The 230,686-nt window shown below is 51.2% G+C and carries 172 protein-coding genes, 1 tRNA gene and 1 riboswitch (1 of these 174 cut by a window edge); of the genes, 111 read left to right on the top strand and 62 right to left on the bottom strand.

The window, feature by feature from the left end; all coding sequences use genetic code 11:
* On the bottom strand, positions 1-482 hold the 5' portion of the coding sequence (locus IE117_RS22160) for a hypothetical protein (RefSeq protein WP_189567380.1). 100 nt of this gene lie to the left of the window's left edge; only the first 482 of its 582 coding nucleotides appear in the window; the start codon lies at positions 480-482; the stop codon falls past the left edge of the window.
* A 375-nt stretch (positions 483-857) separates the two neighbouring features.
* Between IE117_RS22160 and IE117_RS26600 the strand changes: the two genes are divergently transcribed.
* From IE117_RS26600 to IE117_RS22145, 3 genes are read left to right on the top strand one after another with little or no spacing between them, the layout of a single operon-like run.
* Positions 858-1,286: a HEPN domain-containing protein gene (locus IE117_RS26600; RefSeq protein ID WP_189567378.1), complete on the top strand. Its 429-nt coding sequence runs from the start codon at positions 858-860 to the stop codon at positions 1,284-1,286.
* Complete coding sequence (locus IE117_RS22150; RefSeq protein ID WP_189567377.1) at positions 1,283-1,720, top strand: hypothetical protein; 438 nt, start codon at positions 1,283-1,285, stop codon at positions 1,718-1,720. The genes IE117_RS26600 and IE117_RS22150 overlap by 4 nt, the downstream gene beginning before the upstream one ends.
* Positions 1,721-1,744: 24 nt before the next feature.
* Positions 1,745-2,179 carry a protein-export chaperone SecB gene (locus IE117_RS22145; protein ID WP_189567375.1) on the top strand — a complete coding sequence of 145 codons (435 nt, stop codon included), beginning with the start codon at positions 1,745-1,747 and terminating at the stop codon, positions 2,177-2,179.
* A 162-nt stretch (positions 2,180-2,341) separates the two neighbouring features.
* Here the strand turns inward: IE117_RS22145 and IE117_RS22140 are convergent, their stop codons facing one another.
* The 4 genes from IE117_RS22140 to IE117_RS22125 form a co-directional block, all read right to left on the bottom strand.
* Positions 2,342-3,538, bottom strand: coding sequence for a restriction endonuclease subunit S (locus IE117_RS22140; protein ID WP_189567373.1), 1,197 nt, complete (start codon positions 3,536-3,538; stop codon positions 2,342-2,344).
* Positions 3,535-4,998 carry a type I restriction-modification system subunit M gene (locus tag IE117_RS22135; protein WP_189567371.1) on the bottom strand — a complete coding sequence of 488 codons (1,464 nt, stop codon included), beginning with the start codon at positions 4,996-4,998 and terminating at the stop codon, positions 3,535-3,537. The genes IE117_RS22140 and IE117_RS22135 overlap by 4 nt, the downstream gene beginning before the upstream one ends.
* The gene (locus tag IE117_RS22130) at positions 4,995-6,686 is read right to left on the bottom strand and encodes an AlbA family DNA-binding domain-containing protein (protein WP_189567369.1); all 1,692 of its coding nucleotides are present in this window, start codon (positions 6,684-6,686) and stop codon (positions 4,995-4,997) included. The genes IE117_RS22135 and IE117_RS22130 overlap by 4 nt, the downstream gene beginning before the upstream one ends.
* A 75-nt stretch (positions 6,687-6,761) precedes the next feature.
* The gene (locus IE117_RS22125; RefSeq protein WP_189567367.1) at positions 6,762-8,273 is read right to left on the bottom strand and encodes a type I restriction-modification system subunit M; all 1,512 of its coding nucleotides are present in this window, start codon (positions 8,271-8,273) and stop codon (positions 6,762-6,764) included.
* Positions 8,274-8,640: 367 nt separating this feature from the next.
* On the opposite strand from IE117_RS22125, the gene IE117_RS22120 reads away from it, so the two are divergent.
* Positions 8,641-11,586 carry an FAD-binding and (Fe-S)-binding domain-containing protein gene (locus IE117_RS22120; protein WP_189567365.1) on the top strand — a complete coding sequence of 982 codons (2,946 nt, stop codon included), beginning with the start codon at positions 8,641-8,643 and terminating at the stop codon, positions 11,584-11,586.
* A 121-nt stretch (positions 11,587-11,707) separates the two neighbouring features.
* Here the strand turns inward: IE117_RS22120 and IE117_RS22115 are convergent, their stop codons facing one another.
* Together IE117_RS22115 and IE117_RS22110 are read right to left on the bottom strand one after the other, a co-directional pair.
* Entirely contained in the window at positions 11,708-13,030 is a 1,323-nt protein-coding gene (locus tag IE117_RS22115; protein ID WP_189567356.1) for a glycosyltransferase family 4 protein, read from the bottom strand.
* Between the two features lie 127 nt (positions 13,031-13,157).
* Positions 13,158-14,600, bottom strand: a complete 1,443-nt coding sequence (locus tag IE117_RS22110) for a dihydrolipoyl dehydrogenase family protein (RefSeq protein ID WP_189567354.1) — start codon at positions 14,598-14,600, stop codon at positions 13,158-13,160.
* A gap of 153 nt (positions 14,601-14,753) precedes the next feature.
* On the opposite strand from IE117_RS22110, the gene IE117_RS22105 reads away from it, so the two are divergent.
* From IE117_RS22105 to IE117_RS22080, 6 genes are all read left to right on the top strand, one after another.
* Positions 14,754-15,209: an SRPBCC family protein gene (locus tag IE117_RS22105; RefSeq protein WP_189567352.1), complete on the top strand. Its 456-nt coding sequence runs from the start codon at positions 14,754-14,756 to the stop codon at positions 15,207-15,209.
* A gap of 120 nt (positions 15,210-15,329) precedes the next feature.
* A complete protein-coding gene (locus IE117_RS22100) occupies positions 15,330-15,806 on the top strand; it encodes a (2Fe-2S)-binding protein (protein WP_189567350.1) in 477 nt (158 codons plus the stop codon).
* Positions 15,807-15,902: 96 nt separating this feature from the next.
* On the top strand, positions 15,903-18,287 hold the full coding sequence (locus tag IE117_RS22095) for a xanthine dehydrogenase family protein molybdopterin-binding subunit (RefSeq protein ID WP_189567347.1): 2,385 nt from the start codon (positions 15,903-15,905) through the stop codon (positions 18,285-18,287).
* Between the two features lie 57 nt (positions 18,288-18,344).
* Positions 18,345-19,172, top strand: coding sequence for an FAD binding domain-containing protein (locus IE117_RS22090; RefSeq protein WP_189567345.1), 828 nt, complete (start codon positions 18,345-18,347; stop codon positions 19,170-19,172).
* Between the two features lie 123 nt (positions 19,173-19,295).
* Complete coding sequence (locus IE117_RS22085) at positions 19,296-20,195, top strand: AAA family ATPase (protein ID WP_189567344.1); 900 nt, start codon at positions 19,296-19,298, stop codon at positions 20,193-20,195.
* 67 nt (positions 20,196-20,262) lie between these two features.
* Positions 20,263-21,384 (top strand): vWA domain-containing protein, encoded by a 1,122-nt coding sequence (locus tag IE117_RS22080; protein WP_189567342.1) that lies wholly within the window; start codon positions 20,263-20,265, stop codon positions 21,382-21,384.
* Between the two features lie 52 nt (positions 21,385-21,436).
* On the opposite strand, the gene IE117_RS22075 is transcribed toward IE117_RS22080, so the two are convergent.
* Positions 21,437-22,711: a D-alanyl-D-alanine carboxypeptidase/D-alanyl-D-alanine-endopeptidase gene (locus tag IE117_RS22075; protein WP_229581295.1), complete on the bottom strand. Its 1,275-nt coding sequence runs from the start codon at positions 22,709-22,711 to the stop codon at positions 21,437-21,439.
* A 92-nt stretch (positions 22,712-22,803) separates the two neighbouring features.
* On the opposite strand from IE117_RS22075, the gene IE117_RS22070 reads away from it, so the two are divergent.
* The 11 genes from IE117_RS22070 (at position 22,804) to IE117_RS22020 (ending at position 47,658) form a co-directional block, all read left to right on the top strand.
* Positions 22,804-24,732: a RecQ family ATP-dependent DNA helicase gene (locus tag IE117_RS22070; protein ID WP_189567340.1), complete on the top strand. Its 1,929-nt coding sequence runs from the start codon at positions 22,804-22,806 to the stop codon at positions 24,730-24,732.
* The gene (locus tag IE117_RS22065) at positions 24,729-26,159 is read left to right on the top strand and encodes a DUF5723 family protein (protein ID WP_189567337.1); all 1,431 of its coding nucleotides are present in this window, start codon (positions 24,729-24,731) and stop codon (positions 26,157-26,159) included. The genes IE117_RS22070 and IE117_RS22065 overlap by 4 nt, the downstream gene beginning before the upstream one ends.
* Before the next feature lie 192 nt (positions 26,160-26,351).
* Positions 26,352-28,742, top strand: coding sequence for an ABC transporter permease (locus IE117_RS22060; protein WP_189567335.1), 2,391 nt, complete (start codon positions 26,352-26,354; stop codon positions 28,740-28,742).
* A gap of 54 nt (positions 28,743-28,796) precedes the next feature.
* Entirely contained in the window at positions 28,797-31,253 is a 2,457-nt protein-coding gene (locus tag IE117_RS22055; protein WP_189567333.1) for an ABC transporter permease, read from the top strand.
* 24 nt (positions 31,254-31,277) lie between these two features.
* Complete coding sequence (locus tag IE117_RS22050) at positions 31,278-33,710, top strand: ABC transporter permease (protein WP_189567331.1); 2,433 nt, start codon at positions 31,278-31,280, stop codon at positions 33,708-33,710.
* 140 nt (positions 33,711-33,850) lie between these two features.
* A complete protein-coding gene (locus IE117_RS22045) occupies positions 33,851-36,277 on the top strand; it encodes an ABC transporter permease (RefSeq protein ID WP_189567329.1) in 2,427 nt (808 codons plus the stop codon).
* Positions 36,278-36,315: 38 nt separating this feature from the next.
* Entirely contained in the window at positions 36,316-38,772 is a 2,457-nt protein-coding gene (locus tag IE117_RS22040) for an ABC transporter permease (RefSeq protein WP_189567327.1), read from the top strand.
* 56 nt (positions 38,773-38,828) lie between these two features.
* Positions 38,829-41,231, top strand: a complete 2,403-nt coding sequence (locus IE117_RS22035; RefSeq protein WP_189567325.1) for an ABC transporter permease — start codon at positions 38,829-38,831, stop codon at positions 41,229-41,231.
* 44 nt (positions 41,232-41,275) lie between these two features.
* Entirely contained in the window at positions 41,276-43,648 is a 2,373-nt protein-coding gene (locus IE117_RS22030) for an ABC transporter permease (RefSeq protein WP_189567323.1), read from the top strand.
* A 147-nt stretch (positions 43,649-43,795) separates the two neighbouring features.
* Entirely contained in the window at positions 43,796-44,473 is a 678-nt protein-coding gene (locus tag IE117_RS22025) for a 3-keto-disaccharide hydrolase (protein WP_189567321.1), read from the top strand.
* A 35-nt stretch (positions 44,474-44,508) separates the two neighbouring features.
* Positions 44,509-47,658 (top strand): DUF7133 domain-containing protein, encoded by a 3,150-nt coding sequence (locus tag IE117_RS22020; RefSeq protein WP_189567319.1) that lies wholly within the window; start codon positions 44,509-44,511, stop codon positions 47,656-47,658.
* 252 nt (positions 47,659-47,910) lie between these two features.
* Here the strand turns inward: IE117_RS22020 and IE117_RS22015 are convergent, their stop codons facing one another.
* The 7 genes from IE117_RS22015 to IE117_RS21985 all read right to left on the bottom strand — a co-directional run bounded on the left by IE117_RS22015 (position 47,911) and on the right by IE117_RS21985 (position 60,581).
* Positions 47,911-49,389: a glycoside hydrolase family 32 protein gene (locus tag IE117_RS22015; RefSeq protein WP_189567317.1), complete on the bottom strand. Its 1,479-nt coding sequence runs from the start codon at positions 49,387-49,389 to the stop codon at positions 47,911-47,913.
* A gap of 60 nt (positions 49,390-49,449) precedes the next feature.
* Positions 49,450-50,349, bottom strand: coding sequence for a carbohydrate kinase family protein (locus IE117_RS22010; protein WP_189567315.1), 900 nt, complete (start codon positions 50,347-50,349; stop codon positions 49,450-49,452).
* Between the two features lie 5 nt (positions 50,350-50,354).
* The gene (locus IE117_RS22005; protein WP_189567313.1) at positions 50,355-51,692 is read right to left on the bottom strand and encodes a sugar porter family MFS transporter; all 1,338 of its coding nucleotides are present in this window, start codon (positions 51,690-51,692) and stop codon (positions 50,355-50,357) included.
* 56 nt (positions 51,693-51,748) lie between these two features.
* Positions 51,749-53,461: a RagB/SusD family nutrient uptake outer membrane protein gene (locus tag IE117_RS22000; protein ID WP_189567311.1), complete on the bottom strand. Its 1,713-nt coding sequence runs from the start codon at positions 53,459-53,461 to the stop codon at positions 51,749-51,751.
* A gap of 82 nt (positions 53,462-53,543) precedes the next feature.
* A complete protein-coding gene (locus tag IE117_RS21995; protein WP_189567302.1) occupies positions 53,544-56,702 on the bottom strand; it encodes a SusC/RagA family TonB-linked outer membrane protein in 3,159 nt (1,052 codons plus the stop codon).
* Between the two features lie 234 nt (positions 56,703-56,936).
* Positions 56,937-59,636 carry a substrate-binding domain-containing protein gene (locus IE117_RS21990; protein ID WP_189567301.1) on the bottom strand — a complete coding sequence of 900 codons (2,700 nt, stop codon included), beginning with the start codon at positions 59,634-59,636 and terminating at the stop codon, positions 56,937-56,939.
* Positions 59,637-59,846: 210 nt separating this feature from the next.
* Positions 59,847-60,581, bottom strand: a complete 735-nt coding sequence (locus tag IE117_RS21985; RefSeq protein WP_189567299.1) for an NUDIX hydrolase — start codon at positions 60,579-60,581, stop codon at positions 59,847-59,849.
* A gap of 232 nt (positions 60,582-60,813) precedes the next feature.
* Between IE117_RS21985 and IE117_RS21980 the strand changes: the two genes are divergently transcribed.
* Both IE117_RS21980 and IE117_RS21975 read left to right on the top strand, forming a co-directional pair.
* Positions 60,814-64,266 (top strand): ThuA domain-containing protein, encoded by a 3,453-nt coding sequence (locus tag IE117_RS21980; protein WP_189567297.1) that lies wholly within the window; start codon positions 60,814-60,816, stop codon positions 64,264-64,266.
* 495 nt (positions 64,267-64,761) lie between these two features.
* Positions 64,762-65,514 (top strand): SDR family NAD(P)-dependent oxidoreductase, encoded by a 753-nt coding sequence (locus IE117_RS21975; RefSeq protein WP_189567295.1) that lies wholly within the window; start codon positions 64,762-64,764, stop codon positions 65,512-65,514.
* Between the two features lie 164 nt (positions 65,515-65,678).
* On the opposite strand, the gene IE117_RS21970 is transcribed toward IE117_RS21975, so the two are convergent.
* The 5 genes from IE117_RS21970 to IE117_RS21950 all read right to left on the bottom strand — a co-directional run bounded on the left by IE117_RS21970 (position 65,679) and on the right by IE117_RS21950 (position 70,829).
* The gene (locus tag IE117_RS21970) at positions 65,679-67,034 is read right to left on the bottom strand and encodes an ATP-binding protein (protein ID WP_229581292.1); all 1,356 of its coding nucleotides are present in this window, start codon (positions 67,032-67,034) and stop codon (positions 65,679-65,681) included.
* 367 nt (positions 67,035-67,401) lie between these two features.
* Positions 67,402-67,983 carry a hypothetical protein gene (locus tag IE117_RS21965; RefSeq protein ID WP_229581290.1) on the bottom strand — a complete coding sequence of 194 codons (582 nt, stop codon included), beginning with the start codon at positions 67,981-67,983 and terminating at the stop codon, positions 67,402-67,404.
* Positions 67,971-68,879: an alpha/beta hydrolase gene (locus IE117_RS21960; protein ID WP_189567291.1), complete on the bottom strand. Its 909-nt coding sequence runs from the start codon at positions 68,877-68,879 to the stop codon at positions 67,971-67,973. The genes IE117_RS21965 and IE117_RS21960 overlap by 13 nt, the downstream gene beginning before the upstream one ends.
* Positions 68,880-69,016: 137 nt before the next feature.
* Complete coding sequence (locus tag IE117_RS21955) at positions 69,017-70,045, bottom strand: SGNH/GDSL hydrolase family protein (protein ID WP_229581287.1); 1,029 nt, start codon at positions 70,043-70,045, stop codon at positions 69,017-69,019.
* Between the two features lie 94 nt (positions 70,046-70,139).
* Positions 70,140-70,829, bottom strand: coding sequence for an NUDIX hydrolase (locus IE117_RS21950; RefSeq protein ID WP_189567289.1), 690 nt, complete (start codon positions 70,827-70,829; stop codon positions 70,140-70,142).
* Between the two features lie 108 nt (positions 70,830-70,937).
* On the opposite strand from IE117_RS21950, the gene IE117_RS21945 reads away from it, so the two are divergent.
* From IE117_RS21945 to IE117_RS21930, 4 genes are all read left to right on the top strand, one after another.
* Entirely contained in the window at positions 70,938-72,575 is a 1,638-nt protein-coding gene (locus tag IE117_RS21945) for a carboxylesterase/lipase family protein (protein WP_189567287.1), read from the top strand.
* A gap of 38 nt (positions 72,576-72,613) precedes the next feature.
* Positions 72,614-75,904, top strand: coding sequence for a glycosyl hydrolase (locus tag IE117_RS21940; protein WP_189567285.1), 3,291 nt, complete (start codon positions 72,614-72,616; stop codon positions 75,902-75,904).
* A gap of 117 nt (positions 75,905-76,021) precedes the next feature.
* A complete protein-coding gene (locus tag IE117_RS21935; protein ID WP_189567283.1) occupies positions 76,022-76,888 on the top strand; it encodes a sugar phosphate isomerase/epimerase family protein in 867 nt (288 codons plus the stop codon).
* Between the two features lie 185 nt (positions 76,889-77,073).
* Positions 77,074-79,941, top strand: a complete 2,868-nt coding sequence (locus IE117_RS21930; protein ID WP_189567281.1) for a PVC-type heme-binding CxxCH protein — start codon at positions 77,074-77,076, stop codon at positions 79,939-79,941.
* 34 nt (positions 79,942-79,975) lie between these two features.
* Here IE117_RS21930 and IE117_RS21925 read toward each other — a convergent pair whose 3' ends face one another.
* Positions 79,976-80,554: an O-methyltransferase gene (locus tag IE117_RS21925; RefSeq protein ID WP_189567279.1), complete on the bottom strand. Its 579-nt coding sequence runs from the start codon at positions 80,552-80,554 to the stop codon at positions 79,976-79,978.
* A 327-nt stretch (positions 80,555-80,881) separates the two neighbouring features.
* Between IE117_RS21925 and IE117_RS21920 the strand changes: the two genes are divergently transcribed.
* From IE117_RS21920 to IE117_RS21905, 4 genes are all read left to right on the top strand, one after another.
* On the top strand, positions 80,882-82,216 hold the full coding sequence (locus IE117_RS21920; RefSeq protein ID WP_189567278.1) for an enolase C-terminal domain-like protein: 1,335 nt from the start codon (positions 80,882-80,884) through the stop codon (positions 82,214-82,216).
* 143 nt (positions 82,217-82,359) lie between these two features.
* On the top strand, positions 82,360-83,601 hold the full coding sequence (locus tag IE117_RS21915) for a mandelate racemase/muconate lactonizing enzyme family protein (protein WP_189567276.1): 1,242 nt from the start codon (positions 82,360-82,362) through the stop codon (positions 83,599-83,601).
* A gap of 137 nt (positions 83,602-83,738) precedes the next feature.
* Positions 83,739-84,707: a hypothetical protein gene (locus tag IE117_RS21910; protein WP_189567274.1), complete on the top strand. Its 969-nt coding sequence runs from the start codon at positions 83,739-83,741 to the stop codon at positions 84,705-84,707.
* Between the two features lie 39 nt (positions 84,708-84,746).
* Complete coding sequence (locus IE117_RS21905) at positions 84,747-86,951, top strand: outer membrane protein assembly factor BamB family protein (protein ID WP_189567272.1); 2,205 nt, start codon at positions 84,747-84,749, stop codon at positions 86,949-86,951.
* Positions 86,952-86,988: 37 nt separating this feature from the next.
* Here IE117_RS21905 and IE117_RS21900 read toward each other — a convergent pair whose 3' ends face one another.
* Positions 86,989-87,873: a DNA/RNA non-specific endonuclease gene (locus IE117_RS21900; RefSeq protein ID WP_189567263.1), complete on the bottom strand. Its 885-nt coding sequence runs from the start codon at positions 87,871-87,873 to the stop codon at positions 86,989-86,991.
* Between the two features lie 219 nt (positions 87,874-88,092).
* On the opposite strand from IE117_RS21900, the gene IE117_RS21895 reads away from it, so the two are divergent.
* From IE117_RS21895 to IE117_RS21835, 13 genes are all read left to right on the top strand, one after another.
* Positions 88,093-88,863 carry an SOS response-associated peptidase gene (locus IE117_RS21895; RefSeq protein ID WP_189567261.1) on the top strand — a complete coding sequence of 257 codons (771 nt, stop codon included), beginning with the start codon at positions 88,093-88,095 and terminating at the stop codon, positions 88,861-88,863.
* Positions 88,864-89,095: 232 nt separating this feature from the next.
* Positions 89,096-89,677: an RNA polymerase sigma factor gene (locus IE117_RS21890; RefSeq protein WP_189567259.1), complete on the top strand. Its 582-nt coding sequence runs from the start codon at positions 89,096-89,098 to the stop codon at positions 89,675-89,677.
* A gap of 73 nt (positions 89,678-89,750) precedes the next feature.
* Entirely contained in the window at positions 89,751-90,824 is a 1,074-nt protein-coding gene (locus IE117_RS21885) for a FecR family protein (protein WP_189567257.1), read from the top strand.
* Between the two features lie 206 nt (positions 90,825-91,030).
* Positions 91,031-94,540 (top strand): TonB-dependent receptor, encoded by a 3,510-nt coding sequence (locus IE117_RS21880; protein WP_229581285.1) that lies wholly within the window; start codon positions 91,031-91,033, stop codon positions 94,538-94,540.
* Between the two features lie 14 nt (positions 94,541-94,554).
* Positions 94,555-96,369, top strand: a complete 1,815-nt coding sequence (locus tag IE117_RS21875) for a RagB/SusD family nutrient uptake outer membrane protein (protein ID WP_189567255.1) — start codon at positions 94,555-94,557, stop codon at positions 96,367-96,369.
* A 210-nt stretch (positions 96,370-96,579) separates the two neighbouring features.
* Entirely contained in the window at positions 96,580-97,635 is a 1,056-nt protein-coding gene (locus IE117_RS21870) for a glycoside hydrolase family 43 protein (RefSeq protein ID WP_189567253.1), read from the top strand.
* A 56-nt stretch (positions 97,636-97,691) separates the two neighbouring features.
* Complete coding sequence (locus IE117_RS21865) at positions 97,692-99,374, top strand: glycoside hydrolase family 43 protein (protein WP_189567597.1); 1,683 nt, start codon at positions 97,692-97,694, stop codon at positions 99,372-99,374.
* A gap of 53 nt (positions 99,375-99,427) precedes the next feature.
* Positions 99,428-101,350, top strand: a complete 1,923-nt coding sequence (locus tag IE117_RS21860) for an alpha/beta hydrolase-fold protein (RefSeq protein WP_189567251.1) — start codon at positions 99,428-99,430, stop codon at positions 101,348-101,350.
* 71 nt (positions 101,351-101,421) lie between these two features.
* Positions 101,422-102,465 (top strand): endo-1,4-beta-xylanase, encoded by a 1,044-nt coding sequence (locus IE117_RS21855; RefSeq protein WP_229581320.1) that lies wholly within the window; start codon positions 101,422-101,424, stop codon positions 102,463-102,465.
* Positions 102,466-102,526: 61 nt separating this feature from the next.
* Positions 102,527-104,452, top strand: a complete 1,926-nt coding sequence (locus IE117_RS21850; protein WP_189567248.1) for a sialate O-acetylesterase — start codon at positions 102,527-102,529, stop codon at positions 104,450-104,452.
* Positions 104,453-104,485: 33 nt separating this feature from the next.
* Complete coding sequence (locus IE117_RS21845) at positions 104,486-106,030, top strand: glucuronyl esterase domain-containing protein (RefSeq protein WP_189567595.1); 1,545 nt, start codon at positions 104,486-104,488, stop codon at positions 106,028-106,030.
* Between the two features lie 257 nt (positions 106,031-106,287).
* Positions 106,288-106,617 carry an endo-1,4-beta-xylanase gene (locus IE117_RS26295; RefSeq protein WP_308439298.1) on the top strand — a complete coding sequence of 110 codons (330 nt, stop codon included), beginning with the start codon at positions 106,288-106,290 and terminating at the stop codon, positions 106,615-106,617.
* Between the two features lie 216 nt (positions 106,618-106,833).
* On the top strand, positions 106,834-108,141 hold the full coding sequence (locus IE117_RS21835; RefSeq protein WP_189567246.1) for a hypothetical protein: 1,308 nt from the start codon (positions 106,834-106,836) through the stop codon (positions 108,139-108,141).
* 12 nt (positions 108,142-108,153) lie between these two features.
* On the opposite strand, the gene IE117_RS21830 is transcribed toward IE117_RS21835, so the two are convergent.
* The 4 genes from IE117_RS21830 to IE117_RS21815 all read right to left on the bottom strand — a co-directional run bounded on the left by IE117_RS21830 (position 108,154) and on the right by IE117_RS21815 (position 111,898).
* On the bottom strand, positions 108,154-109,104 hold the full coding sequence (locus tag IE117_RS21830) for a lytic transglycosylase domain-containing protein (protein WP_189567594.1): 951 nt from the start codon (positions 109,102-109,104) through the stop codon (positions 108,154-108,156).
* Positions 109,105-109,109: 5 nt separating this feature from the next.
* On the bottom strand, positions 109,110-110,009 hold the full coding sequence (locus IE117_RS21825) for an isoaspartyl peptidase/L-asparaginase family protein (protein ID WP_189567244.1): 900 nt from the start codon (positions 110,007-110,009) through the stop codon (positions 109,110-109,112).
* A gap of 27 nt (positions 110,010-110,036) precedes the next feature.
* Positions 110,037-111,557 carry a malate:quinone oxidoreductase gene (locus IE117_RS21820; protein WP_189567242.1) on the bottom strand — a complete coding sequence of 507 codons (1,521 nt, stop codon included), beginning with the start codon at positions 111,555-111,557 and terminating at the stop codon, positions 110,037-110,039.
* Between the two features lie 95 nt (positions 111,558-111,652).
* Complete coding sequence (locus tag IE117_RS21815) at positions 111,653-111,898, bottom strand: hypothetical protein (protein ID WP_189567240.1); 246 nt, start codon at positions 111,896-111,898, stop codon at positions 111,653-111,655.
* A gap of 174 nt (positions 111,899-112,072) precedes the next feature.
* Here IE117_RS21815 and IE117_RS21810 point away from each other — a divergent pair, with 174 nt between their 5' ends.
* Together IE117_RS21810 and IE117_RS21805 are read left to right on the top strand one after the other, a co-directional pair.
* Entirely contained in the window at positions 112,073-112,771 is a 699-nt protein-coding gene (locus IE117_RS21810; RefSeq protein WP_189567238.1) for an L-ribulose-5-phosphate 4-epimerase, read from the top strand.
* 5 nt (positions 112,772-112,776) lie between these two features.
* A complete protein-coding gene (locus tag IE117_RS21805; RefSeq protein WP_189567236.1) occupies positions 112,777-113,457 on the top strand; it encodes a phosphatase PAP2 family protein in 681 nt (226 codons plus the stop codon).
* A 74-nt stretch (positions 113,458-113,531) separates the two neighbouring features.
* Here the strand turns inward: IE117_RS21805 and IE117_RS21800 are convergent, their stop codons facing one another.
* The 4 genes from IE117_RS21800 to folK form a co-directional block, all read right to left on the bottom strand.
* Complete coding sequence (locus tag IE117_RS21800; RefSeq protein ID WP_189567234.1) at positions 113,532-113,858, bottom strand: LytR/AlgR family response regulator transcription factor; 327 nt, start codon at positions 113,856-113,858, stop codon at positions 113,532-113,534.
* Positions 113,859-113,998: 140 nt separating this feature from the next.
* Entirely contained in the window at positions 113,999-116,128 is a 2,130-nt protein-coding gene (locus IE117_RS21795; protein ID WP_189567232.1) for a 3-hydroxyacyl-CoA dehydrogenase NAD-binding domain-containing protein, read from the bottom strand.
* A gap of 11 nt (positions 116,129-116,139) precedes the next feature.
* Positions 116,140-117,117 carry a Gfo/Idh/MocA family protein gene (locus IE117_RS21790; protein ID WP_189567230.1) on the bottom strand — a complete coding sequence of 326 codons (978 nt, stop codon included), beginning with the start codon at positions 117,115-117,117 and terminating at the stop codon, positions 116,140-116,142.
* Between the two features lie 33 nt (positions 117,118-117,150).
* Complete coding sequence (gene folK, locus IE117_RS21785; protein ID WP_189567229.1) at positions 117,151-117,639, bottom strand: 2-amino-4-hydroxy-6-hydroxymethyldihydropteridine diphosphokinase; 489 nt, start codon at positions 117,637-117,639, stop codon at positions 117,151-117,153.
* Between the two features lie 121 nt (positions 117,640-117,760).
* On the opposite strand from folK, the gene IE117_RS21780 reads away from it, so the two are divergent.
* From IE117_RS21780 to IE117_RS21690, 19 genes are all read left to right on the top strand, one after another.
* The gene (locus tag IE117_RS21780; RefSeq protein ID WP_229581282.1) at positions 117,761-118,495 is read left to right on the top strand and encodes an acylneuraminate cytidylyltransferase family protein; all 735 of its coding nucleotides are present in this window, start codon (positions 117,761-117,763) and stop codon (positions 118,493-118,495) included.
* Positions 118,492-119,457 (top strand): Gfo/Idh/MocA family protein, encoded by a 966-nt coding sequence (locus IE117_RS21775; RefSeq protein ID WP_189567227.1) that lies wholly within the window; start codon positions 118,492-118,494, stop codon positions 119,455-119,457. The genes IE117_RS21780 and IE117_RS21775 overlap by 4 nt, the downstream gene beginning before the upstream one ends.
* A 19-nt stretch (positions 119,458-119,476) precedes the next feature.
* A complete protein-coding gene (locus IE117_RS21770) occupies positions 119,477-120,319 on the top strand; it encodes an SDR family oxidoreductase (protein WP_189567225.1) in 843 nt (280 codons plus the stop codon).
* Entirely contained in the window at positions 120,313-120,789 is a 477-nt protein-coding gene (locus IE117_RS21765; protein WP_189567223.1) for a KdsC family phosphatase, read from the top strand. Before IE117_RS21770 ends, IE117_RS21765 begins: the two co-directional genes overlap by 7 nt.
* The gene (locus tag IE117_RS21760) at positions 120,786-121,646 is read left to right on the top strand and encodes an ABC transporter permease (RefSeq protein ID WP_189567214.1); all 861 of its coding nucleotides are present in this window, start codon (positions 120,786-120,788) and stop codon (positions 121,644-121,646) included. Before IE117_RS21765 ends, IE117_RS21760 begins: the two co-directional genes overlap by 4 nt.
* 61 nt (positions 121,647-121,707) lie before the next feature.
* Positions 121,708-122,997, top strand: coding sequence for an ABC transporter ATP-binding protein (locus tag IE117_RS21755; protein WP_189567212.1), 1,290 nt, complete (start codon positions 121,708-121,710; stop codon positions 122,995-122,997).
* Between the two features lie 409 nt (positions 122,998-123,406).
* Entirely contained in the window at positions 123,407-124,150 is a 744-nt protein-coding gene (locus tag IE117_RS21750; protein ID WP_189567210.1) for a class I SAM-dependent methyltransferase, read from the top strand.
* 235 nt (positions 124,151-124,385) lie between these two features.
* Entirely contained in the window at positions 124,386-125,582 is a 1,197-nt protein-coding gene (locus IE117_RS21745; protein WP_189567208.1) for a glycosyltransferase family 4 protein, read from the top strand.
* The gene (locus IE117_RS21740) at positions 125,579-126,730 is read left to right on the top strand and encodes a glycosyltransferase family 4 protein (RefSeq protein WP_189567206.1); all 1,152 of its coding nucleotides are present in this window, start codon (positions 125,579-125,581) and stop codon (positions 126,728-126,730) included. The genes IE117_RS21745 and IE117_RS21740 overlap by 4 nt, the downstream gene beginning before the upstream one ends.
* Complete coding sequence (locus IE117_RS21735; protein WP_189567204.1) at positions 126,727-128,043, top strand: hypothetical protein; 1,317 nt, start codon at positions 126,727-126,729, stop codon at positions 128,041-128,043. The genes IE117_RS21740 and IE117_RS21735 overlap by 4 nt, the downstream gene beginning before the upstream one ends.
* A 5-nt stretch (positions 128,044-128,048) precedes the next feature.
* On the top strand, positions 128,049-128,837 hold the full coding sequence (locus IE117_RS21730) for a class I SAM-dependent methyltransferase (RefSeq protein WP_189567202.1): 789 nt from the start codon (positions 128,049-128,051) through the stop codon (positions 128,835-128,837).
* 13 nt (positions 128,838-128,850) lie between these two features.
* Positions 128,851-129,393, top strand: a complete 543-nt coding sequence (locus tag IE117_RS21725) for an acyltransferase (RefSeq protein ID WP_189567200.1) — start codon at positions 128,851-128,853, stop codon at positions 129,391-129,393.
* Positions 129,381-130,424, top strand: a complete 1,044-nt coding sequence (locus IE117_RS21720; RefSeq protein WP_189567198.1) for a glycosyltransferase family 4 protein — start codon at positions 129,381-129,383, stop codon at positions 130,422-130,424. Before IE117_RS21725 ends, IE117_RS21720 begins: the two co-directional genes overlap by 13 nt.
* On the top strand, positions 130,421-131,524 hold the full coding sequence (gene wecB, locus IE117_RS21715) for a non-hydrolyzing UDP-N-acetylglucosamine 2-epimerase (RefSeq protein ID WP_189567196.1): 1,104 nt from the start codon (positions 130,421-130,423) through the stop codon (positions 131,522-131,524). The genes IE117_RS21720 and wecB overlap by 4 nt, the downstream gene beginning before the upstream one ends.
* The gene (locus tag IE117_RS21710; protein WP_189567194.1) at positions 131,521-132,780 is read left to right on the top strand and encodes a hypothetical protein; all 1,260 of its coding nucleotides are present in this window, start codon (positions 131,521-131,523) and stop codon (positions 132,778-132,780) included. Before wecB ends, IE117_RS21710 begins: the two co-directional genes overlap by 4 nt.
* Positions 132,777-133,829 (top strand): glycosyltransferase family protein, encoded by a 1,053-nt coding sequence (locus tag IE117_RS21705; RefSeq protein ID WP_189567192.1) that lies wholly within the window; start codon positions 132,777-132,779, stop codon positions 133,827-133,829. Before IE117_RS21710 ends, IE117_RS21705 begins: the two co-directional genes overlap by 4 nt.
* A complete protein-coding gene (locus tag IE117_RS21700; RefSeq protein ID WP_189567190.1) occupies positions 133,826-134,935 on the top strand; it encodes a glycosyltransferase family 4 protein in 1,110 nt (369 codons plus the stop codon). The genes IE117_RS21705 and IE117_RS21700 overlap by 4 nt, the downstream gene beginning before the upstream one ends.
* Positions 134,932-136,176 (top strand): O-antigen ligase family protein, encoded by a 1,245-nt coding sequence (locus IE117_RS21695; protein WP_189567188.1) that lies wholly within the window; start codon positions 134,932-134,934, stop codon positions 136,174-136,176. Before IE117_RS21700 ends, IE117_RS21695 begins: the two co-directional genes overlap by 4 nt.
* Positions 136,177-136,512: 336 nt before the next feature.
* Positions 136,513-137,280 carry a TerC family protein gene (locus IE117_RS21690; RefSeq protein ID WP_189567186.1) on the top strand — a complete coding sequence of 256 codons (768 nt, stop codon included), beginning with the start codon at positions 136,513-136,515 and terminating at the stop codon, positions 137,278-137,280.
* A 76-nt stretch (positions 137,281-137,356) separates the two neighbouring features.
* Here the strand turns inward: IE117_RS21690 and IE117_RS21685 are convergent, their stop codons facing one another.
* On the bottom strand, positions 137,357-139,018 hold the full coding sequence (locus tag IE117_RS21685; protein ID WP_189567184.1) for a pseudouridine synthase: 1,662 nt from the start codon (positions 139,016-139,018) through the stop codon (positions 137,357-137,359).
* Between the two features lie 292 nt (positions 139,019-139,310).
* Between IE117_RS21685 and IE117_RS21680 the strand changes: the two genes are divergently transcribed.
* The 6 genes from IE117_RS21680 (at position 139,311) to IE117_RS21655 (ending at position 147,215) form a co-directional block, all read left to right on the top strand.
* Positions 139,311-141,275 (top strand): acetoacetate--CoA ligase, encoded by a 1,965-nt coding sequence (locus tag IE117_RS21680; RefSeq protein WP_189567590.1) that lies wholly within the window; start codon positions 139,311-139,313, stop codon positions 141,273-141,275.
* Positions 141,276-141,326: 51 nt separating this feature from the next.
* Positions 141,327-143,021 (top strand): S41 family peptidase, encoded by a 1,695-nt coding sequence (locus tag IE117_RS21675; RefSeq protein ID WP_189567182.1) that lies wholly within the window; start codon positions 141,327-141,329, stop codon positions 143,019-143,021.
* A 149-nt stretch (positions 143,022-143,170) separates the two neighbouring features.
* Positions 143,171-143,743: a Crp/Fnr family transcriptional regulator gene (locus tag IE117_RS21670; RefSeq protein WP_189567180.1), complete on the top strand. Its 573-nt coding sequence runs from the start codon at positions 143,171-143,173 to the stop codon at positions 143,741-143,743.
* 180 nt (positions 143,744-143,923) lie between these two features.
* Positions 143,924-145,132, top strand: a complete 1,209-nt coding sequence (locus IE117_RS21665; protein ID WP_262893121.1) for a zinc-dependent metalloprotease — start codon at positions 143,924-143,926, stop codon at positions 145,130-145,132.
* Positions 145,133-145,146: 14 nt separating this feature from the next.
* Positions 145,147-145,674, top strand: a complete 528-nt coding sequence (locus IE117_RS21660) for a hypothetical protein (RefSeq protein WP_189567168.1) — start codon at positions 145,147-145,149, stop codon at positions 145,672-145,674.
* A 161-nt stretch (positions 145,675-145,835) separates the two neighbouring features.
* Positions 145,836-147,215, top strand: coding sequence for a sulfatase (locus IE117_RS21655; protein ID WP_189567166.1), 1,380 nt, complete (start codon positions 145,836-145,838; stop codon positions 147,213-147,215).
* Positions 147,216-147,335: 120 nt separating this feature from the next.
* Here the strand turns inward: IE117_RS21655 and IE117_RS21650 are convergent.
* The 3 genes from IE117_RS21650 to ubiE all read right to left on the bottom strand — a co-directional run bounded on the left by IE117_RS21650 (position 147,336) and on the right by ubiE (position 148,939).
* A tRNA-Val gene (locus tag IE117_RS21650) sits at positions 147,336-147,410 on the bottom strand.
* A gap of 108 nt (positions 147,411-147,518) precedes the next feature.
* Entirely contained in the window at positions 147,519-148,190 is a 672-nt protein-coding gene (gene porT, locus IE117_RS21645) for a type IX secretion/gliding motility protein PorT/SprT (RefSeq protein ID WP_229581279.1), read from the bottom strand.
* Between the two features lie 11 nt (positions 148,191-148,201).
* Positions 148,202-148,939 (bottom strand): bifunctional demethylmenaquinone methyltransferase/2-methoxy-6-polyprenyl-1,4-benzoquinol methylase UbiE, encoded by a 738-nt coding sequence (ubiE, locus tag IE117_RS21640; RefSeq protein ID WP_189567162.1) that lies wholly within the window; start codon positions 148,937-148,939, stop codon positions 148,202-148,204.
* A 258-nt stretch (positions 148,940-149,197) separates the two neighbouring features.
* Between ubiE and IE117_RS26290 the strand changes: the two genes are divergently transcribed.
* Positions 149,198-150,412: a thrombospondin type 3 repeat-containing protein gene (locus IE117_RS26290; RefSeq protein WP_229581276.1), complete on the top strand. Its 1,215-nt coding sequence runs from the start codon at positions 149,198-149,200 to the stop codon at positions 150,410-150,412.
* Between the two features lie 127 nt (positions 150,413-150,539).
* Here IE117_RS26290 and IE117_RS21630 read toward each other — a convergent pair whose 3' ends face one another.
* From IE117_RS21630 to IE117_RS21620, 3 genes are all read right to left on the bottom strand, one after another.
* Complete coding sequence (locus IE117_RS21630) at positions 150,540-152,432, bottom strand: amidophosphoribosyltransferase (protein ID WP_189567160.1); 1,893 nt, start codon at positions 152,430-152,432, stop codon at positions 150,540-150,542.
* A 241-nt stretch (positions 152,433-152,673) separates the two neighbouring features.
* Positions 152,674-153,810 (bottom strand): glycosyltransferase family protein, encoded by a 1,137-nt coding sequence (locus IE117_RS21625; protein ID WP_189567158.1) that lies wholly within the window; start codon positions 153,808-153,810, stop codon positions 152,674-152,676.
* A gap of 3 nt (positions 153,811-153,813) precedes the next feature.
* Positions 153,814-154,692 carry a UDP-2,3-diacylglucosamine diphosphatase gene (locus IE117_RS21620; protein WP_189567156.1) on the bottom strand — a complete coding sequence of 293 codons (879 nt, stop codon included), beginning with the start codon at positions 154,690-154,692 and terminating at the stop codon, positions 153,814-153,816.
* A gap of 168 nt (positions 154,693-154,860) precedes the next feature.
* Between IE117_RS21620 and gatC the strand changes: the two genes are divergently transcribed.
* Positions 154,861-155,148 (top strand): Asp-tRNA(Asn)/Glu-tRNA(Gln) amidotransferase subunit GatC, encoded by a 288-nt coding sequence (gene gatC, locus IE117_RS21615; RefSeq protein WP_189567154.1) that lies wholly within the window; start codon positions 154,861-154,863, stop codon positions 155,146-155,148.
* Here the strand turns inward: gatC and IE117_RS21610 are convergent.
* Both IE117_RS21610 and IE117_RS21605 read right to left on the bottom strand, forming a co-directional pair.
* Positions 155,123-155,914: an amidohydrolase gene (locus tag IE117_RS21610; RefSeq protein ID WP_189567586.1), complete on the bottom strand. Its 792-nt coding sequence runs from the start codon at positions 155,912-155,914 to the stop codon at positions 155,123-155,125. The genes gatC and IE117_RS21610 overlap by 26 nt on opposite strands.
* A 69-nt stretch (positions 155,915-155,983) precedes the next feature.
* Positions 155,984-157,228 carry a sensor histidine kinase gene (locus tag IE117_RS21605; RefSeq protein WP_189567152.1) on the bottom strand — a complete coding sequence of 415 codons (1,245 nt, stop codon included), beginning with the start codon at positions 157,226-157,228 and terminating at the stop codon, positions 155,984-155,986.
* A 219-nt stretch (positions 157,229-157,447) separates the two neighbouring features.
* On the opposite strand from IE117_RS21605, the gene IE117_RS21600 reads away from it, so the two are divergent.
* The gene (locus IE117_RS21600; RefSeq protein WP_189567150.1) at positions 157,448-157,843 is read left to right on the top strand and encodes a DUF1573 domain-containing protein; all 396 of its coding nucleotides are present in this window, start codon (positions 157,448-157,450) and stop codon (positions 157,841-157,843) included.
* A 56-nt stretch (positions 157,844-157,899) separates the two neighbouring features.
* On the opposite strand, the gene IE117_RS21595 is transcribed toward IE117_RS21600, so the two are convergent.
* Positions 157,900-158,121, bottom strand: coding sequence for a hypothetical protein (locus IE117_RS21595; protein WP_189567148.1), 222 nt, complete (start codon positions 158,119-158,121; stop codon positions 157,900-157,902).
* A 177-nt stretch (positions 158,122-158,298) separates the two neighbouring features.
* On the opposite strand from IE117_RS21595, the gene IE117_RS21590 reads away from it, so the two are divergent.
* Entirely contained in the window at positions 158,299-159,555 is a 1,257-nt protein-coding gene (locus tag IE117_RS21590) for a metallophosphoesterase (protein WP_189567147.1), read from the top strand.
* A 27-nt stretch (positions 159,556-159,582) separates the two neighbouring features.
* On the opposite strand, the gene IE117_RS21585 is transcribed toward IE117_RS21590, so the two are convergent.
* The 3 genes from IE117_RS21585 to IE117_RS21575 all read right to left on the bottom strand — a co-directional run bounded on the left by IE117_RS21585 (position 159,583) and on the right by IE117_RS21575 (position 161,286).
* Positions 159,583-159,768, bottom strand: coding sequence for a hypothetical protein (locus tag IE117_RS21585; RefSeq protein ID WP_189567145.1), 186 nt, complete (start codon positions 159,766-159,768; stop codon positions 159,583-159,585).
* 244 nt (positions 159,769-160,012) lie between these two features.
* On the bottom strand, positions 160,013-160,909 hold the full coding sequence (locus IE117_RS21580) for a carboxypeptidase-like regulatory domain-containing protein (protein WP_189567143.1): 897 nt from the start codon (positions 160,907-160,909) through the stop codon (positions 160,013-160,015).
* An 83-nt stretch (positions 160,910-160,992) separates the two neighbouring features.
* Positions 160,993-161,286: a hypothetical protein gene (locus tag IE117_RS21575; protein WP_189567141.1), complete on the bottom strand. Its 294-nt coding sequence runs from the start codon at positions 161,284-161,286 to the stop codon at positions 160,993-160,995.
* A gap of 482 nt (positions 161,287-161,768) precedes the next feature.
* Between IE117_RS21575 and IE117_RS21570 the strand changes: the two genes are divergently transcribed.
* The 8 genes from IE117_RS21570 to IE117_RS21535 all read left to right on the top strand — a co-directional run bounded on the left by IE117_RS21570 (position 161,769) and on the right by IE117_RS21535 (position 170,595).
* Positions 161,769-161,999 (top strand): hypothetical protein, encoded by a 231-nt coding sequence (locus tag IE117_RS21570; RefSeq protein WP_189567629.1) that lies wholly within the window; start codon positions 161,769-161,771, stop codon positions 161,997-161,999.
* Between the two features lie 217 nt (positions 162,000-162,216).
* Positions 162,217-165,099 (top strand): aminomethyl-transferring glycine dehydrogenase, encoded by a 2,883-nt coding sequence (gene gcvP / locus IE117_RS21565; protein WP_189567139.1) that lies wholly within the window; start codon positions 162,217-162,219, stop codon positions 165,097-165,099.
* A gap of 191 nt (positions 165,100-165,290) precedes the next feature.
* Positions 165,291-166,388 (top strand): DNA cytosine methyltransferase, encoded by a 1,098-nt coding sequence (locus IE117_RS21560; protein ID WP_189567137.1) that lies wholly within the window; start codon positions 165,291-165,293, stop codon positions 166,386-166,388.
* On the top strand, positions 166,381-168,507 hold the full coding sequence (locus IE117_RS21555; RefSeq protein WP_189567136.1) for an ATP-binding protein: 2,127 nt from the start codon (positions 166,381-166,383) through the stop codon (positions 168,505-168,507). Before IE117_RS21560 ends, IE117_RS21555 begins: the two co-directional genes overlap by 8 nt.
* A complete protein-coding gene (locus IE117_RS21550; RefSeq protein ID WP_189567134.1) occupies positions 168,494-169,111 on the top strand; it encodes a hypothetical protein in 618 nt (205 codons plus the stop codon). Before IE117_RS21555 ends, IE117_RS21550 begins: the two co-directional genes overlap by 14 nt.
* On the top strand, positions 169,104-169,745 hold the full coding sequence (locus tag IE117_RS21545; RefSeq protein ID WP_189567132.1) for a hypothetical protein: 642 nt from the start codon (positions 169,104-169,106) through the stop codon (positions 169,743-169,745). The genes IE117_RS21550 and IE117_RS21545 overlap by 8 nt, the downstream gene beginning before the upstream one ends.
* 263 nt (positions 169,746-170,008) lie before the next feature.
* Positions 170,009-170,254 carry a DUF433 domain-containing protein gene (locus IE117_RS21540; RefSeq protein ID WP_189567130.1) on the top strand — a complete coding sequence of 82 codons (246 nt, stop codon included), beginning with the start codon at positions 170,009-170,011 and terminating at the stop codon, positions 170,252-170,254.
* Positions 170,254-170,595: a DUF5615 family PIN-like protein gene (locus IE117_RS21535; RefSeq protein ID WP_189567128.1), complete on the top strand. Its 342-nt coding sequence runs from the start codon at positions 170,254-170,256 to the stop codon at positions 170,593-170,595. The genes IE117_RS21540 and IE117_RS21535 overlap by 1 nt, the downstream gene beginning before the upstream one ends.
* A gap of 100 nt (positions 170,596-170,695) precedes the next feature.
* Here the strand turns inward: IE117_RS21535 and IE117_RS21530 are convergent, their stop codons facing one another.
* Positions 170,696-171,040: a DUF433 domain-containing protein gene (locus IE117_RS21530; RefSeq protein ID WP_229581270.1), complete on the bottom strand. Its 345-nt coding sequence runs from the start codon at positions 171,038-171,040 to the stop codon at positions 170,696-170,698.
* Between the two features lie 127 nt (positions 171,041-171,167).
* On the opposite strand from IE117_RS21530, the gene IE117_RS21525 reads away from it, so the two are divergent.
* Entirely contained in the window at positions 171,168-172,646 is a 1,479-nt protein-coding gene (locus IE117_RS21525; protein ID WP_189567126.1) for a hypothetical protein, read from the top strand.
* A gap of 188 nt (positions 172,647-172,834) precedes the next feature.
* A complete protein-coding gene (locus tag IE117_RS21520; protein ID WP_189567124.1) occupies positions 172,835-174,886 on the top strand; it encodes an alginate lyase family protein in 2,052 nt (683 codons plus the stop codon).
* Positions 174,887-174,923: 37 nt separating this feature from the next.
* Here IE117_RS21520 and IE117_RS21515 read toward each other — a convergent pair whose 3' ends face one another.
* The 3 genes from IE117_RS21515 to IE117_RS21505 form a co-directional block, all read right to left on the bottom strand.
* On the bottom strand, positions 174,924-177,443 hold the full coding sequence (locus IE117_RS21515; protein ID WP_189567122.1) for a DUF5686 and carboxypeptidase-like regulatory domain-containing protein: 2,520 nt from the start codon (positions 177,441-177,443) through the stop codon (positions 174,924-174,926).
* 193 nt (positions 177,444-177,636) lie between these two features.
* Complete coding sequence (locus IE117_RS21510; RefSeq protein ID WP_229581268.1) at positions 177,637-178,758, bottom strand: Ig-like domain-containing domain; 1,122 nt, start codon at positions 178,756-178,758, stop codon at positions 177,637-177,639.
* Positions 178,755-179,867 carry a hypothetical protein gene (locus IE117_RS21505; RefSeq protein WP_189567120.1) on the bottom strand — a complete coding sequence of 371 codons (1,113 nt, stop codon included), beginning with the start codon at positions 179,865-179,867 and terminating at the stop codon, positions 178,755-178,757. Before IE117_RS21505 ends, IE117_RS21510 begins: the two co-directional genes overlap by 4 nt.
* Positions 179,868-180,092: 225 nt before the next feature.
* Between IE117_RS21505 and IE117_RS21500 the strand changes: the two genes are divergently transcribed.
* The 3 genes from IE117_RS21500 to IE117_RS21490 all read left to right on the top strand — a co-directional run bounded on the left by IE117_RS21500 (position 180,093) and on the right by IE117_RS21490 (position 184,746).
* The gene (locus IE117_RS21500; RefSeq protein ID WP_189567118.1) at positions 180,093-181,235 is read left to right on the top strand and encodes an NAD-dependent epimerase/dehydratase family protein; all 1,143 of its coding nucleotides are present in this window, start codon (positions 180,093-180,095) and stop codon (positions 181,233-181,235) included.
* A gap of 184 nt (positions 181,236-181,419) precedes the next feature.
* Positions 181,420-183,690, top strand: a complete 2,271-nt coding sequence (katG, locus tag IE117_RS21495) for a catalase/peroxidase HPI (RefSeq protein ID WP_189567116.1) — start codon at positions 181,420-181,422, stop codon at positions 183,688-183,690.
* A gap of 177 nt (positions 183,691-183,867) precedes the next feature.
* Positions 183,868-184,746 carry a hypothetical protein gene (locus IE117_RS21490; RefSeq protein ID WP_189567108.1) on the top strand — a complete coding sequence of 293 codons (879 nt, stop codon included), beginning with the start codon at positions 183,868-183,870 and terminating at the stop codon, positions 184,744-184,746.
* Positions 184,747-184,888: 142 nt separating this feature from the next.
* Here the strand turns inward: IE117_RS21490 and IE117_RS21485 are convergent, their stop codons facing one another.
* The gene (locus tag IE117_RS21485; RefSeq protein WP_189567106.1) at positions 184,889-185,311 is read right to left on the bottom strand and encodes a BLUF domain-containing protein; all 423 of its coding nucleotides are present in this window, start codon (positions 185,309-185,311) and stop codon (positions 184,889-184,891) included.
* Between the two features lie 298 nt (positions 185,312-185,609).
* On the opposite strand from IE117_RS21485, the gene IE117_RS21480 reads away from it, so the two are divergent.
* Complete coding sequence (locus tag IE117_RS21480) at positions 185,610-186,281, top strand: YceI family protein (protein WP_189567105.1); 672 nt, start codon at positions 185,610-185,612, stop codon at positions 186,279-186,281.
* A gap of 202 nt (positions 186,282-186,483) precedes the next feature.
* Here IE117_RS21480 and IE117_RS21475 read toward each other — a convergent pair whose 3' ends face one another.
* Together IE117_RS21475 and ypfJ are read right to left on the bottom strand one after the other, a co-directional pair.
* Positions 186,484-189,405, bottom strand: coding sequence for a DEAD/DEAH box helicase (locus IE117_RS21475; protein ID WP_189567103.1), 2,922 nt, complete (start codon positions 189,403-189,405; stop codon positions 186,484-186,486).
* Positions 189,392-190,240 (bottom strand): KPN_02809 family neutral zinc metallopeptidase, encoded by an 849-nt coding sequence (gene ypfJ / locus IE117_RS21470; protein WP_189567101.1) that lies wholly within the window; start codon positions 190,238-190,240, stop codon positions 189,392-189,394. Before ypfJ ends, IE117_RS21475 begins: the two co-directional genes overlap by 14 nt.
* 269 nt (positions 190,241-190,509) lie before the next feature.
* Between ypfJ and IE117_RS21465 the strand changes: the two genes are divergently transcribed.
* The 3 genes from IE117_RS21465 (at position 190,510) to pnuC (ending at position 192,856) form a co-directional block, all read left to right on the top strand.
* The gene (locus IE117_RS21465; RefSeq protein ID WP_189567099.1) at positions 190,510-191,577 is read left to right on the top strand and encodes a branched-chain amino acid aminotransferase; all 1,068 of its coding nucleotides are present in this window, start codon (positions 190,510-190,512) and stop codon (positions 191,575-191,577) included.
* Positions 191,578-191,695: 118 nt separating this feature from the next.
* Positions 191,696-192,205: a cupin domain-containing protein gene (locus tag IE117_RS21460; RefSeq protein ID WP_189567098.1), complete on the top strand. Its 510-nt coding sequence runs from the start codon at positions 191,696-191,698 to the stop codon at positions 192,203-192,205.
* Positions 192,206-192,214: 9 nt separating this feature from the next.
* A complete protein-coding gene (gene pnuC / locus IE117_RS21455) occupies positions 192,215-192,856 on the top strand; it encodes a nicotinamide riboside transporter PnuC (RefSeq protein WP_229581265.1) in 642 nt (213 codons plus the stop codon).
* 28 nt (positions 192,857-192,884) lie between these two features.
* Here the strand turns inward: pnuC and IE117_RS21450 are convergent, their stop codons facing one another.
* From IE117_RS21450 to IE117_RS21430, 5 genes are all read right to left on the bottom strand, one after another.
* Complete coding sequence (locus IE117_RS21450; protein WP_189567096.1) at positions 192,885-193,334, bottom strand: barstar family protein; 450 nt, start codon at positions 193,332-193,334, stop codon at positions 192,885-192,887.
* A 63-nt stretch (positions 193,335-193,397) separates the two neighbouring features.
* Entirely contained in the window at positions 193,398-193,943 is a 546-nt protein-coding gene (locus tag IE117_RS21445) for a guanyl-specific ribonuclease (protein WP_229581262.1), read from the bottom strand.
* 92 nt (positions 193,944-194,035) lie between these two features.
* Positions 194,036-194,332, bottom strand: a complete 297-nt coding sequence (locus IE117_RS21440; RefSeq protein WP_189567094.1) for a muconolactone Delta-isomerase family protein — start codon at positions 194,330-194,332, stop codon at positions 194,036-194,038.
* A 58-nt stretch (positions 194,333-194,390) separates the two neighbouring features.
* Positions 194,391-195,110, bottom strand: a complete 720-nt coding sequence (locus IE117_RS21435; protein ID WP_308439296.1) for an alpha/beta hydrolase — start codon at positions 195,108-195,110, stop codon at positions 194,391-194,393.
* A gap of 21 nt (positions 195,111-195,131) precedes the next feature.
* On the bottom strand, positions 195,132-196,067 hold the full coding sequence (locus tag IE117_RS21430; RefSeq protein WP_189567092.1) for a ring-cleaving dioxygenase: 936 nt from the start codon (positions 196,065-196,067) through the stop codon (positions 195,132-195,134).
* A 128-nt stretch (positions 196,068-196,195) separates the two neighbouring features.
* A riboswitch (TPP riboswitch) is annotated at positions 196,196-196,291 on the top strand.
* A gap of 158 nt (positions 196,292-196,449) precedes the next feature.
* Here IE117_RS21430 and IE117_RS21425 point away from each other — a divergent pair.
* Together IE117_RS21425 and hemE are read left to right on the top strand one after the other, a co-directional pair.
* Entirely contained in the window at positions 196,450-198,900 is a 2,451-nt protein-coding gene (locus tag IE117_RS21425) for a TonB-dependent receptor (protein ID WP_189567090.1), read from the top strand.
* 168 nt (positions 198,901-199,068) lie between these two features.
* Positions 199,069-200,097: a uroporphyrinogen decarboxylase gene (gene hemE, locus IE117_RS21420; protein ID WP_189567088.1), complete on the top strand. Its 1,029-nt coding sequence runs from the start codon at positions 199,069-199,071 to the stop codon at positions 200,095-200,097.
* On the opposite strand, the gene IE117_RS21415 is transcribed toward hemE, so the two are convergent.
* The gene (locus IE117_RS21415; protein WP_189567086.1) at positions 200,094-200,483 is read right to left on the bottom strand and encodes a VOC family protein; all 390 of its coding nucleotides are present in this window, start codon (positions 200,481-200,483) and stop codon (positions 200,094-200,096) included. The genes hemE and IE117_RS21415 overlap by 4 nt on opposite strands.
* A 91-nt stretch (positions 200,484-200,574) precedes the next feature.
* Between IE117_RS21415 and IE117_RS21410 the strand changes: the two genes are divergently transcribed.
* Positions 200,575-201,090, top strand: coding sequence for a D-glycero-alpha-D-manno-heptose-1,7-bisphosphate 7-phosphatase (locus IE117_RS21410; protein ID WP_189567084.1), 516 nt, complete (start codon positions 200,575-200,577; stop codon positions 201,088-201,090).
* Between the two features lie 34 nt (positions 201,091-201,124).
* Here IE117_RS21410 and IE117_RS21405 read toward each other — a convergent pair whose 3' ends face one another.
* The 3 genes from IE117_RS21405 to IE117_RS21400 form a co-directional block, all read right to left on the bottom strand.
* Positions 201,125-202,294, bottom strand: a complete 1,170-nt coding sequence (locus tag IE117_RS21405) for an MFS transporter (RefSeq protein ID WP_189567082.1) — start codon at positions 202,292-202,294, stop codon at positions 201,125-201,127.
* 46 nt (positions 202,295-202,340) lie between these two features.
* Positions 202,341-202,469 carry a hypothetical protein gene (locus tag IE117_RS26440; RefSeq protein ID WP_262893119.1) on the bottom strand — a complete coding sequence of 43 codons (129 nt, stop codon included), beginning with the start codon at positions 202,467-202,469 and terminating at the stop codon, positions 202,341-202,343.
* Positions 202,470-202,615: 146 nt separating this feature from the next.
* A complete protein-coding gene (locus IE117_RS21400; protein WP_189567080.1) occupies positions 202,616-204,178 on the bottom strand; it encodes a type III PLP-dependent enzyme domain-containing protein in 1,563 nt (520 codons plus the stop codon).
* Between the two features lie 527 nt (positions 204,179-204,705).
* Between IE117_RS21400 and IE117_RS21395 the strand changes: the two genes are divergently transcribed.
* The 12 genes from IE117_RS21395 to IE117_RS21340 all read left to right on the top strand — a co-directional run bounded on the left by IE117_RS21395 (position 204,706) and on the right by IE117_RS21340 (position 220,394).
* Positions 204,706-205,326 carry a TetR/AcrR family transcriptional regulator gene (locus IE117_RS21395; RefSeq protein ID WP_189567078.1) on the top strand — a complete coding sequence of 207 codons (621 nt, stop codon included), beginning with the start codon at positions 204,706-204,708 and terminating at the stop codon, positions 205,324-205,326.
* Entirely contained in the window at positions 205,323-206,678 is a 1,356-nt protein-coding gene (locus IE117_RS21390; RefSeq protein WP_189567070.1) for a TolC family protein, read from the top strand. The genes IE117_RS21395 and IE117_RS21390 overlap by 4 nt, the downstream gene beginning before the upstream one ends.
* Positions 206,679-206,853: 175 nt before the next feature.
* Positions 206,854-207,990 (top strand): efflux RND transporter periplasmic adaptor subunit, encoded by a 1,137-nt coding sequence (locus tag IE117_RS21385; RefSeq protein WP_189567068.1) that lies wholly within the window; start codon positions 206,854-206,856, stop codon positions 207,988-207,990.
* 155 nt (positions 207,991-208,145) lie between these two features.
* On the top strand, positions 208,146-211,604 hold the full coding sequence (locus tag IE117_RS21380; RefSeq protein WP_189567066.1) for an efflux RND transporter permease subunit: 3,459 nt from the start codon (positions 208,146-208,148) through the stop codon (positions 211,602-211,604).
* A 141-nt stretch (positions 211,605-211,745) separates the two neighbouring features.
* Complete coding sequence (locus IE117_RS21375; RefSeq protein WP_189567064.1) at positions 211,746-211,919, top strand: hypothetical protein; 174 nt, start codon at positions 211,746-211,748, stop codon at positions 211,917-211,919.
* Positions 211,906-212,283, top strand: a complete 378-nt coding sequence (locus IE117_RS21370; protein WP_189567062.1) for a type II toxin-antitoxin system VapC family toxin — start codon at positions 211,906-211,908, stop codon at positions 212,281-212,283. The genes IE117_RS21375 and IE117_RS21370 overlap by 14 nt, the downstream gene beginning before the upstream one ends.
* A gap of 202 nt (positions 212,284-212,485) precedes the next feature.
* Entirely contained in the window at positions 212,486-213,205 is a 720-nt protein-coding gene (locus IE117_RS21365) for an endonuclease III domain-containing protein (RefSeq protein WP_189567060.1), read from the top strand.
* Between the two features lie 59 nt (positions 213,206-213,264).
* On the top strand, positions 213,265-214,143 hold the full coding sequence (locus IE117_RS21360; protein WP_189567058.1) for a DUF4007 family protein: 879 nt from the start codon (positions 213,265-213,267) through the stop codon (positions 214,141-214,143).
* On the top strand, positions 214,130-217,348 hold the full coding sequence (locus tag IE117_RS21355; RefSeq protein ID WP_189567056.1) for a hypothetical protein: 3,219 nt from the start codon (positions 214,130-214,132) through the stop codon (positions 217,346-217,348). The genes IE117_RS21360 and IE117_RS21355 overlap by 14 nt, the downstream gene beginning before the upstream one ends.
* Positions 217,345-218,451: a phosphoadenosine phosphosulfate reductase family protein gene (locus IE117_RS21350; protein WP_189567048.1), complete on the top strand. Its 1,107-nt coding sequence runs from the start codon at positions 217,345-217,347 to the stop codon at positions 218,449-218,451. Before IE117_RS21355 ends, IE117_RS21350 begins: the two co-directional genes overlap by 4 nt.
* A gap of 22 nt (positions 218,452-218,473) precedes the next feature.
* A complete protein-coding gene (locus IE117_RS21345) occupies positions 218,474-219,526 on the top strand; it encodes a DUF262 domain-containing protein (protein ID WP_189567047.1) in 1,053 nt (350 codons plus the stop codon).
* A 1-nt stretch (position 219,527) separates the two neighbouring features.
* The gene (locus IE117_RS21340) at positions 219,528-220,394 is read left to right on the top strand and encodes an SIR2 family protein (protein ID WP_189567045.1); all 867 of its coding nucleotides are present in this window, start codon (positions 219,528-219,530) and stop codon (positions 220,392-220,394) included.
* An 85-nt stretch (positions 220,395-220,479) separates the two neighbouring features.
* Here IE117_RS21340 and IE117_RS21335 read toward each other — a convergent pair whose 3' ends face one another.
* Positions 220,480-222,936, bottom strand: a complete 2,457-nt coding sequence (locus IE117_RS21335) for a hypothetical protein (RefSeq protein WP_229581259.1) — start codon at positions 222,934-222,936, stop codon at positions 220,480-220,482.
* Positions 222,937-223,170: 234 nt separating this feature from the next.
* Here IE117_RS21335 and IE117_RS21330 point away from each other — a divergent pair, with 234 nt between their 5' ends.
* Positions 223,171-223,491, top strand: coding sequence for a helix-turn-helix domain-containing protein (locus IE117_RS21330; protein ID WP_189567043.1), 321 nt, complete (start codon positions 223,171-223,173; stop codon positions 223,489-223,491).
* On the top strand, positions 223,488-224,726 hold the full coding sequence (locus tag IE117_RS21325) for a type II toxin-antitoxin system HipA family toxin (protein ID WP_189567041.1): 1,239 nt from the start codon (positions 223,488-223,490) through the stop codon (positions 224,724-224,726). The genes IE117_RS21330 and IE117_RS21325 overlap by 4 nt, the downstream gene beginning before the upstream one ends.
* A 250-nt stretch (positions 224,727-224,976) precedes the next feature.
* On the opposite strand, the gene IE117_RS21320 is transcribed toward IE117_RS21325, so the two are convergent.
* Positions 224,977-225,354, bottom strand: coding sequence for a nuclease A inhibitor family protein (locus tag IE117_RS21320; RefSeq protein WP_189567039.1), 378 nt, complete (start codon positions 225,352-225,354; stop codon positions 224,977-224,979).
* A 38-nt stretch (positions 225,355-225,392) separates the two neighbouring features.
* Complete coding sequence (locus IE117_RS21315) at positions 225,393-226,208, bottom strand: XRE family transcriptional regulator (RefSeq protein WP_189567037.1); 816 nt, start codon at positions 226,206-226,208, stop codon at positions 225,393-225,395.
* Between the two features lie 80 nt (positions 226,209-226,288).
* Between IE117_RS21315 and dinB the strand changes: the two genes are divergently transcribed.
* Complete coding sequence (gene dinB, locus IE117_RS21310) at positions 226,289-227,428, top strand: DNA polymerase IV (RefSeq protein ID WP_189567035.1); 1,140 nt, start codon at positions 226,289-226,291, stop codon at positions 227,426-227,428.
* A 99-nt stretch (positions 227,429-227,527) separates the two neighbouring features.
* Positions 227,528-230,470 carry a DNA polymerase III subunit alpha gene (locus IE117_RS21305; protein WP_189567026.1) on the top strand — a complete coding sequence of 981 codons (2,943 nt, stop codon included), beginning with the start codon at positions 227,528-227,530 and terminating at the stop codon, positions 230,468-230,470.
* Positions 230,471-230,686 lie beyond the last annotated feature (216 nt).

Below are 230,686 nucleotides of genomic sequence, written 5' to 3'. Positions count from 1 at the left end.
ATTTGTTTTCGTACTTCTTCTTTGGACGTATCTGCTCCCCGCTCTTTCATCAGATAATCCACGGTGGCGAGTAGTTCCAGCGAGAAAGCCGACTCAAAGCCGTCAATCAGGCGCAGTAGGTTTTGCAGCCGGTCCCGCTGCTCAGCGGTCAGGTCGCGATCTACGTAGTCTTTTACTTCGTCCCACTTCTCGTAATTCAGTTGCAGGGGTTCGAAGGGCCTCGCCTCATTTTGTTCAAGACCGTGCAGGTAAGTGTCATTCAGGTTGTACAGTACATGACCAACCTGTACGGAATAGGGGCCGTAGTTCTCAGGGACAAATGTCAAGTTGAGGTTTTCTCCCATCCGTTGCAGAAAGTAGGCCAGCTTGTTGGCCACGAACAAGCTGCTTTGCTCACCCTGACTTTCATAGGTAAACAGGCTGTACAGCAGCATCGCGCGGCCAGGGCTTAGTTTCGCTCTTCTGGAGGTATTTTCTGCCAACGTGTTCTTAATATAGCTTTTTATGATTGAAAAGTACCTTCCTGCAATTTAACCTTACTTTGAATTGTAACTCCCAAGATAACAGCTTTGTGTTCAGGTAAAGCAGTTATACCGCTATTTCTTACTGCATAGTCACGACGAGGATCTCAAATTTGTGATTTTGCCTGCTATCGAACAGTAATTTTATTAGTAAGGCATTATTGGTGGTACGTTTTTGTTGATTTGATGAGTGGTGATTGCAAGTTTAAATCTTTTGATAACTTTGCAGCCCTCTTATTGGTGGTGTGTTACTTAGTAAGTAGTTCTATATCCTCGTATGCTTTTTTTCCAAGGCACTGTGTAAAAACTTCTTCAATCATCCGCTCTCACTGCTGAATGTCGACATCTTTTTTAGAAAAATCCAAGGAGAGCTTAGAGTCAGCACAGTTTTTGATAGATGAAGGAAAGTACAATTCTAGCATACATTGCGCGTATTACAGTTGTGTTCAAGTTTTACTTCATGTTCTACACGATAATTTAGGGTTGAACGATAGTCAGTTTGAGAACGAAATATCTAATTATTTAAGAAATAGAGGGAAGGGAGGCTCTCATGCCTATTACATCAACCGTGTGATAACTGATTTGGTAAATAAGAACCGAGTGGTCAGTAGGTTGAATACGAAGCTGATCGACTTGAAAGATCTACGTGTGAGGGCTGATTACAAAACAGATACCATCGATAGAAAGGAGGCAAATACGGCGCTTAGCTTCGCAGAAACCTCTATAAATGAATTAATTACGCATTACAACTTACCCAAATTATGACGAACAGCATAGACTTAGCAAAGAACATTGTTGATCGGCTTGTTATGGCACTTCCTACCATTAAGTGCCGCTATGAATATAGGGACTATTCCGATACCCACATGATCGAAGTACTTCCGCTATCGGTTTACGATAGTGAGGCCTTTGAGAATGCGGCTGAACCGTTATTGATGGAGTTTATAAGTCAATTTATGGGCGAATCACTTTGCTTTATCTCGGATGAAAGCCTTTCTTCGATAAAAAACTCGATGTACGAGGCGCAAGGCAAGGCATACCTGTCTTCGGGTTTGTACCAGGCCGCTAAGCCTTCTTCTGTGTCTAAGAATAGAATAGAGGTACGCATTGACTCTGACTTCTTTAAAGGATTGCCTGAAAAAATTAGTGCTTCGGATAACATTAATCCTGGGGAGGCTGAATACGCAATGGCTGCTTAGTCTTGTACCGCAACACGCTACGGAATGTACAAACTCAAAAATATTTTCTTAATCGAAAGCACTTTCAAGAGAATTGAGGTCATCAATTCATCTGAAAATGTTGAACGGTTGTTAGATTTTAAAGTCGATACTATAAATCGTGAATCACTGAATTTTAATGTGATCTTGAATGTGGATTTTGTTCAGCCAGGGGAAGAAGGGCCGGAAGTTGAGATTAAGGTTAAAATGGCGGGGCATTTTGAGCGGGAAGGAGAGACGGATAGTCCGCCTTTGGATTACTTTACCTACGTGAACGCTCCTGCTATGCTTTACCCTTTTGTACGGGAGCACATAGCCTCGTTGACCGCAAAAGCGGGTATGGACACTGCACTTTTACCGCCTTTCAATTTTGTAGAGATGTACCACAGGCGAAAAACGGAAGAAGAAGCTAAGCAACAAGAAGGAAGCCCTGCCAATTAAGACAGGGCTTTTTTAATGCTCAAACTTCGGGTTTGCCTCCGGGTGCCCGGAATAGCACAGCCCGTGATGCAGGATGTGCTCTACATTTTCCCAATGTACGATCCGAAATAAACGTATGTTTTCAGGAATTTGGCCGGGCATTGGGAGTTGGTTAAGTTGTCGCTAGAAAATTTGATTGATTAGAGATTTTAAGAGGGTTTTTGTACTCAGAACTTTACTTTCAGCTCTACCTATTACTTGATGCAATAAATTTGTTGTCAGCAAAATTTCCTTTTGCTCTCTAATTGAGGGCAGTACAATTGGAAAATTCTCCACATCTACTTTGGTAATATTGGGGTCTTTACGAGAGCTAACAGCAACCTTCTTCCAATATTCAATTTTTGTATTTAGGACAAGAAGTAAGAAATCAGGTAGAATAATATTAGAGTCAACCATAATAGCCGAAACGGCTTGATTTGTTGCAGCTGGTGTTCTTAAAATTCCAGTCCTACCGATTTGGTTAAAACCACCATACATTGCAACAAGTACAGTATTAACTGGTCTTACTTTACATGAGGTACTGTCAATAGCTTCTTGGGTGATTTTCTCTTCTGTTTGAGTTATTTCTCCGTTATTTAAATCCAAAGTTTTCACCCAGGGGATTGAGCCATTTTCATAAAAGCTCATGGTGGCTCTTAAAGGAGTCGATCCAGCTTGGACTTTTCCAATTAATCCTAACTTAGAAGTCTTCCACCCTAGTGGCTTTTTATAAGGGTCGTTTTCCTGACTAATTGAGTTCTTTGCAAATACATTTAATTGAACAATTAATTTATTCGGAACATCCAGTTCTCTCTCCACCACCGCATCCGCTGCCCAAAGCAGTTCCGCCAGTTGAGCCTGCTGGTCTTTGGGAGGGAGAAGGAATTCGTAATCAGCGAAATCTTTGAGCTTGGCTCGAGGTGAAAGCGAACCCGCCGAATTCTTGACGGCCAGATCAAAGAAAGTGTCGTTTTGAATTAAGAATGGCAGTAGTTCGGGAATCAATCCTTTTCGCGCTTCCAGCACCGTAATATCGCCCGAGCAAATACCATCGAACGTAGCCAGAGCGGCTTTTTTTAGGTACGCTCTTCTCCGGCCAAAAAGCATTTGCCCTTTCCTGAATACCTTGGTGAATGTGGTACCTTCCGACAATTCAGCCCAGCTATTTAGGTGCAGGTTTTCCGATTCCAGATGCTCCAAACCCACGATGCGGTCGATTCCTTCGGCAGCCGGATCTTTCACGGTTTCGCGTACTTCTTTCACCACATCGCCCAGTTGTACTTTTTTCCAAAGGGTTTTTTCAATATTCAATTCCTTCGTCGCTGCTTCGGTCGCTATCATACCAGGGTTGCAAATAAATTTTCCATTGAATTTTTTAACGCTTTCGAGCTTTCTTCCCAATTATGCAGCGTCTGTTCAAAAGTCAGCGTTTCACCCGTGTCTTCCTTCTCGGGTTGCACGTACAAATTGATGGCTAATTTGCCATTATTCGCTTCTATTTCCTCTGTATCAACCACCCGCGCCAAATCCGGTATATCCCGGTAGCTTTTGTAAGCCTGAAAAATGGTTTGAATGTGCGCTTCTTCCAGAAAAGCAATATTCTTGTCCTGCCTTACTTTCTTGACGGCATTGATGAAGAGTACCTTACCCTGCTGCTCAGGTCGTTTGTGATTGTTGGTCACTAGCAAACAGGCTTCCATCGGGGAATTGTAAAACAGGTTGGGCCCCAGGCCAATCACACATTCCACCACATCCTGCTCGATCATGGCCCGGCGCATGGTCGCTTCCGAATCCCGGAACAGAATGCCGTGCGGCCACAGCGAAATGGAGCGACCATTCTGCGGATCGAGGCTTTTCTGGATATGCTGCTGAAAGGCATAATCGGCACAGCCCTGCGGCGGGGTACCCCACAGATTCCGGCCATAAGGATCGCTCTCAAAAGCTTTCCGATCCCAGGCTTTGATGGAGTAAGGCGGGTTGGCCAGAATCACGTTGAACTGCCGAAGCTCGTCATTGTACAACAGGCCGGGCGCGCTCAGCGTGTCGCCGCGCACAATCTGAAACTCCTCGATGCCGTGCATAAACATGTTCATGCGCGCAATGGCCGACGTAATGAGGTTGATCTCCTGCCCGTAGAGTTTGAGGGAGCGGTACTCCTGTCCGTTGGCTTTCAGTTGCAGGGCGCAGTTGAGCAGCAGCCCGCCCGAGCCGCAGGTAGGGTCATAGACGCTCTCGCCGGGCTGCGGGTCCATCATGAGCGTCATGAGGCGCACCACGGTGCGGTTGGTATAAAACTCGGCGGCAGTGTGGCCGCTGTCGTCGGCAAACTGCTTGATCAGATACTCGTAGCCGTTGCCCAGTTGGTCGTCGGGCACGTTCGCCATGTTGAGCTTGTGCTGCGAGTAGTGCTCCATCAGGTTCAGCAGGGTTTCGTCGCTCAGGCGGTCCTTATTGGTCCAGCTGGCATCGCCAAAAATCCCGAACAGCGTTTCGGGGTTGGCCTTTTCGATCTCCCGCATGGCGTCCTGCAACGCCACGCCCACGTTGACGGTCTGTTCGCGCACATCGTTCCAGTGCGATCCCTTGGGAATCTGGAAACGGTGGTTTTCTTCAAAGGCGGCGTATTCGAGGTCGCCATCGCTAAGGGCCAGCGCGGCGGCGTACTCCTCATCGTAGACATCGGAAATACGCTTGAAAAACAACAGCGGAAAAATGTACTGCTTGTAGTCGCCGGCGTCAATGTGGCCACGCAGGTAGGTAGCCGCGCCCCAGAGGTACTTTTCGAGTTGAGATTGAGTCATTGGGTAAATTCAGTTTGAGCCGCTAAAAACAGGGCACCTTTTTGGGTTAGCCGGTAACGTTGTTCGGGATCACTGGGGTTTTCAGGATTTGTTTTCTCCACCAGATTTGTTTGTTGTAAAGGTTCCAGGTAGGTTTCCCTAAATCGCGCCCGGTTACTGTACCCAATCCAGTGCATGATTTGTTCTAGTCGGGCCGGGGTAGCGGTAAGCGTTAGGATAGCGATAAGGTACCATACCCTTTTTTCAAGGAGCTTGGTACCATTTTGCGACCAGCCTGGTACCAACTTGATCCGTTCAGGGTCAGAAACCTGCTTTTTGGGCCATTTCAGGGGTACCAGCCTGGTACCAATCTGATGCCAGCCTGGTACCAGGTGCGATGCCAGCTCATCCCAGCTGTATGATTTCCAGTGGGAATTCAGCTGTACCTGAGCTAACCCAGTCGCTACATGATCTACGGCCTCATCAGGTAGCTGGAGCCAGTGTATCAGCTGTTCTGCAAAGGGCTGCAACGTAGCAACTGCCAATGGTACTTCGGTACGAAACACCTCATTTTCATAGAACATCGGAGTAGCCCCCGGAACGTACACGGCCAGGTACTTGTGGACATTGCGTACCCCCGAGCCGATTTCGTCAGTCCAGCCAAAGGCCGTAAAGAATTTTCTTATGTTTGGATTCTTAGGATACGGGCTAAAATTCATAGGCTCGATGGGGCCATGAAACAAGGGTCGGTTGGGATTGGTCGTCAATACCTTGTCCGGGTAAATAACTAGTTCGGAAGAACGCCCGTGACTGTACTCCCGATGCACAACCAGATTACCTATCACCTCCCGAAAAAGCAACTCCCGCAAGTCTCTACGCTGACCATTCTCAATATAGAACTGCTCATTGAGGTGCTTTTTTATAAAGTCCATCAATTCAATATAGGTATCGATTAAGTTGGTACGTAGCGTGATACGGTCGTCGTATCGATCCAGGTTAATACGACGAACCATGGCCTCTACTTTGTAAGCAGGGAGCAGATTCTGTATTGTAATGTCAGTGCCGAATACCAAGGCTGCTGCCAGAGTAAGGCCTTCCTCGCCAGTAGAGAAATCTTTTTTGTACAAAGACGATTCCTTAAGAATTTGCTCATCCGAGGCAGTTACCCAGGGGTGCGTACTGGCAAAGCCCCGGATCAGGGTCCGCGCTTTGTCAAAGAGCCCAGCATCTAAGTCCGAAAAAGTAAGGTAGGGATAGATTTGCGCTTCCGAAAAGAACTGCCTCTTGCGCAGGTAAATATCGCCTACTTTCTGCTGGTTGGATGTAATATCCAGGTCGGCATCTGCTTCCCGCCAGTACACCTTTTTTTTGTAAGTATGCAGTTGAGAACTGGCCGGTACTTGTAAAACGATAACCTTTCCCTTAGGGTGGTCCACCACCAGAGGACTGAGCAGAAGCGTTGGGCTGATAGACTCAGGTGAGCTAAGGCTCGTGATAATGCTCGCTTGGTAATTCTGTAACAGCGTTTCGTCAATTCCTACAACCTGACCCGTATCCTCTGCACCGAGCACAATAGTTCCTCCATCCGTATTTGAAAAACTAACTACTGATTCGTAGAGAGACGACGGCACCCCGCCCTGAGCTTCTTTAAACTCAATGCGTGTACCTTCTCCTGCTTTAAGCTTTATCGTCAATTCCTCAGCTGTCATACCTACTGTGTGGCGGAGTTTAAAAACAAAATCCGGCTATTCAATATTATTTTCCGCTATAAAACAAGGAGTGAATCATGCTCCAACCACGAAGCTCTGAAGCTTTCGCCTGAACGCTACCTCGGCCCGCTGGCATTCGGTCCAGGCGGTTTTGAGGTCGGCCAGGGCTTCTTCTACCGTAGGCAGGTTGTCTTCGATCTGCTTTTCGATGTAGAGCGGAAGGTTCAGGTTATAATCGTTGTCGGCAAGGTCGGTCAGGGTAGCTACCTTCACCTGATTGGGCACGTCTTTGAAGTCGGCGTACCACTGGAAAATCTGATCCACGTGTTCCTTTTCGAGGTAGTTCTGGGCGCGGCCCGTCCGTACCTGTTCCGAGGCGTCGATAAAAAGTACCTTCCCTTGCCGGTCGGCGGCTTTGCGGCTGCGGTACACCATCACGCAGGCCGCCAACTGGGTACCATAAAAAATGTTGGGCCCCAGGCCAATCACAGCTTCGAGCAAATCCATCTCCAGCAGCGTCTGCCGGATGCGCCCCTCGGCCCCTTTCCGAAACAGCGCCCCGTGCGGTAGTACCACCGCCATGCGGCCCGTGTCGGGCTTCATGGATTTGATCATGTGCTGCACCCAGGCCATATCGCCGTTGCCGTCGGGTGGTACCCCGGCGATGTTGCGGCCGTAGGGATCGCTGGCCCAGTTGTCGGCACCCCATTCTTTCAGAGAAAAAGGCGGATTGGCAATCACGCAATCAAAAGTTTGCAGGGCATCAGCGGCAAAGTAGGCCGGTTGCCGCAGGGTATCGCCGCGGGCAATCTGAAAGTCCTCGATGCCGTGCAGGAACATATTCATGCGGGCAATGGACGACGACGTCAGATTTTTCTCCTGACCGTAGAGTTTCAGCGTCCGGTAGTCTTCGCCCTGCTCTTTGAGGTGGTTGATGGATTCGAGCAACATACCACCCGTTCCGCAGGCTGGATCGTAAATGCTCTCGCCCTCGTGGGCATCTACGATGAGCCCCATAAGATGCACTACGGTGCGCGGCGTGTAGAATTCGCCGGCTTTCTTATTAGTCAAATCGGCAAAGTGCTTGATCAGGTACTCGTAGGCCTGCCCAAGAATGTCAGGATCTACTACGGAATTGGCCAAGCGGTACTGCGAAAAATGCTCCACCAAGTTAATTAGCAACTGATCCGAGAGCATATTCTTGTTACTCCACTGCGCATCGCCGAATATCCCGGACAGGTACTCTTGATTCACTTGCTCGATGCCCCGGAAGGCCTTTTCCAGCGCCATGCCGACGTTGGTGGTCGTTTCGCGCACATCCCGCCAGTGACAGCCTGCCGGAATTTCAAAACGGTGAAACTCCGGCAACGAAGCGTACTCCTCATCCCCGTCCGACTCGGCCAGCGCCAGTTGGTACTCTTCGTCGTACACATCCGAAATGCGCTTGAAAAACAGCATCGGAAAGATATAGGCCTTGAAATCCGACGCGCCCACGGGTCCTTTCAGTATCCAGGCCGCCTTGGCCAGGTACTGTTCCAGTTGGGAAAGGGTGATTTTATCGGGATTGATGTCGAGTTGGAGTTGCATAGGTGGAATCTCTCTTTTTACGTCAAATATAATGCGCTTATTCGGGTTGCGTAGTAACGCTGTCCATTCCGGAAACCCTATGAAGGGGGGCAGCTTGGTGTCATTGCTATGTGAAACAGCAACTTCAAAGACTTTTTATTAAAAGAAAGGCTCTGAGTATAGGGAATTACCTCAACGTTTTTTCCAGAGCTTTCGATCATGGTTCCAATGTCATGAATTACCATTACAAGTTTTGAAGGAATCAGGTATCTATACAGGCAGCCAGGCAAGTATATCTCCGACAAATCAGCCTGCATAAAAACCACAGGACGTTTCGGATGACTATCTTTGCCGATAACCCAGCCGCTGAAATATTCGTTATCAGGTAATGAACGCCCCAACTACTCAAACTACCCCCAACCTTCACGCCCTAGCCCGCCAACTCGATGGCGAGCTGTTTCAGGACGACACGCTCCGCACCCTTTACGCCACTGATGCTTCGGCTTACCGCGAGATGCCGTTGGCCGTGGCGATTCCCCGCACGGAGCAGGATCTGAAAACGCTGATTGCCTTTGCGCGGGAAAATGGCGTTTCGCTTATTCCCCGCACGGCGGGTACTTCGCTGGCCGGGCAGGTGGTGGGCGGCGGCATTGTAGTGGATGTGTCGAAACACTTTAATAAAATTCTGGAAATCAACGCTGAGGAGGGCTGGGTACGGACGCAGCCGGGCGTCGTGCGCGACGAGCTGAACATGGCCGTGAAGGAATATGGCTTGTACTTCGGTCCCGAAACCTCTACCGCCAATCGCGCGATGGTCGGGGGGATGGTGGGGAACAATTCCTGCGGCTCTAACTCGGTGGTGTATGGTTCCACGCGGGAGCATTTGCTGGAAGTGAAGGCATTGCTTTTCGATAGTACGGAGGCGGTTTTTTCGGCGACAAACAATGTACAACGGCTCGCGCAAATGCCGGGGTTGTCGGGCAAGATTTACAAAAAGACGCTGGAAATCCTTTCCAATCCCGAAAATCAGGCCGAGATACGGAAAAACTTTCCCAAGAAATCCATCGAACGGCGCAACACGGGTTATGCGCTGGACCAATTGCTGGATTGCGCGCCATTTACACCCGAAGGGCCCGACTTCAATATGTGCCGCCTCATTGCGGGTTCGGAAGGTACTTTGTGCTTCCTGACCGAGATAAAACTCAACCTCGTGCCGCTGCCGCCCAAAACGCAGGGGCTGCTGTGCGCGCATTTCAACACCATTGACGAAACACTTCGCGCCACGATCATCGCTCTGAAGTACCAGCCGCAAGCTGTCGAACTCATTGACAGCTACGTGCTGGAATGCGCCGCTACCAACGCCGAACAGCGACAAAACGCTTTTTTCGTAAAAGATAAAGAGGATGGTACCTACCCGGCGATTCTGGTCGTGGATCTCTCTCGCGAAACGCAGCCGGAAGTGGAGAAACTGGCCGCCGATCTGGAAGCCGAATTGCGAGCCGCCGGGCTGGGCTTTCACTTTCCGTTGCTTTTTGGCGACGACACCAAGAAAATCTGGACACTGCGGAAGGCCGGATTGGGACTTTTGGCCAACATTCCTGGTGATGAAAAGGCCGTGGCGGTAATCGAGGACACTGCCGTGGATGTGCTGGATCAACCGGACTACATCCGCGACTTCAACGAGATTCTGCACAGGCACAATATGTCGGCGGTGCACTACGCTCACGCGGGGTCGGGAGAATTACATCTGCGGCCGATCATAAATCTGAAGACTCAGGAAGGACACCGCCAGTTCAGGATGATTGCGGAAGAAATTGCCACGCTGGTCAAGAAATATGATGGCTCGCTCTCGGGCGAACACGGCGACGGGCGCCTGCGCGGTGAGTTTATCCCGCAGATGGTGGGGCCGCACAACTACGAACTGTTCCAGGAAATCAAGCGTACCTGGGACCCGCAGGCCATTTTCAATCCCGGCAAGATTGTGGATGCCGCGCCGATGGACACCTTCCTGCGCTACGAGGCCGACCAATCCAACCCGGAGTTCAAGACCTATTTCCGCTTCGAAAACCAGACCATCCTGCAACACGCCGAGCAGTGCAATGGCTCGGGCGATTGCCGCAAGACGCAGCTCAGCGGCGGCACAATGTGCCCCAGCTACATGGCGACGCGCAACGAGAAGGAAACTACCCGTGCCCGCGCCAACATCCTGCGCGAAATGCTCACGCGCTCGCCGAAGGACAATCGCTTCGACCACGAGGAGATCAAGGAAGTCTACGACCTCTGCCTGGCCTGCAAGGGCTGCAAGGGCGAATGCCCCAGCAACGTGGACGTCGCCAAGCTAAAAATGGAATTCCTGCAACAATACCACGATGTCCACGGCGTGCCGATGCGCTCGTGGCTGGTGGGGAATTTTTCCAGAATGACGGGAATAGCCAGCTATGTGCCGTGGGCGTATAATATGGTTTTCAAGAACGCACCGCTGCGTCGCCTCGCCAACCGCGTCGTGGGCTTCCACCCCGACCGTACCATGCCGCTGCTGCGTGGCGAAACGCTGCGGGGTTGGTTTGGGAAAGAGGGAAAAGGAAGCAACCCAACTTCTACGGATCAGAAAGTTTATCTCTTCTGCGATGAATTCACGAACTACAACGATGTCGAAATCGGTAAGAAAGCGATCTGGACTTTGCAGAAACTGGGCTACAAAGTAGAAATTCCCGACCACGCGCCCAGCGGACGCCCTCAACTGTCCAAAGGGCTTTTGAAAGACGCCAAAAAAATTGCCGAACAGAATATCCTAGCCCTGAAAGACCTCGTCTCGCACGACACGCCGCTCGTCGGCATCGAGCCCTCGGCCATCCTCACCTTCCGCGACGAGTACCCCGATTTGGTCAGCGATGAACTGGTGGAAGCGGCCAAAGCGCTTGCCCAGAATGCCCTGCAATTTGACGAATTCATGGCGCGGGAAATTGACCTGAAGAAGATTTCGTCAGATCATTTCACCAAAGAAAAACGCCTGATCAAACTCCACGGACATTGCCAGCAAAAGGCCATCGCCAGCCTGGTCCCGACCAAAAAGATGCTCTCGCTACCCGAAAACTACGCTGTGCAACTCATCCCAAGTGGCTGCTGCGGTATGGCGGGTAGTTTTGGCTACGAAGCCGAGCATTACGACCTTTCCATGCAGATCGGCGAACTGGTACTTTTCCCCGCCGTGCGCCAGCAACCCGATGAGGTGATCATTGCCGCGCCGGGAACGAGTTGCCGCCACCAAATCCACGATGGCACGGGCCGTAAGGCGCTGCATCCGGCGGAGATTTTATTCGATGCCCTGGCGTAGGGGAGAGCGACAAAGCCAGAAGTTTTTCGTTGTTATCGATGACTTGGGCATTAAATGGCTTCGCGCGGTGCGCGGTGAAGGCAGCTATAGCCCCAATGTAGTTGCGATCTTCGAAAATGCCCTATTCCGTTTGCGGTGCGCCACAGACGCCAGGATGGGACACCATGTCGGCCGACTGTGCTCGTTGTAAATCGGGTTGAGTTCGGTCAGGGCAAGCGGAATTGACAGTGTCTTCAAGGTACTTTTCCAACCGTAGCGTTGCGGCCTCCAAAGACCAGTTTTTCCAAACATTGACAACGCCCTGTTTCCCCATCTCTTCCCTGACGTCCGGGTTTTTGATAAGATATGAAATTTTATCAGCAATATCGATTTCATTCGGGGCTGTCAAGAAACCCGTTCTACCATCAATAACAGTTTCTCTTACTCCGCCTTGCAGCAGACCGACCACGGGCGTTGAACAGGCGTTGGCTTCAAGCGGAGCAAATCCAAATGGTTCAAGCTTGGAGGTGTAAACAAGGCAAACTGCGTTATTTAAGAGCTTGACCAACGCTCTATTACTAACTCGTTCCCTGAGGATAAATTCGACTTTCAGACTGTCGGCGAGCTTTTGGACCATACTCAGATATTGCAAGTCGTTCAGGTTACTAACCCACACTAGTGAGGGCCTGTCTTCTGGTATTGCTGCGATGGATTTAATAGCCAGTTCGACGCCTTTGTGAAAAAAAACACTTCCTAAGCCAATGACGTAATTTTGAACACTTTTTTTGTCAAGTGGCCTAAATAGAGAAGTGTCTATCCCTAGATAACAAACATCACCGCTTCTATTGTAAGCCCTTGTACAGCTCTCTGTCGAAAAAACAGAATTTACGAGTAATCTGTCGACCACATCGACATTGATCCGTTCTTCTCTAAGCTGCACTCTCGCGTTGCTGGTCTTCCACCAATCTTTCATCCATTCCCACCAGAAAGAGGACTTTTTTTTGCTTAATAGAGATGCAGAGCCAGGCATTTCCCAGAAACTCCTGGGATGAGCTTCGTAGAAAAAACGGCGTGGTTCTCCCAGATAAAGTACTTTGGGGATTTTTACAAAGCGGCTAATGAAGGGCGCTGCATAGTAGTAGCAGCAATTGGCAAACAGCAGATCAAAACTACCTTCGTTTATTTCCCTTGCGCACTCCAAGCTGTGCAATTCCATCTCGCGAATGTTAACATCCTTTTCAAAGAGAACTGATCCAATCCGATCCAGATAGGGAATGTGTTCTGTTCTTTTTAGGGGAACTTCATGAAAAAGCACACCGCTGGGGAACTCAATGAGGCCATCGGCAGTGGGATTTGGAGACCACACTTCCAGGTGATGTCCTCTTTCATGAAGTCCATTCAGATGGTAATTTAATGCTCGTGCACCGCCGCCATAAGGCAAGTTATGCCAAACTGCAATCTTCATAGAGCAAAGGGAAAGTTTGAATAAAATCTACCATGCTTTTATCCAGCGAAACGGAAAAGGTAAGTCGTAATGACTCTGCTTTACACCAGTACTAGTAAAGACGAGAGTGTCGAAGAGCTAAACTACCCTACTGCCACCGATATAAAACCCCCAAAACCTTCTTCAAAAAAGGCGTCAAATCACCCGTCCGAATGGAATTCGTCGCTTTCTGATTAATCCGCGACGACACAGGGTAGGCATACACCTTATTGAACAATACATTGGTGTTTAGCTTCGCCAGTTGCGCCGTAAACAATTCCTGCACCATTTCTCCGGCTTTGGGGGCAATCATGCTGCCGCCCAGGAGGGTACTTTTTCCGAAAAACCAGCTCTTCTTGCTGACGTAAAGTACCAGCTGCCCGTAGCGGTAGTCGTCAGTAATGGCGCGGTCGTCGTCCTCAAAACGTTGGGTGATTTTTTCAAAATCGACGTTGTCTTTTTTCAAATCTTCCTCGGAACGCCCGAAGGTGGCGATTTCCGGCTCGGTAAATGTGACCCAGGAAAGGTCAGCATAGGTATGTTTCTTTTTGAGAAACGGCACAAAGAAATTCCGCATCAGTTGCCGGACGTGCTTTTCGGCTCCGTGTGAGAAGTAATACAGGCCCGTGGAATCGCCCGCCGTGAACACGCGCGGATTGGTAGTTTGGAGATAGTCGTTGATCACGATTTTGCCCTTTTTTACTTCGATTCCTGCCTTATCCAGCCCGAGGCCATCGGTAGTTACCACGCGCCCAATCGCTACCAGCGCGGCGTCGAATTTGAGTTTCGTTTTCGTTCTTTTATTCGTGGTAATTTCTGCTTCATTGGGCGTCGGAAAAGCAACAACTTCCGACTCATGCATGATTTTGATTCCCTCTTTTTTGAATTGTGCTTCCAGGATCTCGGAAAACTCCGGCAATTCCTTTGAAGAAAGCCGCTCGCCCCGGTCCACGATCGTAACCTCAGAGCCCAGCCGCCGGAAGGCCTGCGCCATTTCGCAGCCAATGGGGCCGCCACCAATTACCAACAGGTGGTCGGGTAGTTTTTTCAGATCGTAGAAAAGTGTTTCGTTGGTATAAAGGTTGATACTTTCGGCTCCCGGCACGCCCAGTTTGCGCGGCTTCGATCCGGTGGCAAGTACGAATCGCCTGGCGGTGTACTTCGCGCCGCTTACTTCCAGGGTTTCCTCATCCAGAAAATGCGCCCGGCCAATGATTACATCCAAATCTTTTTCCTGCCGCAGGTAATCGGCATTCTCGTGGGCGCGGATGACGGCTTGCTGGCCGTGCACGTAGTTCATCACCTTTTCGAAATCGGCTTTACCCTCAGTTTTCAGGCCGAAAGTTTCTGCTTGCCGGGCGTACGCAAATTGCCTGGCGACGTGGAGGACAGCCTTGCTGGGAACGCAGCCGAAGTTCAGGCAGTCGCCACCCACATTGCTCTCTTTTTCTTCAATCAGCAGTACGTCCAGACCGATGGTTTTGGCGGCCAGCGACATGCCTAACCCGCCGCTTCCGGCGCCAACTACTATCAAATCATATGTATGGTTCATATAAATCTTAATTAGGAGAAGGGTTTTGTTTTTTCTTGTTAAAATTACATATATTGGGTAGTCTTTGTGACTGGCTGCAATGAAAAGTACCTTATCGCAGAGACAAAGCCCTATCCAAATTATTGAATTTCAGACTCATATTAAATTAATGCAATGGATCTAGCCGGTTCACATATACTGAATACCACGCCTGAGGTAGTTTGGGCGATGCTGATGGACACCGACATTCTGGCCCGCATCGTGCCGGGTATCACGACCCTGGAAAAAACGGCTGAGAATGAGTACAAAGCCGTGGCTCAGGTAAAAATGGGCCCGGTCAACGGCTCTTTTTCCGGCGGGCTTACCATGCAGGATATCCGCGAAGGTGAAGGCTACACGCTCAACGTACAGCAAAACAGCAAGATCGGCAATGCCAATGCTACCGTCACCATCGATTTGAAGCCTGTAGAAAATAACCAAACCGAATTGACCTTCGATGGCGAAGCCAAGCTTTCGGGCTTACTCGCCCGGACCGGAAACCGCGTCATGAGCGGCGTCGCCAACTCGCTGACGAAGCAGTTTTTTGAAAATTTCGAAGAAGAGATAGAAGGAAAGGGGGGCAAGGGTTAAACGGTCAACGGTCCGCGGATTTTTTTCGGCGACTTTACAAAGACTTTCTACTTTCCCGCTCGGCGTCAGATTGCTTCTCATAAGAACCTTTTAACCATTAACCCTTTGACCAAAAGTTCTATGTCAAAAATCACCCTAAAAGTTAACCAAAAATCTCATTCGCACGACGTCGAGCCACGTACTTTGCTGGCTCACTATTTACGCGAACAATTGAGCCTGACCGGAACGCACATTGGCTGTGACACCAGTAGTTGCGGTTCCTGCACGGTTCATATGGACGGTATGGCTGTAAAGTCCTGCACCATCCTTGCCGTGCAAGCCGACGGCAGCGAAATTACGACCATCGAGGGCTTAGCGCCCAATGGCCAACTCCACGCTGTGCAGCAGGGCTTCAAGGAATGCCACGGGCTTCAGTGCGGTTTTTGCACCACGGGAATGATCATGGCCGCCGCCGACCTGCTCGAACGTAACCCCGACCCATCCGAAGAAGACATCCGTCACGGTCTGGAAGGTAACTTCTGCCGCTGTACGGGCTACCATAACATCGTGCGCAGTGTGCAATGGGCGGCAAAATCAATGTCGGAATTAGTGAATTAGTGAATGTTGGAATAATCATTTCCTTTTCCGTTTTATTTCGATTCTTAGAATTCATTTATTCCGACATTCCAAATTCACTAATTCCAAATTAAAATTATGAGCAACAAATATATAGGCCAATCCGTCAAGCGGGTCGAAGACAAGCGCTTCATTACCGGAAAAGGCCGCTATACCGACGACATCAAATTACTGGGCATGACCCACGCCTCCTTTGTCCGCAGTCCCTACGCCCATGCGCGGGTTACGAGCATCGACATTTCGGCCGCCGAATCCATGCCCGGTGTGGTAGCCATTTTTACAGGTGACGATATTAAAGAGACCGGTATTGTGGGCGTTCCCACGGGCTGGCAGGTTAATTTCAAGAACGGCGACACGATGAAAGAGCCGCCGCACCCGCTGCTGATCGCGACGGGAAGTACCGCCAAGCACATCGGCGATCCGGTGGCGGTAGTCATCGCCGAAACCTACGCCCAGGCTGTAGACGCCGCTGAAGCCGTGGAAGTGGACTGGGAGGATCTGGAAGCTGTTACTGATCCCTTCAAAGCCACGCAGGAGGGCGCTACCCTCGTCCACGACGACTCCCCCGGAAATCTGGCTTTCGACTGGGAGCTGGGCAATCCGCTTGATGAGGTGAACGCCGCCATCGATGCCTCGGCCCACGTCACGACGCTGGAATTTGTAAACCAGCGCATGGTTCCTAACGCCATAGAGCCACGCTCCTATATCGGCCATTACGACGAGGTAAGCGATAAATACACGCTTTACACGTCCACTCAAAATCCGCACCTGATCCGGCTGTTGATGTGTGCCTTCGTGCTGGGGTTGCCCGAGCACAAAGTGCGGGTACTTGGCCCGGATGTAGGTGGTGGATTTGGGTCGAAAATATTTCACTACACCGAAGAAGCCCTCGTCACCTGGGCTTCACAGCAAACCAAGCGCCCCATCAAATGGACCGAAACCCGCTCGGAAGCCTTCATGCTCGACGCCCACGGTCGCGACCACGTGACCAAGGCCGAAATGGGTTTCGACGGCGAGGGTAACGTCAAGGCGCTTCGCATCAAGACCTACGCCAACCTCGGCGCGTACCTGTCCACCTTCGGCCCGGCGGTGCCGACTTATTTGCATGGTACACTGTTGCAGGGACTTTACACTACACCCAAAATCCACATTGACCTCTGTGGGGTGTTTACGCATACCGTAGCCGTAGATGCCTATCGGGGCGCGGGTCGGCCTGAAGCCACCTATCTGCTGGAACGGCTTATGGATTTGGCCGCGCTGGAAATGGGCAAAGACCCGGTGGAACTCCGCAAGCAAAATTTCATTCCGGCCTTCGACGGCGTGGAGCAGCCCGGCTACCAAACGCAGGTGGCCCTGCAATATGACTCGGGCAACTACCACGGCGTCGTGGATAAGGCCATGAAGATGCTTGATTACAAGAAATTCAGAGAAATGCAGCAGGAAGCCGCCCAAAATGGTAAGCTGCTGGGCGTCGGTTTTTCGACCTACATCGAAGCCTGCGGCATCGCGCCCTCGGCGGTGGTGGGTTCGCTGGGTGCACGGGCGGGACTTTATGAGTCGGCGCAGGTGCGCGTGCAGCCCACGGGCAAGGTGAGCGTCTATTCCGGCTCACACTCGCATGGGCAGGGCCACGAAACTACCTTCGCCCAAATTGTGGCTGATAAGTTTGGCATCCCGATGGAGGACGTAGACATCGTTCATGGCGATTCCGACGCGGTGGCCTTTGGCATGGGTACTTACGGCTCGCGCAGCCTGGCGGTAGGCGGCTCGGCCATTATGAAGAGTATTGACAAAGTACTCGAAAAAGGTGCCAAAATTGCGGCTCACAAGCTGGAATGCGCGGCGGACGACCTGGAATTTGCCGAAGGAAAATGGACGGTAAAGGGTACTGATAAACACATCGGATTCGGTGACGTAGCTCTGACGGCCTACGTGCCGCATGTTTATCCCGAGGGTTTGGAACCCGGTCTGGATTTCGCCAGCTTTTACGATCCTGCCAACTTCACCTACCCCTTCGGCTGTCACATCGCGGTGGTCGAGGTAGATAAAGAAACCGGAAAGGTCAAACTACAACGTTTCATTGCCGTGGACGATGTGGGGAATGTCATCAACCCCATGATTGTGGACGGGCAAATCCATGGCGGCTTGGCGCAGGGGATCGGTCAGGCGCTGCTGGAAGGCGCGATTTATGACGATTATGGTCAATTGGTCAATGGCTCTTATATGGATTATGCCATGCCCCGCGCTGACGATCTGCCCATGTTCGAGCTGGATCGACAGGAAACGCCCTGTCCGCACAATCCGCTGGGCGTAAAAGGGGCGGGTGAAGCCGGAACTATCGGTTCCACGCCTGCCGTGGTCAATGCGGTCATCGACGCCCTTTGGAGCGGCGGCCATAAGGTCAAGGATATTGCGATGCCGCTGACCGGAGAACGGGTGTGGAGAGCCATGCAATCCAGTTGATAGTACCTCTGATTCGCATTCTTTCCAGCAAATCCAACATCTAAATATTCAAAAACAATGATCTCATATCCTTTTGATTACGTCCGGCCTGAAAGTGTGGAGGAGGCCCTGGAACACCTGGGCGGTGATACCAAAATACTGGCGGGTGGCCACAGCCTGCTTCCTACCTTGAAACTACGGCTGAGCGCGCCCGATAAACTGGTGGACATCGCCCGCATTGCTTCTTTGAAGAAAATAAAAAAAGATGGCGATGAAATCGTGATCGGCGGTGCTGTTACGCACCGCGAAATCATGGATTCCGAAATTATTCAAAAACATCTGCCCGTGCTTTCGGAAGGAGCCGCCGTCATCGGTGATCCGATGATCCGCTACAAAGGTACGATGGGCGGCAGCCTCGCTCACGCCGATCCCTCGGCCGATTGGTCGGCGATGGTGCTGGCGGCGGGTGGCGAAATCGTGATTCAGAGCAAGAAGGGTAAGCGTACCGTTCCGGCCACGGAATTTTTCACGGGTTTTTACTCAACAGCCCTGAAAGACGGCGATATCCTGATCGAGATCCGTTTTCCCGTCCCGGAAGAAGGCACGAAAATGACTTACCAGAAATTCACTCAGCCCGCTTCCCGCTTCGCATTGGTCGGCTGCGCCGCCGCCCGCCTACCCGACGGCTCGGCGCGCGTCGCCTTCACGGGCGTCGCCGACGCACCTTTCCGCGACAAAGGAGTGGAAGAAGCCGTAGGCGACTGGTCGGAAGCTACGCTCGAAGCCGCCGCCCAGAAAGCCGCCGAGGGCCAAAACATCAACGCCGACCACTACGCCTCGGAAGAATACCGCCTGCACTTGGCAAAGGTGTACTGCAAGCGGGCGTTACTTCAATTAGTGAATTAGTGAATTAGTGAATGTAGGAATGTCGGAATTATTGAATGTAGGACGGCGATTAATGAATATTGCTTTCGCCAGGTATTTAGAATATTCCGACATTCCATAATTCACTAATTCTAAATTTAAAAGATGAACGTTTCCCAAATAGCTGACCTGCTCCAATCTCAAGGCTACATCACCGAGCCGGCGGTGTCGATGGCGGTGTACCTTTCGATGCAGCTTAAAAAACCGTTGTTGATCGAAGGTCCGGCGGGTGTGGGAAAGACCGAAATTGCCAAGGTAATGGCGCGGGCGATGGACACTGACCTCATCCGTTTGCAGTGCTACGAAGGCCTGGACGCCTCCCACGCGCTGTACGAATGGAACTACCAGCGGCAACTGCTGCACCTCAAAATGGTGGAGGCGCAGGGTACTTTGAGCGGCCAAACCAGTGATTTGGAAGAAGAAATTTTTGGCGAGAAGTTCCTGATGAAACGGCCGCTGCTGCAAGCGATCACGCACCATAGAGCCCCCGTCCTGCTCATCGACGAAGTGGATCGCGCCGACGAAGAGTTCGAAAGTTTTCTGCTGGAGGTACTTTCCGACTGGCAAATTACGGTTCCCGAAATAGGTACCATCCAAGCCACGCACATTCCGCAGGTGATCGTGACGGGCAACCGCGTCCGCGAACTATCAGAAGCATTGCGCCGCCGCTGTCTTTATTTGTGGATCGACTACCCCGATTACGAAAAGGAATTGGCGATCGTCCGGGGCAAAGTACCCGGCGTTTCCCAAAAACTAGCGGAGCAAATCTGTCGCTTCATGCAGGAACTTCGCCAACTGCGCCTGGAAAAAACGCCCGGCATCGCCGAAACCCTCGACTGGGCCACCGCCCTCGCCGCCCTGCATTTCGATCACCTCCCCAAAGAAATCATTGAGCAAACCCTGGGCGTCATCCTCAAAGATTGGAAAGACACCCGCACCGCGCAGTTGTCGCTGAGTGAATTGTACGAGAAAATGGGGGTAGTTTCGAAGTTGGAAGGAGTATGAGTTGTTGATTTTTTCAGAGGAAATGGGCGTCCAGTATTCACTCATTCTATCATTCACTCATTCAAAATTGATTGAACGCCATACTAACCTCAGCGCCAACATTGTAGCCTTCTGTCGTTACCTCCGTGCCCACGGTTTCCGCATCGGGCCGGAGGAAGAGGCCACGGCTCTGCGGGCCGCTTCGCTGGTTACGCCTAATGACCGGGGTACTTTTGCGCTGGCTTTGCAGGTGAGCCTTACGCGCTCGGTGCAGGAAGTGGAGCAGTTTGGGGTACTTTTTGAAAAGTACTGGCGGGAATTGGAAAGTGCTCTGGACAGTAAAATCAAGGAAGACGAAAGTAAGAAATCGCAATACCAGAAAAATAATCAGCCTTCCTTCGATGCGCTGAAATCTTGGCTCAACGGCAATAAGAATACCGAAGAAACCGAAACCGCCACTTACTCCACCAACGAAGCCCTCAGCCAACAGGACTTCTCCCTCATTCCCGCCGACCAACTGGCCGATATTGAACAGCTACTGCGTGAAGTATCTCAGTCGCTGGCTAGGAAAGTCAATCGCCGGCGGGAAAAGACCCTTCACGCGCGGGAATTCGACCTGCGCAATACCTTGCGCCGTAACCTGCGCCGGGGTGGTGAATTAGTGGACCTAGCCTACAAGCGCCCCCGCCGCAACCGGATGCGGCTCGTGGTGCTGGCCGACGTGAGCAAGTCGATGGATTTGTACAGCGCGTTCCTGATTCAGTTTCTCTATGCTTTCCAGCGCGTGTTCCGGCGCATCGAGACCTTCGTTTTCAGCACCGACCTGCATCGCGTTACTGCAGAGCTGAAAGAGCAGAATTTCCAGCAAGCGCTCGAAAAACTCACTAAACGCGAAACGGGCTGGTCGGGAGGCACGCGTATCGGGGGTAGTTTGCAGACTTTCGTGACCGATTACGGAAGACTACTCAACCGCGAAACCATCGTCGTCATTCTGAGCGACGGCTGGGATACCGAACAGCCCGAACAACTGGCCGACGCCCTGCGGCGCATCCAACAAAAATCCCGCAAGGTAGTTTGGCTCAATCCCCTGGCCGGACAGCCCGGCTACGAACCCCGCACGGCGGCGATGCAAGCCGCGCTGCCACACGTGGACGTATTTGCTTCAGCGCATAACGTGTCGAGTTTGAGAGCGTTAGGAAATTGGTTGTGAGGAAGCAAGTTCAAAATGGCGAACCAGAGAGATTTCACCAAGATCAAAGCTTTCAGTACTTATCGTGCAACCCCGTCAGTATCCGCGCTACTTCCGTGCGGATTTCGGTGGTGGGACGGGCGAAGTTGTTGTTCATAAAACTGAAATACAGTAGTTTCCCCTTTTTGGTAATAAGGTAACCACTCAGGCAATAGACATTGCTCAAGCTGCCCGTCTTGGCGTGGACGAAGGCTTCCTGGCCCTTGAACATATTCCGCAAAGTACCCGTGGCACCGCCCGCCGGCAGGATATTGAAGAGCCTTTCCTGCGGAATTTTTTGGGAGATTTTACCCAGCAGGGCGATCATCGTACGGGGCGTAAAGAGGTTGTAGCGGGAAAGCCCCGAGCCATCGCGCCAGAGCGGGCGATCGGGCAGATCGGCCAGGATGCTGAGTTTGGCGTGTTCGATGGCCTGCGTGGTGTTGAGCGGCAGGTCGTGGGCACTGGCATAAAGCAGCATGGTCTGTTCGGCCATCATATTGTCACTCACCTCCATCATGCGTTTGTAAAGCGAATCGGATGGAATGCTGTATACCGTCTTCCATTGATCCAAAGAAGCTTCGTTCATCAGCGTTACTTTCTTCTTCAATTCCCACGACAACAGTTTGGCGGTTAAGGGATTCGACATCTGGACGGGAATATCCTGCTCCAAGCCGGATGGCAGGGCGTTGAGCGAGCGGCGGAAGTGATTGCGGTAGCGGTCCCGCACCAAACCCACGACGGTCGTGTCCAGATCCAGAGAATCCTGCCAAAACTCGGGCTGCACCCGCACGTACAGACCCGATGGGCTGGTAAAGCGGGCGATGTTGCCATATACGGGCAATGGCGAGCGCTCGGCCTGGTAGTAGTCGTTGTAATCGTCCCACGACCAGCCCGGTCCGTAAACCGGATTGTCGGTATTAGCCGTTGAGAAGACTAATTTTTCCGGTCTGTTTTTTAAAAAATCAACTACCGCGCTGGTCGGCAGATCGGGGTGCAGCAGTGACGGGTCGCCCGTACCCCGGAAGATGAGGCTGTCGTTCTGAATCTGGTACTGTAGCCCCGGAATTGAATCGCCCAAAGCCGTTAAAGCGGAGTAGAAGCTGAACAGCTTGGTGTTGGAAGCAGGCGTGAAGTAGTGGTCGTCCTGGTAGGAGGCCAGCGTTTTTTGCCTGGCCGGATCGAAGACCGAAATGCCCACATGATGCTGTGACAGCACGGGTGAGGTTTTTACCTCTTTGTGAATATAGTGGGAGACAGAGCAGCCGGAGAGTGTTAGTAAAAGTACGGGTAAGAATTTTTTAGTCATCAGTATCAGAGTTTCTTCTCTGCGAATGTACTATAATATTTAGGTACTTTGCCGAGACGGGCGAGCCATCTGTACCACATCTTTAAAATTTCATGACCGATCTTCTTCCCATCTTAAAACACTACTACGGCTACGACGCCTTCCGGCCCGTGCAGGAAGAGGCCATGCGGTCGGTGCTGGACGGGCGCGATACGCTGGTGCTGCTGCCTACGGGTGGGGGGAAGTCCCTGTGTTTTCAGGTGCCGACTCTGGCGCGGGAGGAGGGCGTGTGCATCGTGGTGACGCCACTGATTGCCCTGATGAAAGACCAGGTCGAGCAATTGAAAAAGCGCGGCATTCAGGCGGCGGCGATTCACTCGGGCATGAGTCGGCGCGAGATTGACGTCACGCTCGACAATTGCGTCCACGGCGGACTGCGGTTTCTGTACGTGTCGCCGGAGCGGCTGCGGACCGAAATCATGATCGAGCGCACCAAATTGATGAAGGTGTCGCTGCTGGCCGTGGACGAGGCGCACTGTATTTCGGCCTGGGGCTACGATTTCCGCCCGGCTTACCTGCTCATCGCCGAGTTTCGCGATTTGTTGCCCGGTGTGCCCATCATTGCGCTCACGGCCTCGGCCACGGCGGACGTGCAGGCGGATATTCTGGATAAGCTGGAAATGAAGCAGCCGCAGGTGTTCCGGCAGTCGTTTGCCCGCGCCAACCTGTCCTACTCGACCTTTTACGAAGAGAACAAGGAACGCAAACTGCTACAAATCCTGACCAATGTCCCCGGTACGTCCATCGTCTACGTACGCACCCGCCGCCGGGCGCAGCAGGTAGCCGAGTGGCTCTCACGCCAGAAAATCCGCGCCGACTACTACCACGCGGGCCTGCCCTACGCGGACCGCAGCGCCAAGCAAATGGCCTGGCAGCGCGGCCAGACGCGCGTCGTGGTCTCTACCAATGCCTTCGGCATGGGTATTGACAAGGCCGACGTGCGCTCCGTCGTCCACCTCGACTTGCCCGCCAGTCTGGAAGCCTATTACCAGGAGGCCGGACGGGCTGGGCGGGATGGCAAGAAGGCGTACGCCGTGGCCCTCTACAACCACAAAGACACGGATGACCTTGCCCAGGCGGTGGAGCGGCAGTACCCGCCGATCCAGACCCTGCGCCGGGTGTATCAGGCTTTGGCCAACTACTTCAAACTGGCCGTGGGCGCGGGCGAATTCACGAGTCACAGCCTGGACATGCATGAGTTCGTCAATACCTTTGGATTGAATCTTTCGGAAACGCACTATGCCCTCAAATTGCTTCAGGAGGAAGGGTTCTTACAACTCAGCGACGCCATCAACGAGTCGTCGAAGCTGCATTTGCTGGTGGACAAGCAGCAGTTATACGACTTCCAGATCCGGTATCCCGACTACGATTCGTTCCTGAAAATGCTGCTGCGAATGTATGGCGGGGAGCTTTTTTCGGAGTACGTCAGGATTTCGGAGGGTGAGATTGGCCGCGCTTTCTACGCCCAACTACCCGAGGTGGCCAACAGGCTGCGGTTTTTGCAGGAACGTGAAATCATCGACTACGAAAAGCGCCGCGACCAGCCCCAGCTCACCTTTCTGACGCCGCGCTTCGACGCGGAGCATTTGCCGCTCAATATTTTTGAAATAGAAAATAGAAAAGACCGCGACCTGCGTAAAGTAGGCGCCGTGGTGCACTACGCCCAGCACCCGACGCAATGCCGCACGCTGCTGCTGCTCGACTACTTCGACGAGCGCGACGGCCAGCCCTGCGGCGTCTGTGACAATTGCCTGAAACGACAGAAGTCCGCGACCGTTCACGAAGATTCGGACGCGCTGAGGCAGCAATTGGTCGTTTATTTACACAATAATGGCCCCATCTCCCCACGCGCGCTTAGCGAAGCTTTTGGCAAGGTTCCCGAAAAAAACTTGCTGCAAGTTGTGCGAAAACTGGTCGAACAGGAGTTGGTTCTGTACGATGAACAAGGAAAACTCACACTAAATGCCGCGCAGCTTTCATGAAGAAGCATCTCATAATTCTCCCCCTCCTACTTATTTCAATGGCTGGCCCCACGCTGGCTCAGCAGATTCCCGGCCTGTCGATCAGCAACTACGGCGGCTTGTACCGCGCCACGGAGAATCCGGCCGTGCTGGCGGGCTCACGCTACAAATGGCAGATCAACCTGATCACGGTCGGCAGTACGGTCAACAATCGGTACTTCTATTATTTTGGAGAAAACGCCTTTCTGTATCCGCAACTTGTGCCGCACTCCACCAAAGAATTGTATGGTCGGTCTCGGACGATGGGTTCGGTTTCGCAGGGTGATCCGCTGTACGTGGCTAGCGAGATTAGGCTACCTTCGGTGATGTTTTCGGTAGGGAAAAATCATGGCTTCGGTGTCCAGCTACGGTCGCGTGGATTCGTGTACGGCCATAATTTGCCCCAGGATATCCGCCGGATGTACTTCAAACGGCTCGACACGCCCGATACCCCCGTCGGTGCGGGCGAATGGGGCCACTTCGACCTGGGCCAGCAAAGTTTTTCGGAGGCCAGTTTTTCGTACGGACTGCAACTCGTGAACTGGCGTTCGCACAAATTAAAAGTGGGGGCCACGGCCAAGTACATTTTTGGAGCCAGAGCCAGCTACCTGAGAGGCTCAGCAGATCGCTACGAAATCAGCCCCATGCCGGGTGGCGAGGCGGATGAGAAAGAGTTAGTCTTAAATAACTTCACTTACGAAAGCGGCTACACGCATCCCAATGCCCCCTGGAAGCTGGGCGAACTGACCAACACCACCAGGTACGGCAGCGGCTGGGGCTACGACCTGGGCGCAACCTATGAGTTGGGCTCGTACTGGCATCATCTGGAAACGGACGACGACGCCCGACCCGGGTACTTGCTTCGTTTCTCGGCTTCCCTCACCGATCTGGGAGCAATCCGCTACCGAAGCCCCGATAGTCGGGTAGTTTCCGGCAGTCAAAGCCGCGCGGTGATTGGCCAGAAAGAACTCGAAACAATTGCCGATCGGGGCGCGGAAGGTTTCGCCGAGGTGCTGCCGGTACAAAGCGAAACCACACTGCTGCGCGAAGCCCGCCTGCCCGCGGCGCTGCATTGGGATGTGGATGTACAGTTGGTCAAATCTTTTTTCCTCAACGTAGCCAAGACCGAACGCTACGGTGCCGCGCCCGCAAGTCCCCTGGACATGACCCAGCCCGATGCGCTCATCATCACGCCCCGCTTCGAGAACGAGGATTCGGACTTCTCGCTGCCGCTCACATTCATTGAAGGCAACCGCAAGATGATGGTAGGCGCGTTGGCGCGGTTCGGCCCTATTCACGTAGGATTTAGCAATATCGGTGGCTTCCTGAACCGCAAAGATCCCGCCGCCCTGCGGGCGACCTACCTGTACGCAGGGTTTTCGGTCTGGCAGTTTAAGCCGCGAAAGTGAGGGTTGAAATCAAAAAATAGGTATTGAAGGTACTGTCCGATTTCGAACCAAAGTGTTCGGAATCGGACAGTTTAGTTTTGTGACTGTATTGATATTCAGTTAGTTGAATATCCGGCATAGTTTTTCAACGATGAAATGGCCAACTCCAATTCGCAAAGCCGTTGATCTTTTACCGTTGACTCCAATCGAAATATGCTCTCCAACTACCTGAAAACCTCCCTGCGTAACCTGCGGCGTAACAAAACCTACGCCACCATCAACATCCTCGGCCTGGCGCTGGGTATGGCCTGCGGGCTGCTTATTTTCATGTTGGTGAAGTACCACCTGAGCTTCGATGACTTCCATGCGGATTCCGACCGCATCTACCGCATTGTCACCGAGCAGCACCGCGATGTCATTTCCTATACGCCAGGCGTGCCGAGTCCGTTGGGTAAAGCTTTTCGGGCAGATTATGATTTCGCGGAGAAAGTAGCCCGTATTGCCAGCGAAGAAGACATGACCATTACGGTGAAAGATGGCGATAAAATCGAGCTTTTCAAGGAAGAAGGCGGTGTGGCCATCGTGGAATCCGAATACTTCGATATTTTCAATTTTCCTCTGGTACTGGGAAATATGAAAACCGCATTGGTTGAGCCCAATACCGCCATCATCACGGAGCGCCTGGCCAAAAAATACTTCGGCGACCAAAATCCGATCAATAAAACTTTTCAGTTCGGGGATAAAATAGACGCCAAGATTACCGGTATCCTCAAAGATTTCCCCAAAAATACCGATCAGAAAACGGAGATTTTTGTCTCGTACCCTACGCTCAAACAGTACAATGAGTGGCTGGCGGGGGACGACGCCTGGGGGGGCATTACCAGCGGGATGCGATGCTACGTGCGGTTGCGCCCGCAGGTAGCGGTGGCGCAGGTCGAGAAGGTTTTTCCAGCTTACGTGACCAAGTACCGCCCTACCAGCACCAACGTCCATCATTATAAGCTACAACCCCTTGACGACGTCCATTTCAATGCCGACTACGGCGGACCCATGTCGAAGCGGAACCTGTGGGTACTTTCGTTCATCGGCATTTTCCTGATCGTGACGGCCTGCGTCAACTTCATCAATCTGGCCACGGCACAGGCCCTCAACCGCGCCAAAGAGGTGGGCATGCGGAAAGTGCTGGGCAGCTTACGCGGGCAATTATTCTGGCAGTTTATTGCCCAGACAGCCGTCATTACGATTTTGGCGCTGCTACTGGCGGTGGTACTCACAGTAGTGGTACTTCCCTACGTCAATATCTGGTTTAGCTCGGAAGTCAGTTTCAACATCCTGAACGATTGGCAACTGTTGCTGTTCATTCCGGCCCTGGTGCTGTTAGTGACTTTTTTGGCGGGCTCGTATCCCGGCCTGATTCTGGCAGGTTTCCAGCCCGTAGTGGCTTTGAAAGGCAAGCTGTCGCAGCAGCATATCGGCGGCTTCAATACGCGCCGGGCGTTGATCGTTACGCAGTTTGCGCTGTCGCAGGCGCTGGTAATCGGCATGATCGTGATTGCCAAACAGATGAGTTTTTCGGTAAATTCTGATCTTGGTTTTGACAAAGACGCGGTGGTCACGGTTCCGATTGCCGCCGACTACCAGAAGGGAAAAACGATGCAGGGTGAGCTGGAGCAGTTGGCCGGGGTCGAATCAGTCACCATGTGCTTTGCCACTCCTGCCTCCAACAATTCGAACTGGAACACCACTCCTTATTACGACAACGATCCCAAGGAGCAGGAATTCAGGGTGTCGGTGAAGGCCGCGGACGCAAACTACCTCGAGACCTTCGGCCTGGAACTCGTAGCGGGTCGCAACGTCTTCCCATCTGACTCGGCTCGGGAAATGATCGTCAACGAAGCTTTTGCGCGGAAACTGAACCTGAAAGCGCCCGAAGAACTGCTCGGAAAAACATTAGTCGTCAGCAATGGCGATAATAAAGGTCTGATCGTGGGCGTGGTCAAGGATTTTCACGACCTGTCCTTTCATGAAGAAATCAATCCCATTGCGATCTTTACGAACCCGGGTTTATACAACACCTATGCTATCAAACTAAATGCGGCCGACCTTACTACCACGATGGCCGCGATCGAAAAGGCGTGGAAGGAAAGCCATCCCGGCCAGCTTTACAGCTACGAGTTCCTGGACGACGACATCGCTTCCTTCTACGAAACCGAGGCACTGATGCTGAAACTGATTCAGACATTCTCGGCCTTGGCATTGTTCATCGGCTGCCTTGGGCTGTACGGGCTGGTGTCGTTCATGGCGGCGCAGAAAACCAAGGAAATCGGTATCCGTAAAGTACTGGGCAGCAGCATCGCTCAAATCCTCTGGATATTCGGCAAAGAATTCGGCCGACTGATTCTGATTGCTTTTGTCATCGCCGCCCCGCTGGCGTGGTGGCTGATGCGCAACTGGCTGGCCGATTTTGAGTTCCAGGCCAAGTTTGGGGCAGGCGTTTTCATATGGGCGTTGTTGGGTACTTTTTTCGTCGCCTTTGCCACGGTAAGCTACCAGGCGGTGCGGGCGGCGCTGATGAATCCCGTGACGTCTTTACGGAGTGAGTGATAAATCCCCAAAATTAATTTCTATCAGCTTACTGGCTCATATCATACTACTTTTATGCTCACCAACTATCTCAAAATCGCCATCCGCAACTTGCGCAAAAGCAAGTTGTTTTCCTCCATCAACGTCTTTGGCTTGTCGGTGGGTATGGCCTGCTGCATGTTGCTGCTGCTGTACATCAACAGCGAGCTGGCCTATGATAAACACCACGAGTTTGCCAATGACATCTACCTGTTGCGCAGCGAGAACGAGCGCAACGGCGAGAAAATGGATAATCCCCGGGCGCCCTCTCCCTACGCCCAGGCTGTCAAGGACGAGTATCCCGAAGTCGTGCAGGTAACTCGGGTATGGAAAAATTTTCTGGAAGGCATCGCCTTGCTAAAAGTACAGGAGCAGGGAATGACCGTGAAATCGTTTTACGAAACCGAGGGCTATCAGGTTGATTCTACATTTTTCGATGTGTTCACTTACCAGTTTCTGGAAGGGAATGCCCGCACCGCGATGAATGATGCTCATTCGGTGGTGCTATCCGAGGAAGTTGCCCGCAAGCTGTTTGGCAACGAACCGGCCCTGAATCGAACCCTCCGGATTGGTGGTTCGAGCGGGTACGGGGAGGTCTTCAACGTAACGGGAGTTTTTCGTGATGAAAGTACCCGGTCTCATATCAATGCCCGCTTTTTTCTCCCGCTTTCGGCTGGCTGGGTGGGTGGTTTCCTGCGGGAACAACCCCAGGATTTTACGAACAACAATATGTTCTACACCTACCTGCGGTTGAAGCCGGGTACTCAGCCGGCAAAGTTCAACGCTAAACTACCTGCCTTCGTAGAAAAATACGCCGGTAAGGATCTGAAGGCCGCCGGGGTAGAAAAACATCTGTTCTTACTGCCCGTACAGGATATTCATCTGTTTGATCGAATCAACGAGATTATTACGCCTACTACCAGCAGTACCTACCTGTATGTACTAGGTTCCATTGCGCTGTTTACGCTGTTGATTGCCTGCATCAATTTCATGAACCTGGCCACGGCCCGGTCGGCCAAACGGGCCGCCGAAGTGGGAATGCGCAAGGTGATGGGCGCGGGAAAAGGAGGGCTGATCGGTCAGTTCCTGGGCGAATCGATGGTACTTGCTTTTCTGGCGTTGATCATTGCGGTGGCGGCAGTCGTGTTGGTGCTGCCGGTTTTCAACCAATTGGCCGATAAATCTCTGGCCTTTTCGGATTTGTTGAGTGCAAAAAACGTGCTGGCTTTTATCGCGTTGGCCCTGCTGACGGGATTGTTGGCGGGTAGTTACCCGGCTTTCTACCTATCGGTATTTAACCCTTTGGATGTCATCAAAGGGAAATTCGTCAATTCTGCCTCAGCCACCACGCTGCGGAAAGGACTGGTGGTGTTCCAGTTTGTGATTTCGATCGGCCTGGTGGTTGCGACGCTGGTCATCCAGCGTCAGATCAGTTTCATGCGCGATCAGCCGCTCGGCTTTACCAAAGAACAGCAGGTGGTGATTCCCCTGAGAAGTGACAAGGCCCGGCAGGCCTACGGCGCTTTGCGGAGTGAGCTATTGCAGAATAGCCAGGTAGCCGGCGCCTCAGGTACTTCGTACTATCCGGGTATCCTGAATCCCAGCGATATGTCGGTGTACCGACCCGACCAGAGTATCAACGAGGCGGCGGTCATGAAAACGAACTGGGTAGCGCCCGACTTCATGCAGACCATGGGCTTCAAGGTAGCGTCGGGGCGCCTGCTTTCGGAAAAATTTCCGGGAGATACCAATTACCGGATGGTCGTCAATGAGGCGACCATCCGAAAATTCGCCATTCCCCTGGAAAAGGCCGTGGGTCAAAAGCTCGCTTTCAACAGCAACGAAGATGGCTCGACCCGCATGGTTGAGATTGTGGGCGTCGTGAAAGATTTCCACTTTGCCGACTTGCACCAGGCCATCGAGCCCTACGCTTTTTTCCTGCATACGGGCAATGATTTCAAGTACATTGTCGCCCACGTCGATACCCGGGATGTGAGCAAAGTACTTCCCTTTATGGAATCCAGGTGGAACGAACTGGTACCCGGTGAGCCGTTTTCATACAGTTTTCTGGACGAAGATTTTCAGCGGAACTACGCGGCTGATGCGCGAACCGCCCGCATAGTCAACTCTTTCACGATCATCTCGATTCTGATTTCCTGCTTGGGTTTGTTCGGGTTGGCTGCATTTGCCGCCCAGCAGAGGATCAAGGAGATTGGCGTGCGGAAAGTGCTGGGAGCCAGCGTTGTAAGCATAGTGTCATTGCTTTCAAAGGATTTTTTAAAGCTGGTGGTGGCTGCCATCGTCATCGCTACGCCCCTTTCCTGGTACTTCATGAATCGGTGGCTGCAGGATTTTGCCTACAAAGTCGACATCGAATGGTGGATGTTTTTACTGGCGGGCGCCGGAGCTGTAGGCATTGCACTGCTGACGGTGAGTTTCCAGAGTATCAAAGCCGCCTTGATGAATCCGGTGAAAAGTCTTCGGTCGGAGTAAAAAGAACAACTAGCCTTAACAGCCATGATCAAAAATTATTTCAAAATAGCCCTGCGTACCCTTTGGAAAAGCAAAGGATACGCAGCCATCAATGTAGTCGGCCTTTCGGTGGCCTTCTGCGTATGCGTCTTTTTATTTCTCACGGCCTACCGGCAGCTGACCTTCGATAACTTTCACGAGGATTCCGACCGGATTTTCCAGCTGTACTTTGTGACAAACAATGCCGAAAAAACGGACCGTTCGGCGGCTACTTCCCTGCCGTTGGTTCCGGCGTTGCAGGCTGAGTTTTCCGATGAAGCGGCGGCAACTACCCGGATTTGGAGCGGAACCAAAAGCCTGGTGACCTACCGGGAAAAGAGTCTCGACAGAATGGTGGTGGGCGTGGACTCGGGCTTTCTGGATGTCTTTACATTTCCACTGATCAAGGGTAGTCGGGAGGAAAGCCTGAGGGGCTTGAATGCCATGATTATTACCGAAAGCATGGCCCGGTCGGTATTTGGTGACGCAGAACCCATCGGCAAGCAATTGCAGGTGGGCGGAGGGAAAGACCAGCGGAACTACCAGATCACGGGCGTTTGCCGCGATGTGCCGGACAATTCCTCCATCCAGTTTGACGCGTTGATCCGGATCGAAAGCACGGGTAGTTACCACGCGATGAAAGACAATTGGGATGCGTATTCGGGTGCCTCCTACCTCAAGCTGGCTCCCCGAATCGAGGAACAGTCCTTTGAAAACAAACTGAGATCATTTGCCAAAAAGTACTATGCGTCTAACATCGATAAGCTGAAAAGCCAGGGGGCTAAACCGGACGAGCAGGGGGATATTTTTGCCATACGCCTACAGAATATGGCGGATGTTCATTTCGGCAAAGAAATATCGAACGGCAAAAGTACCCCCATCGCGGTGGTGTACGCCATTGTTGGCATCGGGCTATTCATTCTGCTGATTGCCTGCATCAATTTCATTAACCTGAACATGGCCCGCTCCTTCACCCGCATGCGGGAAGTGGGTGTTCGCAAATCGGTTGGCGCGACTAAAAAACAGCTTTTCGTTCAGATTTGGGGCGAATCGGTCCTGCTGTGCTTCGCGGGCTTTGTTGGGGGCATTTTACTGGCTTTTCAACTGATCTCGCTCTTCAATGCGACTTTCGGTGCCAGAATCGACTTATCGGATATCATCCAGATGCAGAAAGGGTTTATCCTGCTGATGCTGGGCGTGTTTCTTCTGGTAACGTTCATCGCGGGCGGGTATCCGGCTTTGAAAATGGCCGGATTTAACCCCGTCATGGTTTTGAAAGGTAAACTTTCATTAAAGCGTCCTGGCGGATTGCGCAATTCACTAATCGTCACGCAATTTGCCATTTCGTGCCTGCTGATTTGCTGTACGGTCGTGGCGGTGCAGCAGCTCCGATTTTTACGCCAACTCCCGCTGGGCTTTCAAAAAGAACAGGTCATCAGCATCCCGATTGGCAACCGGGCCGATGGCCGCCAGGTACTGCAACGGATGCGGAACCGCCTGGCCGATGACCCTTCGATTGTATCGGTGACGGGCAGTGGGGTTAACCTGGGGAAGGGAAAAGATAAAGTGACTTCGCGGGTATCGCTGGGCTTCACTTACAAAGAAAAGGAAGTATCGACCGATTGGCTGCTCGTCGATTATGATTATCTCAAAACCCTGGGGATCAAGCTGCTCGGAGGTCGGGAGTTCGATCCGGCTTTTCCAACGTACTCCACCAACCGCGTGATTATTACCGAGAGCATGGCCAAACAAATCGGAGAAGCGGACCCGGTGGGGAAGTACTTCGAAACCGATACATCCGGGTCGCGCTATCAGATCATTGGCCTGGTCCCTGACTTTTACCTGTACTCGGTCACGCAGGAGCGGAAACCCATTACGATGCACCTGTCTCATTCGGAGGCAATCAACTATGTTTTTGTCAGGGTGTCGGATCAGAGCCTGTCCGGGGCCATGAACAAGCTGGAGAAAATTTGGCGGGAGGTGGCCCCCGAGGCCGAATTCATGGCTTCGTTTCTGGATGAAAATATCGACGCATGGTTTCAGAATGAAGAGCAGCTTACCCAGATTTTTGTCATGGCCTCCGGCATCACGATTCTGTTATCCTGCCTGGGACTTTTTGCAGTAGCCCTGCTGGTCATCGAACAGCGGACCAAAGAGATCGGCATTCGTAAAGTAATGGGAGCCACGGTTGCTTCGGTCGTTATGCTGCTCTCAAAGGATTTTCTTAAACTCGTGCTGATAGCGCTGCTCATCGCCATGCCGCTGGCCTGGTTCGGCATGCAGAAGTGGCTCGACAATTACACCTCCCGCATCGAAATAAACGCCTGGATATTTGCAAGCGTCGGGGTTGCGGCGCTGGTGATCGCCTGGCTCACGGTAAGCTACCAGAGCATCAAGGCCGCGCTGATGAATCCGGTAAAAAGTTTACGGAGTGAATGAATGAATCCTATGCTTTCGGTTAACGGTCCATGCGGGCAACTCGTGCCGTCAACCGGCGTTCTCCGATTTTTTTCTTGATCCACCACAGAGCCGTTACCCATTTGACCCAACTCCTGACGTAATGATCATAATGAGAAGCTATGCTTACAAGCTACCTTAAAATCGCCTTCCGGATGCTCCGCAAACAGCGGGCACTTACGTTTATCAACATCGTAGGATTGGCCACCGGGCTGGCCTGCTGTATGCTCATCATGCTCTACGTGTTGGATGAGCTGAACTACGACCGATACAACACCAACGCCGACCGTATTTACCGTATCCAGGCCGATATCAAATTTGGCGGGAACGACATGCACTTCGCCGTATCACCCGATCCTATCGGCCCGACGCTCAAAAAAGACTACCCGCAGGTCGAGCAGTTTGTGCGACTGCATAATCGCGGGACGTGGTTGGTTAAACGCGAGGATGAATCGACAAATTTACGGGAAGACAACATCACCTTTGCCGACTCTACTCTGTTCGAGGTGTTTACGCTGCCACTCGTAGCGGGCAACCCCAAACGGGCGTTGGCCGAACCCAATACGGTGGTCATCAGCGAATCGGCGGCAAAGCGGCACTTTGGCAATCGGAACCCGATGGGGCAGACGCTGGTGTTCGTCAACAAACAAGCCTACACAGTGACCGGTGTAATGCGGGATATGCCGAAGAACTCCCATTTTCACAGTGATTTTTTCCTCACCATGCTCAACGACGATTATACGTGGGGTCAATGGCTCAGCAACAATCACCACACCTACGTTTTGCTGAAACCTGGCACGGACCCACAGGCGTTTGCCAAAAACTTCGATGCCATCATCGAGAAGTATATGGGACCGCAGGTGATGCAAATAATAGGCTCCTCGTTGTCTCAATTCAGGAAAGCAGGCAATACAATTGGATTTTGGCTTATTCCGCTCACTGACATTCACCTGCACTCTAAACAGCAGGTCGAACTGGCTCCCAATGGAGATATTCAATACGTCTATATTTTCTCGGCGGTGGCTCTGTTTATCCTGCTGATTGCCTGCGTCAATTTCATGAATTTAGCCACCGCCCGTTCGTCCAACCGGGCCAAAGAAGTGGGTGTTCGGAAAGTGATGGGGTCGGAGCGGCCACAACTTATCGGGCAGTTCATGACTGAATCCATCCTGATAACCATACTGGCCATGCTGCTGGCGCTAGTGATGGTGGCAATGGCCTTGCCGGGTTTTAACGGCATTGCCGCGAAGGAGTTAAATATTATGAATTTGATTTCGCCGTATCAGTTGCCCTGGCTCATTGCTCTGCCTTTTGTAGTCGGTTTATTGACAGGCAGCTATCCAGCCTTCTTCCTCTCATCGTTTAAACCGATAGCGGTGTTAAAAGGCAGGGTAAGCACGAGCTTCCGAAGTTCCGGCTTAAGGAGCGGCTTAGTCATTTTTCAGTTCGCTATGTCGGTGATACTGATTGTCGGGACGATTATCATTTACCGTCAGATTTCCTATATCCAAACCAAAAACGTGGGTTTCAACCGCAATCAGGTAGTGACCATCGAGGATGTGCATGCCATTGGCAAACAGGCTGAAAGCTTCCGGCAGGAGGTGATGCGGCTGCCCGGTGTGGTGGGTGGAAGCGTGTCGGGTTATCTGCCCACGCCTTCCAATCGGAGCGATAACGCTTTCTGGCCCGAAGGGCAGACGGACATGAACAAAGGCATCAACATGCAAAACTGGGGTGTTGATTATGATTACCTTAAAACGCTGGGCATGACCCTTGTAGCTGGACGGGATTTTTCACGCGACTTCGGGTCCGATTCTTCGGGCATAATTCTGAACGAAGCGGCTGTAAAGGTACTTGGCTTCAAAGACCCCATCGGAAAGAGAATCTTTCAATTTGAAGACGAGCAAGCCAAAATCAGAAAAACATATACCATCCTTGGCGTGGTCAAAAACTTTCATTTCGAGTCGCTCCGGCGCAATATTGGGGCCTTATCCATGACGCTCAGTGCCAATTCGGGGGCAGCTTCGTTCCGTGTCAGCAGCACGAACCTACCGGCATTGATGAAACAGATTGAAACCAAATGGAAGCAGATAGCACCCGGTCAGCCGTTCAGTTACCAGTTTATGAACGAGAGTTTCGACGCCATGTACCGGGCCGAGCAGCGCATTGGCACCATTGCTGTGATATTTGCCGGGTTGGCCGTTCTGATTGCCTGTCTGGGCCTATTTGGACTGGCCTCGTTCATGGCCGAGCAACGCACGAAGGAAATCGGCGTCCGTAAAGTACTGGGCGCTAGTGTGGGTAGTATTGTTGCACTGCTTTCTCAGGATTTTCTTAAACTGGTGCTTGTTGCCATCATCATCGCCTCACCCATCGCCTGGTATGCCATGAATGCATGGTTGGCGGATTTCGCTTACAAAATAGAAATCAGTTGGTGGATTTTCGCCCTGGCAGGTGGGCTGGCTATATGTATCGCACTGCTCACGGTAAGCTACCAGAGCATCAAAGCAGCCCTTATGAATCCGGTGAAGTCGCTGCGGAGTGACTAAATATTTTGTAGCTTTTGATCTGAAATACATAATCCATTATGCTATTCAACTACTTCAAACTTGCCCTTCGCCAACTATGGCGCAACCGCCTTTTCACCGCCCTCAATGTAGTGGGGCTTTCGATCGGCTTGGCGGCCTGCTGGATGATTTTCCAGTTGGTCAGTTATGAATTTAGCTTCGACGCCGATCAACCCAATGCCCACCGGATTTATAAAGTCGTAACGGACTTCACTTTCGAGGGTAAGGAAAGCGGGAACACGGGTGCTCCCAAGCCTCTTGCCGATGCTATCCGCAGGCAAATAGGCGGCGTAGAAACGGTGGCAGGGCTCTATAATCAATGGATTATGAGTCTTAAAGTACCGCAGGCCTCGGGCAAGCCGCTGGTTTTTCTGGATATTGAACAAGTGCAGGCTACCACAACGGACTACTTCAAGATGGTACCCTACCACTGGCTGGCCGGATCGCCCGCCAGGGCATTGGCTGAACCCAACGAAGTAGTGCTGACCCTTTCCCGAGCCGAAAAGTACTTTCCCACGCTGACGCCGGAGCAGATGCTCGGTAAAACCATTCTGTACCGCGATACCGTGGCTATTGAAGTGACAGGCGTGGTTGCGGATTTGGAACGCTCAACTTCGTTTACGGGACAGGAATTTTTATCACTTTCCACATTTCAGAAGGGCGAAAAGGCCAAAGATTATACCGAAACCTGGGGCGGCGTCAACTCGTCCGACGAGATTTATCTGCTTATCGGCGAAAAAACCGATGTGGCTAAACTGAACAAAAATATCAATGCCCTTTCGCAGAAAAACTCGCAGGAAGCGATGAAAAACTGGGGAGGGAATTTTTCCCGTAAGCACGACTTACTTCCCCTTTCAAAAGTACACTTCACGCCCAAGTACGCGGGCCGGGTGCGCACTGTGAACAAAAATATTCTGCTGGCCCTCATGGGTCTGGCAGCTTTCCTGTTGGTGTTGGCGGTCATCAATTATGTCAACCTCACCACGGCGCAGGTACCTCAGCGTGCGCGCGAAATTGGTATCCGCAAAACACTGGGCAGCTCACGGAGCCGCCTGATCGGGCACTTTCTGGGCGAAACTTTCATCGTTACCATTTTGGCCTGTGGCCTGGCGTTCGTCTGGACGATAACGTTCCGGACCAGCTTCAGTGACCTTTTTCCCGAAGGTCTGGAGCTTTATCCCAACGCCGGACAAACGTTGCTTTTCATGGCATTCCTCGCCCTCTCCGTTAGTGTGCTGGCAGGTTGGTACCCCAGCCTGCTGATCACCCGATTTCAGCCGACGCAGGTCTTGCGTGGGCAGGTTAGTCTTAGAATTGGCAGGAATAGCTTTTCCCTACGTAAAAGTCTGATCGTTTTTCAGTTCGTGATTGCGCAGGCATTTGTCATTGGGGCCATCATCATGAATCAGCAAATGCGCTATACGATGGAAAAGGATTTGGGTTTCGATCGTGAAGCAGTATTGACTTTTCAGGTACCCTACCGATTGCTGTTAAGCGAAACATACGGCAACAAACAATTTGCGCTGAAAGAGGAGCTCAAACGCCTCCCGCAAGTGGCCGCCGTAAGTTTGGGGAATCCGCCCTTCAACCAGAATTTTTCCAGCGGCGGCCTGGTGTATAAAGAAGCAAATACGGAAGTGGAGCGCAGCGTATATCGCAAATACGTGGATACGGATTTGCTGGGTACTTATAACATGAAACTCCTGGCCGGGCGCAATCTGCTCCCCAGCGACACCGTGCGGGAGTACGTGATCAACGAAACCGCCGTGCGGGAATTCGGCTTTGAGAACCCGCAGGAGGCAGTAGGAAAGTTTTTGACTGATGAAAACAGCCATTTTTCGATTCCCATCGTGGGCGTTGTGAAAGATTTTCACACGGATACTTTTTCCCAAAAAATCGACCCGCTGACATTGATGACCGAGAAGGACAAAACCGGAAGTTTTAACGTAAAACTAGCTTCCAGCAAACCCGCCGACTGGCAGGCGGGCATCCGGGAAATGGAAAGATTATGGAAGCAGACCTACCCGGACGCGCCCTTCGAGTACAAGTTCTACGACGACATGATCGCGCAGTACTATGAATCCGAGCGGACGATGGCCAAAATCATTAACCTTTCCACGGGCATCGCCATCTTGATCAGCTGCCTGGGCCTGTTTGGCCTGGCCACGCTCACCGCTTTCCAGCGGACCAAAGAAATCGGCGTCCGGAAAGTGCTGGGCGCGAGCATAGCCAGCATCGTGGGAATGCTGTCCAAGGATTTCGTGCTGTTGGTGCTGATCGCCTTGGTCATCGCCTCGCCCATCGCCTGGTACTTCATGGACCAGTGGCTGGCGGATTTTGCCTACCATGTCGATATTTCGTGGTGGGTGTTTGCCTTGGCGGGCATCACGGCCATGGCGATTGCTTTGTTGACCGTGGGTTATCAGAGCGTGAGGGCGGCATTAATGAATCCGGTGGAGTCACTGCGGAGCGAATGATTTAAGCAGACAAAGAAGCAAAAAGACCATTCAATTTATTCAACTCAAACCCAGCCATGCTCTCCAACTACCTCAAAATCGCCTACCGAAATCTCGTCCGTAACAAGGCTTATTCGTTCATCAACATCGGCGGCTTGGCGGTCGGCATGGCCGTGGCGATCATGATCGGCCTGTGGATGAATGACGAACTTACGTTCGACCATTACCACAAAAACCACGACCGCATCGCGCAGGTGTACCAGAGCCAGACCTTCAACGGGAAAATCGGTACCGGACAAGCCATTCCCCGTCCGCTGGAAATGGCGCTGCGGGATAGCTACGGCGACAACTTCAAGCACCTGGTGATGAGTAGCTGGCGGTTTCGCAGTATTCTGGCGCATGGGGAAAAGAAGATGGCTAAAGAAGGGAATTTCATGCAGCCGGGTGCTCCCGAGATGCTGGGGCTGGAAATGCTGGCGGGACAAAGGGATGGCCTGAAAGAAACCAACTCCATTTTGCTGGCGGAAACTACGGCGAAAGCGCTTTTTGGCAATGAAGAAGCGATGGGCAAAATCGTCAAACTCAACAATGAGCACAACCTGAAAGTAACGGGTGTGTACGCCGATATTCCTGCCAACAACGATTTCAGCAAGACGACTTACATCATCCCCTGGGATCAACTCCTGGCGAGCGCGGAATGGATGCAGCGCGCGGTGGATCAGTGGGGGAACAACTCCTTTCAGTTGTACGCCCAGATTGCCGACAACACCACGATGGAGCAGGTGTCGGCCAAAATCAAGGATGTCAAGATGAAGGCTGCCGATGAGGACGTCACCCAGCACAAACCAGAGATATTTCTGCTGCCCATGAATGACTGGCATCTGAAAGCCAGTTTTGAAAACGGCGTCCAGACGGGCGGCCGGATCGAAAATGTGTGGCTGTTCGGCATCATTGGCACGTTTGTGCTGCTGCTGGCGTGCATCAATTTTATGAACCTCAGCACGGCGCGCTCCGAGAAACGCGCTAAGGAAGTAGGAATCAGAAAGTCGGTAGGTTCGGTCAGAACTCAACTCATTACCCAGTTTTTGAGCGAGTCGTTCCTCGTAGTCGGGATGGCCTTTGTCGTGGCCATGATTCTGGTATTGATTGCGCTGCCGTCTTTCAATACATTAGCCGACAAAAAGATAGAATTCCCCTGGGCCAACGGCTATTTCTGGGGCGCATCGTTGCTGTTTATTCTCTTTACGGCCTTGCTTTCCGGCAGCTATCCCGCCCTTTACCTTTCTTCGTTTCAACCCGTTAAAGTCCTGAAAGGTACTTTTCGGGTGGGACGTTTCGCCGCGCTACCCCGCAAAGTACTGGTGGTGATGCAATTCACCGTTTCGGTGGCCCTGATTATTGGCACTATCATCGTATTTCGGCAAATCCAGCATTCCAAGAACCGCCCCATTGGCTACGATCGCGAGGGATTGATCCAAATTCCTCTGAGTCGGGGTAGTTTTGATGGAAAATTCGACTTCCTCCGCCAGGAATTTATCAATTCGGGAGCCGTAGTCGAGATGTCATCGGCCAGCAGCCCTACAACCGAAGTTTATTCCAATCGTTCCGGTTTTTTGTGGGAAGGCAAGCCCGAGGGTTTTCAGGAAGACCTGGCCTGGACGATGGTCTCACCTGAGTACGTCCAATCGCTGGGCTTGAAAATCATCGCCGGGCGCGACTTCTCACGCGAGATTGCCTCCGACTCCAATGCCGTTATTCTGAACAAGACCGCCGTAAAATACATGGGATTGAAAGATCCCATCGGTACCCTTATCCGCGACGACGATGAAGAAGATCCCGAGCCTCCGCTAACCGTTATCGGTGTCATCGACGACATGATCATGCAGTCGCCCTACGAGCCCGTGAAGCAATCGATGTACGTGTTTGACAAGTACAACAACGCCAGCTACTACAACCTCCGGCTGAATCCCGCCCAAAGCGCCAGCCAATCCCTTGCTACCGTCGAAAGTATTTATAAGAAAAACTTCCCTGACCTGCCCTTCGAGTATCAGTTCGTGGATGAAGAATATTCCGCCAAGTTCGCCTCCGAGGAGCGCATCGGTAAGCTGGCGGGCGTTTTCACTGGCCTGGCTATACTGATCAGCTGCCTGGGACTGTTCGGCCTGGCCTCGTACATGGCCGAGCAGCGCACTAAGGAAATCGGCGTCCGCAAGGTACTTGGTGCATCCGTAGCCAGTTTGTGGCGGCTGCTTTCCAAGGATTTTGTTTTTCTGGTACTTATTGCCCTGTTGATCGCCTCGCCGCTGGCGTGGTACTTCATGGAGGGCTGGTTGCAGAAATACAACTACCGCACCGAACTTTCGTGGTGGGTCTTCGCGGCGGCGGGTACGGGAGCATTGGTAATTACGCTGCTGACGGTAAGTTTTCAGGCGATTAAGGCGGCTTTGATGAATCCGGTGAAGAGTCTGAGATCGGAGTGACCCTCAGTTTCTAATGAAAGAAATAATCTAAAAACGTAACAGCCATGCTTCGCAACTACCTTAAAATCGCCTTCCGCAACCTGATCCGGAACAAAGGGTACTCTTTCATCAACATTGGCGGCCTGGCCGTGGGCATGACGGTGGCAATGCTTATTGGTTTGTGGGTTTATGACGAACTGAGCTACGACCGCTCCTTCGATAACTACGACCGCATCGCGCTGGTGATGCAGAACCAGACTTTCAACGGCGAAATACAGGCTGCACCTAATGTACCTAAACTACTGGCCCCCGAACTTCGGGATAGCTACGGCGACAACTTCGAGCATATCGTCATCTCTTCTTTCAACTTCGAGCAGCTCCTGGCCGTGGGGGACAAGAAAATAACGAAAACCGGCAACTACATGGGACCGGAAGCACCCGAGATGCTGACGCTGCAAATGCGCAAAGGTACCCGCGCCGGACTGACGGAAACCAACTCGATTATGCTTTCCGAATCCACGGCCCAGGCACTCTTCGGCGAAGCCGACCCACTTGGAAAAATCGTCAAGCTGAATAACCGGGAAGATGTGGAAGTGACGGGGGTGTATGCCGACCTGCCCTACAATTCTTCCTTTCGGGATTTGACCTTCATCGCGCCCTGGGAACTCAACAACAAGAACCTGCCCCCCTGGCTGGGTTGGGGCAACAACTGGTTCCTGACCTACGCCCAAATCGCCGAAAACACGACGATGGCGGATGTTTCGGCCAAAATCAAAAATGCCAAATTCAACAAGGTCGGCGAGGAGGAAAAGAAATTTAAGGCCGAGATATTCCTGCAACCAATGAAAAACTGGTACCTCCGTTCAGAATTTGAGAATGGGATTCAAAGCGGTGGACGCATTGAATATGTGTGGTTATTCGGCATCATTGGGATATTCGTGTTGCTGCTGGCCTGCATCAATTTCATGAACCTCAGCACGGCGCGCTCCGAGAAAAGGGCGCGGGAAGTGGGTTTGCGTAAAGCCGTAGGTTCCATGCGCGGACAACTCATCACGCAGTTTTTTGGGGAATCGTTGCTCGTAGTGGTGTTGGCATTCGTGCTGGCAGTATTCCTGGTTTTGCTCGGTTTGCCCGCATTCAACGAGGTGACGGACAAGCAAATCGTTTTTCCGTGGGCGAGTCCGGTTTTCTGGTGGGCTGGTTTTGGTTTCGTCCTTTTTACCGGATTGTTTGCCGGCAGTTATCCGGCTTTGTATTTGTCTTCTTTTTCTCCGATCAAGACCCTCAAAGGAACCATTGTGTCGGGGCGTTTTGCTTCCATGCCCCGCAAGGCGCTGGTAGTGGTGCAGTTTACCGTTTCGGTGACGCTGATTATCGGCACGATCATCGTGTACCAACAGATTCAGCACGCCAAAAACCGCCCCATCGGCTATGATCGAAGTAATCTGATAACGATACCCATGAAATCCGGCGAAATCAAAAGCCACTACGAGGCTTTCCGGGAGGAGATCCTGAGTACCGGGGCCGTGCAGGAGATGACTGCTACCGACAGCCCAATTACTTTCACCTACATCACCAATGGCGGATTGGATTGGAAGGGAAAAGACCCCAACATGGGCGACGAATTTGTATCGATGCGCGTCACCCCGGAGTTTGGCAAAACGATTGGCTGGCAGATCAAGGAGGGACGGGACTTTGACAAAAATTTCGCATCGGATTCTACTGCTTTGGTTATCAATGAAGAGGCAGTGAGATACATGGGGCTGGAAAATCCGGTGGGGGAAATAGTCCGCTGGCAGGATATGGACTTCCGCATCATCGGTGTGGTGAAGAACCTCGTTACCCAGTCGCCCTACGAGCCAGTGAAGCAGACCATCTTCTTTGTTGAACAGAGCCGGAACAGCCTTCTTAGTATGAAGCTGAATCCCGGCATGAGTGCAACTACCTCGCTATCCAAAGTCGAAGCGGTGTACAAAAAATTCGATCCGGTCAACCCATTCAAGTACACATTCGCTGAAGAAGATTTCGCCATCAAGTTTGCGGCCGAAGAGCGCATCGGTACCCTGGCGGCCTTTTTTGCCGGACTAGCCATACTTATTTCCTGCCTCGGACTTTTCGGAATGGCCTCCTACGTCGCTGAGCAGCGTACCAAGGAAATCGGCGTGCGCAAGGTACTTGGCGCGAGTGTGGCGAGCTTGTGGAGGCTGCTGTCGAAAGATTTTGTGCTGCTCGTTGTCATCGCCCTGCTGATCGCTGCTCCGCTGGCCTGGTACTTCATGGAAGGCTGGTTGCAGAAGTACGCTTATCGCACTGAGTTGTCGTGGTGGATTTTCGCCGCTGCGGGTGCAGGGGCATTGGTCATCACTCTGCTGACGGTCAGTTTTCAGGCCGTGAAAGCGGCGCTGATGAATCCGGTGAACTCGCTGCGGTCGGAGTAGTAATGCAAAGGGAGGAAACGGGGCCGCCCGGCGGGAGAATAACGATAGCATCTTTTTATCGTTTCCTCCCTTCCTCCTCTCTCAAAGGGTAGTAAACGACATCTTGTGCCTTAGTGTTTTTGACAAAACATCCAGTCAAAAGTACCCATGCGCTCCATCGTCTATTCTCAACTCCCAAAGTACCATCGGCTGTTCGCTCTGTCGGGTTTGATGGTTGTCCTGCTCGGCACTTCGCTTCGTGCCCAGACCTCACCGTCTGCCGTCTCCCTTTTCGACGGCAAAACCCTCAATGGCTGGAAAACGGCCAATCCTGACTACCAGGCCTGGTGGTCGGTAAGCGACAGCACCATCCGCAGCGGCGACGGGATCAAAAAAATTCCCGCCAATACCTACCTGCACACCATCAAAGAATACGGCGACTTCGAGTTTCGCTGCCTCTTCCGCCTCACGGGCGACCCGGCGACCGGGATGATCAACAGCGGCATTCAGTACCGCTCTTTCGTGAAAGATGGCAAAGTGATAGGTTACCAGGCCGACATCGGTGACGGTTACTGGGGTGATCTCTACGACGAGCACCGCCGGGCCAAGCTCGTCGGCGGCGACCTGAGCACTTTGCGTCACGTACTGCGTCCGGGCGAGTGGAACAGCTACATTATCCGCTGCCGGGGCAATCACCACGAACTCTACATCAACGGCGTCAAGACCGTCGATTACGTGGAAAAGGACGAATCCATTCCCGCCAAAGGTGTCATCGCCGTGCAAATTCACAGCGGCGGTGCGGGTCAGGTCGAGTTCCGGGATTTGACGATCACGGAGTTTCGTTAGTTGCGCGTTGATTTTTTGTAAAACAAAGGTCAGGAATGAAAAAAATAAACGACAGGACGGACCGCTTTTGGCTGGGTAGCTTGCTGGCGGTGACGCTACTGGCCACCTCAGCCGCCTTTTCCCAGGACAAAAAGACGCAGTCCAACCGCACGGAGGTTTACTCGGCGGCGAAGGAAATGGCGGGCTTCAAGTTGGCCGAAGGCTTCGTGATCGAACTAGTCGCCAGTCAGGAAGACGGCGTCGTCAACCCAATCGACCTGACTTTCGACGACGCCGGACGGCTCTGGACCCAAACGGCCCGCATGTACCCCCTCGATCCGGTGGCTGATATTAAATGGAACGATCTGCAACGGCTGATGAACGATCCGAAAGCCCAGCAAGAAAACCCTGCCTTCAGGCGCATTCTCGATCTTTACCAGGGAAAAACCAAAGGAGAGGATCAGATTCTCATCCTCTCCAACCTGTACGGCGGCCAAAAAGCCAAAACTACCGTGTGGGCCGACGGGCTGGCGATTCCGATGAGCATTCTGCCTTACAAAGACGGCGCGTACGTCATGCAGGGTTCCGAGCTTTTTTTTCTGCACGATAAAGACCAGAACGGCCGCGCCGACCAGCGCGTGCCGCTCTTTACGGGATTCGGCTACACAGACACCCACACGATGGGTCACGTGTTGGTGCGTGCGCCCGGCGACTGGATTCATTTCAGTCAGGGAGCGCTAAACAAGGGTGAGGTAGTTTCGGTGAAAAGCGGGAGTAAATTGAAAGTCGATTACAGCAAAATCGCCCGTTTTTCGCTGGATGCCACGCGGATGGAGCTGGTTAGTTCGGGATTGAATAATATTTGGGGATTCCAGTTGCGGGACAACGGCCAATGGTATGGCTCCGAGGCCAACGATCTGGGGTACTCGGTAGCCCCGATGGAGCCCGGCACGGGTTTTCCGGGTATCGGCAACGAGCGGCTGAGGCCTTATCAGCCCTTTATGCCGCTGTTGCACGAGTTTCGGGTAGGCGGTACGGGCATTTCGGGCCTGGCCTTCGCCGACGACGCGGCGGGTACTTTCCCGCCCGAGTACCGCGATGTGGCTTTCTTGGCCAACCCCATTACCAGCTCCATCAACGCGGTGCGCATCGTGCGGGAGGCCGACGGGAGCGTGACCGCCCAGCACCTGCCCGACCTGCTGACGTCGGAGGACGACTGGTTCCGGCCCGTCAATATGGAATTTGGGCCTGACGGCTGCCTGTATATCGCCGATTGGTACAATAAGATCGTTTCGCACAACGAGTTGCCCACTACCCATCCCGACCGCGATAAGAAAAATGGTCGCATCTGGCGTATCCGCCACGTCAGTCAGCAACCGCGCGAGGTACCTGATTTTTATAAAATAAAAACCCGCGAACTACCTGGTTATCTGAAATCGCCCTCCCTGTGGGCAAAGCGGGCCGCCTGGCACCAGATTTCCGACCGGCCGCTGGCGGAAACGAAAGTACTGGCTCCGGCCCTGATCGCGCTGGCCGCCGATGATTCGCAAACCGAAACCACCCGCATTCACGCACTCTGGTGCCTGGAAGGAATTCATCACTACGATTCCCCGCTTCTCGCCACTTTGCTGGCCTCTCCAGCTCCCGACCTGCGCCGCGAAGCCGTTCGATCGCTGGCAAGCTTTTCACTGCCTCCGGCGCAGGTCGCGGAGCTATTGCAAAATTTGGTCGAGGACGAAACCGCAATGGTGCGTTCGCAGGTACTCCGAACGCTGGGCGAAGGTCCGCACGCTGACCCGCTGACCATCGGGTTGCTGGTGAAGGCCGCAAAGCCTGAACTGCCCGGCAACGCGATGGGCGGCGCTTATGAGCGGAAATTCGAGCGGTACCTGACTCGTAAGGCTTTGGAAAAGTACCCCAACGAATTACAAACTTTTTTGAAAAGCTCACAGGGCGAAAAAAGCCCCGCGGTCAATCGGCTGTGGGCGATCGAGGTTTTGCCCAGGAAGGAAAAAGAAGCGGCTTTCCTGACCCTCTGGCCCCAGGCAAAGCTGGATACGCTGGATGAAACTACCTTTGTCAGCGTGGCCGATATGCTGGATGACAAGTCAATTTACGACGCCGTGCAACCCGTCATGCAGCAGCCCGCCCAGGCCAGAAACTACGTAGGCTATGCCGTGCGCAACGAAGCCCGGCTGCAGTCGCCTGCTTTTTCGACGATGGTGGCCAAGCCCATTTTTCAGCTCCTCAAAAGCAAAGAACAGGTGGACGTGGATTTGGCGCTGGACGCGATAAGCCGTTTTAGCATGGCCGATGCACGAGACGAAGTCGTTGCTGTTGTCGACCAGCAAACGCCCGAACCCACCTTGCGGCTGGCCTTGAAGGCATTGGAAAGCAACGCCGAAAACCGGAATATTTTCAGCCAGACGGTACAGAATGAAAAGTGGACTTCGGCCACCCGGATCTTCGCGCTTGACAAGCTGCTGAAAGCCGATTCGGCCGCCGGGCAGCAAGCGTTAGCGACCTGGCTCCCCGACCTGAGCGATCCTGACAAAATAAAACTGGCCGAAACGCTGACCGCCTCGCCGCGCGGTGCGGCGGTGATAATGAACGTGTACGGCCAAAACCCCGGCGACCTGGCGCTGCTGCCGACTACCCTGACGGAACGCCTCGCCAGCGTTAACCGCAACGATCGCCGCAGTCAGGCAATGCTGGCGGATATTAAGAGGCAGCAGGAAGAAAAGCAGTTGGAAATCAAGACTAAAATCAAAAAATACAGCGCCCTCGCTGCGAAGAACACAGGTAATCCCGGCGAAGGTAAACTACTATTCCAGACCTGCCTGCTATGCCATCAGGTGGGCAACGACGGACAGAACATCGCTCCGGCGCTCGACGGCTCGGCTTCCCGCGAAACCCAGGCCCTGCTCACGGCGATCCTCGACCCTGATGCCGCCGTGGAGTCTGGCTACGCGCTGTACCGGATCAACAAAAAAGACGGTAGCGTGGTGGAAGGGTATCTGGTGGGGAAAGACGACAGCGGCACTACCCTCGCCTTCATGGGAGGGAGTAAACTGTACATTAAGGCCCAGGAAATCAAAAATCAGTTTTTCCTTCCCAACCGTTCGTTCATGGCCAAGGGCCTCATCGACCAGTACAGCGACCAGCAGGTTGCCGATCTGCTTTCCTATATCCGCACGTTGAAATAGTCTGCCGGTACGTCTGCGAAAATTGTCGCGTATTGGCATATCCGGGCTAATTCCCGTCATTTGGGAAACCTGTACAGGTAGGGCGCCTTGTTAGTCGCGCCCGTGGATTTCTTTTCCAGGCGTTCCGATTCTGTCGTGCTGACTAATGATTCAATGTTAGCTTCCATAACTTTTTCAAAAAGTTATGGAAGCTTCAAGTACCTGCGTCATTTCACCCCCTTATTCTACACAGTCGAAGTAAGGTTTAGAAGATCAATCGGTTTTGGCTGCCACCCGGCTTGTACCGTTTCCCGGAAAAACCAACTCAGTCAGCACCTTCTCACCGTCGTTGACAAAGATTTCCAGCACCGAATTGTCGGCAAAAATATCCAGTTTCAACTGTTTGTTTTTAGGATTCAGGCTAACCGATTCCACGCTGGGAAACTGTTCGTGGAAAGCGACATCACCCGAATTCGTACGGTCGAGACTGAGTTTTCCGGTAGCGGCATCGTAGCGGAGGGGGGTACTTTGGTTATCTTTTTTCAGCAGGTCGATTGTAAAATCCTGGGCATCGCTCAGGTCGATCGTGAGGGTAAGCCGATAAGAATTAGTGGGCATATCGAAAGTTTGTCCCGCCAGATCCTTGGCTTTCACGCTGATCGTCTTGGTTGAAATTCCTTCTTTGAAAATTGGCCGCTGAACAACGATATAAGTATCGCCCTGCTTTTTCAAAGACAGGGCACGGGGCAACGAAAACATCCCGCGCGAACCACTGGCCGGGATCTGGTTGGCGTACATCCAGTTGTTCACCCAGCCGACGATGATCGGATTTTTTTGAGAATCAGGCAGGTTGTTGTACGGAATAGCGGCGTAAAAATCTTTTCCATTGTCCAACCGGAATACGCCCTCTTGCGGCTGCGGCGTGAAACGCTGCCCGTCGAAATCACCCACGAAGTACTGCATGCCGGTGAATTCGGTGTCCTCGGCCGCGCTTGAAATCAACATGACCCACTTTTTCTCGTCGCTGTCCGCTACGGGTACTTCAAAGAGCGATGGGCATTCCCAAATCTTGGCCATGTCGCCCATCTTCCCAAACTCACTGAGTAGTTTCCAGTCTTTCAAATTTTCAGACTCATAAATCTGCGCCACATAGTCGAGGGGCTTGACGACGATCATTTTCCACTTGCCCTGGTAGCGGAACACGTTCGGATCGCGAAAATCTTTCATGTTCAGATCCAGCACAGGATTTTGGTCATAGTACTTCCAGGTACGGCCCTTATCGCTGCTGTAAGCCAGGCTCTGGTGCTGTGCCAGTCCCACATCGCCCCGGTGGACATGGGAAGTATAGATAGCGACCATGCCGTTCTTGAAACCCGGCTCAAAAAAGCCGGAGGTATTCTCACTATCCACCACCACGGAACCCGAGAAAATCATGGTCTCACTGCTGTCAGCGCTGGGGTATTCTTCCAGGGCAACGGGTAGTTCCTCCCAGGTTTTCAGGTCTTTGCTTACGGCGTGTCCCCAGCTCATGTGTCCCCACGTATCGCCATAGGGGTTGTACTGATAAAAAAGGTGATACTCACCGTCGAGGTACACCAATCCGTTGGGGTCATTGACCCAGTTTTTCTCGGGCGTATAGTGATAGGCGGGACGGTAGCCGTCCGGAGTGGCCTCCGTGGAATCGGGCTGACCGGAGGAATTGCAGGCGACCATAAGTGAAGATAGAACCAGGTAAACGATTGCTTTGTACATTTTTTTGGTAATTTTTAAAAGTCTTGGTGTTTTTAACAATCGGGGAGGCGCGCATTTTCGCTATCCCACCCGCTTTGCATTATTTGCCAGATTCTGAATATCGTCCTGAGAAAAAGTCGGCGTTGCGCCCTGATGCGTAGCGACCAGAGAACCCACCGCGCAGGCACGTTCCAGGCTTTCGCCTGGCGAGGCACCTTTCAAGAGGCCGTCGATCAAAGCGGCCAGAAAAGAATCGCCGCTTCCGATGGTGTCTTTCAGCTTCACTTCGAAGCCCTTGCTTTCGTAAAACTTCCTGTCTTTCCAGAGTATAGCGCCTGCGCCGCCCCGCGTCACGCAGACCGTTGGCGTTTCGTAGCGTTGGGCCAGCTCCCGGATGGCCGACTTCTCGTCCGTCAGCGGGTTGTGCCAGGAGGCAATGAGTGCCAATTCGTGGGCGTTCATTTTGACCATGTCCGTTTCCTGCAAAAGATGCTCGACCACGGATCGGGTGTAGTACGGTTCCCGCAGGTTGACATCGAATACCTTGAAAGGGGCGCTTTTAACCATTTCGTACAGCGTTTCGCGCGTACCGGGATTTCGGGCAGCCAGCGATCCGAAAACGAAGCAGTCGCTTTCGGCTACGGTCCGCACAGCCTTTTCTTCTAATAGAATGTAGTCCCAGGCCACAGGCTGCACGATTTTGTAGGTTACCTCATTGTGATCGTCCATGTTCACCTTCACTACGCCCGTCAGGTGGGTGGTGCCGCGCTGCACGAGGGAGGTATCCAAGCCGGACTGCTGCATGAAGTCCAGCAGTTCGTCGCCGAGATCGTCGGTGCCGATCCGGCTGATGAGCGCAGCGTCCACCCCGAAGTTATTGAGATGGAAGGCCACGTTCATGGGCGCGCCGCCCGGTAGTTTTCCCGTGGGAAGCATGTCCCAAAGTACCTCACCAAAACAGATTACTTTTTTCTTTTTCATAGTTTTCAGGCAACTGCTACGACCACCGATTCTTCGATCTTTTCGAGGGAAGTGCCTTTGGTTTCGGGCATGAGTTTTAGAACAAAGAGCAGTTGAAGCACCATCATCCCGGCGAAAAACGCGAAGGTAGTTCCACCGCCAAACGTCTGGGCCAGATACGGAAAGATGAAGGAGATGACCGCCGCCGCAATCCAGTGCGTGAAACTACCGAGCGATTGCCCGTAAGCCCGCACGTCGTTGGGGAATATTTCGGAAATGAATACCCAGATGACGGCCCCCTGCGACATAGCGAAGAAGGCGATGTAAACAAACAGAAAGAAGGGTACCTGCATCCCGCCCAACGTATCGGTAAAAAAGAAATAGGAAACCAGCGAGAGCGAGGCGATCAGGCCGAAAGAGCCAATCTGCATCAGGAATCTGCGCCCGAACCGGTCGATGAGCAGTAAACCCGCCAGCGTCGCCAGCAAGTTGACCAGCCCAATGCCCGCTGACGAAAGCAGGGCCGACTCTTTGCCCAGTCCGGCCATCTCGAACACCCGGGGCGCGTAGTAAATAATGGCATTGATGCCCGCCAGCTGATTGAACAGCGCAAACATCACGGCCAGCGTCACCGGGCGTTTGTATTCCGGCTTGAAGAGATCCCGAAAGCTCGACCCGGTGGACTGGTGGTGGCTGTCGATGATGGCTGTAACCACGCGGTCGGCGTCGCCAGCATCGCTGGTAGCCAGAATGGTCCGCGCTTCCTCTATTTTGCCCCGCTTCAGGATCAGCCAGCGCGGACTTTCGGGAATCAGGAAGAGGGTTCCCATGAAAAGCAGCGCCGGAATGGCTTCCACGCCGAGCATCCAGCGCCAGGCGTTCTCGCCGATGCCCTCCAAGGCGTAGTTGGACAGATACGAAATGAGAATACCCAGCACGATATTGAACTGAAACAAAGCAACCAACCTCCCGCGCCGGGAGGGCGGAGCGATTTCGGAAATGTACATCGGCGCAACTACCGACGAGATGCCCACGCCCACGCCGCCCACCAGCCGGAAGACCAGAAAAACAAACCAACCCGGAGCCAGGGCCGAGCCAATGGCCGAAACCAGATACAGAATCGCCACGATGAACAGGCTTTTCCTGCGCCCGTATCGGTCGGCCGGGACGCCGCCGAACAGGGCGCCGAACACGGTGCCAATCAGCGCGATGGAGACCGTCAGGCCATGCTCAAAAGCGCTGGAATTCCACAGCTTTTGAAGGGTTTGCTCCGCCCCGGAGATGACGGCTGTGTCGAATCCGAACAGAAAACCGCCCAGAGCAGCCGACAGGGACCAGATAAAAACTTTCTGCGAATTCTTCATAGAGTACCGGGGCTGGCCTGGGGTTGGTTGGTTAAATGTTGAACGGGATAGGGGATTTAGAAGCCTGGGTTTTGCTTGTACAACCCTTTGGTCAGGCTGATCTCGCGCTGCGGGATGGGCAGGTACTCATCCCGACCGGCGGTGAATTTGGCGGTGGATAGGAAGGGCCTTCTCACTTTTTCCTTTTCCAGGTAAGCATTCAGCGTTTCGGCGGCAATACCCCAGCGTACCAGATCGAAGAAGCGCGGGCTTTCCGTGGCAAACTCAAGGCGTCGCTCCCAGCGCAAGGCCCTGCGGGCCGTCGTCTGGTTCCAGCCCGCCGACGGGTAAGGCTTCACGTTGTAGTTTGAGGCAAACGTGCCGTCGGTTTTCCTCAACCGTCCGGTACTCTTGGCGGCTCTGTTCCTGATTTGGTTGATGAGCGGCAGCGCCAGTTCGGGCTGGCCGAGTTCGATGTATGCCTCGGCCTGCATCAGCAACACGTCGGCGTAACGGATGATGTCGATGTTTTTGGAAGAACCGATAAATGGACCCTCTTTCTTGTACGACGGGCTGGTTGCCAATTGCTGATCCTTCATGGTGTGGAAAAAACCGTACACGCCCGGATCACGCACCCAGCTGTTGCTGAATGGCTTGGTTGGGTCATACTTGTAGGGGTGGCCGTCGATGCCGACGGTATGATCCACACGGGGATCCACGGTGTTGGTGGCGAAATTGACATCTGTAGCGTTGAAAGTGTCGAACTGCGGGAACCCGTTGGCGTCGGTCTTGAAGGCATTGGCCAGGTTCTGGCTGGGCTGATGAAATCCGCAGCAGCCGTACTGCGGTGCGCCGTGCGGGTAGTTGAGTCCGGTCACGAAGCTGACGCGCCCGACGGCTGTGCCGTCATTGATTGAGTATTGGATCGCAAAAACGGATTCGGGGCCATTCTCGGTTTCGGCGATGAAGTTTTCCGCGAAGTCATTCTGCAAGCTATACTTGCCGGAACCGATTACCTGCTGGGTCAACTTGACGACTTCCTGTAGCCGTGTTTTATTGATATTGGTCACTTTATGGCTGTCATCCTGTTCGTAGGCTTGAAACAGGCGAAGCTTGGCCAGGTAGGCGGCGGCGGAAAGCTGATTGGCCCGGCCGATCTGAGGCTGGGTCAGGGGCAGGTTGTCCACGGCAAACTGAAAATCGTCCGCTATTTTGTTCCAAAGCTCGTCGTTAGTGTACTGCACGTTGGAAACGGTCAGGATGTCGTCGTTGGATAAAGACTCATCGATGTAGGGGATGTTTTTGAACAACATCTTCAACATGAAATGCGAGTGCGCCCGCAGAAAGCGCAACTCCGCCTGACGCGTTTTCTTCAATGGGAACTCCGCTTCGGTCAGTGAGTTGACAGTACGCAACGCCACGTTGGCCCGGGAGATGGCCTTGTAAAAATTCTCCCAGGTGAAGGGGTGCATCCAATCCATATCGGCACGGGTCAGATTGTAGTGCTCGTAAAAATCAATGTCTGCTACATCCGACACCCCGCCGCCTCCTTTGTAAGAATCATCGGAGCGGACGCTGCCGTACACCCACATGCTGGTCATGGGACCGATCATGTCGTCGTTTCCGATTCCCGCGTAGGCAGCAGTCACCAGCGATTCGGCCCCGGAAGCCGAGTTGATGTTGTCCGAAGACAACACGCCCTGAGGCTCGAAATCGAGGTAGTCCTTACATGAGGTGGTGATGGTCATGCTACCGGCGATCAATAGTAGGGTTGCTATTTTATTTTTCATTGTAGTAGTTTTTGTAGGAACAAAAGGAAATTTGACCTGCTGTTTTTTAAGATTGATGATTTGTCCAAGACCAGGCAGCTTCCTAGAAGGATACATTGAGGCCAAAGGTGAAGGAACGCGGCACCGGAATGGCGTTGATGTCGGTTCGCTCCGGGTCGGGCCCTGCGAAGCTGGCAGACTTTACCAAGAACAGATTGTCAACCATCGCAAACAGGCGGAATCGGCTCAGTCCGATCTTTTGGACGAAGTTGGGAGAAAGCGAATAGCCTAACTGGATGTTTCTGAGCTTGAAGTAGGACGTGTTCACGTTGAAATAGTCGGAAGGGCGGGTCTCGTTGTTGACATCCGACAGCGACAACGCCGGGATGGTCGAACCCGTGTTGTTGGGCGTCCAGGCGTCGAACACGCCGGGGCCTACATTTTCCCTGCCGCGCACAAAATTGTTGTAGAAAGTGTAAATGTCGAAGCCATTACGACCTGCGATTCCTGAACCGAACAGCGAGAAATCAAACGCCTTGTAGTAGGCCTCGAATTTGATATTGTATTCGAGGGCCGGCAGCGTGGTACCGTAGAAAACCCGATCCAGATCGTTGATTTCCCCGTCATTGTTGGTGTCTACGTAGCGAATCCTTCCGGGAGCAGCACCTACCTGCCTGGGGGCGGCGTCCACTTCGGACTGTGTCTGGAAAAGGCCGTCGGTCTTGTATCCGAATAGATCGAATTGCGAATGGCCAATGATGGAAGTGATGGCGTTTCCGGCGTAGGCCGACCGTACTTCTTCCGGCAATTCCGTAATCTTGTCGCGGAAACGGGCGATACCCGCCATGATATTGTAGGTGAAGTCGCCCTTGGGCTTGGCAAAGTACCCGACCGAAAGCTCGAAACCTTTGTTGGTTTTGGTGGCCCCGTTCAGCGATCTCAACTGTCCTTCTCCCACGGCGGATGCCACCGGAGGCTTAATGAGGATGTCGCTCGTGACGCGACTGAAAATATCCAGCGAACCCTGAATCGTGCCGTCGAGGAAGCCAAAATCAGCTCCCACGTTTATCTCGTCGGTCGTTTCCCACTTCAAGCGCGGGTTTTCGGCCTGCGTGGACACAAAACCCGAAGGAAGGTTGCCCGTGTTGGCACCGTCGAGGTCGTAGGCCGTGCCGATATTCCAAAACTGATCGAAGAAAGGCTGGTGGCCCGTGCCGTCGTTGAAGTTGGAGGCCCTGGCCCCGTAGCGGGTGTCGTACAGGCCAAACCGCGCGAGGTCGCCGATTTCCTGATTGCCCACCCGGCCCAGGCCGAGGCGTAGTTTCAGGCTGCTGATGGCATTCACATCACGCATAAAATCTTCCTGATCGATGCGCCAGCCAAACGAGGCGGCGGGGAAAATACCGTAGCGATTGTCGGCTCCGAAGCGGGAGGACCCATCACGGCGGATCGTCAGGGCGGCCAGGTACTTATCGGAGAAGTTGTAGTCCACCCTTCCGAACTGGGAGAGCAGGCGGTTGCCCGAACCCGTACCCACGACGGACGTATTGCCCGTGCCGGCACTCAGCACGAAGTAATCTTCACTTTGCACCGCGAATCCTTCTTTTCTGGCGATCTGAACATCAAAAGTATTCTTGATGGCTTCCACCCCTGCCAGGAATTTGAAGCTGCTTCTTCCCAGGTTCAGATTGTAGCGGGCCGTATTGGTAAAGGTGAGCGATATCAGCTTGTTCTGGTCGATGGTCAGGCTGTTGCTGGTGCGGCCGAAAGACCCCTCTTCGAAAGACTGTTCAATGTTCTTGAAAGAATAGCGCGCGTTGTCCACTCCGACACTGGTTCTCAGAAACAGGTTTTTGACGGGCTCTATTTCGGCGAAAACATTACCAAAAATGGTCATGCGATTCGTATTGTCCCATTTATTGATGTCCTGCATGTGCAGGGGATTGTTACGGTCGGAGTACCCCGAACCGATGGCCCCGCCGTAAGTACCGTCTGCGGCGTACACCGGAATCGTGGGCACCAGCGTAACCGCCAGGCCGGGTGTGGGTGCGCCGCCGATGTCGGTCGCAGCCAGGGTTTCGTTCGACGAAGAGAGCATGATGTTGGAACCGATGTTGAGGCGGTTGCTGAAGGCACTGGTGCGGGCATTGATCCGGCCCGAGAGGCGGTCGTATTTTGTGTACCTTAGCATTCCGGTGTTGTGGTAGTGTCCCAGCGCAATAGACAGCGAGGAGTTTTTGGTACCGCCCGACAGGATCAGTTCATTGCTGGTCGCGACACCCGTTTTGTACATCACGTCCTGCCAGTCGGTGTCGCCAACGGGCATATTAGGATCGCCGCCTACGAGAGGTTTCACCGTTACCCCATTCAGCACAGGATTGGTAAAGTCCTTGTTCCAGTCAAATCCGTAGATCGCGCCGTAGCCATCCTCGGGATTGACGCCGTCGTTCACTGATGCCTGCCAGAGGGCTTTTCCCCGATCCACGGCATTCAGCATCGTGAACCGCTGGTACTTTTCGGACTGGGCCGAAATGCTGGAATTGAAGTCGATGTTCAGCTTGCCATTGGAATTCGAGCCATTTTTTGTTGTGATAATTACCACGCCGTTCGACGCCCGCGAACCGTAGATGGAAGAAGCAGAGGCGTCCTTAAGTACCTGGATGGATTCGATAGAGCCGGGAGGCATGGTCTGCATCACCTCGGGGCGTTTGGTCGGCACGCCGTCGATGATGTACAGCGGATCGGTGTTGCCCAGGGTATTGGCTCCCCGGATCAGAATACGGGAGTTGGCCCCACTGGGTGAGCCGGTTTTCTCGATATAAAGGCCCGGCACCCGCCCTTGCAGCGCCTGCATGGGGTTACCCGAACTAATATTTTTGATGGGTTCCAAATCGACCACGGCGACCGATCCGGTCAGGTCTTCTTTTTTAGACGACGTGTAGCCCACCACGATCAGTTCACCCAGTTCACTACCGGGAACCAGAGAAACTTCCACTGTACTTTTCCCGGCGATGGGCACTTCCTTACTTGTATAGCCGATATAAGAAATCACGAGAGCGGTGGCATTTTCCGGTATGGAAAGCGAGAACTTTCCTTCCACGTCGGTGGTAGTGCCAGCGTCGGTTGCCTTGGCGACCACCGTCGCCCCAATCAACGGTTCTTTTGAGTCTTCAGCCAAGACAGTACCGGTTAGCTGACGTTGGGCCAGCACAAGCGGTAGCGTTATGAGCATGATCATGCACGTTAATAGAATCTTTTTCATCGTGTTTATTATTTAATTATGAAAGGAATACATCCGGTATGGCCGCTCCCCGGGAGGAAGTTTCCGGAAGCGACGGTACATCAAAATTGGAGTATATTCCAGGAAAGGAAGTGCACGAATCAGCCAAATACATACAAAGTTGATACAATGTATATAGTTCTGAATATCAGGATGTTGTGATGCCTAAATAAGGGCGACTATCAATTTTGTTACAGAAAGTATAAAATTGATACCCTAATTATTGCGCCATTCTGAGGGCGTCTTACCCGTTTTCTGCTTGAAGAAAGTTGAGAAGTAGTTGGGCGTGCTGAATCCGAGTGCGTAGGCGACCTCGGCGATGTTAAGGAGAGGGTCGGTCAGGAGTTGTTGGGCTTTCTTGATTTTGAATTCACCAATGTATTCGTTGACATTCTTATTGGTCAGGGCGGTAATTTTCCGGTAGAGTTGCGTCCGCGACATACCCATCTCCTGACTCAGCGTTTCCACCGAAAGAGCCGGGCTTTTCAAATGCTTTTCGATGAGTAGTTCAAAGTCGAGCAAAAACTTCCTTTCGTCCGTAGGCACCTGATCCAGGTCGGTGATCTCATTGGAAAATCGTCGTCTCATCAGGTTGCGGTTGTCCAGCAGCGTCCGCACTTTCTGTTCCAGCAGTTTCTGGTTGAAGGGCTTGGAAAGGTATGCGTCGGCTCCGGCCCGGGTGCCTTCTATCTGGCTCTCTATTCCGCCCTTTGCCGTCAGCAGGATTACCGGGATGTGAGAAGTGCGAAAATCCTTCTTGATTTTTTGCGTCAAAGAGAACCCGTCTTCTCCCCCAAGGGTCACATCGCTGATGATCAGGTCGGGGATCGTTTGAAGAATAGCCTCCCAGCCATCTTCCGCCGAATGAGCAATGCGGACCTGGTAGTTGACAGAAAACTTGTTTTCCAGGAATTGCAGAAGATCGGGGTTGTCTTCGACGATAATCAGCGAAGCTCCTTCACCGTTATCCTGAGAATCATTGTACTGGTTCGGTGTGCCGAATTCTTCGGGCGAGTGACGGAGAAAATGAGGCAATTCACTTTTCCCGGTTGAAGGCACCACACTCCTGTGGGGCAAAACGACCGTGAACGTAGTACCTTTTCCTTTTTCGGAAACGACATAAATTTCCCCATCGTGCAACTGCACAAATTCACGCGAAAGCGCCAACCCCAGCCCCGAGCCGAGGGAGGTGTTTTGCTGAGCGCGGTAAAATATTTCAAAGACCTGTTCCCTGTCTTTTTTAGTCATTCCCTCCCCATTGTCAACGACCTTTATTTCGACCTCGTTATTGGCCAGCAACAGCGAAACATGAATCAACCCGCCGTCGGGCGTGTATTTGAAGGCATTCGAGAGGAGGTTGAAAAGTACTTTATCCAGCTTTTCGGCATCGAAGGTGTAGGGTAGTTCGGTGAGGGGCGAAACAAATTGCAGGTCAATCCGGCTCTTTTGGGCTTTCATTTTGAAATCCTGGACGATATCCCGTGTGAACTCCACCAAATCATAAGTTTCTGCGGCCAGTTCCATTTTCCCCGCATCGATCCGACGCAGATCCAGTATTTGCTCTACCAGCCGGAGCAAGCGGTTGGCATTTTTCCTGATCAGGGTCAGGACGGGTATTACCTCGCGCCTGTCGAAGGCTTTACGGTCAAGCAAATCTTCGGTCGGTGTCAGTATCAGGCTCAGTGGTGTCTTGAACTCATGCGACATATATGAATAGAACCTTATTTTCTCCTCGGTCGCTTGCCGGGCTTGCTGGGATACGCGTTCTATTTCCTCTTTTTGTTCCCGAATCGCTACATTCTGCACCGCGAGCACTTTATTGGATCGCTGCTTTTCCCGTAATAAGTAAAAAAGTACGGATCCAAAAATCAGAACCAGCAACAAAAGCAGGATGGTAACGTAAAGGGCGTTTTTCTGTAATGAATAGGTTTCATTCAGATCGGCCAGCCGCGCCGACTGCCGGTTGATATTGGCCTGCTGGTCGATCAATTTTGAGGCCTGTTGCTTCAAAATCCTGACGTTGTCGCCGTTGACAATCGTGGTAAAAAGCAGGTTCTCCTTTTGATAGGGGCGGTTGTTCAGGATATCCATCGCCACCTCAATGGCTTCTTCGCCGCCGGTAGGGTATAGGACTGTGGCTGCCAGTACCCCTTTATCCACCAGATCGAGCCCCTCGTTTTCACCATAAAGACCATCAACGCCGATAATTTCGATGCTTTTTTCCAGACCCAGTTCTTCACAGATTTCGAAAACCTGTAGGGCCATACGGTCGTTTTGGGCAAAAACAAGGTCGATGTCACGGTGCTGACTAAGGTAGTTTCTGATTTCTTCTTCGTACTCCTGCGGTGTCCAATCCCTGATCAGAGATTCCTCCAGTACCAGTCCTGGGTACTTCTGAAGTACTTCCACAAATCCACGATGCCGGTCCAGAGAAGGCGAAGTGTCAGCTCCTTCCCCCACTTCCAGGATCGTTCCCTGACCATTCAGAAGCACGTTGGCGTATATACCGGCGTTCTGGCCTACCAGCAGATTTTCCGCTCCCACAAACGCCGTGTATTTCTGCGAAGCAGTCCGCCGATCGACTACAACTATGGGAAAGCCCTGGTCGAGGGCTTTTTCAATGATGGGGGTTGGGGGCTGGGCTTCCAGCGGAGAAACGATCAGGAGATCGACTTTCTGATCCATCAATTCCTGAATCTGGGCAATTTGAATCGTGCTGTTTCCCCCGGCACTCTTTGTGATCATGCTCACATTGGGATGGAAAGACAGTTCGCGTTCCATCTCTCTGATCATGGTTCTGCGCCACTCATCGTTGTCAAGGCATTGCGAGAAACCAATCACATACTGCCTCTCCTGCTGCTGTTGGCAGGAAAAAAGCAACAATACCGCAAGCAAGAGCACCGTAATGCTTTTCATGACTATGTTCTCAAATCGCACATCCTATTCAATCCTAACCTTCCGGAGCTGTAGTACATATGCACTACAGTTACCAGACCCCATACGCTGGCTGTTGATAAAAGGGGCGTCGTCGCTGATTCTACGCTAAAAGTGGGATGGCAGAGCGACGGTCGACTACTTCTCACAGAAAGTGTGTGATGCTGCCATTACTAAATCCAATTTCTGATCCTAGCCTTTTGCATTTAAAAAGCGATACAGGTAGGGAGCTTTGTTAGCCGCCCCCGTGAATTTCTTTTCCAGGCGTTCCAGTACGTTCAAGTTCAGGATTTTTTTCTGGAAATTGTTGCGGGCAAAAGGCTTGTCAAAAATGGACTCATATAGTTCCTGTAATTCCCGCATGGTGAAGGTTTCCGGGAGCAGGTTGAAGGCAATCAATTTCTGGTCGAGGTTCAGTCGGAGCGTTTCCAGCGCTTTCTCCACGATTTCATGGTGGTCCATGATCATCGGTGGTAAATCCTTGATCGGGTACCAGTCAATGGATTCATCCATGTCGTTTTTTTGGGGCACCACCTTATTGATATCTACCAGAGCGTAATACCCAATCGAAACAAAGCGTCGGGTGACCCATTCAAACTCCTTCCGGTTTAACATCTTACTTCCCAATTTACCCTCATTGAGCGACATCATTCGCTCCAAAAAGGGCCGGTTGCTGCGCCCGGTGCCGCCGAACACCCGAAACTGATCCAGGTAGATATCCTTGATGCCGGTCCGCACTTCCAGAATGCGGCGGGCCGCCAGGTCTATATCCTCGTCCTGCAAAATGAATCCAGCGGGCAGCGCCCAAAAGTCGCCCCGGAAATCCAGTTTGGGAACCAGTACTTTGAGTTGGGTTTCCTGGTAGCCAAATATGACGCAGTCAATCGAAAGCTGCGGGATATAGTCTTGTTCACTGTGTGAATACATAGTCTTATACTTTTCCGGTTGGCAGGCAGGGTTCAAAGGTAAGATTTCTTCGGCTCCACAGTCGTGAGGTAGCTTCACTGGGAAACCATTTCCCTGACTTTTGGTGAATACAGGTCTAAAGAATTTAGAATTCTGCAAAGATTGAATTTGAAAATATTTATTGTCTACTATTTAGACAATAAATATTTTCACCTACATTTGTCAGCAATCAAACCTGAAAATCCTATAAAGTATGAACCTTAACTTTTTCAAAATCAGCTTTCTCCTGATTGGGTCATGGATGCTACTGCATGCTGCACTGGCCCAAAAACCCAAAACAAACGTCTTGGTTTTCAGTAAGACAGAGGCATTCCGGCATCAGTCCATTGAAGCGGGCAAAAAAGCCCTGGCTAAAATGGCAACCGAAAAAGGCTTCGGCGTGAATTTCACGGAAGACGCGGCCCAGTTTACAGAGGATAATCTGAAAAAGTACGGTACGGTGGTGTTTCTCAGTACGACGGGCGACGTGCTGAACAACGAGCAGCAGGTAGCCTTTGAGAGGTACATCCAGGCTGGCGGCGGGTACGTCGGCATCCATGCCGCTACCGACACCGAGTACGATTGGCCCTGGTACGGGCAACTGGCAGGGGCCTGGTTTCAGGATCACCCCTCAACCCCGAGTAACGTACAGAAAGGGAAATATACCGTTACCAAAAAGAATCACTGGGCTACCCAGGGAATGCCCGATACGTTTGAACGCGCCGATGAGTTTTACAGCTTCAAGAATATTTCGCCGAAGATTAACGTCGTCCTGACCATCGACGAAAAGAGCTATATCGGCGGCAGCAACCCCGATTTCCACCCCATGAGCTGGTACCAGGAGTTTGACGGGGGCCGCTCGTTTTATACGGCGATGGGCCACACGGATGAGACCTTTGTAGAACCGTTGTTCCTGAACCACCTGTGGGCGGGCATCCACTACGCTGCCGGCGGCGACACACCCAAGCCACTGGATTATACCAAATCGCGGCCCGAAGAGAACCGCTTTTCCAAAGTCATTCTGGAAGAGAAACTGGACGAGCCGATGGAACTCAGCGTCCTGGGCGACGGGCGCATCCTGTTTATTCAGCGCAAAGGGGAAGTGCGGATCTACAACACTACGACGAAAGAACTCAAAACCATTGCTACCATTCCCGTGAGCACCAGGTATGTGAGCAAGGAAGGTAAAGAATCCATGGGCGAGGACGGTCTTTTGGGCCTGAACAAAGATCCCAACTTCGCCCAAAACCACTGGATTTACCTCTACTATTCAATTCCCGAAGAGCCCAAAAATATACTGGCCCGATTTGAACTGAAAGGGGATGAGCTGGTAATGGATTCTAAAAAAGTACTGCTGGACGTTCCGACCCAACGCGAGGAGTGCTGCCACACGGGCGGCTCCATTGCCTGGGACCGGGCCGGGAACCTGTACCTCTCTACGGGCGACAATACCAACCCGCATGGCTCCGACGGATACAGCCCCAGTGATGAGCGCGAAGGCCGCTCGGCCTGGGATGCCCAGAAATCGTCTGCCAACACCAACGACCTGCGCGGCAAAATCATCCGCATCAAACCTCAGCCCGATGGTACTTATACGATTCCTGAGGGCAATCTTTTCACCAAAGGCACCCCACTGACCCGCCCGGAGATATACACCATGGGCCACCGGAACCCTTTCCGTATTTCGGTCGATCAGAAGACGGGCTTCGTCTATTGGGGCGAAGTTGGCCCCGATGCCGCCAAACCCGATCCCAACCGCGGCCCGGCTGGCCACGACGAGGTGGGGCAGGCCCGCAAAGCGGGTAACTTTGGCTGGCCACACTTTGTGGGCGACAATAAAGCCTACAATAAGTATGACTTCGCCGCCGGGAAATCCGGCGAAAAGTGGGACGTGAACGCCCCGAGTAATACCTCTCCCAATAATACGGGCCTGAAAGTACTTCCCCCGGCGCAGAAAGCCTTCATCTGGTATCCCTACGACGGTTCTCCCAAGTTTCCGCTGGTGGGCGCGGGCGGACGGAACGCCATGGCGGGACCGATGTACTACGCCGAGGATTTCAAATCGGCTGACCGGGCTTTCCCAAAGTACTACGACGGAAAAATCCTGACCTACGACTGGATGCGCGGCTGGATTATGTCCGTGACGATGGACGAGGAAGGCAACTATCGGGCGATGGAGCGTTTCATGCCGAGCTATAAGTTCAGTAATCCGATGGACATGGAGTTTGCGGCGAACGGTGACCTGTATATGCTTGAATACGGTTCGGGCTGGTTCTCGGCCAACGACGACGCCCGCCTGATCCGCATCGAGTACAACGGCGGCAACCGCAAGCCGCAGCTTCAGATGGCTGCCAACAAACTGGGCGGTTCGGCTCCGCTGGCACTGAAACTCACCGCCCAGGGTACCGTCGATGCCGATGGGGACGCCCTGAAATACGTCTGGAAGATTACCTCCAAAAATGGCTTTTCCAAGGTCGTAACTACGCCCGAAGCCAATTTGACGCTCACAAAACAGGGAATGTACAAAGCCGATCTGACCGTGGACGACGGCAAAGGAGGCGTCTCATCGCAATCCATGGATATCTCGGTCGGCAACGAACCCCCGGTTCTGACGGTAGAGTTGCCCGGCAGTAATAAGTCGTTTTATGTACCGAACAAGCCTTTCCCCTACGAGGTGAAAGTGAAGGATAAGGAAGACGGTACATTAGGCAAAGGAATCGACCCGGAGCGGGTGGCGGTCACGATCGACTACCTGCCGGAGGGCTACGACAAGGTGGCCATTGCGCAGGGACACCGCTCGGCTGACGCCAGTGCGCTGTTTGCCAGCGGCAAAAAACTCATCGAAGCCAGTGATTGCATGGCTTGTCACAACGTGGCGAAGAAATCCATCGGTCCGGCTTACGCCGACGTGTCCAAGAAGTACAAGGGCGATGCCGGCGCGCTGGAACGCCTGACGAAGAAAGTGATCGCCGGAGGCGGGGGCGTCTGGGGCGAAACCGCCATGGCGGCCCACCCGCAGCTTTCGACCGCCGATGCCGCCGACATGGTAAAGTACATTCTCAGCGTATCCGGTGAGGCTGCTTCTGCCAATGCCCTTGGAACCGAAGGAAACTACACCGCCAGCGTACCCGAAGGCGACAAGGGAAAGGGCGTATTTATCGTGCGGGCGTCTTACGAAGACAAAGGTGCCAATGGACTGCCCTCGCTGCGGTCGGAGCAGACCCTAGTGTTGAGAAATGCCAAAATGGATGTGCACGGCTTCGATACCTACGATAACATCAACAAGATGTCGTTTGGAGGTAATAATCTGATGATTCCCGCCAAATCCGGGGCCTTCGCCGAAATCAAAAACCTGGACCTGACGGGCGTCTCCGAATTGCGACTGCTCGCGGCTGCTCCCAAGGCGCAGCTCAACGCCAACGGTGGCAAGGTGGAATTGCGCCTGGATAGCCCCACCGGAAAACTGATCGGTGAATCGACGTTCCTGGAAGCGTCGGATGCGGTGGGCTTTGCTCCCTCGCCACTGACGATTCCCGTCAAACTACCCGCTCCTTCCGACAACAAGCCGCACGATGTCTACCTGGTATTTGTCAACCCCGAACATCCGCTCGGCAGTCTGATGGTAGTGATGGGCGTGGAAGCCGTACTGGATTCTGGTGACAAATAGTCTTTAACCGCATTTCAAACCCTGGCAATTTAATTTTAGTCGATTACCGCAATGGAAAAAGCGCCAACGGAATGGATATCGACCCTTCCCAGGCCGGAGAAATCGCGATCAACCTCACGAAAGTGGATGATGGTTCCCTGATCAGGATGTTAATGGACAGCTTCGAAACGAAGGCCAGGCGAATCAAGTGATCAGTAGTTTCCGGGTTTCTGACATAGTTGGTGAGTACAAGGGCAACCTATTCAGGGTGCCCTTTTTTATTGACCAACCGCTAGAACGAGATCATCCATAAATCACCACTTATTCGGCAGGACAATACTAATTTCCTGTATTGCGGATGGCCTCGATACGAAGGAAGAAATGAAATCCTCTCCCGCACCTGCATCCAGAACCTGGATCGCGTGCGGGTCGTTGTAGAATGAATCGGTAGAAAATCGGGGTAGCCGGAAGAGGCGTTCGCACCCTGAAAACGAACTTAAATTAACTGCGCTTACCATGGCACGTATATTCATCACCGGATCAGCAGATGGTCTGGGCAAACTGGCGGCTCAGCAATTGGTGAGCGAAGGGCATCAGGTAGTGTTGCATGCCCGCGATCAGGCAAGAGGACAGGAGGCATTGGCCCAGGTACCCGGCGCCGAGGCGGTACTCACGGCAGACTTGTCAAGTATCGAGGAAACGAAGCAATTGGCGGCCCGGGTCAATGCACTGGGAACGTTCGATGCCGTCATTCATAATGCGGGAGTGTATCGGGCTTCCGGGGACGTAATTGCGACGGTCAACACACTGGCTCCTTACATCCTGACCAGCCTGATCCATGCCCCCAAACGTCTAATCTACCTGAGTTCAGGCCTGCACGCAGGCGGACAGGCCCGGTTGAAACAACTACGTACTGATTTGAGCGGAATCAGCTACTCCGACTCCAAACTACAGGTAGTTTTACTGAGCCAGGCCGTGGCCCGCTTATGGCCCGACGTGTATTCCAATGCCGTCAATCCGGGTTGGGTACCTACCAAAATGGGCGGCGCGGGTGCGCCTGACGATTTGGAAAAAGGCTACACGACCCAAACCTGGCTGGCGACCAGCGATGAGGCCGAAGCGCTGGTGAGTGGCCGGTATTTTTTTCACAAACAGCAAAAGCCTTTTGCGCCTGCGGCCAGCGATGTTGGTTTGCAGGATGAGTTTCTCGGGATTTGTGAAGAGGTAACGGGGGTTGTTTTTCCGGCTGGGTCGGGAGAACCGCGATAAAAAGGTAAATGATGATTTCGTTACGCAGGTCGCAGATTTATTAGATTATGATGTGCTGAAAATCAATATATTGCTTACGATCTGTGTGACATAAGCCTCGGATTATGCCTGTCTTTTATTTTAAAAAGTACCAATTTGAGAAAGGTCTACTGCCAGTCAGCACGCTAATGCGAAATCCCCATTGATAAAATCTGCTGCTTGTCCTCTACGGCGTTGCGGCCTACGGTGTAGCAATAGAGGCTGCTAGGAGTAAAGTCGTATACTAAGCCATCGTCACCTTTGATTTCTTCTATATCGAGCGTGGTTACTAGCGTCCGGTCCAGATTATTTTTCTGACAAAAAGATTTCAATCCGGAAAGTTTACTGAGGCTCTTTGCGTAGCGATTACTCCATTTGATCTCCACGGCCCATACGGGCTTTTGCTTGTTTTTTGACAAGCATACGATATCTACCTCGCCTTTATCCCAGCGGGCGTAATAGGGGATAAAGTCCGAATTGTGGTTCCATTGCGAGAAAATAGCGGTTTCAACCATATTGCCAATGAAATTATCCTCCTGGCCGATCGGAGAAAAAAGGGCACTTCGGAGTGAGGGATTGGTCAGGTAAATCTTAAAGGCCGTGGCACGCTTGAACTTTTTAGCATTGATGTCAATTCTGTGAACCACTTTGATCAAAAAAGCAGCTTCAAGGTACTCCATGTAACGTTTGATCGTATTCCTCGACACTCCCGAGCCGATGGAGAGTTCATCATAGGTGAATTCATTCCCAGAGTTGTAGGCAATGGTTGTAAACAGGGAGTTCAGTTCTTGCACATCCTGAATGCCGTACAGGCCAGGTAGATCGCGCAGCAGAACTTTATCAATGATGTCGTTTCGGATATATCGGCCTGGATTTGACTGAATTTCCTTCGAAAGAGAGACTTCCGGGTAACCTCCAAAATTGATGTAGTCAACGAAATGTTGATTGAATTCCTCGATATTTTCAGCATGGTAGTAGTTTCGGGTCGCGCCTTTCCATTCTTTGCTGATTAGCGTCACCAAACTTGAAAGCCCCTTCAGGTCAATGTATTCATGAAAGGTCAAGGGGGGGAGCATGAAATCCGTGAAGCGCCCAGCCCCAGATTCGTTACTTTTTAGTTTCAGAGCCGCCGCCGCCGAACCCGACGCGATGAACTTAATGCTATGGTAGCTATCTACCAGAGCCTTCAAGTGGATTTCCCAATTTTTAAGATACTGGATCTCATCGAAAATAATATATAGCTGATCGGTAGGTTTTTGCCCTGATATTTCCAAATAGTACAGAAGTAGTTCTTCTAACGACAGCCCATTGTAGATAGGATTTTCAATAGACAGGTAGCAGGTTTGAATGGGCTTGACGCCCATGTCAATAAGGTCCTGCACTAAATGAAAAAGTAGGACGGTTTTACCAACCCGTCGGGGGCCCATTAGCACTACGGCTCTCCGGATTTTTTTTTCGTAAATGAGAGGAGCAAAAAGATCAAAGTAAAGTCTTCTTCGCATGGAGATATAGTAAGGGTCGATTTTACCGCTATCCCACCAAGGGTTCTCAAATTTGATTTTTGTAAGAATCTGCTCTTTAGAAAATGATTTTAGCTTAGCCATATAGCGTCAGTCGACTGATCTTATTTACAAATATAGAAAAATAAGATCAGTCGACTGACGCTATTTTCTTTTTTCAATTTAAACTTTTAAGATAAAGATCAGTAAGTAAATCCCGGCAGTCGCTCGGCTCTCTGCCGAGTGACGATTATCCATAAGCCCTCCGGGCTGCGTGGCTCATGCCATAAATTTGCTGCTGCTGTCTTAAGCAGTCAATACAGAAGTAGCTTTGAAAATACTAAAATATCTCCAAGTGCTCAATCTGCTTTTAAGCTGCTCCACTGATAAAGGTCAAGTAATAATTTATACAATGCAGAATAGTCAAGAGCATGAGCTCCTTATTTTTCATACTGTCAAATTCTGTTGAAGTTTCGATCGCATAGTCAAAATTCAGCTTATTCCACTTGAAGTCAGTGTCAACCGCCAGAAGCTCATTTTCTTCTGAGTCAATCAATATGAATTTACTGCTTAGTAGTCCTTTCAGTTTCAACAAATAATTTTTCTCACTTCCATTGAAGTTGGTCTTGATAAGAATCCCTTTCCAACCCATGTTGAACTCTAATAGCGTTGTCTCTTCTCTTTTTAATTCGATTTTTTGATCCCAAAATCCTTTTGGTTCAAGTTGATAAGTCGAATGATCTGCCAATTGTATTTCAGCCTTAAACGAATACCAGGTCGTATAGTTTAATTCTCCGATTTTAGAGTTTTCTGTTGTCAGGCTGAAACTCTTAGAGTTTATCGAGTTTGCTTTATAGTGTCCCATTTCCTTAGAATTTTGCGTGAATACTTTGCTCAATAAGGTTTTACTGTCGGCCCGCAAACCATCGATTCTCCTTGCTACTTCACCCACTCATTTTTCTTCATCCACGTAAACAGCGGTACCATCCATTCTTCGGTAGGTAGTTTCAACACAAAGCCGTGGTTGCCGGTGGGATAAAGGTGCATCTCGGCGGGCACTTTGTGATGCCGGAGGGCTTGGTAAAACGCAATGCTGTTGTCCACATCCACTACGGTATCGTCGCCCGTGTGAGTCAGGTAGGTAGGTGGGGTTTGGGTAGTTACATGCAGTTCGTTGGAAAACCGTTCGATTTGGGCCGCCGTAGGGTTCTCGCCCAACAGATTCGCCCTCGATCCTTTGTGGGCGGGTACTTCGGTCATCGAAATGACCGGATAAATCAGAATCATGAAATCGGGCCGCAGGCTGGTACTTTTGGGATTCTCGATCAGCGGCTCGTCGAAATGGGTACCGGCCGTGGAGGCCAGATGTCCGCCCGCCGAAAAGCCCATAATCCCGATTTTGTCGGGCGCGAGGTTCCATTCGGCGGCCCGCTCCCGCACTAGCTGGATGGCTCGCTGCGCATCCTGCAGCGGACCAATGCTTTTGTCCACCATAATCGAGTCGCTGGGCAGCCGGTACTTGACCACGAAGGCCGCGACACCATGGTTGATATACGTTTCGGCGATGCGGATGCCTTCGGCATCATAACTTTCCCCGGAATAGCCGCCGCCCGGAAAAATGATGACCCCGGCTCCGCTGGCTTTTTCCTTAGCTGGCAGAAAAACCGTAAGGGTAGGTTTTGATACCTTCCGGTACCACAGAATCCTGCCGTCTTTCTCCGACGTGCTTTCCTGCATCGCATAGGACGTCGCGTTGGGAATGGTACCTGAGTACAGGGGGATAATCTGCTGCGCCTTACCGCAAACAGCCACGAAAAGAAGAATTGAACTAAGCGCTATTTTTGTCATAGGCGAAAAAGGAAAGCGCCGTTTTGGTCTACTCGTAACCCTTGCCTTGCATGCAGCAACCACCTCACTGCGAGGTAGTAAAGTGGTTGCTGTGCTTACTAACGGAATGTTTTTGCATGATCAGGGTACCCTTCAGCCTAGTACTTCAGCGCCTTGAGCTTTTCGATCACGCGGTTCGCGACGATCTGATAGCCCTTGTCGTTCAGGTGGATGTCGTCATTTTTGACATCTGCTCTTAGCCCTCTGGGGAAGTTGAGATTTGCCAGATCGGTAAGATCGTCCGCCGTCGGTTTGTAGCCAATCGCGGCCAGCTCTGCGTCGGTCGGAGGCGTCATCTTCACGTAGGCGTCGCCGTATTTGGCGGCAAGCTTTTCGTTAATGGAAACCACCGTATTGTAGTTGTCGGATCCTTTGTTCTCATCCGCTTCGGTCAGGACCCCCAGCACAACGTACCGGGCGGGGGCGGTGATATAGGCCACCGAACTGGCCAGGGAAGTAATGATTTCTTCTTCCGCACCCGGCTTACCGATATTGTTCCGGCCATACCAGAGTATCTGCGTGGCGGTTTTGAGTTTGGCCGCATCTTCCAGCACAAACTCGGAATCCGCCGGAATTTCGATCACGCTAACCGTAGAGGGCGTGATGGTATATACTTCGCCTTCGGCCCTGCGAATGGTGCAGCGTACGCCACTTATGGTTCCCGTGCGGCTGTATTCTTCTTTTCTGAAAGGAGTCGATAAAAATTCATTGCTCAGCTTGGTAATCTTCACCGGCTTGATACCGTCCAGCTTACCACCTTCAACCGAGATTTTGAGCGGGGTGCCTCCCTGCCTGACGGCGATGCTCGCGGCCCCCTGGCCCACAATTCCGTCGCTTACGACCGGCCGGCCCCCTAAGGCCGCCGCAACGCTGTTTCCGTAGGGGGCGGTGCCCCCGGCACCGATGGTGAGGCTATCTCCAAAAAAGGCCAGTGTTTTGTCTCTGTCCGGAATTATTTCTTTCTCAGGAATCTCGGTTTCGGGCAGGACGTCGTCTTCGGCCTCACTGCAGGCAGCTAAAAGGGTGGTGGTAAAAAGGGCTGCTCCGGTCTGAAAAAAGAAGCGTCTGCGGCTTAACAGGTGTTCCGGGGCCTTAGTGTGCGAATTGGGAGTCTGATTTTCAGTCATTTTTCAAGAAGGATTTTTATACCCGGCCCTCTCGTAAAAAATCATTCCAGTCAAATAATTTTATCATCCGTCTCCCCACCTTCGGATACGTCACTTACTCGAAACTATACAGAAAAGGGGCCTTGTTGGCCGCGCCGGAGTACTGTTTCTCATGGCGTTTCAGCACACCCGTACTTAGCATTTTTCGCTGGAAAGTACCCCGGTGCAGCTTTTCGCCCAGAATGGCTTCGTATACGTGTTGCAGTTCTTTCATCGTAAACCGGGCCGGGAGCAGATTGCCGCCCACCAGTTTGCGGCCAATATTGTCGCGCAACGTTTCCAGCGCTTTCTCCACAATTTCCGTGTGGTCGAGCATCAGGGGCGGAAGTCGATCCACCTCGTACCAGGCACAGGAGTCCGACAGCGCATCAGGTACGGGAACGACATCATCGAAATTGATCAGGGCATAATAGGCCACCGAAACAAAGCGCTTCAGCAGCCACGAAAGGTCTTGGTCGGGGATTTCATTGGCTCGGATGATTCGTTCCATTACCTCGGGCTTGTAGCGCGCCACATCGCCGAAGGTGTAAAATTGCTCGAGGTAAATATTATCCAGGCCCGTCCGCTCTTTCAAACCCCGGCGCACGGCATCGTTCAGGTTTTCGTCCTGCCGGACAAAGCCCCCGGGCAGCGCAAACAGATTGGTATTGTGGTACTCCAAAACCAGGATTTTCAGTTTTTCGCCCGAAAAGCCAAAAACGACGGAATCGAAGGCAAGGTGATGGAGGTAGTCGTCTTCCTGCATAAGATTTGGCGCGCTCCTATTGATATTTTTTCAAAAATAAGTAGGATTTTTTTAAAGTACCAAGTATTATTGTCGCAAATTGAGACAATACCTAACCGTTTTTTATTTATGAAACATATTTTCTTCGCCATGGCGCTGATGATCAGCAATATCCTGAGTAGCCATGCTCAGAATGCCAATGCTTTTGCCGTACAGACTAAAATTGAACACGGGGTCATCGAAGGCAATTACGATACCAAGACGGGCATTCAAACTTATTTCGGAGTCCCCTTTTCCAAACCACCGGTCGGCAACCTCCGCTGGAAAGCGCCACAGCCGCTGGATAAGTGGCCGGGCGTGAAAGAGACTAAGCGATTCGGCCCGCGCCCCGTGCAGAAACTCGTCTTTGGCGACATGAACTCCCGCTCCAATGGCGTGAGCGAAGACTGCCTGTACCTGAATGTGTGGACCCCGGCCAGGCGCAACACCAAGGACCTGCCGGTACTGGTTTACTTCTACGGTGGGGGCAACGTGGCGGGCGACGGCTCCGAACCCCGCTACGATGGCGAAACAATGGCCCAAAAAGGGATCGTGGTCGTAACCTGCAACTACCGGCTGAATATCTTCGGCAACTTTGCCCATCCCGAATTATCGGCCGAAGCGCCCTACAAAGCCTCCGGAAACTATGGGTACTTTGACCAGCTGGCGGCTCTGAAATGGGTGCAAAAGAATATCGGACAGTTTGGGGGGGATCCCAAAAAAGTGACCATCGCGGGCGAATCGGCGGGTTCCGTTGCCGTAAGCTATCAGATGGCATCACCGCTCACGAAAGGACTCATCGCCGGAGCGATCGGTGAAAGCGGGGCGGGCATCAATCCCACCATGTCGCCGGTGCCCCTTGCCGAGGCCGAAAAGCAGGGCGTTGAATTTGCCAGAAATGCGGGAGCAGGCACTTTGAAAGAGCTACGGGCCCTTTCAACGCGGGATTTGTATGAGCTGTACGATGAATCAAAGCGCTTTGGTTTTCCGGTAGTATTGGATGGCTATTTCCTGCCGAAGTACCTGCCGCAAATTTTTGCCGCTCGGGAGCAGGCGCAGGTACCCTTGCTGGTAGGCTGGAATTCGGCCGAAATTCCCGCGGGTGCTTTTATGCAGGGAAAACCCAACACGCCCGCCAACTTTATGGCCCGGGTCAAAGCGGAGTACCCCGATAACTACGAAGAAGTACTCAAACTATATCCCAACGCCAACGAAAAGGAAGTAGAGCTATCAGCCACGGCCCTGGCCTCCGACCGCTTCATTGCCTACGCTACCTGGAAGTGGTCTGATCTGCACCGCGCCAATTCCTCGCAACCTGTGTACCGCTACCTGTACAGCAAGTTGCGGCCGCCATTGGTGGACAATACCCTGGCTTCGGGCCTGGCGGGCGGTACTTTGAAAAAATCGGCCGAAACGCCCGAACCTCCCAAAGCCGTAGGCGCCCCCCACGCCTGTGAAATCGAGTATTGCATGGGTAACCTGCACCTGATCAAGGAGTACGCCTGGACTCCTGACGACTACAAAGTATCCGAAACGATGTCGGAATATTTCGCTAACTTCATCAAAACGGGCAACCCGAACGGAGGTACTTTGCCCCGATGGGAAATCGTTGAAGCCGGCGATGCCGCCCCGGCCGTGATGATCATCGACACGGAATCGCGCACCGAAAAAGCGAAGAACGACGCCCGCTACGAATTTCTGGATAAAGCTTACAAGAATAAGCAATGATCTAAACTCAGAAAGCAACAAACCCCCGATCCCCTTTCATGAAACTCCAAAAAACACTGACCTTCGCGCTGAGTCTGCTCCTGACCGCAGGTACCCAGGCCCAGAATCTGAAACCCGGCTTCCTATCTCCCCCCGATGCGGCCAAGCCGCGCGTGTGGTGGCACTGGATGAACGGCAACATCACGAAAGAGGGCATTCAAAAAGACCTGGAATGGATGAAGCGGTCGGGGATCGGGGGCTTTCAGAATTTTGACGCCAACCTGTTCACGCCCGTTGTGGTACCGAAAAAGCTGGTTTTCATGACGCCCGAATGGAAAGAGGCTTTCCGCTTCACCACCGAATTGGCTGATAAAATGGGGCTCGAAATGGCCATCGCGGGCTCCCCTGGCTGGAGCGTGACGGGTGGCCCCTGGGTGCCGCCGCAGGACGCCATGAAAAAGTACGTGTGGTCCGAAACCAGGGTGACGGGTGGACAAGCCTTTTCGGGCAAGCTGCCTCAGCCCTCGGACGCGACGGGTAAATTTCAGAACGTAAAGCTGGAAAGCGGCGGGCTGATGGGCGGATTTGTGGGCGACATTCCCAGTTTTTACCAGGATGCCGCCGTGCTGGCCTACCGGGTACCCTCCGGCGAAAAATCAATTACCGAACTGAATCCGAAAGTCACGTCGAGTGGCGGCAATTTCACATTGCAAAACCTCACCGATGGGGACCTGACCAACGTCAGTATGCTTCCACCGGGAAAAGTCGATGAAGAAATATGGATTCAGTATGCCTTCGACCAACCGCAGACCATCAAAGCATTCAGCGTGGCGGGGGCCAATCACATCGGACTGGAAGATTTCAACGGCGGCCCCGAAAACAGGTCTTTGCAGGTAAGCAACGATGGTGTCAATTTCCGGCCGATAGCCGCCGTATCGGGCAGCATCGTTCCCCAAAACACAGTAAGCATTGCGCCCACCACCGCGAAGTACTTCCGGCTGGTGTACAAAACACTGGAATCACAGCCTAACCTGTTTGCTGCGATGGCAGGCATGAAACCCGAGCCGCCCAAACCTCTGGGCGTGGAGGTGGCCGAGTTCGTGCTGTACACGACCAGCCGCATCGACCAATTTGAGGACAAAGCGGGCTTTACGCCCTGGAAAGAAGAAAAAAACCTTCCACAAACGGCCAGCTCCGATGCCATTACGGAAAACGAGATCGTGGATCTAACGGGTAAAATGAAAGCCGACGGTACCCTCGACTGGCAAGCCCCGGCGGGCGATTGGGTGGTGGTGCGCTTCGGCTACTCGCTGACGGGTCGCCAGAACCACCCTGCTTCGCCCGAGGCGACGGGGCTGGAAGTGGATAAGCTGGATAAAGCGGCCGTGCTGAAGTACATCAACACCTACCTGGACATGTACAAAGATGCCACCGGGGGCATGATGGGCAGCAAGGGATTGCAATACATGATTCTGGACAGCTACGAGGCCGGGCACATGACCTGGACCAAAAACTTCCCGGCGGAGTTTCGCCAGCGGCGCAGTTACGACATCCTGACCTGGTTGCCCGTCCTGACGGGCCGGGTGGTCAAAAGTACCGAGGCCAGTGAGAAGTTCCTGTGGGATTTCCGGAAAACCATTGGCGAATTGATCGCTGAAAACCACTACGACGCGATCGGTGAAGCGCTGCGCAGCCGGGGCATGAAGCGCTACACCGAGTCGCACGAGAACAAGCGCATATATCTGGCCGACGGCATGGACGTGAAACGCCACGCTGACATTCCAATGTCGGCCATGTGGACGCCCGGTAGCCTGGCCGGAGGCAATGAAGAAGAGGTGCGCAGCAAAGCCGATATCCGCGAGTCAGCGTCGGTGGCGCACATCTACGGGCAGAACCTCGTGGCTGCCGAATCCATGACCGCCATCGGCAATGCTTTTGCCTACACGCCCGAGCGCCTCAAACGCACCGCCGATATGGAGATGGCCTCTGGCCTGAACCGCTTCGTGATTCATACCTCCGTTCACCAGCCGCTGGACGACAAGAAACCGGGATTCAGTCTGGGGCCGTTCGGTCAGTGGTTCACGCGCCAGGAAACCTGGGCCGAGCAGGCCAAACCCTGGATAGACTATCTGGGCCGGAGTTCGTACCTCCTGCAGCAGGGTAAATTTGTGGCCGACGTGCTGTACTACTACGGCGAAAACCACAACATCACTTCCACTTTTGCCCAAAAACTACCGGACGTACCCGCTGGCTATGCGTATGATTTTGTCAACGCCTCGGCCCTCGTGGATGTAATCCAGGCCAAAAACGGGAAGTTGGTTGCCCCCAGCGGCATAACTTACAACCTTCTCGTACTGGATGAAAGCGCCCGGTACATGACCCTGCCCGTTCTGAAAAAAATCAGGGACCTGGCTAAGGCTGGCATCAGAATCACGGGTACCAAACCCGAAAAATCGCCCAGTCTGGCCGACAACGACGCCGAGTTCCAGGCGATCGTCAAGCAAGTATGGAGTAGTCCGAATGTTTCCTCTGGGCCAATCGAAGAAGTACTACAATCAGCGGGCGTCGCCGAAGATGTGATTGTCAAAAATAGTAGTGCCGAAATCCTCTACGTCCACCGCCAAACGGCCGATCAGGACATTTACTGGCTCGACAATCGCAGCGACAGCCCCAACGACGCCGAAATCAGTTTTCGCATAACGGGAAAAGTACCCGAACTGTGGAACCCCGTAACGGGTAAAACGGAGCGTGTATCGTATCAGGTCAAAGACGGACGCACCCTAGTGCCGCTTCATTTTGATTCCTGGGATGCCTACTTCATTATTTTTAGAGATAAAACAACCACCACGGCCTACACCAAACCTGCCACCACCGAAAAGCAATTGCTGACGATCTCGACACCCTGGCAGGTTGGTTTTCAGGAAGAGCGGGGGGCACCGGCCAAAGCCACTTTCGACAAGCTCACCTCCCTGACCGAAAGTAACGAGGCGGGGATCAAGTACTTTTCCGGCACGGCATCTTACCAGACAACCTTCAATTCGCCCGCCGCGGGCAAGGGCATAGTAGATTTGGGGGAAGTGAAAAACATCGCCGAGGTGTACCTCAACGGGAAGTACCAGGGAACGGTATGGAAAAAGCCGTTTCGACTGGAATTGGCCGACGCTATGAAAAAGGGCTCGAATGCGCTGGAAATAAGGGTGACCAACCTGTGGGTGAACCGACTCATCGGCGATGCTCAGCCCGGTACGGAGCAAAAATTTACTTTCACCACCATGCCTTTCTATCAGGCCAGCTCGCCGTTACTGCCTTCGGGGTTGATGGGGCCAGTGAATATTCTGGCGATTGAGTAAATCAATCGGCTTGCCTCGATTTGTAGGGTCAAGGTAGTTTTTCAATAATCCCGACCACAGAGATAGATTTCCCGGCATCAGTACTTTACCTGTATATACTGATGTCGGGAAATTTTTATGAAAACCATACTCAACCGTCGCGATGCCCTCAAAACTACCGCTCTGCTGCTGGGCGCGGGGCTTACCGGAAACCTTGCCGCCAAAGCCAAACCCCGCTTTCAGCTCGGGGCCTGCGACTGGTCCATCGGCCCGAGGTTGAATCCCGGTACTTTTGACATAGCCAGGAAAATTGGTTTGCAAGGCTTGCAGGTCAGTTACAACACCAAAGACGATGAGGCGGGGCTGTCGGTTTCATCGACGCTACAAGGCATAAAAGATGCCGCTCAGCGTACCGGGATCATGGTTTCCAGCCTGGCTATTGGCGAGTTGAACCGCACTCCTTACAAATCGGAACCGCGCACCGAAGAATGGGTATGGAACAGCGTGGATGCGGCCAAAGCATTGGGGGTAAAGGTGATTCTGCTGGCTTTTTTTGGCAACGGCGAATTGCGCGACGATGAGGCTGGCCAGAAAATGGTGATCGAACGGCTTAAAAAAGTCGCTCCCCACGCCGAGAAACAGGGTGTCACGCTCGGCGTCGAGTCGTACCTGAGCGCGCGGGAACATCTGAAAATCATCGACGCTGTGGGTTCCAAAGCCGTCAAGGTATATTACGATTCGCGCAACTCCGCCGACGCAGGCCACGACATCTACGAAGAAATCCCTTTTCTGGGCAAAGACATGATCTGCGAACTGCACATGAAGGAAAACGGCTTCCGTCTTGGCGAAGGTACCGTCGACTGGCCCCGCGTGGCTACGTTGCTCAAAAAAATCAACTACCAGGGCTGGATGCAGATCGAAGGGGCCACACCCAAAGGCGCTGACCCGGTAGAAACCTACCAGCACAACCGCCGTTATCTGGAAAAGCTTTTTGAGTTTGCGTAGGGTGGTCGGCTTTCGGCGGTCGGTCATCGGCCTTTGAAAGAATCTCCCAAAAACAGCCCCAACGGGGCGTAATATGTCAGCGATGGGTGTAGCCCATCGTTTTTGTGGAAACATTCCATACGAAATTTAAGCCCTGAGAGGGCAAAATACGATACGCGCTAGGTCCCAATTGTCTTGACGATAGTATGAAAGCCAAATCCTTGATCTTGATTCGCTACGCTACCATTATCCTCGGCGTCACTTTGCTTGTCTCCCTCACGGCAGTCAAGGTATGGGCACCCACCGACGAGAACTCCCGCCTCTACGTTCCCGACGACCTGGAGGCTACGCTCTGGGCCGAGGCTCCGATGTTCTACAACCCCACCAATATGGACATCGACGCGCGGGGGCGGGTTTGGATTACCGAGGCGGTCAACTACCGCAGCTTCAAAACCGAGCCGGAAAAGCGCCTTTCGCACCAGCAAAAAGGCGATCGTGTCATGATTCTGGAAGACCGCGATGGCGATGGCAAGGCCGAATCTTCCAAGGTGTATGTGGAAGACACGCTCCTCACCGCCCCACTCGGTATCGCCGTGATTGATAACAAGGTCATCGTTTCCTGCGCTCCGAATCTGATCATTTACACCGACACCAATGGCGATGACAAGCCTGACGAGCGCGAGGTTTTCCTGACGGGCTTTGGCGGCTTCGACCACGACCACTCGCTGCACTCGCTCGTGACCGGGCCGGATGGCCGCTGGTACTTTAACACCGGCAACGCCGGGCCGCATACTGTGACCGACAAAAGCGGCTGGACACTCAACAGCGGGGCGCTATACAACGGCGGTACGCCCTACAACAACACCAACTCCGGTAACCGGAAATCGGACGATGGCCGCGTGTGGGTCGGCGGCCTGGCCCTGCGGATCAATCCTGATGGCACCGGGCTTAAAGTACTGGGCCATAACTTTCGCAACAGCTACGAGGTATGCCTTGACAGCTACGGCAATATGTGGCAAAATGACAATGATGACCAGGTAGTTACCTGCCGGGTGTCGTTCCTGCCCGAAAACGGCAACGCCGGGTACTTTGCCGCCGATGGCACCCGCTTCTGGCAGGCTGATCGCCGCCCCGGCCAAACGATGTTCGAGGCGCACTGGCATCAGGACGATCCGGGTGTGATGCCCGCCGGAGACAACAGCGGCGCGGGTTCGCCCACGGGGATCGTGTTCTACGAAGGTGACGCAATGGGCGCTCAGTACAGGGGTACTTTGCTGAGCTGTGAGGCGGGGCGAAACGTAGTTTTTGCTTACCAACCTGAGCAGACAGGCGCGGGGTTTTCATTAAAAAGAAAAGACCTGATTAGTTCCTTCCCCCAGGCTTCCGAGCGCTATGAGTGGTTCGAGACCGACACCGATACCCGCAAGTGGTTCCGCCCGTCGGACATCGCCGTTGGTCCAGATGGTGCCTGGTACGTGGCCGACTGGTACGATCCCATCGTGGGCGGCCACGCCATGCAGGACAAGAAGGGCTACGGGCGCATCTACCGCATCACGCCCAAAGGCAAGAAGCTCACCACGCCCAACCTCGACCTGAGTACAACGGCGGGCATGATAGATGCCCTGAAAAGTCCGGCGGTCAATGTGCGGGCTTTGGGATTCAATGCTTTGCAAAAAAAAGGTGATGTAGTAGTTGGCGAAGTCAAAAAACTACTCACCGCCGAAAACCCCTACCACCGGGCGCGGGCCATTTGGCTCATGGCGCAATTGGGCGATCAAGGAAAAAGTGAAGTAAAAAAACTACTGGATTCGCCGCAAGCCGATGAGCGTTTGGTTGCCTTTCGTGCCTTACGGTCAATCGGCGAGGCCAATCAAGCTGTTTTGGAAAGGATGGCTAAAGACCGGGACGCCGCCGTGCGGCGGGAAGTGGGCATTGCCCTGCGCGACATTCCTTTTGCCGAAGCGAAGGCGTCCATTGCTCAACTGATAAAAACCTATGATGGCAAAGATCCGTGGCTGCTGGAAGCCATTGGCACGGCGGCGGATGGCAAGGAGAACGAAGTGTATGAGTTGGTCAAACAAACTTTCAGGGCAAGCCCGGCACAATGGTTGCTACCCCGCGCCGCCCTTACCTGGCGGCTGCATCCTGCTCAAGCCACCGATGACCTTAAAGCGCGAGCCATTTCCGCAAAAGTCGATGCCGCCGAACGCCGCAAGGCACTGACCGCCCTCGCTTTTATCAACACCAAAAAAGCGGCAGAAAATATGCTGGCCCTCACAAAATCACCATTGCCCGACGTATCGTCTACCGCCTTGTATTGGGTTAATTTCCGGCAAACCAACGACTGGGCCGACCTGATGGATTGGGAAACCGCCGCAGCTCAGGCTATGACGCCTGCCTATAAGAAAATGCTGGAATTGAAGGAGGTAGTTCGGGACAAGTCATCGACGGAGGCGCAGAAGATCGAAGCCGCCCGAAGGATGGCCGACAACGCCAACGGCGGTAATATGCTCATCGACATGAAGTCGCAGGGGCAACTACCCGGCAAGGTAGCGGAGGCGGTCAGCGAGCAATTATTCAGGAATCCTGACCAGAATGTGCGGGTACTCGCCAGCCAGTTTTTTCCCCGCGCCGGGAAGGTACTTCGGGTGGATTTTGCGGCCCGCATGAAGGCCGATCCCAAGCACGGGCAACAGGTCTTCACCAACAACTGCGCCTCCTGCCACCGCCACGGCGAAAGCGGCGCGGACATTGGCCCCGACCTGACGATGATTCACCAGAAATTCGATAAAATAACTCTCCTGGACGCCATCGTCAACCCCTCGGCCAGTATCGTCTTCGGCTACGAGGCCTACACGATCACAACCAAAAACGGCGAAAGCTACTTTGGCTTCCTGTTGAGCGACGGCCCGACGGTCGTCCTCAAGGACGCCGCCGGAAAGCAACACGCCATCAAGGCCGACCAAATCAAAAGCCGCGAAAAACTACCCAACTCGCTCATGCCTGATCCCACGTCGCTGGGACTGGACGAGCAGGCGCTGGCGGATCTGACGGGGTACTTGATGAGTTTTTGAGGGAAAGGAAACCCAGGGAGCGCTAACCTCCACTCTACCGCTTCACCGCCACAATTACTCCCGTGGCCCAGTGTAGTTTGGACACGAGCAAATCGCTTTGCGATTCCAGGTACTTTACAAAGTTTGCTGCCTTTTCGGCGTGGCCTTCGGGCCAGTTGGGTTGCGGCAGCATATCGTCCACGATGTACAAGCCGCCGGGGTTCAGCATGGCCAGTACCTCGTCCAGCAAGAGGTACTTGCCATGCCAGGTGTCGGCGAAAATGTAGTCGAACTTCTGCCCGGCGTTGGCTTGCACCCACGCCTCGCCGTCCGCCTCTACGAGACTCAGGCGTCTGTCTTCTCCCAGAAATTCTCTGGCAATCGCCAGCAGGGTGGCGTCATTGTCGAACGAAACCAAAGTAGCTTCCCCGTCCATACCATCCAGAATCCAGGCGGTGGCCAGGCCCGTTCCCGTGCCCAGTTCCAGAAACTTACCGCCCGGCTTGGCCGCAGCAAGGGTGCGCAACAGCGAGCAGGTTAGCGGATCGGAGGGCATGGTGAAGCCGCTGGCCTGGGTAGCGGCGTCGATTTTCAGGTAGGCAGGCGGGTAGTTTTGGTTAATCTCTTCGGTCATCGTCTTTTAATTTTGTGCAAAGTACGCTGTTTGAGCCTTTTCTTTCTGTTTGACTATCGGAGCAGTGTCTTTTTGGGTAAACATCCCATTTATCGATGATTCAGATAGGTGTGCTTTAAAAAATCACTGACAGCCATACCACTTTTGACTGATATGGCTTGCCAAAGGCAGTGTCCCCTTCGTTATTGGGACTTAACGGCAAGAGCCACTCCTTCCGCTCCACAGGTAGCGAGCTAGACAGAAATACATTCTCTAACTCAACGATTGGCGAATAGAATACAGGAATTTTTGTCTTTTTCATTGTGACAGTCACTAATTCACTAGTTTATGAAAAGGCGAGATACCATAAAAGCATTGGGCGGCTCAGCGGGTTTGCTGGGTCTGTTTGGCGGAATTTCCAGCGCAGAAGCGCGGGAAGCGGCGGGAACGCCTGCCTACGCGGCGGCCATGAAGCCCGTCAAAATCACCAAAGTGCGGGCCATTGCCACAGCCCCGCAAGGCTCCAACCTCATCGTGGTCAAGGTTGAGACTTCCGAACCGGGTTTGTACGGTCTGGGGTGCTCCACCTTCACGCAGCGCGCCGCTGTGGTACTTCCGGCCATCAATACCTACCTCGATGAGTTTGCCAACGGTAAGGACGTCGACAACATCGAGGACATCTGGCAGGGGGCCTATGTGAGCTCCTACTGGCGCAATGGTCCCGTGCTCAACAATGCTCTCAGCGGCCTCGATCAGGCACTTTGGGACATCAAAGGCAAACGGGCCGGGATGCCCGTTTATCAATTATTAGGCGGTAAAGTGCGCTTTGCGATTCCCTGCTACACCCACGCCAACGGCAATTCACCCGAAGCGGTGGCCGACGATGTGCAAAAGTTTCAGGCGCAGGGCTTCAAGCACATTCGCATCCAGCAGGGCGGCTACGGAGCGGTGGGAGCCACCGCCCAGCAGCCTGATTATAAAGCGGCAGGCTTCGGCGGCGCGACGGACAACTTTATGAACGAGCAGGCTTACCTGAAATCGGTGCCGCTCATGTTCAAGACGGTGCGTGAGCGCGTCGGCGAGGAGTTGGAATTGCTCCACGACATCCATGAGCGGGTGCAGCCGATGAATGCTATCAACATGATCAAGAAGCTGGAAGAGTACCGCCCCTTCTTCATCGAAGATCCGTTTTCGCCCGAAAATATGGAGTGGTTCCGGCAGCTCAGGATGTCCACGACGGTACCCATCGCGATGGGCGAATTGTTCAACAACATCAATGAGTTCAAGGAGCCGATGGCCAACCGCCTGTTCGACTACATCCGTTGCCACGTCTCGCAGATCGGCGGCCTCACGCCCGCCATGAAAGTGGCGCGGCTGGGTGAATGGTTCAACGTCCGGACGGCCTGGCATGGCCCCGGCGATGTGTCGCCCGTGGGCCACGCCGCGCAGGCGCACATGGATTTCGCGCTCTGGAATTTTGGCATCCAGGAGGCGGTAAACTTCTCCGACAAAATGAAGGACGTCTTCACAGGTTGCCCCACGATGAAAGACGGCTACATGTCGGTCAATGAAGTACCCGGTTTCGGCGTGGACATCAACGAAAAAGAGGCGGCCAAGTACCCCATCGGCACCAAGTCTAACTGGCAGGTACGCCGGGCTGACGGGACGATCATACGGCCTTGATTTCAATGTTGAATGACAGAATGAGTGAATGAGTGAGGTTTTGACTCAGAATTCTATTCTATCATTAATTTAATCAGCGTCAACCGACCTTGCTTTCCCCATCTTATAATAGGGGAAAGGGTCGGCAAGTGATTCAATACACTATGCAAAGAAGAAATTTCCTGAAATCCGCCGCCCTGGGCTCCGCCGCAGTACTTTCCGGCTTGCCGCTTCACCAGTCAGAAGCTGCCTCCGGCCTGAAAATTACCAAAATCCGCTACTACGCCGCGCCGGGCTACAACAAGCCGCTGTTCAATCAGGCGCGGGGCATCGTAGAGGTCGAAACCGACGGCGGTATCATCGGCATCGGCGAGGGCGGCTCGAAGGATATGATCGAGCAGTGCGCTCAGATGCTGATCGGCGAGGATCCCTTCCGTATCGAGCACCTGTGGCAGTATGTGTATCGCGGCATGTTCTACCCGCCGGGCCGCGAAAAGCTCCACGCCCTGGGTGCCATCGAAATGGCACTTTGGGACTTGAAGGGCAAAGCGCTCAAAGTACCCGTCTATGAACTCCTGGGTGGCGCGACCCGCGACTACGTGGAATGCTACGCCACCGGATTCCGCGCTTCCACCGCCAAGACCGAGGAAGAACGCGCCCGCGACTGCATCGAGGCCGGACTCCGCGCATACCGCATCGGCCCCACGGGCGGCAACGGCGACCAGCCCTTCGACTACTACGAGAATGTGAAGAAAACGATCGAATTCTGCAAGCGCATCGACGAGGCCGTGGGTGGCGGCGGTCACTGGGCCGTGGACCTGCACACCCGCTTCGATCTGACCGACGGGTTGAAAATCTGCAACGCGCTGGAAAATCTCGAACCCTATTTCGTCGAGGACCTCGTTCGTTCGGAGAATCCGGGCGTGTATAAATCCGTCCGGGCCGCAACCAAAGTACCCATCGCCGTCGGTGAGCAATTTGGCGACCGCTGGGATGCCAATGAGCTCATCGAAAACCGCCTGATCGATTATACCCGCTTCACGCTTCCCAATACGGGCGGCATTGCCGAATTCAAGAAACTGGCTGCCATTGCCGAAACGCACTATGTCGGCATGATTCCGCATTTCACGGGGCCACTATCCACGGCCGCGCTGGTGCATGTACTTGGTTCGAGCAGCCCGTCGCGCTGTCTGATGGAGTTGGGCGGCGGCGAGCCGGAGCGTCCGCCTTATTTCAACGAGGATTTTATCAATTTCAAAAACGGAAAGCTCTACCTCAACGACCAACCCGGTCTGGGGGTGAAGTTCGACCCCAAAAAAGCCACTTTCGTGATGGAGGTGAAAGAAAAAACTAAGTTTCCGCACCCGATTTTAAAGGCCCCGGATGGGTCGATTCATAACTGGTGATAATGCCGCTGTTTAGTGAAACATAGATGTAAACTACCCATCAAAATCCGGGAGCTACCAATGTCTTGAAATAGCCTGCCGTTAGGGTGAGAAGTATAGAGTGACCTTCATTCCCCCATTCATTAAAAGTAAAATTCATGAAAAAGCAACTAGCGATTCTCCTCTGCCTGAGCCTAGGTTTCCCGGTTCCCGACTACCCCTCCGCCACCATTTCCAATGGCCTCATCACCGCCAAACTGCACTTGCCCGATGCAAACAACGGCTACTACCGCGGCACGCGTTTCGACTGGTCGGGCGTGATGCCGGACTTGCAATACAAAGGCCACCGCTACTTCGATGTCTGGAATACGCGGCCCTACACGCCCACGCTGCACGATGCCATCACGGGTCCGGTGGAGGAGTTCACCGCCGTGGGCATCGACGAAGTACCCGTGGGCGGAGCGTTTTTGAAAATAGGGGTGGGCGGATTGGTCAAACCGGACGATGGCTCCTACACTTTTACCAAAAACTACGAGATAAAAAATCCCGGAAAATGGAAGGTGAAAAGCAAGAAAGATCGGGTGGATTTCACGCATAAAATTTCCGACGTAAATGGCTACGGCTACGAGTACCATAAAATGGTGAAGCTGACCAGGGACAAGCCCGAGTTGGTACTCGAGCATAGTTTGAAAAATACCGGCAGCAAGACGATCGAAACCAGTACTTATAATCACAACTTCTTCGTCATCGACGGCGAACCCACCGGGCCCAACATCGAAACGACCTTTCCTTTTGAGACCAGCGCCGAGGGAAAAGGCTTCGGCACGATTGTGGAAGCCAGGGGCAGGCAGGTAGTGTATAATCGTGAACTGGAAGAGAAAGAAAATATTATCACGCTGAGTCTGGAAGGCTTTAAAAACACACCGGACGACTACCGCATCCACATCAAAAACACTAAAACGGGTGCGGGCGTAAAGATCGACGGCGACCGTCCTTTGGAAAAGATTGTTTTCTGGGCCTGCCGTACGACTTCCTGTCCCGAACCCTATATAAAACTGTCCGTAAAGCCCGGCGAAACCGTCCGCTGGAACATCCGATATGCATTCGAAGTAGAATCTGAAAAGTAAACTCTTCGTCAAAAGACTCAATTAAAGTTCTCGCAACACATGAAATCCTGGAAGTACTCTGTAGTCGGGTTGCTCCTGCTTTGGCTTTGCGGTGCGGCTTATTTTGCCGGGCGTAGTACCAGCGATTCGCCCAAAAACGTGGACTGGCGTACGTATGGCGGCGATCCGTCGGGTAGCCGCTACTCCGAGCTTTCGCAAATCAACTTGCAGAATGTCAGGAATCTGCAACCCGCCTGGACCTTTGATACGGGCGAGAACCGTCCCGAAGACGCCAAAAAGATGAGCATCCAGTGTCAGCCCATCGTCATTGATGGGATTCTGTATGGCGTCACACCTACCCTCAAAGTGTTTGCGGCCAATGCGGCAACGGGTAAGGAGCTGTGGAAATTCGACCCGCAGCCGCTCTCCGGCGAGCGACCCATTTTTCATCCGGTGCGCGGCATTGTTTTCTGGGAAAAGGGCCAGGATCAGCGCATCCTGCATTCAGTGGGTCATTGGCTCTACGCCATCGACGCCAGGACCGGGCAACTCATAAAGAGCTTTGGCAACAATGGCCGGGTGAATTTGCACGAAGGTTTGGGCGATGAGAAAACCTTAGGCTACGATGTCAATCAGTATAGTATCCGTTCCACAACGCCGGGGGTTATCTACAAAGATCTGATTATCATGGGCTCCTCTACCTCGGAAGGCGGAGATGCTCTGCCGGGCCACATTCGGGCGTTTGACGTCAGGACGGGCCAACTGGCCTGGGTGTTTCGTACCATCCCTTTGCCTGGCGAGTACGGCTACGAAACCTGGGAAAAGGATTCGTACAAAAAACTGGGTGGGGCCAATTGCTGGGCGGGCATGGTCGTGGACGAGAAGCGCGGGATGGTGTTTATGGGGACGGGTTCGCCATCGGTGGATTTTTACGGCGGCGTACGCAAGGGCAGCAACCTGTTTGCCAACTGCGTGATCGCCCTCGACGCCAAAACGGGCAAGCGCAAATGGCATTTCCAGACCGTTCACCACGATTTGTGGGACCGCGATATACCTTGTCCGCCCAACCTGATTACGGTAAAACACAAAGGTAAAATGGTGGACGCCGTGGCGCAGGCCACCAAGGACGGACTGATTTTCGTCTTCAACCGCGATACGGGCGAGCCGCTTTTTCCGGTGCAGGAAGTACCCGTCCCCGACGTACCTGCACTACCCGGCGAGCAGCCCTGGCCCACGCAGCCCGTCCCGACCAAGCCCGCACCCTTTGCCCGGCAGGTACTGACCGAAGCCGACCTGACTGACCGCACGTCCGAAGTCAGCGCTTTCGCACTGGATCGTTTCAAAAACAGCCGGAGTGGCCCCAAAAATCTACCACCCAGCCTGGAAGGAATGCTTATGTACGGCTTGGGTGGTGGCGCGGAATGGGGCGGTACCGCCGCCGATCCCAACGGAATTATGTACATTAACGGCAATAATATGCTCTGGTGGGTCAAGATGCGCGATACCCGCCAGGCCAAAGACGGTACTACGCTCAGCCGGGGCAATGTACTTTTCAATACCAATTGCGCGTCCTGCCACGCCATTGATCCTAAGGCCAGTTCTGCCACCGCCAGCAATCAGACGTATCCGAATTTAGGGAACGTTGGTGAGCGGCTCAGCCGCGAGCAGATTAGCTCTCTCCTAGCCACAGGACGCGGCCGGATGCCCTCTTTCCAGCACATTTCCGTAGAAGACCGCGCCGCGATCATTGATTTCCTGCTCAAAAAAGAAACAGGCACAGATGATGTACATAAACTAACCGAAACCAGTACCGAAGTAGGGAAGCTATTCCCTTACAACCCGCCCTACATTAACAACGGCACGACGCAGTTTCTGACTCCCGATGAATACCCGGCCCTGAAATCGCCCTGGGGAACGCTAAACGCCGTGGACCTGAACACAGGTGAGTACCTGTGGCAGGTAACTTTCGGCCAGAATCCTGAATTGGAAAAGAACGGCCAGCCGCAGATGGGAACCGAAAACCACGGCGGTCCCATTGTCACGGCGGGCGGATTGTTATTCATCGCTGCCACTAAGGACGCCAAACTACGGGCTTACAATGCCAAAACGGGTGAGGTAGTTTGGGAATACCAGCTACCCACAGGAGCCTTTGCCACGCCGATCACCTACCTGGTGAATGGCAAGCAGTATATAGCCATCGCCGTGGGTGGCGGGCGGCAGGGGCTGGCTTTGGGAGGTACTTACATGGCGTTTGCGTTGCCGTAAGCGCCATATTGGTGCTCATTCCAGGAAAGTATTCAGGTTATTTGGGTAGTTGCCTGTCTTCATCCGACAGCCCCAAAGTTGTTGTAGAGGGATCAAAGCGTACTCTCCGCAGTTCCTCCCGCACCGCCTCGGGCAGGTAGTTGAAAAACGTCACCCCTGCGGCCTGCTCGATTGCTCCCGGCGTAGTCACGAAGTTGCTCCAGCTTTTGTTGTCCACCAGGTCGGCATCGTTGGGGAAGTCCACGGCGATAACCGGCGTGTTTCCATCAATTTGATCCACACTGCCTGAATTCTCCACCGCCACGATAACCTTATAGTTATGAGCCGGGACACTGATTCTTCCCTTGATGGTAGTGGCATATCCCTGACTTCCTTTTCCGCCAACACCATAGCTGCCCGCCACAACGAACAGGCGGTACCCCTGGCTGACCAGCGATCGGCAATAGGCTTCCAGTCTGGCCCAGGCTTCCCGGTTGAGCTGAGGAGCCTGGGGGATCATGTTGGTCATCACGAATGTCGACGAGTTATCCGCTTCCGATGTGGTGCGGGAGGCTGAGGGACAGAGGTGACCACGGTCGAAGCCCGAACCGGTGTAGTCGTCGGGCCGCACCCGGTACCAGCCAGCGGGTAGTTCGGGATCGGGTCGAAAATCGTCCCGGCGGTCCGTGTCGCCCAGCCATTCGGCGTCCAGTTCCCAGCTCACCCAGTTGGCGTGGCCCAGACTACGGTTGTAGCTCAGGGCGAATTGCTCTTTCAGAATAAGGTAATTGTCCGCGTCAGTGGTGTCTGTCCGGGCTGCTGTGGGATTGCCCAGACTCGTGTGAATGCTCTCAGCGACGGGTGAAACCAGCGCTTTCCTCGCGCAGCCTACCAAAAGTAGGGCTACCGCCAAGAGATGGATAATGTGCTTATTCGTTTTCATGTGCGGACAGTAATTTTTCTATGTTCTGATATTCTCTCGTGGATGGCCGACCAGGTATAATCCGATCTCCACTCCTCCAACCTCAAAGTACCGGATGTCTTGCAGACTTTCCTCTGAAATTCTCCGTAAAAGTACATGCCGGACTGTTCCTGCAAGTAGGAAAATTTCGGGACGGTTTGCTACCTTGTCTTTTTCAGAGGAAACAAATCGTCGACTTATATGTGCTATCACACTTCTTTAAACATAAAGCAACCGGCCCTGGAAGCCCGCTACGGAGCAAAGGTGGAAGCAGGCAAAACCTGGGAGCCGATGATCCACGCCAACGCGTACAGTGCCCCTGCTCTTCCGATTATCTCGGCCCAACAGCCGGAAATTATCACCTTTTCGCAGTGGGGGTTGATTCCTCACTGGGTGAAGACCGGACCGGACGCCAGGAAACTACGGGCCATGACCATCAACGCGCGCTCCGAAACAGCCTTCGAAAAACCTTCTTTTCGGAGCGCCGCGCAGTCAGGAAAGAGGTGCCTCATTCCCGTGAGCGGTTTTTTCGAGTGGCACACGGAGAAAAAGAAAAAATACCCCTTTTACATCCAGCCGGCCGAAGCAGAAATGGTCAGCATTGCCGGGCTTTGGGATGAGTGGGCCGATCCCGATACGGGAGAGGTTTTCATGACTTACACCATGCTGACGCGCTCTGCGAACAAGCTGATGGCCAGGATTCACAATGGGAAGGAACGGATGCCTTGTCTGCTCACGCGGGAACAGGAAGCGGATTATTTGCGGGAGTCGTTGAAGCAGGAGGAGGTGCTGGAACTGCTGTCGGCGCCGTATCCTTCCGAAGGGTTGAAGGCCTATTCTATAAGTCGCCTGATAACTTCCCGTAAAGAGCCGACGAATGTCCCGGAGGTTTTGCAGCCCCACCATTATCCGGAATTGTCTGATTTGGAAAGCCTGATCGCGGATTTAGGCGCACACGAAGCGGAAAGTTGATTCCAGGCCAACCCCGGACACCAGGCGCGCATTCCGCAATTCAGTTTTACCCCTACCAAACAGGCGCGAATCGTCTGATTTGAAGGTAAATTGTAAAAGGAAAAATTTTACATAGAATCATTCCCAAGGCTGCGTGGAATCCTATTATAATATTTTTTTTTACTGATATTATGATATTTAGTACTTATGTGTACATTTGACACATAAGTATTAGAAAAGATTGCAGAGCTTCATGGATAATCCAACCCAGGATCTTGCCTTATGGACCTCATTCCGTGAGGGAGAAAAACAGGCCTTAGGCCAACTGCTCGAACGGTATTACCGTTTGCTGAAGCATTATGGGTCAAAATTCATGGTGGATGAGTCAGTCGTAGAGGACTGTATTCAAGAACTTTTCCTGCAGTTGTACCAAAATCGGAGTCAGATAAATGATACCGGTTCTGTAAAGCACTACTTAATGAAATCCCTGCGATGTCATATCATCCAGTATCTGAGGTTACAAAGACGGATGGCCTATGAAGAACTGGACTGGAATGGCTCAACAGTCGGTGATCTGGATTCAGAAACGCTAATGATTCAGCAGGAATCACTGGAGCAGTTGACCAAGCACATGAAAAACAAACTGGCAGGCTTGCCCAACCGGGAGCGGGAAGCCCTGTACTTACGGTACTACGAAAATTTGTCGGTGTCCCAGATTGCCGAGGTAATGCAAGTCAACCCTCAGTCGGTATCTAATTTTTTGCAGAAAGCCCTCTCCAAACTCCGCAGTCAGTGGACAGTGCCGCTATTTTTTTCGATTTGCACTTTTTTTTAAAAAAAAGTAATCGGGGAAGGGTATATGACCGGCTAATCTCCATACTAGCAATAAAAATAGTAGAAAAGTACCAATGGATCACTTGCCATCCGATTTTTTGACCGTTGAGGATTTTCTGGAAAATCGAGCTTTCAGGCGTTGGGTAAGGGATCGAAAAGCAGAGGATCGGGAGTATTGGCAGGAGTGGCTGGCCCGGAATCCTGAGCATAGGGAAGTCTACGAACAGGCAGTAGCGCTGTATCTGGTAATTCAAGGCAAACAGGTCGACGTATCGGATCAGAAAATCAAGATCAACGCAAAGCAGGTGTACAACCAGGCAAATGGCGCTGGTAGGGTAGGGAAGCGAGTGTTGAACTGGCAAAGGATATCCTGGTTGGCGGCAGCGTCAGTTCTGATAGGCTTGGTGTGGTGGCAACTCGAAGCCCCATTTTTCGAAAGTACCCCGGACAGGGAAATCACCAAGGCGGATCATGCCCCGGCGAATACATGGCAGATTGCAAAGAACGATACAGATCAGCCAAAGTTGGTACTTCTACCGGAAAACTCATCCGTGCTGCTGTATCCTGACAGCCAGATAAGATTTCGCAGCGGAGAGAACAACTTACTGCGTGAAGTGTACCTGCTGGGAGAAGGCTTTTTTGAAGTCTCCAAGAATCCAGAGAAACCATTTATAGTATACGCTACCAATTTTACTGCGAGGGTTCTGGGGACCAGTTTCCAGGTTCGTTCATTCGATGACGAAACCACTTCATTTGTAAAGGTTAAAACGGGCACGGTAGCTGTGTACTCAAATAAATCTCCGGAAAAGAAGTCCTTGCTGAATGTTAACGAACAGTTAACCCTGAATGCTGAAACGGAAAAGGTCGAAAAGCAGGAAAGCGAAGTCGTCAATGACCACCTGGAAGGTATACTATCCAAGCAATTCAGTTTTGAGTTTAGTCCTATTCCGCGGGTGTTTGAAGAGCTGGAAGCCAGCTATCACATGCCCATCCGCTATGATCGCAAACTGCTGCAAAATTGCACGTTTACGGGTCAACTGAATGATTCACCTTTTCTCGAAAAAATTCGGCTCATATGCCTGACCATTGAATCGACTTACGAAATCGTGGATAACCAGATCGTCATTCACAGCCGCGGCTGTAGTTAATTAGTCAACCCCAAATCCTGCCTGTGCTCATGAAGTAGACCATAGCCATACAATAAACGACAAAAAGCGGTAGTGCTTCCGACACTACCGCCTGCAAAGTCCCCAATTTTTTGTGCCTCGATTAACACGTTACCCCTCTATGAGGAGGGGGTTAGGGCTGCTTTATCCATTCTTACTAGAAAAGTAAAAACAAACAATACAAACTTATGAATTACATTTCTAATTACCGTGAGGCCTGGATCAGAATGATCAGGGTGTCAGGCCTTCAAATCTTGTTTGCGTTTTCAGTGATTCATATCAGCTTCGCTGCGAACAGCGAGGCGCAGGAACTCCTCAATCGCCGGATAAGCTTTCAGGTTCAGAACCAGAATGTGGAGACCCTCCTGAAGATAATTGAACAGCAGGCACACGTTCAGTTGCTATTCAGCCGGGAGATTATCCAGTCAAAACGGAAAATTTCGTATCAGGCTACCAATGAGAAGCTTTCCCAGGTCCTGGATCAGGTCTTAAGCCCATTGAACTTAAGCTACGAGGTAGCGGGTGAGCAGATTGTCATCAAAAGAAATACGTCACCATCCCGGCTCCCGGCTCCCGGCCCAAACTCATCGGCCTCAGTGAATCAGGTAGAAAGCCTGGCTGTGGAAATTTCGGGGCAGGTAGTTGGTGAAGATGGTAACGCCCTTCCCGGTGTCAATATTCAGGTAAAGTCAACTACCCAGGGAACGAGTACGGATGCCGAAGGTAAATACAAGCTGGTAATCCAGGAAAGAACCAACATCACGCTGATTTTCTCCTACATTGGCTACACGACACAGGAAGTGGAGGTAGGCAATCAGACGACGGTCAATGTGACGATGGCCGCCGATAACAAGACACTCGAAGAGGTCGTGGTCGTAGGCTACGGCACGCAACGCAAGCGGGATGTTACCGGGTCGGTCGTTTCGGTGAGCGAAGAGACATTGAAGGAAGTACCCGCCCCCAACCTGATCAATCAGCTGAAAGGACGCGCTGCCGGCGTTACCATTGTCAGCAATGGGGCTACGCCGGGTGCACAGGGTCAAATCAGAATCCGGGGAAACCGGACTTTGACTACCGGGAATGGGGATGGCCTGGATGGCCCCCTGGTCGTCGTGGACGGGATTCCCTTCGGAGGATTGAATGATATAAACCCGAATGATATTGCCAGCCTTGAAATTTTGAAGGATGCCTCAGCCACCGCCATTTACGGTTCGAGAGGGGCCGGCGGGGTAATTTTGATAACGACAAAACGCGGAAAAGTAGGTAAGCCGGTCATTAGCTATGACGGCTACCATGGCGTGACCAACATAATGGGCAAATTCAACGTCATGAACGGCACGGAATATGCGCAGTTTAAAGAAGATGCCGCCACCTACAACCGCACGGCCCCCGGTACCTCGGGCTACCTGCTTACCCCGAAAGAAAAAGAAGCGCTCGCGGCGGGCGTTTCGACCAACTGGCAGGATTTGATTTATCAACCCGGCTTTAATACCAACCATCAGCTGGGTTTGCAGGGAGGGGTGGAAAACACCCAATATTCGCTGGGCCTGGGCTACTTCAACGAGACGGGCATTATTCCAAGCCAAAATTTCCAGCGGTTTAACATCCGGGCCACCATCGACCAGCGAATTGGCAAGCATGTGAAGCTCGGATTGAACACGCTGAATACCGTTACCTACCAGAACACCCCCGGTGGTGGGGGTATTCCGGGCGGCCTGGTGCGGCTAACTCCGCTGGCTTCTCCCTACAATGCGGATGGTACCGTGAACCTGAACCCAGCCGAAGGATCGATTGATGCCGCCGGGATCAGCCCGCTGACAATCCTTACCAAAAAAGACTCCTACCTGGGCCGTACCCGTTCTTTACGGACATTCAACAGCCTGTACGCTGAGGTGAATATTGTGGATGGCCTGCGCTATCGATTCAATGCGGGTCTGAATTTCAGTCAGTCGAACTACAATGGCTACGGCGGACCGCTTACGTATTTCAATTCGGCCACGGTGCAGTCCTCTTCCAACGCCGAAATCAACAATACGGAATACTGGGACGTCAATCTGCAGCACCTGTTGTACTATGACAAAGTTTTTGCCGGAAAGCATAAGCTTGGCTTTACCGGACTCTATGAGATCACCAAGAACCATTCGCTGGGAAGCCGGTTTACGGTCACCGGGGTTCCGGCAGATTACATCAAGACGTCGAATTTTTCGCTGGCGTCCGGACAGCCAGTTGCTAGTTCCGATTATGGCAACTCCTTTTCTGAAGTTGGACTTGTCTCCTACATGGGCCGCGTCAACTACAGCTACAACGACCGCTACCTCCTGACCATGACCCTGAGAAGGGATGGATCTTCGACCTTGTCTCCTGCCAACCGGTACTTCAACTACCCTGCCATCGGGGCCGGGTGGAATATTATTGAGGAGGGCTTCATGAAAAGTGTCCCTGTCATCTCGAATTTGAAGCTAAGGGGAGGATGGGGCATATCCGGCAACAGGAACGTGGGGGCGTATTCTACGCTGGGCGCCTTGTCGGCGGGCTATTACAATTTTGGGTTGGGTACCGCCGGGCAGCAGTTGGCGTATACCGTCACAAGCCTGCCCGCTACCGATCTGGGCTGGCAATCTACGTCTCAGGTTGACATCGGTATTGACTTTGGCCTGCTGAATAACAGAATTACGGGTACAGTAGATTGGTATCACCAAAAAACCAGGGACATTCTTTTGTCAGTGCCGCTTCCCCCAAGCAACGGTGCCGGTTCGACTCTGAAAAACCTCGGAAAAACGGAGGGAAAAGGGTTAGAGACATCGCTGACATTTGAGTTTTTCAGGAAGCCGCAGGGGTTCAACTGGAGTGCCGATCTTATCTACTTTTTCAATCGTGAAAAAATCACTCAGCTGACTACCCCCGACGAAAAGGCCAACCTCGGCGCAGGTTGGTTTGTAGGGCAGCCGCTCTCAGTAATCTATGACTACCAAAAGCTTGGAATATGGCAAACAGCCGACAAGGAAAACGGGACGCTGGCCAAACAAACCTCGCCTGTGCAATTCCCCGGACAAATCAGAGTGCTGGATGTGAACGGAGACAACAAAATTGATGCCTCCGACCGTCAGATACTGGGCAATTTCCAGCCCAAGTGGGAAGGGGGCATTACCAACCGGTTTGGCTTTAAAAACTTTGATGCATCCATCGTGACCTACGCCCGGATGGGTATGAAAGTACTGGTACCCTACCTCACGGGTAATTCCACCGGCTCGGGCGGATTTGCCTTCTTCAACCAAAGCCGCGTAAACCAGGTGAAAGTGGATTACTGGACGGAGAACAACCCGACCAATGCTTTCCCCGCACCCGACGCAGCCAGCGCCGTAGCCTACTTCGGATCGACGTTAGGGTACTACGACGGATCGTTCATCAAAATCAGGAGTATCAACCTAGGGTACACTTTTACGAGCACTTTGCTCAAAAAAGTCGGTGCCAGTTCGGCCCGGATTTATCTCAACGCAACCAATCCGCTCATTCTTTATTCGCCGCTGGTTAGCCAGAATCTGGCCGTTGATCCGGAGGGGAATAGCTATGCCACCGGTTCGGCCACACTAAACCCGCAGGGAGCCAGCGAACGGGCAGCACCGGAGCGTCAGATCTCTGTGAACCTGAACAATCCTCCTGTGCGCCAATACACGCTCGGATTAAACCTCAAATTCTAATTCCAGACATCATCATGAAAACAATAAAAATCGGGTTAATCATCGGCTTAACCGTTTTCGCCAGCTCAGGCTGCAAAAACATATTGGAGGAGCAGCCCCAATCCCAAATTGTTCCTTCCTATTTCAACAGTCCTGCCGGGGTTTTGGGCGGAATTTCCGGGGTCTATAACGACATACGTTCCCAGTGGGGCACCGAAGGGTTTTCGGTAGAAATGCAGGCCGGAACTGACGAGTTTTTACAGGCTGCCAGTGCTGGAAGCGGAATTGCCTACACCTACAACGGACTCAACGGGAGCAATTTTGGGTCTGCCTGGAGCGTGGCCTTCCAGGACATCAATACCCTGAACGGTGTGTTACAGTATGGGCAGACGATCGATTTACCGGAGGCTACCCGTAAACAGTATCTGGCGCAGGCCAAGTTTTTGAGAGGGTTCTGGTATTTCTATCTGGTGCAGACCTGGGGGGATGTTCCGTTGCACACGGAGTTCATTACGGTACCTTCCCAGGCAGCCTCGCGGCAACCCGCAGCGGATGTCTACAAGCTGATTATCCAGGATTTGACCGAGGCGGCGGCCGATTTGCCCGACAAACCCACCGCACCCTTCCTGGGTAAGGCGGCTACTAAGCCCGTCGCCCAGTTGCTATTGGCAAAAGCTTACCTGACTCGGGGCTGGCTCAACAACACGCCCGCTGATTTTGCGCAGGCGGCCAGCATTTGTGAGAATATCATAGCCAATAAAGCAGCGTCAGGCCTCGATTTGTGGCAGGACTACGGCGATGCGTTTGTACCGGCCAACGATTATGGCAAGGAGACTATGTTTGTCAGCGACCATGTGCTTGATCCCAAGTACGGCTACTACACCGTCGGTGGAGCGGCCAGCGGCGGAGCGGCACAGAATCTGACGCCCTGGTTTACCAATTGGAACTACCCCAATAACAGCGGTATCAATTCCTTTAAGAATGCGTCCGGGACGCTCGTCAACAGCGGAACATCCGGTATGATCCGGGATTCTCAGTACGGACGTCCTTACGTACGGATGCGCCCTAACTCTTATACCTGGCCTTCGGGCGACAATGCGGGAAAAAACTATTTCCTGGATCAGGCTTTTACCAACCGGAATGTCGATTCGCGCTTTGCCAACTCGTTCTATACGGTTTACATTGCCAATACTTCGGTCACCAACACGGCAACCGCTGCTAACAACAAGCGGGGAATTGGCTACACGACCGTAGTTGGCGTTGATACCGCCGCCTGGTTGCCCGACTACGAAGTAGCGGGAGCACCACAGTTCGTCGGAACAAGGCCCTTCAAAGGCATTGTAGTACCTCCCAGTCTCTGGAATAACGGAATCTTCCCGGCACTGAAGAAGTTCATGGACACCAGCCGGGGAGCTAACTTCAATGACCCCTCCACCCGACCCGTCGTGTTGTACCGCTTCTCAGATGTGTATTTGACGGGAGCCGAAGCTTACTTGAAAGCTGGTGATGCCACGAAGGCTGCTGCTCTGTTGAATGTCGTACGGCAACGATCTGCATTTCGCAAGACCAATTCCGCCGCTCAGAATGCGGCGGGCGTAACGGCTATGACGATTTCGGCGGCCGATGTGACCGTTGACTTTATTCTAGACGAACGCAGCCGTGAGTTTTTCGGCGAATGGCAACGCTGGCACGATCTGGTGCGCACCCGCTCGCTGGTTCGTCGTGTAAAGGCCTGGAATCCTGAAGCCGCACCCTATATCAAGGACTTTAATATGCTGAGACCCATTCCCCAGTCGCAGATAGACCGGGTTGTGGAGGGACCGGCTTTCCCGCAAAACACTGGCTACTAATAACAATTTCACATAAGAGTCATCAGTTTGCAAGATGCAGGAGGATTGCTTAACGCTTTCTCCTGCATCTTTTTGAGTTTCTCACCAAACCGCAAAGCAATCGGTCGCCAGGTTGGCAGACTGACTGCTTCAGATTTTGCCTGTTAAAAGTAAGCTCTGTTAAATGTAGCCTTTCATTAAAGAACGCTGTTATAAATAATCTCTAACTCTATGTCTACCTCACACAATAGTATGTTTGTCGGCCTGGCCATCGTTGCGCTGGGCCTCGGTTCAGGCGCTTGCCAGACCAAAACCACTACGACGACCAAACCTGAGCCCCTGGTCACCGACCTGTATACGGCAGATCCCTCGGCCCATGTGTTCAACGGGAAGATTTACATATACCCCTCGCACGACATTGAGGCCAACGTGCCGGAGGACGACGAAGGCGGCCACTTCAATATGAAAGACTACCATGTGTACTCCATGGACAAGATCGACGGCAAGGTAACCGACCACGGCGTAGCGCTCGACATCAAGGATGTACCCTGGGCGGGCCGTCAGATGTGGGCCCCCGATGCGGCTTACAAAAACGATACGTACTACCTCTACTTTCCGGTAAAGGATAAGCAGGATGTGTTCCGCATGGGCGTGGCGACCAGTCAATCGCCCACGGGCCCCTTTAAAGCGGAACCCGCGCCCATTCCCGGCAGCTTCAGCATTGACCCGGCCGTGTTTACGGATACTGACGGAACTACCTACATGTACTTCGGCGGAATCTGGGGCGGCCAGCTTCAGCGCTGGTACACCGGACAGTACGACGCCACGCTGAAAACGGATTTAGGCAAAGACAATGAGCCGGCGCTCAGTCCCAAGGTCGCCAGGATGAGCAACGACATGCTCACTTTCGCGGAACCGGTGAAGGATGTGCAAATTATTGATAAACAAGGAAAACCGCTGCTGGCGGGCGATCACGACCGGCGTTTTTTTGAAGGAGCCTGGATGCACAAGTACAACGGCAAGTACTATTTCTCTTACTCTACCGGCGACACCCACTTCCTGGCCTACGCCACCAGCGACTCCCCCTACGGTCCGTTCACCTACCAGGGTACTTTCATGGAGCCCGTGACCGGCTGGACCACCCATCATTCCATCGTTGAATTCGAGGGCAAATGGTACCTCTTCTACCACGATGTGGAGCTGTCAGGGAAGACCCACCTGCGGAACATCAAAGTACGGGAGTTGTTGCGCAAACCCGACGGAAGCCTGGAATTGATTAAGCCTTAAAATTCGCCTTCGGGGTAGTCAGAAAGGAAAATGTGAAAGCAGAATAACAAATGAACATGCCTAAAAAAGTATTGGTCCTTTTCATACCGGCACTCTGCCTGGCTCTCAGTCAATCCCTTCTGGCGCAAACGACCACGCTCGTCAACCCTATTCTGACGGGCTTTTACCCCGATCCCAGCATCGTGCGCGCCGGAAGTGACTACTACCTGGTCAATTCCACTTTTTCCTATTTTCCCGGCATCCCCGTTTTTCACAGCAAGGACCTGAAAAACTGGAAGCAGATTGGCAATGTCATTGACCGGCCCTCCCAAATGGACTTCATGGGCGAGCGCCTGACGCGCGGCCTGTTCGCGCCAGCCATCAGCTATTACAAGGGTACTTTTTACGTCACCTGCACGGATATCGATCACGACGGTAATTTTGTAGCGACGGCCAAAGATCCCGCCGGACCCTGGAGCGACCCGGTGAAAGTACCCCAGGTGCGGGGCATCGACCCGTCGATTTACTTTGATGAAGCTACCGACAAGGCCTACATCCTGTACAACAGCGATGCGCCCGACCACAAACCCCTGTATTCGGGCCATCGGACCATCCGCATGTATGAGTTTGATTACAAGAACATGAAGGTAGCGGGTGAGGAAAAGCAGCTGGTCAACGGGGGCGTGGATCTCTCGAAAAAACCCGTCTGGATTGAAGCTCCTCATATCATGAAAAGAAACGACTGGTACTACCTCTACGCCGCTGAGGGAGGTACTTCGGTCAATCATTCGGAGGTCGTATTCCGGAGCAAGGACGTGTGGGGGCCCTACGTACCCTATGAAAATAATCCGATCCTGACCCAGAAAGGACTACCCGAAGACCGGAAGAACCCCATCACGTCGGCGGGTCACGCGCAGTTTGTGGAAGGGCCGGATGGCAAAACCTACGCGATTTTCCTGGCGGTCCGGCCTTACGAAGGCGATTACTACAACACGGGCCGGGAAACTTTCATCGCGCCCGTTGAATGGAAGGATGGCTGGCCGATCATCAACCCCGATAGTAAAGAAATCAAATACGCGTACACAGCTGATTTTAAGGAAGTAAAACAGAAAGGCGCGCTACCCCAGGCTGGGAACTTTTCCTATACCCTCTCTTTCGACAAAACACTGGATCCTTCGCTGCTGTTCATGCGCACGCTCGACAAAAGCTGGTATTCGCTATCTAAAAAAGACGGACTTACTCTAAAATTAAAGCCCGAAACGGTGATGGAGATGGGCCATCCGGCATTCGTTGGCAAGCGCCAGCAACACCTGCATAGTACCGCTGAAACCGAACTGAACTTCTCGCCCAACAATGCGCAGGAAAAGGCGGGACTGGTCATTTTACAGGATGAGGAGCATTTCTATTTTGTCAGTAAATCGCTGGAAGACGGCAAACCCGTAATCCAGCTACTGAAAAGTGTTCCGAAGGAAAAACGCATGGAAGTACTGGCGCAAGTACCTCTGACTTCCAAAGCAGGAAAGGTAGGTATTCGCATTGCCTCGGAAGGGGATACTTATCGGTTTTCTTACTCGACCAATGGCAAGGACTGGCAGGTACTGAAAGACAACGTGGATGGCAAATTCCTTAGTACCAAAGAAGCGGGTGGTTTCATTGGCTGTCTCTACGGCCTTTACGCCACTTCTTCGGGAGAGGCTTCCGGCAGTACGGCCTCGTTCAAGTACCTGAAGTATAGCGGGGATGATCCCATGTTCGAGTAGATAAATTTTTACAAGTGGGATTATTGAAATTCCTAAATCCATCCATGACCAATATGAAGAAATCAGGATTTCTCCTCCCCATTTTCCTGGTACTGCATCTCAGTACCTTTGCCCAAAATATTGAAAAAGAAGCACCCAAGGGCTTTGACCAGGTACGCACGGGCATTGCGACTGGCAGAATCGACACGATCAGCTACCCATCCAAAACGGTAGGTACCACCCGCCGGGCGCTGATCTATACCCCGCCGGGCTTCGACAAGAAAACCAAGTACCCGGTGCTGTACCTGCTGCATGGCATTGGGGGCGATGAAAAGGAATGGCTGAAAGGCGGTAGTCCGCAGGTGATTCTGGACAACCTGTACGCTGAGGGGAAAATCAAACCGATGATCGTGGTGATGCCCAATGGCCGGGCCATGAAAGACGACCGGGCCGTAGGGAATGTTTTTGATAAAGACAAAGTCGAGGCCTTCGCCACCTTTGAAAAAGACCTGCTGAATGACCTCATTCCCTTCATCGAAAAAAAGTACCCTACCCTCACTGACCAGGAACACCGCGCGATTGCCGGCCTTTCGATGGGCGGTGGTCAGTCGCTGAACTTCGGGTTGGGTAATCTGGACAAATTTGCTTGGGTGGGAGGTTTTTCGTCGGCTCCTAATACCAAACTACCCCAGGAGCTGGTGCCTGATCCCGAAGAAGCCAAAAAGAAGCTGAAACTCCTTTGGATTTCTTGCGGCGATCAGGACGGACTGATCGGTTTCAGTCAGCGTACGCACGACTACCTGTATCAGCACGAGGTACCGCACATTTATTACATCGAACCCGGAGGACACGATTTCAAAGTTTGGAAGAGTGGTCTGTATATGTTCTCTCAGTTCCTCTTCAAGCCAGTGGATACCGCTTCATTTACAAGTTATTCCGTACTAGGTACCCCGGCCTCGACCAATATTCGGAATAATAAGTACCCGCAAATTCTGCCCGATAATCGGGTCGTGTTTCGGGTCAAAGCCCCCGATGCGCAAAAGGTACAGTTTGATCTGGGTAAAAAATACGAGGCCGTCAAAGACACGAGCGGATTTTGGACCGTGACGACTGAGCCCATCAGCCGGGGATTTCATTACTACTCCCTGCTCATCGATGGGGTACCTGTCGTAGACCCCGCCAGCGAGACTTTCTACGGCATGGGTCGCATGGCCAGCGGGATCGAGATTCCTTTTTCGGGCAGTGGCTACTACACCATGAAGGACGTACCGCACGGCGATATCCGGATCAAGCAGTACTATTCGAAAGCCCTGAATGCCTGGCGCGAGATGTACGTGTACACGCCGCCGGGCTACGACCAATCGGACGAAAAGTACCCCGTGCTGTACCTGTTGCACGGCGGCGGGGAAGATCAGCGGGGCTGGGCCACGCAGGGAAAAACGAACGTTATTCTGGATAACCTGATCGCCGAAAGCAAAGCCAAACCGATGATCGTGGCGATGCTGGACGGAAACGTGAGCAGCGGAGGCTTGGCTGGCTTCAACGAAAATGTGCTGCGGGCCTTCGAAAACGAATTGAAGGTAGCCGCCATTCCTTTTGTGGAAGGTAGTTTCCGGGTGAAGACCGATGCTCAAAATCGCGCCCTTGCGGGCCTGTCCATGGGCGGACTCCAGACCCTGTACGCCGGCATCAAGAACACCGATCAATTTGCGTATCTGGGGGTGTTCAGCTCAGGCTGGTTTGCCAACAACACCAAACTGTCTGATCCACAATATGAGTTTATGAAAAACAACGCGCAGACCATCAATTCCAATTTGAAAGAGTTATGGATCTCGATGGGAGGTAAGGAAGACATCGCCTACCAGAACTGCCAGATCATGCTCAAAAAATTCGATGAGATGGGAATCAAGTACCAGTACAGCGAATACGCCGGCGGCCATACCTGGCCCGTCTGGCGTCACGATCTGATGGAATTTTCACAGCTACTTTTTAAATAACAGGTAGTTAAACTGTTTTAATTTAAACAATCACTGCATTTATCATGACCAAGAAATTCGTACCTGTACTTATGCTGGCAGCCCTGCTATTTTCCTGCGCGGAACCTCAGGCCCAGCCTACTTTAAAATCTGCCTATAAGGATTATTTTCCCATTGGCGTAGCCGTCGCTCCCCGCAATCTGACGGGGCCGGAAGCTGAACTAATTATAAAACAGTTCAGCAGCGTCACGCCCGAAAATGCCATGAAAATGGGCCCGATTCATCCGGAGGAGAATCGTTATTTCTGGCAAGATGCGGACGCGATCGTCGATTTTGCCCAGAAGAACGGTCTGAAAGTACGCGGACACACGCTTTGCTGGCATAACCAAACGCCCCGCTGGTTTTTTACGGATGCCTCTGGCAACCAAGTAAGCCGGGAAGTACTTTTAGCTCGCCTGAAGCAGCACATTACTGACGTGATGAGCCGCTACAAAGGCAAAATCTACGCGTGGGATGTAGTGAATGAAGCCGTACCCGACGGCGGTGAAAGTATCTACCGGCCTTCCAAATTTTACGAGATCATCGGCGAAGACTACATCGAAAAAGCATTTGAGTACGCCCATGCCGTAGATCCGGAAGCGAAATTATTTTACAACGATTACAACACGGAAAACACGGCCAAGCGGGACAAAATATTTCAGATCGTCAAAAAGCTGAAAGACAAAAAAGTACCCATTCACGGGGTAGGTTTGCAGGGCCACTGGTCAATTGATGAGCCTACCTCGCAGGAGTTGGAAGCGTCTATTGAAAAGTTTGCCAGCCTGGGGCTTGACGTTCAGGTCACAGAATTAGACCTGTCGGTGTACCCGAAAGAGCACGAGCGCCGCGCCAAAAAGGAAACGGATGACGGCATCCTGACCGAGGACATGGTTAAAAAGCAAACCGCCCAGTACAAAATGCTCTTTGATACCTTCCGGAAGCACAAAGGTACCTTGACGGGCGTCACGTTTTGGAACGTATCGGACCGCTCGTCCTGGCTGGACAATTTTCCCGTGCCGGGCCGCAAAGATTACCCCCTGCTGTTTGACCAGAACTACCAGCCCAAGGAAGCATTCTGGCAGGTGGTGAAATTTTAAGTTTTCTAGGCCGAAAATATGAATTTAGCCTGTTTATACGCAGGTATTACCTTCCATCCCGATGAAAAAAGCCGCCTTATTTTTACTGCTAGGTATGCTGAGTCTGACCGCTCAGGCGCAGCCCCGTTTACCCAAATTGATCAGCGACGGCATGGTGCTGCAGCGCGATGCTAAATTAAACATATGGGGATGGGCAAGTCCGGGCGAAAAAGTTACGGTGCGATTCCAGAATAAACGCTACAAAACGACGACCGATGCGAAGGGAAACTGGCAGGTAGCCTTGCCTCCCGCGCCAGCCGGGGGACCTTATACGATGGAAATCGAGGGCAAAACGCAGCTGATGATTAAAGACATTCTGCTGGGAGATGTCTGGTTTTGCAGCGGCCAGAGTAATATGGTGCACCAACTGAATATTCACGATGTGACGTACGCCAAAGAAATTGCGGACGCCAACTACCCGCAGATCCGGCAGTTTCTGATACCTAACCAAACCAACCTGCAGGGCCCGCAAAAGGATCTTTCTCAGGGCCAATGGAAAGCCGCCGTGGGCGAAGACGTACGGCCTTTTTCGGCGGTAGCCTACTTCTTTGCCAAAAAAATTCATGAGAAATATAAGGTACCTGTTGGCATCATCAACGCCAGTGTAGGAGGTACTCCCATCGAAGCGTGGACCAGCGAAGAGGGATTGAAAGACTTTGCCATCCTGCAATCCACGATAGAAAAAAATAAAGACACGACCTACGTAAATAGCCTCAATCGACGCCCTCCCTCGACCGCCGCCCGTCCCGCGCCACCAGTGGATTTTGGCCTGGAAAGTACCCCGAAATGGTATGAGACTTCGTATTCTCCCAAGGGCTGGCGTCTGATCAATATTCCCGGCTTCTGGGAAGATCAGGGAATCAAGGACTTAAACGGTGTAGTGTGGTACCGCCGGGAAATCGACATTCCGGCGGCCATGACGGGCAAGGACGCCAAAGTTTTTCTGGGAAGAATCGTCGATGCCGACGAATTGTATATCAACGGCCAGTCGGTAGGCAGGACGACCTACCAGTATCCCCAGCGCCGCTATAAAGTACCCTCCGGTGTACTGAAACCCGGCAAGAATACATTCGTGGTACGGGTGACTAATATGGGAGGAAAAGGCGGTTTTGTGCCCGACAAGCCCTATTGCATTTTTGCCGGTGCCGATACGGTGGATCTGAAAGGTACCTGGCAGTACAAAGTGGGAAGCATCTATCGCCCGACCAAGGGTGAGTCTGGCGGTGGCATCACTGCCCAGAATCAGCCGACGGCTCTGTACAATGCCATGGTGGCCCCGGAAATCAACTACACGATCAAGGGTTTCTGCTGGTACCAGGGCGAAAGCAACGCCGGGAGGCCGGAGGAATACGCCGATCTTCAAACGGCGTTGATTAAAGACTGGCGGGCTAAATGGAATCAGGGAACACTACCCTTCCTGTATGTGCAGCTGCCCGGATTTATGGAATACAACTACCTGCCTTCCGAAAGCAACTGGGCCGTCCTCCGGGAGTCGCAATTCAAGGCTTTGTCGGAACCCAACACGGCCATGGTCGTAGCCATCGACCTGGGCGAGTGGAACGACATCCACCCCGACAATAAAAAAGGCGTGGGCGATCGGCTGGCTTTGGCTGCTATGAAGACTGCTTACGGAGAAAACCTGGTGCATTCCGGGCCGTTGTTTCAATCGGCCACGGTAGAAGGCGATAAAATCGTGATCAACTTTACCAATACAGGCAGCGGGCTGATAACCAACGACGGCGAGCCCCTGAGCGATTTCGCGATTGCGGGCACCGACAAGAATTTCGTGTGGGCAAAGGCGACTATAGAAAACGGCAAAGTACTCGTGCAGAGCGACGAAGTACCTAACCCGAAGTACGTGCGGTACGCCTGGGCGGATAATCCGGTGAACCCAAACCTCTACAACAAAGAGGGGCTACCGGCTTCCCCGTTTCGGACTGATCAGTGAATGCATTCCTAAACTACCAGATAAATGAAGCCTATGTGCCGATTCCTGACGCTCGTCCTGTGGGCGGTACTTTCATTTGAGGCCACTGCCCAGCAAGCTGCCATCGACAGCAGCAAGTACCCCCGGCTGCACACCTTTACGGCCGCTGAGGATCAGGCCCAGATGATGCAGCAGCTAGGTATCAAAAAACTCCGGCCCGGCCCAAGTGGGAATGAGAATGCCCCTAACCACGCCAACTACGACGAAGCGACGGCCAATCCCTGTCCGCAACTACCCGAGGTTCTTACCACCAAAAGCGGTAAAAAAGTGACCACACCGGAACAATGGTGGAAGCAACGCCGTCCCGAAATTGTCGAAGATTTTGAACGGGAAATGTACGGCCGGGTACCTGAGAATACGCCCAAAGTAAACTGGAAGGTAAAAGTAACGGACAATGAATTCGTGGGCCGCATTCCGGTCATTGCCAAACATATGATCGGTGAGGTGGACAATAGCGCGTACCCCCTGGTCAATGTCAACATCAATATGGTGGTGGTACTACCGCAAAACGTTAAGGGGCCCGTTCCGGTGATGATGATGCTCGGCTTTCCGTCCCTCCCGTCTCCGGCTCAGCCCTCTTTGCCTGATCTTGAAAAAATCAACATCGCCTTCAAGGAAATGATGATCAAACAGGATCCGGAAATGAAGGCCATTTTTGAAAAGTACCCGGCTTACCTGCCCATCACCAGGCTAGCCGGTCCCAGCTTTTTTGCGCCGCCGCCCAACGGAGACTCGCCACCCACCGAGCAACTGCTCGCCGCAGGCTGGGGCTACTGCACCATCGAGCCCAACAGCATTCAGGCGGATAACGGGGCGGGCCTGACGCGGGGCATCATTGGGCTTGTCAACAAAGGCCAGCCGCGTAGCCCCGAAGACTGGGGTGCTTTGCGAGCCTGGGCGTGGGGTGCCTCCCGTGCCCTGGACTACCTCGAAACCGAGCCGCAGGTCAATGCCAAACAGGTAGGCATAGAAGGCGTATCGCGTTACGGAAAAGCGGCACTGGTGGCGATGGCCTTCGATCAGCGTTTTGCGCTGGGACTGATCGGCTCGTCGGGTAAGGGCGGGGCCACCTTGCAGCGCCGGGTGTTTGGGGAGGCCGTCGAAAGTCTGGCTGGCAGTGGGGAGTACCATTGGATGGCGGGTAACTACCTCAAATATGCCGCCGCCGAAGCCAAATTTGGCGAAAAAACGGGTTGCGACCTACCCGTCGATTCGCACGAATTGATTGCCCTGGCGGCTCCTCGCCCTACGTTCATCAGCTACGGAATTCCCGAAAAAGGGGATGCCAAGTGGCTCGATCAGACAGGTAGTTATGAGGCCACGGTGGCCGCTGGTGAAGTGTTCAAACTACTTGGTGCCAAAGACCTGGGCGTAAGCAATGACTACAACACCGAGCGAATGCCCCCGGTACTTACCGGGCTACTAGACGGCGAACTAGCCTGGCGGCAGCACGACGGCGGCCATACCGATGCGCCCAATTTTCAGCACTTCATACCGTGGGCCAGTAAGTTGCTGGAGTATGAGCGCATGGCTAAATGAGTATTTCCCAATGTGTGTCTGACGGGTTTAAAAATAGTTAAACGCCACTTATTGAAAATAATTATCGGGGTACTGCTTGTTGTTTGCAGCCTCATGTTTTCGGGAGCAAAGCAGTAGGTCCCGCCTTCGCTGAAAGTGGCTTACGGAAACTATTTTCCTGTTAGTGTGGCCGTAGCGCCAAGAAATCTGACCGGGTCCGAAGCTGATTTAATCGTGCAGCAATTTGACAGCATGATCTCTCAAAATTCTATGAAAAAATTGGGGAAGATTACATTGGTAAGGGATTCGAGTACGCCCATGCTGTAGATCCGCAGGCAAAGCTGTTTTACAGTGATTACTACACTGAAAACAGCGTCAAGCGCGATAAAATCTACCAAATAGTCAGGGAACCAAAAGACAAAAACACACCCATTCGCAGGGTGGGCTCGCAAGGCTATTGCCCTATCTACGGAGCCTACCTCCCAGGGATTGGAAGCATTAATCAAAAAGTTTGCCAGCCTGGGCCTCGACGTTCAGAACAAACTACGAATCGGATACTCCTTACTCCCTGTGTCAGCGGTACACTCCACTATCCGGTGGCGAATTAACCGTCCTTTTCCGTTTTCTCAGCATTAAGCTATCCCTTACCTTTTCCTGGCTCGATTGATAGATTGGCAGGTGAAATACTATGAGGGAAAAAGGCTCGTCGTTGAATCCTGACGGACATCCCCATAGCAATTGCCGAGATATTGTTATCATTGTAGTAACCTCGTAATGATTTTTTGAAAAATCGTTACGGCCTCGTTAGAAAAACTCCCCGTGACATGACTAAAAAGCTCCCTCTGCTAATTAGTGCACTCATCTTCGCCGCATTTTTCCTGACGGTCCACCATTTTGTGGTCAACATCCCTTCTCGTGACGATTTCGCGGCCACCCTCTCTTTTATTCAGATGCAGTGTGTCAGCGACGTAGGCATATTTGACCAAATTACGGCTTTGTTCATTCCTCACAATGAACATTATATCGTACTATCCAGACTTTCGGCGGCATTGGCTTATAATTTTGCGGGGCACCTTAACTTTACCGCGTTGGTATGGTATCAAAATATTTTCTTGCTCGGCGGATATGCTCTGGTTTTGCAGATCATCAGGCAGCAAAAGCTTCCGTTGTTGGTGCTGCTCCTGCCTACCACTATTTTTTTCTTCAACCTTTCATTTTGGCAGGTGACCCTATATTATTGGGGCGGAATTCAGTATTACACTGTTTTCTTCTTTGCCATTCTGAGCCTTTACTTCCTGCATGTTTCCCTGAATAGCGGCAGTGCCTGGTTTGCTGGCGGGATAGTGGCTGCTACCTTAGCGGTACTTTCTTTCGGGAACGGGATAGTCGTACTGCCTGCGGGCTTTCTACTACTGTGGGGACAAAGGCAACGCAAACGCCTCCTCGTCTGGACGGGCTTCAGTGCCATCGTAATCATGCTTTTTTGGCTGAATTTTCAGGGGCCCTCCACGGTGCGGCCGGCGTTCAATCCGGTGTGGATGGGTAAGCTGCTGTTCACTTTTCTGGGTAGTTTTCTGTATGTCAACCCCTCCGTCAAACTGTGGTCTTATGCCAATATTGTGCTTTGTGCGGTGGTTGGGTTGGGCGTGCTGTTTGTGTGGGTCAGACTGCTTGTCAACGGTTATCTACACAAAAACCCGCTCCTCTACAGCTTATTGACATTAACCCTACTTACCGCGCTGCTGATCGCTTTCGGCAGATTTGAAACCAAAGCTGCCGGGGGAATTGCTCCTCGTTATATGTACTTCTCGACCCTTATCCCCGTCTTTTTAGTATTGATCTACGCGGATTTGCAGAAGCGCCAGAATAAGAATTTGCCCGTAAAAGCCCTTGCTTCTTCGATGCTGCTTATTTGGGGATTAAGCTATGCGAATAACATACAGGCGATAGAGGCTTTCAATCAGGAGAATCTAAGTACCTTCCATCAATGGGAGCAGGATCATCGCAGACCCCTGGTTCCCCCGCAGAACCATGATCCCAGATATTCGGAAGTACTTCTGTGGGCCATGGAAAATAATGTTTACACCCCACCTGTCCGTCTGCTGGCCACTGGGGACGAAGACAATAAATAGGGCCGGCGGCTTTCATTTCGCTTTTGTCTCCCGTTCAGGTACCCTTATCTCGTAGCTGAAATTGGCAGGTACCCGCAGGCGGTAGTCTGTCGTGTTATTGAACCAGGGATTGAGTCTTCTTAACTCCCGGTAAGTAGTATTATTTTCTTTGGCAAAAGCGATGAGGTCCGTGTCGCGCTCCACCTTTACCATCTTGAATTGATGGGGGCTATACTGTTCTTCGGGATTAAGGAAGTAGCCGTATGCCTCCGGGTTTTCCAGAATAACCTTAAAGGAAAGGATGCGGTAGAAATAGCGGGCGGTCTCACTATTTAGGTACAAGTCCCAGAAATTATCCGTCTGCTGGTACTTCAGCACATTCTGTGTACCCGTCAGCCCTTTGTTGTAGGAAGTCGCGACCAGCGGCCAGCTCTTGAGGCGCACTTGGGCCCATTTGAGGTAGCGGGCGGCGGCTTCGGTGGCTAGCTTGGGGTCGCGGCGCATATCCACGTCAGCATCGATATGCAGACCGTAGTCGCGGGCCGTGGGGGCCATGAATTGCCACATTCCCACTGCTCCGGCGGGCGATTGCGCTGTGTTTTCGAACTCGCTTTCGGCCACGGCCAGGTAGATGAAGTCGGTCGGGACGTCATTGTCGCGCAGCGTCTTCTCGATCAAAGGTCGCCAGCGTTCAATGTTTTTCATGATAAAAATGGTGCGCGAATGCCCGAAGGTGTTCACCACGAGTTCGCGTTCGAGACCTTCCCGCACGTCGTCGCGGTCCAGCGGCACGCGCTCGCCCGCGAAAGTGAGCGTATCGGGAAGGGGAGGCATCGATACGTGCTGCGGTGCGCCATCGACCGGGTAGATAGCCGTGCGTTCCGCAAAGGGAAGCCGTTCGCTCTCTGCTGCCGGAGGGGTGGCATCCTGCGATTGGCATCCGTAGCAAAGCAGCAGGTTGAAGAATAAAATATATCGGGTCATGTTGATCATAGTATTGCAGTTTCGCCTTCGCCTCGTTCGTTTTTCCAGGCCCGGAACAGCACATCGCAGTTAAAAACAAGCTCAGCGTTGCCATGGCAGTCCACGGCGATCATCCCACCCTTTCCACCTGCCTTTCCGATTTTGTCATGAATGACGGTGGCGCAGGCCTCTCGCAATGATAATCCTTTGTAATCTATTAAGCAAAACACATCATAGGCCGCGACGGCCCGCAAAAAGTACTCGCCGTCGCCCGTGCAGGACACCGCACAGGCGCGGTCGTTGGCGTAAGTACCACTGCCAATAATAGGACTGTCGCCTACGCGGCCGTAGTGTTTGTTGGGAAAGCCGCCCGTAGAAGTGGCGGCTGCCAGGTGCCCCGCTCGGTCAAGAGCTACGGCCCCCACCGTTCCTTTACCAACATTCCGGGCGGGCATTTGTTCTTGGGCTTTCAGGAGCTCCTGGTAGCGATCATGATTATAAAAGTAAGGATCATCCTCAAAAAGAATGCCTTGCTCGCGGGCGAACGTTTCAGCACCTGATCCCGTGAGCAGGACGTTTTGGGTCTTCTCCATAACGGCTCGGGCTGCCTGAATGGGGTTGCGGACGTTCCTGACGCCGGCCATGGCGCCCGCTCGCAGCGTATGGCCGCACATGAGAGCAGCATCCATTTCGTGAAACCCGTCGTGGTTAAAGGCTGATCCCCGCCCGGCGTTGAAGAGCGGGTTGTCTTCCAGCGTCGCAACGGCTTTTTCCACCGCATCCAGCGAAGTGCCTCCATTGGCCAGAATAGCGTAGCCCATATTCAGTGCTTCTTTCAGGACGTTGAAATAGACTGTTCTCTGACTATCAGTAATTTCCGATGGATCAATCCAGCAGGAACCTCCATGAATGGCAATAGTGAACATATGGGGTAGTTTAGAAAAGCGGGCCGATTAACTGAATTGTTCTGCTTCTGCTAAATCAAGTACTTTACTCGTCATTTTTCGCACTTCCCGGCATAGCGCCGGGTCATCGCCCAACGACTGCCCGTAGGAAGGAATCATTTCCCTCAACTTTTGCTGCCAGGCTTCGGTACGTAATTGCTCGGGAAAGCAGCGTTCCAGCAAACCCAGCATGATAGACACCGCTGTAGAAGCTCCCGGCGACGCTCCCAGCAGGGCGGCAAGGCTGCCGTCGGCGGAGCTGACCACCTCGGTGCCGAATTCCAGAATGCCACCCTCCTCTTCGTCGTGCTTGATGACCTGCACGCGCTGCCCGGCTATCTCGAGTTCCCAATCGTCAAGTTTGGCTTCGGGGTAGTACTTTTCCAGGGCATCCAGCCGCTCATCGGGCGACTGTCGTACTTGCTCGATGAGGTACTTTGTTAAAGGAATATTATGCAGCCCGGCCGCGATCATGGGGCGGATGTTCCTGAGGTTGACCGAAAAAGGCAGGTCGAAGAAAGACCCTTTTTTCAAAAACTTGGTAGAAAAACCAGCGTACGGACCGAAGAGTAGTTCCTGCTTGCCTTTGATCATCCGGCTGTCGAGGTGGGGTACTGACATGGGCGGCGAACCAACCTCGGCTTTGCCGTACACTTTGGCGTGGTGCCGGGCGATGACGTCGGGATTGGTGCAGCGCAGCCACTGTCCGCTCACCGGGAAGCCGCCGTAGCCGCGTCCTTCGGGTATGCCGGATTTTAGAAGCAAGGGCAGCGAACCGCCGCCCGCTCCGATGAAAACGAATTTGGCGTAGATTTTCCGCCGCTCGCGCGTATCGCGGTTCCTGACGCTCACTTTCCATCGTTTGTCTTTCTCCCGACGGTTCGCCGCGCGATCCAGGTCATGGACCTCCTCATTAAAATGCAGGGTGACGCCCTCCATCTCTCTCAGGCAATGAAACATGGCGCGGGTCAGGGCGCCGAAGTTCACATCGGTGCCGAGCGGCATGTAGGTTGCCGCGACCTTTTGGGCCGGATCACGGCCCTGCATAATCAGCGGCATCCAGTCAACGAGTTGCTGGTGATCTTCGGAGTATTGCATTTCCTGGAACAGCACCGACTGCTGCATGGCCTCGAAACGCTTTTTTAGGAACTCGACATTGTCACCGCCCCAGACGAAACTCATGTGAGGAATGGAACGGATAAAAGTATTGGGCAATTCTACGAACTCGTGCTGGGTAAGAAACGCCCAGAATTGCCGCGACTGCTCGAAGGATTCTGCAATCCTGATGGCCTTAGTGATATCTACCGAGCCGTCGGGCCGTTGCGGCGTGTAGTTGAGCTCACAAAAAGCCGAGTGACCCGTTCCGGCGTTGTTCCAGGCGTCGGAGCTTTCGGCGGCGGCGTGGTCGAGGCGCTCGATGATTTCGATGGTCAGCGAGGGGTCGAGTTCTTTCAGCAGCATCCCGAGGGTGGCACTCATGATCCCTGCGCCAATCAGGACGATGTCGGGATTTTCATTGTAGTCAGGCATTTTTGATTGATGATGGACGGGTGAGAGTTTTCAAGAATCAGAAAGCCCGCAAACAATCGTTTACGGGCTTTCGCAGGGTGGGATATATGATAAAATCAGGTGGGATTAGAATTGGAAACGTAATGTGCCCTTGGGTGCAGGCCCTTCCCGATGATTTCCACCAGCTCAGGATTGACGAACTCTTCGTCCACTACTTCCCACGCTTCATTGCGGTATACCATCACGAACGAATCTTTTTCGGGAAAAATCACTCGTAATCCCTGCTCATCGCCGTACATCTCGGGTTCTACATCCAGTTTCATTTCTTGCCCGTCTTTTGGGTCTTTTATGGTCAATTCCATTAGTTTTGGGTCTGGTTCAAAGAAATCGGGTTCTGGCGAAAGGCTCTTTTGCCAACCTTTCCTACTGCCTGAAGTCTTAAAAAATCATTCCAAGACCAACTGCAGACACCACAATCTTGAGCCAATCGAAAGGATTCTCTCGGACAATCGGTAGACACATCGGCTTATATTTTTATGTATAAAACTATCCAGGAAGAAGCTTACGAAGCCAATATGCAGCTGCCCAAGCTTGGTTTGGTGCTGTTCACCTTTGGCAATGTGAGTGCTGTAGACCGCGACCGGGCGGTTTTTGCAATCAAGCCCAGCGGAGTGGCTTATGACGATCTGAAGCCGGATGATATCGTTATCGTTGATTATGACGCTCGGGTCGTGTCGGGTAAAATGCGCCCCTCTTCCGATACCAAAACCCACGCCTTGTTGTACAAAACCTGGGCCGACATCGGGGGAATCACGCACACGCACAGCACCTATGCCGTGGCCTGGGCGCAGGCGGGGCGTGACATTCCCATATTTGGCACCACTCACGCCGACCATACCCACCACGACATCCCCTGCGCTCCGGTGCTGACCGACGAAATGATTCAGGGAGACTACGAACACGAAACGGGTCACCAGATTATCGGCTGCTTCCGGGAAAAAGGGATTTCGCATCGGGAAGTAGAGATGGTACTTTTACAAAACCACGGCCCCTTTGTGTGGGGGAAAGATGCGGCCAAGTCGGTGTATAACGCCGCCGTGCTGGAAGAAGTCGCCCGCATGGCGCATTTGACATTACAGATCAACGCCGATACGGCGGTGCTGAAAGACACGTTGCGCCGGAAGCACTTCGAGCGCAAGCACGGCGAGAACGCTTACTACGGACAGGGATGTTAAAACTGATGAACATTCTTAAGTACCTGGAGTACCTGGATTTTCTGAATAGTCGTAAAAAGGCTATTTACATTGTTTCGGGACTTGCCCTGCTCTTTCTGCTGCTGACCGCCTTTGTGGCTTTACTGCCCACGACATTCATCGACCTTGAATTTTCGGAGGAATTACAGGAAGACCATTCCCCTCTGCTCGATATGCTCATGAAATTCGTGAGTTGGTTCGGAACTCGGTGGGTAGCCATTTCTATGGCTGTGGGCACGGCACTGGCGTTTCTGCTAATGCGTTTTCGCCGTGAAGCCTTATTTATGATGCTGACGATGCTGTCTTCCGTTGTGGCCTTTGGCATAAAAGTGCTGGTCAACCGCCCCCGGCCCACCGAAGATTTGGTGCGGATTGTAAGTAAAGCAGAGAATCAGAGTTTCCCCAGCGGGCACACTACGTTCTACGTGGCCTTTTTTGGTTTCCTGATCTTTCTGTTATTCCGGCTTCGTCAGATTCCATCGCTCATCCGGTGGACGGTGGGCAGCTTCAGCCTGCTCCTCATCCTTTCGGTACCTTTTTCCCGCGTTTATCTCGGCGACCATTGGTTCACGGATGTCGTTGCGGGCTTCGTGCTGGGTCTTATCTCGTTGGTGTTGTTGATCTACGGGTACTTCCGTCCCGAGAGGCGGGCCAGTGCCGGACAATAACCACTTACGAGTCAGCTTGTCTTTTTTGAGGTAAACAGGCCGCACTACCCACTACAGACAAAAAGTTGGAAAAGTCAGTCCGTCAGGATTTGCTTCACTTCTGCCCAGCGACGGCGTGATACGCTTACCTCGCTGCCATCGGTCAGCACGGCTATGTGTTCGTCGTCTTTAAGGTTTTGTAAAAAATCCCGGTTGATGATGCAGCTTTTGTGAATGCGGAGGAATGATTCAGGGAAAATAGTTTCGTAGATTCCCAGACTTCGGGAAGAGAGAAACTGAGTGCCGTCCGTAAGAGAAAAGACTGTATAATTGCGCTTTCCGTCCAGGCGCAAGACGTCCTGGACGGGAAAGGGCAAGTGGTGCTTGAAGTGGAGATGAGGGAGTGGCAATATGGTGTTCATCTCTGGGAGGTGCCAGCGTTGTAAGGCTTGCACGTTGCAAAGTAGAGGCCATTTTCACTCTTACCCAATACCTGATTTCCGGTATTTTTTGTGGTGCGGTCAGGCTGGTGCACTAGTGGATCGGCCGTTTTGCCACAGGCTTATTGTAACATGTCGGAAGCTGGTGCCACAAACCGCTCGCCATAGGCTTCGGCCAGCCGACCGCATTCTTTCACAAATTCCTCTGTCCCCACAAAATCAAAGAAAGACAATGTACCGCCCGTGTAAGCAGGGAAGCCCCAGGCCAGGATGGAGCCTAGGTCAGCATCTAGCTTCGTGCGAATGACGCCTTCTTCATAACAGCGCAGGGCTTCCAGCGCCTGGCGGTATAATAATCGTTTTTTGACTTCCTCAATGTCTGGCTGCGCGTCGGCCAGCGGAAAAATATCCGCCAGGCCAGGCCAGGGGTACTTGGTGTCGTTTTCGGGATATTCATAAAATCCAGCTCTGGATTTCTTGCCCATGCGCCCCAGTTCCACAAACTTCTTACTTACCTGATAACTGGTATCGGATTCGGTCGAGGCGCCGTCGGCGATTGATTGAGAGGCAATTTTATAGACTAAATCCAGGGCCACCTCATCCGTAACTGCCAGCGGACCGACGGGCATCCCGGCTTGCCTTGCGGCCTCTTCGATCAGAACCGGATCGACGCCGTCTTTCAGTAGTTCCATTCCTTCCGAAGCATAAGAAATGAAGCAACGGGAAGTGTAGAAACCGCGCGAGTCGTTGACAACAATGGGTGTTTTTCGGATTTTGCGCACGTAGTCGATGGCCACCGCCAGCGCGTAGTCGCTCGTTTTTTCACCCACAATCAACTCCACCAACTGCATCTTGTCCACCGGAGAAAAGAAATGGATGCCGACGAAGTTTCCGGGGTTCTTCGACAAAGCCGCCAGGCCAGTGATAGGTAGCGTCGAGGTATTCGACCCGAAAACGCCGTTGGCGGCCAACATTGGCTCGGCCTCGCCGATGACTTGCGCCTTGACCTCACGGTTCTCGAAAACCGCCTCGATGATCAGGTCGCAGCCTAGTAAATCAGCATTTTCGGCGGTAGGTTGAATGAAATCCAGAATAGCTGCCGCTTTCGCTTCATCCATGTTACCGCGACTAATGGCCTTGTCGAGTAGTTTTCTGGAATATACCTTGCCCTTTTCGGCGGCTTCCGGGCTTACATCCTTCAAAACTACCTCGATGCCCGCCAGTGCCGATACGTAGGCGATTCCGGCTCCCATCAGCCCCGCGCCCAGGATACCCAGCTTTTTGACCTCCGTTTTGTCGATTCCCGGCGGACGACTCGCCCCTTTGTTGGCTTTGTTAAGCCCCAGAAACATGGTGCGAATCAGATTGCCCGCTACCTTGGATCGGGCTACCTGCACGAAGTAATCAGCCTCGATTTCGATGGCCTGATCCATGTCGACCGCTAAGCCCTCCTCTACGCAGGCTAAAATAGCCAGCGGCGCGGGGTAGTTGCCGTGCGTTTTAGCCAGTACCGCTGCCCGGCTCGCCGCAACGACTTGCGCCCCGGCATTGCTTTGCGGTCCGCCACCGGGTACTTCGTAGTTATCCTTCGCAATAATACTACCCGTCTTTTCACTAGCTTCATCCCAGGGTTTGAGTGGTGCCGGATTGGCCAGAATCCAGTCCTTGGCGGCCTGGATCATTTCCTCGCGGGAATCCGCTATTTCATCTACCATTCCGATTTCCAGCGCTTCGCGGGGTGATACGGCTCGGCCTTCCAGCATTAGCGGCAAAGCAGCCTGAATGCCGATCATGCGCGGCAGCCGCTGGGTACCCCCACCACCCGGCAATAAGCCTAGCTTCACTTCGGGCAGACCGATTTTAGTTTTCGGATTGTCCAGCGCGATACGGTGGTGGCAAGCCAGGCAGACCTCATAGCCGCCGCCCAGCACGGTGCCGTTGATGGCCGCGACGATGGGCTTGCCGTTAATTTCCATCCGGCGGAAAAGTCGGTTTAACCCCATCGAGACTTCCAGCATTTCTTTCGGGGCCTGATCCTGGTTGCGCAGGATCATTTTCAGATCTGCCCCGGCAATAAACTCCGGCCTGGCGGAAGTAACTATGATACCTTTTACCGCCGCATCATCGAAAGCTTTTTCTAGGGCAGCGCCGAATTCCGGCAGGGAAGTATCGTTAATAACGTTCATCGCGGAAGTGGTCATGTTCCACGAAATGATGGCAATATTTTGGTCTATTTGATAATCAATTTCCATTTTTCTCAAAGTTATATATCGTAATTCAATCCGATTTCCTGGCGCACTTTATCAAGTAAGGTCATCAGGTTGACGCTATCCCGATGCGACCAGTCGGGATTTTCGGTCAGGCCCGCGCTGAGTGCATGGCCGACGGACTCGATTTCGTAGTTATAGCCGTGAGCCTCGCGCTCGAAGTCGAAGCGCTCAGGTTCAGCATCGAGTAGTTCAAGTGTGAGGGCCTGGCTGTTGTGCCAGCGGCTATGGACACGGATGCAGCCCAGCTCACCGTAGACAATGGCCTCGCAGTCGGTGCGGGCGAGGAGGGTGCAGTCTAGGAAAGCGAAGGCATCGGCGTCGTAGGTCAGCACCATGCCCGTGGACGCGTCTACGCCTGTGTCGCTGAAAAGTGCCGATGCCTTGATTGTCTTTGGCATGCCCAGTATGGCATACGACCAAAAAAGCGGATAAATCCCGATATCAAGCAGGGCGCCGCCACCCAGTTCTTTATTGAAAAGCCGCTTGCGGGGGTCTTTTATTGCCTTAAAGCCAAAATCGGCGCGCACGCCCAATACTTTGCCGATAACCCCCTCCCGAATCAGTGCCTGGGTCTTCAATGTTGTGGGCATGAAACGGCTCCACATCGCTTCCATTAAGAATACCTTCTTATTTTGTGCCGCCTGGATCATTTCCTCAACCTGGCCGAGGTTCATGCCGAAGGGCTTTTCACACAACACAGCCAGGCCCGCATTCAGGCAAAGCAGCGTGTGGGCGTGGTGGCCCACGTGCGGCGAGGCGACGTACACCACGTCGAGTTCGGGGCAGTCGGCCAATTCGGCGTAGTTGCCGTAGGCGTAGGGTGCGTCATATTTTTCGGCAAATTCTTTAGCACGATCCAGGTCACGTGAGGCAACAGCCATGAGTTTTGCCCCTTCGACGCGGGCGAGGTCCTGAGCGAATTTATGGGCGATATGGCCCGGAGCGAGAATACCCCAACGAATTGTTTTCAATTTTGAATGAGTAAGTGGATGATTGGATGACTTTTATACGGAACGGAAAAGCGCTACCGGTTCTTCGTCCTGACAAATTTCTAATAGTTTTCTATTGGTTATATTTAAAACCGGGTGCACAAAATCCGGGGCGATTTCAGCCAGGGGTATCAGGGTAAACCGGCGCTCGTGCAGGCGCGGGTGCGGAACGGTGAGACGGGGCGTGTCCATGATTTTTTGGCCAAAATACAAAATATCGACATCCAGGTGCCGCGCTCCCCAACGCTCATAGCGGATGCGGCCCGCTTCGTGTTCCAGTTCCAGAATAAGCCGAAGTACCTCCTCCGGGGCAAGAGAAGTACCTATTTCTAAAACCTGATTCAGGAAAGCAGGCTGTTCGATGCCGCCCCAGGGAGCCGTTTCGTAAAGTGCCGAGGCTCGCATTACTTCACCGACGCGCTCACCGATGCGGGCAATGGCGGTCTGCATGATGGTCTCCCGGTCGCCCAGGTTCGAACCTAAAAGTAGGAATATCGTCGTCAAAATCGAAATCGTTGAATGCTTCCAGACACGGGTAAGCTAAGCAACATTTGCGTATTTTTGGTTTTTCCGGATAAGAAAAATTCAAGACTCACAGGGTTTTTGTCTCTGTTGCTTTGCCACTTTGAAAAAAAACATCCTCGCCATTATTCCCGCCCGTGGAGGCAGTAAGGGGCTGCCCGGCAAGAATATCCTGCCGCTGGCCGGGCATCCACTGATTGCCTATAGTATCAAGGCCGCGCTGGATACACCCGGAATTTCCCGCGTCATTGTCTCGACCGACTCGGAAGAAATCGCCGACATCGCCCTTCGGTACGGGGCTGAAGTACCTTTTCTGCGTCCGGCGGCTTACGCTACCGATTCCAGTCTTGATATTGATGTTTTTGAGCACGCTTTAACCTGGCTTCGGGAAAACGACAACTACTCCCCCGACCTGGTGGTGCAGTTGCGTCCTACCTCACCCATCAGGTACATCGCCGACATCGAGGCCTGCCTGGCCAAATTGGCTGACGACGAAAACGCTGACAGTCTGCGCATCGTGACGCCCTCGCCACTCACGCCTTACAAAATGTGGCGAATCGAATCGGAAGATACTCCCATGCAGCCGTTACTTACTTTGGACGGTGTAGCCGATCCCTATAACCAACCAAGGCAGCAACTACCCACGATATACTGGCAAATCGGTACACTCGATGTCATTCGGCCCAGGGTAGTTTTGGAACAGAAAAGCATGTCGGGCAAAAAGGTACTTCCTTATGTAGTGAGCCGGGATCAGGCCATCGACATTGACGATATTTTCAGCTTTCAGCGAGCCGAAGCCTACATTGAAGGCCATGATTGTGTAAAATTCGCACCATGATTGCAACGAACAGCCCAATTCTAGTTTTCGGAGCCGGTTCCATCGGGGAGCGGCATTTGGGTATTTTACAAAAACTGGGCTACACTAACTTGTGGGTGTACCGTCAGCGTAATCTGCCGCTGCGCACACTAGATTCCGCTGGGCTCCGTATTGTTACCGATTTATCCTCTCTGGATGATATTGCCTTCAAAGCCGCCATCATCTGCACCCCCACGGCGCAGCATATGTTCCAAACACTCTGGTGCGTCCGGCGAGGCATTCCGGTTCTGGTGGAAAAACCGCTTGCTCATTCGCTGGAAAATTTTCAAGAGTTGAAAGATGCATTGAACGAGCATCAAACTTACATCCAGGTCGCCTACATGCTGCGTTATCATCCATTTTTTCAGAAACTCAAAAAATGGATTGAAAGTAATGAGTTAGGGTACTTTCTCAGTATGCAGACCTACTGGGGCGAGTACCTGCCTGACTGGCATCCGTGGGAAGACTACCGCGACTCCTATGCGGCCCGCCGCGAACTCGGGGGTGGGGTAGCACTCACCCTCAGTCACGATCTTGATTTGGCCAACTGGCTGGCTGGCAAACAGGTAGTCTGCTGGAATACATTGAAAAACTACCGTTCGGGACTGGAAATCAATGTAGAGTCGGGCGCGGATGTTTCTCTGCGCTACCAAAATGGTATCACGGCCCACTGCCATCTCAATTTTCACGAAAGAGTACCGCGGCGCTGGTATCGGTTTGTGTTTGAAGAAGGGTCGGTAGAGGTCGACTACCTGAAAGCGAGTTGCTCGGTACTCCGTCCCGGACAGGAACCGGACACACAAGTGTTGGAAAATTTCGATCGTAATCAACTCTTTGAAAATCAGATCCGCGATTTTTTACAAACCGTAAATAAGGGTAGCTTTGGGGAATCGGCACTGCGCACGCTGGCCGAATCAGAGACGATTCTCAGGATTTGTACCTAGCTTTTTAGTACTGAAAATATTGACACAAAAGACTCCCACCATTCATCCATCCCTGTCCGTAGCCGATAAAGTAATTCTGCTTACGGGAGCCTACGGGCTGATCGGGCTGACACTTGCGCAGGCCTTTCTGCAACAGGGTGCGCTTGTGGTGCTGGCCGACCGCGACGAGCGTAAGCAAGCCGGCATCCGGGCCGAACTGGCGACTGAGTATTCAGACAATCAGTTTTTGCTTCGAAATCTGGACATTACGCAGGAAGAAAGCTGCGAAGAGGCCATACGAAGCACTGTACAGAAATTTGGCCGATTAGATGTACTCATCAACAGCGCCGCCATCGATGCCAAATTTGACAAGAGCCACGCCGCCGAAATCAATCCCAGTCGCTTCGAGCATTATCCCGCCGAGCTGCTGCGACAATCGGTGGATGTAAATCTGACGGGTACTGTGTTGATGACGCAGGCCGCATGCCGCCAGATGTTAACGCAGGGCGGCGGCAATATTATCAATGTGGCCTCAACCTACTCGCTCGTGGCGCCCAACCAGGGTTTATATGATTTTGGCGATGGGGTAAAGCAGTTCAAACCCGTGGACTACATTGCATCGAAGTCTTTTATTCCCAATTTCACCCGCTACGTGGCGACTTTTTACGCCCGGGACGGTATCCGCTGCAACGCTATCGTGCCGCATGGCGTGCTGAACGACCACGACCCGGATTTTCTGGAAAACTTTGCAAAATTATCTCCGTTGGGGCGCATGTGCGACCGCGAAGAACTCATCGGCCCGTTTACGTTTCTGGCGTCCAATGCCTCGAGCTACATGACGGGCTCAGTACTCACCGTTGACGGAGGATGGACAGCATGGTAAAAATCAAACTTTTTCTGACCGACGTGGACGGTGTCCTGACCGACGGCGGCATGTACTACGCCGAAAACGGCGACGAATTGAAGCGTTTCAACACCCGTGACGGTATGGCATTCGAGCTGCTGCGAAAGGCGGGTATCAAAACGGGCATTGTTACCAGCGAAAACACCGCCATCGTGGCCCGCCGCGCCGCCAAAGTCGGGGCCGACTACCTCTATCAGGGACAGCGCGATGGCGGCAAGCTGACCGCTGCCGAGGAAATTTGCGAAAAAGAAGGCATCACGCTCGAGGAAGTGGCTTACATCGGGGACGACTTGAACTGTATTCCGCTGCTTGAGAAAGTGGGCCGAGCCGCTTGTCCGATGGATGCCGTGGATGCGGTAAAGGCCGTGCCGGGGATTATGGTGATGTTCAGGAAGGGCGGGGAAGGGTGTGTCAGGGAATTTGTGGAGAGGATAGTGAGGGAAGTATGAGTCAAACGGACGATAGTGAATCGTGGGATCTCGAAATAGAGCCCGCTTCGGGTTTCTTCGACCTCAACTGGCGCGAAATCTGGCAATACCGCGACCTGATTGCCCTTTTCGTGCGGCGTGATATCGTGGCCACCTACAAGCAGACTATCCTGGGGCCAATCTGGTTTTTTGTGCAGCCGATCCTGACGACCATCACTTATGTGGTGATTTTCGGTAACGTGGCGGGTATTTCTACTGGAGGTATTCCCAAAATCCTCTTTTATCTGGCAGGCATCACGCTCTGGAACTACTTCCAGGAATGTCTGATGAAAACCTCCGACACTTTCATTCTGAATCAAAATCTTTTCGGAAAGGTCTATTTCCCCCGTTTGGCTGCGCCCATTTCCGTAGTCATTTCAAATCTGTTCAAGTTTTTTATCCAGCTGGGGTTATTCCTGGTCGCCTGGATGTATTTTCTGATTCAGCCGGAAAATGACGTTAATCCAAACATAACGCTTTTGCTTTTTCCGTTGTATGTTTTGCTAATGTCGGGCCTGGGATTCAGTTTCGGGGTGCTCATTTCGTCGTTGACGACAAAGTACCGCGACTTACGGTTTCTGATCCAGTTCGGCGTTCAGTTGCTGATGTATGGGACGCCAATCGTATATCCGCTGTCGATTGTGCCGGAAAAGTACCGATTGCTGCTGCTGGCCAATCCGATCACGAGCATCGTGGAGGCTTTCAAATATTCATTTTTGGGAGAAGGGTACTTTTCCTGGCTCTGGCTCGCGTACAGCTTTATCTTCATGGTAGTTTGCTTGTTATTGAGCATTTTAGTGTTCAATCGCGTTGAGAAAACTTTTATGGATACGGTTTAACTCAATAGATACCTGATAAATATGATTTGTTGCCTGTTTATTAATAGTTTATAAGCCAAAAATGTCTGAAACTGCTATAAAAGTTGAAAAGCTCTCCAAACTATACCAGTTGGGCGAAATCTCGACGGGCACGCTCAGCCGTGACCTGACGCGCTGGTGGGCAGGAGTGCGGGGCAAGGAAGATCCCTACCGCAAAATAGGGCAAACCAACGACCGTACCACGCAAGGTACCAGCGACTTTGTGTGGGCTTTGCAGGACATTTCCTTCGAAGTGAAAAAAGGCGAAATCCTGGGCATTATCGGGCGCAACGGGGCCGGAAAATCGACGCTGCTCAAAATCCTGTCGCGGGTGACCAAGCCCACTACGGGACGCATTCGCGTACGCGGGCGCATGGCCTCGCTGCTTGAAGTAGGTACAGGTTTTCATCCCGAATTAACAGGACGCGAGAATATCTTTCTTAACGGCGCTATCCTGGGCATGAGGAAAGAGGAAATCCGTAGTAAGCTGGACGAGATCGTGGACTTTGCTGGGGTAGAGCGCTACCTCGACACGCCCGTGAAGCGCTACTCTTCGGGGATGTACGTACGGCTGGCCTTCGCTGTAGCCGCCCATCTAGAACCCGAAATTTTGATTGTGGACGAAGTACTGGCCGTGGGAGACGCCGAGTTTCAGAAAAAGTGCCTAGGAAAGATGAAGGATGTCAGCGAGAACGATGGACGGACAGTACTTTTTGTGAGTCACAATATGGAGGCGGTACGGAAACTCTGTAATAGAGGTATCGTTCTTCAGAATGGCCGAATTACAGAAAATGGTAAGACGGAATATATATTAGAGAGTTATTTGAATAATAATGTTTCTAAAAAATATCAGTACCAATGGAATGATGAAAATGGCAGAATTTATGATTGGCTAATTTTAAAATCAATACAAATTGTTGATGTCGATGAAAAAATATTAAGGCTTATTTCAACCGACCATGATTTTGATATTGAAATTAAATATGATATCATTAATGCTAATAAGGGTCTTGGCTTTACTATTTCGTTTTGGAATTTAAGTGGTGAAATTATCTTTCAAACAATAAGTAACAATGAAACCAATTATTATGGTAAAAATTTGGAAAAAGGAAGTTATGTGACTTCTTGTAAAATTCCTAGATTTATGTTAAATCAAGGATCATATTTTATATCATTAAATATATTTGAATACGGTTACCAAAATTCGTATTTGATTAAAGAAATTCTTCTAGTTGATATTCAGGATGGTCAATTAATCCGCAAGGATTATAAGGGTAGTTTATTGGGTTATTTTCGTCCTATGATTAACTGGAAAAGTACACTTAAAAAATAAGCAAAGTTTAAAGGATAATTGAGTTGCTTATTACACCAAAGAGGTCAACCGTTAATAGAAATATATGTCAAGAAAAGTTCTTTCGCTCGGACAGGCCAAAAGCTGCCGGCTTCTCCAGGGCGAGGAGCTAATTTTCTTATCTTCATTATTAACAGCCAACCGCAAGGCGACTCTGGCCTCTGATGTGCAAAATCTGAAAATGCCAAGTTATTTTAAATTATTCCTGAATAACGTGAATTAAGAAAAATCATAACAGTAGAATTCTGATTTTAATAGATTAACTATTGTTAAATTATAACAGCTACCTAGCTAGTTTTTGGCTAATCCTAAACTTTTCTGGAAGGAGAATGAGTTTTCTAAGAGGATTATTGTCTATAATTCACGTTAAATTAGATAAATTAAACTACTAATGTCTGAGCCTAAAAATTTAGTTGATCAGAATTATTGGGATGAAAGTTATAGAGATATCGATTTCTATATTGGTAATAACTCATTAACTGATTGGCTTTATAGAAATTATTTCAATCAAAGGAACTTACAAAATAAAACAGTATTTGAAGTTGGATGCTATCCCGGAACATATTTAGTTCACTTTGGCAAGCAGAATATGGAGGTTAATGGGATTGATTTAACAACAAATATGATTAACTTGAATAAGTGGTTAGTTGAGCAGAAAATAAAAGTCAATAAAATTATTAACGACGATTTTTTTCAATTAAATGATCATGTTAAGTATGATGTTGTTTGTTCTTTTGGTTTTATAGAACATTTTAAAAATTATGAGGAAGTTATTCTCAAACATTCATCCATATTAAACGAAAATGGCACCTTAATTATGACCACACCAAATTTTCGTGGGTTTGGACAATATATTCTACATCGACTGTTCGATAAGCCTAATTTAAAAAGACATAATTTGAATGCTATGAACCCAGATAAATGGGCTAAACTGTTAGAAGATAACGGATTCAAAATAATTCATAAAGGATACTTTGGCCACTACGATATGTGGTTTGATAGTGACGTGACAGGTTATAAAATCCTATTAAAGGAGAAATTTTTAAAGCATATACATCCTCGATTAAAGAAGTATGTTAAAAGTGACAGTTCTTTTTTTTCTCCATTCTGTGGAGTAATTGCCGAAAAACAATAATAGATTAACTATTCGGATCAACAGTTTAACATTTGATAAAAATATTGTTATCACAGGAAAACAAGAAGGCATTTCACTTCTTCACCCCTGCGGGTTGGCAGCTATCGGGCTGACTCCTCTGGGATGCATTGACTGCACATGGCAACTTACTCTATTAACCGCTGACCGCACGGGTGCCCCCATCCTCCGGTGTAAGAGGGCGGAAATTTAATTAATTAACTCAGCTATCAATAACATGAATATACTCCTGGTTTTGCCTTCTCTGCTCATTGGGGGTGCTGAGGTGTTTGCGGTAAGGCTGGCCAATAAACTGGCCGAACGCAATCACCGGGTTTTTCTTTTGATGTTAAGTCCTGATGTTCAATCAGATCTTTTGGCAGAAAGAGTGTTTCCGCAGGTTCGGATTGTGAATTTTAGGGAAAAACTGTCACTGGGACAAACCATCTTGTTCAAAACCCTATACACCCTCACCCAACGCCATGTGGCGTGGTACGAGAAGGTACTTTTTGAAAGGAAGAAAATAAAGGCTAAAAAACTAAGTGATTTTCTTGAAAAGTTTTGTAGAGAGGAGAACATTCATGCCATCAACAGCCACCTCTCTCTGGCCGATTGGTCAGTGGCACACTACTTCTGGGTAAAACCCAGGAAACAGAAATTTATAGTATCCATGCACGGATGCTACAACCGAAAGGAACGCCAAACCGAACAGCTCCTTCAGCGGCTCGAAAGGAACAATGACAAGGTATTTCAAGCAGTTGACCATATTGTATTGTTAACCCCAAAAAACGCGATTCCCTTACAGAATGTATCCCTGAAAAACGCCCCTCTCTATATACCGCTTGGATTTGAAAAACCATCTTCTTTACCACTAAAAAAATCCTCAGAATACGATATGACTTTCGGACTCGTATCCAGAGCAGTAGAGCGTAAGGGATGGGAGGAAGCCATCATGGCTACCATTCAGGTTCGGAACGCCGGCGTCAATTGCCGATTGATGCTGGTAGGTGCGGGAGAATACCAGGAAAGGCTTATGGAGAAATTCGGGCATCTGGATTTTATCCAGTTTGTGGGAGCCTCCGCCCAGGTGCTTAATTGGGTAAATCAGTTCGACTTGGGGCTATTTACTTCGTACATCGAAAGCGAGAGCTACCCCAATACGGTAATCGAATACCTTGCCTGCGGCAAACCGGTCATAGGTACCGATATTGGAGAGGTCAAAAACATGATCAGTACTCCTGACGGACAGCTTGCTGGTCAGTTGTTGACCTATGATCCTTTGGGGATATCGGTGGAGGAACTCGCTGATTGTCTGCTGAGGTACGCTCGTGAAGAAAAGCTATTGCAGGAACATAGTACATTAGCGGAAGACGCCTTTCGAAAATTTGACATGAACCAGTGCGTTGCTGCCTACGAGGCTATTTATCAGTCATGAAATCCAAAAAGCACGTACTGGTATTATCCCCAAGGCCAAATCAAGGAGGAGCGGCCCAGGTACTGCTAAACCTACTGCATGAATGGTCCACCGAAGCATCTCCCTTAAAGTTTTTATTTCTTTTTGAGGAAAGCGGGCCTGCCCTAGCTACTTTTCAGGCGTATGGGTCTGTGTGTATTTTTCCAATCGAACAGTATCCCTTAATCAAAAAAATATTAATTCGCCTATCCCCAAGGCTGTATCGTTACCTAAAGCAGTTATATGCCGGGTGGGTTATAAGGGGTCAAAAGCCTGCGCTGCTGTACGTCAATTCCATGACCCACACTCCCGCCGTGCGGGCTGCCGTTTCGTCGTCGGTGCCCCTGATCCTGCACGCACATGAGCTCGAATTTCAGGTCGTCAATCGCCTGTCCGAAGCCTGGATATACAAGGTACTACACCGGAGTAGCCGTATCATTGCCTGCGCCCAGGCCGTGGCCAATTTCTACTCGAATACCTACGCTGTGCCGGCAGAAAAGATAACGGTACTGCACGGGCCGGTCAACCTGCAACGACTGGTAAACAACTCCCCGAAAGCGCCAGCAGCAAGATCCCCGCTGCCGGATACCGTGGTACTAGGGGTAGTGGCAAATTTGTACTACCTCAAAGGCCCTGACCTGCTGATAGAAGCCATGGTAAAGGTACTAGAAGCTTATGGCGGTTCCTTGAAGCTCTGTTGGCTAGGTGCCCCAAAACAAGACACTCCTTACCTCCTTGCTATCCGAAAGCTGATCCAATCGAAAGGACTTTCGGATTACATTGATATACAGCCGGCCTCTTCCCAAACAGCCGCTTTCTACCAAAACCTAGATATTTTTGTCCTCCCTTCACGCACAGAAGCCTTTCCATTGGTGATATTGGAAGCTATGCTTTTCGAGAAGCCCGTAGTAGCCATGGATGTGGGAGGGATACGAGAGGTGGTTGATTCAAAAACTGGATATCTCGTTAAAGATCGTACCCCTGAAGGCTTAGCGCGAGGAATAATGCATTTTGTTAAAGATAAGAAGTTGCGTCGTCAAACAGGAAAAAATGGACGTATGCGGGTTTTAAATAACTTCGAGGCAGAAATACAGACCCCCAAGTGGCTGGAAATACTGGAAAACCTATGAAAATTGCGTTCGTAGTTTCTTTCTTCGACTTCCGTAACGACGTAAGGCGCGTGATTGCGGAGGTAGCCAAGCAGCATGAAGTCGTTGTCCTGGGCAACCCCGGGCAAGTCAGTGCTATCGAAAGCCACTTGCCGGCTGGCGTTGAATTTAGAATTATCCGGGAGCGGAAGGTTACGGCTTGGAACCGGGTCTGGGAGCGGGCATATTTGTTATTCAAGCAGATACCCAAGAGTGAGAACAACTACTATTTGATGCAGCTTTTCCTCGCCTCCAACGCAGCAACCAAGGCGCAGCAAGGCAAAGCCCTCCGTATACTTCGATGGACAAAGCGGCTGCCCAAAATTCTGCCCTACGATAACTATTTAGATAAATTACAATACAGCAGCAAAACCCAGCTGGATGATATTGATCAGTTTATACTCTACACCTCTATTGCAGATGATTACCTGCTGGCTAGGTTGTTAAGAGAAAATAGGACGGCAAAGGTGTATGTATATAGCTGGGATCACGCTTGTAAGAATCCCCGGTTCTCAAAACGGGTCGAATATCTGTGCTGGTCGGAGGGAACCAAAGAAGATGTGGTTGAACTTCACGGGGTGCCTCCGTCCCAAATCCGGGTAGTTGGAGCAAGTCAGTTCTGCTATATTCACGAATTTCTGGCCTGCGAACAGTCACTCACTCGTTCTTTTCCCTTCGACTACATTTACTTTGGCTGCGCAGTGGGCATCCCGGAGTTGGCGCGGCAGGAGGTCGAAGTTATCAGGCGCGTCGCGGAAGTAATGGCTGAATGTCGTCCCGAACTGACACTCGTTGTCAGGCCCTATCCGGTCATGAAGGATTGGAGGCTCTACGATGAAATTCGCCAACTTCCCAACTTGATTTTTGACGAAGATTTTCGTAACGCCGACCTGTCGGTGGCTGAGAACGCCATTCGTGAGAAGTTTGAGAAGATTCATTTTGCGCAGGCCTTTTTTCACTTGGGTACTACGATGGGATTGGAAGCCTGCTTTACCGAGACGCCCTCTTTTATACTTGATTTTGGGTATGAGACAACCAGAGGATTAAGTCTATACAATTTTATTCACCAATACCAGAACGACCGACATTTGATTAATTTGGCCTCTCAGAATGCCATTACCAGTGAAGCAGAATTAAGTACCATACTCGGTAATTTGGTAGACCCGATTTTTTTGGAACTCAATAAGCGAGTGCAAAGTCAGTACCGCTTGCAGTCGTTTTTCGAATTTTGTACCCGACTCACAGATATCAACCCCACACTGACCGGTGACGCTCACCGGGTGACCCGAATCTGAACCGAATGGAACAACAGACTGCGAGGAAGAAATACAGGGAGTTAAGCCGGATTGACGGCTGGTTTGCGGAAGAAGCCGCAATGCTGATATCCCTGCTGGATACTGTGCAAAGACACAATCAAATTAAAGGCGATCTTTTTGAGGTTGGAGTACATCACGGCAAAAGCACGCTGTTTTTTTACCATCTTTTGGTCGGAAGCGAACAACTGCGGGTCTGCGACCTTTTTGGCAATCAGGGTGACAACGTATCGCTTTCGGGCTCCGGCGACAAGCAAAAATTTCTTGCCAACTGCGCCAGGTACATCGGAGATAACTCAATCAAAATTTTTGAAAAACTATCAAGTGAGTTGACAGTACAGGAAATTGGTGCTGGCTATCGTATGTTTCACGTGGACGGAGGGCATTCATTTGAGGAAGCCCTGGCTGACCTCGAGTTAGCAGCCCAGGCTATTCGGGAGGATGGAATCATTATCCTTGACGACCCATTCCGTAGCGAGTGGCCGGGCGTGACTGAGGCGGCCATTGAGTTCTTAAAGAATTCACCGCAGGTTTCGCCTTTGGTGGTCGGATTCAATAAACTGATTTTGGTAAACCATACCTGTTTCGATATGTACAGCACAGCGCTGGATGATCAGTCCAACAGAACGAAGCACGGTTTAGGATTCCCCTGGGCATATAAAAAAATGGCTCTTGTCGGAAAAGATCTGCGTTGTTTTTATATGCCTACCTCTCTGCAAAACCCCTCTTTGAAATTGCGGATTTACAGCTTTTTAAAACGTTGGGGAGTGAAGTAACCCTTCTAATTCCATGAAATCGATAGCCATCGCCCTTTTCGCCCTAAAAGACTATTTGTTTCGGGAATGGATTATGTATATTCCATTCTATTCAGTAAGAAAATTCTTTCTGGCGTTTACGGTAAAACACCTTGGGGCTCAGTGCTTCTTTGCTATAGGGGTAGAAGTGAGAAATGGTCAAAATATTTCCGTAGGCACGGGGGCAGTGATTAACAAAAAAGTACTTCTGGACGGAAGGGGGGGGCAAATAAATATTGGCAGCAATGTGGATATCGCCCAGGAAGTGAACATCTGGACTTTATCACATGATCCCCATGATGATAATTACGGAACTTTGGGAGGAGATGTAATCATTGAAGATTATGTGTGGGTTGCTTCGAGGGCAACTATTTTGCCTGGCGTCACCCTCGCGAGGGGGTGTATCGTGGCTTCGGGCAGTGTCGTGACCAAAAGCGTTCCGCCCATGACGATCGTTGCGGGAGTCCCGGCCCAAAAAATCGGTCTCCGAAGAAGTAACCTGAGGTACAAGTTCAATCATCAGCCGTGGTTCCGATAGCTCCCACCATCGCCTGCCTGCCCGTAGCCGGGCCGGATAACCCCTATCAGCAGCTGATGATAGCGGGCCTGAACAGAGGCGGGACATTGAAGGCAATTAATGGAGTAGACAGCAAGTTTTTGGGTATTATTCTCACCGTTATAAAATTCCGCCCCACCTACCTGCACTTCGACTGGATCGTTTCCTATTACTACCGCCGCTCGCTCTGGCTCACTTTGCTCAGCGTTCCTCTCTTTTGTGGCCAGATCCTGCTGGCCCGGGCGCTCGGTACTAAGCTAGTCTGGACGCTACACAATGTACTTCCCCATGATGCTACCTACCTAGGTATTCACCGCTTTTGCCAAAGGTTTTTGGCCCGGCGCTGTGTTTGGGTGCGGGTTTTTGCGCAAAGTACGGTATCCAGAGCAGCCGCTGAACTTCACGTTTCCGAAAGCAAGTTTCGTGTGGTGCCGGAGGGCGATTACACGAGTAGCTATCCCGGTACTGTCAGCAGGGAAGAGGCTCGGGAACGAATGCAGTTGCCTTCTTCGGCAAGAATTTTCCTGTATTGCGGCTTGATTAAGCCTTACAAAGGAGTTTTGGAACTAGTCAGGTACTTTAAGGATATTGAGCAACCCCAACTTATCCTGCTGATAGCGGGTAGGGTTATGGATAGCGAATACGGCAAAACGATTGAAGAAAACCTGTCTCCCAACATCATTTTTATAGATGAGTTCATCGCTAATAGTGAACTGCAGTACTACTTCCGGGCAGCGGACATGGTGGTACTTCCGTTCCGGAACATCGAAAATTCGGGTTCGCTGATCATGGCTATGGGTTTTGCCAAGCCTATCATAGCGCCCCGGCAGGGCGTAGTGCTGGATAGGCTGCGTCAGCAGGATGAATGGCTGTACAGCACCGATGACGAGCTACGGGAAAAGCTGCGAATGGCAGCGATTGCCCCTAACCAATCACTGGAAGCAGCAGGAAATCGTAACTTTACGAATTTGGCAAGCTTTGCCTGGGAAGATTTCGCCACCCTGTTTACATGAAAGTACTCACCGTATTCGGCACCCGACCCGAAGCCATCAAGATGGCTCCGCTGGTGAAAGTCCTGCATGACTCGCCTGCCGTTGAGCAGAAAGTATGCTCTACCGGACAACACCGCGAGATGCTCGAACCGATCATGAGTTTCTTCGATATTGAAGCTGACTTTAACCTTGATATCATGCAGCCGGGTCAGGATCTGACGGACATCACCTCGCGGATTTTGTTGGGAATGCGCGGTGTGCTGCAAGAGTTTCAGCCGGATTGGGTCCTGGTACACGGAGATACTACTACGGCTCTGGCTGCCACGCTGGCCGCTTTCTACGCGGGAGTTAAAGTGGGTCATGTGGAGGCGGGCCTCCGAACGGGTAGTTTGTACGCTCCTTTCCCCGAGGAAGCCAACCGTTTGCTGGTGGATCGTCTGGCGTCAGCTTATTTTGCTCCCACGCAGCGTAATGCGGACAACTTACTGAGAGAAGGCGTTGCCAGTAGCCGCATCTTGATTACGGGCAATACGGTGGTTGACGCACTGTTGTGGGCTACGGAAAAAGTGAAAGGATTTTCGGAGCAAGTACCTTCTGGAATTCAGACAGCTTTTGAAAACAACGCCCGGGTTCTGCTGGTCACGGGCCACCGCCGTGAGAATTTTGGGAAAGGGTTCAGGCAAATTTGCGCCGCTTTGCGTACCCTGGCAGGTCGTTTTCCCGACCTGAACATCGTTTACCCCGTTCACCTGAATCCTCAGGTGCAGAAACCTGTGCTAGAGTACCTTTCTGATCTTCCTAATATATTGCTGGCGGCCCCGATGGAATACCCCGATTTCGTTTTTGCCATGAAATCAAGCGGACTTATTCTTACAGATTCGGGCGGCATACAGGAGGAAGCGCCTTCGCTGGGCAAGCCCGTGCTGGTAATGCGCGACACGACCGAACGCCCCGAAGCCCTGGAAGCCGGAGCGGTACAGTTGGTGGGGGCAGATGAGGATCGCATTGTGGCAGCGGTGGAAAACTGGTGGACAGACAAACCTTTGGTAATGGCCGCGAATCCTTATGGGGATGGGCAATCGAGCAGTAGGATTTCCGACTACTTGTTGAACAACGGATGATGCCCCAACGAAAATATAGGATTTACCAGACGGGTGCTGTACTGCTAATGATATTGGCTCTTTATTGGTCTTTTTATCAGTGGAGAGGACAGCGCATGGGTACCAACTGGATGGCTCCTTTCATGTCGGCGGCGCAAAACCTGCGACCAGGGGAGCGAGTATTTCTCATTGACTTGTCGGACATAAGGAAATTCAAGGCCTTAGATGATGTGGTATCTGAGGACGGTTACAGGTTCCAGAAGTCTAGCAATCTGCAACCCTACATATATGATCCAATCGGCTATCCTTATCTTATCAAAGCCGCCACTTTGATCTTTCCATGGGCGGGACATCAATTGGCTATCATTTTATTCCAATGTCTGGTTCACCTGATTCTGTGCTGGTGCGTGCTCTCGGAGCAGAAGCTGTCCAGGAATTTCCGGATTTTATTTCTGATTCTGTACGCCCTGAATCCCATCGTGCTGAGGTTCGTAACCTTCAATCATTATTATTTCTGGCAGGCGATCCCCTCCTTTTGGCTACTGTTTCTTGCCTTAGACATTAGGCAAAAAATCGGTTGGCTGCTGCTGATGGGCACGCTGCCCTTTGTGTTGCTTGCCAGACCCACCACTATTTTTATCGCCATCGCCTGCCTGGTGGCACTTTATCGTCATTGGTCAGGCAAATGGGCAATTGCTTATACCCTTTTAGTCATGTTGCTGGTTGGCTGGCTATATGTACCCAACCAGAAAAATCCGTGGCATACGATGTACGTCGGTATAGGTGGCTACGAAAACCCTTACGGTATAGTCCTCAGCGACGAGTCAGCCTATTCGCTATATGAGCGGGAAACGAAAGTACCCCTAAGTGCTTCCGTCGGCAACAACTATTTTGATCCGGTTGTGCAGCGACAATACCGTTCCATCACTAAAGAGGCGTACCTGTCAGTGTTGCGGAAAAATACCTTACTGCTCGCCAAGAATGCAGCTGCTTATTTTTTCGGTGCTTTTAGCTTAGGGTATGTGAACAAAGGAGCTGACTGGCTCAACTACCTTGTTTCCGCCAGCGGTTTGGTATTTTTTCTTTGGTTATTGCTTCGCAAAAAATACCAGCTACTGCTGTGGATGGTTCTTAGCGTGGCAGGCTTTGTTTTTTATTATCCACCCATCCAGTCTTACATGTATGGAAATTATTTGCTACTGGTTTGGGGATTTATTGCGCTAGTGGAACCATCGCTTTCCACTTTTTTGGCTAAAAAAAGCCGTGACCCGTCATGAAGCCACGCATCCTCTATCTTTCCTTCAACGACGGCTCCGATATGCGGATCAATAAGGAGGTTCGGACGCTCAACCAGATAGCGAGGGTAGAGCTGATGGCGCTTGGCCCTGACCCCGCCCAGTGTTTCGTGGCTTCAGATGTAGACACTTTGCATTTCGTAAAGGGTGAGCGCACATCGCCAGGTACTTTGTTTCGTTACTTTGCCAGGAGCTCCTTTCTGCTTGCCTTCCGGCGCTATGATTCAGTACATATAATCAACGAACCACAGCTTCTGGTACTTTGGCCTTTGTTGTGGCTGCAAAAACGCGTGGTATTGGATATATTCGATTCCATTTTTCTACGGAAAAATCAGCCGGGTAATCAGTTGAGCTGGTTAAAAAAGCTTGTGTATGCTCCCGTCGGGCTTTGCATCGTTACGGATGAAAACCGCCTGAAACTCTTGCCCGATTTTATGAAAAAAAAAGGCAGTATCGTTCCAAACTACCCTTACTACCAGACGAGCCTGCCCCCGAAAGAACGGACTGCCGGGCTAACCCTGCTGTATTATGGCTGGTTGGGCGAACAGCGGGGTACGATGACCGTACGGTCCCTGTTAGCCGCTGACCCTGCTTTGAAAGTAATTATGGCGGGTTGGCTGGCCGACGAATCCTCCCGCTTATTGACGCAGCACCCCCGCGTGGAGTGGCTGGGTGTAATACCGCAGGCCGAAGCGACCAAAATCGCTGCCCGGCGGGCCGACTATATTCTTTGCGTGTACGCCCCTATCAACGACAACAACATCAACGCCAGCCCCAACAAGATTTACGATGCCATCCAGACCCGTACACCCGTTATTATCAACGCCGAAGTGAAGGTTTCCGACTTTGTCAGAGATACCAGAATCGGTTACGTTCTACCCCGCTACAAAGTAGAAGATTACGCACAGGTAGCTGACGCGCTACTTCATCAGCGCGAATCTTTTAAATTTGATGAAGAATTGCGGCGATCCTGTACCTGGGAGAGTGTCGAAGGTACCCTGAAAGAAGTTCACAGACTGGATATCTTATGAAAATCCTGTTTTGCACCAACGTCTTCGAGGTAGTCGAGAATGGCCCGGTCAAGTTTGCCAATCTACTGCTTCGGATCAATGACCTGTATCCCGAACACGAACTCCGCATCCTGACCGAAGATATAGTAGAACCCCGTCCGAATGTCCATAAAGTTGTCATTTCTGACTTCTGGAAGTCTTCCCTCCTGAGTCAATTCATACGCATGACGGCTTACCATCGGGCCGCCATGCAGTTGCGCGAAGCATTTCCCTTTGATGTACTGGTGTACAACAATGCCCTCGTCGGGCTATGGAGCGCTTATCGGTTCAGGAAGACGATAGGAATGGTGAATGATGACAATAACCTTACGGCTTCCTGGCGTCACTTGGGCATATCACGAATGGGTGTAAAACGGCATGTGTTCCGGTTCATGGAGAAAGCCGTAGTCTGGCAGGCTGAAAAGATAATCGTGAATTCGGATTATCTGAAAGGCAGGGTTTCAAGAATTTATGGAATTCCTGACCACAAATTGTATCGTCTCTACAAAGCCGTTGAGGTGCCGGCAAAATCACCGACTATGGCAGATATGATCGACCCGTCTGTGCCAATCAGGGTGCTGTTTGTTAAAAATGATTACCAGAGAGGCGGGCTGTTCACACTCACGGAGGCACTTTCGCTATTGCCCTTTGATTTCGTACTCACCATTGTTGGGCCCAATCCGGCCGATCGCGAGAAAATCTTGGCTAATTTAAAGAAGTACCCAAATATTTCGGAGGATTATCTCGGCAAAGTTCCACAGCCTGAGGTTCTGGAAATTTTGAAAAAAAGCCATATCTTTTGTGTCCCTTCACATCAGGAAGCACTGGGCGTGGCCAATCTGGAAGCCATGGCACAGGGAATACCCGTGGTTTCTACCAATGTAGGGGGTATTCCCGAGGTACTTGATCAGGGGAACTGCGGGTGGATGGTTCCGGCGAATGATGCTACGGCTTTGGCCAGAGCCATTGACGAATGTATCCGCCGACCCGATTTGCGAGCTGCCAGGGTTCAAAAGGCCTATGCGCAGGTACGGCGATTTGACCTGAATACCATGTTTGCAAACTTCGTTGACATATTGTCCAGTTGAACTACGCATTGACCCGCCAGGCGGTTTCTCGCGATCTCATATTCCGGCTCCTGTTTCTGAACATGGGGCTGGTAATAGTTGGCTACGCTCTGGGAGTTCTTACGGGCATGGCCAGCGTAGGTCCCATGCGGATCTTGAAGTACAGTGTGCTGTTACTTTCAGTGCTCTTTCTCCTGAATAAGAGTCTGCTCACTCTGCGGCTGTTGGCAAACTACCTACAGGCCGCCATTATACTGAGCGTACTATTCGTTATTTTTGCGCTACTGTCTTCTAACCCGGTAACATCCGTCGTAAGGGTACTTACCTACATTTTCCCTTTCCTGTATGTAGTCTTCTCTGTCGGCTACCTACTGCTGCTTTATCCGACAAGGCAAGTGCTTCATGCCTTTATCAGTGCCATCAACTGGGTTTACTTTATCCCTGTCATAAGCTTCTTCATTACCGGAGGCAGCGTTACGGATACTAACATTTATGACATCTCGGAGACGGGGGATGATACTGCCTTTGTCTCCAACCACTACGGTTGGGCGAGTACGCTTTTCCTGCTGACTGCTCTGGACCTTCTTCGGAACGTTTCGCTGCCTCGGTGGCGTAAACTGATGCTAGTCGTATTCGGCCTGATCGCCGTTTATCTGGTACTTATTTCGGGCAACCGAACGTCGTGGCTGAGCTTAATGATCGTGGCGCTGGTATTCGTCTTCAAGTATCGGAAGATAGCTTTGTATCAGAAAGTCATACTATCCCTTTTGCCTCTCGGGCTTATACTTTACTTACTGCAAGACCCGGATTCGGCCATTAATGCACGATTGGAAAAAACCCGTACACAGCAGAAAAAAGGTGAACCAAGAGCCAAGTCGTCCATGAAAATGATAGCGGTGTTCAACCAGTCACCTGACCTGTGGGTGACGGGTATAGGTGTTTTCAATAAGAAGAGAATTGAATCAATTACGGGCTGGCCTGGCTACCATAACTCTTACTTTGAGGTACTTTTCGGAACAGGTGTTCCTGTTTTTCTCTTTTTCCTTTATCTGATCGTTATCCGGCCAGGCCTACATTACATTCGGTACTTTGCCACCTACTATTTGTTCTTTTTGCCGCTTCTCATCATCCCTTTCTTCGAGAGCAATCTCACGGGCGGACAGTTTCTGTTTTTTCCCTGGTTTATCATGGCTATCCTGATAGGGTACTCACGGGCCTTCGCTAAAATCAGGCTTACTATTGAAAACTTCGTCTTGCCCTAAAGAAACGAAGACCCGAGGAATCCCCGAGCCTTGTTCACACTATACACACACTATTATCTTTATAACATATTGATAGTCAAGTATTTTTGTTAAAATTCTTGAATCTTCATCGTTAAAATAAAATTGGATAAAGAAGCCTCTTGAAATTTGTATGTTCGCAAGGCTTGGGATGATATTACATCAATTACCGTGCCAAAAATCACATTCCTACCCGATAACGAAAAAAATAAAGAATAAATTTCCTGCCGAAAATATTTCTCCCGTAAAGCTTTGGGGCCTGGTAGTTCCGCTGCTAACTTCGGCCTGTTACAAACCATCAAAACTACCATATCCCCAATGGAATCGCTGCTTACTACCGATGCGTTAATCAGTATGCTTACCCTGACCCTACTCGAGGTAGTTTTGGGAATTGACAACATTATTTTCATCTCAATTGTTGCCGGGAAGCTTCCCAAAAATCAGCAAGCAAAAGCGCAGAATTACGGGCTGGGGATCGCCCTGGTGCTTCGCATCGCCCTGCTGTTCGGAATTGGCTGGGTCATAGGCCTGAAAGAAGACCTCTTCGCAGTTTTCGGCCATGGTTTCAGCGGACGTGACCTCATCCTTCTGGGTGGAGGATTGTTTCTACTTTATAGCTCTACCAAGGAGATTCATAACAAGCTACAGGGTGAAACTGAACACCTACCCAACGCTAATGAAGATGAGGCGGCGCCTATCAAAAATGGTGCCATGAATTTTGGCCGCGCCTTAACAGAAATGGCTTTCCTTAATATTATCTTTTCTTTCGATTCCGTGCTGACTGCTGTGGGCCTGACGGACGTCGTGACTATCATGATTATCGCTGTGATTCTTTCGACGGTTATCATGATTGTATTTGCCACTAAAATCGGCAATTTCGTCAATGCGCGGCCCTCCATCAAAATTCTGGCTTTGTCCTTTCTGATTATGATCGGCACCCTCCTTATTGCCGAAGCCTTCCACTACGAGATTCCCAAGGGCTATGCTTATTTCGCGATGGCCTTCTCATTGGGTGTGGAGCTCCTCAACCTGCGCTACGATAAGAAAATCACTCCTCCCGTCAAGCTGCACGATCGTATCGATTGACTTGGCAGGAAACAAGACAAAACCCCGTCTGAGCGCAGGCTCAGACGGGGTTTTGTATGATGAGGCTTCCTTTTCCTTACAAAAGAAACTTCAACCTGACCACTTCCTTTTCACCCAGAAAACGCCACTTGCCGCGCGGCAGGTCCTTTTTGCTAAGTCCGGCAAAGATGGTTCGATCGAGTTTTTGAACTTCGTAACCCAGGTGGTCGAAAATCCGGCGTACAATACGATTTTTGCCGCTGTGGATCTCGATTCCCACCACCATCGCGTCGGGCGTGACGATACCTAACTCATCGGGCTTGATGAAGCCGTCTTCCAACTCAACGCCTTCTTTCAATGTCTCGAAGTCCTCGGTAGTCATGGGTCTGTCGAGCTCAACCTGGTAAATTTTCTTGATGTTGCTCGATGGGTGCGTGAGTTTCTTAGCCAGTTCGCCGTCGTTGGTCAGCAGTAGAAGTCCGGTGGTGTTCCGGTCGAGCCGGCCCACCGGGTAGATGCGTTGTTCGCAGGCTCCGGCCACCAAATCCATGATCGTGCGACGCTCTTCAGGGTCCTCGGTAGTCGTAATATAGTCCTTGGGCTTGTTGATGAGCAGGTACACCAATTTCTCGGGATTCAGTAGTTTCTTACCGTACTTCACGGCATCGGAACGCTTCACCTTGAATCCCATTTCGGTTACGACCTCGCCGTTGACCGTGATTTGCCCGGAGGCGATCAGTTCGTCAGCCTCACGGCGCGAGCAAATACCCGCGTTGGCGATGTATCGATTGAGGCGCAGAACGTCGTCGTCCTGGTGCTTCTTGAAATCTTCTTTTTTGCGTGAATTGGGCTTTTTATCTTCGTAATCGCTAAAATCATAGCGGGGTGGACGGCTGAATTTGCCTACCCGGCGGCTCTCGCCCTCACTGGCTTGCTTCTCTTTTTCGGCCTGCTCCCGGCGATCCACCCGCGGATTGTAACGTTCTTTAGACTCAGGGCGGCTGCCGCGTGGTGACCGCTCCTCGCGGGCTGGACGGGCGCTCTCGCGCTCACCGCGGCGGTCTTCCTCCCTGTCATCAGAACGGGAAAGAAAAGCATCGCTGGATTTGACATCGCGGCGACCCGGACGTGCACGATCACCGCTTGGGCGGTTGCGGTCGATGCGCGGGTCACGACGTGGTGAGGCGTCGCCAGATGCGTCTTCGTAACGGTTTCTCTCGAATTTAGTAGGTTGGTAGTCAGGAGATTTTAGCCTTTCAACATCGGATTTTTTCAGGGTCGGTTTATTGAAAACCCGCTCCGTTTTATTGCTGGCGCGCTTAGGCTTGTAAGCGCTTTCCTCGCGACGTGGTTTCCGCTCATCGTCACGTCGGGGCTTGTAAGCGGCTTCATCTTGCCGGGGCCTGCGCTCATCGTCGCGGTCACGGGAAGGTCGAGCGGACGAATAGCGGGGGTTCTCTTTCTTCTCAGGCCGGTCGTTGTCTCGGCCAAGCTTGCTGTCCTTATCAGCTTGATCATTGTCGCGCCGTGCCTTCGGCTCATCGGTGCGGCTGGGTTTGGGGGTATCGTCACGGCGGGGCTTTTTGCCTTCGCTAAGCTCGGGAAAAGCCTCCGAGAGCCGGGTGTATTTTTTCTTGCCTCCCGTCTTGGCCGGGCCTTTTTGCGCCGGGCGGTCGTTTTTGGGTTCACCCCACTCCGGCTTTTCTTTCGTTGGGCGCTGGAATTTGGGGTCTTTAAGGAAGTCGTTTCGTTTTTTCATAGGAATGCAGTATCACTACTGGATGTTGGCTCCTCTCGCCCAACTTTCAACGGGCTTTGGATTCTGAATAAAAATAAAATGGTTGTTTTACAAAATTTGATCGAATGGCGGGACTGACAGTCAGAAAATTACCCGGCACTTGCCAAACGAAATGCAAAGGTAAGGTATTTTCCGCGCTACATGATTTTCTCTTTTTATTACCCTAAAAATGAATGCCGGACGTTACTATCTACTATAATACCGCCTAAACCTTGAACGGCACGGACCGCTCCGTATGAACGAAAAACCCAAGATGTCCCCGACCCCACCGCTATGGGAACCCAGCCGGGCTTTTAAGGACCAATCCAATCTGAAGCATTATATCGACTGGCTTTTTGTAAAGAAAGGCCTGTTTTTCCGCGATTATCACGATTTGTGGGAATGGTCGGTCACCGATGTGGAGGATTTATGGGAAAGTATCTGGCATTATTTTGACCTGAAATCCCACGATACCTACTTCGAGGTGCTGCGCAAAAGCGACGACGATATGATCGGCACCAAATGGTTCACGCGCGCGACGCTCAACTACGCCGAACACATCTTTCGGCAAAAGACCAAAGATCGCCCTGCTTTGTTGTTTCAGTCCGAGCGGCAGCCGCTTACCGAAATTTCCTGGGCCGAGTTGGAAAAAGACGTAGCTGCCGTAGCAACCTGGTTTCGCAAGCGCGGCGTGCAACCCGGTGATCGCGTAGCCGCCGTACTGCCCAATATTCCGCAGGCGGTGGTAGCTTTTCTGGCCACTAACGCCGTGGGAGCCGTGTGGTCGAGTTGTTCGCCTGACTTCGGCGAGGCCAGTATCCTGGATCGCTTCGCGCAAATCGAACCCAAAGTCCTGATCGTAGCCGATGGCTATCAGTACAATGGCCGTTCCTACGACAAAACCGCCGGCTTCCGCCAGCTATTATCTCAATTGCCCAGCGTAAAACTACCCGTGCTGGTGCCCTACCTCAACGCCGATGCGCAAATGGAAGGGACAGTGTCGTGGAACGACGTGCTGCATAGCCCTACCATTGGTCTGGATTTCGAAGCCGTGCCCTTCGATCATCCGATTTGGGTACTTTATTCTTCGGGCACCACGGGCAAGCCCAAGGCCATCACCCACGGCGTGGGCGGCTGCCTGCTGGAACATCTGAAAGCACTGAGCCTGCACCAGAACGTGAAGCCCGGAGACCGCTATTTCTGGTACTCCACCACGGGCTGGATGATGTGGAATTACGCCCTGGCTTCCCTGCTCACGGGAGCCACACTGGTCGTGTACGATGGAGCGCCCGCTTTCCCGACACTCAACGTGCTATGGACACTGGCCGAAAAAGCGGGTATCAATCACTTTGGCGGCGGGGCGGCCTATTTTATCGCCTGCCGGAAAGCCAACCTCAGCCTGCCTTCCGAGCGGCTGAAGCATTTGATTTCCGTCGGCTCCACGGGGTCTCCCCTCACCCCCGATGCCTACACCTGGATTTACCAGTCGGTCCGTAAAGATGTGTGGCTCATCTCGCTGAGCGGCGGCACCGATGTGTGCAGTGCTTTTGTGGGGGGGAATCCGCTGCTGCCTGTTTATGCGGGCGAGATCCAGTGCCGCATGCTGGGCTGTAAGCTGGAAGCCTTCGACGACAACGGGCGGCCTGTCGTGGATCAACTCGGCGAAATGGTAATTCTGGAACCTATGCCTTCCATGCCACTCTTTTTCTGGAACGACCCTGGTGATGAACGCTACCGCCACAGCTACTTCGAAAACTACCCCGGTGTATGGCGACATGGCGACTGGATCAAAATCACGCCGCGTGGCTCGGTGGTTATTTTTGGCCGCTCCGACGCTACGCTGAACCGCGGGGGCATCCGTATCGGAACTGCCGAGGTGTACAGTGCGGTTGAAAGTCTCCCCGAGATCAGGGATAGCCTGGTGGTGTATCTGGAATACGAGGACGGCACGGGCGATATGCCTTTGTTTGTGGTTTTAAAAGAGGAAGGGAGCCTGACCGATGAACTACGCCAGCGCATTGTCTCTGCCCTGCGAAGCCAGTTTAGTCCCCGGCATGTCCCTGACCGCATCGAGCAAATCTCCGAAGTACCCTACACCATCAGTGGCAAAAAACTGGAAGCTCCGGTAAAGAAAATCCTTATGGGACATGATTCCGCCCGTGTCGCCAGCCGCGACACTATGCGGAATCCCGAAGCCCTGGACGTATTTGTAACGATGGCGGCCAAAGCCCGGGTCTGACAGGCAACGTTTCAAAATATTTTGCGTTATTTAGAATAAAAACCCGACCTCATGCAAGAACCTACGCCCCAAAAACCGATAAAAAACTCACCGCAGACAGTCCGCCTGCCCATCGTAATCAGCCTGACGCTCGCCGCCGGGATGCTGATGGGAGCCGTCTTTTTCAGTGGTGGCAAGAGCCTCACCGATACAGCCAAAGGCTACGCAAAATTCCGTGAGGTACTGATGCTGGTGGAAAACAATTATGTGGATTCCGTGGATACCGACGAATTGGTGGATTACTCCATCCACAAAATGTTGGAAAAGCTTGACCCGCACACATCGTATTTCGCCGCTGAGGAAGCCACCGCTGCCCGCTCGCAGTTGGAGTCGGGTTTCGATGGCATCGGGGTAGAATTCAATATTTATAATGATACGGTTTACGTGGTCAGTCCGCTGAGCGGCGGGCCTTCCGAAACGGTGGGTATCCAGAGTGGCGACCGCCTTCTTAAGGTGAACGGTGAGGAACTGTCTGGTCCTGGTGCTACCAATGCCAGGGTTTTCAAGTTGCTTCGTGGCAAGCGCGGCACGGAGGTGAATATTCTGGTCGGACGCACGGGCCTGAAAGAGCCGATGACCTTCGACATCATCCGCGACCGCATCCCGACCTACTCGGTGGACGCTGCCTACATGGTGGATGGGGAAATCGGCTACCTCAAAGTGAGTCGATTCTCGGAAACTACCTACGACGAGTTCAAAACTGCCATGACATCCTTGAAAGGCCAGGGCTTGAAAAAACTCATCCTTGACCTGCGCGGAAATCCCGGTGGCTACATGGAGCGCGCCACGAGCATCGCCGACGAGTTTATTTCCGGCAACAAGCTGCTGGTGTACACCGAAGGGAAGGATAACCGCTACAACCGCAAAACCAACGCCAAGTTAAAAGGCATGTTCGAGGAAGGGCCCGTCATTGTTCTGGCGAACGAGGGCAGCGCCTCGGCTTCCGAAATTCTGGCCGGAGCCTTGCAGGATCACGACCGGGCCCTGGTCGTTGGCCGTCGCACCTTTGGCAAAGGACTCGTGCAAATGCCCATTAAGCTGAACGATGGCTCCGAACTGCGCCTGACGATTTCGCGCTACTATACGCCCAGCGGACGCAGCATTCAGAAACACTACGAACTAGGCAAGGGTGAGGACTATAACAAAGACCTCAGCACCCGTTTTGACAGCGGTGAGTATTTCAGCGCCGATAGCATCAAGTTTGACCCCAAGTTGCGCTACCAGACCGACGGCGGAAGGGCCGTGTACGGCGGCGGCGGCATCATGCCGGATGTTTTCGTGCCGCGGGATACGAGCATGAACAGCAAGTTTTTGTTTGAACTATATGCCAAGAACATCCTCCGGGAATACGCCTTGCGCTACGTTAACGACCACCAGAAGACACTGGGCAAGCAGGATTTTAATGAATTTCTCAAAAAATTCACCGTTACCGACGCCATGCTGAAAGAGTTGGTTCAGGATGCCAAAAAAGCAGGCATCAAACCAAAGGAGGAGGACCTGGCGCGTTCTAAACCCTTGATTCTGGCCCAAACCAAAGGGTACATTGGGCGCTACCAGTGGGGACGTCAACGCAAGGATGGCCTGAATAATGAAATTTTCCAGGTACTTAACCCGACCGACAACGTTTTTCAGGAAGCACTGCGGCAGTTCGGGAAGGCCGCTGATCTGGAACGGGGGGATTTTAGTAGTTTGAATGTGGAGAAGTAAGGTGATATATTTTTTTGAAAAGAAAGCCCTCACTACGTAGTGAGGGCTTTCTTGTGGGGTAGGATATTAATACTGTAACTCGTTTCCAACTTTATTTTCATAATTGGAGCCCTGGTTACGACTCTGTTACTCCCTAATCTCCTTTCTTTATGGAAATGCTCTTATCGCTGCTGACTAAACTCACTAGACTCCCGAAAAAAGATCTGATTCCCGCGCTTGACCTTTTTGAATCGATCCAGATTCCGGCCAAAACTACACTACTGGTACCTGGTGCGATTTGCACGAAAATATGGTTCGTGGGTTCTGGTTCGTTACGCGGCTACTACCTACAGGAAGAACAGAAGCGGACAAAAGGCGGACAATATAGGGATAAAGTTACTCGCGAAGTGACGGACTGGCTTATTCCGTCGGATAGCTTATTCACGCCCATGCCGAGTTTCACGAAACGGATTCCCACCGCATACTACGTCGAGACGATGCAAGCGTCCCAGCTATTTACCCTTTCCTACCAAAGTTACTTAGCTTTGAAGAAATTGCAGCCTGAAGCAGTCTTCAAAATTTATGAACACGCTATGAATCTGCATCACTTACGGATAAAGCTGGGTAATATGCGGCATCCTGAGGATCGCTTGCGGATGTTCGAACTGACCCATCGTGGGATGATGGCCAACTTTCCGTGCAAATTCAGGCCTCCTACCTCAACATTGATCGGAATAGCCTGAGCAGGCTTCGCTCCAGAATCAGGTAACTTCGTTTTCTAACTCGGGTATTACTGGGGTAAGTACCCACCGCCTACCTTTGTCAGCATATGGTTTCTTAATTTCTTCCTGTAATCAGATCCATAAGTTAGGAAAGAGCAAATCTACAAGTAGCCGAGTTCTGCTGCCAGCGCTGTTGCGAATATAAATCAGACAATTAATATGTGCATCAGCCACTTTAATAATACCGTGTACAGTTCTGGCGTCACCTCGCGGATTGTGGTCGAGTTGGCAGGGCAGGCTGAATACAATTTTAGTGAGACGGGTGATATTGATCTTGATCTTGCGACACTTAGGAATGATCCAACGATCAGTAATTTGCGAAACAATGTCACACATGCGGATTTGGTTGTATTACTAACCAGCACCTCATATAGCTCTTTCGGAAAGGCACAAACTCTCGATCTCGTGGCTAGTGACGCATACGCTATCGTAGAAGCACCAGTAGCAGTAAGTAGTCGCCAGATATTCTCGCATGAGGTTGGTCACTTGTATAGCCTAAGGCACGATATCGATCCTGGCCCTTCCCCCGAATGGCGGCAGTACGCCCATGGTTATGTCTTTTACACAAACCCATTTCAATCTCATGCGACTATCATGGTGTCGGGAGGCAACATACCCAATTCTACGCGTTTGTTGCGGTTTTCTAACCCTAATCACACTTACGGCGGGGCTGTCACAGGTACGACGGCCAACCATGACAATGCGAGGAGAATTACCGAGACGTACAATACGGTTAACAGTTTCACGAGCGATATTTTCAGACCTTTCAATGCGTTGGTGTCCGGCCCAGCGAACGGGTTGTCTCGTGAGTGGTACACTTGGGAAGCGGGCATGATTTGTGGCTCGGCCCCGTACACTTACGAATGGCGCACCAGCTACGATGGCTTTAATTTTAGTTCAATCAAAGGAACAAACGAGACCTTTACTGAGAACTTACCATGTCCCGATGGCGACTACTATTTCATAAAAGTGACGGTACATAGTGGTGGGCAGACATCCTCTGGTGTAAAAGCTGTATACCTTGATAAACAACGGTGTAATAGCGGCAGTCGGGTAGCAGCGGCCAATCCTGACGATTTGGGAGGAGACAAGGCCGAACTTTACGAATTGACGCCAAATCCAGCGGGTAGTAGTGCCGACTTCCATTATTACTTACCCCAATCGCAATCAGTTAAGTTGAAATTGATCAATACCCAGGGGCGATTACTAAACGTTTTGGTAGATGGGGCAAAGGAGGCGGGTACTCATACGGAGCATTTTGATACTGCGAATCTGCCCGCAGGGCTCTATTTTTATCGGCTGGAGACAGAGAGTGCAAGTTATACGAAGCGCATGATTATCGTTCGTTGATAAACGTAATACTGATGAAAGCCAGTCTCTTAATTTTATTTATCATCAGTTGTTTGATAGCTTGTCGATCAGACAGAGACGTTCCTCCATTGGGAACTGCCAGCGCATATCTGAACGGTAAGCCTTGGATTGCTAATGAAACACTCGCCCAGCCTAATGAACCATGTTATAAGGGTCGATTGGGATTAGAATTGACAAAACAGGGGCTTAGGGGGTTAGAAATATTCGGCTTCAGCAACATAACATTATCGACTGGTGTCTATCAAGTTTATCCCGCAGTTAGTGGGAATCCTTGTAAGGACACTTTAATTTATACAAGTTTTGCTGCCTTGATAGGGGATGACGTACTTAAAGACTTTTACGTTTCTCTTGCTGGGGCAAAGAACACCTTAGAAATCACCTCCATAAGTAAAAAAAAGAAAAGAACAGAGGTCATAGGTAATTTTAATGTGACCTATGTTATTTTTGACAAGAAGGGGTCTCTTTATCCCGACACAATCAAGGTTACGGATGGCTATTTCCGAGCACGGATCGGCAAGTGAAGCGCCATCCGTAACCTTGATTGTCAATGAACCTTCCGGGCGGCTTTACGCCTACAGCCGCGGTAAGTTTTGGCATCTCCAAACGAACAGGAACTCCTAGTGGAATTTCCTGTTCTTGGTATAAAAGGGACAGCTTTCGCTTTTTCATAAAAAACTGTTTTATGAAAAGTATCCCTTGCCTGGTACTTCTGCTGTTCTTGGGGCCAAGTACCATTGCCCAAACTACCCCTCCGCCCAATATCGTTTACATTCTGGCCGACGACCTGGGGTACTTTGACCTCGGCTGCTACGGCAATCCCTACAACGAAACACCGCACCTGGATTCGCTGGCGCGGCACGGGCTGCGCTTTACACAGGCCTACTCGGCCAGCCCCGTCTGCTCACCCTCGCGGGCCGCTATCCTGACGGGCCGCCATCCGGCCCGCTACGGACTGACCAACTTCATCGCGGGCAATCGTACCGACGACGCCTCGCCCGTCGATCCAGCCCCCTGGAATCCGTTTCTGCCTTCTTCGGCTACCACGCTGGCTGAGTGGCTCAAACCGCAGGGCTACACCACGGGCATGGTGGGCAAGTGGCATCTGGGCAATGGCGACAGCCTCGCGCCGTGGGCGCAGGGCTTCGATTACAGCCGCATGATCGGCCGCAATGGGCTGGACTACTACAACTATTCTATCTTTGAAGATAGCTACAAGCAGGAGTTCAGAGACGACGGCACGCATTACCTTACCGACAAGCTTACCGACTACGCCGTCGAGTTTCTGGAAAAACAGCCAGCCGATGGACAGAAGCCTTTCTTCCTCTACCTTGCCTATTCCGCTCCGCATGTATTCATCGTACCCCGGGGCGATAAGCTGAGCAAGTACTTCCGGAAATATGAGAAATTTGAAGGCCGCTACAATCCCAACTACGGTGCCATGATGGAAAGCCTGGACGACGGTGTGGGCCGCATAATGGCGGCTTTGCGGGAACAAGGGTTGTTGGAGAATACGCTGGTCATTTTCACCTCCGATAACGGCGGTGTCGGCTTACCGGAATTGGGGCCGATCCCGACGAATATGGAACCGTTGCGCAAGTGGAAAGGCCATGTCTATGAAGGTGGCATCCGCATTCCGGCCATTGCTTTTTGGAAAGGGAAAATCGTGCCCGGTGGCATCAGCGACCAGTATTTCAGTAACGTGGACTACTTCGCTACCTTTAGCGAACTACTGCAAAAGCCCATGCCGCAGGTCGAGATGGACAGTCGTAGTATCCTGCCCGTGCTGCTGGGTACCCAAAAATCGCTGCCCGACCAGCCCGCCTACTGGCACTACCCGCACTTCAGCAACCAGCTGGGAATGCCCGCCGGAGCCTACCGTCTGGGCGATTATAAACTTACCGAAAGCTACGAGGACGGTGCGACGGAACTCTACAACCTGAAAAACGACCTGAGCGAAACCCACGACCTCTCGACCCAGCTACCTGAAAAAAAGCGCGAAATGCTCGCGCAGTTCCGCGACTGGCGCAAAAAGGTGAACGCCAACATGCCGGTAAAGAAATAGATGTAAAGTAAGAGATCGCCAATAGGCCCGCCCCGAACCTCACCATTGAATAAGAAACGGATTCTATAGTGGGATCGATAAACAACAAAGCCGCTAAATCATACGATTTAGCGGCTTTTGTGGGCGCTGAGGGATTCGAACCCCCGACCCCCTGCTTGTAAGGCAGGTGCTCTGAACCAACTGAGCTAAGCGCCCCTCTGCTCCTGTTTGGGACTGCAAATATGTAGGAGTGATTTTAGGTTTCCAACTTTTTTTTTGAAAATTTTTTCGAAAAAAGTCAACCTGCTGATTTTAAGCAGTCATTTACTCAAAATTTAAATAGAGCGTCACGGTATGCGTTCTCATACGCTCGATCCCCACGCTCACATTGGCACCTGGCTGTAACATATTCACCAGACCATGGGAAAAGCGTAGTTCGGGCGCAAACTTAAAGAACTGGAAGAACTGCTCGAAGCCGACCCCATAATCCACGGTAAAGTCCGAAGTGCGGGTGTCGAGTTGATTGGCGGCTCCGCCCCCGCGGCTCCGCTTGACATTGGTTTCGATGGCCAGAGTTGCGCCCGCCAGCAGGTACATTCGGGTGTTGACGCGCCGGACGGATTTGTACTTGACCAAAAAGGGTATTTCAATCCAGGTGGATTCACGCTTTTCAAGCCTTTTATTACCAGAAGGGTAGTCAAACCGCACCTGCCGCTCGTAGAGCGAGACAGATGGTGTGGTTCGTATGTCAAAGTGATCGTTCAGGAAGGCATTGACGGTGAAACCCATGCGGAAGGCAGGTTGCGCGGGTGAACCGATGGCATAAGCCGAATCGGATTCAAGGAATTTGTCGCTGTGCTGAATGTTGAACCGCGTGACGGGTACAGCAAACAGAAAGCCGTAGTGGATGGGCTTGTCGTCGTAGAATTCCAGATGACGCCGCACATAGCCTTTTCCCTGTGCCTGTGCCCGATCGACAGCAAAAAAACTGAGCATAAGTAGCAGCGCTACTTGTGACCGACATAGATGGAACAAATTCCGAAAGTGAGTGGGATGCATTGAGTTTTGGTGAAGCCCGCTTGCTCAAAAATGGTCAAAAAATCATTCCCATCAGGAAATGCCTGCACCGACTCGGGAAGGTAGGTATAGGCAGAACTGTCTCTTGAAACCATTTTGCCGACGGTAGGCAGGATATATTTGAAATAAAAATTGTAAACCTGCTTGAACGGAAACGCCTTGGGCTTGGAGAACTCCACCACCACGCAGGTGCCGCCCCGGCGCATAACGCGCTGCATGTCGGTCAGTCCGGCCAGCAGGTTCTCGAAATTGCGTACGCCAAAGGAAACGATCACGGCGTCGAAATAATTGTCTGCGAAGGGCAGATGCTCCGAATCGCCCGTGCGCAGCTCGATAATCCCCTGCTTGCCCAGCTTTTGGATTTTCTGCCGCCCCACGGCCAGCATTCCCTCCGAAATGTCTACGCCGATTATCTTTTCGGGATGCAGCGCGAGGGCTTCGATGGCGAAGTCGCCCGTACCGGTGGCAATATCGAGTATAGTCTTCGGCGGTACACCGCCCGGATGGGATTTATTAAGCAGCTTAATCGCCCGCTTGCGCCAGTAGATATCAATACCACCGCTCAGGAGGTGGTTCAAAAAGTCATACTTGGGCGAAATGTTATCGAACATCTCGGCTACCTGATCGCGCTTACTATTGTCTTTGTCCTTATAAGGTACGACGCTCATTGTTGTGGTATAAAGTTGACAGTTGATCGTGCTGTGTTTTCCGGCAACTGTACATCAAAAAGTATAAATTGGCTTCATTTTGCTCTTTCCGGACAATTGTTTTTCTGCAAGATCTTGTCCGCACGAAAGTAGGCGATATTCTCTTACTGAAACTACCGTCAACGCGGAAAGTTCGTCAGGTCAATTGATTTACAGGCGAATATTAGTAAAGTTTCGGGTTCGGTTTTTTATATTTGTAAATACATCAACCCGTTTTACATGATGTTGCGCCGTTATTTGCTGTCTTTCTTTCTGCTGATCATTGCCGTGGCCGCTGCGGCGCAGGGCCGGATTAGTGTGCAATCGTCCGACACGCTCGAAGCTCAAAAACGGAATGTCAGCCTGACCAATCGGGTGCTCTCGCCCTACTCCATTTCCATTCGGGGTGGTTTGACGCAGTTTTTTGGCGAACTCGGCGATCAGGATATGAAGTTCATGACGGGCCTCAGCCTGATCCGCCAGGTAAATCCCGCTTTTGCCATGAGTCTTGACCTCGCCGCCGGAAAGCTGGGTGGACAGAAGCGGGAATTCTTTAATTCGTATTTTATTAATGAATTCAACTCTATTGGGCTACTGGCCCGCTGGGATCTGACCGAGCAGTTCAGTCGATATGCCGACCGAAGCCCGTTTCATTTGAGTGTCTACAGCGGGTTGAGCATTATGTATTTTAGCGCCAACGCCTTTGACCTCGATACTGATCAGCGGGTGCGCTTTACCAATAGCGATGTCAGCGGCCGCAACCCGCTGTTTCTACGTTGGGGCAGTCCTCAGGGGCCATTGGGAGTAAGCAGAACCCACGAACGAATGATTCCGGTCGGTCTTATGCTCAAGTACCAATTGTCCGAAAACTGGCAGGCTGGCCTTGACTACCGCTTCTACTTTGCCCGTAGTGACAAACTGGATGCCACTTCGGGCCGTCGTCTGATTAACCCGGAGGAATCGACAACGTACAGCGACACTCCCAACGACAAGTATAGTTTTCTGTCCGTGACGCTCACGCACCGTTTCAACCGCAAAGTGCGTGATGCCGATAATGACGGCATTCCCGACGAGCGCGACCGCTGTCCAAATACGGCGGGAGTCGCAAAGTTCTTCGGCTGTCCTGATACCGACTCTGACGGAATCCCCGACTACGTGGACAAATGCCCGAACGTGGCCGGAACGAAAGCTACACGCGGTTGTCCCGATACGGATAAGGATGGTGTAATCGATCGACTCGACGAATGTCCCAACCTACCTGGAAAGGTAAAAGGATGCCCTGACCGCGACGGTGATGGCGTGCGTGATGCCTACGACGGCTGTCCCGACGTGAAAGGCCTGTTACGCTTCGGGGGCTGCCCCGATACGGACAAGGACGGCATTCCCGATCATGTGGACAAATGCCCCAACCTGCCCGGCAGATACAGAAACGAAGGGTGTCCGGTTAATAAGTAGGAGTCATCACCGCATACGCCATGCGTTGAGATGGTATATAAAAAGCGGACTACTCGCTAGAGCAGTCCGCTTTTTGTGTCGTAAGGAAAGAACTTCCGCTCTTTGCCAACGACCCGGATTTCATTTTTCAATAAGCCCGCACCAGCTTTCCTTCGTGGAAATTGACGTAGGCTTTGTTTACTACCTTGTTGCCACCCGGCGTGGGGTAGTTTCCTGTAAAGTACCAGTCGCCAATGTGCTTCGGACAAGCCTCATGAAGGTTGTCGACAGTTTGAAAAATGACTGACAGCTCGGCTTTCATATCTTCGGGACGAATGATTTCCGAGATTTTGCGGGAAATCTCATCATCCGTAAACAGATCATACAGGGCTTTGGCGTAGTTTGTCGTGTGCGCGTTGCCGGAAGCCAGGTTTGCCGCACATTGGGCGTAAACTTCTTCCCGCATGAAACCCATGCCGCGTTCTTCCAGTAATTCCACCATAGCCCGGAATGCCACGAAGTCTTTCATGCGTGACATATCGATGCCGTAGCAGTCAGGAAAGCGAATCTGCGGGGCCGACGAGACGATCACGATTTTCTTGGGGCCGAGTCCGTCCAGCATTTTCAGAATGCTTTTCTCCAGCGTAGTACCACGCACAATGGAATCGTCGATCACTACCACGGTGTCAATGCCTTTGCGTACTACTTCGAAGGTGGTGTCGTACACACTTGAAACAAGGTCATCGCGCAAGCTGTCGGCGGTAATGAAAGTGCGGGATTTTACATCCTTGGTCACTAGTTTCTCGATGCGGGGCCGGAACGAAAGTACCCTGTCGAGTTCTTCCTCAAACAATATCCCCTCCATAATAGCCCGCTTGCGCTTCTTGGCCAGATACTCTTCTAGGCCCTCGATCATACCGAAAAATGATGTTTCGGCGGTATTGGGAATATAGGAAAAAATCGTGTTTTCGAGGTCGTAGTCGATCTCTTCCAGAATCTGCGGAATCAGCAGCTTACCCAGTGTTTTTCGTTCATTGTAAATATCGGGGTCGGTGCCGCGCGAAAAGTAAATCCGCTCGAAGCTGCAGGAGCGCTTGGGCAACTGGGGCAGAATGGACATCTCGCTGTATTCGCCCTCCTTGTTTACAATCAAGGCGCTACCCGGAGTCACTTCCTGAATCTGGTCGTATTCGACGTCGAAAGCGGCCTTGATGGCCTGCTTCTCGGAAGCCACCACCACCACCTCATCATCGGCGTAGTAAAATGCCGGACGAATGCCCGCCGGGTCGCGCATCACGAACGCCGCGCCGTGGCCAGTGAGGCCGCACATGGCATAGCCGCCGTCGAAGTCGCGGCAGGACCGCTCCAGCACACGCTGAATATCAATATTTTCTTCAATGATGTCCGATAGCGTGGGGTTTTCCCATATTCCCTTGAAGCGGTCGAAAACGCGCTGGTTTTCCTCGTCCAGGAAATGGCCGATTTTCTCCATCACCGTCACGGTATCCGCTTTTTCTTTGGGGTGCTGGCCCAGCGAAACCAGTTTGCCGAAAAGCTCGTCCACGTTGGTCATGTTGAAATTGCCCGCCATCACCAGGTTGCGGCTGCGCCAGTTGCTTTGGCGAAGCATCGGGTGGCAGCTCTCGATTTCGTTGGTGCCGTGAGTACCATAGCGCAGATGGCCCAACCACAACTCGCCCGTAAAGGCCAGGTTTTCCTGCAACCAACGGGCGTCGTTGGCCTTGTTTTTATAGTCTTTGAGGCCTTTCCTGAATTTCTTGTGTATTTTCTGAAAGACATCTGCCACGGGCTGCGGCTCCACCGAGCGATAGCGGCTGATGTAGCGCTTACCCGCCGGGACTTCGATTTTGATGTTGGCCACACCGGCTCCATCCTGGCCCCGGTTAACCTGCTTTTGCATCAGTACCGACAACTTGTGGACTGCGTAGAGAGGCGTTTCGTACTTGTCGATGTAGTATTGAAAGGGCTTCCGAAGACGAATCAGCGCGATCCCGCACTCATGCTTAATTGCGTCGCTCATAGGGTGTCAATGAGTGAATGTTGGAGTGTGCGGAGGGTAAATATGGCCTGATAATCAAGTTGCTTTGCCCCCCAAATTTGGTAGTCAGTCCTTAATCAAACCATTGAATACGGTTTGATATCCACTAAACTACACGAAAAGTGTTAAAGTTCGGAGGGGATGGGACAAAAATATTAAATCTGTTCAGATCCGCGCCGAAGGTTCCCGGCATTACCGCAACAGAGTTGACTTTCGGCCTTTTCTATGAGAAAGCCAGTTCGCCCATCGGTGCCGATATTTTCTGCTCTGCCTCATTCACCACTGCTTCCAGATGCTTCACAAAAAGCCAGTCCGTTTCATGACACCAGGTTTTGAATTCCTGTTGCGGGCTTTGGAAATAGGGCAGAAAATCGGTTAGCACCGACAGGTCGAAAGTACGGGCGGAGGCGCCTGCTCCGGAAAGAACGCCGTCAATGGCATTGCAGGCTTGCTCGAAGTGCTTCGGTACGGGCACCATCAGTACGGGCTTTCCCAGGTACATGGCCTCACAAACCGACTCAAAGCCCGCCGTAGTGACCAACGCCCGGCAGGTTTCCATCATATGCAGGTACTTTGGCCCGTTCAGACGGTGAAAGGTCAGCGTGTCGTCCACGCGCAGCACTTCGGGGGCTTCGGGATTATCCCAAAAGCAATGCAGCGGCAGGCCGGGGTACTTCTCGTGCCAGTCGATGATCTGCCGGCTCAGGCAGGGGTGGGTCATGTAGACCAGGGCAAAATCTTGGGTCACGGGCTGTAGTTCCCGAATCTCGCGCCGCAGCAAGGGTGGCACGATCGTCAGCCCATGGGCGGTCTCTGTTTCCGGGAAGCGTCGGAACGACAGGGCAAGTTTACGGCTGGCGCCCAGTGCGGTCAGCCGGGTATTGAAGTTGACAATCTGGCGATCCAGCCAACTGTTTTTGGGGAAGGGAAACTGCGGATGCAGCAGAAGGTACTGATGCGCCACACAGACCATTGGCGCAGCATTCCGGTGCGTGATTTTATACAAACCACCCAGCACTTCGTAGAAATTTAAGATCAGGTCGGGCTGTGATTCCTGCACGCAGGTGTGAATAATTCGCAGGCTGGCGGTATATTTTTTGCTTCGCAGCAAATGGGTCCGGATCGTTCGCCCAATGTCGATACTGCCCCTGTTGTTATCATAAATAAGGTTAGGGCTCAGGAAAGGGTGAATCGGGGCGTGAATCTGCTCGCTGAAAAACGCGGGAATTTCGCGTCCTTCGGCCTGCCCTACCAGCACTGCCGCCACCCGGTGTCCGGCGCGGCGAAGAATCTGGCTCAGCGAAATAGCCTGCGTGAGGTGGCCGCGGCCTTCGCCCTGAATGATGAATACGACGCGCATGGCTTAGTTTATCTTTCTGATTTCGCCACTGCCCAAATCCGGGTTATTTGTAGCCGAGTAAGCGGCGATCCTTTCCCTGCGCCCAAAGAAATTGGACACCATGGCTTCTTCATCCTTGTCGTTGGTATCGTCATGCTTCGACTCGTTGTAGTACAGCAGGCTCCAGTTACCCTCAAAGTCCTCCACCAGCGCGCTCAGGGATTCCACCCAGTCGCCCGAATTCATGTAGGTGATGCCGTCAATCTCCCGGATCGCGGGTTGGTGGATGTGTCCGCAGATGATACCGTCGCAGTCACGCGAGCGGGCAAGCTCCGTCAGTTTTTCTTCGAAGTCCGACACATAGTTGACCGCCATCTTGACCCGCTGCTTGATCTTCTGCGAAAGCGAGTAGTAAGGCCGTCCGCGGGAGGCGCGGTAGCCATTGTAGAGTTTGTTGAGCCATAGCAGGAAAGTATAACCCACGTCGCCCAGGTAGGCGAGCCACTTGAAGCCGGAGGTCACGGAGTCGAAGACATCGCCGTGGGTGATGTAAAACCGCTTGCTGCCCGATTTGAGGATGTAGTCTTTCCTGATCTGAAATTGCTTGCCCAGCCGTAGCGGCATAATTTGATCCAGAAAATCATCGTGATTGCCACGCAGATAGATGACCCGGGTGTGGTGATCGTCCATCATTTTGAGCATGGTTTTGAAAAAAGCCGTATGCTTGCGCTTCCACGACCCGTACTTTTTCAGCTGCCAGCCATCGATAATGTCCCCATTGAGAATCAGTTTCTTACACCGGTAAGATTTGAGGAAATTGGCGACCTCCTTCGCCTTAGATCCACTCGTGCCGAGGTGCAGGTCGGAGATGACAATGGTGCGGAACTCCGTTTGTATTTTCATAATACAAAGTACCTCCCTATACGTTAACTGATTATTAATACCTTATGAAATGTATATGAAGTATACTAATTCAAAAATGGTTATGGTTAACAGTAAGTTAACATGGTAGCTCTTTTGAGCAGGTAGAGAACTTTTCTTAGCTTTGCCGCACACTGTGCCACTGCCCCAATGAAAATAGACCGAGAAGCATTACATAAAGTCGCTCACCTGGCGCGTCTGGAGGTAAAACCCGAAGAAGAAGCCGCTCTGCTGGCTAGCATGGAAAGCGTGCTGACCTGGATGGAACAGCTTGATGAAGTGGACACCGAGGGCGTAGAACCACTCACCCACATGACCGACGAGGTCAACAACTGGCGCGAAGACGTGGCTAAGAATGCACTTTCCCGCGAGGATGGCCTTGGCAATGCCCCCAGCCACGATGAAACCTACATTAAGGTGCCGAAGGTAATTGAGTAGTAATTAAAAAGTCATCCGCGTCCAGCAGCGCTGGGAATGATTTGCGGTACTTTTCGAGTGGTACTTTTGACAGCCGCACGACTTTTGCGCCCTCTGCCTCACCCAAATCGGTAATAACTTCTCCCAGAAAGTCAACCGCCAGCGAACCTCCTGAGTACTCGATGCCGTTTCCGTCTCTGCCTACTCGATTTACCCCAAGTACGTAGCTTAGATTTTCGATGGCCCGCGCCCGTAGCAGCGTATCCCAGGCGTAGGCGCGCGCGGCGGGCCAGTTGGCCACGTAAAGCAACAGATCGTAGGGATTTTTACTATCCTGTCGACTCCAGACCGGAAAGCGCAGGTCGTAGCAGATCAGCGGACAGATGCGCCAGCCTTTCCAATTCACGACCAGCTGCTCATTTCCGGCCGTGAACGTTTCGTGTTCAGCGCCGAAGCGGAAAAGGTGCCGTTTGTCATAAATCTCATAAGTACCCTCGGGACGAACACAGAGCAGACGATTGAAGAAGTTCCCATCTTCCTTCACCTGAAAACTGCCGATGACCAGCGCCTGGGTTTGCGCAGCCATCATTTTCAACCAGCGCGTCGTAGTGATATTCATGGCTTCGGCCAAAACGGAGGCATTCATGCTGAACCCCGTCGAGAACATTTCGGGCAGGACAATGACGTCCGCTGGCTCGGGCAGAGCGGCGATTTGCTCTTCCAGCATGGCCAGATTGGCCGTAATGTCTTCCCAAACCAAATCGGCTTGAATGAGCGCGACTTGCAGGCCGGAGTCTGATGAACTGGTAACTGTTTCGATGGTAGTCAGACGGTTAAGTTAAGATCAATGCATTGCCTATTTTTTGGGGATAACTACCAGAAACTCGCTGCCTTTTCCCGGCGTACTGTTCAGGCGCAGCTTCCAGCGGTGGGCTTTCACGATTTGTCGGACGTAGCTGAGGCCTATCCCAAAGCCTTTGACATTGTGCACATTGCCTTCCGATACCCGGTAGAATTTTTCAAAAATCTTTTTTTGCTGTTCCGGCGCGATGCCGATACCCTGATCCCTGATCGAAAGCACGATATTCTTTCCTTCGTCAAAGGTACTTACGCTCACTTCGGGATTTTTGGGGGAGTACTTCAATGCATTGTCAATTAGGTTATTGACAAGATTGCCGAAATGCAGCCGATCCGCCATGATGTACGGCGAGGTGGCTTTCAAATCAAGAGAAATGCGATCCTCATAAGGGCGGGCAATGGTAGTTATTAAGTCGTGGGCATCCAGCCATTCCAGTTCCAGGGCCAGTTTGTTACGCTCAGCTTTGGCCATGTTCAGCACCATTTCGACCTGTCGCTGCAAGCGCAGAATTTCCTCCTCCACGATGCGAACATAGCGGCTGTGACGCTCGGGCTGGGTAGCAATCTTGGGGTTTTTGAGGACATCGGCGGCGATTCGGATCGTGCTGATGGGCGTCTGAAGTTCGTGGGTCATATTATTGATAAAATCCCGCTGCACTTCCGAAAGCTGTTTTTGCCGCAAAATCACAAATAGGGCGTAAGAAAAGAAACTCACCGCAATAAGCACCAGCACCGACGACCAGATCCAGCCGCCAAGATCGCCCGCGAGGTAGTTTTCCTGTTCGGGGAAGCGGATGCCGAAGTAATAGGGGTACTTGTCCGTCTTGACCCAGTCGGCGGTGGCGGTGGGTACTTTATCGTCGTTGCGGGTGCTGAGCAGCATCCCGTAGCGCATCCGGTCGGTGGTGCAGTCGTAAATACCTACCTCGAAGTCGGTAATGAGGTCGTGCTTCTGGAAAGACTCGCGAATAAACTGCTCCAGTACTTCCGGCTGCGTCGTGGCGTTGGTGTTGACCAGGAAATAGTCCGGCGAGAGCTGATCGACGGGGTTGACGCTTTGCATCACACCGTTGAACTGCGTCAGGCGTTCGGCCACTTCCTGCAAGGCCACGTGGGCGCGCTGATTGAACTGCCGTTTGCGCAGGTCGAGCGTACGGTTCACCCAGTACATCTGCATGACCAGTACGCCGACAATCGAAAGAGCGGAAAGCAATACCAGCCAGCGTATGAGTCTTCGGGACAATTATCTAGTTGAAAATTAAAAATGGACAGTTGAGAATACGATTGATTCCAAGCTATGTAGGATCAAAATCAGCTCAAAACTAACACATCTCAGGCAGAATCAGGCTTGTTAACAGCCTATTAACAATTGTTAGCGATTCGTTAACACAGGATCAGGAGGAGGAAATCTACTTTTGGGCAATTCATTTTATTAATCCTTTCACCCAAAACCAAAAGTACCATGAAAACCCAAAACCTCTTCTTTACTCTGATTGCTCTCTGCGTAGCAACGGTCGTCGTTGCCGGAACCATGGCTTCCTTCAAATGGACCGAAACCGACCACGACTTTGGCAAAATCGCGCAGAATAAGCCCGTGACCGTTCAATTCAATTTTACCAACACGGGTGGTGAACCTCTGATTGTCAGCAAAGCCACCGGATCGTGCGGCTGCACGGGCGTCGAGTACCCTAAGGAGCCAATCATGCCCAACCAAAGCGGCATCATCAAAGCCACTTACAACGCCGCCGCCATTGGGCCATTCACCAAGTCCGTCACGGTAGAGTCCAACGCTGCCGAGGGGCTCACCATGCTGCGGTTTCAGGGAGAAGTGACCAAAGCGGACAAACCCACCAAATAAGCGTATCCATTAGCCATGAAAGCGCGCCGGGCCGCTGGAATATTCCAGCGGCTTTTTTAATTCGCCCCACCCATCCCTTTCACGGATTCGAGGTCGCTTTTCAATCGCGCCCTTTCCTTAGCCAGGAATTGCTGCAATTGCTCGTTAAAATCTTTCTGGTCTGCCTCCGAAAGTGAAGCATACAGGTCCTTCAACTCCTGATTGATGGCTGCGCGTTCCTCGCCGGAGGCGGCGTTGATGGAGCGGATGTGGTAGCGTTTAAAATCGAAAGTAGGCATGTCTTCTATTGGTTTGATAAAAACGAAACTACCCGTTTACGGGCGATCAGTCAACTTCTATCCGGTTCTAAGGCCGTTTGAAATTGGCTTGTTTAGGGATTGAACAAGAAAAACCATTCCGGCGTTTATAGCAACGTGCCGAAATTCCGGTGCGCCTATCTACTCTTTTTCAATCCGATGAACCGTTCTTTCTTCTTTATCATACTTACTTTCATTTTTTTCGCCATCGACTGGTACGTCTGGCAAGCCGTCCGCACCCTGATTCGCTCATCCACTCCCACCACACAGCGTTGGGTGACGGGCGCTTACTGGGGTTTTTCCATTCTGACGCTGGGCGCCTACATCATCGTGCAGTTGATGCCGCCGGATTATTTTAGCAAGACCGTCCGCAACTTCGTCTTCGCGGGCATCGCGATCCCTTACTTGTCCAAGTTGTTTGCGGTACTTTTCCTGCTGGTGGATGATATCCGCCGTTTATTCCAGTGGATTATCAGCCAATTTGTCCCTTCGGTGGCTCCGGCTCCCGCCGATCCGGCAGCCCGGCGTATTCCGCGTTCGGAATTTTTGTCCACGACCGCCCTCATCGCGGGTGGTGGCTTGCTGGGTACTTTTGATTATGGCATCCTTTCGGGCGCGCACGACTACCGGATTCGGCGGGTGAAGGTAGTTTTGAAAAACTTGCCCAGAGAGTTCGACGGCATCCGTATTGCGCAGCTTTCCGACATTCACTCGGGTAGTTTCTTCAATAAAACGGCGGTAAAAGGGGGCGTGGAAATGCTGCTCAAAGAAAAACCGGACATTGCCTTTTTCACGGGCGATCTGGTCAATGATCGCGCCTACGAGGTGAAGGATTACATTGATATTTTCAGCAAAGTGAAGGCCCCGCTCGGCGTTCACTCGATCTTTGGCAACCACGACTACGGCGACTATCAGCCCTTCGAGAACCCCGCCGCCAAGCGCAAAAACCTCGAAGACCTCGCCGCCGCCCATAAGGAAATGGGCTGGAACCTGATGCTCGACGAAAACCGGCCCATCCGCGTGAACGGGGCCGAAATCGGCCTGATCGGTATTCAGAACTGGGGCGCGGGCGGCTTCGCCAAATACGGCGACCTCGCCAAAGCGTACCAAGGGGCGGAAGACTACCCGGTAAAAATCTTGCTTTCGCATGATCCCAGCCACTGGCAGGCGCAGGTCCGGCCCAACTTCAAAGACATCGACCTCGCCTTCGCGGGACATACCCACGGAATGCAGTTTGGCGTGGAGTTACCCGGTTTCAGGTGGAGTCCGGTGCAGTATCGTTACCAGCAATGGGCGGGACTTTATACAGAGGAAAACCAGCATTTGTACGTCAACCGGGGTTTTGGGTACCTGGGCTATCCTGGGCGCGTAGGTATTCTGCCGGAGATTACGATATTGGAATTGGTGCGGGGGTAGTTTGTTTGGAAACGACAAGTTTAAATATTATAGATCGGGGTCGGTGCCGCTCATGTACCTGCCCCATGCATAAATCAACAGGCAGCCTATAAATACAAATACGTATCCTTTCCAGTCACCCATGTCTGTCCAGTATCGCGTCAGAAGAGTTACCGAGAAGATGAGTACACCCAGGAAAATAGATTTGAGTAACGTAGAGGTTTCGGGTAACATGGTGAATTGGAAGTAGTTTTACTGTAAAGAAACAGTACTTCCAACTCATTTCCAATCATTGAAATAGGTACTGTCTATATCGGTGGATTGCGGTAACCGAGCCGGTGTTCTGCCGGAGATTACGATTTTGGAATTGGTGCGGGGGATGAGAGTGCGGGCGCAACTGGGACTCTTGCTGGAGTCAATAGTTGCAAACTGACGATAGCGGAAGCAGTAGCTGCTAATTTGTTTTTAGAAGCAAATACTAGTTTGAAAGGTTTAGCCTGATAAGAGGCGAGTAGTCAGGTTTAAGCTTCTGAATAATTGCATGTCGCCATCCGTTACCTGCTATACGTTCAAATGTTTTAAGAGGGTACTTTTTTCCAAAGCGTATGCTGGTATTTTTACTTGTAACATCTGATTCCATGGTAGGTAAAAACTCGACAGAAACAAATAATCCATTTTCTGGCATCATTAGCAAAAAATCACTTACATCGATGGAATACCATTTTCCTCGCCAATGCGGTGCTTGTGCTTTGACAAGAAAGGATCGATTAATCAAAGGATCTGAAGGAAACATATTATTACCTACTGTGTATAAGTTTACACGTGCATAACCGCCCTTAGAGTTCTTATCTTGCAATAACAGATAAAGTTCTATTGAATCGACATATAGCGGTGTGACGCTGTTAGCTTTGAAGAATACAGCTAATTCACTATACCATGAAGCGAGATTGCTCCCTACTCTAAGATTTCCTGACGATGAGGATGGGCCCATCCTTGTTTTTACCTTTTTCTCCGCCTTCACTTCTATAGCGGCTAGTTGTAAGGGTTCTTCGTAAAGAAATATAGTATCTGTCGAAAATATCTTTTCAAGTTCTTGGAAATGAGATTGATAGCCTAAAAGTGAAAAAACTACGGTATCCGATTGCAGATTGACTGGGAGCGTAAATTCACCATCAAAGTTACTGTAGGTACCGATTTTCGTACTACCACTAGAATAAATACTTACATACGACAACGGAGCGTGAGAAGCCGCATCGGCCACTACGCCCCGTTGTTGAGCTACACTTTCGTTTGATAATAGTAAAAGGAATAATAAAAAAGCCAAAAGTCTTGGTCTTAACATAATACCTGCAGCAGTAAACGATCCGAATTGCAAGCACAGAGTTCAGGTGGAGGGGAGCCATGTGCTGGGCCGATCAGTATCGATTATTTTTCATCCACCGAAAAAGAGTTTGTTCCTCAATTTGTTGTACATTCAATTTCCTGCCATACAACTTCTGATTCAACTGCAAAACCAAAAAAATACCTTGTCCGCGTATACATACCAAAACATTGGGATCCATCCGGGGTAACCGAAACATCTTGGCCTAGCCAGCCACCATTTTCCCAACCAAATAATCTCCAAGCCTGAGTGGGAGTTGATTGTAAAGATAAAAATGAGAACAATAATATACCAGACAAATATTTTTTTGAGAATAACTTAGAACGGTTTATCAAAGGATAAAATTCTAACTGGCTAGTTTTTTTTGACATAGTAGTGAGGTTTAAATGGTTATAATTGAATGAAATAGGTTTTCTTATAAAATGGAAAGACTAACTGTGTACTATTACTGTCTTTCTCCGAGAATATATTCATGATTCATGTTAGACTGGCTCTACTATTCTCATATCACATTCCCCTCTAACTATTATGTCCAATTTTTTTTAACGGTTTAAAAAAGATGTCTGTAAGTTCTATAAAATACGCCTACTCATACGCTTTTCGGCTTAGGAGGTTGGATGCGCATCAACGGTAACAAATGTGAAAAAAACAAATGAAAAGACAAATTTTGAAACTGAAATTTTTAAAAAAGTTATCCAATGGTAGATGTGCGCTCAAAGTAAAAATTTCAGGAGAACAAAAGATTAATAGTTGTCTGATAATCAGGGAACTATATAGCTCATGATGTTATTTTCAATTTTTTACCCATAAATCCGTTATAAAGACGAGCCGTATCTTGAGATAAGGAAGAACCATGAACAAGAAACTATTTACCCTACTACTATCGGGCTGGATGCTCATCGGGCTTGGCGTGCAAGCGCAGGCAAGCACGGTACTCGCAGCTACTACCGTCAAAACCGAGATGGGACTTTTCGGTAAGAAGAAGAAAAAGCGGAAACGCTACAAAGGCTACAAAAAGCCCCGCAGCAAGAAATTCCTTGGCATCTTCAAGCGTAAGAGCAGTTGCGGTTGCCCTAATACCTGAAATATTCTTCGAAAAAATAGTACTGTGCCCCGGAATTTTTCCGGGGCTTTTTTTGTAAAAACTTCTTTCAAAAACAAAATGTTACCCTCTTAATTATTTGTCTGGCAACGACCCTAAGGCAAATCAATACTTTCCCTACTTTTGTTTTTTAAATTCAAATGGCCAACCGCTTTGGCGGCACACTACCTAAAATCCAGCGTCCAGTATCTGATAAAGCATGAAAATCAATCTCCAGGCTCAGGAAAAATTTGAAAGCCGCCACCACGGCAAAGACGAACAGGAACTCAGCGAAATGCTGCAAACGCTGGGCGTAAACTCCCTAGACGAACTCATCGACCAGACCGTCCCGGCGGGTATTCGCATGGCGGAACCGCTAAAACTACCCCCCGCCCGCTCGGAGCGCGCCTTTTTGCGGGGTTTCAAGCGCATGGCCAGTGAGAATGCTATTCTGAAATCGTACATCGGGCAGGGCTACTATGACACTATCACGCCCAATGTGATCCTACGGAATGTTCTGGAAAATCCGGGCTGGTACACGGCCTACACACCTTATCAGGCCGAAATCGCGCAGGGACGACTCGAAATGCTGCTTAATTTCCAGACGGTCGTCACCGACCTGACGGGCATGGAAATCGCCAACGCCTCGCTGCTGGACGAAGCTACCGCTGCCGCCGAAGCTATGACGATGCTCTACGCCGCCCGGCCCGCCAGCAAGAAAGCCGCCGATACTTTCTTCGTCTCGGACCTCTGCCACCCGCAGACCATCGACCTGCTTTTCACCCGCGCGACGCCCGTGGGTATCAAACTACTCATTGGTAACCACCGCACCACCGACCTGACGCAGGAGAATTTGTTTGGGGCGTTGGTACAGTACCCCGCGACCAACGGTCAGGTTTTTGATTACACCGATTTTATTGCCGCCGCCCATGATCTGGATCTTACGGTAGCGGTAGCCGCCGACCTGCTGGCGTTGACTTTACTCAAATCTCCCGGCGAAATGGGCGCCGATGTGGTCGTCGGCTCGGCGCAGCGTTTCGGCGTGCCAATGGGCTACGGCGGACCGCACGCGGCATTTTTTGCCACCAAAGATGCCTTCAAGCGCCAACTACCCGGCCGCATCATCGGCGTGTCAGTTGATGCCGAGGGAAATCGTGCCCTGCGCATGGCGCTGCAAACTCGCGAGCAGCACATCCGCCGTGAAAAGGCTACCTCCAATATATGCACCGCCCAGGTACTGCTGGCCGTCATGGCCGGAGCCTACGCGGTCTATCATGGTCCCGAAGGACTGAAAACTATCGCCGCCAAGACGCACGGCCTGGCCAAATTGTTCGCCGAGACCATCAAGAAATTCAATTTCCACGTCACGACCGAGGAGTACTTTGATACGGTCACAATTCAGACGGCTTTGGCCAAAAAGCTGAAAGAAGAATCGGGCAAGTGGGGTGTCAATCTGCGGCATTATCCCTTCCCCGACAACCGCGTGAGCGTGTCGTTTGACGAGGCCAAGACCTTCGACGACGTCATTAATCTGCTGAACCTGTTCGCTGAGGTATCCGGTTTTGCAGGCGAGATGGTGATCGAGGAGGAAATGGAAATTACTTTCCCTGAAAACCTCACCCGCCACGCGCCTTATCTGACGCATCCGGTGTTCAATACGCACCACACCGAACACGAGATGTTGCGGTACCTCAAATCTTTGGAAAACAAAGATCTTTCGCTCGTGCATTCCATGATTTCGCTGGGTAGTTGCACCATGAAACTCAACGCCACGGCCGAAATGATTCCCGTGACCTGGCCGGAATTCGGAGCGATGCACCCCTTTGCGCCCGTGGAGCAGGCACGCGGCTACCAGATTATGTTTGAGGAGCTGAACGCCTGGCTGTGCGAAATCACAGGCTTTGCGGCCATGTCGCTGCAACCCAACTCCGGCGCGCAGGGCGAGTACGCGGGCCTGATGGTGATCCGCGCTTACCACGAAAGCCGGGGCGACAGCCACCGCAATGTGGCCCTGATTCCGTCGTCGGCGCACGGTACCAATCCCGCCTCGGCGGTGATGGCGGGCATGAAGGTCGTGGTGACCAAATGCGACGAGCGCGGCAACATCGACGTCGCCGACCTGCGGGCCAAAGCCGAGCAATACAGCGACCAATTGGCCTGCCTGATGGTAACCTACCCATCTACGCACGGCGTTTTTGAAGAAAGCATCAAGGAAATATGCGCCCTGATCCATGAACATGGTGGACAGGTGTACATGGACGGCGCGAACATGAACGCGCAGGTAGGTCTGACGAGTCCGGGTTTGATTGGGGCGGACGTCTGCCACCTCAACCTGCACAAGACCTTCTGCATTCCGCACGGCGGTGGTGGTCCCGGTATGGGACCCATCGGTGTAGCCGAGCAACTGGTGCCTTTCCTGCCGAAGCACGTGAATCAGGGTACTCATGTGGGCAAGGCCGGGGCGGTATCGGCAGCACCTTACGGCAGCGCAAGTATCCTCACGATTTCCTACGCCTACATCGCGATGATGGGCGGCGCGGGTCTGACCAACGCCACCAAAATGGCGATTCTGAACGCCAACTACATCAAGGAACGCCTGCGCGATGACTTCAAGGTACTTTATACCGGAGCCAACGGCCGCTGCGCCCACGAAATGATCCTCGACTGCCGGCCGTTCAAGGCGGCGGGCATCGAGGCCGAGGACATCGCCAAGCGGCTTATGGACTACGGCTACCACGCGCCGACTTTATCGTTCCCGGTGGCGGGTACTTTGATGATCGAACCGACTGAATCGGAGTCCAAGGCCGAACTCGACCGCTTCTGCGACACGATGCTGGCCATCCGCCAGGAAATCCGCGAAGTGGAGGAAGGCACCGCCGACCGCGCCGAGAACGTCCTGAAACACGCGCCGCACACATCCCGCGTGGTACTGGCCGACGACTGGACGCGTTCCTATTCCCGCGAAAAAGCCGCCTTCCCGCTGCCCGCCCTGCGCTTCAACAAGTTCTGGCCCAGCGTCAGCCGCGTGGATAGCGCGTACGGCGATCGGAATTTGATCTGTGCGTGTATTCCGGTGGAGGAGTATGCGGAGGAGGAAGGGTAGATCTTGATGAGAAAGAGCCTTTTCATGAAAATATAGGTTTTGAAAGAGAGATACTATTATGCTGTAAAATGTATTCTATCTGTCTTGATATGATTGAGTTTGGAGTACACTAATACAATAAATAATGTATTAGATAGTAAATATATTTTGGTCAAATGTGATACAAAAACATTGGCGCAAATGCTATTATTATGAGTGAAACAGAAAATAATACTAAAAGGAAAATCGATAAATATTCGGTGGTAGACCTATTTTGTGGAATTGGTGGCCTTACTCATGGATTTCTTTTAGAACAATTCAATGTGGCAGCAGGAATAGACATTGATGAGGAATGTAAATTCGCATATGAAACGAATAATAAAGTACCTTTTGTTAAAAAAGATGTAAACCAATTGGATTCAAAGTTTCTAGAGAATAATTTTTATAAAAACAAAAAGAAAATTTTAGTTGGTTGCGCTCCATGCCAGCCATTTTCGATACTTAATACAAAGAATAATGGAAAGGCAAATCCAGAAAACTCCGAAAGATGGAAATTGCTTTATTCTTTCGCTAATCTAATTCAGATTATAAGGCCTCACATAATCTCTATGGAAAATGTGCCTTTATTGAATAAATTCAAAAAAGGTGAAGTGTTCAACGATTTTTTGAATGTGCTCAAAAAAGAGGGTTACTACATTTCTTATCGTATAGTTGATGCGCAATATTACGGAGTGCCTCAGAGAAGAAAGCGTTTAGTTCTATTCGCGTCTCTTTATGGTGAGATTGAAATGATTCCAGAACTTAAGAGTGAAGACGTGAAATCAGTTCGTGATGCGATTGGTGATCTTCCAAAACTGAAACAAGGAGAATTAGATAAAGAAGACCCCTTACATCGGTCAAGGTGTTTGAGTGAATTAAGCCTTCGCAGGATAAAAGCTACACCAGAGGGTGGAGGATGGAGGAATTGGCCAACAGAGTTAGTGGCAGACTGCCATAAGAGAGAAGGCGGAAAAGCCTTTGGAAGTGCTTATGGTAGAATGAGTTGGGGCAATGTTTCTCCTACAATAACTACTTACTGTATTGGATATAGTAATGGCAGGTTTGGTCATCCAGAACAAGATAGAGCCATTTCGTTGAGAGAGGCTGCCATTTTACAATCATTTCCGAAGGAATACAATTTCATTGATCCTGATAGAATTTTTTCAACTGGTAGAATTGCTACCCAGATAGGGAATGCAGTCCCAGTCCTCTTGGGAAGAGCAATAGCTAGTAGTATTGCGCGTCATATTGAGAAATTTGAAGATGATTGAAGAGAAGAATCTTAAATGGAGATTTGACGTAAATGCTTTCAGGCTTTTTGGACGCGATCTGATTACAGATCGTATTACGGCTGTATATGAACTGGTGAAAAATTGCTACGATGCAAATGCAACATCAGTTGTCGTTAGCTTCGAAAATGTAGGTGCAAACGCAAGCGGAAAGCCAAATATTACTATATCTGATGATGGACACGGGATGTCCTTTAATGACGTGCGTGATAAATGGATGGTAGTAGGAACCGCCAGTAAAAGAAATAAATTATTTTCGGATAAACCTTTCAATAGGAGGTATGTAGGTGAGAAGGGTATCGGGAGGTTCGCTGTCGATAAATTGGGTGGGAAACTTACGATAAGTACTAAGCAAAAAGGCGAAAAAGAAAGACTAATAGTTAAAATAGATTGGGATGCATATGAAGTTAAATCAAGATCTACTCAGTTAACACTTTTTACAGACATAGAGAATGGATTTTTCTTTGAAGAAGATAATCCAGAAATTCACGGTACCACGTTATCTATTTCTTCTATTGCAGAATTATGGACTGAGCCGGATATAAAAAGACTTGAGCGCGAATTAGAAAAGATTGTATCTCCTTTCTATCCATTAGATCCACCTTTTAATATATATATCCAGTCCAATGAATATTCTGGATACGAAAATAGGCAGGTAAAAGCAGAAACTATAAAGTATTCAAGCCATCAGTTTTCGATCAATTTTAACTTGGATAATAATATTCAAGAAACATTAAAGTTCGATAATACAAAAAATCAGATAATAAAGCAGCAAATTCCAATTCAAATATTTGGCCCTGTTCACCTTGAATTGTATTATTTTAACGAAGCGGCAAAAAAACGATATAATAGTGCATACAAGAATGATGACTATCGAGTCGATGGTGTTAAGATATATAGGGATGGATTAATTACGACACCTTTTGCAGAATTTGAAAGCGAGAGAGACAAGAAAAGGGATATTTTAGGAATAGACAAGCGTTTATGGTCTGGTACTTTTGACAAAATAGGTACTCGAGAAATAATTGGAATATTAGATATAACAAAAGATAGTAACCCCCAAATTATAGAGGCTACAAATAGACAAGATTTCGTAGATAATAGGGAGTACAGGGAATTAAAAGAATTTGTAATAAGTCAATTGAGATCGATTGCTGAATTAAAAAAGTATGAACGGTACTTAATAAAGGTTAGTATAGATAAGAACCTTGCAAGAGCTAATATTGAAATAAAAGAATTCACAACACGAATTGAAACTCTTGAAAGAAAAAATCCTACTCTTGAAAAAATATTAAAACCTCTAAGAGAACAAGCGATTTCGATTGATAGATCAATTAAGAAAGGGATACAACAGCAAGAAAGAGAAAGAAAAGATCACATACGCAAAGAAAATATATATCTCAGCTTGATGTCTTTGCAGGATTATGCTATACATATTTCTCATGCGGTAAGAACGGCACTAGGTAAAGTGAAGAGAATGGCCGAGTTTTTTAAAGAACGTTATCCAAATCCTGAACTCGATACCTACTTTCGAGAATATTCCGTTGGCATTTACGATGAGATGACAAATCTCAGCAGGATAATTGACTTTATGTTAAGCTATGCTGGTTCTACTATTGATATGGAAGATTTTAATATAAAAACTTTGCTAGTGAATTTATTTGAAAAATCTTATAGCCCTGTTTTTCAAGCCGAAAGTATCCATTCAATAATAGAAATCCAAGACAGTTTTATTATTCATGCGAATAGAAAGTTTTTTGAGGATATTATTGAAAATTTAATCTCTAATTCCATCAAAGCGTTAAGGAATGAAAATAATAAAATAATAAAATGCGCTGGCTATATCGACATTGATAAGTTTGTAGTTGTCTTTTCCGATAATGGTGAGGGAATAAAGAAGGAAAACGAAGAACGAATTTTCGAAATGTACTATACTACTACAGCAGATTTGGGGGGAGCAGGCTTAGGCTTATATATAGTTAAGACACGTGTGGAGTCTTTAAATGGCAGCATCTCCTTAATAAAGAGTGAATTCTTTCCGAAAGGTGCATCTTTTAAAATAGTATTTCCGCTTAGAAAAACTTCTCATGAAGTCGATTAAAATTGTTGTAATTCATGATAACATGAAAGTTACTGATCCACTTCTTTTTTCATTGAGAGAAAGGTTTGGTACAGATAATGTAATTCTCAAAGAAGTTTCCAGTGAAGGGTTAGAATATATTTTCGATAACTTAACAGGGAAACAAATTGTCTTACTTGATTACGATCTGGGAGCTGACCAACCACACGCACCTGAGATAATTCGAGAAATTAGAGATAGAACATCATTAATTCAAATAATTATTTTTACTGCTAAACAGTTTTCCAGCATTCCTTACGAATATTTAATCGAATTCATAAACAATGAAACTTTTGGTATTATTCAATCCACTGCTGATATAGTTGATGTATTATCATTAGTTGATAGAGCTGCTCATCAACTAGAAACCAGGGTTGATTGTGTACTCGAAGAATGGATTTCAAAAAGAACAGATTCTGAAAAAAGAAAACCTTATATTACTACGAAAGCTGGTGCTGTTTACACTCTAAGTGATTTGATAGTTGAGATAAGAAAAGAAACGAAACTTGGCCAACAAGTTGAGAAAAGTATTCTTCAGCTTGCTACCGAACTATTGACATCTGGTAAAAAGGAATTAGATGATTGAGATTTTAACTGCTTACGATGAAGAAGATCCGGAGTTGGGAGTTTACTTCAATGCTTGCAAAAAAGACATCGTTGCTTCTATAAATTTACAAACAGCCATTCACAATATATTTAGCATTACAGAAATACCATCTCGTAATTGTCGACTAGCTTATTTTGATATAGTTTTAGGTAAGCTTAAGAATATACCATTTATTATAATTGCGTATACGCATGGAAATGAGACTTCTTTAATTGCTAATGGGAGTGGATTTATAACGGTGAATAGCACCAATTCTTCTTTCAATGACTCTTTCTTCTATACAAATAGCTGTTTAAGTGGCAAGGTACTTGGTCCAGAACTCATAAAACAAAACTGTAAAGTATTTATCGGCTATGACTCAACTATTACAGCATTTAAAAATGAGAACAGCAATATTTCTTTGAAGTGCGATAATATCGGTATGCTATTATTTCTGACCAGTGATATAACTGCGTATGATGCCTATGTTGCTATGATACAATTGTATACTCAGGAATATGATAAACTACTTGCTAACGGGGATCCCTTATCTGCTGCGTTATTAATTCAAAATAGAGAAGCATTGGTTTTTCATGGGGAAAAAGAACTGAAGAAAGAAGATTTTATGGCTTAGTTGCTTCTTAGTCTTCCTCTGTTGAGCCGTTGTGCGTAGTCTGCAAGACTGCGTACCAATCATAAATGGCCGTTTGTAACGGCCCTTGAAGCACAAGCGCCGCAATAAAGTACCTTTGCTTGCGAAACCGCTAACTCGCAAGCCCATGCCCTTCGCCCGCCGCATCCAGAATCCCGAAGGCATATACTCTGCCTCTTTATAGCCCGCCTGATGCAGGTCGTTGGCAAACAAAACTTTGTACATTTGTGGATCAACAGGAAACTATGACGACTTACATCAGCGACCGTATTGCTATCAACCCCGACATCTGCAACGGGCGACCCATCGTTCGGGGAATGAGAATTAGTGTGCAAACCGTACTTGAATTTCTCTACGCCGGATCATCACGAGAAGAGGTACTCTACCAGTACCCCATGCTCGAACCCGAAGACCTAGACGCCTGCCAGCGGTTTGCGATCGAGCTTATGGAGCGACAGTACGTGATTCAGGAATTTAAGAAGGTAGCCTGATGGCTAAGTACTTGATCGACATCAATCTTCCCTACTATTTTTCGCTTTGGAATAACGAGGATTATATTCACCAAAGCGATATTTCGAATACGGCTGAAGATACCGAGATTTGGCAATATGCCAAGCAAAATAATTTGACTATCCTGACTAAGGACGCTGATTTCTCCAACCGTATTTTACTTTCACAGCCTCCCCCTCGAGTTATTCACATCAGAATAGGCAATGCTTCGGTCAGGGAATTTCACAACGTTCTGAATTTGAGTTGGAACGATGTGTTAGCGTTAAGCGAATCCCACAAGTTAGTGACAGTTTTTAAAGACAGGGTGGAAGCGATGAATTAATTTGGGAGTGTTAGTCCTAGCGTTTTCGTCATCTACCGATGCTATAAAAGTGGGTGATGGTCTTGAGAAGTCTATTTTGAGTCGCTTAGGTAGGTTTTCGTCAAGCAACAGCCGCATACAATTTGTCTATATCTTTAGTATTGAGCAGTCGGCTAGCACAGTCTAACAAAGCCACTGCTTGTGTTTTGGTAACGCTTGGGAAATCATCCAGAAATTCATCCAGCGTTACCCCGGCTTCCAAGTGATCGAATAAGCTCTCAATGGGAACACGGGTATTTTTGAAGACCGTTTGGCCACCTTGTATATCGTTGTCGATGGTAATGAGTTCTCTGATGTCCATACCCAGGATTTTCTGAAACGGAGAAACAAATATACCAAAAAATGACAGGATATAGCCCTTCAAGTGAGCAGCTTTCCGGTTGGCGATCAAGCGCAATTCTTGCAATTTCGTAACTCATGAAAGGATGTAAAAAGGAGTGCCTCTACGATCAGTATAAACAAGTACCTAACTCGTTTTATATCAATATTTCGGACTGGGTCTAAGAATCAAACTCGTTCAGTTCGAGAAGACTATGAAAATAATTGTCGCTTACATCGTACTTCTGGCATCTCTGCCTGTTTCCTGCTCCAAAACAATGCCTCCGGGCGACACCAAACCAGACAACGGCCAGACAGGCTTTCGGAAAGAAATCAGCCAATACGGTATCACCTGGACGTTTGATAAACCTGCCCGCACTGGCCAGTTCATCACGGGCGACTGGTGGGTCGTAGGGCCGGTGCGGATTGTGAAAATTACGCCGGAGCCGGGACCAGTGACGACCGATCAATCCGATATTAAGATCAATCATTGGAACGACACCAGCCTGAAACAAAATGCGGCTATGCGTAACGGCTCCATGATTGTGCTGAAAGCAGGGTACACTCAGGGCTACGATTCCCGCAGTGAATCATTTGATGAAAAAGAAGTTGTAAAGCTTCCTCTGGATCTGGCTACGAATCGTTCGCTTGTTTCCTCCATCAGCAATACGTCACTTCCCGTTAATCACTTCTGCAAGGAACTGATGCCTTGGGATAACGAAAAGAAATGCCAGGTCGTGATGAAAACCGCCGCTGTATTGACCTGCCTGGCAGCCGAACCACCCACGGACGCGTTTCGTCCACCCTATGCCGGTACCGGGAAGCCGATTTTCCGGGCTCAGGATATTCGCTGGGAAGCACTGCCCGCTCTCTCACCCGCCGGGCAAGTACCTTCCTGGGAGGACTTCGAAAGGTACTTTCAGCGTCCCTGGATTGACCACATCCTCAGCTGGTCGCAGCAGGAACTGGTTCCCAACGAAAACCAGCCCAACTACGGCCGTGAATACGCCAGACTGGTATCGATGGCCAGCCTGATGGTGATGCTGGATGTACCCCGCCAGCGGAAAGAAAAGCTCACGCTCGAACTCATTCAGCGCGGCATCGACCTGTATGGCCTGGCCATGGTGGGTGGTTACTGGAACGAAGGCGGCGGGCATTCCAGTGGTCGCAAGTGGCCCATTCTGTTTGCGAGTATCATGCTGAAAGATCCTGCCCTGGCGCAACTACCCGGCACGGCCGTTTTTCACGAAGACACGCAGACCTATTACGGTAATGGCTGGTTTGGCCAGGACGTATTGTGGCAGATGGTTATTCATCACGGCAACCGGGAGACCTACGAGGAAAAAACGCCGGATCAGTGGGGTGACTGGGATAAAACTTCCGAAGGCTACCGTACCTGCTGCAACGCCCAGGCCTGGGTGGGTACGGCACTGGCCGCCCGCTATCTGAAAGCCGTCAAACTCTGGAATCACGACGCCCACTTTGACTACATCGAACGCTGGATGCGCCAGGATGACCCCTACGCGGCCGCGCGGGGCAACTACCCACGCCCCAAGCAGGAAACAACTACCTATGACCCTTTTATAACCGCCATGTGGCGCGCCCACCGCCCGCAGGCCCCGGCTCAGGAAATGGCCGGAAATAATCGTAAGTGGACCTTGCAGGGTAAAAAGTGGGGTTGGGTGAGTCAGTAGTCGTCCTTAGGGACAATGCCGACGGTATTTTCCCGGTCGCCCGCCGCTAATCACTGCGGACCACCTTCCGACAAAAGAATTTTCCTGATCTAGCTAGTAGGCCCTTAGCAAAAATCCTTTTGTTGGAGGAGTACACCCTACGTTAAGTGCTCGCAAATCCATCAGTAATTTTTCAAGAGTATAATTCCATGAAGCCCAAAATCCCTTCCCGCCTCGTTCTTCTGTTCGTTTTTCTCCTCTTCGCCTTGCCAGACACCTTCGCCCAAAAAAAGTGGCAGGATCTCACTACCGTACAGGATATATGTTCCTACGCCCCAGAAACCATGAAAACGATGCTGGATCAGTTTGATCTGGATACGCCGGGCATGGAGAAGGTGAAACAGGCGCATCAAAACGGAGATTTGGTCCAGGCCTGCAAGTACCTGTTGGCTTATTACAAAAGTGGAAATACGGCCAATTTTCTGAGAAAGCCCCTACCGTCTGCCTCGAACAAAACCGTAGCGGAAGCGGACACGATTTTGAACTACATATTCATAGTACAGAATGTGCGGGGCGAAGTACCCCTGCTGTCCGACGGGCACCGGGACTGGTACTATAAAGGACCGAACAACGATAAGGAATGGGCCTGGCTATCCAACCGGCATTCCCAGCTACTGGAAGTATTCAACACCTATCAGGACACCGGAAATCCGAAGTATGCCCGGTATATCGACGCCTTTCTACGGGATTTTATTCTCAAAAGTATGCCTTATCCCGCCGTAAAAAGCGGTACTTCGGTATGGCGGGGACTGGAAGTGGCCGCCCGGGTGAAGGTGTGGTCAAGGATATTCTACGGCCTTATCGACAGCCCGTATCTGTCCCCGGCCACGCAGCTTTTGATGCTGAGCAGCCTGCCCGACCACGCCCACTACAACCGGTACTTTCACGCCGGCAATAACTGGCTGACGATGGAAATCTCGGCTTTGGCTACCGTGGCTACTAATTTTCCGGAATACAGGAATGCCGACGAATGGCTCACTTACGCCATCGCCACCATGACCGAAAGCATGCAGGGGCAGGTATATGCCGATGGTATCCAGACCGAGCTCACGTCGCACTATCACCAGGTGGCCTTGGCCAACTTCGAACTCTTCAAGGACATTTGCGACCGGGCTAACCGCCCCCTGCCGGACTTCTTCAACGAAACCATCGTCAAGATGTACGATTACATGGCTCGCACGGTACGTCCCGACGGATTTCGCCTATTGAATAACGACGGAGACCGGGGCAGTGACCGGGAATCACTTTTGGCGGCGGCAAAAAAATATAATCAACCGGAATGGGCCTACCTGGCCTCCAACGGAAAAAACGGCACCAAACCGACGCAGGGGCCATCGTACTTTTTTCCGTGGGCGGGCCAGTTGGTTTCCCGAAGTGGCTACGAAGCCCAGGCGCATTGGTCTTTTTTCGACATCGGTCCTTGGGGAAGCGGGCACCAGCACAATGACAAGCTGCACATTTCGGTTTCTGCCCTCGGCCGTGATCTGCTCGTAGATGCCGGGCGGTTTGCCTACACGGGCGAGGTAGCCGAAAAATTCCGGCCTTACGCCACGGGTAGTGCCGGGCATAATCTGGTTTTGATCGATGGCAACGGGCAGAAACCCGGCCCCAGACTGGCTGAAGAATCACTGGACAATAGTCACGTCAAAATTACCCCTGAGTTTGATTATGCCACCGGCCAGTTTGCGGACTTCAAAAACGTAGACGGTACGGCCAGTCACACCCGTGCGCTTATGTATGTACGGGGAGAATTCTGGGTAGTAGTCGATCGAATCCGTACCGACAAACCCCGAAAGATCGAAACGCTATGGCACTGGCACCCTGACTGCGTTGTGAATCAGGAGGAGAATGTCATAAAAACCAACAATCCCAAAGGAAACCTGGCGGTGATTCCTGTTGGAAGCAAAAAAATGGACGTTCGGTTTGTCAAAGGGCAGGAGCAACCGGAAATCCAAGGGTGGTACAGTCCGGAATACAATGTTTATTCACACAATACAGCTACAATTTACAGCGCTGACATTACTGGCGACCAAACTTTCGTGTGGCTACTGTTTCCCTCAGAAGGCAAAGTACCAACTATGAAGACCAAACTACTTGCCGAAAATGACGAAGAGGTGCAGGTGGAAATAACCGCGAAAGGAAAGACCTGGAAGCTGATGGTGCCTTATGAAAATAGTGAGAAGGTGGCGCTGGGGAATTGATTCACTGTACGCTGAATAGGCAATACCAAACCGTACCTCAAAACCCTACTCGGGTCGATAGCTTCAACCCAAAGTTATTGGCATCCGGGAGGGTACGGTAGGTGAGCCGGTGGATGGCATCTACACGGAGTACTTTGAAAATATTACCGATACCGTAGCCTAATTCTACATAAGGCATTCCGCCCAGCGATTGGAAGCCGAGTATGGTCCGGCCCATTTCATCGACGGCAGGTGTAAGGCTGGCGTTAGCGTCTGAGACGCCGCCCACCAGTACTTTACCCGTGACATGAAACCGCCATTTCAACCGCCGGACGCCGGGGATACGATTGAAAATCAGTCCCTGGAAATAGTGCTCGACCAGCAGCCCGGCGTAGTGGTCGGTAGCGAACTCGAAGCGACGCATCAGGTTGTAGCCAATGCTCGACATGAATACCGACGGGTTTCCCCGAGGGACAAAAAGCAGCGGGTAGGGAAGGGTGGAAGGCGTATAACCCAGATTAACCCGGTAGTAGGTGCGACCCAGCACGCCCAGCCGAACAGAATGTTCGAGCGCCAAACTAAACCGATGGTAGTTGAAGTCGCCGTGCATAATGTTCATACCCAGATCGTAACGGAATACAATAACGGGCTGATTGGTACTAGGAATTGCGTAGCGATCGTTGTCGTCCTGTACCATGATTTCGCCGGGAGCGAAGCGAGTTTCCAGCGAGAGTTCCCGTGTATGGTAGTTGTGACTGTACACCGGGTCGAGCTGACCGGGCATACGATAGGCAAAATCAAATTGCGGGTCGAAGCTGCGGCTTTGCACGCTCACCGTCTGGGTGAAACCGCTGCCCAACTCCCTGCGCACAAAAGCGCGGGTATTTTGTTGCAGGTAAGCGCGGTTGAGCGTCCCGAAGCGGCTGAAAGCCCCCCAAAGAAAACTACTGCCCACCAAATCGCTACTGAAGCCCAGTTGCTCAAGGTCGTAGCTATGCTGAACACCTACCACGGTCCAAGGCTTTTTCCCCGCCACGTACTCTACCCCGAACCCATACTTAAACCGTCGATCGAAGGTGCCATACCCACCAAAACCGCTGAGTATCCAGCGGCGGCTGAAATCCTGATTGGTTCTCAGTCCCAACCGAAACCGATGGCCTTCTATGTCGTTATTGGCGTAGCTGTATACCAGAGGCCCGATCTCCAGGCCCGTACCGGGAATCGGTAAGTACCCACCACTAAACAGGTCAATAGCCTTACCCACAAGCTTCATCACAGGAGTATTACGCACCGAATCCACTACCTCGAACACCCGCAACTCCTCCGGACTGAGCTTCAGCGGGCGCACCTCTTTCCAGTAGTCAGGTGAGTTCTCACGGTAGTCGTCCGCCAGTTCGAGGGCGGGTTCGTAGAAATTGGGGGGCAAAGGCTTATTAACCTCGATGTTTTCGGCGGAGGAATAGAATCGAACCAGCACGCCCGGCGCATTGGGGACGGGGTGGTCGGAGTCGATCAACAATTGCGTGAGAACGGGCAGCCGCGCGGGCCGCACCGGATCACTCCCTTCGACATCCTCCCAGTACTGCTCTACCCGAATGCTCTCTACAAAATTGATGTTGGCCCGGCGATCGATTTGGGCGTCGATTTTCAGCAGTCCTAGGCGGGTCGTGTCGATCCAGACCGTGCCGTTGAAAGCCGCATCCTTGTCCTGCCTGGGTTCAAAGTCGATCTGATAGCAAACTACCCCGCCTACCGACAGGGTATCCATAAGGTGATAGGCGTAAAGGGTTTCCCAATACTGTCCGAGCGGGGAGGGAAAATCTTTATTGAGAAGGTTTATGTAGTTGTTGTAAAAATTGTACTGCTGGAACGACGCCCCTGTAAACTGAGCCGTAAGGCCGCCGTCGGTGATGCCTACGCCTAACGCCCGGCTTTTCAGCACCTTTTCCTTAGTTTTGCCGGGGTCGGAGCGGTGATAGTACTCGGAATGCGTTTCGGAGACGAAAACGGGTACCGCCGGGTCGCCGTTTTCGCCGACTATGGCGGGCATTTTGGATAGCCTACCGCCAATCAGGCCGGGACGGCGACCCTCCTTGCGGGCAAACTCGTTGAGGAAAGCTTCGGTCTTGACGTAGCTCTCGTACTGGTAGGCAGATAATTGGGTGGGATCGAACTGATCGCGGCGGCTCACAGCATCGCGCATGATATGGTAGGCAGGATCACCACCCCTGGCGTATACTTTCACTTCCTGCAGACTGCTGGCAGTGGCGGTAAGGGTAATATTGATCGTTTGAGTAGTCTCCTTTAGGAGCGGATAGGCACGGGCGGCGTAGCCCAGGCTCGATACCAGCAGGGAATCGCCCAGACGGGCAGCCGCCAGCTGGTAATTACCTTCAGCATCCGAACTGGCGCCGGACGTGGTACCCTTGACCGCCACGCTGGCGAACGGAATCCCCTGCCCGGTGGTGGCATCCGTCACGCGGCCTTCAATGCGGTAGGGAGTCTGGGCCATGGCCGAGCCAACCAGCAGCAGCCAGCCCAGAACATTCATCAGGCGCACCAGGTAAGATTGATTCATTAGACTCGACTGTTAGTAGCTCAACCATGGTACGCAAATATACCCGTGGAAATTTCATGGCTAACGTTTGCCCTGCTAATAAATGTTCAAACTTAGACATGCTGACTTTTTTAATTATAAGAATACTAGTTATAAGCATATTATCAGCAGTCTCCGTGCGGATCGCCACCTGCTGTATAGCCCTGCTAGCATACTAATCAGCAACCGAAAATGGTACTTTGATCACTTCATCAGAATGAAGTCCCGCTCTTTTTTTCGTTACATCAAGGTCAAAGGGTCGATTCAGGTTATTCCCGGCCAGGTCTTCCAAAATCGTAAGTACTTGCAGCGTGTAGTTCCCTGCTTGCCAGCTACCCAAAGGCTTGAAATGAGCCGCTTTTTCATCTTCACCTATTTCCCACTTGCCCTTAACTACCCTTCCGTTTTTGTCCAGGATGCTTAGGGATTCGGCTAGCAGACTATAATCCAGAGGTTCATTGAATTCAACTTTTGTGGATTGTCGGGTACCGCTCGACGGAACCATGATTTTCCATTTCGCAGGTACGGGCGACAGGCTGTCCCGCAGACCCGCCACAAAAGATTTATCGTAGGTTTTAGGCAACGATGCTCCCAGTTTATTTTTCCATTCTGAGGAGACAAGCAGCTGATAATGAACTCCACGCTGCAAAGGATTTCCCAACACGCGGTTAGGTTGAAGATCACGTTTGATGCGACCGGGATCCAGCCACAGCGTGAGCACAGTTCGGTCTTCGTTCCACAATTCCGGTTGCAAGTTCAGGAAAGCGCCTTTCAGCGTATCTGCGTTATTGCTGATCAGCGCAACGTAGTCAGCCGATTTCCCCTCCTGCATGGGTTGGGAGAAACGTAGGTAAATTTTCAGAAGATTTTCGGGCAAAGTATCCTGAGAAGGGAAGATTCCCAAGAGTTCGGGAGCATCGGCAGGGTCGGCCGCAGGAACGGCAAAAGTACCGACAGGCGCATTTCGTAGCAATACTTCATATTGCAATCCGCGGGTAAAAGGAATGAGCGGCGTAAAAGAAATTGTTTTGGACTCCACTGAATAGTCACCGAGAATTGAGACTGAAGGGTCGGAATCTACCAATCTGACTTTAAGCAAACTGGCTACGGAATCGGAAGGCAATCCGACCGTCAAGGATTGGGGGATATCGACTCCTTCCGCTGCTTTGCCACGCCAGCGAAGGCGAATCTGGTCATTTTCGGAAGAGGATGAGCAACCGCAGAAACCCATTAAAACAAAAAGGATCAGGCCATACGCTGGGTACGACCTGATCCGAATCAATCTATTTTTGGTCATAGATAACGTTCGCTGGAAGTCCAGAGATCCAGGCTGCCGTTGGAGCGGCGTTGCAGCAAAACCATTCTGGAATCATCAAGCTTGGCCAGATGCAATACGTTCGTCACGGGCAGAGACACAAAATCTACCCCGGCAGTGGCAAAGCTTTCTTCCACGGGCGTGGTCAGCGAACCCTGGTACTTTTCAATATTTTTATAATCTACCTTGAATACCGGGCGGTTCGAGTTGGCCATCATCAGGTACGATTCGTTGCCTTTGGTTAGGGTAACGATGTCGATGGGCTGATTGCCACTACCCATTTCGGCTACCGTTCTGCCTTTCACGTGCTGGCCGGCTTTCAATTCATCCAATGGAAAAAGTACCAGCGGTGTGCAGGTGTAGCTGGCGACCAGGTACTTTTTGCCGCTGATTTCGGCGGTCGTGAAAGTCCTGATCGGGGATAGGGTTTCGTACTTGCCGTGGGCCGCGTGGTAGATTTCGAGCGAAGCCTGATCTTGCTTATTAGTAAAGGGGAAAGGGATGCTGCGGAACGTCGAATTAAATTCTTTTCCTGACAAACCACTCACCATCAGTTTGCCATCAGCGTAACCCAAATCCGAAATGGCCGAAACGCGTAACGAATTTCCTCTGCGGTCCTTGTCCGACTCACTGGGCACGTCATTCAGCGCTACGCTCGAATAAGCAATGCTCTTGGTATTGACCGGCGTAATTTTCTCGCCCTCGATTTTGAATAAAACGGGCGTACCGTCGCTGTGCTGAACGGCCAGGTACACACTCTTGGATACCGGATTCACGGCAATATCCTGAATGCTGATGTTCTGTACTTCGGTACCCAGCAGGACTGCGATTTTCCGGTCGATGTCCTTAATCTCGACGTTCGCCGCCTTTTCATTCATCGCCCCATCTTTGGTATCCACTGCAAATACAGTGGCACTTTTCGAATCGCCGACAAACAATATGCCATCGGGACCGAATGACAACGAGGTCATCGACTTGATTTCGGGCGATCCTACGACCATCCCGTACTTGCTTTCGGTCGTACGGTAGGTGGTGGCTAACAATAAGAATCCGGCGCAGGCCATCGCCAACAGATAGTACGTTTTTTTCATAATTCTGGTCGTTTGATTTTTGAAAAAATTCAGAATCTAAGTTAATGATATTCAATCTGCTATCCAAGCAGATTTTTGTATAACTTACTTGAAACTACTTTGTTTAGTGCGAGATACTCTCTGGCTTCTGCCATTTGGTAGATTATGGGCCGTTTGCTATATTGATTTTGTATTTTCAAAACAGACACGATGAATGCAGATCAGGATAAAAGCAGACGCAGATTCTTGAAGACAGGCATTACCCTTGGTAGTTTGACGCCGCTGCTAAGCATTCCCCTGATCGGCACTGCGAAAAATAAGCAGGAGAGTCCGAGAAGTGTTGAGAGGGCCGTCCACCCGCTTTCAATTCTGATCCTGGGCGGTACCAGTTTTCTGGGGCCACAACAAATAGCCTATGCCTTGCAACGCGGCCACCGCGTCAGCACTTTTACGCGGGGACGCACCCAGCCCACGGTTAAGAAGGACATTTTTGACGAAGTGGAATCACTTATCGGTGACCGGGAAAATGATCTGGAAGCGCTCAAAAACCGCAAGTGGGATGTGGTCATCGATAATTCCGGCAATCGGGTGAAATGGGTAAAAGATACCGCAGAACTACTGAAAGAAAGTTGTGACCTGTACTTATACACATCCTCCACCGGTGTGTACTACCCTTATCTGGGTAAAGACATCCGGGAGAATACAAAGCCCGTATTGAAAGTACCCGACGGAATTACGCAGGTGCAGAAATACGAGTACGACTACGGAGTAATGAAAGCCCTGAGCGAAATCGAAGTAGTGAAAAGTTTTGGAAAAGACCGCTCTATCATCGTTCGTCCTACCTACATGATGGGTCCCGGTGACCAAACCGACCGCTTTACCTACTGGCCCGAAAGAATTGCCCGGGGCGGAGAAGTGCTGGTCCCCGGAAAACCGGATGACCCGGTCCAGTACATCGACGTCCGCGACGTGGCGGGTTTTATGATTCGCCTGGCCGAAAACCACAAAGCCGGTACCTACAATGCCGTCGGTCCGCCATCGGTCACGACTATGGAGGCTTTTGTATACGGGGTTCATGCTGCATTTAGCTCTAAGGCGTCCTTTGTGATGATTCCCGATTATGAGTTCCTGGCGAAGCATAACGTCCCCGACGCTATTCCCTGGATTATGCCGGTGGGCGATAACCTGGGGTCTGCGCGGATCGATAATTCGTTTGGGGTGGAAAATGGATTGACCTTCACGCCGCTGGCCGACAGCGTCAGGGATATTCACGCCTGGTGGAATTCTGAAGCGGTAGAGGATGTTAAGCGTATTAAGTTGTTGTCGGGCCCTGATTCCCTGGCAGAGAGGGAATCGGCTCTTCTTGCCGCTTGGAAGGCAAGGCGCTGATATCAAAGCAGGAAGAATAGGCTGCCTGTAAACGCTTTTTTCTTTCTGCTTATCCCTGTTTATCTTTGTTAAATAACTCCCTGAAAACGCTTGGCAGATCAAACATTCCAACTCTCCTCGAGTTTTTGGGCAAATAGAAGTTTTTAAAAACCAATCAATACAAACAGTTCAAAAACGATTAAAAATGGCAAGTAATAACGGTTCAAGCACCCTTGAAGGTACCCATAAAGCCTGGGATGTAAACGAAAGCGAAGCCAAGTGCCCGTTCAGCAGTGGCACTTTGCAAAAAGCCGCGGGTGGCGGTACTCGCAACCGCGACTGGTGGCCCAACCAGCTGAAGCTGAACATCCTGCGTCAGCACTCCGAATTGTCCGACCCGATGGGCGAGGGCTTCAACTATGCCGAAGAATTCAAGAAATTAGACCTGGCAGCGGTAAAACAGGACATTTATGACCTGATGACTACCTCACAGGACTGGTGGCCCGCCGACTACGGACACTATGGCCCGCTGTTCATCCGCATGGCGTGGCACAGCGCGGGCACCTACCGCATCGGCGACGGGCGCGGCGGCGCGGGCGCGGGTACTTTGCGCTTCGCACCCCTCAATAGCTGGCCCGACAACGCTAACCTTGACAAAGCACGCCTGCTGCTTTGGCCTATCAAACAGAAATACGGACGGAAGCTTTCCTGGGCCGACCTGATGGTACTGACGGGCAACTGCGCCCTGGAATCCATGGGGCTGAAGACCTTCGGCTTTGGCGGTGGCCGGGCCGATGTCTGGGAGCCGGAGGAGGACGTGTACTGGGGATCCGAGACCGAGTGGCTGGGCGACCACGTGCGCTACGGCGGCAACGGAGACCACGAGCGTACACTTGAACACCCGCTCGGTGCTTCTCACATGGGCCTCATCTACGTCAACCCCGAGGGCCCGGCCGGAAATCCCGATCCTCTGGGAGCGGCCCATGACATCCGCGAGACCTTCGGCCGCATGGCGATGAACGACGAAGAGACCGTCGCGCTGATTGCGGGCGGCCATACCTTTGGCAAGACCCACGGTGCCGCCGACCCCGCGAAGTACGTGGATGCCGAACCCGCTGGTGCCAGCATCGAGGAAATGAGCCAGGGATGGAAAAATTCGTACGGCAGTGGAAATGCGGGTGACACCATCACCAGCGGCCTCGAAGGAGCCTGGACTACCACGCCCGCGAAGTGGGGCCACGAGTACTTCCAGAACCTGTTCGGCTTCGAATGGGAATTGACGAAGAGCCCCGCCGGTGCCTATCAGTGGAAGCCGAAGGACGATGGCGGAGCGGGTACCGTGCCCGATGCGCACGACCCCAACAAATTCCATGCACCGTTTATGCTCACGACCGATCTCGCCCTGCGCGTAGACCCGGCCTATGAGAAAGTTTCAAGACATTTTCTGGAGAATCCCGACGCATTCGCTGACGCATTTGCCCGGGCCTGGTTCAAGCTGACGCACCGTGACATGGGGCCCCGCGCCCGCTATCTGGGGCCGGAAGTACCCGAGGAAGAGCTGATCTGGCAGGATCCTGTTCCGGCCGTCGACCACGAACTCGTCAACGATCAGGATATTGCGGCGCTGAAAGGCAAAATTCTTGATTCCGGCCTGTCGGTGTCCCAACTGGTTTCGACCGCCTGGGCATCAGCCTCTACCTTCCGCGGTTCCGACAAGCGCGGTGGGGCCAATGGTGCCCGCGTTCGTCTGGCTCCACAGAACCGCTGGGAAGTGAATAACCCGGAACAACTGGCTATGGTACTCGAGAAACTGGAAGGTATCCAGAAGGAATTCAACGACGGACAGTCAGGCGGCAAAATGGTCTCACTGGCAGATCTGATCGTCCTGGCCGGATCGGCGGGCATCGAGAAGGCCGCCAAGAACGCCGGCCACGAGCTAACGGTACCTTTCACGCCGGGCCGCACCGACGCGTCGGCTGAGCAAACCGATGCAGAAGCATTCGACGCGCTCGAGCCGGCCGCCGACGGCTTCCGCAACTACCTTAATTCCAACCACAAGGCAGCAGCAGAGGATATGCTGGTTGACCGGGCGCAACTGCTCACGCTGACTGTCCCCGAAATGACGGTACTTGTAGGCGGTATGCGGGTGCTGGGTACCAACTTCGGCAATACAAAGCACGGCGTCTTTACCGATCGCCCCGAAACGCTGACCAACGATTTCTTCGTCAACCTGCTTGATATGAACACGACCTGGCGGGCTACTTCGGACGCGCAGAACGTGTTCGTCGGCAGCACGCGCACCACGGGCGAGCCAAAATGGACAGGCACCCGCGTGGATCTCATCTTCGGCTCCAACTCTGAGCTCCGCGCTCTGGCGGAAGTGTACGGATGCAGCGACTCGCAGGAGAAGTTTGTGAAAGATTTCGTAGCAGCCTGGACCAAAGTGATGAATCTGGATCGTTTTGATCTGGCTTGATTTCGGTAATATTCAATGCAAAGAGGTGACTCGGGAACGGGTCACCTCTTTTTTTTACCCTATTCCTCACAATCTGCCGGAGACCGCCCGGATGCATCATCGAGCGATCAACTTTGCAAAAAGTCGTTTACTGAGCATATTTTTTTCGTTACTAAACCAAATTGAACCTACCAGCTTATGAAATATATAATCCCAGCCGCTCTCATGATTACCTTGCTTGCCTTCGCGAGCTGCACAAGCCCGTCAGAAAATGAAAGGTCGGAAGAGCAAGCAGCTTTGAAACCTGAATCCTGGATTAACGAGCGGGTAGAACAGGCAAAGCAGCGACTGGAGGGTACGGAGGCGGGCAAAATCGTCTGGCAAGCGATGGAAGCGCATGGCGGACTCAAAAAATGGTACAGCAATGGTCCATTGTCGTTTCGTTTCAACTACGTACCGCTTGATGGCAGCACTGTTCGTGACACTTATGTGACGGTGGATACGTGGAGCAATAAGGCCCGCCACCAAAATGTGGCGGATCGAACGCAGGAATTTGGCTGGACGGGTGAAACAACCTGGAAGCAGGTCAGGGATTCGACCGCTTTTCCTTTTGATATGAAATTCTGGGCATTGACTCCTTATTATTTTTTGGGCCAACCGTTTGTGCTGGATGGCGAAGGCGTTAAACTCGAAAAGCTTGCTGATAAATCGCACGAAGGCCAAACATACGACGCAGTCAAAGTGACGTTTGCATCGGGTACCGGGAGCGCGCCAGATGACTACTACGTGCTATATTTCGAAAAAAAAGCGCACAAGCTGGCCGTTATTCGCTACATCGTTTCGTACCCCGCTTATTTTAAGGATGGAGGACACGCCCCCGAAAAATTCATGGAGTTGCAAGGTACTACGGTAGCGGATGGTATCGAGCTGGCCACCGGCTACCATACGCATTGGCTGACGGAGGGTGAGCAGCCTGGAGAACATATTACAAACATCACCGTGGACGATATCAAGTTTGATCCTGCCGTCCGGAATGCATATTTCGAGATACCGGATGGTGCAGAGGCGATTGAATGAAAAGGAAGGAATCGTCTTTTACAAAAGATGGGAGGCCCTACCAGTGGCCCACAACCCTGATGGCGGATCAACGAAGGCGGATGAATCAGCACTCTGGGTTTGGATAGCAACTACGCGGAGCACAGAAAACCTGGCAATACAATTATTTTTCCAAGAGCTGCCGGGCCATGCTCCAAAACAAGATCGTGGGGAAGGTGCGTTTCTCGGCCAATTTTGAAAATGTGATGAAATTATCAACAAACACTTCCCGGCCTATTCCCTGCATGTCATCCTGACTTAACTCATAAAATGCCATACTCCAATCATAGAAGGAGCGATCCGCTTTGCCGCCTTCCGCCAGGAGTACGATATTGGTATGCCTGTCGTCTTGAGCGATTCTGGAATAAAGATCCTGTACTACTTCTTTGCCTCCTTCCAGTATCTGAATGAACTCCCGATTGTGGTACAGAAGGCAGCCGGAAATCTCACTTTTCATGTTGTGATCTCTGGCTTCTTCCAATATAGCGGCGATATCCTCTTCCCGCAGATTTGGGCTGGCTGTCGAACAGTAAGTTATTTCATACATGGCGAAAGCAGGTTTTTGGGCCGTTAAGCCAGGTATCTTAAGAAAGGATAGGAAACGATGCTTATATTTCGTGTTGAATATACTAAATAAGCTACAAACCCTTGTTCGGGGCTCATTGAGTCGCAGGCTTAATTCCCGATTATCCACCAGGATTGGTTACTTGTCGAATAATGTAGGCCGCTTGTCGATTTGATTTGCGGATCGGAAGTTTCTATTGTAGCATTGTCCAAAAAATAAGCCTGGCCTACCAGCCATCAAGCTGAAAATCCTTCTTTCTAATTAATCAAACCCTACTCAAATGCACAACAACACTTTAATCAGTACTGCTCTCGTTGCTCTTATCCTGACTGGCGGGTTTTTTACTTCCCCTAACCCAACCGAAAACCAGGTTCAGTACACCACAATCTCAGGTGTCACCAAAGCCACAACCTTTGCTGTGGATGCCAACCGGAGTGCTATCCGCTGGAAATCAAAAAAAGTGGGCGGTGAGCATATCGGTATTGTCAAGATGGCCAACGGTCAGCTCAATGTAGATGGGAACAAACTTACAGGAGGTACTTTTACGGCCGATATGAAATCGATGCGGGATGTAGATAAGGGCGAATCAAACCCCTTCAATGAGCGGTTGGTCAACCATCTGAGGTCAGAAGATTTTTTCTCTGTGGAGAAGTACCCTACCTCCACTTTCAAAATCACCAGTGCGAAACCCATCAAGGGAGCCAAAGCCGGCGATCCCAACTATACCATCGGTGGCGACCTGACTATTAAAGGTACCACTAAGCCCCAAAGTTTTCCGGCTACGGTCAATATTTCAGGTGACGCGGTTCAGGCAACTGCCAGTTTCATGGTCAATCGCCTGGACTATGACATCAAGTACCGGGCTGCGATCATCGGGACCGCAGCCGACAAGATCATCGACGACACTTTTTTGCTGGATTTGAGCATTGTAGCCAATAAGTCCTCGATCTGATATAGTACAACCCGTGTAAGAAACATCGGGTTGATTGATCCAGGATGGACATGGGTTACGCTTAGTGTAATTAATGGAAGAGCCCGGTTGTATGCAATCGGGCTTCTTTTGTATTCCAGAACTGTCTTTTTTACCCAAAGTTGGTGGATGGAACATGTTTTAAATCAGTTTTGTAACTGGTAACGGTAAACTACCCAGGCCTTTACTGATTACCTCCCATTAATCCCAGCAACCCTTCCTTCCCCAACGACTTAAAGAATCCATCTCCACTCAATATCAAGTCCCCGGCCAGTTTGGCCTTATTCTGTTGCATCACCATGATTTTCTCCTCCACCGTATCCGGGCAAATGAGCCGCACGGCGATAACGTTTTTTTGCTGGCCGATGCGGTAGCTACGGTCGATGGCCTGGTTTTCCACCGCCGGATTCCACCACGGGTCCACGAGGAAGACGTAATCGGCGGCGGTAAGGTTAAGGCCCGTGCCGCCTGCTTTCAGGCTGATAAGAAATACGCGGGTGGCGTCGTCTTCCTGAAACTGGTGGATGACTTCGGGGCGGTTGAGGGTACTTCCCTTCAGGTAGGCATATTTGATTTTTTCGTGGTTTAGGTCTTTTTTGATGAGGTCTAGCATGGCGACGAACTGCGAGAAAACCAGCACCTTGTGGTTGGGCGTCAGCGTGCGTAGCTTATCCATCAACTGCTCGATCTTGGCTGAGGTATCGCCGTAGAGTTTTTCATCCTGAATGAGCAGCGGCGAGTTGCAGATTTGGCGCAGTTTGGTAATCCCGCGCAGCACGTGCATCCCGTTTTTCTGGATTTCCTCTTCTTTTTCCGCCGAAATATAGTCGCGGAATTCGCGCTCGTAGGCATCGTATACCTTTCGTTGCGCTTCACCCATTTCGCAGTAAAGTACCACCTCGGTTTTTTCGGGTAGTTCGGCAGCGACTTCCTTCTTAGTACGCCGTAGTACGAATGGACTGATGAGTGCCTGCAGCCGCTCCGCCGCCCGCTTTTCCTTGAAACGGTCGATGGGAATGGCGTAGGTATTCCTGAAGTAACGACGGCTGCCTAGCAAACCCGGACAGGCAAATGACAACTGCGCGTAAATATCGAAGGTGTTGTTTTCGATGGGCGTTCCCGAAATCGCGATCCGGTTGCGGGCCTGCAACAGCCGGGCAGCTTTGTAGCGTTGCGACGATACGTTTTTGATATTCTGCGACTCATCCAGGAATACGTAGTTGAAAACGTATTTTTTCAAAAAAACAATGTCGGAAATCAAAGTACCATACGTGGTAATGATGAGTTCGTACTTGTCGAACAGGGAGGTGTTTTTGGCACGATTGGGGCCGTGCAGGATGTATACTTTCAGGTAAGGCGCAAACTTGTCGATTTCTTCCTGCCAGTTGTGAATCAATGAGGTGGGCACCACCAGCAGGTTGACGTTTTTTGATGACTTCTCTCGCAGTAGTAAGATAAAGGCAATGATTTGCAGCGTTTTACCCAGACCCATGTCGTCCGCCAGGCAGCCACCGAAACCGAAATCGTCCAGGAAGTTGAGCCAACTCAGCCCCTGCCGCTGGTAGGGGCGCAACGTCGCTTGCAGTCCGGCGGGAATCGGGGCCGGAGCGATGGTCTTGAAGTCGGACAGGTTGGTATTGTACAAATTAATCTCCTGTTGCGCCTTTTCATCCAGCATCGCGGCGTCGAAGAGTTCGGAAATAGTCCGGTACTTGATCTTGGAGATCTGGATCGTCTCATCGTCGTCGGCGATTTGGCCTGCGTTGAAGTAATCCGCCAGTTTGTGCAGCCATTCTTCGGGGATAATGCCCGTCGTACCGTCGTCCAGCAGCACGAACTTGCTCTGATTTTTAACCGATTTGTGCAGTTGTTTGAGCGACGCCTTCTTACGGCCAAACCGTACCTTCACGAGTGCGTTGAACCAGTTGAGGCCGCTGGCTACCTGAATGTTGACATTGGCCTTGTGGGGATTCTGGGTATTGCCTTTCAGTTCACTGAACCCAAGTACCTGAATTCCCTGCTCACGCCAGACTTCGAAGGCATCCAGAAACCAGTCGGCGTCCAGGAAGCGACGGCGGTGCAGGTAAAAGTACAGTAGCGGATTTTCCATTTGTTCCAGAAAATCGGGATGCTGACCGATGAGCAGCACGATCAGATCATCCTCCGCCCGTGCGTCGCGCGGAATGCCGAAGTAGTTGCCGCGTTTGTCCTGGCCGAAGATCTGCCGCTTCGTCAGTACCGGAATCTCTACCTCGCCGTAGCGCATCACGGGATTGATGAGTACGTAATCGCCATGATCCGAGAGGTAGATCAGCTTTTCGGGTACTTTGTCGAAGCCAACGCTCTTGCGCTGCGCTTTCGTGCCGGGTTTCAGGTAGTTGTGGTCTACCCGCACATGGGTTTCCAGATCGGGTAGCGCCGTCAGTTGAAATTCCAGGAAAGCGTCCGGCGTGAGAAGCAGCGGCTGGCTTTGCTTCTTGAAATAAGCAACGGCGTCGAGGACAGGAGGCTTGTCGCACAGGTGCCAGGCTGCATCCTGAATAAGAAAATGTCCAAAACGCACGATGATCCGCGAAAGCGGACAAAATGCCCCGTCGAGCGTGAGGTCACTCTGAATGTTGTAGTATTTTTCGCCCAGGCTGATTTGTATTTTCAAATCTACCTCGGGCTTACTCATGGTTATGGGCGAGAGCGAGCGGGCAGAGATTTTTTCCGAAACTTGGCTATCGTGGTAATAAAAACCATAACCGAAAGGATTGCGAATCAGAGATTTGAGCGCTTCGGTGTCGGCGGGCGACTTTTCGTACACTCCCTGGAACTTGGCGAGGGCGGCATAAAATTTAAGCCCATCCGGATGCGGTGCATTCCATAATAGATCCAGAGGATTGACGGGTACGAACGGACCGCGCAAATCGCCCCCGGGACCGGGCGGGAAGTCAATGAGTTGGGCGTTAAAAAGGTCGTAGTACTTATGCTTGCCGATGACGATGATGCGCTTTTGAGGCGCGTCGTCATCGGCGGTTTCCGGTTGGTCTTTGGCGACGAGATACCGTAACAGCGCCGCGTTTTCTTCTGATTTATTGGGACCAAGCTTACTGGATGTCATTAATCTCCCCCTGGCTCAGGTCGCCGGTTTGGTAGCCTTTTTTGAACCAATACATCCGCTGCTGTGAAGAACCGTGCGTAAAGGCGTCGGGTACCACGTAGCCCTGCGACTGCTTTTGCAGTCGGTCGTCGCCGATGGCGTTGGCGGCATTCAGGGCTTCCTCGATATCGCCGGGCTCGAGGATGTTTTGCATTTCCTGCGCGTGATTGGCCCACACACCCGCCAGAAAATCGGCTTGCAATTCCAGTTTTACAGAGAGCTTGTTATAGTCAGTCTCCGACAATCGGCCTCGTTGCTGCTGAATCTGATCGGTGATCCCCATGAGATTCTGAACGTGGTGGCCCACTTCGTGCGCAACTACGTAAGCTACTGCGAAGTCGCCGGGGGCCTTGAAGCGCTCCCGCAGCAAGTCACAGAAAGCCAGGTCGATGTACACCTTTTGATCCAACGGACAGTAAAAAGGGCCCATCGCCGCCGAGGCGCCGCCACAGGCGCCGCGCGTGACATTGTCAAAAATCTGCAAAGTCGGCAGCTGGTAGCGGGCACCGTTGTCGGCGTAGATTTTGGTCCAGACATCCTCGGTACTACCCAGTACGGCTGTCACGAAATCGGCCATTTCATCGTCTGCCCGCGCGCCTGGTTGGCGGGTGCTGGCCTGCTGCTCGGTTTGGGAGCCCTGTATCTGGGAAAGTATTTCGGACGGATCCTGACCCGTCAGCAGACCGAAAACAACTACTATGATCACGCCCAGGCCGCCGATAGCCACCTTACCTCCGCCGGACATGCCGCGGCGGTCTTCTACATTGCTACTTCTTCGTAAATCTCGCCAGCGCATAGTTTATGGATGTTTAATGTCTGATATTTTATAAAGAAACACCTGAGCGGGTGTATTATTGAAATTTCAAAAATAGACAATTCTACTTATAAAAACCGTTCCCTGTCAGTTTTGCCCAATTCATCATCCGGGTGAAAAAAAATAATTGTTGCACTAAGAATTTTTTGAAATATTTATTGGATAATATCTAAATTGCGTTTTCAACCGCAAACCGGATGACGGGTCAACTGACATGGGTCATTATCCATTGTCCATTATCCATTGAACAAATGATCGCCGAAGCCCAACAAATCGAGATTCAGCCGACGACCAAGTCGCGCCTGCAGGAGGTTGATTTCAACAACCTTGTTTTTGGCCGGAACATCTCCGACCACATGTTTATTGCCGAGTATCGCGACGGCGAGTGGCAGGACGCTCGCATCGTGCCGTACGGCGATCTGTCGCTCAGCCCCGTTACGGCGGCGCTGCACTACGGTCAGGCGATTTTCGAGGGCATGAAAGCGTATAAAAACGAAGAAGGCGAAGTACTGCTTTTCCGTCCTACCGACAACTGGAAGCGGATGAATCGGTCCGCCGAGCGCATGTGCATGGCCACTATTCCCGAAGAACTCTTCATGGGCGGCCTGACCGAACTGCTGCGTCTCGATGCAGGCTGGGTGCCTTCTGCACCGGGTACTTCGCTCTACGTGCGGCCCTATATGTTTGCGGCCGATGCCTACCTGGGGGTCCGTCCATCCGATACGTACTATTTTATCATTTTCACCTGCCCGGTAGGAAGCTACTATGCCAACCCGCCCAAGGTGAAGGTTGAGACGCAGTACATTCGCGCGGCAGAAGGCGGTGTGGGAGCGGCCAAGTGCGCGGGTAACTACGCAGCCTCGCTGTATCCGACCAAATTGGCGCAGCAGCAGGGCTATGATCAGCTCATCTGGACCGACGCCAAAGAGCATGCTTTTATTGAGGAGTCGGGCACGATGAACGTCATGTTTGTTATGGACGGCAAACTGGTGACGCCTGCGGTCAATGACACAATTCTTGATGGCATCACGCGCAAGAGTATTGTCGAAATTGCCCGGCATTGGGGTGTGACCGTGGAAGAGCGGAAAATAGATATCAAAGAAGTCATTCAGGCGCTGAAAGAAGGCCGTCTCGAAGCCGCTTTTGGTGCGGGAACGGCAGTCGTGGTTTCGCCTTTTTCAGTTATTGGCTACGAGGGCACGGATTATGAACTACCTGCTGTAAAGGAAGATTCGTTCGTAGCACGCGTGAGCCGCTATCTGACCGACCTTCGCACAGGCAAGGAAGAAGATGCCTTTGGCTGGACGATGAAGGTTTAAAATTTTAAAAAGAAAGGAGGGGAGGGCGATGGTTTCTGCGCGAAAGCCATCGCCCTTTTTTCTTGTTTATTACCTTTGCTTATTAATTAACCATTTTCGCTTACATAGAGACAGTATCATGAAACTTGACTCCGGTACCGACAAAAAAGAAGTGTTTTCAAGCGTTCGAAGCTTCATCGAAGGCAAGGGGTTCGACATTACCACTCAGGATTTTGAAAGGCCGTGGGGCGGTTTTTTTGTCCTGGACGAAAGACAGGCTGCACAGTTTATCTCTGAGTTTTTTCCGCACCTTTCGCTGGAAGATTTTGAAGAAGGCCAGAAGCTGAGTCCAAAAATTCTGGTGGTAGCGCCTGATCAACGGCTTTCGTGGCAGTACCACCACCGCCGGGCCGAGCTCTGGAAACTCATCGGAGGCGTGGCAGGCGTTGTAATATCCGATACTGATGAGCAGACCGATCTGCAAACCCTCGCCATCGGCGACCTCGTGAACCTCAAATGCGGTGAGCGCCACCGCCTTATCGGCACCGATGGTTACGGCGTAGTGGCCGAAATCTGGCAGCATACCGATCCGACGAACCCTTCTGATGAGGATGACATTGTGCGGGTACAGGATGACTTTGGGCGGTAGCCGGCTGTAATGGGTGAAAATGCAATACTCGATTGGCTCAATCAATCACTAAGTCTGGCGGGCTTCATTACTACACCACTGGAAGTGTTGGGCTTTGTGACGGGGGCGATCTGCGTTTACCTTAACACGCAGCAGAACGTATGGGGATGGTTTTTCGGAATTATCAACGCCGTGCTGTATGCCTTCGTTTTCCTGGAAGCACGACTTTACGCCGACATGAGTCTGCAGGGGTACTATTTCTTTACCAGCATCTACGGCTGGTGGGCGTGGCTCTATGGGGGCAAAAACAACAATCCCTTGCCGGTGAGCCGGACACCTATGCGGCTTTATGGGCTTTTTGTGGGCTTGTTCGTAGCAGCGACGCTACTGTGGGGATTCCTGCTGAACCGCTACACCGACGCAAGCCTCAGCTACGTCGATTCTGCCCTGACGGCCGCCAGTCTGCTGGGCCAGTGGATGATGGCCCGTAAGTACCTCGAAAACTGGCTCGTTTGGATTGTGGCCGACGCCTGCTACGTGGGGATGTACATCTACAAAGACCTGCACCTGACTGCCCTGCTCTATGCCATCTTCCTCATCCTGGCCGCCATGGGGTACTTTCAGTGGAGAAGAGATCTAAGGGGAAGGGTGATTGAAGGGGTAAAGGGTTAAAGGAGGCACCACCAATGTTTACCGATTTTTAATCCACTATTCCGAAGGGAATCTCTTGCTCTTCAAGGATTTTACGGATGCGGGGGCTGTCCTCGAAGAGTATTCTGAGCTCTTTCTTCTTCAGATCGCTGTCGTCGTCCTCGTCCAGCCATTTCCAATCCTCGGCGGTAGCTTCCAGGAGGTCAATCAGTACGGGCAGACGTTCGTTGGTTTTTTCCCGCACCAGCCAATCCGCGCTGTTGCTGATGAAAATGACGATTTTATCCTCCTTGATCCACTGTAAATCATTCAACATTTCGTCCAGCGAGTCCAGATTATGGCCGAAATAATCGGGAAAATCGAGGGCTTCGGCGAGTTGATTGTAAAATGCCTTGATCGACGGCGAATCTTTTCCATCAATGCGGGCGATGCGCCAGCCGGGAAAGAAATCTGCCGGGTCGGTGTTGGTATTTATGAAAAGGAAATGGGTGTTTTTCATCAAACAAAAAGGGTCATGAGGGGACAAAGTTCTTAGTAAAGAATCAAAAGAGGAATATCTAGCTTATTGTTCTAAAACAGTCTTCTTCTTTTTCACCTCCACAAACGAATTATAATGGTCGCGAGTAAACCAGGCGCGTTCATCCGAACCCGTCACCAACCGCTCCGAACCGCGATTTTGGCCTTCCTGCCGGGGGTTTACGTCCCACTCGCGGTACTGAATGGGTTTTCCGGCCGGGGTTTTCTGAGGAAGCAGTTTTTCAAAATTACCGAACCTGCGACCACCCACATAGCCCTCGGGAGCACGGTTGTTTTTACGAATATAGTCCAGTACTTCAAAAACTTTCGGCGGAATGGTCTCCTGCTTGCTGGTGCGAACGGCGGGGGCTTTGGGAGCCGTGGAGTCGCGGGCGGCGGGAATATCAAGCGGGGCCGGATCAGGCTGTGTGGTGTCGGAAACAATGGCTTCCGTGAGGCCGGCAGGTTTCGAAGAATCTGTATCGGTGTTGGAGCGGCAGCTAAAAATAGCCAGCCCAAGTGCAGCCCATCCCAGCCAAAGCATGAGCCAGGTCAGGAAAGGGCGGGAATTACATCGACGAAGATAAAGCATTCTGGCAAGTAAAAGTGGAAAACCAAAAGTACCCAAAAACCCTTCCCGCCAAAAACGAAAAGGGTTGTGGAAAATCGGGTGACTCAAAAAACCTAATTTAATGAAAATAACGGCAGCCTAAGGGCGACGACGTTATTAAACATCAGTTCCGAGATGGTGGGACTCATGTAGTCGATCAGGGGAAACTCCGACATCATACTCATCACCTCGATCTCGCTTTCGGCTTTGAATACACACCAAAGCTTGGTGCGGTCGGTCGTCAGGGCGTAAGACGTGAGCTTGCCCTGCTCCATGAGGTCGTTGACCATTTGCCGTTGTGCCGGAACCCGACGGGCAAAATCGTCGGTCATCGTACCGGGCAGTTCTATTTCTACCATGAATTGGGACATTTCTGCTGATGTTAATAGTGGTATTTTCCTGTATTAGTATATGCTTGATTCCAACTCCTCAGAAAACGGTAGTAGTCAGAACCTGGTTAACAATTTCCAGCTCATCATCGTTGACGCTGTGCGGAAAATTTTTGTAAAGTTTTGTCACGACGTTCGCATTCAGGCCTTTGAAAACTTGCTCCGATTCCAGAACGCGTACTTTGGGAATGTGCGGATCGACATCGCTGCAACCCAGAAAAACGGGTGTCTGCTGTAAATCGCCTGCGTAATCCGGCAGTTGATTTTCCGGACCGATCAAGCCGCCGCTCAGTCCGAAAACCCCGCCAAAGCGTAGCGGGTTCCGGGCGACGTACTCCAAGCTCAAACATGCGCCTTGTGAAAATCCCAGCAAAAATATGTTTTCGTGCGCAAAACCGAACTCATCATGTAGTCTTGCTACGATCTTTCCGACTACTTCCAGCGCTGAGGAAAGTCCCGGCTCGTTGGCTTCAGTCGGCGCCATGAATGAGTGAGGGTACCAGGTACTTTGCGTGGCCTGCGGGGCAACATAAGCATAATCAGCTCCTTCCAGATAGTCCGTCAACGACAGGATGTCCCGCGCCGACGCGCCGCGTCCGTGGAGCATTACTATGGCTCTTTTCGCAGTTTCCAGCGGTGTACCTTTGATTACGATATTATTGGGGTTGTGCTGCAAGTTCATGGTCTTTCTTTTGATTTTATGTTTGATATCCTGATGAAAGTTCTTCGACCGCCGGGTGGCCGAAGAACTTTCATTCATTCCCCTTTCCTGATTTTCTCCCTATATTTTTATCTCGGGCAATTCCGCTTCGATTTTGGCCCGGCGTGGCTCGTACCACTCGGGTAGTTTAAGTGCCGTGCCAAGGGCATCGGGAGCCTCATCCACGGCGAAGCCCGGTGGGTTGGTAGCTATTTCGAACAGAATTCCGCCCGGTTCGCGGTAGTAGATGCTATGGAAATACTGGCGGTCCAGTACTTCGGTCGGCTGATAACCCGCTGACAATAGCTGCTCACGGATTTCAAGTTGGCTCTCGTCGGTATCGGTCGAAAAAGCCAGGTGGTGTACCGACCCCGCGCCCTGCAACGCCCGCGTGTCCTGCGGTGCATGAACTACATCCACAAAATTTCCCGGTCCGCCTTCTCCGGCCTGGAAGCGGAGAATGCCGTTTTCCTCGGCCACCAGCGTGTGCTGCATCGGATCGGTGAGCAGGGCCACGGTGCGATCCACCGTTCGTTGATTCAGCGATACGGTGTGAAAGCCCCGCACGGCGTATTCCGCCGGAATCTTGCCATTGTCCCAGCCGGGGCGCGAGTCGGCTGATGTTGCCACCAATTCCACGCCCATGCCGTCGTAATCCTCGAAGCGCAGGTAGTTTTCGTCGAAGCGACGGTACGGACCCGAGAATGGAATATTAAACTCGGTCAGCCGATCCATCCAGTAACTCAGCGAAGCCGTTGGGATAGAAAAGGCCGTGTAAGTCAGCTGGCCGATGCCTTTGCGGCCCCGCACCAAACCGGCGTAAGGGAAGAAAGTCAGGATCGTGCCGGGTGAGCCTACTTCATCGCCATAATACAGGTGATAAACGTCGGGGGCATCAAAATTGATGGTTTTTTTGACCATCCTCAATCCTAAGATGCCTACGTAAAAATCAACGTTTCGTTGCGCATCGCTTGCCAATGCAGTGACGTGGTGGATGCCATTAATCAGGGAGTTCATAGTTTTGGTCAGTTATGTATGTAATAACATTTAATGTATATACATTGAATAAAAAATAAAAGTTCCGAATAAAATTTTCGCTGTCCGGATTAGTAATTCTTCCCGCACTCCTCTAATTTTGCGCCAGTAAATCTCATAAGGGGTGCCCTACCGAACGGGCTGAGATCATACCCATTGAACCTGATTCGGGTAATTCCGGCGAAGGGAAGAGACGAAAATCCAATCCGTGTGAATCGCCTGGCCAGGCTCGGAAGCCAAGTTTCTGACTTCTGTAAACACAACAAAAACAAGTTCCTCGGATTGGCGAACGTTCAGCTTTATTTAATTTTTATTTAACCCAAGATGGGTTCGGCCCCTAGCCTATCGTCAACTTTAATTCGCCATGCGAAAAGTTACGACCTATCTTTCAGCCTGTTTCCTTGCTTTTGGACTCAGCCTTTCTGCCATTGCCCAGCAAACGTTTAGCGGGCTAGTCAAAGACGCCGAAGATGGCAGCCCGCTGCCAGGCGCCAGTATCCGCGCAGGAGCCTATCAAGGTACCACTACTAATGCCAGCGGAAGATTTACGATTACCAACGTTCCCGCCAGCGTCGAAAACATCCAAATTTCCTTCGTCGGCTACGAAACCGTACAAGTACCCACGCGCACTTTCCCCCAGGAACTTACCGTATTGCTCCAACGCTCAGTGTTCAATGCCGATGAAGTGATCGTCAGCGCGACGCGCGTCACCGACCGCAGCGGTATGGCGTATTCCAACGTGACTGCCGAGGCCATCGAAAAGCAGAACCTGGGTCAGGACCTGCCCGTGCTGCTCAACTTCACGCCTTCGCTCGTAAGCACCAGCGACGCGGGTGGAGGTGTGGGCTACACGGGTATCCGCATCCGGGGCACCGATGCTACGCGCATCAACGTGACTGTAAACGGAATTCCGTACAACGACGCCGAAAGTCAGGGTGTTTTCTGGGTTAATATGCCCGATATTGCCTCTTCTGTCAGTAGTATCCAGATCCAGCGTGGGGTGGGTACTTCCACCAACGGGGCCGGCGCTTTTGGCGCGACGGTCAACGTAAGTACCAACGAGTTTCGCCGCGAGCCTTATGCCGAACTGCTCAATTCCTACGGCTCGTTCAACACCCGCAAGCATACGGTGAAAGCCGGGACGGGTCTGCTCAACGGCAAATTTACGGTGGACGCCCGGCTGTCGCAGGTAAAGTCCGATGGCTTCGTGGATCGCGCCAGCAGCGACCTGCGCTCGTACTACCTGTCGGGGGGGTACTTTGGCAAGAAAAGTTTTGTACGGCTCAACGTTTTCTCGGGCAAGGAAGTCACCTACCAGTCGTGGTACGGCTCGCCGGAATCGCGCGTAAACGGCGACCGAGAAGGAATGCTGGCCTACATCGAGCGCAACGGCCTCAATGAGCGCGACGCACAGAATCTGCTGAACTCGGATAGCCGTACTTATAACTACTACACCTACGACAACGAGGTCGATAACTACAAGCAGGATCACTACCAGCTCGTATCGTCGCACACGTTGAACAAAAACCTGACGCTGAACGTGAACGGCTTCGTGGTCCGCGGTCTGGGGTATTATGAACAGTACCGCGACGATGACAGACTCAGAAACTACAAAATTCCGGATGTCATCGCAGGTAGCGATACGATAACCCGCACCGATCTGATTCGCCGCCGCTGGCTGGACAACTACTTCTACGGCACCACTTTCTCGCTGGATTATAACAGCTTCAGGAAGCTCACGGCCAACTTTGGTGGTGGTCTGAACAAGTACGACGGCGACCATTACGGCGAGGTAATCTGGGCGCGCTACGCCGGCAACAGCAGCATCCGGCAGCGGTACTATGAGAACACGGGTACCAAAACCGATTTTAACCTTTACGGAAAAGTCTATTACCAGTTTACCGAAAAGCTGAATGCCTTCGGCGATGTGCAGGTGCGACAGGTGCAGCACAAAATTCTGGGTGACGACAACCAGCGGCGGCAGCAGGATTTCGACCAGTCCTACACGTTTTTCAACCCCAAAGCGGGGCTGAACTACCAGATTTCGGAGCGGAGCACGGCCTATGCCTCATACAGCATCGGCAACCGCGAACCCAACCGCGACGATTTCACGGAATCGACCCGGCAAATCCAGCCCGAAGCTGAAACCTTGCGCGACCTGGAAGCGGGCTTCCGCACCCAAAGCAGCAAGCTGGCGTTCGCGGCGAACTACTATTTCATGGATTATAAAAACCAGCTGGTACTTACCGGGCAGGTCAACGACGTGGGCAACTCCATCCGGGTGAATGTACCGAACAGCTACCGCATGGGCCTGGAACTGGAAGGCGGAATTGCGCTGAACCGAAGCTGGAAGTGGAACGCCAATGCGACGTTCAGCCAGAACAAGATCGCCAACTTCACCGAGTACGTCGTGGACTACGATAACGGCGGCTACCAGGAAATACAGCACGGCAAGACGGACATTTCCTTCTCGCCCAATGTGATCGTGGGGAGCCAGTTAACCTACATGCCCTTAAAAAACGTGGAATTGGCCCTACTGACCAAGTACGTCGGCAAGCAGTACCTCGACAACACATCCAGCGAAGACCGTACTCTCGACGCCTACCTGACCAACGACCTCCGCTTCATCTGGACGCTCACCCCCAACTGGGCGAAGCAAATCAGCGTCACCGCGCTTTTCAACAACATCCTGAATGAAACCTACGCTTCCAACGGCTACACCTTCGGCTATATCGCGGGTGGACGGGTGCAGGAGAATTTCTATTATCCGCAGGCGGGACGGAATTTTCTGGTGGGGTTGAATTTGAAGTTTTAGGGAGGTCTTCGACTACGCTCAGACTGACAAGTGTACAGATTTTCTAATTACACGTTTTAAGGCGCTTTTTCTTGCAATCTGAAAGTCAAACTTTCAGATTGCAAGATTTTGGGGGCATTTTCCTGCAATTTGAAAGTCTGGTAATTGCCCGTTCCCTACCTTTGCCCCATGAATCTAAAAAACGATCTTCTGCTCCGCGCCGCGCGGGGCGAACAAGTGGAGCGAACGCCCGTGTGGGCCATGCGGCAGGCTGGGCGCATCCTGCCCGAGTACCGGAAAGTCCGTGAACAGGCGGGTAGTTTTATCAAACTTGCCACCACGCCCGAGATGGCCGCTGAGGTCACGATTCAACCCGTGGATATTCTGGGTGTGGATGCGGCGATCATTTTTTCCGACATTCTGGTAATTCCCGAAGGGATGGGGCTACCCTACGAAATGGTCGAAAAGCGCGGTCCGGTCTTTCCGCGCACGGTGCAGACGATGTCGGATTTGGAAACGCTGCGCGTGGCCGACCCCGAGGCGGATCTCAGCTACGTGACCGACGCATTGAAAATCGTGAAGCGAGAATTGAATGGGCGGGTGCCTTTGATTGGCTTTGCGGGCGCGCCGTTCACGATCTTCTGCTACATGACGGAGGGCAAAGGCTCCAAAACCTTTTCGGTGGCCAAGAAACTACTTTACACCGATCCCGAATTTTCCCACGCTTTGCTCCAGAAAATCACGGACAGCACCATCGCCTACCTCAAAGCCCAAATCAGGGCTGGAGTGGATTTGGTGCAGGTGTTCGATTCGTGGGCGGGAATCCTTTCGCCCGCGCAGTACCGCGTGTTTTCGCTCCCATACATCAAGCAGATTTGCGATGCGATCAACGAAGTGCCCGTGACGGTGTTTGCCAAAGGCGCGTACTTTGCCCGGCAGGAAATCGGGCAACTGGCTTGCTCCGTGGTCGGTCTGGACTGGAATATGGACATAGCCGAAACGCGGCAAATGATTCCTGACAAAACCCTGCAAGGCAACCTGGATCCCTGCGCCCTGTACGGCAGCTTCGACCAGATCCGCGCCGAGGTGAAGCGCATGGTCGGTGAGTTCGGGACGCAAAAGTACATCGCCAATCTCGGCCATGGCGTCTATCCTGACACGCCGCCCGACAATGTCCGCTGTTTTATCGACGCTGTGAAGGAATTTTCGCAGGTCTAATCCCAAACGCCCGGCTCAAGTACCTCCAGAACATGGCCATCGGGATCGTCGAAATAAAACGACTTCGTCCCCCGCGCCCAGGTTTCGTGGTGATACACGTTGATGCCTTGCTCTTGAATTTCCCGTAAGTAGTTTTCGTACTGTCCGGCGGGGGCTTCAAAGGCCAGGTGCAGCTTCCCCGATCCATAATGCGGTGGCGGTGATTCCTTGACCCGCGATACGTTGGGCAGAAAGCAAAGCAACACCGAACTACCCGCCCGGAAAAATACGTGGCTGTCCTCGACGAACGAAATAACTTCCAGCCCGAGTTGACCGGCATAGAAGTCACGGGTTCGTGCCAGATCGCTCACATACAGGCATGTTTCTTTGATTTGGATAAAGTTCATCTCAATGAGTGATGGAGAAGGGAAGGTACTCGGAAAGGGTAGTTTATGCAAACTACCATTGTTCTTTTTGCTGAAAGAAAATCTTTTATAAATGAAAAATAAATGCGTTTTCCTGGATCGTGATGGTGTTCTGAATTCTGATGAAGAGTACTACACCTATCGTTCTGAGGATGTATTTCTGATCGAAGGCGTGGCCGAAGCCTTGCAAAAATTACAGAAAGCGGGTTATCTGTTGATTGTAATCACTAATCAGGCGGGTATCGCCCAGAAACTGTATACCGCCAATGAGGTGAAGACAGTGAATCGGTTGATTGAGGAACTAAGCGGCGTCACGCTGGACGACCTGTACTTTTCCCCGCACCATCCCGAACATTCCTCCCGCTCGCTGCGGCGCAAGCCGGACTCCCTCATGATCGAGAAAGCAATGGCCAAACACGATATCGACCCGGCCCAATCCTGGATGATCGGCGATCGTCTTTCGGATGTTCAGGCCGGACGGAAAGCGGGCGTACGGACGATTTTTATCGGAGAAAAAGCGAAGGAAGGTGATTTGGGCGATTATCAGGCGAAAGATCTAAGTGAAGCCGCAGGCATAATTCTAAGCTGAATTGGTCGGAGTTCACTCCATGAAAATCTGTGACCTACGGCTTTGCCAGCTTAGTGACCGTCGCCTTTACCCGAAAGGTCAAATATAAATACAGACTTAGCGCTACCACCGCCACTTCAAAAGCCAGCAGGCCATTTACCAGGCCAAAGGCGTCGGCCAGGTACCCTACGCCAATGGCCGGGATGCCGAAGCCGACGTAGCCCGTGAACATATAACCCGCCACGGCTCGCGCCCTTTGGGTGCCGCCCAGTTGCGAAATCAGAGCCAGCCCACCCTGGTAGCTGAAACCGTAGGCGGCGGAGCCAATAATGGCCGTTCCCAACAGAATCACAAAAATATTGGTCAGGTAACTTCCCAAAACTACCAGCCCCATGCCTACGGGCATCAACCCGAAGCCAATGCGCAGCGAGGTAGCGGGTTGGAAATTGCGCCGCACCCAGGGCTGCAGAAATGCGCCGGTCCAGTTGACCAGCACCAGGCAGAATCCGGCATAAGCCGTGTAGCCAAACGTCGCCAACTGACTCGGTAGCACAGCAATGACAATACCCCCCGCCGCCCAGCAAATAGCAATGGAAAGGTTGATCGGCCAGCAGCCTTCGGGAAAATACGGCAGGCGAAGTACCTTGCCACCAATCGGTTTCAGATTCGGCAATGAAAATGCCGCCACCAAGCCGACAGCAGTGAGGGCAATGACAAAATAATACGTGACCGGACGAAGCGTAAAGAAAAACAGCAGCGCGATGGCTGTAATGAACGCTCCCCCGCTAAACCCAAAAGCGGTGGACAGCGACGCGCCGTTGGCCGCCCGAACTGCCGCGTTGGGATCAGGATGCAGGTACTCGGCCAGGTAGGCGGTACCCGTTCCCATGCTCAGTCCCAGCGCGACACCCTGAAACAAACGACAAAATCCCAGCGCATGGACGTTGGGATAAATGGTAATCAGCACATCGGCGGCGAGGGCAAAAAACAGGCTGAGCAGCAGAATGGGTTTTCGCCCGACGACATCGGACACGCCGCCCAGGAAGACGTAGCAGGGCAGCATTCCCAGGATGTAAGCCGCCAGTACCAGGGCCGTTTGCCCATTGTTGTAGCCCGCTGCTGCTGCGTAGGGCCGAAACAGCGGCATCGATACGTTGACCGCCAGCGTAATCAGGAACAGGCAAAAGGGAATGAGAAAATCTGGGCGTGAAAGCTTAGCTTTCATTCAAGGGAGAAAAGAAGGAAAGGATGAGAGCAGGAAAGATTGCTCTCTAAACCCGCTGCGCGGCGGGCTGCTCGGCTACGGGCTGGCTGGAGCCATAGGCAGGGCATTGCTTGCGGGTGCAGGAGGTGGCAAAAAGCATGCCTCCTAAGACAGCAAGGGCGAATAATCTTTTCATTAGTATCAAATAAGTTAGTTGAAAGTCAGGGACCTTGTTCCTACCAGAACAAATACTGTACCGAAAGTGTGGGCAGGCTTCGGCTTAAAAATAAAAAACGGCAGCAGGCTTATAACGAACAAATTACGTGTTGCTTATGCCGGCTATTAGTTTTTCGCCCCGGCCAGTTCGGTTTCTTCCGTTTTCTTGGCGGGTTTGGGTTTGCTCGGGGCAATGGCTTCCGACACGCCATTTTTCGATTTGCCGTTTTTGTCTTCGGTAGAAGTTTCGTTGTCATCGTCGTCCGCAGGTGGCAGTGGCTGCACGTAGGACTCGTCGCGGAAGCCCAGGATACGCAGCATACTTTCGCTGTCCTGCTCGTTGGCAAAAACGCGGGTCGTGATCTGGCCTTCGGGGTCGCGATCCACGAGCACGTGCTTGGGGGCCGGAATCAGGCAGTGTTGAATGCCGCCATAGCCGCCCAGCGACTCCTGGTAGGCACCCGTATGGAAAAATCCGATGTACTGCGTTTCGTCGTCGCCGATGATGGGCATGTACAGGTCGGAGCTGTGCATTTCGCTGTTATAGAAGTCCTGCGAGTCGCAGGTTAGGCCGCCGAGGTTGACTTTCTGGTACGGATTGTCCCAGTTATTGATCGGCAGCATGATGTACTTCTGGTTCATCCCCCAGGAATCGGGCAGTTGGGTGATGAACGAGCCATCAATCATGTACCATAGCTCCTTATCATTCTGGAGTTTCTTGTCGATGACTTTGTAAATCACCGCGCCACTCTCACCGACGGTGTAGCTGCCGAACTCCGTAAAGATGTGCGGAACGGGAACGTTGTTCTTGTTGCAAATCCACTGAATGTTTTCGATGATTTCATCGATCATCTGCTGGTAGTCGAAGCCAGCCTGCAAAGAAGTCTGGATGGGCAATCCACCGCCAATATCGATGGAATCGAGATCAGGGCACATCTTCTGCATCTCGCAGTACTTGAACATAAAGCGCGTCAGCTCGCTCCAGTAATACGCGCTGTCTTTAATGCCCGAATTGATGAAGAAGTGCAGCATCTTCAGCTTGAAGCGCGGATTCGACTCGATCTTTTCCTTATATAGCTGATTGACGTCGTTGTACCGGATGCCCAGACGTGAAGTATAAAACGCAAAATTAGGCTCCTCGTCGGTCGCGATGCGAATACCGAAACTTACCGATTCAGCCGTAGTGGAATTTTCGTAGGCCTCGATTTCCTTCAGATTGTCCAGGATCGGGATGGCGTTGAAACCTTCATTGATCAACTCACTGAGGTATTGCGTATAAAGCGGACGCTTAAAACCGTTGGCCAGAATAAAAGTGGACTTACTGATCTTGCCCCGACGGTACAGCTCCCGGATAATAGGAACATCGAACGAAGATGAGGTTTCGAGGTGAATGTTATGCTTGAGCGCCTCTTCCAGAATGAAGCTGAAATGCGACGACTTTGTGCAATAGCAGTAGGTGTAATTGCCCTTATAATTGAAACGCTTGATAGAATTACGGAAAAACATTCGCGCGTTTTCAATGTGTTCGCCAATCTTAGGCAGGTAGTTCAGTTTCAGGGGCGTACCGTGTTCCTCGATGATATCCATCAGGGGTACATTGTTGAACAGCAGTTCGTTGTCCTCATTGACGTGGAATTCCATCGTCGGAAACTCAAAAGTTTGCTGAATCAGGTCAATGTAGCTTTTCATTCTTCTGTGTGGGGCAAAAAGTGATTAAATGGCTGATGGTGAACAACGCTAGCGGGCCGCAAAATTGCCCAAAACGTGCGCTTTTTCCAAACGAAATCCATCCCTAAATCATTCCGGCCATACCACTCCATCCCGAATTTTACCGGTTTCATCCTCCGAACAGCCTCATTTATACATTTTTGATTGCGGTGCGGAGTGGCCCTGTATACATTTGAGAGCGTGAATTCAGTCATATGCCATTTTACAGTACAGTCTGCTGGGGCATGCAATATTATCTTTATATAATACAAATTATATTTTTGTTAAATTTTTATTGAACAAGCACTTACAGAATTAGTAGTGTGTTATTACAAAACTCGAAGTTTCGGCTGCTTTGTCTTAATGATCTAGCAGGTAGATATTTACTCTTTTTCATGTCGTTCCGATTGGAAGTACCGGGTAATGGATTTATAAAAAATTAGCCAGAAACTAAGAATCTTTTCAAAGTTTCCTTAGTTTTTCTCCTTGGAAAACTACAACTTTGCGGCGTGAAAGAGAGGATACTGAAAGCAGCGGTCGATTTGTTTTGGCGCTATGGCGTCAAAAGCGTCACGATGGACGACATAGCCAAGGAGCTGGGCATTTCGAAGAAGACGATTTATCAGCAGTTCAACGACAAGGATGCCATCGTGAAGGAGGTCGTGGAACGTGAGCTGGATTGCGAACAAACCGACATTGATCGGCTGGAAGCCGAGGCCAGCGACCCGATTGAGGAAGTGATGCGGACTTCGGATTATATCCGGGCGAGTTTCGCCACAGTCAGTCCGGTACTATTGAACGACCTGAAAAAGTACCACCCAAAAGCCTGGGCTTTGTTCCAGAAACATAAACATGAGCACATCATCCAGGGGATCAGCGGCAATCTGCGACGCGGCATGGAGGCGGGACTTTACCGCAGCGACATCAATGTGGATGTGCTGGCCCGAATGCGGGTAGAGCAAATCGAGATGGCCTTCGACCCGGCCATTTTTCCGCCTCAGAAGTTTGCCATCATTGAGGTGCACGTCCAGCTTATCCACCATTTCCTGCGCGGCATCCTGACCGACCAGGGATTTGAAGTTTACAACAATTACGCAGAAAAATCAGTACTAGAAGCCAATCAAAAATGAAACGAATACTATTCACCCACGTAGTCGGACTATTGACTCTGGTTGGGTTGCTGGCGGTCGATCCGGCCCAGGCCCAAACACCCTACACCCTCGAAGCGGCTGTTGATTACGCAATCAAGAATAACCTCAACATTAAGAATACCCAGCTCGACTCTAAATCCGCCGAGTCAAGAATCGGGGAAATCAGAGCGGCGGGGTTGCCGCAGGTCAGCGCTACTGCCGGATTAATAGATAACCTCATTATTCAGACAGCGTTTTTACCAGCCTTTATTGGCGGTGGCTCGCCCGATGACCCTCCGGTGGCAGTTCAGTTCGGAGTAAAGTACCAAAGCAACGTGTCGGCTACTCTCAATCAATTGATTTTTAGTGGTTCTTATATTGTAGGGCTTAGGGCGGCGGCGACTTACCGTGAACTCGCGAAGAAAAATGTTACCCAGTCGAAGGTAACCGTAGCCGAAGCTGTTACCAAGGCCTACTACTCGGCGCAGGTAGCCGTGGAGCGGGCCAAGGTACTTGACCTCAATATCGAGCGCCTTGACACGCTGATGCGCGACACGCGGGCTACTTTCGAGGCTGGTTTTGTGGAAAAGATAGATGTAGACCGTCTGGAGGTGCAGTTGAACAACCTGAAAACGGAGCGTCAAAACGTGCAAAATCTGATTGAGTTGAGTTATACTTTGCTCAAGTTCCAGATGGGAATGCCGCTGACCGACCAGATTGTTTTGACCGATATTGTGGACGAAAGCGACGCTAACAGTTTGCCCGCTCCCATCAGCAATGCTGTGGATTACAGCAAGCGCATTGAATATTCGCTGTTGAACACACAGGGAGAGTTGGCCGAACTTGACATCAAGCGAATTCGCTCGGGTTATTTACCCACAGCATCGGCTTTCGCATCTTACGGATACAATAGCGGCCGTAATAATTTTGGCGAAATATTTAGTCAGAAATGGTTCAACAATTCTGCTATTGGTCTGAACATTCAGATCCCGATTTTTGACGGCCTGACCAAAAAGTACCAATTGCAGCAAGCTCAGATTACCTCCGATAAAGTGAAAGTAGGCCGTGATCTGCTCACGCAGTCCATTGACCTTCAGGTACAGCAGGCTAACATTACACTGACTAATTCTTTACAAACCCTCGAAACGCAGCAGCGCAATGTGGATCTGGCCGAAGAGGTAGTAAGAGTTTCCAAAATCAAATACCAGGAAGGCGTCGGCTCCAACATTGAGGTTATCAACGCCGAGTCATCCCTTAAAGAAGCCCAAACCAACTACTTCGCCGCCCTCTACGACGTGTTGATCGCCAAGGTCGATCTGTCGAAAGCCAGGGGGGAGTTGTACGAGGAGTAGTTTCGGCGGTCGGCTATCGGCACGGGGCAGCCCGCGCTGTCGGCTTTTCAATGCGTATCAACCGGCAAATACTTAGCAAATGCTATGTATCACCAACAACACAGTACACAGTCCAGTATTTATCCAAGTAAAAAAGGCCGATGGCTGACAGCCGAAAGCCGATAGCCCTAAAACAATGAAAACAAACAACATATTAATTGCTGCGGTTACTACTTTTCTGCTAATAGCTTGCGGCGGTGGAGAAGACAATAGTCTGGCCGGCAAACAGGCCGAACTGGCCAAGCTGAAAAGCGAGCAGAGCGAGTTGAATCAGAAAATTAAGGCATTGGAGACCGAAGTGGCCAAACTGGACACGACGAGCAAGCGCGAGGACCGCGCCAAAGCGGTGACGGTGTCGCCGGTACTGAGCCAAAACTTCCAGCATTACGTAGAAGTGCAGGGAACGGTAGACGCTAAGAACAGCGTGATGGTAAGCCCAAAGTCGGGTGGCGTATTGACTTCGGTGCTGGTAAAAGAAGGCGATTACGTGCGACAGGGTGCCACCATGGCACGCGTGGACAATAGCGTGATGAAGGAATCTATCGCTGAAGTACAAAACCAGCTGGCTCTTGCCAATACCGTATACGAGAAACAGGCCCGGCTGTGGGAGCAGAAAATCGGTACCGAAATTCAGTACCTGCAGGCGAAAAACAATAAGGAAGCGCTGGAAAAGAAAATCGCTACCCTGAACACCCAGCTCGGGCAGTCCAATATCGCCGCCCCGATAAGTGGTGTGGTGGACCAGGTTATTGCCAAGGTGGGTGAAATGGCCGCACCGGGTGCGCCTATCGCACGGGTCGTGAATCTGAGCAACCTGAAAATTGTGGCCAAAGTAGCCGATAGCTACGTAGCCAGCGTAAAGAAAGGTGATGAGGTGATCGTCAAATTTCCCGACCTCGACCAGGAATATAAGGCGCGCATCACTTTCGTGAGCACGACGGTCGATCCGTTGACACGGACGTTCCGCATCGAGGCTAACCTGCCTTCGAGCAATTCGCTCAAGCCCAATATGCTGGCGCAGGTACAGATTAACGATGCCACGAAAAAAGATGCGCTTGTCATTGACCAAAACCTGGTGCAAAGTACCGAGAATGGTACGGTAGTCTATGTAGCCGAAAACGAGGGCGGTAAGAAAGTTGCCAAATCAAGAACGGTAAAAACCGGCCTGAGCTATAATGGCCAAATCGAAATTCTGGCAGGTTTGAAAGCCGGCGACGAAATCATCACCCAGGGCTACCAGGAGGTGGCGGACGGGCAGGCGGTAATTTATTAAAGTCGGAATCGCGGGGTGACCCGTGCGGTGAATGTCGGACGGGGTCGCCCGGCGATGCCAGTACCTGGCATCTGGATTCACTAGGTCGGCTAATGCGAGTAAGCGAGGTTAGTATTCCGACATTCACTCATTCATTAATTCCCAAATAAGAATCCATGAAACAATCCGAAGATCATAAGTTAGACGATCATAAGACCCTGGGCTTCACCAACTGGTGCGTGGAGAACCGGACGACGATCTATATCTTCACTTTTATCATCACGCTGGCGGGGTTGCTGGTCTACAATACCCTGCCCAAGGAGCAGTTTCCTGATATCAAAATACCACAGGTGTACATTAACACGGTGTATTTTGGCACGGCTCCGATGGATGTGGAAAACACCATCAATAAACCGATCGAGAAGCAGTTGAAGTCCATTTCGGGCGTCAAGCGTATCAAATCCAACGCCTTGCAGGACGTATCGGTGATACTTGTGGAGTTCAACCCCGACGTAGATGTATCAGATGCTTTACAGCGGGTGCGCGATGCCCTCGACAAAGCCAAGCGCGACCTGCCGCAGCAGCTCGACTCAGGCCCTACGGCTCAGGACGTGAACTTCTCGGAGTTTCCGATCATGAACATCAACATCGCGGGCAATTACTCGCTGAAACAGCTCAAAGAGTACGCCGAGGATTTGCAGGATGCCATTGAGGCCATGCCCGAAATCAGCCGTGTGGATATCGTGGGTGCGTTGAACCGCGAGATTCAGATCAACGTGGATTTGCCCCGGATGCAGGCTGCCGGACTGTCGTTTTTTGATATTCAAACTGCCGTGCAGGGCGAAAACGTGAACGTCTCGGGCGGTGATTTGCCCGTAGACGGTGTGCGCCGGACACTGCGTGTAAAAGGCGAGTTTTCGGACGTGAGCCAGATCGCCGATCTGCGCCTGCGTACCAGCACCGGTGCGGTGTTGCGTCTCGGTGACGTGGCCGAGGTGCGCGACAACTTCGAGGAGCAACAAGACTTTGCCCGGCTTGACAACAAGCCTGTTATTACGCTGAACGTTATCAAGCGCGCCGGAGCTAACCTGATTGCAGCCTCCGACCGCATTGAGGAAACCATCGCCGACTACCAGGAAACGCGCTTCCCCCAGGGGCTGGATATTCTGATTACCGCCGACCAGTCGGAACGGACCAGAGCAGAGCTGCACGATCTGGTCAATACCGTAATTCTTGGTTTTATATTCGTAGTGCTGGTGCTAATGTTCTTCATGGGCGTGGGCGACGCTATTTTTGTCGGCCTGGCCGTGCCTCTGTCGGCTTTGGTAGCGTTCACACTGATGCCGATCATCGGGCCGATCGTCGGTACGGCTTTTACTCTGAATACTATCGTTCTCTTTGCCTTCCTGCTCGGAATCGGGCTAGTGGTAGATGACGCCATCGTGGTGATCGAGAATACTCACCGATTGTTTAACCAGCATAAAGACTGGACAATCAAACAGGCTGTAAAGGCAGCGGCGGGCGAGGTGTTCATTCCGGTACTTTCGGGTACACTCACCACCATTGCGCCTTTCTTCCCTCTGCTGTTCTGGCCCGGGATTGTGGGCGAATTCATGAAGTTCCTGCCCCTGACACTGATTTTGACGCTGATGTCATCATTATTCGTGGCTTACGTCATGAACCCCGTCTTTGCGGTGTCGTTCATGAAGCGGCATGATGAAAACAAGGAAGATCACGAAAAGCAGAGCTTCAAGGCGATTCGTCGGCCTATGATCGTGCTGGCGGCGGCGGCTTTGGTCGGGTACTTTGTAGACCGGGGCATCGGCAACTTCATTGTCTTCATTCTGGCCCTGTACGTATTCAATTATTATATCCTGACACCCAAAATTCTGGTGCCCTTTCAGGATCGTTTCCTGCCCGCTCTGAGCAACAACTACCGCAAAATTATCCGCTGGCTCATCGTAGGCTGGCGTCCGGTGGGGGCCATTGCGGCGAGTGTGGTGCTATTGGTCATTACTTTCGTGATCATGGGGATCGTGCAACCTAAGGTGATTTTCTTCCCCAGCGGCGACCCCGATTATGTGTATGTCTATAACAAACTACCTGTCGGCACCGATGCTACGGTGACGGATTCGGTTACGAAGGTGATTGAGGAAAAGGTATTCAACGTATTGGAGAAAGAGAGCGCCATGGGTATGGTCAACTCCGTGATTTCCAACGTTGGCAAAAACGCCGGCGACCCTACCAATCCTGATCGCTCGGCCACGCCGCACAAGTCGAAAGTAACGGTGGCTTTTGTTAAAAATGAACTACGCGACGGTCGTTCGACCGAGGAAATCCTGACCAAAATCCGCGACGGATTGACGGACATCCCGGGAGCTGAAATCTCGGTGGAACGTGAGCGGACGGGCCCGCCTACGGGTAAACCCATCTCCATCGAAATCCTGGGTGAAGATTTCGTTGAGTTGCAAAAACTGGAAAAGGAGGTACTACAGAAGGTGCAGGAGTCCGGTATTCAGGGCATCGACCAGCTTCGTACCGACCTGGTAACCAATAAGCCTGAAATCACGATCAACATTGATCGGAACAAGGCACAGCGTGAAGGCATTAGCTCCCAGCAAATTGCCCTGGCGGTGCGTACTGCCCTTTTCGGCACCGAGGTATCCAAGTTCCGCGACGCCGAAGACGAGTACCCGATTATGGTTCGTCTTAAAAAAGACGACCGCGACCAGATCGACCGTCTGCTGAGCATGAACATCGTTTATCGTGACATGGTGAGTGGAGGCGCGCTTCGTCAGGTACCTATTTCGTCAGTGGCCGACATCAACTACTCCACCACGTTCAGCCAGATCAACCGTAAAGATCAGGAACGTATCGTTACGCTGAGTTCGGATGTGCTGCCCGGCTACAATGCCAACGAAATCGTGGCCCAAATCCAGCAAGTAGTGGACAACATAGATGTACCCAACGGCTATACCGTCAAGATGGGAGGAGAACAGGAGGATCAGGAGGAATCCATGACGTTCCTCATCGGTGCGTTTGGTGCGGCTATCCTGCTGATTTACCTGATTCTGGCGACGCAGTTCAACTCCGTGGTGAAGCCGTTCATTATATTCTTCACGATCCTGCTCTCGCTGATCGGGGTGTTGCTGGGCTTCATGGCCTTCGGCAAAACGTTCTCTATCATCATGTCGGGCGTGGGCATTATTGCCCTGGCGGGGATCGTGGTGAAAAACGGTATCCTGCTCATCGAGTTCATCGACGAATTGCGGGAGCGTGGCTATCCGCTACGTGAGGCCATCATTGAGGGTGGGGCCATCCGGCTCACCCCCGTACTGCTGACCGCCTCAGCGGGGGTATTGGGCCTTATTCCGCTGGCTCTAGGCCTTACTATCGACTTCGTGAGCCTGTTCCGCGACTTTGACCCCAATGTCTTCATCGGTGGCGACAGTGCGGTGTTCTGGAACATTTTGGCCTGGACTATTATCTTTGGTCTGACCTTCTCGACTGTCCTGACGCTACTACTGGTACCCTGCATGTACTACGTCAACGAGCGGGTGCGGGAGAAGTGGTTTAACAAGAAAGTCGACCCCGAGCTGGAAGAAAAAAGAGAGTTGGCAACCGAAACGGTTTGATCTTCCGACTCAAGTACAACAAAGGAAGAAAAAAAGCGCCGGGTGGAATCATTTCCGCCCGGCGCTTTTTTGTGCGCTGACTGTAATTGCTTTCTTGTTCATTCTTAGGAAATAAGGTATTTTTGAAAAAACGAGAAGGATATGACCATAACCATCAATTCTGGCAAAAAAGCAAAGAGCCTCGCCGAGGCGATCGATAAGCTAAAAGAGAAACCCTCATCAAAGGCTTTCGATGCCTACAAGTATCTGGGAAAACTGAAAAAAGGAGTCGACGCGATCGATTATCAGCAAATGGCACGCGATGAGTGGAATTAAGCTGTTGGTTGACACCAATGTTTTCATCCGACTTTTTGAGGGTGATACCGAGGTAGCAGAATATTTGCAGGGAAAGCACATATTTGTTTCTATCATAACCGAAATGGAACTCTTGGGCTTTCACGGAATCTCTGAAAGCGACAAGCAGTTTTACAGGGCAGTGTTGGATGATTGTAGCTTGTTGGAGCTATCACAGCCCATCAGAGAGATTACCATTGCTCTGAAACAGCAACATAAAATCAGATTACCGGATGCCATCATTGCCGCAACCGCCGACTATTTGGGTATTCCGCTATTGACCTTTGACAAAGGTTTTTCAAAACTCAGCGAAATCGATGTTTTGCTTTTGGACTTCCGAAGCTGAGCAAATTTGATATAGTCAAGATAGCGGAAGCGGTTTAACCCTTAGACTCGCGGATAGCAAAGGAAGTATAAAAAGCGCCGGGTGGAATCATTTCCGCCCAGCGCTTTTTTGATTTTGAAGGCATTGGAACAATCTTTTTTTGATGTAGCCGGATTGCAGACAGTCATTATGGCTGCCGCTCCTTATTCCGACTGTTATCTACATGAATGCTTTGTCCGATTTAGCTACCAAAACTATTCAGGCCCACGAGCGGCTGAACGAACACTATGGCGTGCAGGAAATCTACGGCCGCGCCGACCCGATGCACGAGCTGATCGGTACCATCCTCTCGCATCGAACTACCCACGCCAACGAGGTGGCGGCTTACCGCAACATGCGGGAGCGTTTCCCGACCTGGGAGGCCGTCCGCGACGCCCCACTAGCTGACCTGACTGCTGCCATTCGCACCGCCACCTATCCCGAAGTTAAAGCCCCCTATATTCAGCAGGTACTTGCGCGTCTGATTGAGGAAAGGGGAGTCGCCAATATCGATTTCCTGCATGATTTCTCTACCGAAGATGCCATGCAGTGGCTGACTGACCTGCCGGGTGTCGGTCCCAAAACGGCGACTCTGTTATTGCTTTTCAATTTCAGGAAACCCGTTATGCCCGTCGATACGCACGTTCATCGCGTCACGCAACGGCTTGGCATAATTGGTCCGAAAGTAAGTGCCAATAAAGCGCACGATATTCTGCTGAGTTACCTGCCTGCCGACGCCAAGGTACTTTTCAACTTCCACAAGCATTTTTACTGGCACGGGCAGCGGGTGTGTACCTGGCACGAACCAAAGTGCAGCGAATGCGTGCTGCAATCGATGTGTGATTATTATCAGTCGGGTGGGACGGCGGTGCTGAGTAGTACGGCTGGGCGGAGGAAGGGGTGAGGGAAAACTACTTTGCCGGTTGTTTCAATCCTTTGTATTTTTGGAAAATTATCCCGCCCATGATTGAAACTCTTTCTCCTGTTAAATACACGTTCTCCGGACACGATACTTTCCATTGCCGCAGCCTTTGGTTGAAGAAAGGCTATGACTACCTGCTCCTTGACAAGAAATTCAGTGACGACGATGCGGTGGTAGTTTTGGGTGTGGGCAAGAACATGGTATCTGCGATTCGGTATTGGATGAAGGCTTTTGCACTTTCCGATTCTGACGACCAACCAACCGAATTGGCTCATTGGCTTTTTGATGATGAAAAAGGTTTCGATCCGTATTTGGAAGATGAAGGTACCCTGTGGCTACTGCATTTTCACTTGGTAGTCAACAACCACGCCTCGATCTATAATCTGATATTCAATACTTACCGCCGCTTAAAAATCGAATTCTCTGCTGAGGATTTTTTGAAATATATTGGGCGGCTGAGTAGCACTACCGCTCAATTGAATGTGAGCGATTCAACCGTCGGTTCCGATTTTGGCGTTTTTACCAAAATGTACTTGCGGCATACCGAAACCAAAAGCCGGGATGAAGGTTTTACTGGAATCCTGACTGACCTGAATATGTTGGGCTACAAGAAAGAGGGCAAACTGTTCTATATCGCCAACGCCGAGCGCCACGAACTTCCTGCCGAAATCCTGATGTATGGAATTTTAGTAGCTAACGAAGGCTCAAACTCTATCAGCTACCGAAGATTGGAAGAAGAAGCTAATCAGGTGGGTAGTGTTTTTGCGTTGAACCAGGAAGGACTTGTCAGCAAAATCGAGGCATTGGCCAACCATTACGAAGGCATTGTGTTCAGCGATCAGGCGGGGATCATGGAATTGCAATTCAAATCCACCTTTGCCCCCCACCAAGTGCTTTCCGACTACTATGCCAACGTATAAATACTCTACTTCTGTCAACATTGTCCGGGATGCTGATCGGGAACTGACTTACCACCCGACGCCCAACGCCCGGCGCGTCGTGGGGCAAATCGCCGCTGATTTTGAGAAAGGTCTGCGTTCGTTCAATATAATCGGTACCTACGGAACTGGAAAATCGTCCCTACTGTGGGCTTTTGAGAAAAGTGTTATTGGCAAGAAAGACTTTTTTAAAGTTGGCTTTCTGCCCAACCCGACGGTCGCGTTTATCAATATCGTTGGCGAATACCGTTCGATGCTCGATGTCTTTGTGGAAAAGCTGGAATTAGACGTTCACGAGAATACTGTTCAAAATGTCTGCTCCGACCTTTTTCATCGTTACAGTTCGTTAGGAAAGGAAAATGCTATCCTGTTCATTGTCATCGACGAGTTTGGTAAGTTCCTGGAACATGCTGCCCGCCACAATCCCGAGCAGGAACTGTACGTCATTCAGCAGCTGACGGAATTTGCCAATAATTCTGACCATAATATTTGCCTGATTACGAGCGTCCATCAAAACTTCGACGCCTACGCCCAAAACCTGTCGGACGCGCAACAGCAGGAGTGGCGGAAAGTAAAAGGGCGCTTTCGGGAAATTACCTTCAACGAGCCTGTTGAGCAATTACTGTATCTTGCCGCTGAGCATTTGGATGGCTCCGAAACTCGCACCTTGCCTGATTCGATCAGTGAAAGTGTGGACTTGGCCGTCAAGACCAAAGCTTTTCGGCTCGACAAAGCGGCTTCCCAGGAAATTGCCGCCAAGCTTTACCCGCTCGATTTGCTCTCCGGTGGGGTACTTGCGCTGTCGTTGCAGCGTTACGGGCAAAACGAACGCTCGCTTTTCTCGTTCTTGGAATCGACCGACTTCACGGGAATCGACAGCGTGAGTTTAAGTAGGGATAATCCTTTCTACAACCTAGCCAACGTTTACGATTACCTATTTTATAATTTTTACTCTTATCTCCAATCCAAGCACAACCACGACTATTTCAAGTGGGTCAGCATTCGCTCGGCTTTGGATGCTGTCGAGCGCAGTACCATTTCTAACGTGGAGGCGGGTAGCAAATTGGTCAAAACCATTGGGTTGTTGTCCATTTGGATTTCACGTGGTACTAACCTAGGAGAGGATTTTCTTACCAATTACGCCAAAACCTGCCTTGGGATATCCCAACCTGGTCTGCTAATTCAGGAACTGGAAGACCTTGGTGTCATTTTATATCGTGTCAGTAACGGTAGGTTCGTGTTATTTGAAGGCTCGGACTTGGATATTCAGTTGGCCCTGATTGAAGCCAAGACGCAGATTAGTGAAATAATAGATGTAGCCACAGCGCTCAAAAGTTATTTTGAATTTCCGCCAATTGAGGCTAATAAAAATTCCTACGAAACCGGAACGCCCCGGACTTTTGAGTACGTGATTTCTGACCACCCGGTCGATCTCGCCCTAACTGGCGAGATCGATGGTTATATCAACCTGATTTTCAACGGTCAGGTGGACTTAGAAAGTGTGAAGGAAGCATCGCGCCAACAGGAAGAAGCGATCTTGTACGGCTATTTCGAAGAAGCCGAAAAAATTAAGCAGGTAATGACCGACATCGCGAAAGCAGAACACGTCATTATAAAAAACGACCAGGACAAAGTCGCGGTAAGGGAATTACAGGAGATTATTGAAGATCACAAGAGGGAACTGACGCAACTCGTTTTCAATAGCTTCTACGGTGATAGCGTCACCTGGATTTTTCGGGGCGAAGTAGTGTACTTCCCGAGTGCGAAAGCTTTTCACAAGTACCTGTCTCAAATTTGCCAAACCGTTTATCCGGGCACGCCCGTTTTCAAAAACGAACTCGTTAACCGTCACAAGATTTCTGGTTCAATTCATGCGGCCAAGAGGATGTATTTGCAGGCCTTGGCTGACAATTGGAATTTAGACACGCTGGGCTTCGCCGAAGAGCGCTTTCCACCTGAAAAGACGATTTTCCTGACGTTGGTAAAGGAAAACGGCTTGATTCTTTCCAACCAAACGACCGATGCGTCAAATCGCATCGCGTCAGATTCTTCTTTCCAGGCGGTTTGGGCCGAATCGCGACGGTTTCTTGACGACAGCAAGCGTTCTCGTTTGCCTGTATCCGAGCTGGTAACAAGGCTTTCCGCGCGGCCTTTCAAACTCAAGCGTGGCCTCATTGATTTTTGGGTACCCACTTTCCTGTTTGCCAACCGAGACAGCTTTGCCTTGTTCAGCAATAACGGCTACGAACCTACACTTGCGGGAGACATCTTAGAGCTGATATCGAAATCTCCCGAGAAATACGAGATAAAAGCATTCGATCTGGATGGCATTAAGCTGATGCTATTCAACAAGTACCGGAGTTTTTTAAATCAGTCGGTTAAGGAGGATTTTGATAATCCCACTTTTATCGAAACGATCAAGCCATTTCTGGTTTTTTACCGCGACTTACCTGCCTACGCCAAGGAAACTAAGCGCCTGAGTCCAGAAGCCCTCGCTTTGCGCGAGACGATTGCGAGTTCGGTAGATCCTGAAAAAACGTTTTTTGAGGAGTTTCCTCTGGCACTCGGTTATTCGCTCGAAAGCTTGTACGCCACTCCAGAAAGTTCATCGGACTACGTGAAGCAGATGGAAGACGCCGTGCGGGAAATCCGTACCGCCTATAATGCGCTGATCGACCGTTTTGAGGCATTTATTCGCGACGAGTATGTTGGTAGCAATGTATCCTTTGAAGAATACAAGCAAAGCTTGCGGAGCCGCTACGCCAAGCTGGAAAAGCATCTGTTGCTGCCCAATCAAAAAACGTTCATCCAAAGGCTTGATTCTGCGCTCGACGACCGCGATGCCTGGCTCAATTCGATTGCGCAGGCGGTGATGGGCAAGGCACTCAATTCGTTCACTGACAAAGACGAAGTCGCGCTTTACCAGAAATTTAAGCGCCTGATTTTGGACTTGGATAGTTTGACCGCGATTTCTGAGGCCGACGTCGATACTGAAGCAGAAGACGTGGTAAGCTTAGAAATCAACACGTTCGTGGGCGGACTCATGAAGAAACTCGTGCGGCTACCCAAACAGAAACGCGAACAGGTTGCTAAAATTGAAGACAAATTGCGTACACAGTTGATTGGTGATGACTCTTTGGACATCGCGGCCCTCACCAATCTGCTAAACGAACTTCTGAAACGATGAGCAAAAAAGTAAGACATGTATTGGGTATTTCGGGGGGCAAGGATAGTGCGGCCCTTGCGATCTACATGAAAGATCGCTATCCCAACCTTGATATAGAGTACTACACCTGCGATACGGGCAAAGAACTGGATGAAACCTACCAATTGATCGACAACTTGGAGGTGTACCTGGGCAAGAAAATCCTAAGGTTACAGGGGGCTGAAAACAGCAATCTCGATCCATTTGACCATTTTCTGGAAATGTATGGTGGCTACCTGCCATCCTCCAACTCACGTTGGTGTACCAAAAAACTAAAACTAGAACCCTTCGAGAAATTCGTCGGCGACGATCCCGTCATATCCTACGTGGGGATTCGGGGTGACGAAGACCGGGAGGGATACATCTCCAAGAAAAGTACCATCCAATCTATTTTTCCGTTTCGGCAAAACATTTGGAGCGAGGACGTCATCGCCAAGGTACTTGCCAATACTACCATTCCATTTCTTGTAGAAAACCTGGCGCTGCAACCTTTCAGCATACGAGCTGAGCGATTTGAAGAGGTACTTGCCCAACCACTGTCTCCCTCCTTCACCAAGCCCCAAAAGCTGAAGCTACTACTCGATACGAATACCAGGCTGTTTAATCAATTAGCTTTTCAGTACCTGAAAACCACCAACTACCCCCTCGCGAATGAAGCCGAATTTCCACTGGTAGAAAACGACGAAATATTGGTACGGGACGACATTTTTAAGCTCTTGGAAGTGAGTGGTGTGGGGGTACCCGCCTATTACAAAAAGGTTGATTTTGGGGTAGAAGATCTAAAAAGTCAGTATTCTCGCAGCCGTTCGGGGTGCTATTTCTGTTTCTTCCAACAAAAAATCGAGTGGGTATGGCTTTACGAACAACATCCTGAACTGTACGCCAAAGCGATGGAATACGAGAAAGCCGGGTACTCGTGGGCGCAGGAAGAAACGTTGGAAGAGTTGATTCGCCCCGAGCGGATCAAGGCTATTAAGGAAGAGTTCATCAAACGTACCGAGCGGATGGCTGAGAAGCAGAAATCGCCTTATTTGCTGGATATTTTAGAGGCTGAGGGTGAAGGTTGTGCGGCTTGTTTCATTTAATCAGACTTATTCCCTTGTATTTATGGTTGTTATTGTCAAAACATGGAAAATTTTAGATTTTATAAAAATTAATAATGAGATCAATGAACAACCCCCCTATCAGAGAGGTGAAGTTTGGTCCCTTGATAAGAAGAGGCACTTGATTGATTCTATCCTTAGAGGGATTGATATCCCTAAGATATATTTGAGGAAACTTTACAGCGGGCCATACAAATACGAGGTTGCCGACGGTCAACAAAGATTAACAGCCATACTAAATTATAAAGAAGATAAGTTTAGTCTCGATAAAAAGACAGTAAACGGTCTCGATCTCTCGAACTTAGGCTCATATAAGATCGGAGGAAAGAAATTCTCTGAGTTAGATTCAACTCTAAAAACTAAGTTTGACAACTTTGAGCTCACAGTTGCTATTGTAGAAAATTCAGATAACGATGAAATAAGAACGCTATTTGGAAGGCTTCAACTCGGAAGTGCACTAAATCAAGCGGAAAAAAGAAATGCAATTATTAGTGTTGTTGGTGACCACATTAATAATTTTGCATTAAATCATGATTTCTTTGCGTCATCGAAAATTGCTGTTTCGAGATATAAGCATCAAGATTTTTTGGCTCATGTAATTGCTTTAATAAAATATTCAAACAAAGAACCATTAAAAGGAGATTTGCTTACAAAGTTATATTTGGACACGGATATTTGCTTGTCAACAAATGACTTAAAAAACATTGATTCTGTTCTAGATCATTTGAAACTTATTGACCAATCATCACCTGTCAAGGTAGTCAATAAATTTACATTCATTGACTTCTTTATGTTTTTTTATAAAAATCTTGATAACTGTAATAAGGTTGATTATAATCATATTGCAAGAACGTTTTCCAAGCTTGAAAAAGACAGGAAATTTTATCAGAATAATAACCCTGAGCAACTACTAACGAAAACAGATTTTATTCAATATCATAGAGATTTATATTATTATATCGATGCATATAGAAATAATGGATCAGATCCAAATAAAATAGAAACACGCTCGAAGGTATTTAGTAATTTATTTAGTGATTTTTTGAATAAAGAATGATATGGCATTCGACGTTAATATAGTTCCATCGGAATTAATAGAAAATTTTCAAGAGGGAAGAGGCGCTATTTTTGTGGGCGCTGGATTGTCAATTGATGCAGGGTTTCCTAGTTGGGGAGGGTTATTAAACGAACTGATCGACGAATCGAGAAAATTAAAATGGATAAATGATGATAAAATAAATCAATATGTTGATCTCATTTCGGATTCGAGTAAATTTTTGTTCGTCGCAGAAGACTTAAAGTTAGAACTTGGAACCAAATTTTGGGACTATATGAGTGAGCGGTTTGCAGAACATGATAAGACTCCAACACTGAATCATGAATTAATTGTACAAATTAATTCGAGCCTGCTAATCACTATTAATTATGATGATTTATTAGAACAGGCATATACTAAGGCTTATGGAAAATACCCTCCAAAGTTTATTTATAATCAAAGTAGAGAGGCTGCTAATAACTTCTGGAAAAATCGTTTCTTTATTTTGAAAGCTCATGGGGATGCTTCGCTAGATGTTAATACGCTAATACTCACACAAAAAGACTATCGCAAAACACTATATAGAGAATTAGGGTATAGAAGTTTAATTCAAGCAATTTTTACAACCAAATCTATTTTATTTGTAGGAGTATCAATGAATGATCCTGAGTTTAATCAACTTATTGATTATCTTCATGATTGTTATCATGGAGGCGGCCCTAAGCATTATTTATTACTTGATGAATCTGAAAATAATAGTACGATTGCAAGGCGTTATTCAGAAGATTTTAATATTCTAACTATTTCGTATCAAAATCCATTAAAAGACTATAAGGAAATTACAGAATTTTTGTCTTATGTACAAACTTCTTGTCCTGCTAAAATTTGAAAAAATAGTACAATTAGTTTCTTTAAGCTATTATAAAAGTAGGCACAGTCTGCCTATTATTTATTTAATTGGTTTTATATACAAATCATCCCAACCCCTCCATAATATCATTCATTCCAAAGTTCAGGATAAACGAAGTATAGTGATTATCAAAAATATCCATCAAATAAGCTGACAGCTCCGTTTCTTGCCCTTGTTGTCTCTTTTCATCAGTTGGTAGCGAAAACTCGTATTTTCTATTTCTGGAAATTGTGTACAGAAATAGTACATGGAAAAACACAGAGGTGTAGTATTTTCGATTAGCCACTTCAATCTGCTCTGTCGTTTTATATTTTGACAGGTACGATTTGAGTACGCTACTATCCATGTTGATATAGATACTTTCCAGCAAGTCGCCCGATGCCATCGGATACATTACCTTGTTGTGGTTCATTTCTTCCGGGGCGTTCTCTGAAAATTTTGCCCAGGTGAAAGTAGTTTCATCTCTTGGCTCTTTGTAAACTAAAACCATTTCTGGTAGTCCCATTTGTTCTTCTTCGGGCTCAGGCTTTGGGGCTTCCTGTTTCGGTGTTTCGGGATCGGTGATTTTAGCCCAAAATATCTCTTCAAACTCCTCTCCGGCTCCGGTCAGCGTCACCTTCAACTCCATGTCCTCACCTACCCGCACGTCGGCTTTGGGATTTAGGCCGATGCGGATAGTGCCCTCCTGTGGGCTTGACGTGTGAACGTTGAAAAATTCGCTGACTTCAAGCTTTTCGCCTTTCTCGCTTCCACCCTCGGTTTCGTTACCTTTCACCGAAAGCAGCGATATCTTGATACTTCCGGGTTCATCAATCCGGTCGAAGTAGTTATTTTCTACGTCCGTATCAAAACGAATTATTTTTTCAGTTCCCCTCGGAATATTCACCGCGCGGATACCGTTTTTATCGGCGATTTTGACTTTAAAGACCGAAGGAAAGCGCTCGGGCTTGAAGGGTTCTTTTATTTTTTGCTCTGATTTTGGTTTTGCCTTGGGAGATTCCCCTTTTTTCGGTTCCTCGGGTTTACTATCGAGCTTAAAAGTCTTGTTCAATAGCTTCATCAAGTCACTATTAAGAGGGAGATTCTTAGTAAATGACTTGATTAACTCTTTCGAATCGGATTGCTCGACGGTAATCCCTTCTTTTCGTTTCTTCTCAATTTCGGCCAAACGACCGTCTTTTGCACCTAGCTTCTTAGCAAGGTAGCTCCGAAGATCGCGCGTTTCGTTACCATCCTTCAAGCGGTCACGTGAAGCCATGAACAGCTCATTCCTAAAATCAATGTCCACGTTAGTGCAATCGACATGTATGAGCAGGTGATTTTTCAGGAGATTCATTTTTAAAGAACGAGTGATGAACTCCGACGTATAATGCCCGTGTACTTGTCCATTGACCGAGAACAACACAGCCATGTTGTTTTTGAAGAACTCGCTGTTGATCGTATTCTTGGTTTCCGTCACCGACTTTTCATCCACCTTATTCTTAAAAACGTAGCAAGTCACTTTTACCTGACCATTTTTCCCAAACAGCTCGTCGACGTACGTTTCGGAAAAATAGTCTTCGATGTACTTGTTTTCATCTTGCTCCAAACGCCGCTTCAGTCCATACAGAGGACGTTCCAGATTGATGTCTTTTGGGTACCTTTCCTTTGTATCGACGGTCAAAATGGGCAAAGCAGGTTCAAACAAATACTCATTCAGGCTCTGATTAAGGTCGCGCGAAATGACGGATCGGCTTCCGGCAGGCAAGTCATAAGAGTAGAGTTTAATGACGGTACCCGTTTCAAACTTTCGGTTATACAGCCCTAAATCCAATTGATCAATTTCAAAATACGGGATATGACCGTCGAGTTTCAGGTATTCGTACCAAGTATTCTTCTTAGTTGTCTTTTCCTCGTCGCTTAGGGGATGGCTTCGTACAAGCGTAAAACCAAATGCTCCCGACTTATCGAACTTACGAGAACCGATGAGTTGGTACCTTTTCTTGCCGCAGAAAACGATCGAGCCGCTTCCGCCCATATTATACTTTCCCTGTACAAAATGAATTTCATTCTTATTGCCACGCAGCAAGGAAAGGAAAGTATTTTCAAAGTCCTGAGGATGTTGTCCTTCGCCATTGTCGTAAATAATGAGTGAGGTACCCAACTTGGGACCGTCAGCCAGGATTTGCAGATTTTCGGCCTGTTTCTTTCTAAATCCTGGCAAATCCCAATCCCGAGAATTAGGAAAGAATTGAGATACGGCCTCTTCCATGGAACGAGGAGCCTTAGCGGATTTCGGATCGATGCCAGCCTCGTAGCATTGACGGGTCAAAATAGCATCAATTGAGTTGGTCAGCTTCTCGATCAACGCCGCAATCGAACTCGATTGCTGATTTTCGATAACGCCATAATTGCTAGGATTCCCGCCCAAGGGGTACCAATTAGCGTCTTCAAAAATAGTGGGATGCTTTTTCAGCAGAGATTCCACTTCCGATTCGGTACTAGATTGGTAGAGGGCAAAGAAAAGTTCGCGGTGGGTCATGCGTGGTGGGGATATAAGAGGGAGCAGGTTTAGGATTTGATAAAGTTTGGTAACCAAATGTATTGTTTTTTGATTGATTTTTAGGCTATTCCCAATCTGAGCTTGAAATTAGTCAACCGTAAAAGTCAGCTCTGTCATCTATCCGAATATTTCTCGCAACCGCTTTGGATATACCAATGATAATTATCATAATTGTGGTAGTTATAAGTTAATTAATTTATAATTAACATAATTATGGTATTTATTACTCCAAATGACATACTGTTTAAACTACCTGCGCTGCTTCGGCAGCGCAGGGTAAAGCAGGGCTTGACTCAGAATCAGCTTTCCGAAAAAGCCAACGTTAGCCTTTCGGTAGTGCGCAAATTTGAGCAAACCGGGCAGATTTCTTTGGAATCCTTCATCAAACTGGCCTTTGTCCTCGATCTTACTGATGCCATTTTGCAGGGAATTGAGCAAAACCATCAGAATTCTAAAAGCATTGACGAAATTCTGAAGAGCAAAGTCAGCGACGGCTCGAAGCAAACCATCCGAAGGCGCGTGCGCAACTCATGAAACGCAACCCTAAACCCGTAGAACTGCTGCACGTAGCGCTGGACTTTGGCGATCGGGCTCCCCTGTCCGTGGGCCGCTTGGTGCCGGATAATGGCCGTATTTATTTCGAATATGATCCCGAATTTCTGGATGGGGGATTACAAATCTCCCCCTACAAACTACCCTTAAAAACGGGTACTTTTTCCTTTGAACCCTCGCTATTCGAAGGGTTATCGGGGGTTTTCAATGATAGTCTGCCCGATGGGTGGGGACGCTTATTACTGGATAGGTTGTTACGATCCAATGGTGTCTTGCCCGAAACATTTTCTCCTTTGGATCGCCTGGCTCACGTGGGCAAAACGGGTATGGGCGCATTGACCTATTTACCCGATTATGGCGGCTCTTCCTCGGTTGGGGACCTTGATCTGGACGAGCTAAATGAGCAAACGAAGGCGGTTTTGCGCGGTGAAAGCAGCGATGTGCTGGAAAACCTCATCCAGCTGAACGGATCTTCGGCCGGAGCGCGGCCCAAGGCCCTGATTGGATTCAATCCGGGCGAGAATTCCATCATTCAGGCCGGTGAAGTGCTACCTTCCGGTTATACGCCGTGGATCGTAAAATTTGGCAATTCCAGGGATGGGGCCGATGCGGGGGCCATCGAATACGTGTATAACCTGATGGCTCTGAAAGCGGGATTGGAGCTTCCCGATTTTCATCTTTTTAAAAGCAAAGGCAATGCCGGATATTTCGCCGCAAAACGCTTCGATCGACTTCCCGAGGGGAAAAAGCTGCACGTTCATACGGCCTGCGGGCTATTGCACTCGGATTTTAGAATCCCGGCTCTGGATTACGAAGACTTGATCAGAGCGACTTTGTGGCTGACCAAGGATGTGCGTCAGGCGCAAAAAATTTATCGCTACGCCGTGTTTAACGTTTTGGCCCACAATCGGGATGACCATTCGAAGAACTTTTCTTTCCTGATGGATAAAAAAGGAGTGTGGCGGGTTTCGCCCGCTTACGACCTGACGTTCTCTTCTGGTCCTGCTGGTCAGCAAAGTATGTTGGTGGCTGGTGAGGGACAGCAGCCGGGCAAGGCTGATCTGCTGAAATTGGCTCCGCACGCAGATTTATCCCGGAATGAAGCAATTCGGATTTTGGAAGAGGTTCAGGCTGCTCTGGGGGAATGGAAAAATCTGGCTACCAATTATGGCGTGACAAACGACAATATTCAGCTTATTTCGAAACGCATAAATTAGCTGGCAAGAACCCCTTTCACTCCACCGCTAAAACCGGAATATCCATCGCCCTCGAAAACCGCGCGGGATTCTTCGTAACAATCCTGATATTCCTGATCCAGGCGGTCGGCCTTTCGAGGGCTGGTTATGAGTCATAGCCGATAGTCACTATCAGGTATTGCCGAAATCATCGAAAATGGCCCCGTTCACCGGCGGTTCTTGTTTATACTCTTGAATTAATACCAAAGAAATTGAACGGATTTGCTGATTCTCAGGTGCGAACGGCCATTGTTTTTAGTCCCGTGATACTACCTTCTGACTGGCCAATCAGGTAGAGCCCAACCTCCACTTCCCCAACCTCGAAGTACCGGATGCCTTCCAGATTTTCTTCTAAAATCCTTTTTAGCTCGACAAAGCGGGCGGTTCGCTGCTTTTCTTCCTCTTCGTACCAGTCTCGCTCAGTGGTGACGGGCGACCAGAAACGCTCCGGCAGCTCTTCCACAATCGTATCCGTCGCTTTCAGGCCCAACAGTTCTGCGAATTCCTGTACGTTGATCTCTCTCTGCCCCTCACTCGATATGCATAGGAAATATATGGGTTCATCCGATTCACTGGGGTAGAGCAGGTTTTCCAGCAGGGGGACGATCATTTCGGGTAATGATGTTTCCGGTACCATCGGCATGTTATTCAGTGGCTGCGTTCAATTTTCATCTGCGTGACTTCCCTTTGCAGCAATAGTACCATTTTCAAAAGCTGTTCCATGGTAGTTTCCGAAGCCGGAATTTCCCGGCTCTGGAAGCTGTGGAACTGCCATACTTCCAGGACGTCGCCGCTTTCCACTGTGTAGGGCTCGTAGAGAGGGTTGAGCGACCGCAGTAGCAGGCGACGGTCATCGAGCAGTGTCACCAGCTTGAACACGAAGTCGCCCTCGCCGCGCAGAATCAGCACACAGGGTGTATCGGCTTTCAGGCTTGTCCAGTCTTCGGTATACTGCCCCACCACCGTGCTACCGTCCGGCACGGGTAGCATTGAGTCGCCCGAGATAGGAAACATGCGGAAGGAGTGACCGGCCGGCAGGTCGGGCAGGGTGAGCCGGGGCAGGCTGGCGATAAACTCCGGGTCGGCGTAGCCATCGCGATAGCCTGCCTTGGCCCGCACTGGTACGTACTCGACGTTCTCCCGGTTTTCGCTATCCACTGTGATGGCCAGCACCCTGATTTGGCTGCCCTTCATGTAGATGTCGTTACCTGCTTCCAGCTCCCGCAATTGCAATTCGCCCAGCCGCGTCAGGTCCACTTTTAACAGACTGTCGACGCTGATCTTGAAAAAGTCCGAAAAGGTCAGGTAGTCCTCCGGTTGGGGAGCTTTTGTCTGGCCATTTTCCAAAGCATTCAGCTTCGAGCGGCTCAGACCCAGCGATTCGGCCAGCGATTCCTGGCTCAGTTTCCGGCGCTCCCGCAGGAACTTCAGGTTAGGGCCGAAAAATATTTTTTGTCGATCCATTTTTCTTTTGCTATTATTACGCTCAACACTTTGACACGATTAGTGTCAAAGGTAATAAAAGACCACTATATCCACAAATTATGGAAAGACAAATTGTACACTGCGACCTCGACACCTTCTTTGTGTCCGTCGAGCGGCTGCTCAACAGCAGCCTGAATGATAAGCCCGTCCTGATCGGCGGCAGCGGCGACCGGGCCGTGGTGGCCTCGTGCAGCTACGAGGCGCGGCAGTTCGGCGTCCACAGCGCCATGCCCATGCGGCTGGCCCGGCAGCTCTGCCCCGAGGCCGTGCTGGTGCGCGGCGATTTCGACCGTTACAGTCAGTATTCTGACACAGTCACGGAAATTATTTCCGAAGCCGCTCCCTTGGTGGAGAAGGCGAGCATCGACGAACACTACATCGACCTCACCGGCATGGACCGCTTCTTCGGCTGCTGGCAGTGGACGCGGGAGTTGCGGCAGCGGATCATAAAAGAAACCGGGTTGCCGATTTCTTTCGGACTTTCAACCAACAAAACGGTCTCGAAAATTGCCACGGGCGAGGCCAAGCCGAGCGGAGAGCGGCAGGTAGGGTGGGGAAGTGAGCGGGCTTTTCTGGCCCCACTCTCCATCCGCCGCATTCCGATGATCGGCGAGAAGACGTACACTCAGCTCCGCAACCTGGGCATCTCGAAGGTGGGTACTTTGCAGCAGGTACCCGTGCGGACGATGCAGAAGGTGCTGGGCAAGAACGGGGTAACGATTTGGAAAAAGGCCAATGGTATCGACGACAGCCCGGTCACGGCCCACGCGGAGCGAAAATCCATCAGTAAGGAACACACCTTCGAGCGCGACACGATCGACCTGGCGCAATTGCGGCGGGTCATCCACGGTATGGCCGACGAGCTGGCCTTCGACCTGCGGCGCGACGGGCGGCTGGCCCGTTGTCTGACGCTGAAAATTCGGTACAGTAATTTCGACACCCATACCGTGCAGGCGCGCCTGCCCTGCACCGCCTCGGAACGGGTGATGACCGAGAACGCTCTGGAACTCTTCGCCAAGCTTTATTCAAGACGGATGCTCATCCGGCTGGTGGGCGTGAAGCTGAGCGACTTGGTGCACGGACACCAGCAGACCGACCTCTTCGAAGACTCGGCCACTGATCTGGCGCTGACCCAGGCGATGGACCGGATGCGGAACCGCTTTGGTGAGAAGGCCGTGGTCTGGGGGGCGGGGTTTTAAGGGGAGGGACGAAATAGCAAAGTTCCAAAGTGGCAAAGGCGGTTCCGCGATTCAAAGTGAGCTTGCGCCCGTTCAAACACTGAAAAAATCCACACTTCCGTGCTCCTTAACCTTCACAGCTATTACAGCCTGCGCTACGGTACCATGAGCGTCGCCGACCTGGTGGAAGGGATGCGGACGTACGGCTACGACATGGCCGTGCTAACCGACATCAACAACAGCACCGGGACGCTGGAATTTGTCAAAGCCTGCCGCGAGGCCGGGCTGCTCGCCCTGGCGGGTATGGAATACCGCGACGGGGACCGGCTGCTGTACACGGGGATTGCCGCCAATGAGATAGGATTCCGGGAGCTGAACGAATTGATGACGTGCTGCAACCGTGACAAAGTACCGCCGCCGGAAACCGCCCCCGCCTTCGACCGGGCCTTCGTAGTTTATCCCTACGGGAGCCGGGAGCCTGACATCTTGCGGGACCACGAGTACATCGGCGTGCCGCGAGCCGCGTTAAACCGCGTCGCCCGGGAGCCGATCGCCCAGCGGGCGCGCTACGTAATCCACAGCCCGGTTAGCTTTCGGGACGGGGCCGCCCACCGGCTGCACACCCAACTGCGGGCGATCGACCACAACCTGCTTATCTCGCAACTACAACCCGGCCAGATTGCCGATCCCAGCGAGGTATTCGTACCGAAGGCCGAACTACTGTGGCAGTACCGCAACTTCCCGGACATTATTCGCAACACCGAGCAGCTGTTGCAATCCTGCTCGTTCTATTTTGATTTTGATAAGGCTAAAAACAAGAAAACCTTCACGGGAAATCCCTACGATGACAAGCTGCTGCTGCAGCGCTACGCTTTCGATGGCCTGGCAAGACGGTACGGACCGCACGACAAGGTCGCCCGGGAGCGGGTACAGAAGGAAATCGAAATCATCGACAACCTGCATTTCAGTAGTTATTTCCTCATCACCGACGATATCTGCCGCTACGCCGTCCGGCGCAACTTTCATTACGTCGGACGAGGCAGCGGGGCCAACTCCGTCGTGGCCTATTGCCTGGGCATCACCGATGTAGACCCTATTGCTCTGGACCTGTACTTTGAGCGTTTCCTCAATCCCAAAAGAAAAACCCCGCCCGACTTCGACATCGATTTCAGTTGGGACCAGCGCGATGAGATGTACGACTTCATCTTTAAACGATACCAGTCGGGCCACACCGCCCTGATGGGTGCCATGAGTACCTTCCGCTCCCGCTCTATTTTACGGGAGTTGGGGAAAGTGTATGGGCTGCCCAAGGGCGAGATCGATCGGCTTGTTCATGAACCGGAAAGCATGATGAACAAGAATGAAGTCGTGGACATGATTCTGTCGGTGTATAGCCAGATGGAGGATTTCCCCAACCAGCGGACCATCCACGCCTCGGGGGTACTTATTTCGGAACTACCACTGACCAACTACTGCGCCCTGGATTATCCGCCCAAGGGGCTGCCCACCATGCAGTTCGACATGTACACGGCCGAGGACATCTGTTTTGAAAAATTCGACATTCTCTCCCAGCGTGGCATCGGCCATATCAAGGAATGCGTGAAGATAGTGGCGGAAAATCGGGGTGTAAAAGTGGACATCTCGCAACCGCATGACTTCCTGGATGATCCCAAAATTGCCGATCAGTTGCGCAGTGCCAACACGATCGGCTGTTTCTACATTGAAAGCCCGGCCATGCGACAGTTGATCGCCAAATTGAAATGCGACAACTACCTCACGCTGGTGGCGGCCAGCTCCATTATCCGGCCCGGCGTGGCCAGCAGCGGGATGATGAAAGCTTACATCGAGCGTCACCACGACCCCGGAAAAGTGCAATACCTGCACCCGGTGATGGAGCGGGAGTTGCAAGAGACTTACGGCGTGATGGTCTATCAGGAAGACGTCATGCGCATCGGCCACCATTTCGGCGGGCTGGATTTGGCCGATGCCGACGTGCTGCGGCGGATGATGTCGGGAAAGACCCGCAGCGCCAGCCATCTGGCCGAAATCGAGGACAAGTTCTTCGCCCATTGCCAACGAATGAACTACCCCGAAGAAACCTCGCGCGAAGTCTGGCGGCAGATGGAATCCTTCGCCGGATACAGCTTCAACAAGGCCCACAGCGCCAGCTTCGCCGTGGAAAGTTACCAGAGCCTGTATTTGAAAACCTACTTTCCCATTGAGTTCATGGTGGCCGTGCTGAACAACTACGGCGGCTTCTACCAGCGAAAGGTATACGTCAACGAACTTCGCCGGGCGTGGGGCGACGTTCACCTGCCCTGCGTCAACCGAAGCCAGTACGGAGCGTCGGTGCAGGGAACCGTTGTGCATCTGGGCTTCGATTGTCTTCTGAATCTTGAGAGTGGTCTGGCGCAGCGTATCCCGAAGGAGCGTGAGAGAAACGGGAAATACAGTAGTCTGGAGAACTTTGCCCTGCGCACCGGGGCCAGGCTGGAGCAGCTCGTCGTTCTGATCCGTAGCGGGGCTTTTCGCTTTCTGGGCTCGGGTAAAAAGGAACTACTATGGGAGGCGCATTTGCTGTTAAACGGCCGCAAAAACGATAGCTCCAATACTCCGGCTCTTTTCGCCGCCGAATCCGAAAAACCTATGCTTCCCGCGCTGGAAGGTTCTTTGCTGGAAGACCTGTACGATGAAATCGAACTACTGGGTTTTCCGGTGTCAGCTTCGCTGTTTTCGCTTACCCGCAGCGATTATGCAGGTGAAATTCTGTCCAGGGACTTGACGAATTATACCGGGCGGACGGTGCGAATGGTGGGAGATTTTGTGTGTTCCAAAACGGTGCGTACCAAGCAGGGTAAGCTGATGAAATTCGGTACTTTCCTGGACACGGAGGGAGATTTTTTTGATACGGTGCACTTTCCGCCTTCTCTTCAAAACTACCCACTCTACGGCAACGGCGTGTACCTGGTGGAGGGCAAAGTGGTGGAAGACTTTGGCTGTCCGGGCATCGAGGTGCAGCGGGTGGCGCGGATGCCCTTAAAACCTGACCCTCGGGGCATGTGAGTTGGATATGAGGTAGTTTGGTCGATCAATGCAGTTGATAGTAGTTTTTTAATCAATCAGTCTTCAATTATTGAGCTTGCTTGCTGCCGCAAAAATGTATCGACAAATGCGTCGTCGATCAGGTCGGGATAGGCCTGTAAAACGCGATCGATCGCCTCCGCTTGGCCCGCCGAAAGGCGTTCTTCGGGATTGAGGCACCAGGTACCCGCCAGAATG

Origin of the sequence: Persicitalea jodogahamensis, assembly GCF_014651615.1 — a bacterium.
In the GTDB taxonomy this organism is placed as follows: domain Bacteria; phylum Bacteroidota; class Bacteroidia; order Cytophagales; family Spirosomataceae; genus Persicitalea; species Persicitalea jodogahamensis.
Note: the sequence above shows the minus strand (reverse complement) of the source record. Positions and strands in the feature narration are given on the sequence as shown.

What these genes read in the sequence shown, in the direction of transcription:
- IE117_RS26600 (WP_189567378.1), top strand. Translation starts at nt 858, where the DNA reads ATGTCGACATCTTTTTTAGAAAAATCCAAGGAGAGCTTAGAGTCAGCA.
- IE117_RS22150 (WP_189567377.1), top strand. Translation starts at nt 1,283, where the DNA reads ATGACGAACAGCATAGACTTAGCAAAGAACATTGTTGATCGGCTTGTT.
- IE117_RS22145 (WP_189567375.1), top strand. Translation starts at nt 1,745, where the DNA reads ATGTACAAACTCAAAAATATTTTCTTAATCGAAAGCACTTTCAAGAGA.
- IE117_RS22140 (WP_189567373.1), bottom strand. Translation starts at nt 3,538, where the DNA reads ATGATAGCGACCGAAGCAGCGACGAAGGAATTGAATATTGAAAAAACC.
- IE117_RS22135 (WP_189567371.1), bottom strand. Translation starts at nt 4,998, where the DNA reads ATGACTCAATCTCAACTCGAAAAGTACCTCTGGGGCGCGGCTACCTAC.
- IE117_RS22130 (WP_189567369.1), bottom strand. Translation starts at nt 6,686, where the DNA reads ATGACAGCTGAGGAATTGACGATAAAGCTTAAAGCAGGAGAAGGTACA.
- IE117_RS22125 (WP_189567367.1), bottom strand. Translation starts at nt 8,273, where the DNA reads ATGCAACTCCAACTCGACATCAATCCCGATAAAATCACCCTTTCCCAA.
- IE117_RS22120 (WP_189567365.1), top strand. Translation starts at nt 8,641, where the DNA reads ATGAACGCCCCAACTACTCAAACTACCCCCAACCTTCACGCCCTAGCC.
- IE117_RS22115 (WP_189567356.1), bottom strand. Translation starts at nt 13,030, where the DNA reads ATGAAGATTGCAGTTTGGCATAACTTGCCTTATGGCGGCGGTGCACGA.
- IE117_RS22110 (WP_189567354.1), bottom strand. Translation starts at nt 14,600, where the DNA reads ATGAACCATACATATGATTTGATAGTAGTTGGCGCCGGAAGCGGCGGG.
- IE117_RS22105 (WP_189567352.1), top strand. Translation starts at nt 14,754, where the DNA reads ATGGATCTAGCCGGTTCACATATACTGAATACCACGCCTGAGGTAGTT.
- IE117_RS22100 (WP_189567350.1), top strand. Translation starts at nt 15,330, where the DNA reads ATGTCAAAAATCACCCTAAAAGTTAACCAAAAATCTCATTCGCACGAC.
- IE117_RS22095 (WP_189567347.1), top strand. Translation starts at nt 15,903, where the DNA reads ATGAGCAACAAATATATAGGCCAATCCGTCAAGCGGGTCGAAGACAAG.
- IE117_RS22090 (WP_189567345.1), top strand. Translation starts at nt 18,345, where the DNA reads ATGATCTCATATCCTTTTGATTACGTCCGGCCTGAAAGTGTGGAGGAG.
- IE117_RS22085 (WP_189567344.1), top strand. Translation starts at nt 19,296, where the DNA reads ATGAACGTTTCCCAAATAGCTGACCTGCTCCAATCTCAAGGCTACATC.
- IE117_RS22075 (WP_229581295.1), bottom strand. Translation starts at nt 22,711, where the DNA reads ATGACTAAAAAATTCTTACCCGTACTTTTACTAACACTCTCCGGCTGC.
- IE117_RS22070 (WP_189567340.1), top strand. Translation starts at nt 22,804, where the DNA reads ATGACCGATCTTCTTCCCATCTTAAAACACTACTACGGCTACGACGCC.
- IE117_RS22065 (WP_189567337.1), top strand. Translation starts at nt 24,729, where the DNA reads ATGAAGAAGCATCTCATAATTCTCCCCCTCCTACTTATTTCAATGGCT.
- IE117_RS22060 (WP_189567335.1), top strand. Translation starts at nt 26,352, where the DNA reads ATGCTCTCCAACTACCTGAAAACCTCCCTGCGTAACCTGCGGCGTAAC.
- IE117_RS22055 (WP_189567333.1), top strand. Translation starts at nt 28,797, where the DNA reads ATGCTCACCAACTATCTCAAAATCGCCATCCGCAACTTGCGCAAAAGC.
- IE117_RS22050 (WP_189567331.1), top strand. Translation starts at nt 31,278, where the DNA reads ATGATCAAAAATTATTTCAAAATAGCCCTGCGTACCCTTTGGAAAAGC.
- IE117_RS22045 (WP_189567329.1), top strand. Translation starts at nt 33,851, where the DNA reads ATGCTTACAAGCTACCTTAAAATCGCCTTCCGGATGCTCCGCAAACAG.
- IE117_RS22040 (WP_189567327.1), top strand. Translation starts at nt 36,316, where the DNA reads ATGCTATTCAACTACTTCAAACTTGCCCTTCGCCAACTATGGCGCAAC.
- IE117_RS22035 (WP_189567325.1), top strand. Translation starts at nt 38,829, where the DNA reads ATGCTCTCCAACTACCTCAAAATCGCCTACCGAAATCTCGTCCGTAAC.
- IE117_RS22030 (WP_189567323.1), top strand. Translation starts at nt 41,276, where the DNA reads ATGCTTCGCAACTACCTTAAAATCGCCTTCCGCAACCTGATCCGGAAC.
- IE117_RS22025 (WP_189567321.1), top strand. Translation starts at nt 43,796, where the DNA reads ATGCGCTCCATCGTCTATTCTCAACTCCCAAAGTACCATCGGCTGTTC.
- IE117_RS22020 (WP_189567319.1), top strand. Translation starts at nt 44,509, where the DNA reads ATGAAAAAAATAAACGACAGGACGGACCGCTTTTGGCTGGGTAGCTTG.
- IE117_RS22015 (WP_189567317.1), bottom strand. Translation starts at nt 49,389, where the DNA reads ATGTACAAAGCAATCGTTTACCTGGTTCTATCTTCACTTATGGTCGCC.
- IE117_RS22010 (WP_189567315.1), bottom strand. Translation starts at nt 50,349, where the DNA reads ATGAAAAAGAAAAAAGTAATCTGTTTTGGTGAGGTACTTTGGGACATG.
- IE117_RS22005 (WP_189567313.1), bottom strand. Translation starts at nt 51,692, where the DNA reads ATGAAGAATTCGCAGAAAGTTTTTATCTGGTCCCTGTCGGCTGCTCTG.
- IE117_RS22000 (WP_189567311.1), bottom strand. Translation starts at nt 53,461, where the DNA reads ATGAAAAATAAAATAGCAACCCTACTATTGATCGCCGGTAGCATGACC.
- IE117_RS21995 (WP_189567302.1), bottom strand. Translation starts at nt 56,702, where the DNA reads ATGAAAAAGATTCTATTAACGTGCATGATCATGCTCATAACGCTACCG.
- IE117_RS21990 (WP_189567301.1), bottom strand. Translation starts at nt 59,636, where the DNA reads ATGAAAAGCATTACGGTGCTCTTGCTTGCGGTATTGTTGCTTTTTTCC.
- IE117_RS21985 (WP_189567299.1), bottom strand. Translation starts at nt 60,581, where the DNA reads ATGTATTCACACAGTGAACAAGACTATATCCCGCAGCTTTCGATTGAC.
- IE117_RS21980 (WP_189567297.1), top strand. Translation starts at nt 60,814, where the DNA reads ATGAACCTTAACTTTTTCAAAATCAGCTTTCTCCTGATTGGGTCATGG.
- IE117_RS21975 (WP_189567295.1), top strand. Translation starts at nt 64,762, where the DNA reads ATGGCACGTATATTCATCACCGGATCAGCAGATGGTCTGGGCAAACTG.
- IE117_RS21970 (WP_229581292.1), bottom strand. Translation starts at nt 67,034, where the DNA reads ATGCGAAGAAGACTTTACTTTGATCTTTTTGCTCCTCTCATTTACGAA.
- IE117_RS21960 (WP_189567291.1), bottom strand. Translation starts at nt 68,879, where the DNA reads ATGACAAAAATAGCGCTTAGTTCAATTCTTCTTTTCGTGGCTGTTTGC.
- IE117_RS21955 (WP_229581287.1), bottom strand. Translation starts at nt 70,045, where the DNA reads ATGACTGAAAATCAGACTCCCAATTCGCACACTAAGGCCCCGGAACAC.
- IE117_RS21950 (WP_189567289.1), bottom strand. Translation starts at nt 70,829, where the DNA reads ATGCAGGAAGACGACTACCTCCATCACCTTGCCTTCGATTCCGTCGTT.
- IE117_RS21945 (WP_189567287.1), top strand. Translation starts at nt 70,938, where the DNA reads ATGAAACATATTTTCTTCGCCATGGCGCTGATGATCAGCAATATCCTG.
- IE117_RS21940 (WP_189567285.1), top strand. Translation starts at nt 72,614, where the DNA reads ATGAAACTCCAAAAAACACTGACCTTCGCGCTGAGTCTGCTCCTGACC.
- IE117_RS21935 (WP_189567283.1), top strand. Translation starts at nt 76,022, where the DNA reads ATGAAAACCATACTCAACCGTCGCGATGCCCTCAAAACTACCGCTCTG.
- IE117_RS21930 (WP_189567281.1), top strand. Translation starts at nt 77,074, where the DNA reads ATGAAAGCCAAATCCTTGATCTTGATTCGCTACGCTACCATTATCCTC.
- IE117_RS21925 (WP_189567279.1), bottom strand. Translation starts at nt 80,554, where the DNA reads ATGACCGAAGAGATTAACCAAAACTACCCGCCTGCCTACCTGAAAATC.
- IE117_RS21920 (WP_189567278.1), top strand. Translation starts at nt 80,882, where the DNA reads ATGAAAAGGCGAGATACCATAAAAGCATTGGGCGGCTCAGCGGGTTTG.
- IE117_RS21915 (WP_189567276.1), top strand. Translation starts at nt 82,360, where the DNA reads ATGCAAAGAAGAAATTTCCTGAAATCCGCCGCCCTGGGCTCCGCCGCA.
- IE117_RS21910 (WP_189567274.1), top strand. Translation starts at nt 83,739, where the DNA reads ATGAAAAAGCAACTAGCGATTCTCCTCTGCCTGAGCCTAGGTTTCCCG.
- IE117_RS21905 (WP_189567272.1), top strand. Translation starts at nt 84,747, where the DNA reads ATGAAATCCTGGAAGTACTCTGTAGTCGGGTTGCTCCTGCTTTGGCTT.
- IE117_RS21900 (WP_189567263.1), bottom strand. Translation starts at nt 87,873, where the DNA reads ATGAAAACGAATAAGCACATTATCCATCTCTTGGCGGTAGCCCTACTT.
- IE117_RS21895 (WP_189567261.1), top strand. Translation starts at nt 88,093, where the DNA reads ATGTGCTATCACACTTCTTTAAACATAAAGCAACCGGCCCTGGAAGCC.
- IE117_RS21890 (WP_189567259.1), top strand. Translation starts at nt 89,096, where the DNA reads ATGGATAATCCAACCCAGGATCTTGCCTTATGGACCTCATTCCGTGAG.
- IE117_RS21885 (WP_189567257.1), top strand. Translation starts at nt 89,751, where the DNA reads ATGGATCACTTGCCATCCGATTTTTTGACCGTTGAGGATTTTCTGGAA.
- IE117_RS21880 (WP_229581285.1), top strand. Translation starts at nt 91,031, where the DNA reads ATGAATTACATTTCTAATTACCGTGAGGCCTGGATCAGAATGATCAGG.
- IE117_RS21875 (WP_189567255.1), top strand. Translation starts at nt 94,555, where the DNA reads ATGAAAACAATAAAAATCGGGTTAATCATCGGCTTAACCGTTTTCGCC.
- IE117_RS21870 (WP_189567253.1), top strand. Translation starts at nt 96,580, where the DNA reads ATGTCTACCTCACACAATAGTATGTTTGTCGGCCTGGCCATCGTTGCG.
- IE117_RS21865 (WP_189567597.1), top strand. Translation starts at nt 97,692, where the DNA reads ATGCCTAAAAAAGTATTGGTCCTTTTCATACCGGCACTCTGCCTGGCT.
- IE117_RS21860 (WP_189567251.1), top strand. Translation starts at nt 99,428, where the DNA reads ATGAAGAAATCAGGATTTCTCCTCCCCATTTTCCTGGTACTGCATCTC.
- IE117_RS21855 (WP_229581320.1), top strand. Translation starts at nt 101,422, where the DNA reads ATGCTGGCAGCCCTGCTATTTTCCTGCGCGGAACCTCAGGCCCAGCCT.
- IE117_RS21850 (WP_189567248.1), top strand. Translation starts at nt 102,527, where the DNA reads ATGAAAAAAGCCGCCTTATTTTTACTGCTAGGTATGCTGAGTCTGACC.
- IE117_RS21845 (WP_189567595.1), top strand. Translation starts at nt 104,486, where the DNA reads ATGTGCCGATTCCTGACGCTCGTCCTGTGGGCGGTACTTTCATTTGAG.
- IE117_RS21835 (WP_189567246.1), top strand. Translation starts at nt 106,834, where the DNA reads ATGACTAAAAAGCTCCCTCTGCTAATTAGTGCACTCATCTTCGCCGCA.
- IE117_RS21830 (WP_189567594.1), bottom strand. Translation starts at nt 109,104, where the DNA reads ATGACCCGATATATTTTATTCTTCAACCTGCTGCTTTGCTACGGATGC.
- IE117_RS21825 (WP_189567244.1), bottom strand. Translation starts at nt 110,009, where the DNA reads ATGTTCACTATTGCCATTCATGGAGGTTCCTGCTGGATTGATCCATCG.
- IE117_RS21820 (WP_189567242.1), bottom strand. Translation starts at nt 111,557, where the DNA reads ATGCCTGACTACAATGAAAATCCCGACATCGTCCTGATTGGCGCAGGG.
- IE117_RS21815 (WP_189567240.1), bottom strand. Translation starts at nt 111,898, where the DNA reads ATGGAATTGACCATAAAAGACCCAAAAGACGGGCAAGAAATGAAACTG.
- IE117_RS21810 (WP_189567238.1), top strand. Translation starts at nt 112,073, where the DNA reads ATGTATAAAACTATCCAGGAAGAAGCTTACGAAGCCAATATGCAGCTG.
- IE117_RS21805 (WP_189567236.1), top strand. Translation starts at nt 112,777, where the DNA reads ATGAACATTCTTAAGTACCTGGAGTACCTGGATTTTCTGAATAGTCGT.
- IE117_RS21800 (WP_189567234.1), bottom strand. Translation starts at nt 113,858, where the DNA reads ATGAACACCATATTGCCACTCCCTCATCTCCACTTCAAGCACCACTTG.
- IE117_RS21795 (WP_189567232.1), bottom strand. Translation starts at nt 116,128, where the DNA reads ATGGAAATTGATTATCAAATAGACCAAAATATTGCCATCATTTCGTGG.
- IE117_RS21775 (WP_189567227.1), top strand. Translation starts at nt 118,492, where the DNA reads ATGATTGCAACGAACAGCCCAATTCTAGTTTTCGGAGCCGGTTCCATC.
- IE117_RS21765 (WP_189567223.1), top strand. Translation starts at nt 120,313, where the DNA reads ATGGTAAAAATCAAACTTTTTCTGACCGACGTGGACGGTGTCCTGACC.
- IE117_RS21760 (WP_189567214.1), top strand. Translation starts at nt 120,786, where the DNA reads ATGAGTCAAACGGACGATAGTGAATCGTGGGATCTCGAAATAGAGCCC.
- IE117_RS21755 (WP_189567212.1), top strand. Translation starts at nt 121,708, where the DNA reads ATGTCTGAAACTGCTATAAAAGTTGAAAAGCTCTCCAAACTATACCAG.
- IE117_RS21750 (WP_189567210.1), top strand. Translation starts at nt 123,407, where the DNA reads ATGTCTGAGCCTAAAAATTTAGTTGATCAGAATTATTGGGATGAAAGT.
- IE117_RS21745 (WP_189567208.1), top strand. Translation starts at nt 124,386, where the DNA reads ATGAATATACTCCTGGTTTTGCCTTCTCTGCTCATTGGGGGTGCTGAG.
- IE117_RS21740 (WP_189567206.1), top strand. Translation starts at nt 125,579, where the DNA reads ATGAAATCCAAAAAGCACGTACTGGTATTATCCCCAAGGCCAAATCAA.
- IE117_RS21735 (WP_189567204.1), top strand. Translation starts at nt 126,727, where the DNA reads ATGAAAATTGCGTTCGTAGTTTCTTTCTTCGACTTCCGTAACGACGTA.
- IE117_RS21730 (WP_189567202.1), top strand. Translation starts at nt 128,049, where the DNA reads ATGGAACAACAGACTGCGAGGAAGAAATACAGGGAGTTAAGCCGGATT.
- IE117_RS21725 (WP_189567200.1), top strand. Translation starts at nt 128,851, where the DNA reads ATGAAATCGATAGCCATCGCCCTTTTCGCCCTAAAAGACTATTTGTTT.
- wecB (WP_189567196.1), top strand. Translation starts at nt 130,421, where the DNA reads ATGAAAGTACTCACCGTATTCGGCACCCGACCCGAAGCCATCAAGATG.
- IE117_RS21710 (WP_189567194.1), top strand. Translation starts at nt 131,521, where the DNA reads ATGATGCCCCAACGAAAATATAGGATTTACCAGACGGGTGCTGTACTG.
- IE117_RS21705 (WP_189567192.1), top strand. Translation starts at nt 132,777, where the DNA reads ATGAAGCCACGCATCCTCTATCTTTCCTTCAACGACGGCTCCGATATG.
- IE117_RS21700 (WP_189567190.1), top strand. Translation starts at nt 133,826, where the DNA reads ATGAAAATCCTGTTTTGCACCAACGTCTTCGAGGTAGTCGAGAATGGC.
- IE117_RS21690 (WP_189567186.1), top strand. Translation starts at nt 136,513, where the DNA reads ATGGAATCGCTGCTTACTACCGATGCGTTAATCAGTATGCTTACCCTG.
- IE117_RS21685 (WP_189567184.1), bottom strand. Translation starts at nt 139,018, where the DNA reads ATGAAAAAACGAAACGACTTCCTTAAAGACCCCAAATTCCAGCGCCCA.
- IE117_RS21680 (WP_189567590.1), top strand. Translation starts at nt 139,311, where the DNA reads ATGTCCCCGACCCCACCGCTATGGGAACCCAGCCGGGCTTTTAAGGAC.
- IE117_RS21675 (WP_189567182.1), top strand. Translation starts at nt 141,327, where the DNA reads ATGCAAGAACCTACGCCCCAAAAACCGATAAAAAACTCACCGCAGACA.
- IE117_RS21670 (WP_189567180.1), top strand. Translation starts at nt 143,171, where the DNA reads ATGGAAATGCTCTTATCGCTGCTGACTAAACTCACTAGACTCCCGAAA.
- IE117_RS21660 (WP_189567168.1), top strand. Translation starts at nt 145,147, where the DNA reads ATGAAAGCCAGTCTCTTAATTTTATTTATCATCAGTTGTTTGATAGCT.
- IE117_RS21655 (WP_189567166.1), top strand. Translation starts at nt 145,836, where the DNA reads ATGAAAAGTATCCCTTGCCTGGTACTTCTGCTGTTCTTGGGGCCAAGT.
- porT (WP_229581279.1), bottom strand. Translation starts at nt 148,190, where the DNA reads ATGCTCAGTTTTTTTGCTGTCGATCGGGCACAGGCACAGGGAAAAGGC.
- ubiE (WP_189567162.1), bottom strand. Translation starts at nt 148,939, where the DNA reads ATGAGCGTCGTACCTTATAAGGACAAAGACAATAGTAAGCGCGATCAG.
- IE117_RS26290 (WP_229581276.1), top strand. Translation starts at nt 149,198, where the DNA reads ATGATGTTGCGCCGTTATTTGCTGTCTTTCTTTCTGCTGATCATTGCC.
- IE117_RS21630 (WP_189567160.1), bottom strand. Translation starts at nt 152,432, where the DNA reads ATGAGCGACGCAATTAAGCATGAGTGCGGGATCGCGCTGATTCGTCTT.
- IE117_RS21625 (WP_189567158.1), bottom strand. Translation starts at nt 153,810, where the DNA reads ATGCGCGTCGTATTCATCATTCAGGGCGAAGGCCGCGGCCACCTCACG.
- IE117_RS21620 (WP_189567156.1), bottom strand. Translation starts at nt 154,692, where the DNA reads ATGAAAATACAAACGGAGTTCCGCACCATTGTCATCTCCGACCTGCAC.
- gatC (WP_189567154.1), top strand. Translation starts at nt 154,861, where the DNA reads ATGAAAATAGACCGAGAAGCATTACATAAAGTCGCTCACCTGGCGCGT.
- IE117_RS21600 (WP_189567150.1), top strand. Translation starts at nt 157,448, where the DNA reads ATGAAAACCCAAAACCTCTTCTTTACTCTGATTGCTCTCTGCGTAGCA.
- IE117_RS21595 (WP_189567148.1), bottom strand. Translation starts at nt 158,121, where the DNA reads ATGCCTACTTTCGATTTTAAACGCTACCACATCCGCTCCATCAACGCC.
- IE117_RS21590 (WP_189567147.1), top strand. Translation starts at nt 158,299, where the DNA reads ATGAACCGTTCTTTCTTCTTTATCATACTTACTTTCATTTTTTTCGCC.
- IE117_RS21585 (WP_189567145.1), bottom strand. Translation starts at nt 159,768, where the DNA reads ATGTTACCCGAAACCTCTACGTTACTCAAATCTATTTTCCTGGGTGTA.
- IE117_RS21575 (WP_189567141.1), bottom strand. Translation starts at nt 161,286, where the DNA reads ATGTCAAAAAAAACTAGCCAGTTAGAATTTTATCCTTTGATAAACCGT.
- IE117_RS21570 (WP_189567629.1), top strand. Translation starts at nt 161,769, where the DNA reads ATGAACAAGAAACTATTTACCCTACTACTATCGGGCTGGATGCTCATC.
- gcvP (WP_189567139.1), top strand. Translation starts at nt 162,217, where the DNA reads ATGAAAATCAATCTCCAGGCTCAGGAAAAATTTGAAAGCCGCCACCAC.
- IE117_RS21560 (WP_189567137.1), top strand. Translation starts at nt 165,291, where the DNA reads ATGAGTGAAACAGAAAATAATACTAAAAGGAAAATCGATAAATATTCG.
- IE117_RS21555 (WP_189567136.1), top strand. Translation starts at nt 166,381, where the DNA reads ATGATTGAAGAGAAGAATCTTAAATGGAGATTTGACGTAAATGCTTTC.
- IE117_RS21550 (WP_189567134.1), top strand. Translation starts at nt 168,494, where the DNA reads ATGAAGTCGATTAAAATTGTTGTAATTCATGATAACATGAAAGTTACT.
- IE117_RS21545 (WP_189567132.1), top strand. Translation starts at nt 169,104, where the DNA reads ATGATTGAGATTTTAACTGCTTACGATGAAGAAGATCCGGAGTTGGGA.
- IE117_RS21540 (WP_189567130.1), top strand. Translation starts at nt 170,009, where the DNA reads ATGACGACTTACATCAGCGACCGTATTGCTATCAACCCCGACATCTGC.
- IE117_RS21535 (WP_189567128.1), top strand. Translation starts at nt 170,254, where the DNA reads ATGGCTAAGTACTTGATCGACATCAATCTTCCCTACTATTTTTCGCTT.
- IE117_RS21525 (WP_189567126.1), top strand. Translation starts at nt 171,168, where the DNA reads ATGAAAATAATTGTCGCTTACATCGTACTTCTGGCATCTCTGCCTGTT.
- IE117_RS21520 (WP_189567124.1), top strand. Translation starts at nt 172,835, where the DNA reads ATGAAGCCCAAAATCCCTTCCCGCCTCGTTCTTCTGTTCGTTTTTCTC.
- IE117_RS21515 (WP_189567122.1), bottom strand. Translation starts at nt 177,443, where the DNA reads ATGAATCAATCTTACCTGGTGCGCCTGATGAATGTTCTGGGCTGGCTG.
- IE117_RS21510 (WP_229581268.1), bottom strand. Translation starts at nt 178,758, where the DNA reads ATGACCAAAAATAGATTGATTCGGATCAGGTCGTACCCAGCGTATGGC.
- IE117_RS21505 (WP_189567120.1), bottom strand. Translation starts at nt 179,867, where the DNA reads ATGAAAAAAACGTACTATCTGTTGGCGATGGCCTGCGCCGGATTCTTA.
- katG (WP_189567116.1), top strand. Translation starts at nt 181,420, where the DNA reads ATGGCAAGTAATAACGGTTCAAGCACCCTTGAAGGTACCCATAAAGCC.
- IE117_RS21490 (WP_189567108.1), top strand. Translation starts at nt 183,868, where the DNA reads ATGAAATATATAATCCCAGCCGCTCTCATGATTACCTTGCTTGCCTTC.
- IE117_RS21485 (WP_189567106.1), bottom strand. Translation starts at nt 185,311, where the DNA reads ATGTATGAAATAACTTACTGTTCGACAGCCAGCCCAAATCTGCGGGAA.
- IE117_RS21480 (WP_189567105.1), top strand. Translation starts at nt 185,610, where the DNA reads ATGCACAACAACACTTTAATCAGTACTGCTCTCGTTGCTCTTATCCTG.
- IE117_RS21475 (WP_189567103.1), bottom strand. Translation starts at nt 189,405, where the DNA reads ATGACATCCAGTAAGCTTGGTCCCAATAAATCAGAAGAAAACGCGGCG.
- ypfJ (WP_189567101.1), bottom strand. Translation starts at nt 190,240, where the DNA reads ATGCGCTGGCGAGATTTACGAAGAAGTAGCAATGTAGAAGACCGCCGC.
- IE117_RS21465 (WP_189567099.1), top strand. Translation starts at nt 190,510, where the DNA reads ATGATCGCCGAAGCCCAACAAATCGAGATTCAGCCGACGACCAAGTCG.
- IE117_RS21460 (WP_189567098.1), top strand. Translation starts at nt 191,696, where the DNA reads ATGAAACTTGACTCCGGTACCGACAAAAAAGAAGTGTTTTCAAGCGTT.
- pnuC (WP_229581265.1), top strand. Translation starts at nt 192,215, where the DNA reads ATGGGTGAAAATGCAATACTCGATTGGCTCAATCAATCACTAAGTCTG.
- IE117_RS21450 (WP_189567096.1), bottom strand. Translation starts at nt 193,334, where the DNA reads ATGAAAAACACCCATTTCCTTTTCATAAATACCAACACCGACCCGGCA.
- IE117_RS21445 (WP_229581262.1), bottom strand. Translation starts at nt 193,943, where the DNA reads ATGCTTTATCTTCGTCGATGTAATTCCCGCCCTTTCCTGACCTGGCTC.
- IE117_RS21440 (WP_189567094.1), bottom strand. Translation starts at nt 194,332, where the DNA reads ATGTCCCAATTCATGGTAGAAATAGAACTGCCCGGTACGATGACCGAC.
- IE117_RS21435 (WP_308439296.1), bottom strand. Translation starts at nt 195,110, where the DNA reads ATGAATGAAAGTTCTTCGGCCACCCGGCGGTCGAAGAACTTTCATCAG.
- IE117_RS21430 (WP_189567092.1), bottom strand. Translation starts at nt 196,067, where the DNA reads ATGAACTCCCTGATTAATGGCATCCACCACGTCACTGCATTGGCAAGC.
- IE117_RS21425 (WP_189567090.1), top strand. Translation starts at nt 196,450, where the DNA reads ATGCGAAAAGTTACGACCTATCTTTCAGCCTGTTTCCTTGCTTTTGGA.
- hemE (WP_189567088.1), top strand. Translation starts at nt 199,069, where the DNA reads ATGAATCTAAAAAACGATCTTCTGCTCCGCGCCGCGCGGGGCGAACAA.
- IE117_RS21415 (WP_189567086.1), bottom strand. Translation starts at nt 200,483, where the DNA reads ATGAACTTTATCCAAATCAAAGAAACATGCCTGTATGTGAGCGATCTG.
- IE117_RS21410 (WP_189567084.1), top strand. Translation starts at nt 200,575, where the DNA reads ATGAAAAATAAATGCGTTTTCCTGGATCGTGATGGTGTTCTGAATTCT.
- IE117_RS21405 (WP_189567082.1), bottom strand. Translation starts at nt 202,294, where the DNA reads ATGAAAGCTAAGCTTTCACGCCCAGATTTTCTCATTCCCTTTTGCCTG.
- IE117_RS26440 (WP_262893119.1), bottom strand. Translation starts at nt 202,469, where the DNA reads ATGAAAAGATTATTCGCCCTTGCTGTCTTAGGAGGCATGCTTTTTGCC.
- IE117_RS21400 (WP_189567080.1), bottom strand. Translation starts at nt 204,178, where the DNA reads ATGAAAAGCTACATTGACCTGATTCAGCAAACTTTTGAGTTTCCGACG.
- IE117_RS21390 (WP_189567070.1), top strand. Translation starts at nt 205,323, where the DNA reads ATGAAACGAATACTATTCACCCACGTAGTCGGACTATTGACTCTGGTT.
- IE117_RS21385 (WP_189567068.1), top strand. Translation starts at nt 206,854, where the DNA reads ATGAAAACAAACAACATATTAATTGCTGCGGTTACTACTTTTCTGCTA.
- IE117_RS21380 (WP_189567066.1), top strand. Translation starts at nt 208,146, where the DNA reads ATGAAACAATCCGAAGATCATAAGTTAGACGATCATAAGACCCTGGGC.
- IE117_RS21375 (WP_189567064.1), top strand. Translation starts at nt 211,746, where the DNA reads ATGACCATAACCATCAATTCTGGCAAAAAAGCAAAGAGCCTCGCCGAG.
- IE117_RS21370 (WP_189567062.1), top strand. Translation starts at nt 211,906, where the DNA reads ATGAGTGGAATTAAGCTGTTGGTTGACACCAATGTTTTCATCCGACTT.
- IE117_RS21365 (WP_189567060.1), top strand. Translation starts at nt 212,486, where the DNA reads ATGAATGCTTTGTCCGATTTAGCTACCAAAACTATTCAGGCCCACGAG.
- IE117_RS21360 (WP_189567058.1), top strand. Translation starts at nt 213,265, where the DNA reads ATGATTGAAACTCTTTCTCCTGTTAAATACACGTTCTCCGGACACGAT.
- IE117_RS21355 (WP_189567056.1), top strand. Translation starts at nt 214,130, where the DNA reads ATGCCAACGTATAAATACTCTACTTCTGTCAACATTGTCCGGGATGCT.
- IE117_RS21350 (WP_189567048.1), top strand. Translation starts at nt 217,345, where the DNA reads ATGAGCAAAAAAGTAAGACATGTATTGGGTATTTCGGGGGGCAAGGAT.
- IE117_RS21345 (WP_189567047.1), top strand. Translation starts at nt 218,474, where the DNA reads ATGGTTGTTATTGTCAAAACATGGAAAATTTTAGATTTTATAAAAATT.
- IE117_RS21340 (WP_189567045.1), top strand. Translation starts at nt 219,528, where the DNA reads ATGGCATTCGACGTTAATATAGTTCCATCGGAATTAATAGAAAATTTT.
- IE117_RS21335 (WP_229581259.1), bottom strand. Translation starts at nt 222,936, where the DNA reads ATGACCCACCGCGAACTTTTCTTTGCCCTCTACCAATCTAGTACCGAA.
- IE117_RS21330 (WP_189567043.1), top strand. Translation starts at nt 223,171, where the DNA reads ATGGTATTTATTACTCCAAATGACATACTGTTTAAACTACCTGCGCTG.
- IE117_RS21325 (WP_189567041.1), top strand. Translation starts at nt 223,488, where the DNA reads ATGAAACGCAACCCTAAACCCGTAGAACTGCTGCACGTAGCGCTGGAC.
- IE117_RS21320 (WP_189567039.1), bottom strand. Translation starts at nt 225,354, where the DNA reads ATGATCGTCCCCCTGCTGGAAAACCTGCTCTACCCCAGTGAATCGGAT.
- IE117_RS21315 (WP_189567037.1), bottom strand. Translation starts at nt 226,208, where the DNA reads ATGGATCGACAAAAAATATTTTTCGGCCCTAACCTGAAGTTCCTGCGG.
- dinB (WP_189567035.1), top strand. Translation starts at nt 226,289, where the DNA reads ATGGAAAGACAAATTGTACACTGCGACCTCGACACCTTCTTTGTGTCC.